We start from the raw sequence: 229,666 nt of genomic DNA, 5'->3' as shown, positions 1-229,666 counted from the left end.
GGTCCCTTCGTGATCGTGACGCGGGTCTTCCTGCCGCTGATGGGGCCGGCGCTGGCGGCGACCGGGCTGCTCGCCTTCATCGCCGCCTGGAACGAGTTTCTGTTCGCCCTGACCTTCACCCTGACCGACGACGCGCGCACCGTGCCGGTGGCGATCGCGCTGATGTCGGGGGCCAGCCAGTACGAGCTGCCCTGGGGCCAGATCATGGCGGCGTCGGTGGTGGTGACGGTGCCGCTGATCGGGCTGGTGCTGCTGTTCCAGCGGCGGATCGTCTCCGGCCTGACCGCCGGCGCTGTGAAGGGGTAGGGCGATGGCGGGCGTCACGCTGCGCGGGGTGCGCAAGAGCTTCGGGCGGATCGAGGTCATCCACGGCGTCGATCTGGAGGTCGCGGACGGCGAGTTCGTCGCCTTCGTCGGCCCGTCCGGCTGCGGCAAGTCCACCCTGCTGCGCCTGATCGCCGGGCTGGAGGAGCCGAGCGCCGGGGACCTGTCCATCGGCGGGCAGCGGGTGAACGACCGGCCGCCGGCGGCGCGCGGCATCGCCATGGTCTTCCAGTCCTACGCGCTCTACCCGCACATGACGGCCTACGACAACATGGCCTTCGGCCTGACCCTGTCGCGGACCGACAAGGGGACCATCGCGGAGCGGGTGCGCGCCGCCGCGCGACTTCTTCAGATCGAGGACCTGCTCGACCGCAAGCCGCGCGACCTGTCCGGCGGGCAGCGCCAGCGGGTCGCCATCGGGCGGGCCATCGTGCGCGAGCCGCAGGTCTTCCTGTTCGACGAGCCGCTGTCCAACCTCGACGCCGGCCTGCGCGTCCAGATGCGCCTGGAGATCGCCAAGCTGAAGGCCAACCTGCGCGCCACCATGATCTACGTGACCCACGATCAGGTGGAGGCGATGACGCTGGCCGACCGGATCGTCGTGCTGAACGCCGGGCGGGTGGAGCAGGCCGGCACGCCGCTGGAGCTGTACCACCGCCCGCGCAACCGCTTCGTCGCCGGATTCATCGGCTCGCCGGCGATGAACTTCCTGGATGTGGTCTCGGAGGGGCGGGCGGACGGGTCGGTGCGGGTGTGGTTGCCCGGCGGGGTCCCGCTGGACATCGCGGTGGATGGCGCCGTGGATGGCGCCGGGCGCGACGCCGCGCCGGCGGCGGGGACGCCCCTGACGCTCGGCGTGCGGCCGGAGCATGTCGGTCTGGCCGACGGCGGAACCGGGCTGCTCGCCACCATCCTGGCCGTGGAGCGGCTGGGCGGCGAGACCCATTGCCACGCCGCGCTGGAGGACGGGCAACGGCTCCTGGTCCGCCTCGACGGTGACCGGCCGGTGGCGGCGGGCGAGCGCTTGCGCTTGAACCTGCGGGGCGAAACCGCGCATCTCTTCGGGTCCGATGGGCAGAGGCTCTGAGCGCAGGGTGATTCGCGCCGTCCTGCTTTCGAATGAACTTGCCGGTGAAGCGGCGGTCCGCTTGAATGCCGCCATGGACATCATGACCCCCCGGCAGACCGACATCCTGGCGCTCGCCCGCACGCAGGGGCGCGTGCTGGTCGACGATCTGGCCGCCCGCTTCAACGTCACGCCGCAGACCATCCGCAAGGACCTGAACGAGCTGTGCGACCGCCGGCTGCTCCAGCGGGTCCACGGCGGCGCCGTCGCCGGGTCGGGCGTGGAGAATCTCGGCTACGAGGCGCGGCGGCTGATCGCCCAGGACGAGAAGCGCGCCATCGGCCGCCGCGCGGCGGAGCTGGTGCCCGACAGCTCCTCCCTCTTCATCAACATCGGCACGACGACGGAGGAGGTGGCCCGCGCCCTCCAGGGGCGGAGCGGGCTGGTGGTCATCACCAACAACATCAACGTCGCCAACCTGCTGCGCCCCGAGCCGCACATCGAGGTGATCGTGGCCGGCGGTGTGGTGCGGCGGTCGGACGGCGGCATCGTCGGCGAGGCCGCCATCGACTTCTTCAACCAGTTCATGGCCGACTTCGCGGTGATCGGCGCCTCGGCCATCGACGAGAGCGGGGCGCTGCTCGACTTCGACTACCGCGAGGTGCGGGTGTCGCAGGCGATCATGGCGAACGCCCGCCACGTCATCCTGGTCGCCGACCGGAGCAAGCTGGAGCGCACCGCCCCGGTGCGCATCGGCCACATCTCGCAGGTCCACACCTTCGTCACCGACGTCCTGTCCTCCGACCGGCTGGCCCGCATCTGCCGTGAATCGGGCGTGCGGGTGGAGGAGCTGTTTCCCGACCGCGCGACGGAGCCGGAACCCCAGGACTGACCCCTACACCAGCCAGACCCAGGCGACGACGACGGCGAGCAGCGATGCGGTCGAGGCGACGCCGATGGGCAGCGCCAGCCGGTAGATCGCGGACTCCGCCTTGCTCAGCCCCAGCAGGCTGGAGGCCAGAACGATCCGGCCCGGAGTCAGCAGCGTGCAGACGCTGCCGGCCACCACCTGGATCGCCGCGGCGGCGATCAGCGGCAGGCCGCTGCCCGACGCCAGATTGACCTGGATGTGCATCATCAAGGCGTTCGATGCGGTGTTGGAGCCGGTCAGCATGCCCGTCGCCGCCCCCAGCACCGGCACCGCCAGCACGGCGGCGGAGCCCGCCACCGCCTGCCACGCCTGCCCGAAGGCCGCCGCCCCGCCGGCGGCGGCCATGAAGGCCGCCAGCTCCACGAAGACCAGCGTCGCCGCCATCGGCACCAGAGCGGCGCGCAGGGCGGGGACCGCCACGGGCAGGGCGCGCCCGCGCGGCAGGCCCGCCAGCATGACCAGGGCGATGGCGACCAGCCACGTCGACGGGTGGCGCAGCAGGGGCATCGGGGCCAGCCCGCCGAAGGGGTCGAGGACCAGCCAACTGGCGGTCCAGTCGGACAGCGGCGGCACCAGCCGGGTCGCCATCAGCCCGCCGACCAGGACCACATAGGGCCACAGCAGGGCCAGCAGCCGCGACAGCCCGGCGGCATCGCGCGGCAGCCGCCGCGCCTCCACCGCCACCAGAAGCACCGCCGTCGCCAGCCCGCCGCCCAGCTCCGGCGCCACGAAGCGGTTGGTCAGCCAGAGCAGCCCGGCCAGCGCCAGCATCAGGGCGAGGTCCCTGGCCCGGTCGATCGGGCTGGAGGTCAGGCCGGCGCCATGGATCAGCCGCCAGAACACCAGCAGCAGGCTGGGCAGCACGACCACCATCAGAGCCGCGCTGGCCGTCCCCAGCTCGGTGAAGGACACGCCGATCAGCTCCGCCCCGACCCGCGTGCCGACGCCCAGCGCGCCCCAGGGGGCGAGCATCTGGCTGAACAGGCCCAGCGCCGCGGCGTGGGCCGGCGGCAGGTTGAGCGGGCGCAGCATGGCGAGCGCCACCACCAGCCCGACGCCGAACCCCGTCACCGACTCGGCGAAGGGACCGGCGAGCAGGCAGGCGACGAAGACGGCGCGGCGCCGCTCGGCCGGGGTCTTCGCCTCGCTCCGGGTCTCGGCCTTGACGGCGCGGGCCTCGAAGGCGCGGTGGAACAGCAGGCCCGCCGCGATGATCGACATCGCGTGCCACGCCAGCCACGCTCCCTCTCCGGCCTTCAGCGCCACGGCGGGAAGCAGGCCCGGTAGCTGGGCCAGCCAATCCGGAAGGGTGGCGCCGCTCGGCTGGGCCACCACCAGGGCCGCCATGAGCACCCCGGCGGCCAGCGCCATGCCCGCGGTCCCGGCGGTCAGCATGCTGACACGCCGCGACACAAGGAGGGCGACGGTGGCGGCGAGCGGCAGGAGATGGAGGGTCAGGGGCATGATCGACACAGGGAACCGTGGAAGAAGCGTGCTGATATACTAATATCGGCACGCCCCGGCCAGCCCCATCGGTCTTTGCGCGGCTGCCCCGCGCGTCCGGCCCTCCGTCGCGAAGGGTCAGGCGCCCTTGGCCCCGCGCAGCAGGGCGACTTCCGCCAGCAGATCGTCGACGGCGGCCAGCGCGAAGTCGAGCGCGGCCTGGTCGGTCAGCCGGCCATCCCTGATCTTCTCGTGAACCATGCCGATGACCACCTGCGGGCGGGCGATGACCCGTCCCATCATGCCGGACAGCGTCTCGCGCATCTCGTGCTGGGCGCGCACGCCGCCGGTGAAGGCCGGGGAGGCGGTCATGATGAGGATCGGCTTGCCCCGCACCGGCGACTTCATGGCCGGGCGCGACGCCCAGTCCAGCGCGTTCTTCAGCACGCCCGACATGCCGTAGTTGTATTCGGGGGAGATGATGACCAACCCATCGGCCGCGGCGATGGCGTCGCGCAGGGCGGTGGCCGGGGCGGGGGTGTTCTCCGCGTCCAGGTCGGGATCGTAGGGCGGGATGTCGTTCAGCGGGAACAGCGTCATCTCCGCCTTGCCGCCCGCCTTTTCGCCCAGCGCGTCGGCGAGCGTGCCCAGCACCGCGGTGCAGTGGGAATGGCGGCGGATGCTGCCGGAAAGACCGAGTAGGCGGACGGGCTTGGCGGTGTCGGTCATCGTGATGGTCCTGTCGCGGTTTGAAGGTGTGCCCGTTCCAACGGTGCGCATGGAGGATGGTGCCGTTCCGGGCGTCGGGCGGCAACCCGGAGGTTCGCATGACCGGGCCGCCGCTTTTCTCCCCCCGGCCGGAGCGGACTCCGTAGAATCCACAATAGGGGCGGCAGCGCCGCGAATACGCTTAAAATGCAAGATAAATTCGAGGATTTCCCAGCATTTGCAGCGGTCTAGCCGGTGGACCGCGTTTCAACCAGTCGCGACGATGGTCGCGACGGTGCGACAATATGGTGATGTTTTTCGCCCATTAATACAGTAGAAGTAGCACTTAAGTAGTGTTTGTGCGTGTTCTCCGCGACGGGGTGCTGGCTTATGCGCGACAATGGACCGGTTACGAACCGCGAAATCGAAATGACCGACGACATGCTGCTTGTGTCGCGGACCGACACCCGCGGCAAGATCACGTTCGTCAATAAAGCATTCGTTGATATTAGCGGTTTCTCAGAAAAGGAATTGCTTGGCGCGCCACACAATCTTGTGCGCCATCCGGACATGCCCCCGGCGGCCTTCGCCAACCTGTGGGAGACCATCAAGGACGGCAGGCCGTGGGAGGGGCTGGTCAAGAACCGGTCGAAGAGCGGCGATCATTACTGGGTCAGGGCGAACGTCACCCCGATCACCGAGAAGGGCGTGGTGACGGAGTACATCTCGATCCGCACCAAGCCGAGCCGCGAGGCGGTGGCGGAGGCGGAGCGCGTCTACGCCGAGATCCGCGCCGGGCGCGGCCAGCGGTATGGCCTGCTGGACGGCCAGATCGTCCGCCGCGGCTTCGGCGTCTGGCTGGGCGATCTGGCGTCCAGCATCGCCGGCCGCATCCTGGCGACCACCGGCCTTCTGTTGCTGACGGTCATGGTCCTCGGCTGGCTGAGCCTCACCGGCAGCGACAGCATCGAAATCTTCGCGGGGCTGATGCTGTTCGGCCTGCTGGTGGCCGGCGTCGGCACGCTCAGCGTGCTGGGCACGGTCCGCCGTCCGCTCGGGCTCGTCGAAACCCATCTCGACGCCATCGCCCGCGGCGACCTGATGACCAACGTTCCCAGCTCCGGCGTGGCGGAGTTCGCTCGCATCCGGTCGCAGATCCGCGCCGTGAAGGCGAAGCTGAGCTACTCCATCCAGGAGCGCGCGGAGCGCCAGCGCCAAGCCGAGGAGGAGCGCATTTCCGCCCTTCAGGCCATGGCCGAGACGGTGGAGCGCGAGGCCAGCCATGCGGTCGAGCAGGTCGCCCTGCGCACCGGCGGCATGGCCCAGGACGCCGACGCCATGGCGACCTCCGCCGAGCGGGTCAGCATCAACGCCCAGAACGTCGCCGCGGCGGCGGAGGAGGCGCTGGCCAACGCCCAGACCGTGGCGGCGGCGACGGAGGAACTGGCGGCCTCGATCCGCGAGATCTCCGCGCAGATCGCCCATTCCAGCGCGGTCACCCGCCGCGCCGTGGAGAACGGCCAGCGCACCCAGGGCACCATCCAGTCGCTGTCCGAAGCGGTCGGCCGCATCGACGAGGTGGTCAAGCTGATCACCGACATCGCCAGCCAGACCAACCTGCTGGCGCTGAACGCGACCATCGAGGCGGCGCGCGCCGGGGAGGCCGGCAAGGGCTTCGCCGTCGTGGCGCAGGAGGTGAAGAACCTCGCCAACCAGACCGCCCGCTCGACCGAGGAGATCACCCGCCTGATCGCGGAGATCCAGGGGGTGACCAGCACCGCCGTGGGCGCGGTGGCGGAGATCGGCGACACCATCGGCGAGATCGACCAGATCTCCAGCGCCATCGCCGCCGCGATGGAGGAGCAGGCCGCCGCCACCCAGGAAATCAGCCGCAACGTGGTGGAGACCTCCAACGCCGCGCAGGAGGTGTCGGTGCGCATCGCCGCCGTCTCCAGCGACGCCGACCAGACCGGGTCCCAGGCGTCCGGTGTCCGGGCCGGCTCGGACGAGGTGGCGACCAGCATCGACGAGCTGCGCCGCGTGCTGGTGCGCGTCGTCCGCACCTCCACCAGCGATGCCGACCGGCGCCGCAGCCCGCGCTACCGGGTCAACGAGGCTTGCGGCATCGTGGTGCATGGGCGCGACCAGTCCGGCACGCTGACCGACCTGTCGAACGGCGGCGCCATGCTGAGCGGGATCGGCGGCCTCGGCGTGGGCGACCGCGGGACCCTGCGGCTCGACCGCTTCGGCCTGTCCGTCGCCTTTGAGGTCCGGGCCATCGACAAGGCGGCGGTCCATGTCCGCTTTGCCGACAGCGACGTGGCCATGCCGCGCTTCCGGGAGGCTTTCACGCAGATGACCCGCGGCCTTCCGCCGGTGACGGCGGCGGCGGCCTGACGGACCGCAGCATCCCGTCCTGAAAAAGCGACGGCCCGGCGTGGGGAACGCCGGGCCGTCGTCGTTTCGGGCTCGTCCTTCGTCAGTCTTGCGGCTGGTCCACGCGGTAGCGGAAGTCGCAATGGCTGGCGCCCTGCATGATGGTCTGCGTCCGCTCCATCTTGATCGACGGGTCGTAGCCCGTGCAGAAGGCGGCGTCGCGGTTGCAGGACAGCAGATGGCCGATGTGGCCGAGACCCATCTCCCGGTACATCTCGGCGTAGCGGCAGCGGGTGACGTTGTAGTCGAACCGCCTCTCGTCCTGGTGCAGAACCTCCAGCCGCAGCGCGTCGTCCTTGGTCCACAGCGGCTGCAGGTCGGCGAAGCTCGTCAGGCTGGTCCCGTTCGGCTCGGTGGCGGCGAAGGCCGCGGCGGACTCCACCGCGGCGCGGGTGATGGCGGCGCCCAGGATGTCCTGCGCCACCGCCTCGCCCAGCCGGGCGGCCATCTCCTCGTAGACCGGCTTCAGGATCGCCGCCTCGATCCCGCGGCGCTCCAGCATGCCCATCGCGGGCTTGGCCGCGGGCGTGTCGGTCGGTTCGGTCATCGGTGTCTCCCTCAATGCGCGTGGCCGCCGAGATAGGCTTCGGCGATGCGGGGATCGTCGCGGAGCTTGGCGGCGGGACCGGCCAGAACGATCCGCCCGTCCTCCATCACCGCTGCGTGGTCGGCGACCCGCAGGGCGGCGCGGGCGTTCTGCTCGACCAGCAGGATCGACACGCCCTCGGCCCGGATGCGCTGCACCAGGTCGAAGATCTGCGCGACCACCATCGGGGCCAGACCCAGCGACGGCTCGTCGAGCAGAAGCAGGGCGGGGCGGCGCATCAGGGCGCGGGCGATGCACAGCATCTGCTGCTCGCCGCCCGACAGCGACCCGGCGTTCTGGCGCAGGCGCTCCCGCAGGACCGGGAACATGTCGAGCATCCGGTCGAGTTCGCCCAGCCCGACGTCGCCGCCGCCGAGCACCAGATTCTCCCGCACGCTCATGTTGGAGAAGATCTGGCGGCCCTCCGGCGCCTGCGACAGGCCGAGCTTGACGATGCGGTGGGCGGGCAGGTTGGCGATGGGCTCGCCGCGGAAGGCGATGCCGCCCCGGCTCGCCCGGTAGACGCCGGAGATCGCCCGCATCAGCGTCGTCTTGCCGACGCCGTTGGAGCCCAGCACGGCGACGATGGCGCCCTGCGCCACGGTCAGGTCGATGCCGTGCAGGATCTCCTGCGGACCCATGGTGACGTGCAGGTTCTCGATCGCGAGGATCGGGCCGTTGGTGTGCGGCTGGGTCATGCGTCCACCCCCAGATAGGCTTCCAGCACCGCCGGATCGCGGCGGATGGCGTCGGGTGGGCCGTCGGCGATCTTGCGGCCGGAGGCGAGCACCAGGATGCGCTGGCAGATGCTCATGACCAGGGTCATGTCGTGCTCCACCAGCATGATGGTCAGGCCGGTGCCGTGCAGCCGCTTGATGAAGTCGGCCAGCGCGCGGGTCTCGGTGTCGTTCAGGCCAGCGGCGGGCTCGTCGAGGATCAGGAAGCGCGGCTGCATCGCCAGCGCGCGGGCGATCTCCAGATATTTGCGCTGGCCGTAGGGCAGGTTGGCCGCCAGCTCGCCCGCCACATGGGTCAGGCCGACGGCCTCCAGCGCCTCCCAGGTGCGGCGGCTGATCTCGGCGGAGCGGGCGCCGCCCCCGGCGAGGGAGCCGAACAGGGCGCCGAACGCCCCCTGCGGCAGCGCGCCGACCGCACCAACCGACACGTTGTCGAAGACCGACATGTTCGGGAAGACGCGCAGGTTCTGGAAGGTGCGGCTGATGCCCAGCCGGGCCACTTGGTTGGTCTTCAGGCCGCTGATGGTCTTGCCGTCGAAGGTGACGGTGCCCGACGACAGCGGCGTGAAGCCGGAGATCAGGTTGAACAAAGTGGTCTTGCCGGCGCCGTTCGGGCCGATCAGCCCGACCAGCTCGCCCTCGTCCACATGGCCGGTCACGTCGTTGACCGCCAGCACGCCGCCGAAGCGGCGGCTGACGTTGCGGATGTCGAGAAGATGGGTCATCGCCAGCCGATCCCTTCGCCCTTCGCGGTGTTGCGCCACGCCGCCCCCAGTTGGCGCCGCGCGAGCTGGAGCGCGGAGACCTCGCCCAGAAGGCCCTTGGGCAGCAGCAGGATCGACAGGAACATCACCAGACCGACCATGATGTTGCGGAAGTCGCCGAAGGCGCGCAGCCCCTCCGGCAGCAGGATCAGCAGAAGCGCGCCGATCACCGCGCCGGGCAGGCTGCCCAGGCCGCCGACCACCACCATCGCCAGGATCAGGATGGATTCGGAGAACTTGAAGTCGCCCGGCGAGATGTAGCCGGTCATGTGCGCCCACAGGCTGCCCGCCACCCCGGCGAAGAAGGCCGACAGGGTGAAGGCCTCCATCTTCAGCCGCGCCGTGCTGACTCCCATGGCGTCGGCGCACTGGTCGTCCTCGCGGATCGAGCGCAGCGCGTTGCCGTAATAGGAATGGCTGAGCCGCCCGATCGCCAGCACGCACAGCGCCACCACCGTCGCCACCGTGTAGTAGGTGGCGAGCCGGCCCGACAGGCTGACGCCGAACAGCTCCAGGCCCTTGGTGACGATGATGCCGTTGGGCCCCTTGGTGAACTCCACCCAGTTCAGCATGACCAGATAGAGCATCTGCCCGATGGCCAGCGTCGCCACGGCGAAATAGATGCTGACCAGCCGCATGGTCGGCAGCGCCACCAGGAAGGCGATCAGCGCCGCCACCAGACCGGACAGCGGCAGCGTCACCGTGAAGCCCAGCCCGAACTTGGTGGACAGCAGGGCGGCGGTGTAGGCGCCGACCCCGTAGAAGGCGGCGTGCCCGAGATGCAGCAGCCCGGCCACCCCGGTGACCAGATGCATGGAGGCGGACAGCAGGATGAAGATCAGCGCCAGATTGGCGATCTGGTAGAAATAGCCGCGGTCGAAGCCGGCCAGCAGGGCGGGCAGCCCCACGAAGACCAGCAGGGCGAGCAGGAGCGGTATCAGCAACCCCCGCCCGCGCGGCGGCGCCGACAGGTCAGACACGTTCACGGCGCGCTCCGAACAGTCCGTTGGGGAAGAAGATCAGGGTCAGGATCAGGAAGCCGTAGGCGACCATGTCCGACCAGCCCGACGACACGAAGGTCGTCGCCATGCTCTCCGAGATGCCCAGGATCAGGGCGCAGATCACAGCACCCGGGATGGAGGACAGCCCGCCCATCACCATGGCGACGAAGGCCTTGATGCCCGGCACGAAGCCCATCGCGGGGAAGATCGCCCCGTAATAGAGCCCGGTCAGGATGCCGGCCGCCGCCCCCATCATCGAGCCGACGACGAAGGTCATGATGATGGTGCGGTCGGTGTCGATGCCGACATACTTGGCGCCCAGCGGGTTGTTCGACACCGCCCGGATCGACAGGCCGATGCGGGTGCGGGTCAGCAGATACTGGAGACCGATCAGCATCGCGGCGGCCACGCCGAAAATGATGAAGTCGCCGGTCACCAGGATCACCGGCCCGATGCGCACCGGCGTGTTGATGAGATACTCGAACGGGACGGAGCGCATCTGCGACCCGAACACGATCTCCAGCGCCTCGCGCACCACGATGGACACGGCGAGCGAGGAGAGCAGGGTGGATTCGCGCATCGCCCGCGACTTCAGCGACGCCTCGTCGGTGAAGCGGCGGAAGGGTTTGAAGGCGATCCGCTCCAGCGAGAATCCGGCCATGGCGCCGATCGCCAGGGCGATGAAGATCACCGCGAAGATCGGCGGGGCCGTCGCGGAAATCAGCACCAGCCCGGCGAAGGCGCCCAGCGTGTAGACCTCGCCATGGGCGAAGTTGACGACGTTCAGCACGCCGAAGATCAGCGTGAAGCCGATCGCCATCAGCGCGTAGGTCATCCCCAGCGACAGCCCGATGGCGAGCTGCTGGAGGTAGTAAGGGTCGATCATGCGGGCCGTTCGCTGGAGATCGTTGTCTTATCGGGTCGGTCGTTGCCGGATCGGTCTGCGCGACGCGGTCAGTCGGCGACCGGCACGAAGGCGCCGCCCTTGACCTCGACCTTCACCAGCTCCTTCTCGGCCTCGCGGTCGGCGCTGAAGCTGGTCTTGCCGGTGACGCCGGGGAAGTCCTTGGTCTCGGCCAGGGCGTCGCGCACCTTCTCGCGGGTCGGGTTCGGGTAGGCCTTCTCGACCGCGGCCAGCATGATGCGCACGGCGTCATAGGCCTGGGCCGGGAACTGGCCCGGGACCGCGCCGTTGGAGGCGGCCTTCCACTCCGTCACGAAATGCTGGATGTGCGGGGCCGGGTCGGTCGGCAGGAAGTTGGAGGTCAGGTGCACGCCCTCCGCCGCCTCGCCGGCCAGCTCGATCAGCTTCGGGCTGTAGGCGGCCGAGGTCGAATAGACCGGCGTCTTGATGCCGAGCTGCTGCACCTGGCGCAGGAACTGCGCGCCGTCCTCGTAGAAGAAGCCGGTGTAGATGGCGTCGGGCTTCGCGCGCTCCAGCTTGCTGATCAGCGAGCGGTAGTCCTTCAGGCCGCGGTTGAAGAACTCCGAGAAGACCACCGTGCCGCCGTTGGCCTTCACGCCGTCGGTGAAGCCGGAGACGACGGACTGGCCCCAGTCGGTCTGCTCGGCGATGACGGCGATGTTCTTGTAGCCCTTGGACAGCATCCACTTGGCGTTGTAGGGGCCTTCCTGCGCCTGGGTGGCGATGTTGCGGAACTGGTACTTGGAGATCTTGGTGTAGTCGGGGTGCGAGGCCGTCTGCGAGAGCTGCGGCATCCCGGCGTCCTTGTAGACCTGCGCCGAGGCCATCGACACCCCCGAGGTGAAGTCGCCCAGCACGCCGACGATCGTCTTGTCGTCCACGAACTTGCGGGCGATGTTGGTGCCCTCCTTGGCGTCGGAGCGGCTGTCCTCGAAGACGATCTCGGCCTTGAAGGGCTTGCCGGACGCGTTGAACTCGGTCAGCGCGATCTCGGCGGCCTTGCGGAAGTCCTGCCCGTACTGGGCGGTCTCGCCGGTCAGCGGCAGCTGGTAGCCGATCTTCACGGTGTCGGCGGCCAGGGCGGTGCCGGCAAGCGCACCGGTCATCAGGGCGGCGAGGGAGGCGGTCTTCAGGGCGGTCATCGTGGGTGAACCTTTCTTGCGAAGGCCGGCTTCGAGGCCGGTGTTGGGCAGCGTCTTGCGGTGGGGCTTGGCGGCAGGGTGGCTCAGGCGGCCTTCGGGCCCGGCAGGACCTTCAGGCGGCAACAGCCCTCGTCGCCGGGCTTCCAGGTCTCGCCCCGGAAGACGAATCCGGCCGCCTCGAACAGGCCGCCGTCGATGGCGCCGGCCATATTGCAGAGCAGCTCCAGATCCTCGTCGGACCGGCCCTGGGCCTGCCACGCCTCCTTCAGGGGGCAGCGGTGGAAATGAATTTCCAGCGCGTCGCCGTCGCAGCGCTTGATCTCCGGCGCGAACATGGAATCGCGGTTGGGGATGCCGTCGAGGAAGGCGTGGCACAGGCCGGCGAGGTCGTCGGGGCCGTGCGCCGCGTACTTCACGCCCATCGCCTCGCCCAGGCGGCGGGTCGCCTCGCGGCCGATGTCCAGCGCCGTCTCGGTGCCGTAGCGCTCGCGCAGCACGTCGAACATGTGTGCGTAGGACGCGGCCCGCATCGCGTAGGCGTTGCGGAGCTGCGTGGCGTGGTCGGGGGCGGTGCCAGCGGCGGGCGCCTTGGTGTCTTCAGCCATCGTCAGATTTCCCGGATGTCGTTCCAGCGGTATTGCAGGAGTTTGAACGGGCCGATGCGTTGCAGCAGCTCGTTGAAGGGCAGGGGGCGCGGCTCGGTCAGCGGCAGCGCCAGGTCCGCCGGGTCGCGGCCCAGCGCCGCGTGGGCCAGCTCCCGCCCCAGCGAGACGGACAGGGCGACGCCGCGCCCGTTGCAGCCCGCCCAGGTGAAGGCGTTGGGGCCGAGCTGGTGGACCCGCGGGGTGTAGTCGGTGGTCATGGCGATCCGCCCGTTCCACACATGGTCGAAGCGCAGGCCGCGCAGGGTGGGGAACATGGAGGCCAGCCGCAGGCCGACGATGCGGCGCAGCCGGTCGGCCCCGTCGATGGGGACCAGCAGCGCGCCGCCGCTGACCAGCCGGTGGTCGGCGGTGTAGCGCATGAAGCGCAGGTCGCCGTGGGTGTCCGACATGGCCTGACGGCCCGGCAGGATGCTGCGCCGCTGCGCCTCGTCCAGCGGCTGGGTGGCCATCTGCCAGGACAGGACCGGCACGACCTCCGTCCGGATTTCGGGGAAGACCGCGGCGGCGTAGCCGTTGGTGCCCAGCACCAGGGCATGGGCGGACACCGTGCCGTCCGGCGTGCGGGCGACCCAGCGGTCGCCGCGCCGCTCCACCGACAGAACGGGGGAGTTGATGAAGACCGACGCGCCGGCCTCCACCGCCTTGCCGGCCAACCCGCGCGCCAGCGCCAGCGGGTTGATGTGGCCGCCGCTGCGGTTCATCCAGCCGCCGTAATAGGCGTCGGTGCCCAGCAGGGCCGAAATGCCGGCGCGGTCGAGCAACTCCACCGGAGCGCCCCGGCTGCCCCACTGCTTCGCCCGCCGTTCGGCGATGGCGATGCGGCCCGGCGAATGGACCGGCTGCACCCAGCCGGTCTGCTCGGCCGCGCAATCGATGCCCAGACGGCGAATCAGCGCGAACAGGGTCTCGGCGCTGTCGCGGATCAGCGCGACGAAGCGCTCGCCCCGCTCTACCCCGAACTTGGCGACGAGGTCCTCAGGGTCGGGACGCGTCAGGGTCGGGATGACCTGCCCGTTGTTGCGCCCGGACGCGCCGCGCCCGATCTCCGACGCCTCCAGGACGACGGCGCGCTTGCCCGATTCGGCGGCGTGCAGGGCCGCCGACAGGCCGGTGAAGCCGCCGCCGATCACCAGCAGGTCGGCCTCCACCGCGTCCTTCAGCGTCGGAAGGGCCGGCGGCGGCGGGGCCGTGGCCTCCCACAGGGAGTCGGGCCGCTGCCAGATGCCGCCGGTTCCAGGAACACCGGTCTTCTTCTCTATCGCCTTCACCGTGCCTTGTCCCACGTCTGTCGGGTGAAATCGGCCCGATCATGGGACAAATTGCATACCCGGGCAATTACCATAGAGAGGACGCGGTAATTTTCCTGTTTTATACGCAAACCATGGGGGGATAGGAATGGTTTGTACAAGTCTCTCCGTTATGCCGCGCGGGGAAGCACGGTCTCGGCCAGCCGCACCCAATAGCTGAGGCCGATGGGCAGGACCGCGTCGTTGAAGTCGTAATGCGGGCTGTGCAGGTTCCGCCCGCCGTCCGACGGGCCGGCGCCGACCCAGACGTAGCAACCCGGCCGCTGCTGCAGCATGAAGGCGAAATCCTCAGCGCCCATGCTGGGCATCGGGTCCAGGTCCAGCCCCGATTCGCCGACGACTCCGGCGGCGGCGCGGCGGGCCAGCTCGGTCGCCCCGGCCTCGTTCACCGTGGAGGGGTAGCGGCGCTCGTAGCGCAGCTCCGCCTCGATCCCGAAGCCGCCGGCGATGGCCTTGGCCAGTTCGCTCATGCGCCGCTCCACCATGTCCTGCACCTCCTTGCGGAAGGTCCGGACGGTTCCACGCAGGACGGCGGTGGCGGGAAGAACATTCCACGTATCGCCCGCGTGGAACTGCGTGACGCTGACCACGGAGGAATCGACGGGATGCACGCTGCGGCTGGCGATGGTCTGCCAGGCGTTGACGATCTGGGTGCCGGCCAGGATCGTGTCGGTGCCCAGATGGGGCATGCCGGCGTGGGTGCCCTTGCCGGTCAGGGTCAACTCGAAGATGTCGTAGGCCGCCATGATCGGGCCGGGGCGCAGCGCGATCTTGCCGACCTCCAGTCCCGGCCAGTTGTGCATGCCGTAGACCTGCTCGACGGGGAATTTCTCGAACAGCCCGTCCTCGACCATCACGCGCCCGCCGCCCTCGTTCTCCTCCGCGGGCTGGAAGACGAAGGCGATGGTGCCCTGGAAGTTCGGATGCGCCGACAGATGGCGCGCCGCGCCCAGCAGCATCGCCGTGTGCCCGTCGTGGCCGCAGGCGTGCATGCGCCCCGGGTTGCGCGAGGCGTGGGGCAGGTTGGTCTGCTCGTGGATGTGCAGGGCGTCCATGTCGGCGCGGAAGGCCACCGCCGGTCCCTCGCCGTTGCGCAGCACGCCGACCACGCCGGTCTTGGCGAGGCCGCGATGAACCTCCAGCCCGAAGGAGGCCAGCTTCTCCGCAACGAAATCGCTGGTCCGCTCCTCCTCGAAGGCCGTTTCCGGGTGGGCGTGCAGGTCGCGCCGCCACGCGGTCATGTCGGCCGTCAGCGCCTCCGTCCCGTCGATCGTCCTCACCATGTCCCTGATTCCCTGTGTTTGAAGAGTGTGTGCGAACGATCTTGCCCAAAAAAGCACCCGCGGTGCAAAGCGCACGGCGATGCGGTGCCGTCACATCACCCTTGCAGCGCGGCCCGGTTCCGTGCAGGATGTGAGTGAACGTTCACTCATAACGAACGCCACGAACGGAAGCGCCATGTCCAAAGATGCCCGCAGCGACGCACGCAACAAGGTCCGGGACGCCGCCATCGCGCTGTTCGCCCAGAAGGGGGTGAAGGCGACCACCATCAAGGACATCGCCCGCGCCGCGGGGGTGTCGGAGGGGGCGCTGTACCGCCATTGGGCGAGCAAGGAGGATCTTGCCGCCGCCCTGTTCGCCGCCGAATACACCGCCCTGTCGCACGATCTGCGCGAGGCGGCGGGGAGCGGTCCGGCGCCGCAGCGGCTGCGCCGCGTCATCGCGTGGGCCTTCGGGCTGGTCGAGGCGGCGCCGGACCGCGCGCGCTTCCTCCTGCTGTCGCAGCATGACGCTCTGCCGCTGGTTCCCGACGGGCTGGAGACCCCGGTGGACGTGGTCTGCGCCATCGTCGGCGACGGCATCGCGGAGGGGAGCGTCGTCGACGCCGACCGCGAGGCCCTGGCTCACACCGTCATCGGCGCCATCGTCCTCAACATCCAGTCGCACGTTTACGGACGGCAGACGGCCCCGCTCGGCACGCTGGCCGACACGGTCGCCGACGCGCTGCTGCGCGGCCTGTCCACCGGAAAGGGAGCCTGACGCATGAGCGGATTCGGCCTTCTCGCCACGCGGCGCTTCCTGCCGCTGTTCGTCACCCAGTTCCTCGGCGCCTTCGGCGACAACGTGCTGCGCGGCGCCATCGCGGTGCTCGCCGTCTACGGCATGGCGGGGACGGCGGGCGACGGCGCGCTGATCTCGACGCTCGCCGCCGCGGCCTTCACCGTGCCCTTCCTGCTGTTCTCGGCGACCGCCGGCCAGCTGGCGGACCGGTTCGACCGCACGCTGATCGCCCGCGCCGTGAAGGTGGTGGAGATCGGCCTGATGGCGATCGCCGCCTGGGGCATCCTGCGCGCCGACCTCGGCGTGCTGATCGTCGCGCTGGTCGGCATGGGCGCCCATTCCACCGTCTTCGGGCCGGTCAAGTACGGGCTGCTGCCCGACCTGCTGAAGCCGGAAGAGTTGACCGCCGGCAACGGTCTGGTGGAGGCCGGGACCTTCGTGGCGATTTTGCTGGGCACCATCGCCGGCGGCTCGCTCGCCCTGGCCCACCCGCTGGCTCTTCCGGGGCTGCTCGGGGCGACGGTGCTGGGCGGGCTGGCGGCGTCGCTGTTGATCCCACGGGCGGGCAACGCCGACCGGACGGTGCGCGTCGGGCTGAACCCGGTGTCGGTCACCCTGCGCGTTCTGCACGCCACCGCGCGGGACCGCGTGTCGATGCTGGCGATCTACGGCATTTCGGTCTTCTGGGGCGTCGGCGCCGTCGTCATGGCGCAGTTCCCGGCCATCGCGCGGGAAACGCTGGGCACCGACAGCGCGGGGGCGACCCTGCTGCTGGCGGTCTTCGCCGTGGGCGTGGCGGTCGGCTCCGTGTACGCCGGGCTGGGTCACCGGGTGCCGTCGCGCGCCGACGCGCGCCGCGCCGCCCTGGCGGGCCTCGTCGCGGCTCTGGCCGGGGCGGCGCTGCCCTTCCTGACACCCGACGCGCCGTCGGCGGAGCCGCTGTCGGCTCTGGCCCTGCTGGCCCAGCCCTGGGCGATGCCGCTGCTGGCCGACCTGTTCCTGATCGCCGCGGCGGGCGGCGCCTTCGCCGTGCCGCTCTACGCGCTGATCCAGCACCGCGCGGCGGTCTCGGCCCGCGCCCGGGTGATCGCGGCGGCCAACGTGGTCAACGCGCTGTTCATGGTGGTCGGCTCCGGCATCGCGGCGGCCATGCTGGCGCTGGGCGTCACGCCGCTGACCGTCGCCGCCTGGGGCGGGGCGAGCATGCTGGCCGCCGTCGTGCTGGCGCTCGCCATCGACGCGGTGGGCATGGGACGGGCGCTGGCCCGCGCCTTCTTCCGGCTGGCCTTCCGCGTCGAGCTGCGCGGGGCGGAGCATCTGGAGCGGCTGGAGGGGGCGGCCGTCGTCACGCCGAACCACCAGTCCTTCCTGGACGGCGCGCTGCTCGCCGCCTTTCTGCCGGGGATGCGCTTCGCGGTGGACAGCTTCATCGCGCAGCAGGCCTGGGCCAAGCCCTTCCTGGCGCTGGCCGACCATGTGACCATCGACCCGACCAAGCCGATGGGCACGCGCCTGCTCGCCCGCACCCTGGCCGAAGGCCACAAGATCTGCATCTTCCCGGAGGGGCGGATCACCGTCACCGGCTCGCTGATGAAGATCAACGGCGGCCCCGGCATGCTGGCCGACAAGGCGGGCTGCCCCATCGTGCCGGTCTGCATCGAGGGGGCGCAGCGCTCCATCCTGTCGCGCATGCACGGGCGGCTGCGGCTGGGCCTGTTCCCGCGCATCACCATCACGGTCATGCCGCCGGTCGCCACCCCGGACGTGACCGGGTTGGCCGGCAAGAAGCGGCGGGCGGCGCTGAAGTCCTGGCTGTCGCGCGTCATGACGGAAACCGTCTTCGCCGCCGGGCAGCGGCCCGACACGCTGGCGCTCGCCCTGCTGGAGGCCGGACGCAGGACCGGCTGGGCCAAGGCGGCGGTGCAGGACGGCGACTTCACGACGCTGTCCTACCGCGCCCTGACCGCCCGTTCCCTGGTGCTCGGCCGCATCCTGGCGCGCGGCACCGCGCCGGGGGAGGCGGTGGGGGTGCTGCTGCCGACCGCCTCGCCGACCGCGGCGGTGTTCTTCGGGCTGGCGGCCTACGGGCGGCCGGCGGCGATGCTGAACTTCACCGCCGGGGCGGAGGCCGTGAAGGCGGCCTGCCGCGCCGCCGGGCTGCGCCGCATCGTCACGTCGGCCCGCTTCGTGGAGATGGGACGGCTCGGCCCGCTGGTCGAAGCCCTCGCGGCGGAACACGACATCCTCTATCTGGAGGACGTGAAGAGCGGGTTGGGCGTCGGCGACAAGCTGCGCGCCCTGGCCGCCTCAGTGGCGCCGGAGCGCTTCCTGCCCCCGCAGGGTGGGCCGGACGACGTGGCGGCGATCCTCTTCACCTCGGGGTCGGAGGGGCCGCCCAAGGGCGTGGCGCTGACCCACGACAACCTGCTCGCCAACATGGCGCAGGTGGCCTCCGTGGTCGACTTCACGCGGCAGGACGTGGTGTTCAACTGCCTGCCGGTCTTCCATTCCTTCGGGCTGCTCGGCGGAATGCTGCTGCCGATCCTGAACGGGGTGAAGACGGTGCTCTACCCCAACCCGCGCCACGTCCGGCTGATCCCGGAGCTGGTCTACCAGACCAACGCCACGGTGCTGTTCGGCACGGACTTCTTCCTGAACGCCTGGGCGCGGGCGGCGGACCCCTACGACTTCCGCTCGCTGCGGCTGGTCTTCGCCGGGGCGGAGCGCTTGCAGGAGGAGACGCGCCGCACCTACACGGAACGGCTGCGCGTGCATCTGCTGGAGGGGTACGGCACCACCGAGACCTCCCCGGTGATCGCGGTCAACACGCCGGCCCGCTTCCGCCCCGGCACGGTCGGGCAGGCCCTGCCGGGCATCGAGACGGAGCTGCTGCCGGTTCCCGGCGTGCCGGTGGGTGGGCGGCTACGGGTGCGCGGGCCGAACGTGATGAAGGGCTACATGCGCGCCGACACCCCCGGCGTGGTCGAACCGACGGAGGACGGCTGGCACGACACCGGCGACATCGTGGACATCGACGCCGACGGCTTCATCCGCATCGTCGGTCGCGTCAAGCGCTTCGCCAAGGTGGCCGGCGAGATGGTCCCGCTGGGGCTGGTCGAGGAACTGGCCCTCCAGGCCGACCCCGACGCCGCCCACGCCGCCATCGCCCTGCCGGACGCCCGGCGCGGCGAGCGGATCGTGCTGGTCACCACGGGCGACGGCCTGACCCGCGACGCGCTGGCGGCGGCGGCCAAGGCCAAGGGCGCGCCGGAGATCGCCATTCCCCGCGACGTGCTGCGGGTGGAGACGATCCCCCTGCTCGGCACCGGCAAGACCGATTATCCCGCCGTCACCCGGCTGGCCGCGGAGGCGCTGGCGAGCGAAACGGCCTGACGTGTGGTGGGGTCAGTGTGGTGGGGTCAGGGGCGGCAGGCGACGTGCAGCCCCTTGCCCACCGGGAAGACGGTGGAGCCGAAGCCGGGCAGGGCCTCCACCGCCGCGATGTAGCCGGCGATCTCCTGCGGGTGCGACAGGGCGTTGTCGGCCAGCAGCAGGCAATCCGGCTCCAGCTTCGGCAGCAGCAGGCGAAGCTGCTCCGGCGCGCTCCAGCGGTCGGCGTCGAAGAACACGCAGTCGAAGGGGCCTTCCAGCCCCGCCACCGTCTCCGTCGCGTCGCCGACCAGAAGGTTGACGCGGCTGGCCAGCCCGGCGCGCTCCAGGTTGGTGGCGGCCTGGGCGCTTTTGCCCGGATCGCGCTCGATGCTGGTCAGCGGCTCCGTGGCGCCGATGGCCTGCAGCGCCGCGGCGAGCCACAGGGTGCTGACGCCGTTGGAGGTGCCGATCTCCAGCACCCGGCGCCGCCGCCCGCTGCGCACCAGGATGTGCAGAAGTTCCGCCGTCTCACGCTCCAGATTCAGCATCTTGCGGGCACGGTCGCCCTCGCGCGCGTCGTTGTCGCGCCCGTAGCTCTCAAGATCGCGGAGCACGCGGTCGACGGCGTCATCCAGCAGCATGGTGGTGGTCCCGGTGGCGGAGATGGTTCAAGACCCTGCGCCGATTGTGGCCGCAAGGTCAAGAGCGTGCGGTCGACGGGCCGTGGTCATGGAAAGCCCCCTCCCGCCGGGTGGCGGAAGGGGGCTTTGCGATGAGAGGTGTCACGCCGCCTGGTTGAGCTGCTCGGCCCGTTGCGGGGCGATCTTCAGGCGGGTGGCGAGATAGGCGAGATAGGCGCGCTCCGCCTCATGGTCGCGGTCCACCGCCATCAGCGAGGCCAGATAGACCTGCTCCGCCATGTCCGGATCGGTGACGGAGCGGACCAGCGAGTCGAGCGATTGCGGCTGGGACAGCTCCCGCTCCACGATCTGCCGCTCTTCCGGGCCGCCGCCGGCCTCGTCCAGGGCGGCCATGACGCGCTGGCGCTCGGTCGCGGAAATCTCGCCGTCGGCGTTGGCGGCGGCGATCATGGCGCGGATCAGCAGCAGGGCGTGCTGGTCCTCCATGGCGAGTTCGGGGAAGGCGCCGTCGCCCGCCCCCGCCGGGGCCGCGTCGGGCGGGGGAGCGGTGCGCTGCTGGAACACCTGGGACAGCCGCTCGCCCAGCGATCCGCCGCCGGACGCGCCGGACCCGCCGAGGATGCCGCCCAGAATGCCCCCCGGCGTGTTGCCCGACCCGGAGGGCGGGGCTCCCCACGGGCTGGCGCCCGGCTGTCCGGAGCGGGCCGGCGCCTGTCCGGAGGAGGGCTGCCCCGAGGACGCCCCCGATGACGGCATGTTCTGCTGCCGCTCCTGATAGGCGCGGTAGGCGAGGTAGGCCAGCGCGCCCAGCCCGGCCATGGGGCCGACGCCCATGCCGCCGCGGGCCTGCATCGCCGGCCCGGCGCCCATTCCAGACCGGTTCAGGATCGAGCCCAGATCCGCTGCGCTCCGGCGGCTGTGCCCTCCCATGCCGGTGGCCAGAAGGGTGCCGAGGATGTTCTGAAGATTCGCCATGATGCGCCTCTCTCCCAATCGGTGTCCGTGTCGATGCAGCTTCGCGCCCCATCAACAGGCGGGAGGGCTTGGCGTCACGGCATAGCTGTCGGTGCCGACGATGGGCAATACCCGCCGATGCATCCCCTATGACGGCCTCTATGCCAGAGGTGGGGTGGCTTTCGAACAGGCTGTGCAGGGCACCGACTTCCGCTATCGTGGCGCGCATCAGAGCGCAGCAAGCGCCGGCGCCCTCCGCAAGGCGGGCGGCATTATGGAGGAGACGCCCATGACCTTCGACCGGACCGCGGAACCGCCTCCGCCGGACTTATCGCCGACGCCGTCCTCCCCGCTGCCGGCCCCGGCCGGCGGATCGCTGTGGAGCGATTATCTCCACCGGCTGCTCGGCACGGCGCACGGCTGCGTCGCCGCGAACGACGACGAGTCCGATCCGGAGCCTGTCTGTTGCTGCGCCGCCGGATGATGCCGTGACACCGTGACCGGGAGCGGTCGGCGGCCCGTCAGCGGGCGCCCGCCGCCTCGATGATCACCGCCGCCACCGCGTCGGGCCGGGAGGCGTGCGGGATGTGGCTGGCCCCGACCTCCACCGTCCGCGCGCCGATGCGCTCGGCGGTCGCCCGCAGAAAAGCCGGGGGAAGCATCCGGTCCTCGCCGGCGACGATGTACCAGGATGGCTTGTGCTCCCACGCCGCGGCGGTCACCCGCGTGCGGAAGCAGCCGGCATGGACCGGCCCCTGCGTCGCGGCCAGCAGCGCCGCCTCCGCCGCCGGCACATCCTGGGCGAAGTTCGCCGCAAGGCTCTCCGCCGACAAATGCAGATAACCCGCGCGGTCCATCGACACGCTGGACAGGCCGGGCGAGGGCGGGAAGGGCTTCAGCGTGTCGTTCGGCGACTGGCCGACCCCCGGCGCGAAGGCCGCCACATAGACCAGCGCCTTCACCTTGTCCTGATTCCCGATCTGGGTGATCACCGCCCCGCCCCAGGAATGGCCGACCAGCACCACTGGCCCCTTGGCGCGGTCGATGGCCCGCTGCACGTGGGCGACATCCTCGTCCAGCGAGGTCAGCGGATTCTGCACGGCGATCGCCTCAAGCCCCTGGGCCTGGAGCAGGGGGATCACGCGGCTCCAGGCGGAGCCGTCCGCGAAGGCGCCGTGGACGAGGATGACGGAAGTGGCGACCGGGTCCATGGACCGATTCCCGTGACAGTGACCGACCCTACCCTCTGAGCACGTCCATGCCCGCCTGTCCAGCGCGGAGGCTATGCTTTTCCTCCCTGCGGAAAAGCCGCCCGGCATCTGGGGTCAAAGGGTGGCGTGCTGCAGAGCGGGATGAAAATTTCGCGAAATCGCCCTTGAAGCTAAGATTGTTCTGGGATACGGTATACCAACAGTGAGGCGGGGCGATTGTCAGCCCCTTCCGCCAAGGCGGACCGTCCTCCGTATCGCCAGCCCGAGCCCTTGAGGTGAGCCATGGTCAAGACCCTCTCCGCCGTCCGTCCCGGAAGCCGCCCGAACGCCGTCCGCGGCGCCGACGATGCCGCTCCCGCCGGCGTCGTGGTCGCCCTGCGCCCCGACCATCGGCAGCGGGCGGCGGTTCTGGCGGCGACCACCGGCGGGCGCGGCCCGCGCATGGACATGCTGACGATCACCCACAGCCGCGGCGCGGCGGAGGATCGCGGGGCGGAACTCATCCACATCGACGGCCCCTATGCGGACGTTCTGGCCTACATCGCCGACTCGCCGGAGTGCGTGGTCTGCTTCGACACGCTGCACGGCGGCATGGCCCGCGCGCAACTGTCCGTGCCCTGACTGGGCGCCGGGCCTTGCTGGAGAGCGAACCAATGAACGAGTGTATGACGGCGCCTTTTTCCGGGCAGGAGCTGGCCTCCGCGATCATCGCGGCGGCGCTGTCGCTCCCGTCGGCCAACGGACGGCTGCATCTGCCCAACGGCGCGGTGCTGTATGACCCGGCGGCGCTGGAGCGGGAGTTCGCGGTGGCTGCGCAGGGGCTGTTGCATTGGTTGGCGCAGAACGAGCCGCGCATCGCCGAGGCCGCCCGGGCCAGCCGGTTGAAGATCGGGGCCGGGGTCATCCGGGCCGCCGTGGCGACGCTGGAGCATGCCGGGCGGCGTTGCCGCGAACTGAGCGATCGCGGTGAGCGGGCGCTGTCCATCGACTTCAGCGCGGTCTGCGACCGGGTCCAGGAGCGTCCTGGATTGCTCGCCCAGACGGTGACCGCGGCGGCCGCCGGCCACATCATCCAGGCGGTCGCCGCCTGAAAACGGCAACCGCCGACGGTTGGGCGTTACAGCAGGGTGTGCTCGACCAGGATCTTGGTGCCGATGGCGAGCAGGCCGAAGCCGCCGATCAGCTCCGCGCGGCGCCCCAGCAGCGGGCCGGCGGCCCGGCCCAGCAGGACGCCGCCGAAGCCCATGAGGAAGGTGACGACACCGATCAGGCTGGCCGTGACCGCGATGTTCACATCCGCCATGGCGAGGCCCACCCCCACCGCGCTGGCGTCGATGCTGGTTGCCACCGCCACGGTCAGCAGGGCCAGCCAGCCCGACCGGGCGGCGGCCGCCTCGTCGTCCTCTTCCCCGGCGAGCGCGTTGCGGATCATCGAGCCGCCGATCAGCAGCAGCAGGCCGAAGGCGATCCAGTGGTCGATGGCCTGGACGAAGCCGGCGAAGGCCGACCCCACCGCCCAGCCGATGGAAGCCATCGACAGCTGGCAGGCGCCGAAGGCGAAACCGACCCGCAACGCCTCGGACAGGCCGGGACGCTTCTGAACGGCGCCGCGGCCGAGCGCCGCGGCGAAGCTGTCCATGGAAAGGCTGACGGCGAGGACGAGGGAGGTCACACCGAGCATGACAACAGGCTCCGGCCAAACGGACACGACAGCACGGCTACCCCCGGTTGGCCTTCGGGAGCGTCCGCACCATCGGTCTTGCCGAACCGGCCGGACGCTGTCCGGCTGCCGCGTGCGCCACGGGACGGCCTGAAGCAGGATGGCCCCGAGTCTGTTGGCGCGCGCCCCTCTCGCTGGAGGGTGGCTACTCCCCAATGACGAGCGGGACCGTAGCGCCGGCGACTGTGCGTGTCAATCTATATGAACAGCTATTCATATATATTTGAATCGCTCTAAAAAGGCACACGCCGTGCTCCGCCGGGGGCGGGGTATGGTGCGGTGCGGAACGATTTGTTAAGAGCCTCTGACGCTTTTATGCCGCGGCGTTTCGTTGGGGTGCGAAACGCTGGGAGTCACTGGGCATCATTGGGGGCGGGGGTTCGCCATGGGGTTGCTGACGGGGATCGGCTCGCTGTCGCTTTCGGGCAAGACGGTGACGCTGTGTGTCGGTGGGTTGGCAGTGTTGACGAGCGCCACCTTCGCTGTCAACGAAACGTTGTTGAGCCGCTACGCCGAGCGCATGGCGGTCGAACGGCAGGAAACCAACATGCGCGTCGCCTGGGACGTGCTGAACCAGTACGGGCGCGACATCAGCGTCCACGACGGCGCGCTGTACGCCGGCAACCGCGCGTTGAACGGATTCTTCGAGCCGGTGGACCGGGTGAAGGCGCTGGTCGGCGGCACCGCCACCCTGTTCATGGGCGACACGCGCGTCACCACCAACGTCCAGAAGCCGGACGGCAGCCGCGCCGTCGGCACCACCTTGGCCAAGGGTCCGGTCTACGACGCCGTGCTGGTCCGGGGGGAGCCGTACCGCGGGCAGGCCGACATCCTGGGCGTCCCCTTCTACACCGCCTACGACCCGATCAAGGACCGCTCGGGCAAGGTGGTCGGGGTGCTCTATGTCGGCGTGCCGAGGGCGGAGTTCTTTGCCCCGATCCGCGACACCCAGACGATGATCGGCGGGCTGGGCGCCGTGGTGACGCTGCTGGTGGCCGGCGGCAGCCTGCTGCTGTCGCGGCGCATCTTCCGCCCGCTGTCCGCCATGCGCGGCGCGATGGAGCGGCTGGCGACGGGCAACCTGTCGGTGGAGGTGCCGGCGCTGGGCCGCAAGGACGAGATCGGCGGCATGGCCCAAGCTCTGAGCGTCTTCAAGGAGAACGCGCAGCGGGTGGCCCGGCTCGACGCCGCCCAGGCGGAGGAGCGGGCCCGCGCCGAGCGGGACCGCCGCGACGCGCTGGATTCGGTCGCCCGCAGCTTCGAGGGTACGATGCTGAGCGTTGTCGAGACATTGAGCGCCACCACGGCCCAGCTCGAAGCCAACGCGCAGCGCCTGCACGGCATCGCCGAGAACGGCAGCGAACGGGCCGCCGCGGTCAGCGGCGCGGCGGGCGAGGCCAGCGACGACGTGCGGTCCGTGGCCGGCGCCACCGAGGAGCTGACGGCCTCCATCGTCGAGGTGTCGCGCCAGATCGACGAGTCCTCCCGCATGGTCCGCAACGCGGTTGAGGAGGTGGAGCGCACCAACCACACGGTCGAAGGGCTGGCCGCCGCCGCCGGCAAGATCGGGGAGGTGGTGACGCTGATCCAGAGCATCGCCGCGCAGACCAACCTGCTGGCGCTGAACGCCACCATCGAGGCGGCGCGGGCGGGCGAGGCCGGCAAGGGCTTCGCCGTGGTCGCCAACGAGGTCAAGGGGCTCGCCAACCAGACGGCCAGGGCGACCGACGAGATCGCCCAGCAGGTCGCGGAGATCCAGGCGGTGACCGGCAGCGCGGTGACGGCCATCGGCGGCATCGGGCGCACGGTGGTCGCGGTCAACGACCTGGTGGGTCGCATCGCCGGGGCCGCCGACCGCCAGAACGCCACCACGGGCGCGATCGCCCGCAGCGTCCAGCGCGCCGCCGACCGCACGTCGGAGGTGACCCACAGCATCCGCGACGTGTCGGCCTCCGCCCACGAGACCGGCGCCATGGCGTCGGAAGTGCGGTCCGCCGCCGCCGACCTCGGCCGGCAGGCGCTGGCCCTGCGCGAGCAGGCCGGCGCGTTCCTCAAACAGGTGCGTTCGGCATAAGGGGAGGCCTTCGTCCGTGTTCCGCAACCCGCGCTCTCTGCTGTTCGTCTTTTTCTTCGCATCGCTGGCGGCGCTGCTGCTGTTCAGCGGCGACCCGCCGGACGGCGGGCGGAGCGACGCGAACCGGGATTTCCTCGCGGCCTGCGAGGCCAGCCCCTTCGCCGCGCAGAACACCGGCTCCACCGAGGCGGCGGTGCGGGTCTGCTCCTGCATCCTGTCCTGGCATCGCAAGGAGGGCGAGTCCACCGGACGGCCGCTTCCCGCCGCGCTTTATGGTGGGGAGGGGGCCGCCGGCGCCGCGGCGGCGGCGGTGGACGAGCGGGCGCGGGCCTCTTGCCTGTCCGGGCGCGTGACGCCCTGAATTCCTGGGGCCTGATATCTTTGATCGTTCGCGGGAGCGGTCAGCGGAGGTTGAGCCACAATCGCGATCAGCCGCTTACGCAAAATCCAGCCCAGGGGAGGCCGTGCCGCCCTGCGGGCTGGCCTCCTTGCCAGAACGCAACTTGGATCGGATTTCATTCACCCGGCTCATCCGGCTCCGGCGAGGGTTCCGGCCATGCGGACGGGGTCCCAGCCGGCGGCGTTGGCGATGACCCTGGGGTCGGCGCCGATGGCGCCGTTCTGATCGACGGAGCGCCAGGCGGCGATGGTGCCGTCCAGGCCGTTGCGCCACAGGATGTCGACGCGCCCGTCGCCGTCATAGTCGCCGGTGCCGGCGATCGCCCACTCGTCGGGGATGCTGTCGAGCACCTTGGCCTGGGTGACGGTGAAGCCGTCCATCTTCCACAGACCGACCTGGCCGGTGGCCTGGTTGCGCCAGACCAGGTCGGTTTTGCCGTCGCCGTCCAGGTCGGCCAGACCGCCGATCCGCCAGTTGGCGTCGCTGTTCGACGCGATCAGCCCGGTGCGCACCACCGTGGTGCCGTCCATCTCCCACAGTCCGGTGTCGTTGGTCCGGGTGTTCTGCCAGACGATGTCGGCCTTGCCGTCGCCGGTCAGGTCGGCGGCCCCCACCGCCACCCACTCCGACGGGATCGACCCGAAGGCCGCGGCGCGGGTCACCGTCGTCCCGTTCATCTCCCACAGCCCGACCTCGGTGGTCTCGCTGTTGCGCCACAGGATGTCGGTCTTGCCGTCGCCGGTGAAGTCGCCCGTCGCCACCGCGCTCCACCGCGGGTCCAGGCTGCTCCCCACCAACGCGGCGCTCTTCACCGACGCCCCGTCCATCGTCCACACCGCGATGTCGCCGCTGCCGGTGTGACGGTAGAGCAGGTCGGCCTTGCCGTCCCCGTCGAAGTCGCCCAGCCCCTGAACCTGCCAGTCCACCGGCGCCACCGCCCCGACCACCGCCCCCGACGCCGCGAAGTTCGCCATGCTCCACACCGCGAGCTGGCCCGTCGTCCCATTCCGCAGGAGAATGTCCGACGTCCCGTCGCCCGTGAAATCCGGCCCCCGCCAGCGGCGCGGTGCCATAGCGTCGTCGTTGAGGATGAGGCCGCGGGCAACGTTATCGGCGCCGGTGATCGCGCCGACCGGGTCGATCAGGACGACGGCAAAGCCCTCGTTGACCTCGGCATCGGCATCGCCCGCGACGTTGATGGTGATCGTCTTCGAGGTCTCGCCCGCGGCGAAGGTCACCGTGCCTTTTGGAAACACTCCGCCGACAAAGTCGGCCGCGTTGGCTTCGCTTTCGCTGCCGGGCGCAAGAATGGTTCCGATCACTCGGTAGTCGACCGAGGAGATGCCCGAGGTGTCGCCCGAGCGCGTCACCGTGAAGGTGAATGGCGTCGACCCGGAGTTGCCCTCCACCTGTGCTGGCGAGGTCGCGGCGATGGACAGCTTTGGCGGCGGTGAGCCGCTGTCGTCGTTGAGGATGAGGCCGCGGGCAACGTTATCGGCGCCGGTGATCGCACCGACCGGGTCGATCAGGACGACGGCAAAGCCCTCGTTGACCTCGGCATCGGCATCGCCCGCGACGTTGATGGTGATCGTCTTCGAAGTCTCGCCCGCAGCGAAGCTCACCGTGCCCCTCGGAAGAACGCCGCCGACGAAGTCGGCAGCATCGGCTTCGCTTTCGCTGCCGGGCGCAAGAATGGTTCCGATCACTCGGTAGTCGACCGAGGAGTTGCCCGAGGTGTCGCCCGAGCGCGTCACCGTGAAGGTGAATGGCGTCGATCCGGAGTTGCCCTCCACCTGCGATGGCGAGGTCGCGGCGATGGACAGCTTTGGCGGCGGTGAGCCGCTGTCGTCGTTGAGGATGAGGCCGTGGGCAACGTTATCGGCGCCGGTGATCGCGCCGACCGGGTCGATCAGGACGACGGCAAAGCCCTCGTTGACCTCGGCATCGGCATCGCCCGCGACGTTGATGGTGATCGTCTTCGAAGTCTCGCCCGCAGCGAAGGTCACCGTGCCTTTTGGAAACTCGCCGCCGACGAAGTCGGCCGCATCGGCTTCGCTTTCGCTGCCGGCCACGAGTAGGGAGCCAATCACTCGGTAGTCGACCGAGGAGTTGCCCGAGGTGTCGCCCGTGCGCGTCACCGTGAAGGTGAATGGCGTCGACCCGGAGTTGCCCTCCGCCTGCGATGGCGAGGTCGCGGCGATGGACAGCTTCGCAATGGTCGTGGCCATTTCTTCACCCTTTAAGTCAGCACATGAATCCTTGCTCGCCCTTTTAGCAAATTAAACCCACGATAGAAAGCGCTCGCTACCATGAATAGGTGTGGCACAACGATACGCCGTGCGGAACGCAGATCTCTCTCGTTACGGAAGAGCGTCGCGAAGGGTAAATCGCGGTGACTGCCAACGCTTCGGGGCTTTTCCTTCGACCCTGCCGCACCCATCCTATGGCGCTATGAGCACGCACGACACCCGCAATCCCTGCACGAAGCTCTGCCGCTTCGACGTGGCGGACCGCTGCATGGGCTGCTTCCGCACCCGCGCGGAGGTGAAGCACTGGAAACGCCTGCCGGACGAGACGAAGGCGGCGATCAACGCCCGCATCGCCGCGCGCGGCGGCACCGTCTCCAAGAAGGACGGCAAGCGCGCGAAGAAGCTCGACAAGAAGATCCGCAAGCTCGAGGCGAAGCTCGCCGCCCTGCGCTCCCGCCGGTCGGAACTGGAGGGACCGCTCGTCAAGGCGGCGGAGTGAGCATCGCGTCAACCGATCCCGGCGCGCCGTTCCACGTACAGCAGCAAGGCGGGATAATAGTGCTTCTGTGAAGCCGTCAGTTCCTGGCAGTAACGGCGCGCCATGCCGTTTGAAAGCCAAGCATCAAGCTCGCCGCTCTCGCGCTTCTGGGCGATGACGCGGTCGATCTTGTCCATGATCTTGTGGATCACGTCTGTTCCTTTTCCGGTGTCGATTTGTCGTGGAAGGGGTGAGAGCCGCCGCCGCGGCGCCGTCGATTGCCCGTTCAATATGAACCACGGAACGGAGGGGAGCTGCGCATTATGGGCATGCCTGCGTACCGCGTTGCACAAAAGTCCAATCGGGCCAGCGAGCCCGTGCGCGGGTCTGCCCTTCGCAGGCGTTCGTTGACCGGCTTCCCGGCGCCGTCCCATTCTGCACGCCGAAGGAAAAAGAAACGGGGAGGACATGCGGTGGGATGGCGGTGGACCGCCGCGCCGCCGCAGCCATCATCATGACCGCCATCGCGATCAACGAACGCCGCGCGGAGCTGGACGGCGCCGCCTCCGCCACGCTGGTCCTGCTCTGCCTGCTCTGGGGCCTGCAGCAGGTCGCCATCAAGGTCGCCATGACCGGCTTCTCGCCGGTGCTCCAGGGCGGGTTGCGCTCGCTGGGCGCGCTGGCGCTGCTGTGGGCCTGGGCGGCGCTGCGCGGCATGCGCCTGTTCGAGCGGGACGGGACCCTTTGGCTGGGCCTGCTGGCCGGGCTGCTGTTCGCCGGCGAGTTCCTGCTGGTCTATGCCGGACTGTCCTTCACGACGGTGTCACGCAGCATCCTGTTTCTCTACACCGCGCCCTTCCTGGTGTCGGTCGGCGCGCATCTGCTGCTGCCGGGGGAGCGGATGCGCGGCATCCAGGCGGCCGGGCTGGCCTGCGCCTTCGTCGGGGTGGCGGTCGCCTTCGCCGACGGGCTGCGCCTGCCGAGCAACCGCGAGATGATCGGCGACCTGATGGTGCTGGCCGCGGCGGTGCTGTGGGCGGCGACCACCCTGGTCATCAAGGGCAGCCGGCTGGTCCGGGCCAGCTCGACCAAGGTGCTGTTCTACCAGCTCGCCGCCTCCGGGGCCGTGATGCCGCTGGCCTCGCTTCTGATGGGCGAGGCGGGGGTGACCGCGCCCGGCCCGCTGGCGCTGGCCTGCCTCGCCTTCCAAATCGTGGTGGTGGCCTTCGCCTCCTACCTCGCCTGGTTCTGGCTGGTCGCCCGCTACCCGGCGGCCCGCCTGTCGGCCTTCACCTTCCTGACGCCGCTGTTCGGCGTGCTGTCCGGCGCCCTGCTGCTGGGCGAGCGGGTCAGCGTGAGCCTCGCCGCGGCGATGCTGCTGGTCTGTGCCGGCATCTGGCTCGTCAACCGCCGCGGACCCGCCGCGGGCGCGTAGAAACACGGGAACCGCCCCGGTCCCCACCGGTTGGCTCTGCTGTCCCAGCACAAGCAGCGGAGCCGGTTTCATCATGGATCTGAACGGAAAAGTCGCCCTCATCACCGGGGCCGGGTCGGGCATCGGCAAGGCGTCCGCCACCCTGTTCGCCAGCGCCGGGGCGAGCGTCGGCGTCCTCAGCCGCACCGAGGACGAGATCCGCAAGACGGCCGACGAGATCACCGCGGCCGGCGGCAAGGCCATTCCCCTGGTCGCCGACGTCGCCGACAGCGAGGCCGTGAAGCGGGCGGTGGACCGGCTGGTCCAGGAATACGAGCGGCTGGACATCGTCTTCGCCAACGCCGGCATCAACGGCGTCTGGGCGCCCATCGACGAACTGACGCCGGAGGAATGGGACCGCACCATCAACATCAACCTGCGCGGCACCTACCTGACGCTGCACCACGCGGTGCCGCATCTGAAGAAGGCGGGCGGCGGGTCGGTGCTGGTGACCGCCTCGATCAACGGCACGCGGGTGTTCAGCAACGCCGGGGCCACCGCCTATTCCTGCACCAAGGCGGCGCAGGTCGCCATGGTGCAGATGCTGGCGCTGGAGCTGGCCAAGCACCGCATCCGCGTCAACGCCATCTGTCCGGGGATGATCGACACCGAAATCCAGGACAACACCCAGTCGCGCAACACCGCGGAGGCCGAGGAGGCCGCCGAGTATCCCGACGGCGAGATCCCGCTGACCCGCGGCAAGCCGGGCAGCAGCGCCGACGTGGCGGAGCTGGCGCTGTTCCTGGCGTCGGACCGCTCCAAGCACATCACCGGCACACCCGTCTGGATCGACGGCGCCGAGTCGCTGCTGATCGGCTGAGGACCCGCTCATGGCGGACAGCTTCGTGGCGGACGGCTTCGCGTGGTGGCAGAGCGGGGTGATCTATCAGATCTACCCGCGCTCCTTCCAGGATTCGAACGGCGACGGGGTGGGGGACCTGCCGGGCATCCTGGCCCGGCTCGACCATCTCCAGACGCTTGGGGTGGACGCGCTTTGGGTGTCCCCGATCTACCCGTCGCCGATGGCCGATTTCGGCTACGACGTGTCGGACTACACGGGCGTCCATCCCCTGTTCGGCACGATGGAGGATTTCGACCGGCTGCTGGCGGAACTGCACCGCCGGGGGATGAAGCTGATCCTGGATTTCGTGCCCAACCACAGCTCCGACCGGCACCCGTGGTTCCAGGCCAGCCGCTCCTCCCGCACCGACCCGAAGCGCGACTGGTACATCTGGCGCGATCCCGCCCCCGATGGGGGACCTCCGAACAACTGGCTGTCGGAGTTCGGCGGAGGCGCCTGGGAATGGGACGCGGCGACCGGCCAATATTATTACCACGCCTATCTGAAGGAGCAACCGGACCTCAACTGGCGCAACCCGGCGCTGCGCGAGGTCATGCTGGACGCGCTGCGCGTCTGGCTGGACCGCGGGGTGGACGGCTTCCGGGTGGACGCCATCCACCATCTGATCAAGGACGCGCAATTCCGCGACAACCCGCCGAACCCCGGCTGGCGGGAGGGCATGTCGCCGGTCCGCCGCCTGATCCGCCTCCACACCGTGGACCAGCCGGAGGTGCACGACGCCATCGCCGCCATGCGCCGCGTGGCGGACGGCTACGGCCCCGACCGGCTGCTGATCGGTGAGGCCTATCTGCCCATCGACCAGCTCATGGCCTATTACGGCGCCGACCTGACGGGCTTCCAGCTTCCCTTCAACTTCCATCTGCTGTCCACCCCGTGGGAGGCCAAGGCGCTGGCCGCGCTGATCCGCACCTACGAGGCCGCCCTGCCGCCCGGCGGCTGGCCGAACTGGGTGCTCGGCAACCACGACCGGTCCCGCGTGGCGAGCCGGCTGGGGAGGGGCCAAGCGCGGGTGGCGGCCATGCTGCTGCTGACCCTGCGCGGCACGCCGACGCTCTACCAGGGCGACGAGATCGGGATGACCGACGTGGCCATCCCGCCCGACCGCGTGCAGGACCCATGGGAAAAAAACATCCCCGGCCTGGGGCTGGGCCGCGACCCGGTGCGCACGCCGATCCCCTGGGACGGCGGTCCGCAGGGCGGCTTCACGACCGGCGAGCCCTGGCTGCCGCTCGGTCCCGATCATGACCGGGTGAATGTGGCGGCGCAGGCGGCCGACCCGTCCTCCATGCTGGCGCTGCACCGCGCCCTGCTGGCTCTGCGGCGGGCGGAGCCGGCCCTGTCGGTCGGGCGCTACGAGCCGGTGTCGGCGGAGGACGACGTCCTGGTCTACGAGCGCCGCCATGGCAGCGGCCGTTTCCGCATCCTGCTGAATCTGTCGGCGGCGGAGCGGATGGTGGACGCGGTGCCCGGCGCTGCCCATATCCGGCTGTCCACCCATCTCGACCGCGGTGGGGAGCCGGTATCCGGCGCCCTCCGCCTGCGGCCCGACGAGGGGGTGGTGATCGGTTTCGACGCAATGGGAAAGGGTGGGGAATGAGCGGGGACGTGAAGAACAACGCGGCCAAGCACCGGTACGAGCTGACCGTGGGCGACGCCACCGCGGTGGTGGAGTACGAGAAGCGCGACGGGGCCATCGTCTTCACCCACACCGAGGTTCCGGAGAGCATGGCCGGGCAGGGCATCGGCTCCGCGCTCGCGCGCGGCGCGCTGGAGGACGCGCGATCCAGCGGGCAGAAGGTTGTGCCGGTCTGCCCCTTCGTGGCCAAATACATCCAGCGCCACCCCGAATACCAGGATCTGGTCGTCGCGGAGGGCGGACCATCGACGTGAGGCGATCGCCGTGACGCGAGTTCTCCTGGCCGCCGGTCTCCTGGCTCTTCTGCCGGCGGCGGGATCGGCCGCAACGCTGGAGCTGGACTTCGCCGCCTATGGCGGCGGCGTCTCCCTGGCGCGCGGCAGCGTCGTTCTGACCGAGGAGGCGGAGGGGGGCGCCAGCCGCTACCGGGCGGCCCTCGAGGCGGAGGCGGTGCCCTGGCTCGGCCTCTTCACCAATTTCCGCTACCACGCGGAGTCCGCCGGCCGGCTGGAGGCCGGCGCCGCCCAGCCCGACCGCTTCCGCGGCGAGCGCCGGCTGCGCCGCAAGCAAGACATCATGACGCTGACCTTCGGCCCCGACGGGGTGGACGTGACGGCCGACCCGCCGCTCAGCCCCGACAAGGCGGCTCGGGTGCCGCCGGACAGCCGGAGGGGCAGCATCGATCCGTTGAGCGCCGGGGCGGCGGTCATTCTCACCGCGAGCCGGGCGGGCGGCTGCGGCGGACGCTATCCCGTCTATGACGGGCGCCGCCGCTACGACATCATCATGACGCCGCAGGGCAAGGGCGACCTGCCGTCGTCGCGCTACCGCATCGCCACGGGAACGGCGGAGGTCTGCGCGGTCACCGTCCGCCCGGTGGCCGGCTTCCAGGGCGACCGCGACCGGGACCGCTTCTTCGCCGAAGGGGTCGAGCGCAAGGCGACCGTGTGGTTCGCCCGCGCGCCGGAGAGCGGGCGCGTCGTTCCCGTGACGGTGGAGGTGCCGACCGACACGATGACGGTGCTGGTCCACACCGTCGGCGTGAAGGCCGGCCTCTGACCTCCCGGTGCCGTCAGCGCCGACGCCGTCAGCGCCGACGCCGTCAGCGCCGACACCGTCAGCGGATGACCACCACCACCAGCCGCTTCGGCCCGTGGACGCCGTAGGCCAGCGTCTGCTCGATGTCCGCGGTCTTCGACGGGCCGGAGATCAGCAGGGCGTTGGTCGGCATGCCGTCGGCCCAGCGGTTTTCGGTCATCGCCTGCCAGAAGGTGTCGTACAGCGCGTCGGCGCGCAGCAGCGCCAGATGCATGTGCGGCACCAGCGACATCAGCCGCGGCTCCTCCGGCGTCGGCCAGACGATCAGGCTGCCGGTGTCGGCGATGGCCCCCAGCGTCGTGGTGATGCCGGCGTCGATGCCGTCGAACAGCCGTTCCTTGAAGGTTTCGACCCGGTCGGCGTAGGGGACCAGCTCGGGTCCATCCGCCGTCCATTCGGCGGACAGGCGCGCCCCGGCCTCGGTCGCCGGGCCGAACAGCAGGTTGCGGGTGCCCTGCGCCTTGAGGAAGGCCTGGACGTCGGCGGGCCAGCCGGCCTCGGTCGTCTCAAGGAATTCCGTGTGCACGGCCTCCATCATGCGCTTGATGCGCTCCAGCCGTTCCGCCCCCTCCCAGCGCTTGTTGCGCAGGACGGCGAAGTCGGACTCCGGCGGGGTCAGCGGGTGGGCGTCGCGCCCGGCGCGCAGCTTGCCCAGGATGGCGTTGCGGGCCTCAGACATCGGGAATCCCCTTCTCGCGGGCGAGGGCGTGGAGCGTGCGGTTGGCGAAGCGCGGCTTGGCCCGCACGTTCGTCCACTCCTTCAGCAGCGGCAGGCTGGTCGGGGCGGCGTTGCCCAGCTTCGCCAGAAGCGCCGTCGCGAACTGGTAGGCGAGCGGCGAGGCGTAGGTCATCGACCAGCCCTTCCACACCATCGCCTCCGCCTTGCTGGCGTGCGAGCCGGCGCCCCGCACCGCGTCGCCGGGGTGCACGGCCTCCGACCGCAGGCGGCCCATGATCTCGACGATGGGGATCTTGACCGGGCAGATCTCGACGCAGGCGTTGCACATGGTGCAGGCGTGCGGCAGCTCGCCCCGCTTTTCCAGCCCCTCCACCTGCGGCATCAGGATCGAGCCGATGGGGCCGGGGTAGGGCGCCTGATAGGCGTGGCCGCCGACCTTGGTGTAGACCGGGCAATGGTTCATGCAGGCGCCGCAGCGGATGCAGCGCAGCGTGTTGCGCAGCTCCTCGTCGGCGTAGATGCCCGACCGCCCGTTGTCGAGGATGACCAGATGGATCTCGTTCGGGCCGTCCTTCTCGCCCTCCTTGCGGGGGCTGGAGATCATGTTGACGTAGGTGGTGATCGGCTGGGCGGTGGCGGAGCGGGTCAGCAGGCTGATGACCGGCGGCACGTCCTCCAGCTTCTCCACGACCTTCTCCAGGCCCATGACGGCGATGTGGACGGGCGGCACCGTGGTGCTCATCCGCCCGTTGCCCTCGTTCTCGACCAGGCAGAGCGTGCCGGTCTCCGCCACCGCCATGTTCACGCCGGAGATGCCGACGTCGGCGGTCGCGAACTTCTTGCGCAGGACGCGGCGGGCGAGGTCGGTGAGCTGGGCCACGTCCTCGGTGTATTCCGCTTCCTTGATCTTCTGCTTGAACAGATGGGCGATCTGCCTGGTGTTCATATGGATCGCCGGCATGATGATGTGCGACGGCATCGCCTCATCAAGCTGGACGATGTATTCGCCGAGGTCGCTTTCCAGGCTCTCGATGCCGTGCTTTTCCAGGAAGGCGTTGAGGTGCATCTCCTCCGACACCATCGACTTGCCCTTGACCACCAGCTTCGCGTTCACGCGCTGCATGATGGACAGGACGATGGCGTTGGCCTCGTCGGTGGTGGAGGCCCAATGGACCTGGATGCCGTTCTTCGTGCAGTTGGCTTCCAGCTTTTCCAGCAGTTCCGGCAGCTTGGACAGGGCGCGCAGGCGGACCGAGGCGCCGAGCGCGCGGACCGCGTTCCATTCCGCGGTGTCGGCGAACTGCACCGCGCGCTTGGACATCAGCCCGTCCATGGCGCGGCGGAAGTTGCCGCGAAGCTGCTGGTCCTGAAGCGCCGCGGCGGACGCCTTCGCGAAATTGACGCTGCTCTCACCCATGGGTGCGCTCCTTCAGGAACTGGGCGATGTGGACACCGCGAACCGGTTTCTTGCCGCCCTCCAGCGCGCCGGAGATGTTCATCAGGCAGCCGCAGTCGCCGGACACCACGGCCTTCGCCCCGGTGTTTTCGATGTCCGCCACCTTGTCGCCGACCATCGCCGCGGAAATCTCCGGATGGCGCACGGCGAAGGTGCCGCCGAAGCCGCAGCATTCCTTCTCGCGCTGCAGTTCCACCAGCTCGACGTTGGCGAGCTGGCGCAGCAGGGCCTTCGGCTCGTCGGTCACGCCCATTTCGCGCTGGGCGTGGCAGGAGGCGTGCCATGTGATCCTCACCGGCGGCCCCTGGTCTTCGAACGTGACCTTGAGGACCTGGACGAGGAACTGGGTCAGCTCCCACACGCGCGACGCCACCTGACGGGCGCGGGCCTCGTCCGGCTCGCCCTTGAACAGGTCGGGCCAATGCTTGCTCATCATGCCGGCGCAGGAGCCCGACGGCACGACGATGGGCCAGTCGCCGGGGAAATAGTCGAGCTGCGCGCGCGCGACCTTCAGCGCCTCCTCCCGGTAGCCGGAATTGTAGGCGGGCTGGCCGCAGCAGCTCTGTCCCTGCGGGAAGACGACGCGGACGCCCTGCGCCTTCAGCAGCTCCATGCCGGCCATGCCGGCTTCCGGATAGAACAGATCGACCAGACAGGTGCCGAAGAAGTAGACGCTGTCCGGGCGGTCGATGGCGGGCCGCTCGATGTCGGGGCGGCTCGTGGTGCCGTCGTGGCTCATGGTGTTTCCTCCCTCCCGCCTCAGAACGCGGGTTCCGACGCGCGCGTGGAAGCCATGGCGGAAGCCTTCGGCGTCGAGCAGGCATCGACCAGATAGACGATGGAACGGTACGGCAGGCCGGAGTGGTCGGATAGACCAATCTCGCAGGTCCGGCTGTTCGAATAGCCGGCCTTGGCCCCGGCGGGGATGTCCTTGGACAGGTGGCGCAGGGCGTGGGCGTTCAGCTCCGGCGTGGTGAAGCCCTTGTCGCCGGCGAAGCCGCAGCAGCCGACGTCCTCCGGCACCACCACCTGGGTGGCGCAGGCGGCGGCCACCGCCTTCATCTTGGCATCCAGCCCCATGCGGCGGGTGGAGCAGGTCAGGTGCAGGACCACCGGCTCCGTCTGTTTGGTGAAGCTCAGCCGGTCCAGCAGATGGTCGTGGATGAACTCCACCAGATCCAGGACCTGCAGCCCGGCGTCCTTCAGATGCTTCTTCAGCCGGAAGGAACAGGGGCTGGTGTCGAGGACCACCGGGGCGGTGCCGCTGGCGCTGGCCGCCCAGATGGCGCGCACCATCTCCTCCGCCTTGGCGTCGGCCTGGGCGGCGAGGCCCTTGCTCTCCAGCGGCATGCCGCAGCACAGCGAGGACAGCTGCTCCGGATAGGCGACGCGGTAGCCGGCCTTCAGGAACAGCGCCTCCACCTTCACCGGCAGCGGGGTCTTCTCCGGATCGTTGGCGGCGGGCCCCATGCTGCGGCTGGTGCAGCTCGGCACATAGACGACGGTCGGCGCGTCGGCGGACGCCTCGGCCTGGGGCAGCGGCGTGAAGTTGGTCGGGGTGGGCAGGGCGCGCGGCAGGTGCGGCAGGCGCTGGCCCGTCACGGTGCGCAGCCCCTCGAACAGCGCATTGGCCGTGCCGTCGCCGAGCGTCCGCTTGGCCAGATCGGCGAGCTTCAGGCCGGCGCGGGCGACCGACAGCGCTCCGGCGGTGTGGTCGGCGACGTAGGTGCCGAACCCCTGGGCCACTGCCCCGCGGCGGTCGCCGCGGATCGCCTTGATGAGCAGCCCGGTCTCGATTCCCACCGGGCATGCGGTGGAACAGAGGCCGCAGGCCGCGCAGGTATCGATGCCCTGGTAATCATAGGCCTCGTGCAACGCGCCGAGCCGCGCCGCGTCCGCGCCCGTAGCCTCAAGGCGCGAGATTTCGCGCCAGCCGACGATGCGCTGGCGGGGGGAGAGCGTCATCTTGTGCGACGGGCAGGTCGGCTCGCAGAAGCCGCACTCGATGCAGGTGTCCACCAGCGGGTGGGCGGGCGGCATCGCCTTCAGGTTCTTGAGATGCGCCTCCGGGTCGTCGTTCAGGATGACGCCGGGGTTCAGCAGGCCCTGCGGGTCGAGCAGCGCCTTGATCTCCTTCATCAGGCCGTAGGCCTGCGGACCCCACTCCATCTCCACGAAGGGGGCCATGTTGCGGCCCGTGCCGTGCTCCGCCTTCAGCGAGCCGTCGTACTTGCGCACCACCTGATCGCACACCGCGTCCATGAAGCGGCGGTAGCGGTCCACCTCCTCGTCGGTGTCGAAGGCCTGGGTGAAGACGAAGTGCAGGTTCCCTTCCAGGGCGTGGCCGAAGATGATCGCCTCGGTGTAGCCGAATTTCAGGAACATGGCCTGAAGCTCGACCGTCGCCTCGGCCAGCCGGTCGAGCGGGTAGGCCACGTCCTCGATGATGACGGTGGTGCCGACCTTGCGCATGGCGCCGACCGCCGGGAACAGGCCCTTGCGGATCTTCCAGTAGCTCTCGCCCAGCTTGGCGTCGGTGGTGAAGGTGGGGGGGAACAGCGTCTGGGTGCTGGCGATCACCGCGCTGACCGCGGCGATGTTGGCATCGAGCGCCGCCGCGTCCTCGCCGCGGATTTCCACGAGCAGGGCGGAGGCGTCCGGCCCCAGCCCGCCGATGAAGTCCGGCATGCCCGGCTTGCCCTCGACCGAGCGCAGCGAGGCGCGGTCCATCAGCTCCACCGCCGAGACCGGCGTCGGCTTCATCAGCGCGACGGCGCGGCAGGCCTCCCCGATATCCGGGTACATCAGCAGCGCGTTCGCCTTGTGGGCGTGTTCCGGCACCGTGTTGTAGGTGATCTCGGACAGGAAGCCGAGCGTGCCCTCCGACCCGATCATCAGGTGCTGGAGGATTTCGACGGGGTCCTCGAAGTCCACCAGGGCGTTCAGGCTGTAGCCCGTGGTGTTCTTGATGCGGAACTTGTTGCGGATGCGCTCCGCCAGCGTCTCGTCGGCGCGGGTGCGGGCGGCCAGATCGGACAGCCCGGACAGCAGGGCGCCGTGGCTGACGGCGAAGGCGGCGCGGCTGGCGGCGTCGCCGGTGTCCAGCAGCGTGCCGTCGGCCAGCACCAGCCGCATGGAGGCCAGCGTGCGGTAGCTGTTCTGCGCGGTGCCGCAGCACATGCCGCTGGCGTTGTTGGCCGCGATGCCGCCGATCTTGGCGGTGGCGATGGAAGCCGGGTCCGGACCGATCTTGCGCCCGAAGGGGGCCAGCTTGCGGTTCGCCTCCGCCCCGATGACTCCGGGCTGGAGGGTCACCGTCGCGGCACCCGGCGGGATGGTGCAGCCGCGCCAGCTGTCGCCCAGCAGGACAAGGACGGAATCGGTGACCGCCTGACCCGACAGGCTGGTGCCGGCGGCGCGGAAGGTCACCGGGGTCTTCAGTTCCCGGCAGAGGTTGAGCAGCCGAACCACCTCGCCCTCGGCCTCGACGATGGCGACGATCTTCGGGATCAGGCGGTAGAAGCTGCCGTCGGTCCCGTAGGCCAGCGTGCGCAGCGGGTCGGTGACAAGGCGTTCGTCCGGCATGAACTCCCGGAGGGCCGCGTGCAGGCGGTCGTAGGGCGCGGGCAGCATCGGTTCTCGGGGCCTCCGGATCTGGGACCGCGCGACGACTCCTCCGTGATCGCCGGTCCGGGTTGCGGGTGCTGGGGCGGGGTTCGTTTCCGCCCGTCGGACGGACGGCTTGTTGTGTGCCACAGTCAGTACGTCGGATAATCGATTTGCTGGGTGGCCGCAATGGTAAAATGAATTGACCAAACGCAGCGCTGTGATGCTGCGCCGAACGGGAAATGCGGTCCATGAAGAAAGCGGCGCCACCCGACCGGATGGAAGGCCGAGCAGCGCCGTAGGGGAATAGAGCTCGGCAGAGGATGACGCCCCTTCTCCCCGGGGGGAGGAGAAGGGGGGCCGGCGTTGACGCTTAGGGGATCATCCAGGGCAGGATGTAGGCCTGGATCATCGTGATGACGCCGATGATCGCGACGAAGAACAGGCTGTGCTTCACGGTGAAGCGGAACAGCTCGGACTCGCGGCCGACCAGACCCACCGCGGCGCAGGCCACGGCGATCGACTGCGGGGAGATCATCTTGCCGGTGACGCCGCCGGTCGTGTTGGCCGCGACCATCAGCACGTCGGACACGCCCACCTGCTGCGCCGTGGTGGCCTGGAGGCCGCAGAACAGCGCGTTGCTCGACGTGTCGGACCCGGTCAGGAACACGCCCAGCCAGCCCAGGATCGGCGAGAAGAACGGGAAGAGGAAACCCGTGCCGGCCAGCAGCAGCGCCAGGGTCGAGGACAGGCCCGAGTAGTTGGCGATGAAGGCGAAGGCCAGGACCATGCCGATCGAGTAGATCGGGCGCTTCAACTCGCTGACCGTCTCGACGAAGGTCTTGACGCCGTCGGCCGGGCGCATCTTCAGCATGATCATCGTGATGATCGCGGAGATCAGGATGGCCGTGCCGGTGGCCGACAGCAGGTCGAGCTTGTAGACGGCCTCGATGGGCTTCGGCGAGGCGACGATCGGGGCGGCCTTCAGCACCAGCTTGTCCAGCCCGGCGATCGGGAAGTACAGCACCGTGTCGGCCAGCGCGCCGCCCTTGGCGAACAGGGCCTTGAAGGGCTTCAGGCTCCAGATCGTGACGATCACGGTCAGGATGAGGAAGGGCGACCAGGCCTTGGCGATCTCGCCGGCGCTGTAGCCGCGCTGGGCGTTGAACTCGCTCGACGCCATGGCGCCGACCGACTGCGGCACCGGACCGGCGGGCAGCGGGGAGTTGGCGAAGCGGAAGATCGCCTTGGGCTTCCAGAACTTCAGGAAGACGGTGATGCTGACGAGGCTGACCAGGGCGGAGGTGATGTCCGGCAGCTCAGGCCCGATGAAGTTGGCGGTGAAGTACTGGGTGACGGCGAAGGTGCCGCCGGCGACCAGGATGGCGGGCCAGGTTTCGCGCACGCCCTTCCAGCCGTCCATGATCATGATGATCCAGAAGGGCACGAAGACGGACAGCAGCGGCAGCTGGCGGCCGGCCATGGCGCCGATCTTGAACGGATCGAGCGAGGTGACCTGACCGGCGACGATGATCGGGATGCCCATGGCGCCGAAGGCCACCGGGGCGGTGTTGGCGATCAGGCAGAGGCCGGCGGCGTAGAGCGGGTTGAAGCCCAGCCCGACCAGCAGCGCCGCGGTGATGGCGACCGGCGCGCCGAAGCCCGCCGCACCTTCCAGGAAGGCGCCGAAGGAGAAGCCGACCATCAGCATCTGAAGCCGCTGGTCCTCGGTGATCGACACCACCGACGAGCGGATGATCTCGAACTGGCCGGTCTTGACCGTGATCTTGTAGAGGAACACGGCGGCCACGATGATCCAGGCGATGGGCCACAGGCCGTAGAGGAAGCCGTATCCGGCGGACGCCAGCGCCATGCCGACCGGCATCTTGTAGAACAGGATGGCGACGGCCAGCGAGATGGCGACGGTGATGGTGCCCGCGACGTGGCCCTTCAAGCGCAGAACGGTCAGCGCGATGAAGAAGAAAATGATCGGCAACGCGGCCACAAGTGCCGAAAGCCAAAGGTTACCCGCGGGATCGTAGACTTGTGTCCAGGGCTGCATGTTTCCTACCTATGCCGCAGATTCTCGGTTCTGCGCTTTGGCCAGCGACCATGGGTGGAGCCCGGATCCGCACGTCTTATCCGGACGCGCGCCGCCTGTCGTTCCACGCCCGGCGGGTCGTGGAAATCAGTTTTTTCTTGGGTTGGGCTCCGGTCAAAACTTATGACCAAAGGCTCAGAACGGATACATTGGGTCGCAATGGTTGGCAATAGGGAAAATTCAATTTACCGTCAGCGTAGCGAGAGACTTTTTCTTGCCCGTGGTATTACCACCTGACCCTTCCAGGGGCGGTGTGATCGGGAAACGGTGCCGCGGGGCGAGCGGGGGCTGGACGTGCGAGAGCCCTGACGATATCTAACCTTCGGAAGCGGGCGGGATTTCTGCGGATGCAGGGCAAGGGGCAAGGCAAGGGAATGATCAAGCCGGCCAAATTGGCGGACGCCATCGCGGACCATCTGGAGACGCTGATCCGGGAAGGCGTGCTGCGCCCGGGGGAGAAGCTGCTGCCGGAACGCGATCTGGCGCTCAAGCTGGACGTCTCGCGCCCGTCGCTGCGCGACGCGCTGGAGAAGCTGGAGGAGCGCGGGCTGCTCGTCTCCGGGCGCAACGGCACGCACATCGCGCAGTTCCTGGCGCCCATCGCCGCCCCGCTGGCGGCGCTGCTGCAATCCGATCCGGACGCGCCCTTCCATTATCTGGAGTTCCGCACCTCCATCGAGGCCGCCGCCGCCAAGCTGGCCGCCCAACGGGCGACCGACCTCGACCGCAAGGCGATCCGCGCCCTGGCCCAGCGCATGCGCGACGCCCACGGCAAGGACGACCCGTCGGAGGAGGCCGACGTGGACGCCCAGTTGCACCTCGCCTTCTACGAGGCGGCGCACAACACGGTGATGCTGCACATCATGGGCGCGCTGTCGGAAATGCTGCGCAACGACGTGTTCTACAACCGCGACCGGCTCTACACCCGGCCCGGCGTGCGCGACCTGCTGCTGGAGCAGCATCTGGCCATCGTCGACGCGGTGCTGGCCGGCGACGCCGAGGCCGCCCATGCGGCGGCGGAGGCGCATGTGATGTTCACGCTGCACACCCTGCGGGAGATCCGCGAGGACGACACGCGGCTGGAGGCCTCCCTGCGCCGCATCGGGCGCACCGACCTGATCGAAACCGCCGAGCGGGCCTGAGCCCCGTTCGGTCGCCCGTCATTCGGGAACCCGAGAGCCATTCCGGGTTTTACACGGCTGTAGGCCAAGGGAGGTCCAGCCGTGCTCACCGAAACGCCGCTCTCCGCGACGCTGCCGTCCATCATTCCCTATTGCGGTGCCCCGCCGGTGCCGGAGGGGTTCTGGAGCGCCTGGAACGGCGATCCGGTCCTGCTGTCCGTCTTCGCCTTGGCCGCCGTGGGATACGCGATGGTGGTGCGGCGGCATGGGGCGGGCATGGCTCGGCACCAGCCCTGGTGCTTCGCCGCCGGATGGCTGGTGCTGTTCGCCGCCTTCGTGTCGCCGTTGTGCAACCTGACCTCCGCCCTGTTCTCGGCGCGGGTGGTCCAGCATCTTCTGACCATCCAGGTGGCGGCGCCCCTGCTGGTCCTGTCCTGGCCGATGGGCGTGGTGCGCTGGCCGGGCTGGGTACGGACCCTCGCCTCACCCCTCGCGGTTCCGGAGATCGCCTGGGGTCTGTTCGGGCTGTTCCTCTGGGTATGGCACCTGCCGGGGCCCTACATGGCGGCGCTGCGCTTCGACGCGGTGCTGTGGGTCATGCACGCCAGCCTGCTCGTCGGCGCGGTGGCCGCGTGGCGGACGGTGCTGGCCCCCGACGATGGGGCGATGCGGGGGCGGGGGCTGCTGTCGGCCTTCGGCACCTCGGTCCATCTCGCCATCCTGGCGGCGCTGCTGATCTTCGCCCCGCAGCCGCTGTTCGTCTACCATCTGGACACAACCGCGCCCTGGGGCCTGTCGGCGCTGGCCGACCAGCAGCTCGGCGGCCTCATCATGGGGGTGGTCGGGGCGGCGGTCTATGTGGCCGTCAACCTCTACGCCCTGGCGCGCTGGCTGATGGTGCCCGAAGGTCAGCGCCCCTAACCGCGGCCATCGACACGCGGGAGGTGGAAGCCGTCAGCGGGCTTCCAGCCCAACGAAGCTCCAGGACACGTCGCCGCGGCCGAGCATATCCTCCCGGTCATTGCGATGGATGCAGCGAAGGCCGACGGACGCGGCGAGGTCGATGGTCTCGGCGGCCGAAACCTCATACATCGTCCGCCCCGCAGGCACGGGGCCGTGCCGCAAGGACATGATGACCCTGCCGTTCGGGGTCAGGAGGCCCGCGATGTGCGGCATCGCGATGCCGCGCTGGTCATCATCAAGGTGCATCCACACGGCGGTGAGCAGGACGACGTCGTAGCGCCCGCCCTGGCTCCGCACCTCCGCCAGCTCCGGCAGACCATCATCGATCCACCGGATCGGCGTCGCGGCGTGGATGCGCATCCCCGCGCCGCGAAGCTCCGCTGTCGGTTCGACGGCGGTCACCTTGTGGCCGAGGACCGACAGGGCAGCCGCGTCGCGTCCCGTGCCCGCGCCGATGTCCAGGATGCGGCTCGGCCGGGAGGGGAAGAGGTGGAGCACGTCGCGATGCACATCGGCGAACGCCACACTCTCGTACTGTTCCGTGAGCGCTTCCGCGTTTTCACCGTAGCCGTTCATTCCACTCATTCCCCGGCCCTCCGCATGGCGCGCCGATCACGGCGCAACGGACCCCTGCTTACCACAGAGCGCGGGACATCCATGGTGCGTTGGGGGACGCGCGCAACGAAAAACCCCGGTCCTTGCGGACCGGGGGTCTCGTGTCGCGTCACGCTCAGTGAACGGCGGCGCTACTGCGGCCGCTGCCGGTCAGGGCGAAGCCCAGCGGCGGGCGCTCCGGGGCCTTGAAGCCGGTGGCGCGGTCCTCCTCGACGGGCACACCGTCCAAGGTCAGGCGACCGTCCCGCGCCGACAGGTGCAGGGTCGAGCGCTCGTCCACCTCGCCGTCGAGCAGACGCTCGGCGATCGGGTCCTCCACCAGATTCTGCACCGCCCGCTTCAACGGACGGGCGCCGAAGGCCGGGTCCCAGCCGAGGTCGGCGAGGCGGGCGCGGGCCGCGTCGTCGGCGGTCAGCGACAGGCCACGCTCGGCCAGACGGTCGGCGACGCGGGCGAGCTGAATGTCCACGATGTGGGCCATCTGCTCGCGCCCCAGCCGGCGGAAGATCAGCACGTCGTCCAGCCGGTTCAGGAACTCCGGCCGGAAGGCGCGGCGCACCGCGTCCATCACCTCGACCCGGGCGCCCTCCAGGCTTTCGTCCTCGCCGAGCGCCGTCAGGGCGTCCGCCCCCAGGTTCGACGTCATGATCAGGATCGCGTGGCGGAAGTCCGCCGTGCGGCCCTGGCCGTCGGTCAGCCGCCCGTCGTCGAGCGCCTGGAGCAGCACGTTCAGCACGTCCGGATGGGCCTTCTCCACCTCGTCCAGCAGGACGACCTGATAGGGCCGACGCCGGATCTTCTCGGCCAGCGTGCCGCCGTCGTCATACCCGACATAGCCCGGAGGCGAGCCGATCATGCGGGCGACGGAGTGCTTCTCCATGTACTCCGACATGTCGACGCGGGTCACCGCGGTCTCGTCGTCGAACAGGAAGGCGGCCAGCGCCTTGGCCAGCTCCGTCTTGCCGACGCCGGTCGGGCCGAGGAACAGGAAGGAGCCGGTGGGACGGTTCGGGTCCTTCAACCCGGCCCGCGCCCGGCGCACCGCCTTGGAGACGGCGCGCACCGCCTCCGCCTGGCCGACGACGCGCTCGGCCAGCCGGTCCTCCATGCCCTTCAGCCGCTGCCGCTCGCTGTCCAGCATGCGGTCCACCGGGATGCCGGTCCAGCGGGTGACCACGGCGGCGATGTCCTTCGCCGTGACCTCCTCCCGCTCCGCGTTGGCGCGGGATTCGGCCTCGGCCAGACGCTTCTCCAGGTCGGGGACGACGCCGTAGGCCAGCTCGCCGGCCTTCGCCCAGTCGCCGTCGCGCTGCGCGTGCTCCAGCTTCGTGCGGGCCTGGTCCAGCTCCTCCTTCAGGCGGCCCTCGGTGCGGCGGGACTGGCCGACGCGCCATTCCTCCTCCATGGCGGTCAGCTTCGCCTCGTCCTCCGCGAGTTCGGCCTCCAGCTTGAGCAGCCGTTCCTGCGACGCGGCGTCCGGCTCGGACTTCAGGGCCTCGCGCTCGATCTTCAACTGGGCGACGCGGCGGCCGACGGCGTCCAGGGCCTCCGGCTTGCTGTCGATGGCCATGCGCAGGCGGCTGGCCGCCTCGTCGACGAGGTCGATGGCCTTGTCGGGCAGGCGGCGGTCGGCGATGTAGCGGGCGGAGAGCTGCACCGCCGCGACCACCGCCGCGTCGGCGATGCGCACGCCGTGGTGCACCTCGTACTTGCCCTTGATGCCGCGCAGGATCGACACGGCGTCCTCGTCGGACGGCTCGTCAACGTTCACCGGCTGGAAGCGGCGGGCGAGCGCCGCGTCCTTCTCGATGTACTTGCGGTACTCGTCCGGCGTGGTGGCGCCGACGCAGCGCAGCTCGCCGCGCGCCAGCGCGGGCTTCAGCATGTTGGCGGCGTCCATCGCGCCGTCCGTGCGGCCGGCGCCGATCAGCGAGTGCAACTCGTCGATGAACAGGATGATGCGGCCGGCCGCCTGCTGCACCTCGGCCAGGACGGCCTTCAGCCGCTCCTCGAAGTCGCCGCGGAACTTGGCGCCGGCCAGCAGGGCGGTGAGGTCGAGCGCGAGCACGCGCCGGTCCTTCAGCCCCTCCGGCACGTCGCCGGAGGCCAGCCGCTGGGCCAGACCCTCCACCACGGCGGTCTTGCCGACGCCGGGCTCGCCGATCAGCACCGGGTTGTTCTTCGTGCGCCGGGCCAGGACCTGGATGGTCCGCCGGATCTCGTCGTCGCGCCCGATCACCGGGTCGAGACGGCCCTGCCGCGCCTCTTCCGTCAGGTCGCGGGCGTATTTGGCGAGCGCCTCGCCCATCTGGGAATCCTCCTGCCGGTCGGCGGGGCGGTTCTTGCTCAGCGACTCGACGCCCTCGACCAGCACCGCCGGATCGACGCCGGCGCGGTGGAACAGCGCGCGGGTGCTGCCGCCCTGGGCGGCCAGCGATTCGAGCAGCCGTTCGGGGGAGACGAACTTGTCGCCGGCCCCGCGCGCCGTTTCGACGGCGTTCTGGAGCACGCCGGCGAGCGCCGGGGACATGAAGATCGGGTGCGGCCCTTCGCCGTCCACACGGGTCTGGCGGTTCAGGGTTTCCTCGGCGGCGGTCTTCAGAAGCTCGGGGTCGCCGCCGGCATCGCGGATCAGCTTGGCGGGCACGCCGTCGGCGTCCTCGACCAGGGCCTTCACGAGATGTTCGGGGACGAGCTGTTGGTGGCGTCCGGCAAGAGCCGCCAGTTGCGCAGCCTGGATGACGCCGCGCGCACGGTCGGTGAACAGACCGAAGTCCATCAGGCACTCCGTTCGTTATGGTTCCCGCCCTTTGCGAAGGCGCGGGAAGACGGCCTGTGTGGCCCGCACCATGCGCGGCCCCGGTCGCCTCAAGGGAACAGATGGGCAGGGGTGCCGCCCCGATCAAGACGGCCGCCCGAACGGCCGGGCAAGGCTGTTCTGCACCGGCGTTGTCTCACTATATGGACGATGATTTATTTATTTGACACACTGCCTACGCCTTCATAAGGTGGTGGAAACTGATATGCCAGATATCGAACAAGAACGCGGGAGGGGGGATATGGCCGGCATCGGAGCAAATCCGCTCGATGCACAAGCGTCTCCGGAGAAGCCTCAGGCCTCCGGAACCCAGACGCTGATGCGCGGCCTCGCCCTCCTGGAATGCGTGGCGTCGGGCGTCGGGGACGTGAAGGGCATCGCCGCCCGGCTGGGCACGCCGCGCAGCACCACGCACCGGATGCTCAACAGCCTGACCCAGGACGGCTATCTGCATCACGTGCCCTACAAGGGCTATCTGCTGGGGCCGAAGCTGATCGCGCTCGGCATGCGCGCGCTGGAGCAGCGCCCGCTGGTCGCCATCGCCCGCCCGCACATCGAGGAGCTGGCTCGCCAGACCGGCGACACCGTCCATCTCGGCGTCGTCGAGGGGGCGGAGGTCTTCTACCTCGACAAGATTCCGAACACGCGCGGGCTGGAGATGCGGTCGCGCATCGGCCTGCGCATGCCGCTGGCCTCCACGGGGCTCGGCAAGGCGCTTCTCCTCGGCCTGCCGCGCGAGCGCTGGCCGGAGCTGTACGACCACGCGCTCCGCCTGACCGCGGCGGCGCCGGAACGGCCGCCGCTGGCGCCCTGGCCGGAGTTCGAATCCCGGCTGGCCGCCTATGTGGACCGCGGCTGGTCCTTCGACCTTGAAGAAAACGAAATCGGCATCCGCTGCGTCGGCGCGCCGATCCGTGACGTCCGCAACCAGGTCGTCGCCGCCATCAGCGTGGCGAGCGCCGTGCCCTACATGCCGGACGAACGGATGGAGGAGCTTGGGCCGGCGGTCCGGGCGGTCGCCGACGCGATTTCAAAGGATTTGGGATGGAAACAGGACGAACGGGCGTCGGGGCATCGCTGATCGCCCTCGACTGGGGAACCTCGAGCCTGCGCGGCTTCCTGATGGGCGGCGACGGGCGGGTGCTGGAGCAGCGCGCCAACGCGCACGGCATACAGAACCTGCCGATGCCGGGCATCACCGGCTTCGAGCAGGCCTTCGCCGACCTGTGCGGCGATTGGCTGGCCGCACATCCCGGTCTGCCGGTGGTGGCCGGGGGCATGGTCGGCAGCGCCCAGGGATGGCGCGAGGCCCCCTATGTCCGTTGCCCCGCCGACACGACCACCCTGGCCTCGCAGGCCATTCCGGTGGAGAGCGCGTCGGGCTTCCGCATCCTGATCGCGCCGGGCGTCCTCTACGACCCGCCGAGCGGTCCGCCGGACATCCTGCGCGGCGAGGAGATCCAGATCGCCGGCGTGCTGGCCGACCGTCCCGACTGGGGCCGCGACGCCTGCATGGTGCTTCCGGGCACCCATTCCAAATGGGTGGAGATCGTCGGCGGGCGCATGATCCGCTTCTCCACCTACATGACCGGCGAGACCTTCGCCGTCCTGTGCAAGCATTCGATCCTCGGCCGGCTGATGCCGGCGGACGCCGCCCCGGCGGAGGCCGAGTCCGACGCCGCCTTCGCCGAGGGCGTGCGGGCGGCGCAGGCCGGCGGGCCGGGCGACTTCACGCACCAGATCTTCGCCGCGCGGACGCTCGGCATCACCCGCCGCATGCCGGCGGAGCTTCTGAAGGATTACCTGTCCGGCCTGCTGATCGGGCACGAGCTGGTCTCCGGCCTCGGCCACATGCGCAACGAGCTGCATGAAGGCCGTCCGCTGCTGCTGATCGGCGAGGGCGCGCTCTGCCGCCGCTACATGCGCGGCCTGGAGCTGCTGGGCGTCGAGCCCACCGACCGGCTTGAGAACACCGCCCCGCGTGGGCTCTTCCAGTTCGCCGTTGCCGCCGGCCTGATCGCGCCGGCGGGGGAGTGACCATCATGTCCGATGAATCCCTGAAGGCCCGCTTCGACGCCGCCTTTTCCGCCCTGCCGCTGGTCGCCATCCTGCGCGGCCTGACCCCCGCGGAGGCGGAGGGCGTCGCGCAGAGGCTCTACGACAGCGGTTTCCGCCTGATCGAGGTGCCGCTGAACTCGCCCGATCCGTTCGACAGCATCGCCGCCATCCGCCGGCTGCTGCCGAGCGACGCGCTGGTCGGCGCCGGGACGGTCCTGGCGGTCGAGCAGGTGGCCCGGCTCAAGGAGATTGGGGCCGATCTGGTCGTGATGCCGCACGCCGACACCGCGGTGATCCGCGCCGCCAAGGCCGCGGGCTTGGTCAGCCTGCCCGGAATCGCCACGCCGACGGAAGCTTTCGCAGCGCTGTCAGCCGGGGCCGACGCCCTGAAGATCTTCCCGGCGGAGCTGGTCGGCCCGCGCGTCATCAAGGCGATGCGCGCGATCCTGCCCACCGGCACCCGCCTGCTGCCCGTGGGCGGCATCGCCCCGGACACCATGGCGCCGTTCCTGGAGGCCGGCGTGGCCGGCTTCGGGCTGGGGTCCGCGCTCTACGCGCCGGGCCTGTCCGCCGCCGAGGTCGGCGACCGGGCGGACGCCTTTGTCGCCGCGTGGCGGCGTCTCAACCCGCGCTGACCGCTTCACGGCAACGGCGGGTCGTTTCTTTTCCCTCTCACCACCACAAGCAATTTTCCAGGGAGAACGTTCATGAAGGGCTATCGTTTCGTCACCGGCGCCGTCGTCGGCGCGCTGACCTCCGCCACCATGATGGTCGCCGTGCAGGCCGCCGAGTACCCGACCAAGGCGATCGAGCTGATCGTTCCGTACGCCGCCGGCGGCGGCACCGATCTCGTGGCCCGCGCCTACGCGGACGCCGTGAACCGTCACCTGCCGCAGTCGGTCGGCGTGGTGAACAAGACCGGCGGCGGCGGCGCCGTCGGCCTGTCGGAGATCATGGCCGCCCGTCCGGACGGCTACCGCATCGGCATGGGCACCGTGGAGATCACCACCCTGCCGAACCTCGGCGTTGCCCGCTTCACGGTCGAGGATTTCACCCCGATCGCCCGCCTGAACGCGGAGCCGAGCGCCATCACGGTCAACGCCAACGCGCCGTGGAAGACCATCGAGGAGTTCCTGGCCTACGCCAAGGAGAACCCGGGCAAGGTGCGCATCGGCAACTCCGGCACCGGCGCCATCTGGCACCTCGCCGCCGAGGCCCTGGCGACCAAGTCCGGACTGAAGTTCAGCCACATCCCCTATGACGGCGCCAACCCGGCGGTCACGGCGCTTCTCGGCAACCACATCGAGGCGGTCAGCGTCAGCCCGGCCGAGGTGTCCAGCCACGTCGCCGCCGGCACGCTGCGCATCCTGGCCGTGATGGACGACCAGCGCTCCAAGGCGTTCCCGGACGCCCCGACGCTGAAGGAGAAGGGCATCGACGTGACGGTCGCCACCTGGCGCGGCATCGTCGTTCCGAAGAAGACCCCGGCGAACGTTGTCGAGACGCTGCGCGCCGCCTCCAAGAAGGCGGTCGAGGAGCAGGCTTTCCGCGACCAGCTGACCAAGATGAACCTCAGCTACGCCTATCTCGACGGCCCTGAGTACAAGGTGGCCATGGAGAAGGACGCCGAGATGTTCAAGACGCTGATGAAGCAGATCGGCCTCGCCAAGTAAGCCGCTTCACGTAAGCCGCATCCCCGGCGTGTCCCCGGCGGCCTTCGGGCCGCCGGGCGTCCGAAGGAGATTCCATTATGAGCAACGCTCCCGCTCCGGGCGGCAAGGCCGGCCTGCGCCCGCAGGACCGCCTTGCCACGCTGGTCATCGCCGTCCTGGTCATGGCCGTCGCGGTCGCCGCCATCATCGTCGCGGGTGATTTCCCGCCGACCATGCTGGAGACCGACGTCGGCCCCGCCCGTTTCCCCATCATCTTCGCGGTCGCCCTGCTGGTGCTCTGCGCGATCCTGGTCTTCAACACGTTGCGGGCGCCGGCCGCTCCCCCGGACGATCCGGCGCAGGCCGAACCCAAGGCCAGCTACGGCACCGTGGCCATCGGCATCGCCCTGACCGCGCTGTGCCTGTTCGGCATGGAGCATGTCGGCTACATGGTCGCGACGGTGCCCTACCTGTTCGCGCTGATGTGGCTGATGGGCCGGCGCAACCTGATCATGAACGCCGTGCTGGCCGTCGGGCTGACCGTCCTGATCGACGTCGCCTTCGTCTACGCGCTGAACGTGCCGCTGCCGACCGGGAGCCTGTTCGAATGACCCCGACCGTCCCGGCCCGCCGCAACACCCCGCCAGCGGAGGTGTGAGATGTACGAACTCGATATGCTTCTCAAGGGCGCGCAGACCCTGCTCGCCCAACCGATGGCCCTGCTGCTGGCGCTCGTGGGCGTCACGCTGGGCATCATCATCGGCGCGCTGCCCGGCCTGACGGCCACCATGGGCGTCGCCATCCTGCTGCCCTTCACCTTCGGCATGGACCCGCTGTCGGGTCTGCTGATGATTTCCGGCGTCTTCTTCGGCGGCATCTACGGCGGGTCGGTCACGGCCATCCTGCTCAAGATCCCCGGCACTCCGGCGGCCGCCGCCACCGCCATCGACGGCTACGAGCTGACCAAGAAGGGACAGGCCGGCATCGCGCTGGGCACCGCCACCTTCTCGTCCTTCCTGGGCGGCACGGCCAGCGTCTTCGTGCTGATTTTCCTGGCCCCGGTGCTGGCGCGCTTCGCCCTGGAGTTCAGCGCGTCTGAGTCCTTCGCGCTCGCCGTCTTCGGCCTGTCGATCATCGCCAGCATCTCCGGCGTGTCGGTCATCAAGGGCTTGATCTCCGGCTTCCTCGGCCTGCTGCTGGCGACCGTCGGGCTCGACCCGATGGGCGGCTTCCCGCGCTACACCGGCGGCTACACCGAGCTGTTCAACGTGCCCTTCATCCCGGTGATGATCGGCCTGTTCGCCGCCGCCGAAGCCTTCAAGTCGCTGGAGGACCCGCAGGTCCGCGCCGGCATGGCCGCGGCGCTGGACCGCATCATTCCGCCCTGGCACATGTTCCGCCGCCAGATCGGCAACATCGCGCGCTCCTCGGGCCTCGGCATCGTCATCGGCATGATCCCCGGCGCCGGCGCCGACATCGCCGCCTTCGTCGCCTACAACGAGGCCAAGCGCTTCAGCAAGACGCCGGAGAATTACGGCAAGGGCGAGCTGGGCGCCGTCGCCGCCTGCGAATCCGGCGCCAACGGCTGCACCGGCGGCGCGCTGCTGACCATGCTGACGCTGGGCATTCCCGGCGACGCGGTGACCGCCGTGATGCTGGGTGCCCTGACGCTCCAGGGGCTGCAGCCCGGCCCGCTGCTGTTCAAGGACCACGCCGATCTGGTCTTCACGCTGTTCGCCGGCATGCTGGTCTGCTACGTGATGATGCTGGTGGTCGGCCTCGGCTCGCTGCGCTTCATGGGGCGCATCCTGCAGATGCCGAAGTCGGTGCTGACGCCGTTCATCCTGGCGCTCTGCATCGTCGGCACCTACGCCATCAACAACAGCCTGTTCGACATCTGGATCATGCTGGCCGCCGGCGTCGTCGGCTACTTCATGCAGAAGTGGGACTTCCCGGCCTCGCCCGTCGTGCTCGCCCTCATCATGGGGCCGATGGCCGAGGCGAACTTCCGCCGCGCGCTGTCGCTGTCCAACGGCAGCTACGACTTCCTCTACACCCGCCCGATCACCGCGGTCCTGCTGACCATCGCGATCCTGACGCTGATGCTTCCGCTGCTGCGCCGCCTGTGGGCGGAGCGCTCGTCCGGTGGACCGACGACGATCAACCCGGCCGCCGGGAGCAGCCGCATGGGGACCCCGGAATGACGGCCGTGACCCGCATCGGCCTGGAAGCCGTCTTCGATCCCGAACTGCGCAACGGCACCGGCGAGAATCCGGTCTGGGACGCCGACCGGGGCTCGTGGACCTGGATCGACATTCCGGCGCGGACCATCCACCGGCTCGACCCCTCCAGCGGCGCCCACCGCCGCTGGACCCTGCCGGAGATGATCGGCAGCCTCGTCCTGCGTCCGGACGGCGGCGTGGTCTGCGCCTGCGAGACCGGCGTCTTCGACGTGGACCTGCCGGGCGAGGGCGGGGAGGCGGTGGTCACTGCCCTCGCCACCCACCGCTTCCCCAAGGAGGGCATGCGCTTCAACGACGGGCGCTGCGACCGGCAGGGGCGGTTCTGGCTGTCCAGCATGGTCATGGACATCAGCCAGGGCGACTCCTCCGGCCTGTGGCACCGCTTCACGCGGGCCGACGGGCTGACGGAAACCGGGACCGGCGGCTACATCATCCCCAACGGCTCCGCCTTCAGCCCGGACGGGCGCACGCTCTACGCGTCCGACAGCCACCGCGACGTGCGGATGGTCTGGGCCTGGGACTACGACACGGACACCGGCACCGCCGCCAACCGCCGCCCCTTCGTCGACATGCGGTCGATGGTCGGGCGTCCCGACGGCGCCGCGGTGGACGTCGACGGCTGCTACTGGATCTGCTGCCTGGACGAGGGCTGCATCAAGCGCTTCACCCCGAACGGCGACCTCGACCGCCGCATCGAGGTGCCGATGCGCAAGCCGACCATGTGCGCCTTCGGTGGGCCGGACCTGCGGACGATGCTGGTCACCTCGCTCAGCCGCGGGCCGGCGGACCTCGCCGAGGACCCGCATGGCGGGCGCGTCCTGATGTTCGACCCCGGCGCCCAGGGCCTGCCGGAACCCCGCCTGGCCGATTGAGCCGGGCCAAAACGACACCAAGACACGAGAGGCAAGGAATGTTTGACGATCTGAAGGGCAAGCGCGTTCTGATCACCGGCTCCACGCAGGGCATCGGCCTGGCGGCGGTGGAGGCGTTCGCCCGCGCCGGCGCCAAGGTCGCCATGAACGGCCGCCGCGTCCCGGCGGACCTGGAGGCCACGCTGGCCCGTCTGAACGGGCTGGGCGGCGAGGTCGTCTTCCTGCAGGCCGACGTGTCGGACAGCGCGGCGTGCGGCACGCTGGTCGAGGCCTTCGTGGAGCGCTTCGGCGGCATCGATGTGCTCGTCAACAACGCGGGCGGCCTGGTCGCGCGCAAGCCGCTGCCGGAGATCGACGACGCCTTCTTCGACGCGGTGACCGACCTGAACGCCCGCTCCGCGCTGATGGTGACCAAGCACGCCCTGCCGCACCTGAAGGCCGCAGCGGCGCAGAACGGCACCACCTCGTCGGTGATCTCGGTCGGCTCGGTCGCCGGCTACACCGGCGGCGGTCCGGGCGCCGGTCTGTACGGCGCGGCCAAGGCTTGGCTGCACAACATCCAGAAGAACTGGGTGGCTTTCCACACCAAGGACGGCATCCGCTTCAACATGGTGTCGCCGGGCACCTTCGACACCGCCTTCCACGCCGACAAGGACGAGGACACCAAGGCGCGCATCGGCTCCGGCTTCCCGATGGGCCGCTTCGGCCGTCCGGAAGAGTGCGCCCCGACCTTCCTGTTCTTCGCGTCGCACGCCTGCAGCGGCTACATCACCGGGCAGGTGCTCGACGTCAACGGCGGCCAGTACATGCCGTAACGGGCACATGCCGTAACGGGTCGTGCTCCCGTCCGCGTCTGCCCGGTCAGAGCGGGCGCGGCGGGAAGGCCGCCGTGAAGGCCGCCGTTTTGGCGGCGATGGCCGGCAGGGTGAGGAAGGGCACGCCGTCCTCGCACCGCAACTGCCGGGCCACCGCGTGAAGGGTGCCGTGATGGCGGCGGCAGAGGATGCCGTCGGCGTCGCGGTCGTAGAGCCGGACGAACTGGACGGGCGCCGCCCCGTCCTCCGCATGGACCTCCACCTCCACCAGATGGGTGCAGAAGGAGCAGGCGGTCAGCGGGTCCGTCGAATCGAAGGCCACGCCGGCCTCCAGGCAGCGCCGCGCGAAGGCCTCCAGAAGCACCGACGCGCTGTCCACCGTCTCCAGCCCGCGCAGGGCGCGCACGACGTCGCGCATGTGGCCGACCTCCGGCAGGATCAGCCCGGCGGCGGAATGGCGGTCGTGGATCACCAGCTTCATCATGATGCGCAGGCCGTCTCGAACAGGGTGGGGCGGTGGTTGGCCGTGCCGTTCGCAACGGCGTAGCCGGGCCGGCTCGACCAGACACGCTGGCGGATGCGGATCTGCGTCCGGCAGTCCGCCGAGCAGTAGAGCGGGGCGGGGCCGCGGCCGGAGGCGCGGGTGAACGGACGCCCGCAGCAGGCGCAATGCAGCTTCGGTGTGGCGGCGGACTGGATCATTCGGGAGTGTGTCGGCGTCGGCATGGCTGGATTCACGAGGCATTTCCAAAGTTGGACGGACTATACGAGCGGTCAGTGACAGTTTGACGGGTGAGGGCGGGCTACCACTTTTTCGCGCCCCCGCCGCCGCCCGCGGACACGGAAACGCCGACGGGCGCCGGCCGGTTCCCCGGCGCGATGCGGCGGTCCGCAAATTCGGGCAATGTGCAAAATTTGGTTGTTTTTTTGTCATATAATGATCCAAAGGGAGAGTGTTCCGCCATTCGATCGCCGATAAATTGTCTTTGATGATAAAAAATCGCGTTGTAAGGTCCCTTTTGGCGGACGAGGGTGTTTCTGCAGGCTGGAGAAGCGCTGGTTGTGGCCGGTGCCCCCAAGCGGGGGAGCGCCGCATCGTCTTTTCCGCCGCAAGAGGAAGGGGCGGATATGGGAGCACCGACGAAGGCGACGATTCTCATCGTGGATGACACCGCCGACAACCTGTCGCTGCTGAGCAGCCACCTGAAATCCATTTATGCGGTCAAGACCGTGAACAACGGCGATGCCGCTCTGCGCATCGCCTTTTCCGACCAGCCTCCGGACCTGATCCTGCTCGACGTCATGATGCCGAGCATGGACGGCTACGAGGTGTGCCGCCGCCTCAAGGCCGATCCGCGGACCCGCGACGTTCCCGTGATCTTCCTCACCGCGCGCACCTCGGTGGAGGATGAGAAGTTCGGTCTGGATCTGGGCGCCGTCGACTACATCAGCAAGCCGATCAGCCCCCCCATCGTCCTGGCGCGGGTGAAGAACCACCTGTCGCTGAAGGCCACCGCCGACTCGCTGCGGGCCACCGTCGAGGAGGTGCGGGCCGCCCACAGCCGGCTGGAGGAGACGCAGCAGCACCTGATCCAGACGGAGAAGATGGCGGCGCTGGGCCTGCTGGTGTCCGGCGTCGCGCATGAGATCAACACGCCGATCGGGGTGGCCCTGACCGCGGTGTCGCATCTCTCCGCGCTGGTCGAATCGCTGGCCTCGCAGTTCCAGAGCGGGGCGATCCGCAAGTCCGATCTTGCCCGCTTCCTGGAGAACGCGCGGGAAGGGGCGTTGCTGGTCACCACCAACATCGTGCGCACCGCCAACCTGATCCAGAGCTTCAAGCAGGTGGTGGTGGACCGCGCCGGGTCGGAGCGGCGGGTGTTCGACCTCAAGGACTATCTGTCCGACGCGCTGTTCGGGCTCGACCCCCACCTGCGCGAGGCCGGGCACAGCCTTACCGTGACCTGTCCCGCCGGCCTGACCATCGACAGCCATCCCGGCCCGCTGTCGGAGGTTCTGTCCATCCTGATCCGCAACGCCGTGGCCCACGCCTTCCGCCCCGGTCAATGCGGGCGGGTCGCCCTGTCGGTGACGCCGCGGGATGGGGACTGGGTGGAGTTGCGTCTGTCGGATGACGGCAAGGGGATCGATCCGGAGCATCTGCCCAAGCTGTTCGACCCCTTCTTCACCACCCGCCGGGGCATCGAGTTTCCGGGGCTGGGGCTCTACGTCGCCTTCAACCTCGTCCATCAGGTGCTTCAGGGGACCATCGATGTGGAGAGCCTGCCCGGCGGCGGCGCCACCTTCGTCGTGCGGATGCCGCGGCGGGTGTCCACCCCAGCGGAAGCACCGGCTTGAGGCCGGTCCTCCGTATCGCGGCGGGCAGGGGGGTGGCTGCGGTCAGGGCACCGGAAGGCGCGCGGCGACCCGCTGCAGCACCGCCGGCGGATCGACCGGCTTGGCGATGTAATCCACCGCCCCCAGGGCGAAGCCGCGCTCCCGGTCGGACTCATCGGCGCGGCCGGTCAGGAAGATCACGGGGATGTTGCGGGTTCCCGGCGCCTCCTTCAAGGCGGCGCAGACCTCGTAGCCGTCCATCTCCGGCATGACCACGTCCAACAGGATCAGGTCGGGCGCGGGGGAGGCGGCGGCGATCTCCAGCGCCTTGCGCCCGTTGTTGGCCACCTTGACCTTGTAGCTGTCCTTCAGCAGGCCGCTGAGCAGTTTCAAATTGTCCGGCGTGTCGTCCACGATGAGGATCGTGGCCTTCGGCGCAGCGGGAGCCGGTGCTGGCGATGCGATGTCCATCAACTCGTTCCGATATGAGGGGCCGGCGTCTGTTCAGGAATGCGCGGTCAGGCCGCGTTCGGCCAGCGCCGCGTCCAGGGTCGCGGCGGCTTCGTCGAAGTCGAAGTTGCGAATCTGGTTGGCGATGGCCTCGAACCGGTCGGGGAAGGCGGTCCGCAGCAAGCCGGCGTTCGCCGTCAACGTCTCCTCGGCGTCCGGGTCGCTGTCGAGCAGAAGCTGGCGGAGCCGGTCGCACAGGGCGCGGAGGTCGTCCGCATCCACCGCGACGCTCTCGGTTTCGGGCGGTGAGTCGGCGCCCGCCGGCGCCAGCGCCGCCTCCAGATGGGCGAGGAGAGCGCCGAGCGGCGGCTCCAGCGCGGCCAGCCGCTCGTCGATGTCCGTGCGTGGCCGGGCGTCGCGGATGGCGGCCTCCAGCCGTTCGGCGGCGTCCTGGACGGGGTGGGCGCCGATGTTGCCGGCGGTTCCCTTCAGCGTGTGGGCGCAGCGCTCCGCCGTGGTGAGGTCGCCCGCGTCCAGAGCCGCGCGGATGGCGGTCGTCGCACCGCGCTGCCCGGCGGTGAACTTGCGCAGCAGGTCGAGGTAGAGGCGCCTCTTGCCCAGCACCCGCGACAGGCCGGTGGCGGTGTCCAACCCGGGAACACCGACGGGCAGGTCGGCCTCCTCTTCCACCACCGGAGTCGAGAGGGGAGAGGGAGCCTCGGCACCGAGGCCGGGGCGGGGCTCGACCCAGGTCAGCAGGGCGGCCCACAGCGCCTCCGGATCGATGGGCTTGGCCAGATAGTCGTTCATGCCCGCGTCCAGGCAGCGGTCGCGGTCGGCCTGCATCGCGTTGGCGGTCATCGCGACGATGGGGAGACCGCCGAAGCCCAGCCGGCGGATTTCCAGGGTCGCGGCGACGCCGTCCATGACCGGCATCTGCATGTCCATCAGCACGAGGTCGTAGGAGGCCGCCCGCACCATGTTCACCGCGATGGCGCCGTTCTCCGCAACCTCCACCACCAGTCCGGCGTCGCCCAGCAGTTCGCAGGCCACCTGCTGGTTCAGGTCGTTGTCCTCGGCCAGCAGGATGCGGGCTCCGCGCAGGCGCGACAGATCGGCGGCCGGAGCGGCGGTCGGCGCCGGGCAGACGTCCGTCGCCGCCTCGTCGGCGCCGAGCACCCGCATGATGCCGTCGAACAGCGCCGACGGGTTGACGGGCTTGAACAGAATCTCCTCGATGGCCGTGTTCTCGGCGCCCTTCAGGACCTCTTCCCGCCCATAGGAGGTGACCATGATGTGGTGGGGGGCCATCTCCAGCTCCAGCGCGGCGAGGCCGGCGGAGGTCTCCAGCCCGTCCATCCCCGGCATCTGCCAATCGAGCAGAACGACGCGGAAAGGCCGGCCGTCGCGCGCCGCGCGCCGCGCCGCTTGAATGGCCGCCTGGCCGGAATCGACGGCTTCGGCGGTGAAGGACATGGCCGAGAGCATATCGGTCAGCACGATGCGGGCGTTCTCGTTGTCGTCCACCACCAGACAGCGCAGGCCGCGCAGATCGGGCCGCGGCAGCAACACGCGGCGCGGCTTGTCGCGGCCCAGCCGGGCGGTGAACCAGAAGCACGCGCCGCGGCCCGGCGCGCTCTCCACCCCGACCGAGCCGCCCATCAGCTCGGCCAGCCGTTTGGAGATGGCCAGACCCAGGCCGGTGCCGCCGTATTTGCGGGTGGTCGAGGCGTCGGCCTGCTGGAAGCTCTGGAACAGCTGATTTTTCTGGTCGTCGCTCAGGCCGATGCCGGTGTCGCGCACCTCGAAGCGGATGAGCAGTTCCTCGCCGGCCTCCTCCACGAGGCGGACGATGATGGCGATCTCGCCGCGCTCGGTGAATTTGACCGCGTTGTTGGCGTAGTTGACCAGGATCTGCCCGATGCGCAGCGGGTCGCCGATCAGGTCGCTCGGCACGTTCTGGGCGACGTCGAAGATCAGTTCCAGCCCCTTGGCCGCGGCCTTCTCCGCGATCAGGTCGGCGAGCGTGCCCAGCACCTTGTCCAGATGGAAGCCGGTGCGCTCGACGCTCAGCTTGCCGGCCTCGATCTTGGAGAAGTCGAGGATGTCGTTGATGATGCCCAGCAGATGCTGGCCGGACTGGCTGATCTTGAGGACGTAATCGCGCTGGCGCGGCGTCAGGTCGGTTTTCAGGGCCAGATGCGACAGGCCGATCACCGCGTTCATCGGGGTGCGGATCTCGTGGCTCATGTTGGCGAGGAAGCTGGCCTTGGCCTGGGACGCCGCCTCCGCCCGGTCCCGGGTCAGGCGCAGTTCCTCGGCCTGGGTGCCCAGCCGGACGACGGCGTTCTGGATGCTGTCCAGTTCCTGCGTGCGGGCGCCGGGAAGCCGGATGTCGCGCTCGCCCTCGCCGATGCGGCGCAGGCCGTCGGCGGCGGCGAGCAGCGGCCTGACCACATGGCGGCGGATCAGCAGCCCCGCGGCGATGAAGATCGCCAGCACCGCCACGAAAGCGAATTGTATGACCTGCGACACCAGGCGGGTGCGCTCCTGGATCTGGCCGAGGCGGCCGGCCGTCAATTCGGTGACGTCGACCAGCAGCCGGTCGCCGACCGTGTTCAACCCGACCAGCGTCTGGGCCCAGGTCTCGGCGAGGCGCTCCTCCTCGGCGTGCGCGCCGGCGTCGGCACCCTCCAACCGCCGGGCCTTCGCCGAGGAGACCTGCCGGATGACCGCGTAGGCATCCGTGACCTGCCGCTTCAACGCGGGGTCGAACTGGAAGGTCGGGTGGAAGGCCAGGGCCTGGGCGGCCAGCAGGGCCTCGCGGCGGCGGCGGGGATCGTCGGCGGAGAGGACGATCGCCCCCGACTGCTTCAGCCGCTCCAGATTCACCACGGCGCGCTGGCGTTCCAGGATCAGCGGCACCATGCGGTCCTGGCTGTCGGCGGCCAGACGTTCCATCTTGCCCTGCTCCCCGACGATGCCGAGGAACAGCAGGCCGATCAGCGTCAGCAGGATGGCGCCGCCGGTGAGAATCGCCGGCTGCAGCCGTACGCGGGGATGCCTGCGGTCGCGGGCGGGCGTCATGGCCGGTTCCGGTTCAATAGATGTCGAAGGGGAAGTACGTGCGGTTGATCCGCTGGTAGGTGCCGTCGTTGCGCAGGGCCGTCAGCGCCCGGTCCACCGACGCCTTCAAGTCGTGCCGGCCGGGCGGAAAGACGATGTGCACGGTCCCGCCCAGCCCATCCTCCGACATCGGGGTGCCGATGGTCTCGAAACCGTCCCCGGAGTCGGACAGCAGGAAATGCACCACGTTCAGCGTCGGCCCGATGGCCATCTCGCTTCGGCCGCTGCGCATGGCCTCCCACAAGTCGTCGAGCGTGGAGACGGGAATGAGATTGGCCTGCAGCGTCGGATCGGCATCGGCGAGACGGAGCAGGGCGGCGTGCTGCCGCGAGCCGCGGATGGCGGCGATGCGCCGGCTGCGGATCGCCTCCTCCAGGCCCAGCTCCGGCATGCCCCGCCGCCCGACCAGACTGGTGCTCGACCGCCAGTAAGGAAGGGAGAACAGGAGCCGCTGCTCGCGCTCCGGCGTGCGCAAGACATTGCCGAAGCCGATGTCGTAGCGGCCTGCGGCGACGTCGTCGATGATCTGCTTGAAGGGGGCCGCGTCGAAGCTGCACACCACCTCCAGCGACCGGCACAGCTCCCGCCCGAAGTCGATGTTGAAGCCGACCAGCAGCCCGTCGGCGTTGCGGTCGCTGAAGGGTGGGGAATGGTCGATGACGACGATGCGCAGCTGCGGCCGGCCAGCCGGTGGCGGTGCGTCGGCCCCGGCCGGCTGCGGCAGCGCGAGCCCGGCGAGCAGGGCCGCGGCGGTCAGCAGGGCGTGTGCCGTGGGGAGGCGCATGCGGAAACCCATTGGGGCCTCAATACATCCGGAAGGGCAGGAAGCGGGAGCTGATGGCGTCGTAGCGCCCGTCCGCGAGGATGGCACGCAGAGCCATGTTGACGCGGTCGCGCAGCTCCTCACGGCCCAGCGGGAGGGCGATGGCCGACTCGCCGCCCAGCCCGCTCTCGGTCAGCGGGTCGCCCACCACCTCCAACTCTTCGCCCTCCGCGCTGGTCAGCAGATGGACGGTGACGGCGGTCGGGGCCAGGGCGAGGTCGACCTGCCCGTCAAGGACGGCGCGCAGCGCTTCCGCCTGGTCGTCGTAGATCACAACGGTGCAGCCGGTGTTCTTCGCGGTCAGGTAATCATACTGCTTCGATCCGCGGGTCACGGAGACGCGCTTGCCGGTCAGGTCCGGCGCCACGCCCGGCGTCCATCCGCCGGCCCGCCCGATGTAGCTGGAGCTGGACCGTTTGTGGCGGTCGGTGAAGAGGTATTTCTTCATCCGCTCCGGAGTTTTCAGGATGCTGGCGACCGCGAAGTCGGCGGCGTTGCGGTCGAGCAGGTCCAGGACTTCCGGAAACTGCAGCGCGGTGATCTCGCAGCGGATGCCCATGGTGTCGCAGAGGGCGCGGGCGATCTCCACCTCGAAGCCGGTCAGCCTGCCCTGCTCGTCGACCATCGCGTAGGGCGCCATCTTCCAAGTCAGCACCCGGTAGATATCGTCCGCACGGGCGGACACCGCCGCCGGGATACAGAGCAGGACGGCAAGCCACAGGGTCGCGAGGGTGCGAAACGGCATCAGGCGGTGCATGGGCTGCCTCGGCAAAGCGGAACGATGGAGCGCGGCCTCCGTCCGGCGTTCCGATGCCGGGGGCATGCCGCGCTCCGATTGAATATCAGCGCCTCAACCGGTTCGAATTCCCGGATATGGCCTGACAATACCATCCAATGCGGATCGGTCAAGCCGATCAATAATCCCATAAGTTGTTAACGTCTTGCAGCACGCCGCCGCAACGGCTTCCGTCCGATTTTTCCGCTCCTTGATCTCAATCCACGGTTTTGGCTGCGGAGATGTGCATCAGGCCGCCAGGGTGCGTGACAGCGCCTTGACCTTTCCGGTCGACTGCGCGGCGTCTTCGGTGGCGTGGGCGATGCCGGCCATGTTGCCGCTGATCGTCGCGATGGCGTCGGCGGTGACCTGCATGTGGGCGGAGATGTCGCGCACGACGGCGCTCTGCTCCTCGGTGGCGGACGCGATGGCGGCGGAGATGCCGTTCAGTTTGCGGATCGTGCCGCCGATCGAGCTGATGGCGCGGGCGGCGGAGTCGGTGGCGCCCTGGACTTGGGCGATCTGCGACGTGATCTGCTCCGTTGCCTTGGCCGCCTGGGTCGCCAGCGCCTTCACCTCGGACGCGACCACCGCGAAACCCTTGCCGTTCTCCCCGGCCCGCGCGGCCTCGATGGTCGCGTTCAGCGCCAGCAGATTGGTCTGGTTGGCGATGTCCGAGATCATCTTGACCACCAAGCCGATCTGCTTGGCGGCCTCCACCAGTTCCTCAACCGTCGCGCCGATCCGTTCGGCCTCGCCGACCGCGTCGTTCGAGATCACCGAGGCGGTGGCGGTCTGCTGGCTGATCTCGTTGACGGACGCGACGAGTTCCTCGGTCCCCGCGGCGATGGATTGTACGGTGTGGCTGGTCTGGGCGGCGGCCTCCGCCGCGGCGGACGCCTGCCGATTGGCATCGGCGATGGACTGGGAGATACGGCCGAGGTCGCCATCCACCGCGCGCCCGATGTCGGCGCGGTTCAACCGCTCCTTTACCCGCTCCGTGATGTCGGTGGCGAACTTGACGACCTTGACCAAGCGACCCTGCGGGTCGAAGACGGGGTTGTAGCTGGCCTGGATCCAGACGTCGGCGCCGTCCTTGCGCAGCCGCCGGAACTCCGTCGTCTGGTGCTCGCCGCGCCGGAGCGCGTCCCAGAAGCGGCGGTAGGCGTCGCCGTTGCGCTCCTCCGGCGCCACGAAGATGGCGTGATGCCGGCCGGTGATTTCATCCAGCCGATAGCCCATGGTGGCGAGGAAGTTGGCGTTCGCCGCCAGGACATTGCCGTCGATGTCGAATTCGATGACCGCCTGCGATTTGTTGACCGCTGCGATCTGTCCCTCCAGATCGGCGGACCGGCGCTTGTTGGCGGTGATGTCCGTGGCGTAGGCCACGACCATGACCGTCCGGCCCTTGTGGTCCCGGACCGGGGTGAAGACCGCCTGGACCCATGGCTCCCGCCCGGCCTTGCCAAGCAGCAGGCATTCTCCGGACCATGGTTGGCCACGCCGCAGCGCATCCCACACGGTCTGCGGGGTGCTGCCCTCTTCGCTTCGAAGGAAGAAAACCGACGACCAAGGCCGGCCCTTGATCTCATCCAGGCTGCAGCCGAGCGCCGCAATAAAATTCTTGTTTGCGGAAAGAACCAGACCGTCCGGCGAAAGGTCGACGATGGCCTTTGCGGCATCCAGCGACGCGAGCTTGGCCTTCAATTCCGCGCGTCCCGCTGACATGAGCTTGAGCATGGGATCACCAGAGGCATGTGGAGGTGGCTGGTGGGTCGTGTCGGGGATTGATTTAGATGCCAGCAATCGTGGATTTCAATTCAATTTGTCGAAAGGCGCAGCTTCCAAATAGTCATAGTCTTATCGTTTACCGCGTTGGTGATGCTCCATAGAACTGGCATCCGGATTTCCGGGTCTGGATTGAACAGTTCTGTCCTGTCCCGTCTCATTTATGCCGGCTCGGCCGAAGGGAAATTACAAAGCAATCCTTCGATTCCCTGGCGCTGCGCGTTTCAAGTTTGAAACTTGGCGTCCTCGTTGCGGGGGAAGTCTTGGCGGAAAGCTGCGTCATCGTGCTGCCGCGACGGCAATCCAAAAAAGTTGACTAGGAAACTGCCTCGCGTTAGTTTCCTAGGAAACTTAAAAAGGTGAAGCCGATGGCCGCATCGGACATCAGCCCGCTGGACGCGCATCTCGGCTATTGGCTGCGCTTCGTGTCGAATCACGTGTCCCATGCCTTCGCCGCAAAGGTGGCGGGGCGGGGAGTGACCGTGGCCGAGTGGGTCGTGCTGCGCGATCTCCACGACGGCGATGGAGTGGCGCCCAGCCTGCTCGCCGACCGGCTGGGCATGACGCGGGGAGCGATTTCAAAACTGGCCGATCGCCTCGCCGCCAAGGGACTGCTCACCCAGACGGCCGACCCCGACGACCGGCGCTGCCGGACGCTGGCGCTCACCCCGGAGGGGCGGGCGTTGGTGCCGGACCTGTCCGCCCTGGCGGACCGCAACGACGCCGACTTCTTCGGGCATCTGGAGCCCGCCGAGCGGGCGCGGATCGAAGACATGTTGAAGAGCATCGTCCGCCGGATGGGCCTGCGCTCCATTCCCATCGATTGACCGCGGCGCTCGCGCGGAACGGAGGAAACGTCATGGGTTCCAAGATCACGGCCATCCTGCGGGAGTGCAGCCGCGCTTCGGACGAGGAGCGCATCAGCTTTCCCGAAGTCGTCGCAGCGCTGGCCGTCGCGGGGGTGGAGCGCTATCACACCGATCTCGTGCGCTCGGAAACGACCTACTATTTCCCGGACGGGACGACGGAGCGGGTGGAGGCCCGGCCCTCTCCCCTGCCGCCGGCCATGCACTTCTCGGTGGAGGGCGTGGAATCCGCCGTCCGCGCCATCCAGTCCGGAACGATCCGTTATGGCGGCTTCCGCGAGCGGGTGCTGCGGGCCGGCTGCGCTGGCTGGACCGTCAGCATCCTCGGCCGGCGGGTCGTCTATTACGGCCGCAGCGGCGACAGCCACACCGAGTGGTTCCCCGGCGCACGCTGACGCCGCTCCTGCGCCGTCACCAGCCCAGGCGGCGGGACAGCACGGGGCCGAGGTCGCCGCGCCACTCCTTCAACTCGGCCTCCGCGCGCTCGACCGCCCGCTGGTCCCGGTAGCGCTTGAGCGCGCGGTTCGCGTCGCCGCGCGCCTCCATGGCGGCCAGCCGCTTCGCCACCTCCGGCTCCGACGCCACGGCCTGCCGCCAGCGCTCCAGCCGCACCTCCGCCACCGCGTCCACGATGGGCTGCAGCGCCGGCATGCGGCCCAGCTTCTTGACACCGGGCGCCAGCCGGGCGGCGGCGGCGGCGGCGGCCTCCTTGGGAATGCGCGGGAAGGCCCGTTGCACCGCCTTGGTGAGGGCGTCCTTGATGTCGTCGCCGCGCTGCTTCGCCTCGGCGCCCCGACTCACCCGAGCGGCGGCGCGCGCCTGCTTCCTGGCGTGCCAGGACAGGATGCCGTCGGCGATTTCCCGCGCGTCGGCGTCGAGCCAGACGACGCTGCCCGCCCCGTCCGCGATCAGGGCCTTCGCCGCGTCGGGAAGCTCCGGGTCGTCCGCGGAGGCCGCTCCGGCAAGACCCAGCGCCTTCAACGACCGCAAGGAGCGCGCCCGTCCATCGTCACCGGCCAGAAGGACGGATTCTGCCACGGTCCCGCCATCCAACAGGCTGTGCAGAAGTTCCAGATCGCCGTGCGTCCAGCGGCGGGCGGCGGTCAGCCGGTCCACCCGCAGGCGCAGAAGGTCGCGCGCCGCCGGCCGGGGGGCGGCCGGAACGCAGCGCTCCACACGCCACACGCCACCCTCGAACCGCGCGACAACCCATTGCGCGCCGTTCTCGACGGGCTGGTCGGTGGCGAAGGCTCCGTCCAGATTCCAGCGGTCGCTGGCCCGCAGGCAGCCCTCCGGCGGCGCCAGCCACGGTGTTCCCGGCTTGGAATAGAAGCTGGAAGCCACCGGGCTGCGCAGGACGAAGCGCCAGCCCGCGACCTCGGCGGCGAGGCTGTCGGGCATGGCGGCCGGGCGGGGCGCGTCGCCCAGCTTCAGGAGGGGTTCGGGGGCGTTCTGGCTGGGCTGAGAGGCTTCGGGCGACGGGTGTTCTGACGGCATGACGGCTCCTTCCGGCCGCACTGTAGCACAGCGCGCGGCGGCGCCCCGCAACTTTAGACGCTTGCCCGCTTGTCGCATCGGGCCGCTTTCCGGAAATTTTCCGAAAGCAAATGCGCAATTTCGGCAATCGATCTCGGCGATTCTTTCCGTTGGTGTGCCGGTTCCCGCATGCAGAGATCCTTTGACAAAGATCAAGGAAAGGCCCGAGGGCCTGGGCTTGACTCTGCCAATGCTGTCCGTGTCCCAGGGTGAATCCATGCGATTATTGTCAATCAAGGCAACGCTACCGGTGATTGTCGGCGGGCTCGCCCTCCTCGGGATCGGCATGGCGGGCGACGCCGCGTATGTGGCCCTTCGCGGCGTCGAGGCGGCCACGGCCTATCGGACCGTCAATCAGGTGGCCAGCCGCCTGGTCATCGCGGCGGGTGATCTCGCCGTGGAGCGGGGCACCACCAACGGCGCGCTCAACAGCCCCGAACCGCTGTCCTCCGAGCGGCGCGCCCGTCTGGACCAGCGCCGCAGCGCCGCCGACGCCGCGCTGCGCGCCGCGTTGGAGGATCTGCGCGGCGTCCCCGAGATAGTCGCGCATGGGTCGCGCCTGGGCGCCATGGAAGCCTCGTTGGTGGACCTGCGGAACCGCCGGCGCGGGGTCGACGAGGCCTTGGCCCGCAACGTCGGCGAGCGGGCGCCGGACGTCGTCTCGGGGTTCGGCGGCGTGGTCACCGCCCACATCGAGCGGGTCGGGGCCCTGCGCCTGCTGCTTGAGGCGGTCGCTCCGCCGCCGAAGACGGCGACCCTCCAGCTCGTCCAGCTGCGCGGCTACGCGGCGGACATGGCCGAACACGCCGGGCGCGAGCGCGGCCTGTTCAACGCCCTCATCGCCGGCGGCCGGCCGGTCGCTCCAACGCAGGCCGAAGCCCTGGCGAAGTCCCGCGGCCGGCTGGAGCAGGCGTGGGACGGCATCCGCGCTCTGCGCACCCGTCCGGACATCGCGCCCGATCTGGCGCGGGCCATCGACGGGGTGGAGGCCGCGTTTCTCCAGGGCTTCGCCGAGACCCGGCAGGCGGTGCTGAAGGGGGGTGCGGACGGCCGCTATACCATGTCCTCCGACGAATGGATGAGCCGGGCGACCGTGGGCATCGAGTCCATCCTCACGCTGGCCGGCACGGTGGGCGCCGCCATTGACTCGGCGGTTGCGCAGGCCGCGGAGGAGGCGCGCTCCGACCTGCTCGTCAGCCTCGCCGTCCTCACGCTCAGCCTGCTGCTGGGGGTTGGCGGCTCGCTGCTGGTGATCCGCCGGATCGTCCGGCCGCTGACCGCGATGACCGGGGCGATGCGGCAGATGGCCGACGGCGATCTTGCGGTGGCCATCCCCGGCACCGGGCGGCGCGACGAGATCGGCGCCATGGCGCAGGCCGTCGCGGTCTTCCAGGAGCACGCCGTCGCGCGCGCGCGGCTGGAGGAGGAGCAACGGCGCGACCAGGAGACGCGTGAGCGGCGGGCGGCCGCGCTGGACCGGCTGACCCGCGGCTTCGAAGCGAAGGTGAGCGGGCTGGCCGGCACCCTGTCGTCCGCGGCGACGGAGATGGAGGCGACCGCCGGCTCCATGTCGGCGGCGGCCCAGCAGACGAACCACCAGTCCTTCGCGGTGGCCGCCGCGTCGGAGCAGGCCTCGACCAACGTGCAGACCGTGGCGGCGGCGACCGAACAGCTCACCGCCTCCATCCGGGAGATCGGCAACCGCGCCGCCCAGTCGCAGGTGATCACCACGCGGGCCGTCGCGGACGCCCGTCGGACGGACGAGACGGTGCGGCTGATGGCCGGCTGCGCGCAACGCATCGGCGAGGTGGTCAGGCTGATCCAGGCCATCTCCAGCCAGACGAACCTGCTGGCGCTCAACGCCACCATCGAGGCCGCCCGCGCCGGCGACGCCGGCAAGGGATTCGCCGTCGTGGCGCATGAGGTGAAGACCCTGGCCAGCCAGACCGCCCAGGCGACCGACGACATCGCGGCGCAGATCGCCCAGGTGCAGACGGTCACGCGCGACGCCGTTTCGGCGATCCAGGGGATCGCCACGGTGATCGGCGAGGTGAACGAGATCGCCACCGCCATCGCCGCCGCGGTGGAGGAGCAGGGCGCCGCCACCCAGGAGATCACCCGCAACGTCCAGCAGGCGGCCGTCGGCACGCAGGAGGTCGCCTCCAACATCGCCGGCGTGCAGCAGGCGGCCAACGACACCGGGACGGCCGCCGCCCATGTGCTGAGCGCGGCGCAGGCGCTGTCGCAGCAGGCGGAACGGCTGACCGGCGAGGTCGGCGAGTTCCTCGCCGGTGTCCGCAGCGCCTGACCGGACCGGGTGCGGCCGCGCCAAGGGTTCGGGCGGCGCTCAGTGGTGGGCGGCGTCCTCGCCGGCGCCGTCCCGCCCGAAGCTGTGCAGGATGCGGGCGAAGCTGGTGGCGCCGGCGCTGCGCATCGGCACGAAGGGTTTGCCCATGCGGCGGCACAGCCCCTTCACCCGCAGGCAGGCGTCGTGGCTGACGCAATCGACGGGGCAGACCACCACGTCGGCGCGCTCGACCAGACCTTCCAGGCAGCGGGTGGTCTGCTCGAACCCGCCGTCATGGTGCAGCAGGCAGCCGTTGCGGGTCTCCACCGCCGCCCGCAGGTGGGGCAGGCTCTTGGTCCGTCCGCCCACATAAAGGATGGCCCGCCCGCCGAGGTCGGTCGGCGCGTTCGTCTCGGCGACGGCGGTGCGGCGGACCTGCGCGGCCGGTGGGTCGAGCAGGCGGCGCAGCCGCTCCACCTCCGCCTCGGCGTGGCGCGCGCGCATGCGCTCGCTGGCGACGCGGCGGTGCAGGGCCTCCATGGTGCGCTGCAGGCGCGCCTGGCCGGGCGCGCGGCCGGACGGGGCTTTCGCGGCGCTTGTCGTTTCCGGAGCCGCGGGAGCGGCCCGTTGGGCGGTGAGTTGCGCCTCCAGCTCCCGGATGCGGGCGTCCTTCTCGGCGACGCGCTCGGCGGCGGCGCGGTCCTGCTTCGTCAGCCGGGCCGCCAAGTCCTCGCAGCGCCGGGCCAGATCACGGTTCTCCCGCAGTTGGCGCCGGTTCTCGCCACCCATGATGTGCGAGAGCATGTGCACGTCGGCGAAGGCGCGCACCCGCACCGCGTCGGGCATGGCGCCGTGGCTCAGCACGCCCCAGTAGGCGGCGGCCACGTCGCCCGAGGCCACCGCGGCGGTCCACAGCGCCATCCACCCGTCTTCGGTCGTCTCGCGGGCGAAGCGCTTCACCGCGACGGCGAAGGTCTCGTCCAGCCGCTTGTGCATCAGCCGGGCCTCCGGCCCGTCCTCCGCGGCCTTCTCCACGAAATAGCGGTGGATGTCGTAGGGGCGGGCGTCCGCGGTGGGGACCAGCTTCAGCCGCCGGCACAGCCACGCCACGTCCTCCGACGACAGGCAAGTGCCCACGATCGAACAGTGATACTCCGTTGGGATCGTCCACAGCTTCCGGCGTTTGGCCTGTCCCAGCACGCAGGATGGCACGGTCTTCCGACAACGCTCACACATCGTCTCCGCCCCCGATCGGTTTCGGCTGTTGGGTCTCGGGTCCCGTCCGGAGCCAAGCGGGGCCGTGGAGCGGAACAGGCTCCACTAATAATGCGATTCATTCGCATTTGCAAATGAAGAGCGAGGCCGGCCGAGCGCGCCGTGCGGCGGCGTCGATCCGCAGGCGTGGCGGCGGCTCAGGCGGGGAGGACGCGCTCGACCATCAGCCGGCGTGTGGTGCCGTCCGCATCGCTGTAGGGCATCCGGGCGCCTTCCCGAAGACCGAGCAGGGCCACCCCCAGCGGAGAGGCGACGGTGATCTGATCCTCCTTGGGCGATTGGTCCGGGTACACCAGCTCTCCCCATTCGGGCGGCATGCCGTCATCGCGGCGGAACAGGAACCGGCTGCCCATGCGCACGATGGTCCGGGGAAGGTCGCATTCCGGGCGGACGATCGCCCGTTCCAACTCCCTCGACAGGAACGCCCGGACGTCCGGGTCCTGCGCGGCCAGCCGGTCCATGGCCCGCAGCAGGCGCCCATAATCCATGCGGCCGATCCAGATCAGCGGCCGGTCGGTTTCCTCGGTCATCGGTGCGTCCTCGACTGCGCGGCGACGGTGGTTCAAGCCCGGACGGACTCTCGCCCACGGGCATTGTCCGCGGCCATCCGTATGATTACGGAGCGCGAGAAACGCACCGGCGCGTAAAAATTTTATCGTTGTTTTGCAGTATGTTACACGATTTCCGTAGTAATACGGATATTTTGATCCGGGTTATTCCCCAGTAGAAAAGCCGTCATATGCCTTAGGGGAAGTGAGCAGAACCTTCCAGGAAGGAGATGCGGCCAACCTTCGGTGCTCCTGACCGAAACCATGGGGAAAAGGAATGGACGATCTGCTTTCGGGGGCGCTGAGCCGCCTGGATGAAGCCGCCAAGCACGTCGAGGTGGATTCCGAGGTTCTCGAGAAACTGAAATACGCCAAGGAGACCCTGAGCGTCCGCCTGTCGGTGCGCATGGACGACGGATCGCGCCGTTCCTTCCCGGCGTGGCGGTGCCGCTACGACGACACTCGCGGCCCGACCAAGGGCGGCATCCGTTTCCACCCGAGTTCCAACGTCGAGGAGGTGACCACGCTGGCCTTCTGGATGACCTTCAAGTGCGCGGTGATGAACCTGCCCTATGGCGGGGGCAAGGGCGCGGTGAAGGTCGATCCGCACAGCCTGTCCAAGTCGGAGCTGGAGCGTCTGTCGCGGGCCTATGTGCAGGCCTTCGCCGGCATGATCGGACCTGACCGCGACATCCCGGCGCCGGACGTCTACACCAACTCCATGATCATGGGGTGGATGGCCGACGAGTACAGCTCCATCGTCCGCCAGCCGAGCCCGGCGGTCATCACCGGAAAGCCGCTGCCGCTCGGCGGCTCCCTCGGGCGTGACGACGCGACCGCGCGCGGCGGCTACTACCTCATCAAGCATCTGGAGGAGGATCTGCGCCTGTCCGGATCGGCCCGCCGGGTGGTGATCCAGGGCTACGGCAACGCCGGCTTCCACATCGCCCGCCTGCTGCATGCGGACGGCTATCGCATCGTCGGCCTGTCCGACTCCCGCGGAGCCATCGTCTGCGAGGACGGGCTGGACCCGCAAGCCGTGCAGACGGCCAAGGAGCGGGGCGGCTCGGTGACCGCCTACACCGAGAACGGCGCCCGTGCGGTGAGCGGCGACGAGCTGCTGGGAACCGATTGCGAAATCCTGGTCCCCGCGGCTCTGGAGGATCAGATCCACAAGGGCAACGCCGGACTCATCAAGGCGCGGGTTGTCCTGGAACTCGCCAACGGCCCGATCACGCCGGACGCCGACCGCATCCTGAACGAGGCCGGCGTCATCGTCCTGCCCGACATCCTGGCGAACGCCGGTGGGGTGACGGTGTCCTACTTCGAGTGGGTGCAGAACCGTCAGGGCTACTATTGGGGCCTCGGCGAGATTCACGAGCGCCTTCGCGTGATCATGGAGACCGAGGGCCGCCGGGTCTGGGACATGGGCACGGCCAAGTCCATCCCGATGCGCACGGCGGCCTACGCCCACGCGCTGGAACGGCTGTCGAAGGCCATCGCCGCGCATGGAACGCAGCCGTTCTTCGTCGGCTGATTCATGCGTCGCGGGGACGGGAGCCCGCCGGGCTCCCACCCATCGCATCGGCGTCCATGTGCATAGGCGCCCATTGCATAGGTGAACGCGCCGGGTGGGCGTTATAGTCGAAGCCTCGTCCACCCATGCCGTTGCGCTCGTGCAGTCCGAAAGAACGCCTTGAGATGCCTTTCCCACCCGCCAGTCGCGCGACGGGTACACCCGCCATCCTGACCGGCCGGGACATGGTCGTGCTGTCGCTCGCCTTCCTGGCGGCCTATCTGCCCATCGACTGGCTGACCTTCATCCACCCGCGCCCGAGCCTCAACATCACGCCGTGGAACCCGCCGGCGGGGCTCTACATGGCCCTTCTGCTGTGGACCGGCGCGCGCGGCCTGCCGATGGTCTACGCCACGCTGATCCTGGCCGATCTGGTGGTGCGGGGGCATCCCGCCTCGATCGCCTCGCTGCTGCTCTCGAACCTCGCCATCGTCGCCGGCTACGGGGCGGCCGCCCATGTGCTGCGCCACAGGGTGGGGATCGGTCTGGCGTTGAACCGGGTGCGCGACGTCGGCTGGCTGGTCGGAGTCACCTTCCTCAGCGCCGCCGTCGTGGCGCCCGTCTTCGTCGGCGTGTTCGTCCTGGACGGGGCCTTGCCCGCCTCCGAGCTGCCGACGCTGGCCTTCCAATACTGGCTGGGCGACGCCATCGGCATCGCCGTGGTCACGCCCTTCGTCCTTCTCCTGCACCAACCGGACAAGACGCCCGCCTGGAGCGTGCCGAGGACGCCCACGGCCGCCCAGACGGCCGCCATCGCCGCGGCCCTGCTGCTGGTCTTCCTGCCCATCGGCGACGGCCAGTTCAACCTGTTCTACGTGCTGTTCCTGCCCCTCGTCTGGGTCGCCGTGTCGCACGGCCTGCCGGGTGCGGTGCTGGCGGCCCTGGCCATCCAGAGCGGCCTGATCGCCGGGCTGCAGGCGATCGGCCTTCCCCTGGGCGCGGTGATCTATCACCAGACGCTGATGCTGGCCCTGGCCATCACGGCCCTGTTCCTCGGCGCGCTGGTCAGCGAGCGGCGCGAGGTCGAGGCCCGGCTGCGCCAACACCAGAGCGAACTGGCCCATCTCTCGCGCCTCACCGTGACGGGGGAGATGGCCTCGGCCCTGGCCCACGAGCTGAACCAGCCGCTGCTGGCCGCCATCAGCTACGCGCGCGCCGCCCAGCGCCTGCTGGAGGGCGGCGACACCCCGCCGCGCGCCCACGACCTCATCGACAAGGCGGTGATCCAGGCGGAGCGCGCGGGCGAGGTCATCCGCGGGCTGCGCACCTTCCTCAGCAAGGGATCGCTGCAGCTGGCGCCGGAATCGGCCAGCGAGATCCTGCGCGAGACGCTGACCCTGGTGCGGGGGGACGCGGCCTACAACCGGGTCCAGCTGAAGGTGGACATGACGGAGCCGCTTCCCCTCGTGCTGTGCGACCGCATCCAGATCGAGCAGGTCCTCCTCAACCTCGTGCACAACAGCATCGAGGCCATCGCCGCGGCCGACAGCCCGGTGCGCGAGGTCGTCCTGCGCGTCCGGGCGACGCCGCCGGACGGCCTGACCTTCGAGGTCGAGGACAGCGGACCCGGCGTGTCGGCGGGCATGGTCGACCATCTGTACTCGCCGTTCGCCACCACGAAGCCGGCGGGCATGGGGCTCGGCTTGCCCATCTGCCGCTCGATCGTCGAAAGCCACGGCGGCAGGCTGTGGCTCGGCCGCACCGGTCCGACCGGTTCCGTTTTCCAGGTCTTTCTGCCCGCAGACTCTGCCCGCAGCCCGTCCAAACACCCGGCCGTCCCATGACCCAGACCAGCAGCCTCTCCGCCACCGAACCGACCGTCTTCATCATCGACGACGACGAGGCGGTCCGCGACGCCCTCTCCGTTCTCGTCGAAGTGGCCGGCCTGTCCGTGCGCACCTTCGTCAACGCTCTGGAATTCCTGCACCGCTGCGACCCGGAGCAGCCGGGCTGCGTGGTGGCCGACCTCCGCATGCCCTTCATGGACGGGCTGGAGCTTCAGGAGGAACTGGCCCGGCGCGGCTGCGGCCTGCCGGTCATCATCATCACCGCCCATGGCGAGGTGAGCGCCGCGGTCACCGCCTTCCGGTCCGGAGCCGTCGATTTCCTGGAGAAGCCCTTCGACGACGGCGTCTTCCTGCGCCGCATCCATGAGGCCTTGCAGCGCGACGCCCACCAGCGCCGGGACCGCTCCGCCGCGGAGTCCGCCCTGGCGAAGCTGGCTCTTCTCAGCCCCCGCGAGCGGGATGTCGCGGCCCTGATGGTGGAGGGCTGCGCCAACAAGGCCATCGCGATCCGCCTCGGGATCGGCGTCCGCACGGTGGAGACCCATCGGGCGAACATCCTCGGCAAGCTCGACATCCGCACGGTTCCGGAACTCATGCGCCTGTGGATGCACTTGCCGTGATGCGCCGCCAGCTCCGCGGCGCCTGAGCGCTCGGATCCCGGCGACCCGGAGGCCGCCGGCGGGTCAGCGCAGGAAGTACTGCACCGGCACGACCAGCTCCATACGGTCCTGCGCCACCTCCGGCGGCGGGGCCGGAAGCGGGGAAGCGCGTTCGACCAGAGCGATCGTCTCCTCGTCCAGCGCTTCGAAGCCGGAGCCCTTGTGCAGCCGCACCGACACCACCCGACCCTGCCGGTCAATGGTGATGTGCACCTGCGGAACGCCCTGCTGGCGCCGCATCTGGGCGATGCGGGGATAGCGCTTGTAACGCTCCAGATGGCCGAGGACGGCGCCGTGCCAGGTGGGCAGCGCGTTGCTGTTGCGCGGCGCCGGTGCCGCCTGGGCCGGGGCGCCCGCGGGCGGGGCGGCGGTGGCGGGGTTGGCCGGGGCTTCGGTCACCGGCTTGGGCGGCGCCTGCGGCTGCGGGCGCGGCTTCGGCGGTTCGGCCTTGGGCTTCGGCTTGGGCTCTTCCTTGGGCTTCGGCTTCGGCTTGGGCGGCGGCTCGGGCAGGGCGACCTCCGCCGGGACGGGCGGCGGCGGCTCCGGGGCGATCTCGGGGATGGGTTCCGGCTCCGGTTCGGGCTCGATCACCGGCTCGGGCGGCACCTCCGGCTCCGGGAGCATCGATTCCAGAGTCGGCGGCGGCTCGGCGGGCGGCGTTTCCGGCAGCGGCGGCAGGTCGAGCATCACCGCGGGCGGCATCGCCGGCGCCTCCTCCATCGCGACGTGCCAGGACAGCGCGCCGACCGCGACGAGGGCGTGGGCGCCCAGTACGACCAGCAGGCTGCCGCCCCAGCGCGCCAGGGCGGGCGCCGTGCGCTCCTCGCCGTCCGGCAGGTCGTTGGGATCGACGGTCGCCACGCTCATTTCGCGGCCGCGCCTTCCAGGCCGACCAAGGCGATCTTGAGATAGCCGGCGGCGCGCAGCGCGTTCATCACCTCGGTCAGCGCGCCGTAATCCACGCTGCGGTCGGCGCGCAGGAAGACGCGCGCGCCCTTGTCGCCGTTCGTCACCCCGTCCAGCGCCGCCGCCAGGGACTCCCGCGCCACCGGCGTGTCGCCGACCGACAGGCTCTTGTCGGCCTGGATGGTCAGGAACAGCGGCTTGTCGGGCCGCGGCTGCGGCTGGGCGGTCGAGGCCGGCAGGTCCACCGGCACGTCCACCGTCGCCAGCGGAGCCGCCACCATGAAGATGATGAGCAGCACAAGCATCACGTCGATGAAGGGCGTGACGTTGATGTCGTGCGACTCGGTGAGATCGTCGCCGTCGTCGAGACGCGCCGCCATGGCCTTACTCCGCCGCCTTGGACACGGCGCGCGGCAGGGCGCGGCGGTCCATGTCGCGGCTCAGCAGCCGCAGCACCGCCGCCGAGGAATCGCCGAGCTGGGCGCGGTAGCCGCCGATGGAGCGGGCGAAGCCGTTGTAGATGACCACCGCCGGGATGGCCGCGACGAGGCCGATGGCCGTCGCCAGCAGCGCCTCGGCGATGCCCGGAGCCACCACGGCGAGGTTGGTCGTCTGCGACTTGGCGATGCCGATGAAGCTGACCATGATGCCCCACACCGTGCCGAACAGCCCGACGAAGGGGGCCGTGGAGCCGATGCTGGCGAGGATGCCGGTGCCGCGCATCATGCGCCGCCCCTCCGCCGCCTCGATCCGCTCCAGGCGGGAGGCCGCGCGCTCCTTCAGACCCTCCTGCGAGGGGGCGTCGGCGGACTGGTGGGCCTCGGCGATCACGGCGCGCAGGAAGGCGGTGGCCGGGGTCTTCTCGAAGCCGATGCTCTCCGCCGCCTGGGTCAGCGACCGCGCCTGCTCCAGCGCCGCCAGGGAGGCCCGCGCCTTGCGCTTGGCCTTCGACAGCTCCAGCGACTTGGCGAGGAAGATGGTCCAGGTCGCCACCGACGCCAGCGCCAGCCCGATCATCACCGCCTGCACCACCGGGCTCGCCGCCATGAACATGCCCCAGGGGGACAGGTCGTGCGGCAGGATCGCCGTCGCGGCGGTCATGTGGTCCAGCCCGGCGGCCGCTCCAGCCGCGGCGTCCGGCGCCGCCAGCGGGGCCGCCAGCGCGTCGGCGGCGGGCGCCGTCACAGGCGCCGTCGCAGGGGCCGTCAGGGGGGCTGCCGGGGAAGCCGGCGCCGCGGGGGTGCCGTTGCTTGCGGGGACGCCCTGCGCCCAGCCAACTCCGCTCGACAGGAAGGTGCCGGCGGCGGCCATCGCGGCGATGGAACGGGTGTGAAGCGCTGTGAGCATTGGCGGTTCAAACTTCTTTGCGGCTGACTTCCCTCCTGTATAGTGCGAACGACTCTCATTTGCACCCATAAAGTGCCATGATGCTGCTATGCGACAAATGGGCAGCGCGGCGGTTGTTGACGGCGTGACCGATGAACCGCAAGGGGAGAGTGCGATGCCCAACGTCCGGACCGTTTCGGAACATGGCAGCTTCCGGCTCGTCGAACGGGACGGCCGCTACGCCGTGATCGAGGCGCGCGACGGCCAGGTCTATGGCCTCCACGGGGAAGCGGGAGACCGTCCCAGCGCGCCGGACCGTCCGGACGCCGCCGAAGCCGTCGTCGCTTCCGGCGATTGGAGCGCCGAGGAGGAGGCCCGCCGCCGCTTCGAGGATCTCACCGCCCGCGGCGAGGAGCTGGCCCGCAAAATCTGGTGAACCGCATCGGGAGACCGGCGCGGTTCAGAACGCCTGGATCGCCGTTGAGGAGACCGTCCGCCACCGGGCGTCGGCCTCCGTCAGCATGGTCTGGATGTGGCCGATGTGCACCTGACCGTAGAGGATCAGGATGTTGCGGTCCGGTTCGGCCTTGATGGCCGCCACCACCTTGTCCTCGCGCAGGGTGGTCAGCGCGGGCGGCAGGGCCTCGCGCACCATGGAGCCCGACGCCGTGGTCGCCAGCATGATCCGGATGGCGGCCTGGACGCGCCGTTGCACCCAGCCCGGCAGCGTGTCGTATTCGTTCCGGAGCTGCGCGAGATCGATGGTGTCCGGACCGGCCTCGTCCGGGTCGTCGGGGGGCAGGGCGGCCAGCAGTTGCGACAGGGTGACGTCGACGTTGCGGGCGTCCGGCCCCGGCGGACCGATCAGGGCGCGGTTGTCCTGAAGCACCAGCCCGTCGCCGAGCAGGCTCGCCATCATCTCGTAGGGATGCTGCTTGCTGTCCGGGTTCCAGTCCGCCCCCAGCCGGCGCAGCACGTCGGCGACCCCGGCGGGGTTTGAGGCGTCGTCGGGACGGACCTCCTCGTAGAAGACCAGCCAGCCGTCCTGGCGCCGCTGCGTGATGTGGCGGGCGATCGCGGCGTAAAAGTCCGGCTTGGCGACGTGGACCATGCCCTGCATCTCCACCTGCCGCCGCCCGTCGCTCATCACGACTCGGGACAGTTCCAGGGGAATGTGGTCGGCGATCACCGGCAGGGCGGCCACCACCCCCACGGTCAGGGTGACGAGGCCGCCGGCCAGGATGCCGACGGCGATCAGGGCGGTTCGGAGCGCGCGCTTCATGCCCCGACGCTGGCACGAAACGGGCGGCGGGGGCAACCGCTCCGAACTCGAGGGCCGAAGGCCGGGCATCATATCTCAGACGCCAAACCTCAGACGCCGACCTCCACCGCGGCGTTGACGATGTAGATCATCTCGTTGCGGTCGTTCTTGTCGGCCAGGAAGATGCCGCTGGGCGCCAGCATGCCGCCGGACACCACGTTGAAGGACACCTGCCCATAGGGGAAGACGGCCCGCACGGCCTCCAGATCCAGGCGGTCGGCGTCCGCCGGGACGGCCAGATGGACGCGGACCTGCATCCGGCTGGTGTCGCCATCGACCAGCGCTCTCATGCCGGGCATGGAATTGCGCTCGATGGCGTTGCGCACCGCGCGCACGGCGGCCTTGGTCACGTCCTGCCCATGCAGATCGGCGCCCATGCCGAGCTCGACGAACATCACCTGTTTCATGGTTGCGGGTTCTCCTTGTCCCTGGGGCAACGGTTGCGCCCAGAATGCGCGACAGTGGCGCTGCCGCCCCCCTCCGACCACCGCTTTTTCAAACTGCGGAAACCGGTCAGCCGATCCGGAAGGCGAGATAGCCGTCCACCCCGGTCTGCCCGGTGCTGGTGACCAGTCCGCCGGGGGCCAGCCCGCTGAAGGTGAGGCTGAGGTCGGTGCCGTGGTTGCCGTCGAGGTCGATCCGCGCGGTGGCTCCCTGATGGCCGCTGGCGCCCGCCAGATCCTCCCAGGTCAACCGGGAAATGGCGGCGGCCCAGCCCCAGGCGATGGCCCATTCCTCCGGTTGCAGGTCTGTCACGGTCGACCATGTGACGCTCTCGTCCCGTCCGTCGATGAAGAAGGTGTCCACGCCGGCTCCGCCGCTCAGGAAGTTGGAGCCCGCGCCGCCGTCGAGGACATCGTCTCCGCCTCCGCCCTGCGCGGCGTCGTTGCCGGCGAGGAGATTCATGAAATCGCCCTGGTCGCTGCCGACGACCGCTTCGCTCGACGCCGTTCCCAGAAACTGGTTTCTCAGCCTGGCGACCGGGCCGTCGTAGGACGCCATGCGCGCCTCGTAGCTCCGGGTGCCATCGTGGACGAGGGCGCGCTGGTCCGGCGCGGGGCGGGGCAGAACGGTGGGGGCCTGCTGCCGGTCGACGATCCGGTCGGTGAAGACCAGACGTTCAACGTCATGCAACCGGTCGGTGCCGCCGGCCCCGGTGACGATCAGGTCCGTTCCGTTGCCCAACGGATCGGCGGTCACGAAGACGTTCGCGGAGGGAAAGCCGTAGGTGGCCGTGTCGCTGTCGCTGCCGCCGTCGAGTAGATCGTCGCCGGCCCCACCGTCCAGCGTGTCGTCGCCCGCCTCCCCCTCCAGCGTGTCGGCGAAGGCGGATCCGTTCAGCCGGTCGCCCGCCGATCCTCCGACGACGGTCTCGATGCGGGTGCCGTGGCCGACGAAGAACTGGTTCCGAGCCAGGATCGACGCGTCCTGCGCCGAGAACCAGCCCCAACCGTTCGCCAAATCGATGGTCACGGGGACGTCCGAGCCCCCTGCGGACAGGGTGTCGTTGCCCCCGCCGTCCCAGAGGTAGCGCCCCGGTGCCCCCGGCGTCAGGAGATACAGGTCGTCGCCGGCGCGCACGGTGGGGTTGGGGCCATAGAGGCGCTGGATCGCGGCGATGTCATAGACACCCAGCCCGCCGGGCCAGACGCCGTAATAGGACATGATGGTGTTGGCCCGGTTGTCCTCGGCGGGCGGCAGGAAGGGCGGGGTGCCGCTGCCCGTGCCGTTGTAGTCGCCGGGATGCTTCAGGCCCAGCGCGTGGCCGATCTCATGGATGTAGGTCCGGTAGCCGGCCGATTCGGGGTCGAGGTAGATGTAGGAGCCCGCCGGGTTGGGGTAGTAGGCCATGCCGGAGGCGCGGAAGACGTCCAGTTGGCTCATATGGAACTGCAAATTGGCGGTCATGGGGTCTGCCGGCTGCGCGAAGGCGAGGTTGGCGACCGAACTCCATTCCCCCATCGCTTGCAGCGCCATGGCCCGCTGACCGCTGTCGAGGGGGCGGAAGCCGGGGACGTAGCGGAGGCCGGCGTTCACCACCCAGCCGTAGGTCAGGGTATAAGGCGGGGGCGCGGCGTCATCCGTCGGCGCCCCCCAGCGGCGCCCGCTGTCGAAGGCGCGGAGGAACAACGGGTCGCCGGCGCCGCCCGTCGTCCGTCCCGCCGTCGCCGGGCCTGGAATGCCTTCATAGACTGATTGATCATCGCTGGTTTCATCTCCGTTCTCGCCAAGGCCGGGAATCCGAGGCTCACTCATCTCCGCGCGCTCCGTCGGGGTGGATCGATGTTTCGATAAATTCGTTCCGAATTTTGATGATGTTTGGCGAAAACGATCAGCGTTCGTCTTTCAATCGTCCAATACTTATGACAAGGCGTTTGACGGCGTTCAATCGATCAGGCGGCACCTTCAACATTGTTGGGAGGGAATTTTTCAGCGGATTTTCAGCGTCTTGGAGATGTTCCGGGAAATTCCTTCCACACACTCGCGACGCGGCGGTGATGCTGGATTCTGCGTTGGGAGCGACTGAAGGGATTTCGCGGATGGCATCGAATGCAATATTTCAAAATGAAATCTCCAGACATCCGCTTACGTTTTAAGAAAATGGCCAAATAAAATCGTTAAAGAATATTAAGGCGCAATCCTGTCACAGGATAGATGTGGATTCGCGGATTGACATGATTGGGAGATTCCGCAACCGTTGCCGCAGAACAACAAAGGGGGAGAAAAAGAGTGCGGTATGGCTGTGTTGCGCTCGCCGTCTGTGCTGTTTCTGTTGGGGCATGCTCGTCCACTGCACAGATCGCCACCGTCCCGCCAGTGCCGCAGGACATCGCGTTTGAGGAAACATCGGCGCCGGTCGTTCCGGACATCGAGCCGGTGTATGTCCACAAGGGCAAGGCGTCCTATTACGCCGATTTCTTCCATGGCCGGACCACGGCGTCGGGGGAGCGCTTCAGCCAGAACCGGCTGACCGCCGCGTCCCGCCGGCTTCCCCTGGGCAGCCGGGTGACGGTGACCAACGCCGACAACGGGCGCAGCGTCGAGGTCGTGATCAACGACCGCGGCCCCTACGTGAAGGGCCGGGTGATCGACCTGTCCCGCAAGGCGGCCAGCGAACTGGGCATGATCGAGGACGGCGTGGTGAACGTCCGCGTCGAAGCCCGGCCGTCCGACCAGCCGAACCGCTCGCTGCGCCACCGGCTGGAGCGGATGGTCGCCGCTCTCTACCCCGACCGCAAGCGCGAGACGGAACCGCTTGTGACGGTGGCCGAACGGCCCGAACCGGATGTGAACGGGACGGACCTGGGCGCCGCCGAGTAACGGAACCGCGTCCCGTCCGACGCGTCCCACCCAAACGCACAACGCGCAGGCTTCCGCCCAACGGGCGCCGCGCCGCGAAGGCCGCCGATGCGTTCCCGCGGATGGCGGAGCCGTGCGCACAGAGGAGGTTTCACCCCATGCTGAAACTGGTCATCCGCGACACGCATCACGCCGCCGGCCTGTTCCTGGAGCAGGTGGACAACGTCCGCCAGCTCATCGCCGAGTTGAAGGCGCTGAAGCGCGTTCCGTCCGCCTCGCTTTATCTGGAAGGGCTGGCCGAACGCTGCCTGCGGCGCGGCTGGACGGTGATTCCCGCCGATCCGCTGATTCGCGGCTGCACGTCGCGCACCCACATCGTCGAGCTGCATCTCGACCCCAACCAGCCGGGTGCGCCCTTCGTCGGCATCTACGAGCCGGGGGAGGACGGCACCCCCTGCCGCCGCCTGCACGATTCCCTGGAGGGGCTGGCGAGCCGCCTGCGCCTGCCGCCGGCCAACGCCGGCACGGCGCTGGCGACGGTGGAGCAGGCCCCCGCGCTGGCCGCCTGAGGCCAGCGCAGCGGCCCGGGGGCTCCGGCCGCATCCATTGATTGGAATCATACCGCGGCAGGGCGGGCGGGGGTAGCCTGCGGGCCGGCAATACCGCCGCCCGCCACCCGCCGTCCGCTCCCATGACCGTCGAGCATCTCAGCCTCGTCTTCCTGCTGCTCCAGCAGATGTGCGTGTATCTGGTCATCGCGTACATGCTGAGCCGGACGCCGCTGTTCCTGCCGGTGATGCACCTCACCGTGCGCTGGCCGCACAAGCTGGCCTGCTACGTCATCTTCTCCATGTTCTGCGTCATGGGGACCTATTTCGGGTTGCAAATCGACGATTCCATCGCCAACACCCGCGCCATCGGGGCCGTGCTGAGCGGCATCCTGGGCGGGCCGTCGGTGGGGCTGGCGGTCGGCTTCACCGGCGGGCTGCACCGCTACTCGCTGGGCGGCATGTCGGCGGTGGCCTGCGCCATCTCCACGGTGACGGAGGGGCTGATCGGCGGTCTGGTGCACCGCCACTTCGTCAACCGGGGCCGCATCGAGCCGCTGTTCGACCCGCTGCGCGTCGGCGCCGTCACGCTGGTGGCGGAGGTCGCGCAGATGCTGATCATCCTTCTGGTGGCCAAGCCCTTTCCGGCGGCGGTCCATCTGGTCGAGGTGGTGGCGCTGCCGATGATCGTCGCCAACACGCTGGGGGCGGGGCTGTTCATGCGCATCCTGATGGACCGCCGCGCCCTGATCGACAAGCAGTCGAGCGCCTTTTCCGCCAAGGCGCTGAAGATCGCCGCGCGGGCCGACGGCGTGCTGCGCCAGGGCTTCAACGAAGAGAACAGCATGCGGGTCGCCCGCATCATCTACGAGGAGACGGGGGTCGGCGCCGTCGCCATCACCGACCGCGAAAAGCTGCTTGCCTTCATCGGCGTCGGCGACGATCACCATCTGCCGGGCACCCCGATCACCTCGCCCCAGACCTACCAGGCCATCGCCAACAACCAAGTGCTCTACGCCGACGGCAATCTGGTCTCCTACAAATGCTCGATCCACCCGAACTGCCGGCTGGGCGCCTCGCTGGTGATCCCGCTGGTCGGGGAGGACGACCGGGTGATCGGCACCGTGAAGCTGTACGAGCCGAAAACCAAGCTGTTCTCCACCATCAACCGCACGCTGGGGGAGGGCATCGCCCGGCTGCTGTCCAGCCAGATCCTCGCCGGGCGCTACGAGCGGCAGAAGGCGCTGCTCGCCCAGTCGGAGATCAAGCTGCTGCACGCGCAAGTGAATCCGCATTTCCTGTTCAACGCGCTGAACACCATCTCCGCGGTCATCCGCAACGACCCGGAGCGGGCGCGCCAGCTCGTGCAGAGCCTGTCGGTCTTCTTCCGCAAGAACCTGAAGCGGCCCAGCCAGGAGGCCACGGTGGCCGACGAGGTGGAGCATGTCAGCGCCTATCTCCAGATCGAGCTGGCGCGCTTCACCGGGCGCCTGTCGGTGGAGATTGACGTGCCCGACGAGCTGCGCCACGCCCGGCTGCCGGCTTTCCTGCTCCAGCCGCTGGTGGAGAACGCCATCAAGCACGGCACCTCGCAGCTCCTCGGCCCCGGCCATGTCCGCATCGCGGCGCGGCGGGAGGGCGGCGACCTGCTGCTGGCGGTGGAGGACAACGCCGGTCTCTACGAGGAAAAGCCGGGCGGCGACGGGCTGGGCATGTCCATCGTGGACCGCCGAGTCCGCAACCGCTTCGGCGACGGCTACGGGGTGGACGTCGCCTGCGAGGCCGACGTCTTCACCCGCATCACCCTGCGCCTTCCCCTGGACATTCCTGCCGTCGCGGAGACCGCGCCATGATGACCGTGCTGATCGTGGACGACGAGCCGCTGGCCCGCGAGGAATTGCGGCGCCTTCTGGAGGAGTTCCCCGACCTCCAGGTCGCCGGGGAATGCGCCAACGCCATCGAGGCCATCGGCGCCATCAACCGCCAGCCGCCCGACGTGGTCTTCCTCGACATCCAGATGCCGCGGGTCAGCGGGCTGGAGATGCTGAGCATGCTCGACCCGGAGCGGATGCCCCGCATCGTCTTCCTGACCGCCCACGACGAATACGCCGTCCAGGCCTTCGAGGAGCACGCCTTCGATTATCTGCTGAAGCCGGCGGACCCGTCCCGGCTGGCCAAGACGCTGCAACGGCTGCGCCGCGAGCGGGCGCCGCAGGACCTCGCCGTGCTGAAGGACGCCGCCCCGCTGCGGCTGATCCCCTGCACCGGCCACAACCGCATCTCCCTGCTGAAGCTCGACGAGGTGGAATGCGTGGCCTCCAAGGCGAGCGGCGTCTTCGTCGTCGGCGCCGACGGGGAGGAGCGATTCACCGAGCTGACCCTGCTGACCCTGCAGGAGCGCACGCCGTTGGTGCGCTGCCACCGGCAATATCTGGTCAACCCCGACCGCATCCGGGAAATCCGCCTGATCGACAACGGTCTGGCGGAAATCCAGACGCTCGGCGGCCAGAGCATCCCGGTCAGCCGCCGCTTCCTCGGCCCGCTGAAGGAGCGGCTGGGCATCGGGTGAATCATAAAAGTCCCCTCTCTCCTCCGCTCACGCGCAAACTTCGTTTGCGCTGACGCGACAGGCGGACCTTTGGTCCGCCGAAAGCGGGGAGAGGGTTAGGAAGCCTCCCGCCGCTCGCCCCCGCATTCCGACCGCTCGCCACGCCAGGACGCCGCTCCGGGGAGAGCACCACACGAAGGGTGAAACCCGGCCTACCGTGACGGCAGTTCCTTCCAAGGAGAGCTGTCATGGATCACGCCCTGACATTTGTGATCGCGACACTCTGCATCCTCGCCCTCTGCTACCGCTTCTACGGCGTGTTCTTTGTGCGCAAGGTGCTCCGTGCCGATGATTCCGAGGTGACACCGTCCCACATCCTGGCCGACGGGCGAAACTATGTTCCCACCAAGAAGTGGGTGAACGCCGGCCAGCATTTCGCGGCGATCGCCGCCGCCGGCCCGCTGGTCGGCCCCGTGCTGGCCGCGCAGTTCGGCTATCTGCCGAGCTTCCTGTGGCTGCTGATCGGCTGCGTCATCGGCGGCGCGGTGCACGACACGGTCGTGCTGTTCGCCTCCATGAAGCACAAGGGCCAGTCCCTGTCGGAGGTCGCGAAGGCCGAACTCGGCCCGGTCGCCGGCTGGTGCACCGGTCTGGCGATGCTGTTCATCATCACCATCACCATGGCCGGCCTGTCGATGGTCGTCGTCCATGCGCTGGAGCGCAACGCCTGGGGCGCCTTCGCGGTCTTCATGACGATCCCGATCGCCGTGGCGCTCGGCCTCTACGAGAAGATCACCGGCTCGTCCAAGGGCGCGACCCAGGTCGGCATCGCCGCCATCGCCGCCTCCGTCTTCGCCGGCCCCTACATCCAGGGCACGGTGCTGGGCAGCTGGCTGACGTTGCACGCCGAGACGGTCGCGCTGATCCTGCCGATCTATGCCTTCTTCGCCACGGCGCTGCCGGTGTGGATGCTGCTGACCCCGCGCGGCTATCTGTCGAGCTTCATGAAGATCGGCGTGTTCGGCGCGCTCGTCGTCGGCGTCGTCTTCATCAACCCGGAAATCCGCTTCCCCGCGCTCACCGACTTCATCCATGGCGGCGGCCCGGTGCTGGCCGGCCCGGTGTGGCCGTTCATCTCGATCACCATCGCCTGCGGCGCCATCTCCGGCTTCCACGCCTTCATCGGCTCGGGCACCACGCCGAAGCTGATCGACAAATGGAGCGACATCCGCACCGTGGCCTTCGGCGGCATGCTGGCGGAATGCGTGGTCGGCGTCATGGCGCTGATCGCCGCCACCTCCCTGCACCCGGCCGACTATTTCGCCATCAACTCCTCGCCCGCCGCCTTCCAGGCCCTGAACATGCAGGTCGTCGATCTGCCGCGGCTCAGCCAGGAAATCGGTCTCGACCTCTACGGCCGCACCGGTGGTGCTGTGACGCTCGCCGTCGGCATGACGGAAATCTTCACCCGCATCCCGTGGTTCGGCACGCTGGCCTCCTACTTCTTCCAGTTCGTCGTGATGTTCGAGGCGGTGTTCATCCTGACCGCCGTTGACAGCGGCACCCGCGTGGCCCGCTACCTGATCCAAGACCTGGGTGGCGACCTCTATGCCCCGCTGAAGCGTCTCGACTGGGTCCCCGGTTCGATCGCCGCGAGCGTGCTGGCCTGCGTGGCCTGGGGCTACCTGCTGACGTCGGGCGACATCAACTCGGTGTGGGCGCTGTTCGGGGTGTCGAACCAGCTCATGGCTTCGGTCGGCCTGATCATCGGCGCCACGATCATCCTGCGCCTCGGCCAGAAACGGGTCTACATGCTGACTTGTCTCGTCCCGCTGGCCTACCTGTTCGTGACGGTGAACTACGCCGGCTACTGGATGATCACCAACGTCTATCTGAACCCGCTGGCCAAGGGCTACAACGTCTTCAACGCCGGCATCTCGATCATCATGCTGTCGCTGGGCTTCGTGATCCTGATCGCCGCCCTCAAGAAGTGGAAGGAACTCCTGCGCATCCGCAAGGACACCCTGCCTGAGACGCTGATCGCCACTCCGGCGGAATAGCCGGACACCGGGCAAGCCGCCCCAAGACGACCAAGCGCTCAACCGGAAGAGGTATCGCTGCTCCCCCAGCGGTACCTCTTCTGCGTTTCTGTGGAATGGCTGGGACGCCACCGATTCCGCGAATTACAAGGGTTGATTCGCCGTCCGGCGGGTGCCATCCAAGGGCCGGCGCCGTGGCCTCCCGGCTGCGGCGCCGGTTTGTCGTGAAAGGAACGGGTGGTCGGACACATGCCGCAGGTTGCACGGTCGGTACTTTCGCTCCTGCTCGGGGTCGCTTTCCTGATGCTGGGCAACGGCGCGCTCAGCACGCTCATCGGCCTGCGGCTGGCCGGCACGGAGTCCGGAGCGGTCGCGGTGGGCCTGATCACTGCGGCCTTCTACACGGGTCTGACCGGCGGCTCGCTGTTCGCCCACCGGGTCATCACGCGGGTCGGCCACATCCGCGCCTTCGCCGCCTTCGCCTCGGTCCTGTCGGCGGCAGCGCTGTCGCATGCGCTGTTCGACGCGGTTTCCGTGTGGACCGTTCTGCGGCTGGCCGAGGGCTTCTGCATGGCCGGCCTCTACATCTGCATCGAAAGCTGGCTGAACGGCACGGCCAACAACGAGACGCGCGGGCAGATCCTGTCGCTCTACATGGTCACGCTCTACGCCGCCTCGGCGGTGGGCCAGCAGTTGCTGCAGCTGGACGACGAGACGGGCGTGCGCATCTTCATGCTGATCGCCATCCTGCTGACGCTTGCCCTGGTGCCGGTGGCGCTGACCCGGACCACGCCGCCGACCCTGCCCAACGTGGAATCCTACGGCCTGCGGCGGCTGTACGAGGCGTCGCCGCTGGGCGTCGTCGGCGTCTTCATCAGCGGGACGGTCACCGGCTCGATCTACGGCCTCGCCCCGGTGTTCGGCGCGGCCTCCGGCTTCGGAGTGTCGGGAACGGCGCTGTTCATGAGCACCCTGATCCTGGGCGGGGTGGCGCTGCAGTGGCCGCTGGGGCGGCTGTCCGACCGCTTCGACCGTCGCGCCGTCATCATCGGCCTGTCGGCGGCGCTGGCGCTGGTCAGCGTCGGCATGATCCTGGCGGACGGCAGCGGGCGGCAGGAGACGCTGCTTCTGGTGGCGCCGTTCTTCGGTGGGCTGGCCTTCACGCTCTACCCGGTCTGCGCCGCCCACACCAACGACCACGCCGGGCCGGACAACGTGGTGTCGGTCAGCGGCGGGCTGATCCTCGCCAACTCGGTGGGGGCGATCATCGGGCCGCCGCTGGCCTCGGCCGCCATGGGCTTCGCCGGGCCGGAGGCGCTGTTCGGCTTCATCGCGGCGGGGGCGGGCTCGGCGACGCTCTACGGCCTGTGGCGCACGCGCATGCGCCCGCCGCCGCCGGCCGAGGCGCAGGCGAGCTTCCGCCCGCTGCCCCAGACGACGCCGACCGTCACCCCGCTCGACCCGCTGGGTCCGCCGCGGCCGGAGTTGGCGGCGGGGGATTGAGGCAGCCTTACTCCTCGACCTTTGCCGGGGCGGTGGGCTGCCAGGGGAAGGCGCCCATCGGGCCCATGCCGACGCGGTCGCGCGGGATCGCCACGTCGCTCTGCATGTAGAGGGCGATCAGCTCGGCCAGCGAGCGCAGCGAGTCCGCGTGGATGCGCTCGTAGCCGTGGGAGCTGTCGATGCCGAAGCAGACCAGCGCCGTGCGGATGTCATTTCCGGCCTCGATGGCGGCGGCGCTGTCGCAGCGGTAATAGCGGAAGACGTCGCGCTGGTGCTCGATCTCGTGCTGCTGGCACAGCGACAGCAGCTTGTGCGTCAGGTGATAGTCGAAGGGGCCGGTGCTGTCGGCCATGGCGACGGTCACGCCGAACTCGCGGCTGTTCTGGCCCATGGCGGTGGTGCCGTTGTCGATGGTCACCATCTCCGCCACGTCCTTGTGCAGGACCGACGAGGCACCGGAGCCGACCTCCTCCGAGATGGTCAGCAGCAGGTGGCAGTCCACCGGCAGCGGCAGCTTGGCGTCCAGCACCGCCTTGGCGGCGGCGAAGATCACCGCCACCCCGGCCTTGTCGTCGAGATGGCGGGAGTTGATGAAGCCGCTGGCGTCGAACTCCGCCTGCGGGTCGATCGCCACGAAGTCGCCGACGTTGAAGCCGAGGGTCTGCAACGCCTCCAGGTTCTCGCAGCGGGCGTCCACCCGGATCTCCAGGTTGGTCCAGGCCACCGGCTGGGTGTCGATCTCCTCGTTGAAGGTGTGGCCGGACGCCTTCAGCGGCAGGATGGTGCCGCGGTAGCTGCCCTTGTCGGTGTAGACGGTGCAGCGCGCCCCCTCGGCGAAGCGCGCCGACCAGGTGCCGATGGGCACGACCTCCAGCCGGCCGTTCGGCTTCAGCATCTTGACCTGGGCGCCCAGCGTGTCGAGGTGGGCGACCACGGCGCGGTCGGGGCTGTACTGGCGCCCCGCCAGATCGGCGCGGATGGCGCCGCGCCGGGTCAGTTCGAAGGGGATGCCCAACCGGTGCAGCTCGTCGCCGCAGAAATGGACGATCTGGTCGGTGTATCCGGTCGGGCTCGGGATCTCCAGCAGGCGGCGGAGAAAGCCCGTCAGATAGTCCATGTCGATGACGGGCCGAACGATTCCGGTCCGCGTCAAGGCTGCCTGCTCCATACCACCTCCTGAACGGTCACGCCCGCGGATCGACCGCGGAGTAGGGGAAGAGAAGATCGAGGAAGCGTTCGGCGGTCGGCTGCGGTTCGTGGTTGGCAAGGCCGGGCCGCTCGTTCGCCTCGATGATCGCGTAGTCGGACCCCAGCAGGTCGGGGATCAGCAGATCCAGGCCGACCACCGGAATGTCGAGCGCGCGCGCCGCCTCCACCGCCGCCTCCACCACGCGGTGGTGCAGACGGTCGGTGATGTCGTGCAGCGTGCCGCCGGTGTGCAGGTTGGCCGTCTTGCGCACGGCCAGCGCCTGCCCCTCCGGAAGGACCGAGTCCATGGAAAAACCGGCGTCCCGCACGCAACGTTCCGTCTCCTCGTCCATCGGGATGCGGCTTTCCCCGCCGGTGGCGGCGGCGCGGCGGCGGCTCTGCGCCTCGATCAGCTGGGAGATCGTCCGGTCGCCGGTGCCGACGATCTCCGCCGGGCGGCGCACCGCGGCGGCGACGACACGGTAGTCGATGACCAGGATGCGCACGTCCTGGCCCTGCACGAACTGCTCCAGCAGGACCGTGTCGCAGATCTTCTTGGCCTTGCCGATGGCCCAGGCCAGCGTCTCCGCGTCGCGCACGTCCACGGTGATGCCCTGGCCCTGCTCGCCGCGGGCGGGCTTCACCACGACGCTGCCGTGGCGTTCCAGGAAGGCGGCGTTGTCGTCCATGCCGTCCGCGGTCATCTGGTCGGGAACCGACAAACCGGCCCGCAGCAGCGTGCGCCGGGTCACCGCCTTGTCGTCGCAGCGGAACAGCGCCACCGCCGAGGTCAGCTCGCTGAGGCTTTCGCGGCACAGGATGCTGCGCCCGCCGAAGCTGAGGCGGAACAGGTTGGACTCCGCGTCCACCACCTCCACCCCGATGCCGCGGCGCCGGGCCTCGTTGATGATGATCATGGCGTAGGGGTTGAGGCTGGCCTCCACCGCCGGGCCGGCGAACAGCTTCTCGTTGATCGGGTTCTTGGTCTTCAGCGCGAAGACCGGCACCCGCCGGAAGCCCAGCTTCTCGTAGAGCGCGATGGCGTTGGCGTTGTCGTGCAGGACTGACAGGTCCATGAAGCTGCGCCCGCGCTCCTTGAAATGCTCGGCCAGCGCGCGGACCAGCGCCTCGCCAATGCCGGGATAGGCCGCCTGCGGATCGACCGCCAGGCACCACAGGGAGGAGCCGTTCTGCGGGTCCTTGAAGGCGCGGACATGGTCCACCCCGGTGACCGAGCCGATGACCGCCCCGCTGACCGGATCGGTGGCGATCAGGTGGGTCAGCACGCGGCTGTCGCGCTCCGCCCAGCAGAATTCCGGGTCCATGGTGACCATGCCGCGGGCGCCGTAGATGCGGTTCACGGCGTCGACATCCTGGCGGCCGCGCAGCGTTTCGATGGTGAAGCCGCGCGTCTCGCCGCCGGGCCGGAAGCCGGCCAACCGCAGCCGGTAGGTGTGGGACGGGTCGAGAAACAGCTCGGTCGGCGCCTGGGACAGCGCCACATGGGGGTCCTCCAAATACAGCGCGATGTCGCGCCGCCCCGGCCCCTCCTGGCGCATCGCCTCGATCAGCTCGCCGACGTCGGGAAAGGTGTTGGCGAAGAGCAGGCGGCCCCAGCCGCAATTCACCACCGCGCGCGGCGTCGGCCCCTTTTCCGCTCCGGGATGCCCCGCCCCCGTCCGGCGGTTCGGGCGCGGTGAATCTTCGTCCATCAGGGCGGAGACCAGGGCGCGTTCGATCCGGAAAGGCGTCTGGGTGCGATTCTGCATCATCATCATGCGGTGTTCAGATCCCATGGGTTTGCAGCCAGAACTCCAGCAGGGCGGCCTGCCAGAGCTTCGAACCGCGAAGCGGCGTGATGTGGGATTCCGGATCGCTGAACAGGCGGTCCAGGTAGGCCGGCTGGAACAGCGCGCGCTGCCGCGCGGCGGGCTGGTTCAGCACGTCGCGCACCAGCTCCAGGTAGGGACCGCGCAGGTACTTCAGCGCCGGAACCGGGAAATAGCCCTTGGGGCGGTCGATGACCTCGGAGGGGACGACGCGCCGCGCCGCCTCCTTCAGCACGTATTTGCCGCCGTCGCGGACCTTCAGCTCCGGCGGGACGCGGGCGGCCAGTTCGACCAGATCGTGGTCGAGGAAGGGCACGCGCCCCTCCAGACCCCAGGCCATGGTCATGTTGTCGACCCGCTTCACCGGGTCGTCGACCAGCATGACCGTGGTGTCGAGGCGCAGCGCCTTGTCCACCGGGCGGTCGGCGCCGGGGCGGGCGAAATGGGCGGCGACGAAGGCGCTTGCCGCGTCCTCGCCGGCCAGATACTGCGGGTTCAGCGCCTCGGCCATCTCCGCGCGGTTGCGGTCGAAGAAGACCTTGGCGTAGGTGGACAGCGGGTCCGCCGCCTCCATCATCGGCGGGTACCAGTGGTAGCCCGCGAAGATCTCGTCGGCGCCCTGGCCGCTCTGCACCACCTTCACATGCTTGGCGACCTCCTGCGACAGCAGGAAGAAGCCGATGGCGTCGTGGCTGACCATCGGCTCCGACATCGCCCGCACGCAGTCCTGAAGGGCGGGCAGGGCGCGGTTGCTGTCGATGAACAGCTTGTGGTGGTCGGTCTGGAAGCGCTGGGCGATCAGGTCGGAATACTGGAACTCGTCGCCCTTCTCCTGGCCCACCGTCTCGAAGCCGATGGAGAAGGTCTGCAGGCCGGTCTGCCCGGCCTCGGCCAGCAGGGCGACGATGACGGAGCTGTCCAGCCCGCCCGACAGCAGCACGCCGACCGGCACGTCGGCGACCAGACGCCGCTCCACCGCCTTGCGCAGCGTGGACAGCACGGCGTCCTGCCAGTCGCCCTCCGACATCCGCTCGTCGCCGGGCTGCGGGCCGAAGACCGGTTCCCAATAGGTTTCCTCGATGCGGCGCCCGTCCGGCTCCAGGGTCAGCAGGGTGGCCGGCGGCAGCTTGCGCACGCCCTTCAGGATGGTCCCCGGCGCCGGCACGACGGCGTGGAAGCTCATGTACTGGTAGAGCCCGACCGGGTCGATCGCGGTGTCGATGTCGCCGCCGGCCAGCAGGGCGGGCAGGGTTGAGGCGAAGCGCAGCCGCCCCGCGGTCTCGGACAGGTAGAGCGGCTTGATGCCCAGCCGGTCGCGGCCCAGCATGACGCGCCCGCTGTCGCGCTCCCAGATGGCGAAGGCGAACATGCCGTAAAGCCGCTCGACGAAGCGGCGGCCCCAGGCGTGATAGGCTTTCAGCAGGACTTCCGTATCGCCGTGCGAGAAGAAGCGGTAGCCCTTGGCCTCCAACTCCGCCCGCAGCTCCGGGTAATTGTAGATGCAGCCGTTGAAGACGATGCCGAGGCCCAGTTCAGGGTCGGTCATCGGCTGCTGCGCCGCTTCGGACAGGTCGATGATGCTCAGCCGCCGGTGGCCGAAGGCCATCCGGCCATGGGCGAAGACGCCTTGCCCGTCGGGGCCGCGCAACGCCAGGGCTTCGGTCATCGAGCCGACCGCGGTCGCGGAGGCCGGGCGAGAATCGAAGCGGATTTCCCCGCTGATGCCGCACATTGTAAGAAATATCTCCGTATTCGAATGGACTGGACGCCGGCAAAAAACGCCTGGAAACGGCGAAGGACCGGCGCCACCCCTCAACAGGCGTGCAGCTTGATCGTCGCAAGGTCGCGGCCTGCCTTGCACAGGGTATCGGGGGTAGGGCGCGCCGAACGTCCGGTGGGACGCGGGCCAAAAACGGGGTATCGGGGCTACCTCATAGGGTTGGGATCGCCGTGCGGCCGGAGAAAGCCAGGGGTGCGGTGCGCCAAAGCGCATTGGTGGGAATGGGCTTTTTGAGATTAACTCTTTTGCGCTCGAAAATGAGGATTAGACGTCTAATCGTGCAGCCGCCAACGCGGCGCCGAGTTCGCGGGCGGCGTGGCGCAGGGCACCCGGCTCATGGCCGGTGAAGCCCAGCATCAGCGCCTGCAGCGGCGGGGCGGCGATGTGCATCGGGCTGACCGGACGGACGGCGATGCCGCGCCGGGCCGCCACCGCCTCCACGTCGCGGTCCGACAAGCCGGGGCGCAGCCGGGCGATCAGCTTCATGCCCTGCTCCGGCACCTCCGCCTCCATCCAGGGGGAAAGGTGGGCGCCGATGGCGTCGGCCAGCGCATCCCTCGCGGCGGTGTAGCGGCGGCGCATGCGGCGCAGATGCGGGCCGAAATGACCCTCGTTCAGGAAATCCGTCACCACGCCCGTGTAGAGCGTCGCCGGGTGCCAATCGGTCAGGCGACGCATGGTGAGCACCGGGTCCAGCAGCTCGGGCGGCAGGACGGCGTAGCCGAGCCGCAGGCCGGGAAACAGGACCTTGCTGAAGGTGCCGACGTAGATGACCCGCCCGCCGCCGTCGATCCCCTGGAGCGAGGCGAGCGGACGGCCCGCGTAGCGGAACTCGCTGTCGTAATCGTCCTCCAGCACCCAGGCGCCGGCCGTGCGCGCCCAGGCCAGAAGCTCCATCCGCCGCGCCATCGACAGCACCACACCCAGCGGATAGTGGGAGGACGGGGTGACATAGGCCAGCCGGGCGTCCGGCGCCGCGGCGACGCCGGCCGCCACGTCCATGCCCTGCCCATCGACGGGCACCGGCACGACGCGCGCCCGCGCCGCTTCCAGCGCGGCGCGCACCGCGGGGTAGCAGGGGTCTTCCAGCCACACCGGGTCGCCGGGCCGCAGCAGAACGCGCAACACGAGGTCGATGGCCTGCTGGGCGCCCGCGGTGATCACCACCTGTTCGGGTTCGCAGCGCACCGCCCGTGCGCTCTGGAGATAGCGGGCGATGGCCTGCCGCAGCGCCACCGGCCCGCCGGGTTCGCCATAGCCGAGCATCTCCGGGTCGGGTCGCTGCAGGTGCCGCAGGGTCAGGCTGCGCCAGATCCGCAAACTGCGCTCATCCAGCGTGCAACGCCCCGTGCTGAACGGAAGGGTGCCGAAAGGGGTGGTTGGTGGGGCTGGGGAGGGGACGCGGCGCGGCGGTTCCGGCGGCGGCACTTCCAACCCGTCCGGCAGATCGCTGGACACGAAGCTGCCCGCCCCGACGCGCCCCTCGATGAAGCCTTCGGCGAGAAGCTGCTCATAGGCGGCGACCACCGTGTTGCGGGCGACGCCGAGCCGTTCGGCCAGCGCGCGCGTCGGCGGCAGCTTCGCGCCGGGCGTCAGCGCCCCGGACAGGATGGCCCGGCGCAGCGCGTCATAGACCTGCCGCAGCAGCGGCTCCCCGCCCGTCCGATCGATGGGGAGCAGCAGCAGATCGGACATAGGGGCGGGCATCGGATTGGTCCAGTCGACAAGGACGGAATTGGCTCTCACGCCGGACCAATGGCTAGGCTCTAATGGCGCCGTTGTCCACCGCCGCGAAGCGAGTTCCGCGATGTCCGAGACCATTCCGTCCGACAGCTACCCCGTCACCGACCGCAACCGGGTCAAGCGCCTGCACGAGCGGGGGCGCTACGATCGGGAGTCCGTTCACGCCATCCTCGACGGCGCGATGATCGCGCACATCGCCTATGTGATCGACGGGCAGCCCTACTGCACCCCCACCGCCTTCTGGCGGGAGGGAGAACATCTGTATTGGCATGGATCCTCGGCCAGCCGGATGCTGCGGGCGCAGCGCGACGGCCTGCCGGTCTGCCTGACCGTCACGCATCTCGACAGCCTCGTGCTGGCCCGCAGCGGGTTCAACCATTCGGCGGATTACCGGTCAGCCATGTGCTTCGGCACCGCGCGCATCGTCGAGGAGCCGGAGGCCAAGACCCGCGCGCTCGACGCCATGGTCGACCGCTTCTATCCGGGGCGCAGCGCCGAATTGCGGGTCAGCACGGCTCAGGAGATCAAGGCGACCATGGTGGTCGGCATGGAGATCGAGGAGGCGAGCGCCAAGGTCCGGGGCAAGGGCTTGTCGGACGAGGGCGAGGACATGAACCTGCCCATCTACACCGCCCGCTATCCGGTGGTTCAGGTGATCGGCACCGCCGAACCCTGTCCGCGGCTTCCCGCCGACACGCCGGTCCCGCCGGGGCAGGCGGGCTTCACCGCCGGCCGCCGGCTGGACGAACTGATGCTGGAAAACCACCGCATCAGGTTCGGCGGGGAGTAGCCCGCCCCGTCACCGCGTTCGACGTCACCGCGTCCGGCGCCACTCGCCGTCGATGGTGTAGGGCGCCGAGCGCCGGCGGCCATAGGACTGGCCGCCGTGCGGCGGATGACCGTCCAGATGCTCGGCCAGGATCGCCATGTTCTTGCGGTTGGCCTTCCAGAAGACGTCGGCGATGTTGCCGGCGACCGGGACGGCGCTGATCAGGCTGTCCATCGCCACGTTGCCGACCATGCGCAGCAGCTTGCCGCGCGGCACGCCAAGCCTCCAGGCCTCGCGGATGAGATAGCCGGACACCGCCGTGGTGGCGAGGTTGCCGAAGCCGGGAACCAGACCCAGCACCGCGTCGGCGCCGAAGGTGATGTTTGTGCCCGGCACGCGGACGGCGCTGTCCATCATCCGCGCCAGCCATTCCAGCCGCTGGCGCGCCGCGAAATGCGCGGTCTCGCCGTGGGCGGAACCGTAACGAAACGAAGAAAAAGAGGTAGCGGTCATACGGACCCTCCAGAAGGGGACGGCTGCGCCGTCCGCTCAAGTGAAGGGCTCCGACATCGCGGTCCGTACCAAATGGACCGCCAGAGGGGCCCGGAGCCAGTCCCGCACAGATGGCCCGGTCGTCCCGCCCACGCAAGACCCACCCGGTGGATTTTCGTATGAGTACGGTGGATTCATCCCCGATTTTTCGGGTGCTCCCTCACAACAGCATCAGGAAAGCCGGCAGGCCGCCCAGGACCGCCCCCTGGGAGCCGCCCCACAGAACGTCGCCCTGCTCCACCGACCGGCGCAGCGCCGGGTTGGTGCCGCGCAACTGGCACAGGGCGAAAATGGCGGCGTTCAGGGGACCGGCGAGGGCGAACCACAGGATCCAGGAGGGCATGCCGCCGAGCCAGACGGCGGGGGCGAGCATCAGGGCGGTGCGGCCGGTCCAGGACAGGCCGCGGAACACCAGCGCGTCCCACGACCAGGAACCGCGCGCGCCGACCGGGCCGAAGGGCAGGAGATGCTGCCCGACGAGCGTCGCCCCGGCGGTGGCGACGCCGACCACCAGCGCCTGGTTGGTCGGCATGGCCAGCGACCACAGGGCGGTGCTGAGCAGGGTCGCCGGAACGCCCCACATCATCAGGCGCGACAGGGCCCCCGTCTGGCGGCTGAGCGCGCTGAGAAAGAAGCTGCCGAGCAGCGAGCAGGTGACGGTGAGCAGGACGGCGGCGAACAGCAGATAGTCGATGACGAACTGTTCGGTCAGCATCACCATGGCCGCGCTCCCCCACCGGTTCTTTGTTCGTATTCCCCTCAATTACGGTGGGGCGCGACCGGGCCGGCGTCAATGGAAATCACCCTGAATTTTGAAGGGCCGGCTCGCCTCCTCATTCCGTCCGTTTCAGCAGGTCGAGAAAGCGCTCCAGCACGAGGTTGGGCCGGGCGCCCTTCCGGGTGACCGCCTGGAACTCCTGGGCGTAGTGGAAGCGCTCCGGCAGCAGCGCGCGCATCGCCCCGCGCTCGACCCATTGCCGCGCGTAATGGGTGGGCAGGAAGCCGACGTAGCAGCCGGTCAGGATGAGGAAGGCCACTCCCTCGCGGTCGGTCGCGGTGGCGGTCGCGGTCAGCGCCCGCTGCACCCCCGCCGCCTCCGGCACCTGCTGCGCCTCGGTCGGGGCGACGGCGTCGGCGGCCTCCACCGCGGCGTCGGGCACCGCCTCCGCATCGAACAGCGGGTGGCCACGCCCGCAATAGAGGAGCGATTCTTCCTGGTACAGCGGCAGACGGTCCAGGCCGGGCAGGGCGCGCCGCGCCGGGACCACGCCGACCTGCAGCCGTCCGTCGAGCACGCCGCGCTCGATCTCGTTGGGCGGGATCATGCGGATGTTCACCCGCACCTCCGGCCCCTGCTGCTTCAGGCCGCGCAGCGCGTTGGTCACGCGCATCTTCGGCATGGTGACGAGGTTGTCGGTGATGCCTATGGTCAATTCGCCGCGCAGCCGTCCATGCGCGGCGTTGATCTCGCTGCGGAAGCTCTCCAGGCCGGCGAACAGGCGCAGGGCCGCCTCGTAGGCCAGGCGTCCCTCGTCGGTCAGCAGGAAGCCCGCCCGCCCGCGCCGGCACAGCCGCAGCCCCAGCCGCCGCTCCAGATCGGCCATGTGCAGGCTGATGGCGGCGCGGCTGATGTTCAGCTCCACCTCCGCCGCGGAGAAGCCGCCGCACTCCACCACCGTGGTGAAGACGCGCAGCAGGCGCAGGTCGGCGTCGTTGAGGCCGCTCAGGGTGCGGGCGGGCTTGGTCATGGATAGGTAAGCGGATGCTTGCGTAAGGTTTGAATGGTTTGGATTTAACCGCAATCAATCCTCCGGGCACACTGTTTTCCGGCGTGGCCCGTCACGCTCACCCGAACCAGCAGGAGTGCCGCCCGATGCCGCCGTTGGACGAGAGCCAGAAATCCGGAACCGCCCCGACCGCCGGGCTGACGCGCGAGGAGCTGGACGCCCACTGGATGCCCTTCACGGCGAACCGCGAGTTCAAGGCGAACCCGCGCCTGATCGCCCGCGCCGATGGCGCCTGGTACTGGGACGCCGAGGGGCGGAAGATCTACGACAGCCTGTCCGGCCTGTGGTGCTGCGGCGCCGGGCACAGCCGCCGCGAGATCAGCGAGGCCGTCGCCCGCCAGATCGCCGAGCTGGACTACAGCCCGGCCTTCCAGTTCGGCCACCCCGCCGCCTTCAAGCTGGCGCACAAGCTGGCCTCGATGACGCCGGCCGGGCTGGACCATGTGTTCTTCGTCAATTCGGGGTCGGAGGCCACCGACACGGCGCTGAAGATGGCGCGGGCCTATTGGCGGCTGAAGGGCCAGCCGACCAAGACCAAGCTGATCGGCCGGTCGAAGGGCTATCACGGCGTCAATTTCGGCGGCATCAGCCTGGGCGGCATCGGCGGCAACCGCAAGCTGTTCGGCTCGGGCGTCGAGGCCGACCATCTGCCGCACACGCTGCTGCCGCAGAACGCCTTCACCAAGGGCCTGCCGGAGCAGGGCGCCGAACTGGCCGACGCGCTGGAGGAGCTGGTCGCCCTGCACGACGCCTCCAACATCGCCGCGGTGATCGTGGAGCCGCTGGCCGGTTCCGCCGGCGTGCTGCCGCCGCCCAAGGGCTATCTGAAGCGGCTGCGGGAGCTGTGCGACAAGCACAACATCCTGCTGATCTTCGACGAGGTCATCACCGGCTTCGGCCGCATGGGGGCCGCCTTCGGCGCCGATGCCTTCGGCGTGGTGCCGGACATCATGAACGTCGCCAAGGGCCTGACCAACGGTGCGGTGCCGATGGGCGCGGTGGTCGCCAACCGTGAGATCTACCGGACCTTCATGGACAACGGCGGTGCCGACTACATGGTCGAGTTCCCCCACGGCTACACCTACTCCGCCCACCCCGTGGCCTGCGCCGCCGGCCTCGCCGCGCTGGAGCTGTTCGAGCGGGACCGGCTGGCCGAGAAGGCGGCGGCGCTCGCCCCGCATTTTGAGACGGTGCTGCACGGGCTGAAGGGGCTGAAGCACGTCACCGACATCCGCAACTACGGTCTTGCCGGCGCGGTGCAGATCGCCGCCCTGCCGGGCGAGCCGGCCCGCCGGCCCTACGAGATCGCCATGCATTGCTGGAAGGCGGGCTTCTACGTCCGCTTCGGCGGCGACACGCTGCAGTTCGGTCCGCATTTCGTCAGCGAGCGCGAGGACCTCGACCGGCTGATGAACGCCGTCGCCGACGCCATCCAGGCGACCGCTTGAGGAGGATGGGAAAGCCATGACCCTCGTTCCGCATCTCATCGGCGGCGTCGCCGACGCCCCCGCCGAGACCCGCAGCGCCGACATCGTGAACCCGGCGACGGGCGAGACCGTCGGCCGCGTCCCGCTCGCCAGCCGCGCCACCGTGGAATCGGCCATCGCCGCCGCAGAGGCCGCCTTCCCGGCGTGGCGGGCGACGCCGCCGGCCAAGCGGGCGCGGGTGATGTTCCGCTTCCGCCAACTGCTGGAGGACAACGCCGACCGCGTCTGCGCGGCGATCACGCGGGAGCACGGCAAGACGCTGGAGGACGCCCGCGGCGAGCTGACCCGCGGCATAGAGAACGTCGAGTACGCCTGCGGCATCGCCGATCTGCTGAAGGGCGAGCATTCCAAGAATGTCGGGCCGGGCATCGACAGCTGGTCGGAGTTCCAGCCGCTGGGCGTCGTGGCAGGCATCACGCCCTTCAACTTCCCGGCCATGGTGCCGCTGTGGATGTTCCCGGTCGCCGTGGCCTGCGGCAACGCCTTCATCCTGAAGCCGTCGGAGCGCGACCCGAGCGCCTCCCTGCTCGTCGCGCAGCTGGCGCAGGAGGCGGGTCTGCCGCCGGGCGTGCTGAACGTCGTCCATGGCGACAAGGAGGCGGTGGACACGCTGCTGACCGACCCGCGCGTCCAGGCGGTCAGCTTCGTCGGCTCCACCCCGGTCGCCGAATATGTCTACGCCACCGGCACCGCCCACGGGAAACGCGTGCAGGCGCTGGGCGGAGCCAAGAACCACGCCATCGTCATGCCCGACGCCGACCTCGACAACGCGGTCAGCGCGATCATGGGGGCGGCCTATGGCTCCTGCGGGGAGCGCTGCATGGCGATCTCCGTGGTCGTCGCGGTGGGCGACGAGACCGCCGACCGCGTGGTGGCGATGCTGGCGGAACAGGTGCGCGGCCTCACGGTCGGGGCGGGGACCGGTGCCGGCTGCGACATGGGCCCGCTGGTCACCCGCGCCCATTTCGAGAAGGTGAAGGGGTACGTGGACCAGGGCGTCGCCGAAGGGGCGGAGCTGGTGGTCGATGGCCGCGGTCTGGTGGTGCCGGGTCACGAAGGCGGCTTCTTCCTCGGCGGCTGCCTGTTCGACCGGGTGACGCCGGACATGAGCGTCTACCGGGAGGAGATCTTCGGCCCGGTCCTCTGCGTCGTTCGTGTGAAAACGATGCAGGAGGGCATGGACCTGATCGACGCCCACGAGTACGGCAACGGCACCTGCCTGTTCACCCGCGACGGCGAGGCCGCGCGCTACTTCACCGACGCGATCAAGGTCGGCATGGTTGGCGTCAACGTGCCGCTGCCGGTGCCGGTGTCCTACCACAGCTTCGGCGGCTGGAAGCGGTCGCTGTTCGGCGATCTGGCGGCCTATGGGCCGGACAGCGTGCGCTTCTACACCCGGCGCAAGACGATCACCCAGCGCTGGCCGGCGGGCGGCGTGCGCGAAGGCGCGCAGTTCTCCTTCCCGTCGATGAAGTGAACGGAGCGAGTTTCCCCTCTCCCCTCTGGGGAGAGGGTTAGGGTGAGGGGGTTGCGCATGGTGCCACGTCCGGTACAAGCGCAACCCCCTCACCGGCCCTTCGGGCCACCCTCTCCCCAGAGGGGAGAGGGCTAAAGAGGCTACATCAGCGGCAGGCCGTCCTTGAAGGCGGCCTTCACGTCGGGGCCCCGCACCTCGGCCAGACGCAGCCAGTCGAGGAAATCGCCGTGGCGCTCGACATGGGCGGCCAGACCCAGCGTGTGCTCGCGCGCCAGACGCTCGGCCAACTCGCCGTCGCGCCGCTCCAGCGCCCGGATGATGTCGCGGTGCTCGTGCATCGACTGGTCGGCCCGGTTGTCCTGCCGGATCGACAGCTTGCGGATGGCCCGCATGTGGATGAACAGGTTGTCGGTCAGCGTCTCCAGGATGCGCGCCCGGCTGAGACGGATGATCGCCTTGTGGAACTCGATGTTGGCGTCGGAATATTCCTGGATGTTGTCGGAGGGCGCCTGCTCCTCGAAGCTGCGGAAGATGTCCCACAGCGTGCCGATGTCCTCCGCGGTGGCGCGCTCGGCTGCGAGGCGGGTCGCCATGCTTTCCAGCGCCGCCCAGGCGATGATCATCTCGATGATCTCGGTCTTGGTCTTACGGACGACGTAGATTCCCCGCCGCGGCTCCAGCCGCACCAGACCTTCCTGCTCCAGCAGGGTCAGGGCCTCGCGGATCGGGGTGCGGCTGACGCCCAGCAGGCCGCTGAGCTGGCGCTCGTCCAGCCGGACGTCGCCGGGGTGGTCGTAGATGTCCATCTGGATGATGGCCTGCTTCAGCCTTCGGTAGACTTGGTTGCGGAAGGTGGCGCCGGAGTCCAGAGGCTGGACGGTCAATTCGGGTGGCGGCATCGGTCTGCTCCTTCGATGGGGCGGATGGCCGGGGATCACCCGACGAAGCGGTTCCGGTTGAGATGTTCCTCCACGCGCTTCACGCCGCTCACGCCGCTCGCCGCGGTGTGCAGGGCGCGGCGCTGCTCCTCGCTGTCGACCATGCCCCAGAGCTGCACGACCCCGTCGTTGACGACGATGTTGACCTGATTCAGGTCCACCCAGGACTGTCCCTCCAACGCCTCCAGCAGCGCGGCGCGGATTGCCTCGTCGCCGGTCGCGCCGAAACCGACGGCGCCGCGCCGGTTGCGGAGCAGCCCGTGCAGCAGATTGGCCCGGCTGATGATGCCGACCGGACGGCCGTCGACCAGGACCGGGGCGCGCTTGATGCGCTTGTCCTCCATAAGGTCGGCGATCTCGGCGATCTCCGTGTCGGGCGCGACGGCGTGGACCGGGCGCGACATGACGTCGCGCGCGCAGCGCCCATGGGTCTTCAGGAAATCGGCGGCCTGCACGTTGCGGCCCACCAGCATCTCCAGCCAGCGGGCGCGCGGGCGGTCGGTTCCCGTCTCCACCCGGCGCAGAAGGTCCCCCTCGCTGATGATGCCGACCGCCCGGCCGTCCTGGTCCACCACCGGCAAGCCGCTGATCCGATGGGTTAAAAGCAATTCCGCGATGTCCGGCACGGGGGTGTCCAGCGCCACCGTGATGACCGGCGATGTCATGACGTCCTTCGCTTGCATCTCGACGTTCCTCCCTGAACTGGCGGTGCGGAGCCTGTGTCCGGCTCCTGCTGCGTGTCTGGTATACGAAATGCTACGTTTCTTATCCCTTGCTCCCCAACGGACTTTGCGCCATCTCTGCTGCAACGCAGCATGAGTGTGGCCAGAGTCCGGAGTTCCCGATGTTGGAGAGTCTTGCCGTCGTGTTCGCCCTTGCCGGGTTGGCCGCAGTGGTGACGGAGATCGTGCGGAACGATCCGGGACTCATCTCCGAGATCACCAGCGACGTGCGCGCCATGGCCCAGCCGGGCCGTTTCCGGGCGGTCCGGGGCAACCGCTGCCGCGAGCCCCGTCGCTCCTCCTGCTGCTGAGAACTCGTCAAGCCGGATCGGTTTCCACCACGGCGCGGCGGCGGTTGATGCTGCGGGCCATCAGGAAGCCGGCCGTCATCACCCCCAGCGCCGCGACGAAGGGCGCCGTCCCGGTCAGCACCGGCAGGCTTTCCGTCACGTGGGAATGGATGCTCGGGTCGGTGAGGATGACCTCCGCCGCGATGTAGCCGAGCAGCCCGGCGCCGGCGTAGACCAGGGCCGGCAGCCGTTCGATGGCCTTCAGGATCAGGGTGCTGCCGAAGACGATCAGCGGAATGCTGATGGCCAGCCCGAGGATCAGCAGGACCGTGTTGCCGTGCGAGGCGGCGGCGATGGCGATGACGTTGTCCAGGCTCATCACCGCGTCGGCGATCACGATGGTGCGGACCACCCCCCACAGCCCGGCGGAGGTGCCGGAGTGCGCCGCCTGCTCCTCCTCCTCGGTGGGCAGCATCAGCTTGATGGCGATCCAGAACAGCAGCACACCGCCGATGATCTTCAGGTACGGGATGGCCAGCAGATAGGCGATGATGACGGCGAACAGCACGCGCAGCACGATGGCCGCCCCGGTGCCGAGGAAGACGCCGATCTTCTGTTGCTTCGGCGGCAGCGAGCGGCAGGCCAGCGCGATGACGAGCGCGTTGTCGCCGCTCAGCAGGATGTCGATCCAGATGATCTGGAGCAGAGCGATCATGAAATCGGACGTGTCCATCGTCCCGAACCCCCCGATGTGAGAAGAAATCCCCCCGCCGGCCGTCCCGTCCCGGAGGCCGGCGGGGGAGTGGGTGGAGCTGGTTCAGCGGGATGGCTTATTTGACCGGGATGACCTCGGTCCCGCCGTCCTGCCGGGACTGCCGCTTGCGCAGCAGGGCGGACATCAGCGGCCAGAACAGCATGACCAGCGCCAGGGTGACGATGCTGCCGACCAGCGGGTTGGACCAGAAGATCGCCAGATCCCCCTGCGACACCAGCATGGCCTGCCGGAAGGAGCTTTCCGCCATGTCGCCCAGCACCAGGGCCAGCACCAGCGGGGCCAGCGGGTAGGACAGTTTCTTGAAGACGTAGCCGACGACGCCGAACACCAGCATCATGACGATGTCGAGGAAGGCGTTGTGCACGGTGTAGGCGCCGACCGCGCAGATCACCACGATGACCGGCGCGATGATGCTGAAGGGGATGCGCAGGATCGAGGCGAAGACCGGAACCGTGGTCAGCACGACGATCAGGCCGGCGATGTTGCCCAGATACATGCTGGCGATCAGGCCCCAGACGAACTCCTTCTGCTCGACGAACAGCAGCGGGCCGGGCTGGAGACCCCAGATCAGCAGGCCGCCCAGCAGCACCGCCGCGGTGGGCGAGCCGGGGATGCCCAGGGTCAGCATGGGCAGCAGCGCGCTGGTGCCGGCGGCGTGGGCCGCGGTTTCCGGGGCGACCACGCCCTCCACCTCGCCGTTGCCGAAATTCTGGCGGTTCTTGGAGAAGCGCTTGGCGAGGCCATAGCTCATGAAGGAGGCGGGAGTGGCGCCGCCGGGCGTGATGCCCATCCAGCAGCCGACGATGGAGCCGCGGATGGCGGTGACCCAGTAGCGGGGCAGGCTCTTCCAGGTCTCCCACACGACCTTGGCGTTGATCTTGGCGCTCTTGCCCTTGAAGGCCAGGCCCTCCTCCATGGTCAGGAGGATTTCGCCGATGCCGAACAGGCCGATGACCGCGATCAGGAAGTCGAAGCCGCGCAGCAGCTCAACCGAGCCGAAGGTCATGCGCAGCTCGCCGGTCACGCTGTCGAGCCCGACCGCCGCCAGCGCGAAGCCCAGCATCATGGCGCACAGCACCTTGAAGGGGGATTCGCTGCCCATGCCGACGAAACTGCAGAATGTCAGAAGCTGGACCGCGAAGAACTCCGCCGGACCGAAGCGCAGGGCGAAGCCGGCGATCACGGGGGCCAGGAAGGTGATGAGCAGGACCGCCACGAACGCCCCGAAGAAGGACGAGGTGAAGGCCGCCGTCAGGGCCTCGCCCGCATGGCCCTTCTGCGCCATGGGGTGGCCGTCGAAGGTGGTCGCCACCGACCATGGCTCGCCCGGTATGTTGAACAGGACCGAGGTGATGGCCCCGCCGAACAACGCTCCCCAGTAGATACAGGAGAGCATGATGATGGCGGAGGTCGGCGACATGCTGAAGGTCAGGGGCAGCAGGATCGCCACCCCGTTCGCCCCGCCCAGCCCCGGCAGCACGCCGATCAGAACGCCCAGCGTGATGCCGATGAACATGTAGGCGATGTTCATGGGATCGGCGAGCACGCCGAACCCGTGTATGAGTGACCCGAGCGCTTCCAAGTTTCCCTCCCTTTCCGGCATCCGCGCCCGTTCCGTTTGGAAAGGTCGCGTCTTGAGCGCGCAGGGCGGGGTTCGTCCCCGCCGCATGGGCTGGTTCGTCGCGGATGCCTGCCGCTGCTTCGGTGTGCGCGGCCGTTCCCGCGGCCGCCCCGGCTTTCAAAAACTGGACTGGTCAGAACCCGAACATCGTCTCCACCGGTCCCTTGGGAAGCGGTACCAGGAACCAGATTTCGAACATCACGAAGAGGCCCGCGGGCACGAGGATCGAGACGGGCAGGATCGTCTTGAGCGGGTACTTGCCCACCCAATGCATGAAGAAGGCGATGAACAGCACCGCCGACAGGTAGATGCCCAGGAAGGCGGTCAGGGCCACGAAGACCACGCTGGGGACCAGCACCTGGAGAACCAGGGCGAGCTGATGTTTCTCGACGAAGGCGGTGCGTTCGCCGCTGTGGCGCCAGAGGTTGACGGCCAGCGTGGCCAGACTGCTGACCAGCATGATCAGGCCGACATAGAAGGGGAAGTAGCCGGCCTTCGGTCCGTCGGACCCCCAGCCGTTGCCGACGCGGATGCTGTCGGCCATCACCACGAGGGCGACGAGGGCGAACAGCCCGGCGACGACGATCTCCATGGTCCGGTTCGAAACGACCGGATCACTGTTCTGCGTTCCATGCTCCATGGCTCACTCCCACGAAAACCCGGAAGGTGGGGGAGGGCGCCCGGGGCGCGATGCCCCGGGGGCCGCGCGTTGGACGAGGGAGGCTATTGCTTGGTGAAGCCCGCCTTGTCCATCAGGGTCTTGTGCTGGGTTTCCGCCGCGGTCAGCCAGGACTTGAAGTCGTCGCCGGTCTTGAAGCTGACGTTGAAGGCCCCCTTGGCCATGAAGTCCTTCCATTCCTCCGTCTCGCGGACCTTCTTGAAGAGGTCCACGTAATAGGCGATCTGGTCCGGCGTGACTCCCGGCCCCATGAAGATGCCGCGCAGCATGGTGTATTCCACGTCCAGACCGGATTCCTTGCAGGTCGGGATGCTGTTCCACGACTTGCCGTCGGCCACCGGCTCCTTCAGCGGGATGCGCTCCTTGTCGAAGACGCAGAGGGGCCGCAGCGCCCCGGCCCGCCATTGCGACACCGCCTCGATCGGGTTGTTGACGCTGGCGTTGATGTGGTTGCCGACGAGCTGGGCCGCGACGTCGCCGCCGCCCTTGTAGGGGACGTAGGTGAAGGTGACCCCCGCCGACTGCTCGATGGCGGCGGTGATGATCTGGTCCTCCTGCTTGGAGCCGGTGCCGCCCATCTTGAAGCGGTTGGCCCCGCCCTCCTTGGCGGCCTCGACGAACTCCTTGGGCGATTTCTGCGGGGCCTCGCTGTTCACCCACAGGACGAAGTTGTCCAGCGCCAGCATCGCCACCGGAGTCATGTCCTTCCAGGAGAAGGGAACGCCGGTCGCCAGGGGCGTGGTGAACAGGTTGGACAGGGTGATGATGATCTTGTGCGGGTTGCGGCTCGACGATTTGACGTCGAGGAAGCCTTCCGCACCGGCTCCGCCCGACTTGTTGATGACGACGATGGGCTGGCCCATCAGGTTGTTCTTCTGAATGATGCCCTGGATCATCCGCGCCATCTGGTCGGCGCCGCCACCGGTTCCCGCCGGGACGACGAATTCGACCGATTTGGTCGGCTCCCAGGCGGCCTGGGCCGCGTTGGGGATCAGCAGAAGGCCGAGCGCGCCGGCCAGGGCCGTTCCGCCGGCAAGCGTTCTTCTTGGCGTGTTTTTAAAAGCGAAGGAGTCAAAAGGGGTCTTCCGCGCGCAGCGCGGGCGCTGTACGTCCTTCATGCCTCATTCCTTCCCTTTTGGGTGGCCGGGCTTCCGTCGGCACGGCTCATCATTTTTCGATTGTCTGGCGAGACGGATTGTTTGATATACAAACTGTCCGTGTGGCGTATGGTATGTGGCATCCCAGCTTTCTTCAACAGGAATGTCACAAGACGGCCGGACCCAATCCTTGGATGCAGCGCAGAAATCCATCGGAAATTGGTGGCTAAATTCTTGTAGTTCGGAGAGATTCCAAGAATTTACCAGAAGTATTAATCCGTTCGTGCTAGCGCTTAAATTCAGGGAACTACTCCTTTCGTTAGGGGATTTCCTGTGACGGATTTGGCGCACTTCAAAATCTAATTATCCTAAAATCGAACCATTTAAGGCCACACGGGGCTGGCTAGGCTCCGGTCCTGTCGAAAACGATTGAGCGCACAGCAAGCGGGACGGCGCGATCCGCGCACATTCCCGCCCACCGCCACAAACGTGGCGCTGTAAAAAGGAAAGAGTGAAAGACCATGGAACATATGGCCATTGAGCTTGATCATCAGAACCACGCCGACACGACCGGTTTTGTCGGTGATTCTGCTGCCGATCCGTTCCAGGCTGTTGTCGACGGCATCACCCCGGTGACCACCGACAGCGCCGCGACGCCGGACTCAATTCTCCATCTCCAGGCACTCCAGACCACCGCGCAGCCTCTTGCGCTGGCCGACGCCACGGCCGCTGCCGCCTCCACCGCCAAGATCGTCGTGAACGCCTCCGGCACCGCCGCGGGCGGTGTGTCGCCCCATTTCAAGCTGCTGGTGGACGGCGCCGTCGTCGGCGAAGGCACCGCGGGCGGCGACGCCAAGGACTTCTCCTTCGACGCCAACGTGACCGCCGATCAGGCGCACAAGATTCAGATCCAGTACGACAACGACGGCGCCGTCGATGGGCAGGACCGCAACCTGACGGTCAACGCCATCTCCATCAACGGCCACAAGGTCGCCCCGACCGACCCGTCGGTCACCTATGACAAGGGCGCGCTGGACGGCAAGGACGTCGTCCCGGGTCAGGCCAACATGTGGTGGAACGGCACGCTGGCCGTCGCCGCTCCCAAGGAGTTCTTCGCGACGACCGCCGCGGCGGCGCCGGCCGCCCCCATGGCGCCGACCTCCGGCACGTCGGACTACCCGTCCACCCCGGCCTCGCAGATCTATTACGTCGATGCGACCAACGGCAGCGACAGCAATTCCGGCCATGATGCCAACCAGGCCTGGAAGTCGCTCGACAAGGTGAACTCCACCAACTTCGCCCCCGGCTCGCTGGTCCTGTTCGAGCGTGGCGAGACCTGGCACGACAGCCTGCTGGCCTCCACCTCCGGCACCTCCGACAAGCCGATCATCTACGGCGCCTACGGCACCGGCGCCAACCCGGTGATCGAGGCGGCCAGCGGCTCCAGCTACGCCGTCAGCCTGAACAACAAGGACAACATCACCTTCGACAGCCTGACCATGAAGGGTTCGGGCGACGCCGGCCTGCTGCTGAACGGCGGCGCCGACAACGTGAAGGTCACCAACTCGCAGATCGTCGACAACCACGGCTCGGGCGTCGTCATCAGCGGCACCTCCCACGGGCTGCGGATCGACGGGTCCACGATCGACGGCAACGGCGCCTACGGCATCGTGCATTATTCCGCCGACAACGCCGACCAGTACTTCACCAACAACACGATCAGCGACAACGGCTGGCGGACCGACGGTGTCTATTCGGGCTGGAACGGCCGCATCCTGAGCGGCGAGATCGCCGGCAACACGATCTTCAACAACGGCGCCGGCGGCGGCGACGGCCGGTCGCACGGGCTCTACCACGACCACAGCCAGGCCAACAGCACGCTGAAGATCCACGACAACACGATCTACGACAACCCGCGCGGCGCCGGCATCCTCGCCAAGTCGAGCACCGAGATCTACGACAACACCATCTACGGCAACGCCAACGTCGGCATCTCGGTCGGCCAGAACCAGGGCACCAGCGTCACCTACAAGATCTACGGCAACGAGATCTTCAACAACAACGGCGGCATCATGGAGCACCTGAAGGGCGCCGGGTCGATCACGCTCGACGTGCACGACAACATCTTCAACAACAACAACGGCCGTTCCGCGGTGTCGATCGCCGACAGCATCAGCCAGAACGTCGCCAACAACACCATCTCGTCGGCCTCGAAGGCGAGCCCGACCGCCTAAGGTCGGCATCTCTCCTCACATTTTCGGCGACGACCGCGCCCGGCCAGCTTCTGGCCGGGCGTCGGTGCGTTCGGACGCCGCCGCTCTCAGCAGTGGCCGCTCTCACCAGTGCAGGAAGATGCCGACGTCGCCCGGCATGCCGCCGGGATAGTTCAGAATCTCGGCGCGCAGCTTGTAGCCGAGGGGGCGCAGATACCGGTCGTAGTTGTCGTAGATCTCCCGCGCGAAGCCGGTGAGGCTGTCCGGCCAGTCGGGCTCGAAATTGTTGATCGCCCGGCCGCCGTCGCTGCAGTAGCCGCTGGGAAAGCGCACGATCTCGATCTCGGTTTCCCCGCGTTCCGCCGCCGCGCGCACGGCGCGGGTGAAGCGCTCCTTGGCGTCGGGGCGGACATGCTGGTGCATGAAGGCCTCGTGGATCGCGCTTTGCTCTTCCTGCTTTTTCCTTTCAAGCTCCTGCGCCTCCTTCCGCCGCGCCATCTCCTGCTCTTCGGTGATGGCGTGGAGTTCCCTGGGCGTGATGAGGCCGCCGCCATGCGGGGAGTTCGGAGGGGTGGAGGGACCGTCTGCGGGCATGTCGCATGTCTCCCGGTTAAGGCCTTCGGCCTTGTCGGTTCGGAATGCGGTTCGTTTCAAGAACGTCCTGAACGCCGCATCGCGGCCCGCAGGATCCCGGCGGGACGCGCGTCATGCAGGGTGGCACGCGGAACGGCGGCGCGTCCACCACCGGCGCACGGCAAAGCCGCCGCCGGGCTCGGCGGCGGCTGAAGCGCCTGGAAACGATGAGACGGAGGCCCGGTGTCTGAGCCGGGAGGGCGGCGAAAGTACCCTTACCCGAAGATCGCCAGCCCGATCACCGTCGCGGCGAAGGCGCCCACGGCCGAGGCCAGGGCGGCGATGATGGTCGGGGCGTGCGACTTGGACGACTTCACCTTCAGCGCGTCGTCGAAGCCGCGCAGCGTCGTGTCCATGCGGACGAGGAAGACCTCAAGCCCGGCCACCCGCTCCTCAAGGCCGTGGAGCGCGTCCGACAGGGCGGCCTGCTGCGCCGCGGCGGCGCTGGCTCCGGCCTGGCCGGCGGCGACGCGGTCCTGCGTCTCGCGCAGCAGCCGGGCGATGCCCTGCTGGCCGGCGGCGATCTGCTGGTGGTCGCGGCGGGCGGCATCCAGACCGGCGGCGATGCGCACCAGATGCGGGGCGAGCGTGCGCTCCAGCAGCTTCTCCTCGGCGCTCGGCTGGGCGAAGGTGGCGATGGTGCCGGTGCTGGGCGCGGCGACCACGGCGACGACGCGCGTGGGGTCGAGCCCGGCCGGAATCGCGAGGTCGGCTTCGAAGGCGTGATGGCCGTCACCGAAATTGCCGCCCACCAAATCCTCGCGCGGGCGGTCGGCCAGCGCGCGTCCCAGGACCACGCTGCGGCCATCCGGCATCTCGGCGCGGAACTCCACCGTCAGGCGGTCGGCGGGGTAGGAGCGGTCCCAGGCCCAGCCGTAGATCCGTCCGGCCTGGACGGCGTCCACCCGGCCTTCGATGACGGACGCCGCAGGTTCCGCCGCGACGGGGGTGGAGGACAGGGTGTCGGGCGTGGCGACGTCGGGCATGGCGGGCACTCGCGAGTAAGCGGAGGAAGGAACGGGAACGGGGCGCCGGCCCCGGAGAACGCTCTCCGGAGCCGGCGCCCCTTGATGCGGCAACCGCCGTCAGGCCGCCTTGCGCTGCGGAGACTTGCGCGCGGTCGGGCTGGGCATGCGGTGCGGGATGTAGTTCTCGTCCAGGAACTCCCGCATGTCGCGGTAGCGCTGGTAGAAGGTGCGGTTGAACTTCTCGAACAGGCCCTGGTCCCAATACTCTTCGAGGACGAAGGGCTTGTCGGAATAGACGTCGTAGCAGGGGATCGCGAAGGTCTCCGCGAACTCCGCCGTGCGGCTGTCGTAGCTGAAATAGACCGACGGCGTGCCGTTCGACAGCGCCATCAGGTTGCCGTGCAGGCGGTAGCCCAGCACGAGGTCCTTCGAGCGCACGATGCTCTCATAGTCGGCGACGACGTCCGAGTACCACAGGCGCGAGCGGTACAGCTCGTCCAGCTCCTCGTCGAAGTACCAGTTCTTCAGCCAGTTATTGTTGTGCAGCTCGTCCCAGGCCTCGGCCTTCTGCTCGTCGGTGCCCCAGAGCAGCTTCTTCTCCTCGACCTCGCCCTGCATCATCAGGACGGTGTCGAAGCGGCGGCTCATGTCCTTGACGAAGTCGCGGTGGCGGGTGAGGTAGGTCTTCACGTCCGGCGAATAATGGCTGGACACCTCGCGGCGCATGGTGATGCCGACGTTGCGCACGCTGTCCAGCGACGGCAAGTCGATGCGCAGCTCCGGATCGCGGTTGCGGAAGGCGGTCGGGCAGCCGACGATGCGGACGTTCTTGATGCCGAGGTCCCACAGCACTTCGGCGGTGTAGGTGCCGCGCACGCCCAGCGTCGTCGATTTGTCGGCGAACATCTGCCAGATGCGCTTGCTCTCGTCCGACAGCTTCAGCTTGCCGGTGGCCGGGGCCTGGGCGCCGACGCCGAAGGCGATGACCGGGATGCGCAGCTTGGACAGAACCTGCTCGGTGCCTTCCGGCCAGGTCATGTGGTCGTGGATGTAGTTCGACCCGCGCAGGAACACGTAATCGTATTCGGCGTTGGCCCGGTCCACCACCTCCTGCTTGAACTCGCGGATCTCCACGACGTCGAGGCGGTCGAAGGTCAGCAGCTTCAGCGAGGAATCGTAGACGAAGGCGTCGCCGATGTTGTGGTAATGATTGATGCTACGCTGAATGTTCTGGTAGCTATACCACCGCACGCAGTCATGATCATAGACTTCGCCGGAGGGAATCATGACTAGGATGTTAGCCAATTTAATTCTCCTGGGGTCGGGGTGGTGGAAGGTTGCGAGGTTCGGGTTTTTTCTTGATGAAATTTAGCCGCTTTGGGACGGCTCAACCCGGATCATTATTCGGACCAGATCGCGATCCCTGGTCGGCTTGCAGTTCTTCTGGGCAAGCCGGGTCAGGTAGAGCCAGGCGTTTCCATCCGTGTCCTCGAAATTCCGGCTTCTGGCGTCCGGATCGAGAATGGCCGGGTAGTAGAAGGTCTCGTCCACGGCGCACGTCTTGTCGGTGAGCAGCGGCGCGGCCCAGGCGAGGCGGGGGGATGACCAGCCGATCAGGTCGGCGGAGGTCGACACCCACACGCCGGACACCGGCTCCGCCCCTTTCCGTTCCGCCCGCCGCCCGGCCATCACCGCGACGTAGAGACCGCTCGGCGTGTGGCGGACGAGGCTGGTGACGGTGAAGGGCAGGCGGTCGGGCGGCAGCGGCGCGCAGACCGACGCTTCGGGATCGGCCTCGCCCTCGCTGTAGGGATCGCGGAAGCGGACGGTGAAATCCCGCCCGTCCCACGCCCGCCACGACGCCGGATCCGCGAGGTCGCGGGTGCGCATCAGGCAGACGCCGCGCTTCTGCGCGCCGATGCCCTCCGCGAAGGTCATGGCGTAGTACCAGCCGTCGCGCTCGACGATGTTGCTCGGCGCGAACAGCCCGGCCCGCTTCCCCAGATCGCCGCGGAAGCGGTAGGGCACCCCGGCGACGTAGCGCGCCGGCCCGAAGCTCTGCCCGCCGTCGTGCGAGACGGTGAGGGTCAGCGCGTTCCACCAGCAGGCCATGTAGTCGCCCGTCGGGCAGAGGTCGCGGCGCTTGTGGCCGTGATATTCGTTGTGGACCAGCCCGTAGACGGTGATGCCGTCCAGCGTGTAGGGCGAGGTCAGCCAACCCATGTCGTCGAAGCGCGCCGGGTCGTCGCGCTTGGCCGACTGGAAGACGATGCGGCAGGCGTGGTGCAGCTCGTTCAGCGACGGGCCGCTCAAGGTGCGCGCGCGGGTGTGCGCGGCGAGCAGCCGGACGCTGCCGTCCGCCGCCTTCCAGGCGCGCGCCGGGGCGTCCGGCACGTCCCAGTCCTCGCAGGCCTGGGTGCGGTGGTCGTAGACGGTCTCCAGCGCGGCGCCCGTGGGGACGCTGACGCGGAGGTCCGCGGCGTGCGAGGGGGGGGCGAGGAGGAGGGTGGCGAGGAGAGCCAGGGTGCATTGCCCCCTCCCTAACCCTCCCCCGCCTTTGGCGGTGGAGGGAACTGCCGCAGCTCTGCTCCGGCTCCCTCTCCCGCGCAGCGGGGGAGGGTTTGGGAGGGGGCCGCTGTCCTGCACGCGCTTTCCCATCACGGCTTCTGCGCCACCGCCCGCTCGGGCATCGACACCGCGCCACCACCCGCGTTCGCGATCAGCGCGTCGAAAACGTCGGCGTGGCGGCGGGCGCATTCCGCGCGGTCGATGGGGCGGCGGATGCGCATGCGCAGGCGGTCCCACAGGTCCGGCGTGATCAGCGCCTCGGTCAGGCGGTCCACCAGATCCTCGACGCTGGCGTTGCGGAAATGCAGGCCGTCCACGCCGTGGGTGACCTTCTCGCCCATGCCGCCGATGTTGCTGGAGATGATCGGACGGCCGTGCAGGAAGGCCTCCTGGATCACCACCGGCGAGTTTTCCCACCAGATGGAGGGCATCACCACCCAGTCCACGTCCTTCATCAGGCCGGGCAGCTCGGCGGAGCGGTAGCTGCCGTAGAAGCGCACACGGTCGCCGGCGCGCTCCACCGCCTCGTTGAACTTCTTCTGGTAGGCCTCGGGCTGGCGCTCCAGGTTGCCGCCGAAGATCATCAGCGCGCCGTCCTCGCCCCAGGCCTTCTCGGAAACGCGGCCGATCGCCTCGACCAGCACATGGGCGCCCTTGAATTCGGTGAGCTGGCCGAAGAAGGCGAAGCGGTTGCGCTTGCCGCCGCGGGCCAGCGGACGGGGCGGGGCGATGCCCTCGACCGTCAGGCCGTTCTCGATCATCCGGAACTTCTCGCGGGGCAGGCCCCAATCCACGTAGCGGTCGATCAGGAAGTTCGACGGGCTGACGTAAAAGTCCGCCTGCTCCAGGAATGTCTTCAGGAACAACTCGCGCTTGAAGAACTGCGCCTCGCCGATGTGCGGGAAGCAGCCGGCGCAGTCGGCCGGACTGGCGCGGTAGCACAGCGTGTTGCGGCTGGTCTTCACCATCTGGCCGTGGTGATGGCAGATGGACAGATACTCGTGGAAGGTCACCACGATCGGCACGCGCGGAAGCGCCTGCCGGATCGCCTGGATCGTCTCGATGCCCAGGCCCAGGAAGTGGTGGAAGTTCACCACGTCCGGCTGGAGGTCGCGGACGTAGCGGACGAAGTCCTTCTCCAGCCCCGGCAGGTTGCGGTTCGACAGCCGGAAATGGTCGTAATCGTTGGCGTAGTAGAGGACCTCCCGCTCCTTCTGGCGCAGCGCCATCAGGGCGGAACTGCCGTGCGGCGTGACCGGCGGGGAGGTGCGGGCCAGGTAATGGCTCTCCCAGCCCGGCAGGTCGTGCAGCCCCTGGTGCAGGTTGTAGGAGGCCACCTCCGCGCCGCCCAGCGAGAAGGCGGGATGGCCGTGGCTGATGATCAGGACGCGTTTGTTGCTCATGGTCGGGCCGATCTCGAATAGGGCTTGCGGGACGTGCGGGCTCAGGCGGCGGCGCGGGCGGACCAGATGTCCTCGAAGCTCCAGCGGTCCACCATGGCGCCGGCGCGGCGCCAGCGGTCGGCGTGCGCGTCGCGCGGCTGCTCGTCCAGCGCCACCAGCGTGACGCGGGGCAGCCAGACGCAGGCCCCGCCCAGCGCGCGCAGGCGCAGGCAGAGGTCCAGCCCCTTGTGGTCGGCCCCCATGTAGGAGCCCATGGTCGCCAGCGCCCGGACCAGGGCGTCCTTGGGCAGCAGCGCGCATTCCGGGGCGGCGGCGTCCACCGTCGCCGCGTCCTGCTCCTTCAGCCAGTCGCGCGGATAGCCGGCGAACCGCCGTTCGAAGGTCTTGGCGCCGTCCGAATCCTCCACCGCCATGATGCCGGCGAAGCGGATCGAATGGTCCTCGTAGAGCAGCGTCGGGCTGACCATCACCGGCCCGCCGGACTTGCGCGACACCCGCTCCAGAGCCGAAAGCCAGCCCTTCTCGGTCGGCAGGACGGAGGGGGAGAGCGTCAGCACCCGCTCGGCGCGGGCGTGGGGCAGGGCGGCGGCCATCGCCTCGAAGGCGTCGGTGGCGTCGGGCGCGGCCACGAAGGTGACGGCCATGCGGTAGAAGGCGGCGGCCTGACGGACCGCCCCGCCCAGCCGCTCGTGCGTGCCGGCGGCGGCGACCACCAGCAGTTCGGTCTCGGCAAAGTCCGGGTCGATGGCGAGGCGGGCGATGTTGAGGTCCACATCCTCGCGACCGTCGGTCACCGGCAGGATCACCGAAACGCGCGGCGCCTTCACCGGGCGGCCCATCGGGTGCACGCCCGCCGACGGCGCGGCGCCGGAACGGGCGCGGGCGGTGCGCAGCATCGGCCCGACATGGCGGGCGATCAGCGTGTCGATGGACGGGCTGTCGAGATTGACCAGCGACAGCATGCGGCGCAGCGCCTCCGGCGCCGGAGGCAGGCAGCTCAGCGGCAGGAAGGCGAAGCGGTCGTCGGCCAGTTCCAGTTCCAGATGGAACTCGGCCTCTGGGGGCAGGCCCGACGGCTCGGCGGCGAAGGCGGTGAAGCCGTGCTGGTCCTGACCGGGAATCATGCGACCGGCGAACAGGCCGTCATGCTGGAAAGCCTCCGTCACGTCGCGGCGGGCGAGCCGCGACCAGCCCTCGTCCAGCCGGACGGCGACGCCCGGCCCCTTCAGCGTGACGGCGCGGACCTGCCGCGTCGGGTCGAGCAGCCAGCCGGCGACGAACAGCCCGGCCCCCGGCACGCGCAGCGCCATGTCCAGCCCGGTGCGCACCGGGATGTCGAGCCGCGACACCGTTTCCGCCCCGTCGTAGCGCGAGGCGGCGATGCGCGTCATCCGCTGGCGCGTCTCGGCGTCCTGGATGTTGCCCAGCATGTCGCGCACATGGGCGGAGGCGACGCCGTCGGGCAGGATGGTGCGGTGCTCGAAAATCTCCAGATGGCGCCAGCCCTCGGCGGCGCGGTAGTGGATGCGGCGGATGGCGGTGGGAAGCGGGGTCCGGTCGGTCAGCACCGCCATCACGCCCGACGCCTCCGGCGGCAGGTCCGGCCGGGCGAAGGCCCCGGCGGTGGCGCGGTAGGCGGCGGTCTCCTCCGCCTCGATCAGGATCTTCTGGGCGCCGTTGCGGAAGCTGCGCGCCCAGCCCTGGAGCATCAGGCTGCCATCGCGGAAGCGGCCGAACACCTCGGCGAAGCCGTCCGGTTGCGACACCTCCTGGGCGAGGCCCGAGAGCAGGCGGCCGACGCGGTCGGAGTCGCTCTCCGAAGAGGCGGCGAGTTGGATCGCGAAATCCAGCGCCACGGCCAGCGCGCCGGGCTGGAAGCCCTTCAGCGCCGAGACGAGGTGCGACGGGTTGGTGCGGACGTTGGACAGGCGCGGCAGGACGAGGCGTTCCCCCTTCTCGTCCGCCAACTCGACGCGCGACGGGCGCATCTGGGCCAGCCCCGGCACGCGGATGCCGCCGAGGAACCAGCGCTCGCCCTCCGCGTCGGCCCAGGAGCGCCCGGCGTAGCGGCCCTCCACCGACCCGTCGAGATGCACGGCGCCCTGGGCGGGCAGCGCCCGGTCGATGGCGCCGAACAGGACGAGCGTGTCGTCGTCAAGAAGTATGGCCGCCGTGATGTCGGCCTTGGTGATCGGTTCCTTCATCCCGCGATGCTCCCCGCAATCGAGCCCTGCGCATGCGATCCCCCCGGACCGTTCATTATGTCGTCATAGAGAATGACGTGTTTTTCGGCGGACTCTCCGGTCGTCGGGACCGCCGGCATGTTGGAGACGAGCCGGTCCCAAAGCCCCGGCTCGGTCATCGCGCGCGTCATCACGCGCGCCAGATCCGCGGCGTCCCCCGCCCGGAAATGCAGCCCGTCCACCCCGTCGGTCACCGATTCCGCCATGCCGCCGATGCCGCTGCAGATGACCGGACGGCGGTGCTGGAAGGCTTCGCGGATGACCAGCGGGGCGTTCTCCCACCAGATCGACGGCATCACGACCCAGTCGGCGGCGGCCATCAGTTCGGGCATCTCCTCGCGCCGGTAGGGACCGTGGCGGACGGCGGTGCCGCGGGCGTTCTTGAAGCCCTGTTCGACCTTGTCCTTGAAGGCGTCGGTCTGGAACGGCGCGCCGCCATGGACGGCCAGCGTCAGGTCCTGCCCCTGCTTCTCCAGCCGGGCGGCGGCGTCCAGCGCGACGGTGATCCCCTTGAAGGGATTCAGGTTGCCGAAATAGGCGAAGGCGTTGCGCGGCGCGCCCGCGGGCAGCGGCCGGTGCGGCGCCGGACGGACCGCCGGGCGCCCGTTCTCCATGACGGAGATGCTGTCCGGGTCGATGCCCCAGGCGATGTAGCGGTCGCGCAGGAAGGCGCTGGGCGCCAGGAAATGGTCGACCAGCCCGAACATCGCCTTGATGTGCTTCTCGCGCAGCACGAACTGGTCGGCCGGCCGGTCGGGAAAGCAGCGGTGGCAGGCGTCGGGCGAGGCCATGCGGCACAGCGCGTGGCTTCCCGTGGTCACCATCTGTCCGTCGTTGGCGCAGATCGGGTAGTAGTCGTGCAGCGTGTAGACGATGCGCGCCCGCGGGCAGACGCGGCGGATCAGGAACAGCATCTCCACGCCCAGCAGCAGCGTGTGGTGGATGTGCACGATGTCCGGCTGGAAGGCGCGCAGCAGGTTCGACAGGTCCGGCACGATGCCGTGCAGGTCGATCTGGCTCTGGAAGAAATGGTCGAAATGCCCGGCCCACAGCACCACCTCGTCGGCGCTGCGGCCCAGCGTCTGGAGGTTGGTGCCGGGCTTGCGGTCACGGTGGACTCCGTTGGTGCAGGCGAGGAACAGCGCCTCGGCCCCCTTGGCCTTCAGGCTGCCGAACAGCTCGTGCGCGAAGATTTCCGTGCCGCCGGGATGCAGGCTGGGATGGTTGTGGGCGACGACGAGGACGCGGGGCAGGCTCATCGCGCGCCCTCCTTCTCCAGGACCAGGATATCCTGGAAATTCTCGGCGTTGCGCTGCCCGCTCCAGTGGCCGCGCAGGACCGGGCGCGCCGGGCGCAGCCCCTGTTCCGCGAAGGTGCCGAGCAGGAAGGATTCGTCGTAGGCGACGGCGGCGTTCGGGTTGGCCTCGTCGGCGATGAACTCAGGTCCGGCAGCCTCGAGGAAGGCCGGGCGGGCGGTCTTCTTGGCGATGCCGTCCCGCGCGCGGGCGTCCACCAGGAACAGGCTGAGGAAGCAGCGCCCGCCCGGCTTCAGCACGCGGGCGATCTCCGCGGCGTAGCGCACCGTCTCCGCCGTCCGCAGGTGGGTGATGACCGAGGTCAGGATGACGAAGTCGTGCCCGCCGTCGGGGAAGGGCAGGCGGGTCCGCGCCGCGTCCTCCGCCCCGCCGGGGTTGTAGAGCGCGTTCGCCACGTCGAGCGTGCGGAAGCGGAACTCCGGATAGGCCGGGGTGATCGTCTCCGCGCACCAGCGGATGCCGTCCTCGACGATGTCGACGCCGTCGTAGCTGGAGTCCAGATACTGGGTCAGCGGCACGGCCATGCGCCCGATGCCGCAGCCGATCTCCAGCACGCGGTGCTTCGGCTTCAGCCCGCCGACGCGCACGAAGTGGCGCAGGAACTCCGCCCCGATGGCCCGGAAGTCGCCGTCGCCGATGAACACGCGGTCCGGCGGCGGCACGGGCAGGAAGCGGTTGCGGGCGATCTGCGCGCACAGCCATTCCAGCCGCGGGTCGGTGTTGCGGCGCAGGACGGCGAGGCGGCGCCCGGTGAGGATCTCGTTCATGGGGTCAGCTCCGGTTCCGGTTCGCGCGCCCGAACAGGCGGGATTTTCCGGGAACGGCAACGGGAAGGGCGGTGTCCGTGGGAGCGCCCGCCGACAGCGGGCGCATCAGGCTGTCCTCCAGCGCGGGCGGTGGCGGCGCCTCGTTCCAGTCGCGCGCGGCCAGCTCCTCCATCATCGCGGACCAGCGGCGGGCGTGGAGCCAGCCGTTGTATTCGGAGGCGACGCCGCGGGTGTAGCCCTGGTGCCGGCTGATGGAGCGTCGCTCCAGATGGTACAGCTCCACCGACGGGACGTAGCGGATGTCGAGCCCCGCCTTGCGGACGCGCAGGCAGAGGTCGGAATCCTCGTAGTCGCCGATGACGTAGTCCTCGCAGAATCCGCCCACCGCGTCGAAGGTCTCGCGGGTCATCATCAGGCAGGCGCCGGTCACGCCGGGCACGCTGCGCTCCCGCCGGGCGGGCAGGAAGTCGCGCGGCAAACCCTTGAAGAAGTGATGGTTGTACCAGCGCCCGCGGACGTCGCGGTCGAAGTAGAGGCCGGCGTGCTGCAGGCTGTCGTCGTCGAACAGCAGCTTCGGCCCGACCGCCCCGGTGCCGGGGGCGCGTTCCAGCGCGGCGAGCAGGACGGGCAGCCAGCCGGGCTGGTCGGGGATCACGTCGGAATTCAGGAACAGCAGCGTGCGCCCGGTGGAGGCCGCGACGCCGGCGTTGTTGGCCGCCGAATAGCCGTAATTGGCCGGCTGCACCAGCACCCGCATCGGCAGGCCGTAGAGCGCGTGGAAGCCGTGCAGCATGTGCACCAGCTCGTCGCGCTGTTCCGGGCTGTCGAGCACGAAGATCAGCTCCGCCCCGGCCATGCCGGGATCGGTGGCGAAGCTGGAGAGTTGGAAGCGCAGGAACTCCAGCGCCTTGTAGAGCGGGATGACGACCGAGACGGCGGGCGTCTCCGGACCGCGCCCGAAGGTGACGGTTTCCGGCTCGCCGCGGCTCACCATGTGGGCGGCGTGGAGTGGTGCCACAGCCGGGGCGATCACGGTTTCCAAAACCAGCGGCGTCGCGTGCTGCGGCGGCAGGCTGCCCAGAACCGCGGCGCGGGCGTCGGCGGGCGACAGCGGGCGCAGCGGCGGCACCAGCCGGATCGACCCGCCGGAGCCGAGGCGAAGCTCCGCATGGACCTGGAGCGCCGCGGCGGGCTCGGGCGCGCCGGGCAGGTAGGCGACGAAGCCGCTGCGGTCGGTGGACGGCGCGGTGCCGAACAGCTTCGCCACGTCCTCGCGCGGGAAACGATGCTCAAGCACCTCCAGCCGGCGCTCGCCGCCGAAGGGCGTGTGCACGGTGAGGCCGCCGGACAGGCCGTGCGGGTCGTGCACCCAGCCGGCCAGGAACAGCCCGCCGTCGCCGGTCGGCACGGCGAGGTCGAGGGCGGCGCCGATCGAGCGCTTGGCGTCGGCGACCTGCCGCTTGGGCAGCGGGGCGAGCACCTGAAGCTCGCGCACCGCCGCCGCCGCCGTGGCGTCCGACCGACCGCGCCGGGCGAGCGCGTTCAGAATGTACTGGCGCAGCTCCAGCGGCGTGTCGCGGCGGGTGGACAGCCGCTCGGTCAGGCTCGGCAGGTTGGGCGCCACGGCCGAGAAGGCACGGCAGGCCAGCCCGTTGCGGCCGAGAACCACCAACAGGTTGCCCGGCGCGCACAGCGCCTTGTCAACCAGCAGCGACATGGCCGCGCGGCCGCGCCGGTCCAGCGCGGAGCCGACGCAGACATCGAAGGGGGAGGGGCCGACGGCGCCCGCCGTGATGATGACGGCCCCCGTCACCTCGCCGAAGCCCGACGAGAGCGACCCACCGCAGAGCAGAAGCTCGTCGGTCGCCAGGGCGCGGGCGACGAGCGGTGAGGGGGTGGGCGACAGCTCCAGCACCATGCGGCGGCAGACCGCGGCGAAGCCGGCGTCGCTGCGTAGAGCCGGGGTGGAGCGCGCGAAATCGAAGAGGAAACGGACGACGCGCAGCCGCGAGGGCGCGTCGAGACTGCCCAGCAGGAAGGCGGGGTCGGGATCGGGGACCTGCGGTTCGGCCAGGACCTCCGCGACGACGCGGTTCTGGGCCACGAAACGGACGGGCGCGCCGGAGGTCCGGGGCGCCCGCAGGATCGACAGCACCCGCTGCCCACCCCAGCTCGTCCGCACGGACAAGGTGGTGTAGGGAGGCCGGACCTCCTCGCCGTCGAGGGTGGGAACGACGCGGCCGGAGGGCTCCGGTCCGTCGCTCTCCCACGAGGCGAGCACGAAGTCGTCGCCGAGCGCATGGAGCTGGGCGGACGCGATGGAGGCGGAGGCCGGCAGGACGGCGAGCACGGTCATGCGTTCCTTAGCCGGACCCATCGGCGGCGTGCGGAAAGCACGCCGCCGGTCCGGTCGCTGGGTGGGTTACGGCTTAGTGAATGACGAAGAAGTCGTTCGGATTGTTGTGAACTTCGTCGGCCGAAACGCCCTTCAGCATGATGCTGTCGCCGTTGCCGAGATCGATCACGGCGTTGCCGCCCATGTCGGTGACGCGGGCCGCCAGATCGGAGGCGTCGTTGATCTCCAGACCGTTGATGTTGCGCTCGATCTGGAGGACGTCCTCGCCGGCGCGGAAGTCGAGAACCACGTCCTGGCCGCCACCGCCGGAGAAGACGAAGATGTCGTTGCCGGCGCCGCCGATCAGGATGTCGTTGCCCGCACCGCCTTCCAGGATGTCGTTGCCGTCACCGCCGGACAGGTAGTCGTCGCCCTCGCCACCCTTCAGGATGTCGTCGCCGGTGCCGCCCATCAGGATGTCGTTGCCCGCACCGCCATCCAGGTAATCGTTGTGGCCGCCGCCCATCAGGACGTCGTCGCCGTTGCCGCCCCGCAGGATGTCGGCGCCGTCGCCGCCGTTCAGGACATCGTCGCCGTTCCCGCCGTCGAGGATGTCGTTGCCGCGGCCGCCGATCAGCACGTCGTCGCCGTTGCCGCCCGATAGGTAATCGTCGCCGTCTCCGCCTTCCAGCGTGTCGTTGCCGTTGCCGCCGTCCAGGACGTCGGCCCCGCTGCCGCCGCTCAGCAGATCGTCGCCGTTCCCGCCGAACAGGGCGTCGCGCCCGTCACCGCCCAGGATCGTGTCGGCGCCGTTGCCACCCATCAGGATGTCGTCACCGTTGCCGCCGTCGATGAAGTCGTTGCCGTTGGTGCCGGTGATGATGTCGTCATAGTTGCCGCCAGGAAGGGTGGCCATGAATCATACTCCTTAACGATGGGATTCGGTGGGGTGGGGGATTTCCTACCCCGAAATGGCGAGGTACCCCTTAGCCTTTACCCAAATACCGTTCGGAGAGGCTGTGACAAACGTAAGGTCAAACCCAGGCAAATCTTGAGTTCAAAGAGTCAAAACACAATAATCATCAACGTTCATTACGTCATTCCTGTCACCTTGGCTTCAAAGCCCTTCGAAAATCTAAACATCTAATTTTGGACGTGGTGCTTGATGATGGTTTTTGAGCCATCAGTTCAGGGCGAAGACTAATGGTTAATGGAAGGTTTTGAAATGTTGGCTCATAATACTTTCAAAGTCGCCAGGGGGCGGGTTTTGTCGAATTTCGTCGAAATGCCCTGAAATGACCCACTGGTCCTATGCGTTTGGCTTAGGATTATGTCGTTGATCATTGCTCTTTGGTGGCGCCGCGCGATGCTGCGGCGCATTCAAAACCACCGCCTTTTAAAAACCGGGAGCGGAACACCGGCGCCTTTAAAAACCGGAATTTGAAAGCGGCGGCTGCGCCGTATGGCCCGGCTGGTGTGGTTGGCCGCCGGACAGCACGCTTCCGGATCGATCGGCCGGGCGTTTCCTCGGGCCCAGCCCGCTCCGGCGGCCCGCCGCTGCCGGGCCGAAGGCCGCCGGAGGGCCGCCACCGATGCCCCCGGAGGGGCGAAAATTTTTGTCTTGCGCCGCTGTCTTGCGTCTGGGCGGGGTCAGACTTTTCCCGCTTCCGCGGCGTCCAGGGCGATCCGCGCCAACTGCATCAGCTTGTCGTCGACCGCCGCTTGATCATAGCCGGGGCTGTCGGCCAGCGAATCGCGCAGGCGCATGGCGATGAACTCGCCGGTGTGGTGCTTGTCGTAAAGATGGACGTCGCCGATGGCGTCGGCGACGCGCTTCAGGGTGTTCCGGTCCCACTGTGTGGTCATGCTCGCACGCTCCCTTCCTTGGCCTGTCGGCCTTGTCTTGCCTGCTGGGCAACGGGGGAGCGTGCGAAATGATCCGGCGCCACGGCGCCGCGGTCAGTTCTCGCGGAAGGCGCGGTTCATGCCGTCGGTCAGCGGCGTCAGGAAATACTCGATGGCCTTGCGGGTGTGGCCGTGGATCATCACCTCGGTCGGCATGCCGGGATGCAGGTCCACGTTCGGCAGGGCCTTCAGCGCCGCGGCATCCAAGCTGATACGGGCGAGGAAGTAGGCCTGGCCGGTGCGCTCGTCCTCAAGCTGGTCGGCGGAGAGGGTCAGCACCTTCCCCTGGACCGGCGGGACCAGCCGCTGGCGGTAGCCGACCAGCCGCACCATGGAGCTGCCGCCCACGTCGATGTTCTGCACGTCGGCGGGGGAGACCCGGGCCTCGACGATCAGCCCGTCGTCCTGCGGGACGATGTCCAGGATGCCCTGGCCCGCCGGGATGACGCCGCCCGGCGTGTAGAAGCGCAGGTTGGTGACCCGGCCCGCCTGGGGAGCGACGAGTTCCTGGCGCTTCAGCACGTCGCCGGCGCTGCGCAGCCGCTCCGACAGGTCCGACACGGTGGCCTGGATGGTCTGAAGCTCGTTCCCGACCTCCGAGCGGCGGTTGTTGCCGAGGTTGATGATCTCCAGTTCCGCCGCGGCGATTCCCTGCTCGGCCTTCGACTTGTCGGCCTGGATCTCGCCCAGCCGGCCCCGGGTGTCGGCGACGTTGCGCTGAAGCTCCAGCATGCGCGGCTTGCGCTCGTAGCCCTTGGCGAGCAGCGTCTCGACGATCCGCAGCTCGTCCTGGGTGTAGCGCAGCCGGTCGTTGGCGGCGACGCGCTGCGACTCCAGCGCCACCAGCTCGTCGCGGAGCTGGCCGATCCGCTTGCGCTGGATGGAGATCTGCCCCTCATAGGCGTCGCGTCGCGATTCGAACAGGCGCTGTTCGGCGGCCAGGGCCTCGGCGGCGACGGTGCTGGTCTTGGCGGCCGCCACCAGCTCGTCGGCGTAGACCGGCGCCTTGGCGTCGGTCTGCTCGGCGCGCAGCCGCGCCAGCCGGGCCAGCGAGGTCCAGTACTGCCCGTGAAGCTGGGCGACCACCGCGCCGCTCTGCGTGGTGTCGAGCCGCAGCAGGACCTGCCCGGCCGCCACCATGTCGCCGTCCTTGACCAGCAGCTCGCTGAGGATGCCGCCCTCCAGGTGGGAAACGGTCTTGCGGTGGCTTTCCACCATGATGGTGCCCGGCGCGATGGCCGCGCTGTCCAGGCTGGCGGTGAAGGCCCAACCGAAGAAGCCGCCGAAGCCGATGGCGACGGCCAGCGCTCCGGCCAGCGCGGTGCCGCGCAGCGTCGGCTCGTGCGGGGTCATGTCGATGACCGGCGACCAAGCGGCAGTGAGGGGGGATTGCGCGGCCGGGGCCGGGGTGATCGTCGTGTCGGTCATGCGGATTCTCCCGTCCGGACCAGCCGGGCCACCTTCACGGCGCCGCCGGGCTGGACCATCTTCAGCACGTCGGTGCGCTCGCCGAAATGCTCGACCATGCCGTCCTTGAGGACGAGCAGCTTGTCGGCGACCGACACGATGGAGGGGCGGTGGGCGACCATCACGATGGTGGCGCCGTCACGTCGCGCGTGGTTGATCGCGGTCAGCAGCGCCTGCTCGCCCTCGTGGTCGAGGTTGGAGTTGGGCTCGTCCAGCACGATCAGGCGGGGCTTGCCGAACAGCGCACGGGCCAGCGCGATGCGCTGCCGCTGGCCGCCGGACAGGGCGAAGGCGTTCTCGCCGACCGGCGTGTCGTAGCCGAAGGGCAGGCGCCCGATCATGTCGTGGACGCCGGCCAGCCGGGCGGCGCGCACGATCTCCGCCGGGTCGGCCTGGGCCATGCGGGAAATGTTCTCGCCGATGGTGCCGTCGAGCAGAGCCACCGACTGCGGAACATAGCCGACATACTGGCCGAAGCTCTCGCGCTCCCACAGGAAGGTGCTGGTGCCGTCGAGATAGATGCCGCCGGCGGTGGGCTCCCAGATGCCGACGAGCAGGCGGGCGAGCGTCGATTTGCCGGCCCCCGACGGCCCGATGATGCCCAGCACCTCCCCCGGCTCCAGCGCGAAGGAGACGCCGCGCAGCACCGGGCGCTGCAGGCCCTTCGGCACATGGCTGACGCGGTCGACGGTCAGGCGCCCGTCGGGGCGGGGCAGCGGCATGGTGCTGCGCCGCGCGCCCTCGCCGTTCAGAAGCTCGCGGATGCGCTTGTGGGCGGTCTGGGCGACGATCCACTGCCGCCAGTTCTCCACCAGATGCTCGAAGGGCTGGAGGAGGCGGGCCATGATGATGCCGGTGGCGATCATGCTGCCCGGCGACGCCTCGTTCCGGATGACCAGGGCGGCGCCTGCGGAAATCGTGGCGATCTGCAGGATCAGCCGCAGCGAGCGGGAGGCCGAGGCCATGCCGCGCGACAGCACCACGCCGCGGTCGATCAGCGAGGCGGAGCCGATCTGCGCCATCTGCCAGCGCCGGGCCAGCGGCGGCAGCATGCCCATGGCCTCGATGGCCTCGGCGTGGCGGACGGTGCTGGCGACGTCGGCGAAGACCTTGGCCGAAGCCTCGTTCGCCTCGGCGATGGGGCGGCGGGTCAGCGCGTCGGTCAGCGCGTTCATGGTCAGCAGCAGCAGCGCCGACCCCACCGCGATCCAGCCATAGATCGGGTGCAGGATGAACAGGATGACCAGGAAGATCGGCGTCCACAGCAGGTCCAGCGGCACCACCACGGCGTTGCTGGTCATGAAGTTGCGCAGGTCGTTCAGGTCGCGCATCGTCTGGCCGGCGTTGCGCGTCCCGCCGCCCAGCGCGTCCACGATCGCCGCCTGCAGCGCCGGCACGTTGAAGCGGTGCGCGATCACCGCCCCGCAGACCAGGAAGGCGCGCGCCCGGATGAAGTCCAGCACACCGTACAGCACCAGCCCGCCCACGGAAATCACCGCGAGCATCGTCAGCGTCTCCAGGCTGCGGCTGCTCATCACGCGGTCGTAGACCTGCATCGTGTAGAGCGGCACCACCAGCATTAGGATGTTGACGAAGAAGGTGAGGGCGCCGGCCAGAAGCAGGCCGCGTCCGATCTTCCGGTAGGCTTGGGTCAGCAGGGTCCGATCCATACCGCTCATGCCGATTCCTTTTCTTGCGTCCCGCGTTCCGGAGTCCCCGCGCACTCGCGCCGTGGGGCGGGCCATGAAGCCGGTCATGCAAAGGGTTTCATGGTTAACGAATTGTTGAGGCGCGGCCGTGCCGCATGAAGTCCTTTTGAGACGAAGTCCGGACAAAGGCCGCCCATTGCGGGGAGCGTGCCGCGCGCCGTTTCCGCTTACGTCCGGCGCTGCGCTGCGGCGTGTGACAACTTTAAGCCCTTACCCCGTCCGGCGATGATCGAAAGGGGTACTTGCAGCGCTGTAAAATGTTGTTCCAAAACATTTTTCCGATGGTGCTCCGAGCATTTCCCGGTGCCCGTGTCTCTTTTTCGTCAACTGGCCTTCCGTCTGAATTGGCGGCATGGTGCATCGCGGAACTCTTGCACTTGCCACCGGGGGATGTACGATCCTTTGATGCCGGCGGGTGCCTGGACTGACGAATATTTCTCAAATCCAAGGAATATTTACGATGAACACGCCCCAGACCGTACTCGTGACCGGCGGTGCCGGCTATGTCGGCAGTCACTGCGTGGCCGAACTGCTCGACCGCGGCTTCCGGGTCGTCGTCCTCGACAACCTGCGCCAGGGCCACCGCGCCGCCGTGCCGTCCGACGCCGCCTTCGTGGAGGCCGACCTTGCCGATACCGACGCGCTGACCCGCGTCTTCGCCGAGTGGCGCTTCGACGCGGTGTTCCATTTCGCCGCGCTGTCGCTGGTCGGTGAGTCGATGCGCGACCCGCATCTCTATCTGCACGGCAACACCGTCAACTCGCTGAACCTGATCCGTGCGGCGACCACGGCGGGCGTTCGCAAGATGGTCTTCTCCTCGACCGCCAACCTGTTCGGCACGCCGGAGCGCCTGCCGATCGACGAGGAGACCACCATCGACCCGGGCAGCCCCTACGGCGAGTCCAAGTTCTTCATCGAGCGCGCGCTGCACTGGGCGGACCGCTGCCACGGCCTGCGCTCCGCCTGCCTGCGCTACTTCAACGCCGCCGGCGCGCACCCGAACGGCACGCTGGGCGAGGACCACGCCCCGGAGACCCACCTGATCCCGCTGGTGCTCGACGCGGCCAGCGGCCGGCGCTCGCACATCGAGATCTTCGGCGACGACTACCCGACGGCGGACGGCACCTGCGTGCGCGACTACATCCATGTCTGCGACCTCGCCGACGCGCACCTGCGGGTGCTGCCGGCCCTGGAGACGCGCAGCGTCCGCTACAACCTGGGCAACGGCACGGGCTACAGCGTCCGCCAGGTGATCGAGGCGACGGAGCGGGTCACCGGCCTGAGGGTCCCGGTCACGGTCGGGCCGCGCCGCGCCGGCGATCCGGCGGTGCTGATCGCCTCGTCGGAGCGCATCCGGGGCGAGTTGGGCTGGACCCCGCGCTTCCCCGATCTGGACAGCATCATCGGCAGCGCGTGGGCATGGCGCCGCCGCCATCCGGGTGGCTACCGCGGCCCGGCCGTGGCGCAGGCCGCCGAGTGACGGAGAAACGAGGGATGAGCACGCAGCGCCGGGCGGGTGCCGAATCAAAGCCAGACGCCATCGATGCGGCGGAGCTGGCCGAGTATCACGGGCTCGCCCGGTTGATCGAGCGGATGCACCGCCGGTTTCTCGACGTCGTGCGGGCCGGCCTGCTGCGGCAGGGGATCGACGACATCGGGCCGGTCCAGGCGCTGATGGTCATGCTGATCGGCGACGACGAGCCGTCGGTCCGCGACCTGATGGAGCGCGGCTATTATCTGGGGTCCAACGCCTCCTACAGCCTGAAGATCCTGGTGGAGGCCGGCTACATCGACCGCGGGGCCAGCCAGCGCGACCGCCGCACGGCCCGCCTGCGCCTGACCGACAAGGGTCGGACGCTGCGCGACGAGCTGTTCAAGCTGGAGCAGGTGCAGGCCACAGCGCTGGTCCGCAACGAGGCGGAGGCGGCGGACCTGAAGGCCGCCTACCGCACGCTGCGCCGGCTCGACCGCATCTGGGGCGACATGGTCCGCTACGCCGGCCAGGGCCTCGATTGAGGGTCTTGGTTGAACCGTCTTATGCACCTCCCATCCGCAGGCATCCGCACATGACCGACTCATCCCTGTCCATCCGCGACGTCGAGCGCCTGCTCGACTCCTCGTCGGCGGAGGCCCGCATCGACACGATGCAGAAGCTGGCCGGCGATCTGGAGAAAGGCGGGCTGACCGACGCCGAGCGGTCGCTGGCTCTGGAGGTCATGCACTGCTTCGCCGCCGACGCCCAGGTGGCGGTGCGCGAGGCGGTGGCCTGGCAGATCCGCAACAACGCCATGCTGACGGCGGAGCTGGCCGAGCGGCTGGTGAAGGACGTGGCCCGCGTGGCCTTCCCGATCCTGCGCGACGCCGGAAGCCTCAGCGACGAGCTGCTGCTCGACGTGCTGGCGGACCCCGACGCCGGCAAGCACATGGCCGTCGCCAACCGCCACACCGTGTCGGCGCGGGTGGCCGGGGCCGTCGTCGAGACCGGCAACGTCGCGGTGGTGACCGCGCTGCTGCGCAACCCCGGCGCGGAGCTGGCGGAGCCGGCGCTGCACCGGGCCTTGGACCGCTTCGGCCGGGTGCGCATGGTCAGCGAGGCCGCGGCGACCCGCCCCGGCCTGCCGCTGGCCGTGGTGGAGCGGCTGGTCGCCTTCGTCTCCGACGCGGTGCGCGCCACGCTGGCCCACAGCCATGGCCTGTCCAGGGATCTGGTGGACCGGCTGGCCAACCGCGGGCGCGAATCGGCGACGCTGCGGCTGCTGCGTCCGGCGCTCCGCGGCTCGGAGGATGTGGAGGCGGTGGCCCGCTGGCTGCACGCCAATGGACGCTTCACCGCGGCGCTGCTCTTCCGCGTGCTGTGCGCCGGCGACGTGGCGCTGTTCGCGGCGGGGTTGGGGGCGAAGGCCGGCATCCCGGCGGAGAACGCCCGCAAGCTAGCCTGGGACGATGGAGCGCTGGGGCTGCGGGCGGTGCTGAAGAAGGCGTCGGTCGCGCCGGTCCTGGTGCCGCCCTTCCAGGTGGCCATCGCCACCGCCAAGCGCATGGGCTACGAGGGCAGCGACAACCGACGCGACGATTTCCAGGCGGAGGTGATGGCCGACCTGTTCGCCGCCATGACCCCGACCAACGAGTGGGCGGTGGACGAGCTGCTGCTGCAGCTGTTCGATGGCGCGTCCGACGATGTGATCGACCGCGCGCTGGATCAGGCGGGCTTGCCCTTCGCTCCGGTGCGCGGGACGGGGACGTAACTTGCGGGTGGGGCGACGCTTGCCCCCACCCTAACCCTCCCCCGCTTCGCAGGGGAGGGGATTGGTCTCCCTCTCCTGCGAAGCGGGGGAGGGAAGGGGCCCGCGGCGAAGCCGTGGGAAGGGTGGGGCAACGCTCTGCGAGCTTTAAGAAGCCCCCTCCGGCACCAGAACCTTCCCGCAGATGTCCCGCGCCTTCTCGAAGCGGTCCGGCGCGGCGGAGCGGGCGAGCAGCCCTTCCCCGAAGATGAACGAATAGAACAGATACGCCCGCGCGAAGGCGTCGTCAGGGGCCAAGCCCATCCCGGCGAACAGGTCCGACACGCAGCGCAGGCGCTCGCGGTCGACCTCCGCCACGATCTCGGACGCGCGGGGATCGCGGCGCGCCCAGTCGCGCATCGCCAGCTCGATGGCGATGCCGCGCGGGTTGCTGCTGCCGCCGTACAGCGACAGCACGTAGCGCAGCCCCTCGGCCGGCGTGCGGCCGTCCAGACGGGTCTGCGCCTTGATCGCCTCGATGCGGCCGGTCTTCCAGCCTTCCAGCATCGCCTCGACCAGCTCCATCCGGTCGCGAAAGTGCCAGTAGAAGCTGCCCTTGGTCACCTTCAGCCGCTTGGCCAGAAGCTCGACCCGCACCTGTTCGACGCCGCCCTCCGCCAGGGCGGAGAAGGCGGCGGACAGCCAGGATTCACGGTTCAGCGTCTTCGCTTCCATCGGCAACACTCCGGAGACCATACGGCAGCGTATCGAGTCGCCGATGGCCTGTCCAGAACCCGCCGGGCGGAGCGGGCGCCGAACCTTATCCGGATTTGGCCGGAGAAAGGAAGCCGGGCCCTTCTCAGCCCGCCTTCGCCGCGGTGAACAGGTCCTTGTGGACGTCGCGCAGCAGGTTCTTCTGCACCTTGCCCATGGCGTTGCGCGGCAGCTCGTCCATGAAGAAGACGCGCTTGGGCACCTTGAAGTTGGCGAGCTGCTCCTTGCAGACGGCGATCACCGCGGCCTCGTCCGGCGCGGCGCTGCCGGGCTTGCGCAGGACGACGGCGGTCACCGCCTCGCCGAAGTCGGGGTGCGGCACGCCGACCACCGCCGATTCGACCACGCCGTCGATGCCGTCGATGACCGTCTCGACCTCCTTCGGGTAGACGTTGAAGCCTCCGGAGATGATGAGGTCCTTGGCCCGCCCGACGATGTGCACATAGCCGCGCCCGTCCACCTTGCCGACGTCGCCGGTGATGAAGAAGCCGTCCGGCTTGATCTCCTGCTTCGTCTTCTCGGGCATCCGCCAATAGCCGGAGAACACGTTCGGTCCGGCCACCTCAATGATGCCGATCTCGTCGGTGCCGAGCGATGCGCCGGTCTCCGGGTCAACGACGCGCACGGACACCTCAGGCAGCGGGAAGCCGACCGTGCCGGGGATGCGGTCGCCGTCCAGCGGGTTGGAGGTCAGCATGCCGGTCTCCGTCATGCCGTAGCGCTCCAGGATGGCGTGGCCGGTGCGGGCGGAGAACTCCTTGTGCGTGTCGGCGAGCAGCGGCGCCGAGCCGGAGACGAACAGCCGCATGTGCGCCGTCGCCTCGCGCGTCAGGCCGGGGTGGGCGAGCAGGCGGGTGTAGAAGGTCGGCACGCCCATCATCACCGTGGCGCGCGGCAGCAGCCCCATCACCTGCTCGGCGTCGAACTTCGGCAGGAACAGCATGGAGGAGCCGTTCAGCAGCACGCAGTTGGTCGCCACGAACAGGCCGTGCGTGTGGAAGATCGGCAGGGCGTGCAGCAGCACGTCGTCCGGCTGGAAGCCCCAGTACTTGTGCAGCGTCAGCGCGTTGGAGCCGAGGTTGCGGTGGCTCATCATCGCGCCCTTCGACCGCCCGGTGGTGCCGGAGGTGTAGAGGATCGCGGCGAGATCGTCGGCCGCCGCCGGGACGGTCGCGAAGTCCGTGCCCTTTCCGGCGGCCTGTTCCGGCAGCGTGCCCTCGCCATGGGTGCCGAGCGTCAGCAGGTGGGCGACCTTGGCCTTGTCGGCGACCTCGCGCAGCGCGTCGGCGGATTCGGGGCGGGCGACGAAGACGTGCGGCTCCGCGTCGGTCAGGAAATACTCGACCTCCGCCTTCGTGTAGGCCGGGTTCAGCGGCAGGAAGACGCCGCCCGCCCGCACCGTGGCGAGGTAGAGGATGATGTTCTCGACCGACTTCTCCACCTGCACGGCGACCCGGTCGCCCTTCTTCAGGCCGAGGTCGGCGAGCAGGTTGGCGTAGCGGCCGGTCAGCGCCTCGAGGTCGCCGTAGGTGACGGTGCGCGCCTTGTCGGTGCCGGGCTCGGTCTCGGCGAAGGGGCGGCTGCGGTCCGCCGGAAAGCGGGAACGGAACAGCTCGAACAGATTGCCACCCACGTCGGACATTGTGATTCCCTCCATGCACCCGGTGATCCGGTGTCCAGGATTTAGCACAGGCGCATGCCGTCGGCCATAGCTTTGTATACGGAAAGACGGTCTACTGTATTTCGCTTCCGCCCATGATGGACACGAACTCGGTGAAGATGTCGATCTGGATGGTCACGTGCCGCCGCATGGCGGCGTAGGCGGCCTCGGGGTCTCCGGCCAGGATCGCCTCTACCACGTCGTCATGCTCGGTGAAGCTGTCCTGGACGCGGTCGGGGTGGTTGAGCTGGTAGCGGCGGTAGGGGGCCAGCCGGGCGAACAGGCCGCGCGCGATCTCCTGCAGCGGCTCGTTGTGGCTGCCCGCCTGGACCGCCTCGTGGAAGGAGCGGTTCACCGCGTAATAGGCGTCCAACTGCCGCGCCTCCATGTGCGCCTTCGAGGTGTCGTGCAGGCATTTCAGCGCCTGTTTCTCCTCCTCGGACATGCGGCGGGCGGCGAAGCGGGCGCACAGCCCCTCGATTTCCGACATCACCTCGAACATCTGCACCATGCGGTGCAGCTTCAGCGGCGCCACCACCGCCCCCTGGCGCGGCTGCTTCTCCACCAGCCCGGCATGGACGAGCTGGAGGATCGCCTCGCGGATCGGGGTGCGGGAGATGTTGAAGCGCTGGGCGAGGCTCTCCTCGTCCAGCCGCGTCCCGGGGCGCAGGCGGCCCAGGAAGATGTCCTCCTCGATGGCGAGCCGCACCTCGTCGGCGCGGGTGGCGCCCTTGCGGTCCACGGCAGCTTCGGCGGTCTTGCTGGCGGCAATCCGGTCGCTCATCCCGAGCGTGTCCCCTTCCTCGTCCGCGGCCTTCCGCCGCCCCTGTCTCTGTATACAAGAGATGGACAGCGGGTATCCAGCATGATAGTCCTTCCCCCCAACAATGAGAACCGGAGATCCGTCTTGGACTCCGGGCCACTGCGGTTCTGGGGAGGATGCGCATGGATTTTGCGCTTTCGGAGGAGCAGCAGGCGTTCCGCGACACGGCGCGCGACTTCGCGCAGCAGGAAATGGCGCCGAACGCCGCGCACTGGGATGAGAACAGCGTTTTTCCCGTCGACACCCTGCGGCAGGCCGCGGCCCTCGGCTTCGCCGGAATCTATGTGGGGGAGGAGTTCGGCGGCTCCGGACTCGGCCGGCTGGACGCGGCGCTGATCTTCGAGGAGCTGTCGGCGGCCTGCCCGTCCACGGCGGCCTACATCTCCATCCACAACATGGCCTCCTGGATGATCGACCGCTTCGGCAATCCGGAGCAGCGCGAGCGCTTCCTGCCGAAGCTGACGACCATGGAGCATTTCGCCAGCTATTGCCTGACCGAGCCGGGCGCGGGGTCCGACGCGGCCTCGCTGCGCACACGGGCGGAGCGGGACGGCGACCATTACATGCTGAACGGCTCGAAGGCCTTCATCTCCGGCGGCGGAACGTCGGACGTTTATGTCTGCATGGTCCGCACCGGCGAGCCGGGCCCCAAGGGCATCTCCTGCATCGTCGTCGAGAAGGGCACGCCCGGCCTGTCCTTCGGCAAGCAGGAGCACAAGCTGGGCTGGAAGAGCCAGCCGACCTCGGCGGTCATCTTCGAGAACTGCCGCGTCCCCGTCGCCAACCGCATCGGCGATGAGGGGGAGGGCTTCCGCATCGCCATGAAGGGGCTGGACGGCGGGCGCCTGAACATCGCCGCCTGCTCGGTCGGCGGGGCGCGCTTCTGCCTGGAGCAGACCATCGCCTACACGACGGAGCGCAAGCAGTTCGGCAAGCCGCTGAACGCCTTCCAGGCCTTGCAGTTCAAGCTGGCTGACATGGCGACGGAACTGGACGCCGCCCGGCTGATGCTGCACCGCGCCGCCTCCAGCCTCGACGCCGGCTCGCCGGAGGCGACGGCCCATTGCGCCATGGCCAAGCGCTTCGCCACCGACGCGGGCTTCCAGGTGGTGAACGAGGCGCTGCAGCTTCACGGCGGCTACGGCTACATCAAGGAGTACCCGATCGAGCGGATTTTCCGCGACCTGCGGGTTCACCAGATTCTCGAAGGCACCAACGAAATCATGCGCGTCATCATCGCCCGCCATCTGACCGGCGGCTGACGGCAGCACAATAAGACGGCATCAAAAAGACGAGGGGAAACGCTATGGCGACGATCGCCTTTATCGGGCTGGGCAACATGGGCGCGCCGATGATGCGCAACCTGCTGAAGGCCGGCCACACCGTGCTGGCCTTCGACCTGTCGGAAGCCGCCTGCACCGCCGCGCGCGACGCCGGCGCCACCATCGCCACCGGCCCCGGCGCCGCTGCAGGGGAGGCCGAGGTGGTGGTGACCATGCTGCCCGCCGGAAAGCATGTGCGCGATGTCTACACGGCGCCCGACGGCATCATCGCCAAGGCCAAGCCGGGCAGCCTGTTCATCGACAGCTCCACCGTGGACGTCGACAGCGCCCGCGCGGTCGCGGCGGCGGCGGAGGCGGCGGGCCACGCCATGGTGGATGCGCCGGTGTCCGGCGGCGTCGGCGGGGCCGAGGCGGCGACTCTGACCTTCATGGTCGGCGGCAGCGACACCGCCTTCCGCCGCGCCGAGCCGATCCTGTCGGCGATGGGCAAGGCCATCGTGCACACCGGCGGGCCGGGCAACGGCCAGGCGGCGAAGATCTGCAACAACATGATCCTCGGCATCTCGATGCTCGGCGTGTCGGAGGCCTTCGCGCTCGCCGAGAAGCTGGGGCTGGAATCGCAGAAGCTGTTCGACGTGGCGTCGAAGTCGTCGGGCCAGTGCTGGTCGCTGACCAGCTATTGCCCGGTGCCGGGTCCGGTCCCGACCTCGCCGGCCAACCGCGACTACCAGCCGGGCTTCGCCGCGGCGCTGATGCTGAAGGACCTGAAGCTGGCGGTGGAGGCCGGACAGAGCACCGGCAGCCCGCTGCCGCTCGGCGGCGAGGCGGCGCAGATGTACGCGCTGTTCTGCAACGCCGGCTTCGGAGGCAAGGACTTCTCCGGCATCGTCAACATGCTGCGCGGAAAGCCGTAAGGGCGGTTACGGAGCCCCCTCCCTAACCCTCCCCCGCTTCGCAGGGGAGGGGACATTTTCCTCCCTCCCCTGCGAAAGCGGGGGAGGGCCGGGGTGGGGGCAAGCGCCTCCCCTCAATCCGCCTGCTGCATGACGATGGCGTCCGACGCCCGTCCCCGGAAATGGATGTTGCCGTCGCCGTCCAGGAACGCCCAGTCGCCGGTGAGGTAATAGCGGCGGCCGTGGCGGAAGCGGGCGGCGGTGCGCGCCGGGTCGTTGGCGTAGGCGTCGAACCAGAAGAGCGGCGAGGATTCAACGTCGATGGCGATCTCGCCCGCGCCGCCGACCGGCGCCTCGCGGCCCTGCGGGTCGAGGATGACCACGCGGAAGCCGGGCAGGGGCCGTCCCAGCGAGGAGTCGGCGGTGCGGTCGGCGTGGCCGGGGTCGTAGCGGTTCATCATGAAGATGCCGGTCTCGCGCTGCCCGTACTGGTCGAGCAGGGGGACGCTGACCACCCGGTTCGCCCAACCGATCAACTCCGGCGGCAGCGGCTCGCCGACCACCGACAGGATGCGCAGGGCGAGCTTGTGCGGGCCGCCCTCCGGGTCGGCGCTGTGCCAGGCGCGGATCTGGGACGGCGCGCAGGTCAGGTTGGTGACGCCGAACTTTGTCAGCATGCGGTAGCCCTGCCGCACGTCGTAGGGGCCGTCGCAGAAGATGGTGGTGCGCCCGAGCAGCAGCGGCCCGACCAGCCCGTAATAGGCGCCGTAGGCCCAGCCGGGATCGGCCATGTTCCAGTAGATGTCGTCGTCGCGCAGGTCGAGGCCGATGCGCATGTACTGCTCGATCCCGGCCAGCGCCATGACGGGCAGCGAGACGCCGAGCGGCTTCGGCTCCGCCTCGGAGGTGTACATCAGCGCGAAGGCGTCGCGGTCGGCGTAGCGGGCGCTGTCGGGCAAGGGGGCCGATTCATGAAGCGCCGACCAGAAGGGCACCGCGTCGGCGCCGGGACCGAAGGCCTCGTCGCCCTCCACCATCACCACGGGGCGGCTGTTGTCGCGCGGAATTTTGCGGCGCAGGAAGCCGGTGGTGACGATCGCCCGCGCGTCGCTGTCGGCCAGCCGGTAGGCGACCGCGGCCGCGGAATAGGTGGTGAACAGCGGCATGTAGACCCCGCCGAGCCGCCAGATCGCCAGCGCGGCGATCAGCAGCTCCGCCCCCTTGGGCAGCAGCACCGCCACCCGGTCGCCACGCCCGACGCCGAGGCCGCGCAGCACCGCGGCGAAGCGCGCCGAATCGCGGGCCAGCCGGGCGAAGCTCAGCTCCGTCGTCTGCCCGGCCACGCTCTCGTGCAGCAGGGCGGCGCGGGCGCCGTCGGCGCGGGTGTGGCGGTCGCACAGCAGGTCGGCGAGCGGAATGGAATCGCCCTGGTAGTCCGGGCGCAGGAAGGCGGTCGGCTGAACGGTGGCCGGGCCGGGCGCCGTGCCGTTGCCGACGCCTTCCGGGCGGTGGCGGGCGGCGGCGATGCGGCCCAGCGAATCCAGCTCCGGCCCCAGATGGTAGCGGCGGCTGCGCGGGTCCTGGTCGATGAAGCGCTCCCGCGCCAGGGCGGTCAGCAGGCGGTGCGCGGTCGCCTTGGACAGGGCGGTGTCGCTCATCAGGTCGGCCAGCCGCGCGCCCTCGGCCCCATGCGACGCGACGGCGCGCAGCAGGGCCAACGCGCGTTCCAGGCTTTGCGTGCCGCCGGACGCTCCGGCAGGGGCGGTTTCGGTGTCGGAATCGGGCCGGGTCATGATGGGGTCCATATTATGGACCTTCGGGCCGGATGTCGCTCCAAAAAACATGCATACACGGAATGTCCGTGTTGAAAACGGTGCGCATCACAGGCTATAGTTCAGACGTTGCACAAAGGACGGTCCACAATATGGACCAGTTCGCACGGCCAACGATCCGGCGAACGATAAAAAGGCAGTTCCACAGCAACGGAGGAGGAAATGTCAGGCGCGCCCGTCGCATCGCCACGCGGTTACGCCCACCCGGCCGACGCCACCCGCGCGGCCTCCCCATCGGACACCATCTTCGAAGCCCGGGGCGTGTCCTTGCGCTTTGGCGGCGTGCAGGCGCTGACCGACGTCGGTTTCAGCATCCGCAAGGGGGAGCTGTTCTCCATCATCGGCCCGAACGGTGCGGGCAAGACCTCCATGGTCAACTGCATCTCCGGCCGCTACCGGCCCACCGACGGAAAGGTCTATTTCAAGGGCCAGGACATCACGGGCATGACGCCCAACCACCGCGCCTCGCTCGGCATCGGGCGCACCTTCCAGAATCTGGCGCTGTTCGGCCACATGACGGTGCTCGACAACATCATGGTCGGGCGTCACCACCTGCTGAAGAACAACTTCTTCACCGGGTCCCTCTACTGGCTGACCGGCGCCCGCAAGGAGGAGCTGGCCCACCGCCGCGAGGTCGAGGAGATCATCGACTTCCTGGAAATCCAGCATGTCCGCAAGGCCACCGCGGGGACGCTCTCCTACGGCCTGCGCAAGCGGGTGGAGCTGGCCCGCGCCATCGCGCTGAAACCCGACCTGATCCTCCTGGACGAGCCCATGGCGGGCATGAACCTGGAGGAGAAGGAGGACATGGCCCGCTACATCGTCGACCTGAACGAGGAGTTCGGCATGACGGTGGTGATGATCGAGCACGACATGGGCGTCGTGATGGACATCTCCCACCGCGTGATCGTCCTGGAGTTCGGCAAGAAGATCGCCGAGGGCACGCCGGAGGAGGTGCTGAACGATCCGCGCGTCAAGCGCGCCTATCTCGGCGAGGACGACGAGGAGGACGAGGCCGTGGCCCCGCCGCCCAAGCAGGAGGTCGCGTGATGTCTGTTCCCGATCTGACGCTGCCCGATATCAAGATCCACGACACGCTGCCGAAGCTGCTGACCCTGCACGCCCGCGAGCATGGCGGCGACGTCGCCATGCGCGAGAAGGACTTCGGCATCTGGCGCGAGTTCACCTGGGCGGACATGCACGCCCGCGTGCGCGCCTTCACGCTCGGCCTCATCAAGCTCGGCGTGGAGCGCGGCCATGTGGTGGCCCTGCTCGGCGACAACCGGCCCGACTGGGTGATGGGCGAGATCGCCGCCCACGCCATGGGCGCCATGAGCCTGGGCATCTACCGCGACGCCATGGACGAGGAGGTCGCCTACCTCATCACCTACGCCGACGTGCACGTCATTTTCGCGGAGGACGAGGAGCAGGTCGACAAGCTGCTGAACCTCGGCGAGCGCCTGCCGACGCTGAAGCACATCATCTACTCCGACCCCCGCGGGATGCGCAAATACAGCGACCCGCGCCTGATGGAGGCGGCGGAGCTGGTGAAGCTGGGCAACACCCTGCACGCCGAGAAGCCGAACCTCTACGAGGAGCTGGTCGGCGCAACGCGCGGCGACGACGTGGCGGTGCTCTGCACCACCTCGGGCACCACTTCGAACCCGAAGCTGGCGATGCTGCCGGCGGGGCGGTTGATCCGCCACGTCGCCAGCTACCTGTCGGTGGACCCCAAGGGGCCGACCGACGAGTATGTGTCGGTTCTGCCGCTGTCCTGGATCATGGAGCAGATCTACGCCGTCGGCATGGGCATGGTGTCGCGGATGCGCGTGAACTTCGTCGAGGAAGCCGAGACGATGATGAACGACTTCCGCGAGATCGGGCCGAGCTTCGTGCTGTTCGCCCCCCGCCTGTGGGAGCAGATCGCCGCCGACGTGCGCGCCCGCATGATGGACGCTTCCCCCTTCAAGCAGACGATGTACGATTACGGCATGAAGCTGGGGCTGGAGGCGCTTGCCAACGGCACCCGCTCCGCCGTCGCCGACCGCATTCTCTTCGCAGCGCTGCGAGACCGCCTTGGCTTCACCAACCTGAAGTCGGCGGCGACCGGCGGCGCGGCGCTCGGCCCCGACACCTTCAAATTCTTCCAGGCGCTAGGCGTGCCGCTGCGCCAGATCTACGGCCAGACCGAGACGATGGGCGCCTACACGGTGCATCGCTCGAACGACGTGGATTTCGACACGGTGGGCGTGCCCTTCGACGACGATATCAAGGTCAAGGTGATCGAGCCCGACCAGAACGGCGTCAGCGAGATCGTGGTCAGCCACCCCAACATGTTCGCCGGCTACTACCGCAACGAGGCCTCGACCACGGCGGACCTGCGCGACGGCTGGATGCACACGGGCGACGCCGGCTTCTTCGACAAGAAGGGCCATCTGGTCATCATCGACCGCATCAAGGACATCGCCACCACCAGCAACAACGATCGCTTCAGCCCGCAGTTCATCGAGAACAAGCTGAAGTTCAGCCCCTACGTGGCCGAGGCGGTGATCCTGGGCAACAAGCGGCCCTATCTGTCGGCGATCATCTGCATCCGCTTCCCCATCGTGTCGAAGTGGGCGGAAAAGAACCGCATCGCCTTCACCACCTACTCAGACTTGGCGTCGAAGCCGGAAGTCTACGAGCTGCTGCGCCAGGAGGTGGAGCGGGTGAACGCGACGCTGCCGGAGTTTCAGCGGATCACCAAGTTCCTTCTGCTCTACAAGGAGCTGGACGCCGACGACGGCGAGCTGACGCGCACCCGCAAGGTGCGGCGCGGCGTGATCGCCGAGAAGTACGGCGAGATCATCGACTCCATCTACGCGGGCCAGCCGGCCATCGACGTGGACACCACCATCACCTTCCAGGACGGCACCAAGCAGCGCATCCGCACCGTGCTGAAGGTGGTCGACCTGCTGCCCACGCCGGCCAAGAAGCCGGCGCAGGCCGCGGCGTGAGGGGGGCGGTGATGCGCCACGCCAGAAAATCCCTCTCCCGTCCCGGGAGAGGGAAAGGGCCCGCGCTCCGCGCGGGAAGGGTGATGGTGTCGGCAATGGGCCGGCGCTCGATCCTCGAATGCACCCTCACCCGGCCCTGCGGGCCATCCTCTCCCGGGACGGGAGAGGGTATTGAGAACGAGGCCACGCCATGACCTTGCTCTTCCAGCTTCTCGTCAACGGACTGATCGTCGGCGCGCTGTACGGCGTCGTGGCGATGTCCTTCGTGCTGATCTACAAGGCCAGCCGCATCGTGAACTTCGCCCAGGGCGAGTTCCTGCTGATCGGCGCCTGGACCTGCTGGTGGCTGCTGACCTCCTGGCAGCTGCCCTTCTGGATCGGCTTCCCGATCACGCTGGCCTTCATGCTGGTCTTCGGCATCGTGCTTCAGGTCGTCGTGCTGCGGCCGATGATCGGGGAGCCGATCATCTCCGTCATCATGGTCACCATCGGCCTGTCGATCTTCTTCCAGGCCCTGATGAAGTGGATGTTCGGCGTCTTCGCCAAGCCGTTCCCGACCATTTTCGCCAGCCCGACCGTGAACATCCTCGGGCTCGACGTGCAGACCGTCTATGTGATGAGCCTGGTCATCTCGCTGCTGATCATGGCGGGCTTCGGCTGGTTCTTCAAATACTCGCGGATGGGTCTGGCGATGCGGGCGACCGCCTTCGACCAGCAGGTGGCGCAGTCGCTGGGCATCTCCGTGCGCCACATGTTCGCGATGAGCTGGGCCATCTCCGCCATGGTGTCGGCGGTGGCCGGCGTCACGGTCGGCGTCGTCAACGGCGTGTCGTCCGCGCTCTCCTTCTTCGGCATCAAGGTCTTCCCGGCGGTCATCCTCGGCGGGCTGGACAGCGTGGCCGGGGCGGTGCTGGGCGGCCTGATCGTCGGCGTGCTGGAGAATCTCGCGCACTACCTGGACAGCCAGTGGCTGAACTGGGGCAACATGTACGAGATCGCCCCCTTCTACGTCCTGATCGTCATCCTGATGATCAAGCCCTACGGCCTCTTCGGCACCAAGGACATCGAGCGCGTGTAAGGAGCGGCCGCAACCATGGCGAACATCAGTCTCATTCCCTGCGGCGACTTCAAGACCCGGTACGCCGCCGACACGACCATCTTCCCGACCAGGACCAGCCGCAACTTCGCGATCCTGGGCGTGGCCTTGCTGCTGCTCTGCCCGGCCTTCATGGACCGCTACTGGCTGAACCTGTGCATCCAGATCGGCTATCTCGGCATCGCGGCGCTGGGGCTGAACATTCTGGTCGGCTTCACCGGCCAGATCTCCATCGGGCACGCCGCCTTCTTCGGTTTCGGCGCCTTCTCGTCGGCGTGGCTGTCGAACAGCTTCGGCATCCCGGTGGCGCTCGCCATCCCGCTGGCCGGCGTGATGACCACCGCGGTCGGCATGCTGTTCGGCATCCCGGCGGCGCGGCTGAAGGGCCTGTACCTCGCCATCGCCACGCTGGCGGCGCAGTACATCCTCCAGGACTTCTTCTCGCGGGCCGACTGGTTCACGGGGGGAACCGCCGGCACAATCGCGGAGCCCTTCACCCTGTTCGGCTACGCCTTCGACACCGACGAGAGCTTCTTCTACGTCGTGCTGGTCTACATGGTCGTCATGTACATCCTGGCGACCAACCTGATGCGGTCCCGCGACGGGCGGGCGCTGGTGGCGGTGCGTGACCATTATCTCTCCGCGGAGATCATGGGCATCAACCTGACCAAGTACCGCACGATGTCCTTCGGCATCTCGTCCTTCTACGCCGGCATCGGCGGCGCGCTCTACGCCCACTACCTGCAGTTCGTATCGGTGGAGGGCTTCACGATCCTCTTCTCGATCCAGTTCCTCGGCATGATCATCATCGGGGGGCTGGGCTCGATCATGGGGTCGCTGATGGGCACCGCCTTCATGGTGCTGCTGCCCGAGGTGATGCAGGCCATCACCACCGCGCTGTCCGGCACCGCCATCGACGCCGCGCTGAACCTGAAGGACGCCATCGCCTTCCTGCGCGAAATGGCCATCGGCCTCGTGATCATCCTGTTCCTGGTCTTCGAACCGGACGGGCTGGCCCACCGCTGGAAGCAGATCAAGGCCTACTGGAAGCTCTACCCGTTCTCGCACTAGAGCCCTTCTCGCACATCGGCTTCTGAAAAACATAACGACTGGGAGAAAACGCACCATGACCATGAAGACCGTCCTGCTGGCGTCCGCCGCCGTCGTCCTGCTCGGCACCGGGGCCGCCAACGCCCAGAAGATCCCGGTCGGCCACCTCGCCGACCAGTCCGGCGCCACGTCGGACGTGGGCGTGCCCTTCGGCCAGGGCGTCGCCGACGCGCTCGCCTACATCAACAAGAACGGCGGCATCGCGGGCACGACGATGGACGTCGAGACGGTGGACTACGGCTATCAGGCGCCGCGCGCCATCAGCCAGTACAAGAAGTGGTCGTCGGGCAGCGGCAAGGTCGCGGCCATCCAGGGCTGGGGCACCGCCGACACCGAGGCGCTGACCGGCTTCGTCGGCAAGGACGAGATCCCCTACTATTCCGGCTCCTACTCGGGTCACCTGACCGACCCGACCGGCAACGGCCCGCACGGCTCCAAGCCGGCCCCCTACAACTTCTTCTACGGCCCGTCCTACTCCGACGGCCTGCGCGCCATGCTGATGTGGGCGGCCGAGGACTGGAAGAAGAAGGGCGGCTCGGGCAAGCCCAAGTACGTCCACATGGGCGCCAACCACCCCTACCCGAACGCCCCGAAGGAAGCCGGAGAGCAACTCGCCAAGGAGCTGGGCTTCGACGTGCTGCCGGCGGTCCAGTTCGCCCTGACGCCGGGCGACTACACCGCCCAGTGCCTGACGCTGAAGCAGGCGGGCGCCAACTACGCCTATCTCGGCAACACGGCGGGCTCGAACATCTCCGTGCTGAAGGCCTGCCAGACGGTCGGCGCCCAGGTGCAGTTCATGGGCAACGTCTGGGGCATGGACGAGAACGCCGCCAAGGCCGCCGGCTCGGCCGCCAACGGCGTGATCTTCCCGGTGCGCACCGCGGCCATCTGGGGCGGCGACGCGCCGGGCATGAAGATCGTCAAGGAGATCTCCAAGATCTCCGACGCCGCCGGCACCGCCTACCGTCCGGTGCACTACGTGTCGGGCATCTGCTCCGCCTTCTACATGAAGGAAGCCATGGACTGGGCGAAGCAGAACGGCGGCGTGACCGGCCCGAACATCCGCAAGGGCATGTACCAGAAGAAGGATTGGGTGCCGGCGGGGCTGGAGGGCGTCTGCGTGCCGTCGACCTGGACCGAGACCGACCACCGCGGCATGGACAAGGTCAACCTGTACCGCGCCAACGTGACCGGCGACACCGGCGGCTCGGTGGACGATCTGGTGAAGGCCGGCACGATCAAGCTGGAGAAGATCGCCACCGTCGACGTCCCGCGCAAGCCGGAGTGGCTGGGCTGGTAAGCCGGACCGCCTCCGTCGCCGCCGTGAAAGGGCGGCGACGGGGGCCTCCGTCCCGTTACACTGCATCAGGTGCCGCATGATGAACGCCGCCACAGCGACTGCGGTCGCCCCGGCTCCGGTTCCCGGCACGGCCAAGGCGCCGCTGCTGTCCGTCAACAACATCGAGGTCGTCTACAACGACGTCATCCTGGTGCTCCGCGGCCTCAGCCTGGAGGTGCCGGAGGGTGAGATCGTCGCCTTGCTGGGCGCCAACGGCGCCGGCAAGTCGACGACGCTGAAGGCCATCTCCGGTCTGCTGAAGACCGAGGACGGCGAGGTCACGCGCGGCGACATCACCTTCGGGGGTGAGCGCATCAACGGCATCGACCCCGACCAGATCGTCCGGCGCGGCATCTTCCAGGTGATGGAGGGTCGCCGCATCATCGGCGACATGACCTGCCAGGAGAATCTGCGCCTCGGCGCCTTCACCCGCCGCGACGGCGGCGTGAAGGACGACATCGAGATGGTCTATCACTATTTTCCCCGCCTGAAGGAACGCACCGGACTCGCCGGCTACCTGTCGGGCGGCGAGCAGCAGATGCTGGCCATCGGGCGCGCGATGATGGCGCGGCCGAAGCTGATCCTGATGGACGAGCCGTCCATGGGCCTGTCGCCGCTGATGGTGAAGGAGGTCTTCAGCATCATCCGGCAGATCAACAAGGACCTGGGCGTCACCATCCTGCTGGTCGAACAGAACGCCCGCATGGCGCTCCAGGCCGCGACGCGCGGCTACATCATGGAAAACGGCAAGGTCGTCCTCGACGGCACCGCCGAAGAGCTGCGCAACAACGAGGACGTGAAGGAATTCTACCTCGGCGGCGGCAACGAGGAGCGCAAGAGCTTCAAGAACCTCAAGAGCTTCAAGCGCCGGAAGCGCTGGATTTGAGTTTCACCCTCTCCCGTCCCGGGAGAGGGAAGGGGCCCACGAAGTGGGAAGGGTGAGGGTCTTGCAGGAAGAAAAGCGCCGACCGTTGGCGGCACCCTCACCCGGCCCTTCGGGCCACCCTCTCCCGGGACGGGAGAGGGGAGAAGAAGAAAAACAGCCGGGAGGCATCGGTGTCCGACACTTACGATCAACTCGAAACCCGCTCCCCCGACCGGCGCGAGGCGGAGCTGTTCGCGGCGCTGCCGGCGCAGATCGCCCACGCCAAGGCGAACGCACCCTACTTCACCCGCCTGCTCGCCGATGTGGACCCCGCCGCCGTCCGCGACCGAGGGGCGCTCGCCGCGCTGCCGGTCACCCGCAAGTCGGACCTGATCGCGCTGCAGAAGGACGCGCCGCCCTTCGGCGGGATGACCACCGTCGCCGTCGGGCGGCTAGCCCGCGTCTTCGCCTCGCCCGGCCCGATCCACGATCCGGAGGCCCACGGTAGCGACCCCTGGCGCACCGCGCGGGCGCTCTACGCCTCGGGCATCCGCAGCGGCGACCTCGTGCAGAACTGCTTCGCCTACCACCTGACCCCCGCCGGCTCGATGTTCGAGACGGGGGCGCACGCGCTGGGCTGCGCGGTCATCCCCGCCGGCGTCGGCAACACCGAGATGCAGGCCCAGGTGGCCGCCCATCTGAAGCCGCGGGCCTACATCGGCACGCCCGACTTCCTGAAGATCATCCTGGAGAAGGGCGACGAGCTGGGGCTGGACCTGTCCTCCATCGCGATCGGCCATCTGACCGGCGGCCCCTTCCTGCCGGACGCCCGCGCCTATTACGAGGGGCGCGGCATCGCCGCCTACCAGAGCTACGGCACCGCCGACCTCGGCCTCGTCGCCTACGAGACGACGGCCCGCGCCGGGCTGGTGGTGGAGGAGGGCGTGATCGTGGAGATCGTCCGCCCCGGCACCGGCGATCCCGTGCCGGCGGGCGAAGTGGGGGAGGTCGTCGTCACCACCTTCAACCAGGCCTACCCGCTGCTCCGCTTCGCCACCGGCGACCTGTCCGCCGTGCTGCCCGGCGAAAGCCCCTGCGGGCGCACCAACATGCGGCTGAAGGGCTGGATGGGCCGCGCCGACCAGACCACCAAGGTCAAGGGCATGTTCGTCCACCCGCAGCAGATCGCCGAGGTGCTGCGCCGCCACCCGCAGATCGGCAAGGCCCGCCTCGTCGTCGGGCGGGAGGACGCCAACGACACCATGACCCTGCGCTGCGAGTCGCCCGAGTCCGGCGAGGCTTTGGCGGCGTCCGTGCGTGAAACTCTGGCCGCCGTCACCAAATTGAAGGGTGTCGTGGAGTTCGCGGCCCCTGGCAGCCTGCCCAACGACGGCAAGGTCATCGAAGACGCCCGCGCCTGAGAACCTCCGGCCGCTGAAAACCGCGACACCCGATAACAACGATAACCGACCCGATACACACGAGGACCTTTTCGACATGAGCGTCAGCACCGACCTCCAGCTCGACCCCTTCGCGCTCGCCAGGGAGCTGTCGGGCAAGCATTTCTTCGGCGGCGACTTCCGCCCGGCCTCCTCCGGCAAGAGCTTCCCCGTCGTGAACCCGGCGACCGGCGAGACGGTGGCCGAGGCCGCCTTCGGCGAGGCGGCGGACGTGGACGCCGCGGTGGCTGCCGCTGTGGCCGCGCAGAAGGAATGGGCCAAGCGTCCGGTGCGGGAGCGCGGCAAGCTGGTCGCCGAATGCGGGCGCGTGCTCGACGCCCACAAGGAGGAAATCGCCAAACTGATCGCCTTGGAGACCGGCAAGGCGCTGCGCACCGAATCGCGCGTCGAGGCCGGCGTCCTGTCCGACGCGTTCGTCTTCTTCGGCGGTTTGGCGCCGGAGCTGAAGGGCGAAACCATCCCCTTCAACCCGTCCATGCTGACCATGACGGTGCGCGAGCCGGTGGGCGTGGTCGGCGCGATCATCCCTTGGAACGTGCCGCTCCTGCTGATGGCGCTGAAGATCGCCCCGGCGATGGTGGCGGGCAACGCCGTGGTGGTGAAGTCGGCGGAGGAGGCGCCGCTCGCCGTGCTGCGCGTCGTGCAGCTCATCAACACGGTGATCCCGGCCGGGGTCGTGAACATCCTCTCGGGCTACGGCCCGGAATGCGGCGCCCCGCTGGTGGCGCACAAGGACGTCAAGAAGGTGACTTTCACCGGCTCGGTCGAGACCGGCAAGATCGTCTACAAGACGGCCGCCGAAAAGCTGATCCCGGTGACGCTGGAACTGGGCGGCAAGAGCCCGATGATCGTCTGCGGCGACGCCGACCTCGACCAGGCCATCGCTGGCGCCATCGCCGGCATGCGCTTCACCCGCCAGGGCCAGAGCTGCACCGCGTCGTCGCGCATCTTCGTCCATGACAGCATCCACGACGCCTTCGTGGACAAGCTGAAGGAGAAGGTGAACGCCATGAAGATGGGCGACCCGCTCGACGAGTCGACCGACATCGGCACCATCGTCTCGCCCCAGCAGCTCGACCGGGTGCAGAGCTACATCGCCATCGGCAAGGAGGGCGGGGCGACCCCGCATGTCTGCTCGGCCATGCCGTCCGATCCGAAGCTGACCAAGGGCCTGTACGTGCAGCCGCACATCTTCACCGGCGTGAAGAACAGCGACCGCATCGCGCAGGAGGAAATCTTCGGCCCGGTCTGCTGCGTCATCCGCTGGACCGATTACGAAGAGGTCATCGCCCAGGCCAACGACACCGAATACGGCCTTGCCGCCACCATCTGGACGCGCGACCTGAAGGTGGCGATGGACGCGGTGCACCGGCTGGAGGCCGGATTCGTGCAGGTGAACCAGAATCTGGTCGTGCAGCCGAACCTGTCCTACGGCGGCGTCAAGTCGTCGGGGTTGGGCAAGGAAGCCTCGCTGGAGGCGATGCTGGAACACTTCACCCACAAGAAGACGATCATCATCAACATGAAGTGAGCGGAGCCTCTTGGCCCTCCTCCGGAAGGGGGATGGGCCAAGAGGCCTTGCCACGCCTATTTCCATACGCTACCGTACGGCTCCATACGTCGCCGTATGGCGAGAACGAAGAACAGACCTCCGGGGGGAGCGCCAACACCATGCTGTCGAACCAGTATCCGACCCTGAACTTCGACCTCGGCGAATCCGCGGACATGCTGCGCGACACGGTGCGCAGCTTCGCCGCCGACGAGATCGCGCCCCGCGCCGCCGAGATCGACCGGACCAACGAGTTCCCGAACGAGCTGTGGCGGAAGTTCGGCGACCTCGGCGTGCTCGGCATCACGGCGGAGGAGGAATACGGCGGCGCCGGCATGGGCTATCTGGAGCATGTCGTGGCGATGGAGGAGATCTCCCGCGCCTCGGCCTCGGTCGGCCTCAGCTACGGCGCGCATTCCAACCTCTGCGTCAACCAGATCCGCAAGAACGGCACGGCGGAGCAGAAGAGCCGCTACCTGCCGAAGCTGATCTCCGGCGAGCACATCGGCGCGCTCGCCATGTCGGAGCCGAACGCCGGGTCCGACGTGGTGTCGATGAAGCTGCGCGCGGAGAAGCAGGGCGACCGCTACGTGCTGAACGGCACGAAGATGTGGATCACCAACGGGCCGGACGCCGACACGCTGGTGGTCTACGCGAAGACCGACGTCAACGCCGGCCCGCGCGGCATCACCGCCTTCCTCATCGAGAAATCCTTCAAAGGCTTCTCCGTCGCGCAGAAGCTGGACAAGCTGGGCATGCGCGGCTCGAACACCGGCGAGCTGGTGTTCGAGGATTGCGAGGTGCCGGAGGAGAACATCCTGGGCGGCGTCGGGCGCGGCGTGAACGTGCTGATGTCGGGGCTCGACTACGAGCGCGCGGTGCTGGCCGGCGGGCCGCTCGGCATCATGCAGGCCTGCATGGACGTTGTGATTCCTTACATCCACGACCGCAAGCAGTTCGGCCAGCCGATCGGCGAGTTCCAGCTCATGCAGGGCAAGATCGCCGACATGTACACCATCATGAACGCCGCCAAGGCGTACGTGTACGCCGTCGCCAAGGCCTGCGACCGCGGCGAGACGACCCGCAAGGACGCCGCCGGCGCGATCCTCTACGCCGCCGAGAAGGCGACCTGGATGGCGCTGGAGTCTATTCAGACTCTGGGCGGCAATGGCTACATCAACGAATACCCGACGGGCCGCCTGCTGCGCGACGCCAAGCTCTACGAAATCGGCGCCGGCACCAGCGAGATCCGCCGCATGCTGATCGGGCGCGAGCTGTTCAAGGAAACGGCCTAAGGGAAACGGTATAAAGCCGGAGGGAAGGGAAGAACCATGACCGATACCGTTGTCATCGCGGGCGCCGCCCGCACCCCGATGGGCGGCTTCCAGGGCGAGCTGCAGGGGCTGACCGCGCCGCAGCTCGGCGCCGCCGCCATCAAGGCCGCCCTGGAGCGCGCCGGGGTGAAGCCGGACGCCGTGGACGAGGTCTTCATGGGCAACGTCCTCCCCGCCGGTCTGGGGCAGGCGCCGGCCCGTCAGGCGTCGCTCGGCGCCGGCATCCCGGAGGCCGCGGGCTGCACGACCATCTCCAAGGTCTGCGGGTCGGGCATGAAGGCGGTGATGCTCGCCACCGACCTCATCAAGGCCGGCTCGGCGGAGATCATGGTGGCCGGCGGCATGGAGAGCATGTCCAACGCCCCCTATCTGCTCGACCGCGCGCGCGGCGGCTACCGCATGGGGCACGGCCGCGTGCTCGACCACATGTTCCTCGACGGGCTGGAGGACGCCTACGACCGCGGGCGCCTGATGGGCACCTTCGCGGAGGAATGCGCCACCCACTACCAGTTCACCCGCGAGGCGCAGGACAACTACGCCATCGAGAGCCTGAACCGCGCCCGCCGGGCGACCGAGGACGGCAGCTTCGTCAAGGAGATCACCCCGGTCACCGTCAAGGGCCGCAAGGGCGACACGGTGGTGGAGAAGGACGAGCAGCCGCTGAAGGCCGACCCGGCCAAGATCCCGACGCTGAAGCCTGCCTTCGCCAAGGACGGCACGGTGACGGCGGCCAACGCCTCCTCCATCTCCGACGGCGCGGCGGCGCTGGTGCTGACCACCCGCTCCAACGCCGAGAAGCTCGGTCTGCCGATCCTGGCGGAGATCAAGGCCCACGCCAACCATGCCCAGGCCCCGGCCTGGTTCACCACCGCACCCGTGGGCGCGATCAACAAGGTGCTGGAGCGCGCCGGCTGGTCGGCCAAGGACGTGGACCTCTACGAGCTGAACGAGGCCTTCGCCGTGGTCGCCATGGCGGCGATGCGCGAACTCGACATCCCGCACGACAAGATCAACGTGCATGGCGGCGCCTGCGCGCTCGGCCATCCGATCGGTGCTTCGGGGGCGCGCATCCTCGTCACGCTGCTGGCGGCGCTGGAGAAGAACGGGCTGAAGCGCGGCGTCGCCTCGCTGTGCATCGGCGGTGGCGAGGCCACGGCGGTGGCGGTGGAGTTGGTGTAAAGCAACCTCGGCCCCCTCCCTAACCCTCCCCCGCTTCGCGGGAGAGGGCATTAAGCTCCCTCCACCGCACAGCGGGGGAGGGGCGGGGAGGGGGCAGAAAGCGTGCGGGAGGGAAAGCAATGCGGCTGACGGAAGAGCAGCGGATGGTGCGCGACATGGCGCGGGACTTCGCGGCGGAGCGGCTGGCGCCCACCGCCGCCGAGCGCGACCGCACCGGCGCCTTCCCCAAGGAGGAGCTGGCCGAGATGGGCAAGCTCGGCCTCATGGGCATGCTGGTGCCGGAGGCGTTCGACGGCGCCGGCACCGACCACATCGCCTACGCGCTCGCCATCGAGGAGATCGCGGCGGGAGACGGCGCCATCTCCACCATCATGAGCGTGCACAACTCCGTCGGCTGCATGCCGATCCTGAAGTTCGGCAGCGCCGAGCAGAAGGAGCGCTTCCTGAAGCCGATGGCCCGCGGCGAGCGGCTCGGCTGCTTCTGCCTGACCGAGCCGCAGGCGGGGTCCGACGCCGCCGCCATCAAGACCCGCGCGCGCCGCGCCGGCGACCACTGGGTCCTCAACGGCACCAAGCAATTCATCACGTCGGGCAAGAACGCCGACGTCGCCATCGTCTTCGCGGTCAGCGATCCCGACGCCGGCAAGAAGGGCATCACCGCCTTCATCGTGCCGACCGACACCCCCGGCTTCCAGGTCGCGCGGGTCGAGGAGAAGCTCGGCCAGAGCTGTTCCGACACCTGCCAGATCGTCCTTGAGGATTGCCGCATCCCCGCCGACCTGATGCTGGGCGCGGAGGGCGGCGGTTACCGGGTGGCGCTCGCCAATCTGGAGGGCGGGCGCATCGGCATCGCCTCGCAGTCGGTGGGCATGGCGCGTTCCGCGCTCGACCACGCCATCCGCTACGCCCAGGAGCGTCAGAGCATGGGCGTGCCGATCATCCAGCATCAGGCGGTGGCCTTCCGGCTGGCCGACATGGCGACGAAGGTGGAGGCCGCGCGCCAGCTCGTCCTGCACGCGGCCAGCCTGCGCGACGCGGGCGAGCCCTGCCTGAAGGAGGCGGCGATGGCGAAGCTGTTCGCCTCGGAGATCGCCGAGCGCGTCTGCTCCGACGCCATCCAGATCCACGGCGGCTACGGCTACCTGAACGATTTCCCGGTGGAGCGCATTTATAGAGACGTGCGCGTCTGCCAGATCTACGAGGGCACGAGCGACATCCAGCGGCTGGTCATCAGCCGCGCCCTGACGCAGTAGAACAAGAAGAGACGGGAGGACGACGGCCATGACCGTCCTGAAGAGCGCCCTGAACCCGCGCTCCGCCGAGTTCCAGACGAACGCCGACGCCATGTCCGCCCTGGTCGCCGACCTGCGCGAAAAGGTGGGCGCCATCAAGCAGGGCGGCGGCGCCAAGGCCCGCGACAAGCACCTGTCCCGCGGCAAGCTGCTGCCGCGCGAGCGCATCCGCCAGCTTCTGGATGTGGGATCGCCCTTCCTGGAGCTGTCGCAGATGGCCGCCTACAAGGTCTATGACGACGACATCCCGGCGGCGGGCATCATCACCGGCATCGGCAGCGTGGCCGGGCAGGAATGCATGGTGGTCGTCAACGACGCGACGGTGAAGGGCGGAACCTACTTCCCCCTGACCGTCAAGAAGCACCTGCGCGCCCAGGAAGTGGCGCAGCAGAACAACCTGCCCTGCATCTATCTCGTCGATTCGGGCGGCGCCAACCTGCCGAACCAGGACGAGGTGTTCCCCGACCGCGACCATTTCGGCCGCATCTTCTTCAATCAGGCCAACATGTCGGCCCAGGGCATCCCCCAGATCGCCGTGGTGATGGGAAGCTGCACGGCGGGCGGCGCCTACGTTCCGGCCATGTCGGACGAGGCGATCATCGTGCGCAACCAGGGCACCATCTTCCTCGGCGGCCCGCCGCTGGTGAAGGCGGCGACCGGCGAGGTGGTGTCGGCGGAGGACCTCGGCGGGGCGGACGTGCATTCCCGCACCTCCGGCGTCACCGACCATTACGCGATGAACGACGCCCACGCGCTCGCCATGGCGCGCAAGGTCGTGTCGAACCTGAACCGCAGCAAGCGCATCGACATGGACCTGCGCGAGCCGCAGGAGCCGGCCTACGACCCGCGCGAACTCTACGGCGTGATCCCCAGTGACCCGCGCAAGCCCTTCGACGTCCGCGAGGTCATCGCCCGCGTGGTCGACGGTTCGGTGCTGGACGAGTTCAAGCCGCTCTACGGCACGACGCTGGTCTGCGGCTTCGCCCACATCTTCGGCTATCCGGTCGGCATCATCGCCAACAACGGCATCCTGTTCAGCGAATCCGCCCTGAAGGGCGCGCATTTCGTCGAACTGTGCTGCCAGCGCGGCATTCCGCTGGTCTTCCTGCAGAACATCACCGGCTTCATGGTCGGGCGTAAGTACGAGGCGGGCGGCATCGCCAAGGACGGCGCGAAGCTGGTCACCGCCGTCGCCTGTGCCAAGGTGCCGAAATTCACCGTCATCATCGGCGGCAGCTACGGCGCCGGCAACTACGGCATGTGCGGGCGCGCCTATTCCCCGCGCTTCCTGTGGATGTGGCCGAACTCGCGCATCTCGGTGATGGGCGGGGAGCAGGCGGCGGGCGTGCTCGCCCAGGTCCGGCGCGACGCCATGGAGTCCCAGGGCAGAAGCTGGGCGCCGGAGGAGGAGGAGGCGTTCAAGGCCCCCATCCGCCAGCAGTACGAAGACCAGGGCCATCCCTACTACGCCTCCGCCCGGCTGTGGGACGACGGCATCATCGACCCGGCGGATACCCGCATGGTGCTCGGACTCGGCCTGTCGGCGTCTTTGAACGCCCCGGTCGAGAAGACCACCTTCGGCGTGTTCCGGATGTGAGCGGGGGGACGACGAGCATGAGCGACATTCTGATCGACATCGCCGCCAGCGGCGTCGCCGCCGTCACGATGAACCGGGCGGAGGTGCACAACGCCTTCAACGAGCGAGTCATCGCCGATCTGACCGACGCCTTCCTCAGCCTGGGATCGAACCCGGACGTCCGCGCCATCCTGCTGCGCGGTGCTGGCAAAAGCTTCTCCGCCGGGGCCGACCTCGGCTGGATGAAGAAGATGGCGGGCTACAGCCACGGCGAGAACGTCGAGGACGCCATGGGCCTCGCCACCATGCTGCGCACGCTGGACGAATGCCCGAAGCCGACCATCGCCGTGGTGCAGGGTCCGGCCTTCGGCGGCGGGGTGGGGCTGGTCGCTGCCTGCGACATCGCCATCGCCGCCGAGACCGCCAGCTTCGCCCTGACCGAGGTGCGGCTGGGGCTGATCCCCGCGGTCATCAGCCCCTATGTGGTGGCCGCGATGGGCGAACGCGCCTGCCGCCGCTACTTCCTGACGGCGGAGCGCTTCTCCGCCGCCGAGGCGCTGCGGCTCGGCCTGCTGCACCAGACCGTCCCGGCGACGGAGCTGGACGCCGGGGTCGAGGTGATGGTGCGCAACCTCCTGCAATGCGGACCGGCCTCCCAGACCGCGGCGAAGGAGCTGATCCGCGCCGTGGCGCGCCGTCCGCTGGACGATGCGCTGGTCCGCGACACGGCGGAGCGCATCGCCCGCCAGCGCGCGAGCGACGAGGGGAGGGAGGGCGTCGGCGCCTTCCTGGAGAAACGCGAACCGGCGTGGCGGAGCTGAGGCCCATGGTTGTGACCGACATGTTCGACAAGATTCTGATCGCGAACCGTGGCGAGATCGCCTGCCGCGTCATCCGCACCGCCCGCCGCATGGGCATCCGCACCGTCGCGGTGTACTCGGAGGCCGACGCCCGCGCCATGCATGTGGAAATGGCCGACGAGGCCGTCTGCATCGGCCCGGCGCCGGTGGGCGAGAGCTACCTGCGCGGCGACGCGATCCTCGAGGTCGCGAAACGCACCGGTGCCCAGGCCATCCATCCCGGCTACGGCTTCCTGTCGGAGAACGCCGGATTCGCGGCGGCCTGCGCGGAGGCCGGCGTGGTCTTCATCGGCCCGCCGATCGAGGCCATCCGCGTCATGGGCTCCAAGGCGGAATCCAAGCGCGTGATGTCGCAGGCCGACGTGCCGCTGGTCCCCGGCTTCCACGGCGAGGCCCAGGACCTTGCGACGCTGAGCGCGGAGGCCGAGCGCATCGGTTATCCGGTGCTGGTCAAGGCCTCGGCGGGCGGCGGCGGCAAGGGCATGCGCGTGGTCCGCGCCCCTGGCGAGTTCGCCGACGCGGTGGCCGGCGCCAAGCGCGAGGCGAAAGCTGCCTTCGGCGACGACAGCGTGCTTCTGGAGAAGTATCTGGGCCGCCCGCGCCATGTGGAGATTCAGGTCTTCTGCGACACCCACGGCAACGGCGTCTATCTGTTCGAGCGCGACTGCTCCATCCAGCGCCGCCACCAGAAGGTGATCGAGGAGGCTCCCGCCCCGGCGCTGCCCGACGACCTGCGCCGCCGCATGGGCGAGGCCGCGGTGGCCGCCGCCAAGGCGGTGAACTACGTCGGCGCCGGCACGGTGGAGTTCCTCTACGAGGACGGCGGCTTCTACTTCATCGAGATGAACACGCGCCTCCAGGTGGAGCATCCGGTGACCGAGAAGATCACCGGCCAGGACCTCGTGGAGTGGCAGTTGCGCGTCGCCGCCGGCGGCACGCTGCCGCTGATGCAGGACCAGCTCACCCGCCGCGGCCACGCCTTCGAGGCGCGCCTCTACGCGGAGGACCCGCAGCGCGAGTTCCTGCCGGCCATCGGCAAGCTGGTCCGCCTCCGTCCGCCCGCCGAGAACGAGCATGTCCGCGTCGACACCGGCGTCCGCGAGGGCGACGAGGTCACCATGTTCTACGACCCGATGATCGCCAAGCTGATCGTCTGGGACGAGGACCGCGACGCCGCGCTGCGTCGCCTGCGCGTGGCGCTCGCCGCCTACGAGGTGGTCGGCGTCACCACCAACGTCGCCTTCCTCGGCGCCATCGCCGCCCATCCGGCCTTCCGGGCGGTGGAGATCGACACCGGCTTCATCGAGCGGCACCGCGCCGACCTGCTGCCCCCGCCGGCCCCGGTGCCGGACCGCGGGCTGGCCATCGCGGCGCTCAGCGTGCTGCTCCGCCGCAACGCGGATGCCCGCAAGGCCCGCCGCGCCGCGTCGGACCCCTGGTCGCCCTGGCTGTCGGCCAGCGGCTGGCGCCTCAACGACGACAACCACCACGACCTGCGCCTGCTCGACGGCGACACGCCGCGCGCCCTTACCCTGCATTTCCGCCCCGACGGCTACGAGATCGAGGTGGAGGGCCGCCCGGCCATCCGTGCGGAGCGGGTGTCTCTCGACGGCGAGACGCTGACCGCCACCATCGACGCGGTGCGCACCCGCGCCACGGTGGTCTGTCAGGGGCTGGACCTGACCATCCTGTCGGACGGGGCGGTGTGGCGTCTGCATCTGGACGACCCGACCGCCCGCGCGGCGGAGCAGGAGGGCGGTTCCGGCCGCCTGACCGCGCCGATGCCGGGCACCGTCGTCCGCGTGCTGGTCGAGCCGGGCCAGACGGTGGAGGCGGGCGCTCCGTTGATGCTGCTGGAAGCGATGAAGATGGAGCACACCATCAAGGCCCCCGCCGCCGGCACGGTCAGCGCCGTCAACTTCGCGGCCGGCGATCAGGTATCCGAAGGCGTGGACCTGCTGGTCCTCGACGTGACGGAGGGATGAGCATGCGCCTGCCGAAAAGCGTCCGCATGGTGGAGGTCGGCCCGCGCGACGGCCTCCAGAACGAAAAGCAGATCGTCCCGACGGCGGTGAAGATCGGTCTGGTCGACCGGCTAGCCGACGCCGGGCTGACCGCCATCGAGGCCGGCAGCTTCGTGTCGCCCAAATGGGTCCCGCAGATGGCCGACACGCCGGACGTCTTCGCCGGCATCCGGCGCAAGGAGGGGGTGCGCTACGTCGCCCTCACCCCGAACGCCAAGGGGCTTGAGGGCGCGCTCGCCGCCCGCGCCGACGAGGTCGCAGTCTTCGCCGCCGCGTCGGAGAGCTTCAGCCGGAAGAACATCAACTGCTCCATCGCCGAGAGCCTGGACCGCTTCGTCCCGGTGCTGGAGCAGGCGAAGGCCCAGGGGGTGCCGGTGCGCGGCTACGTCTCCTGCGTGCTCGGTTGCCCCTACGAAGGGGAGATCGCCCCGGCGGCGGTGGCCGAGGTGGCGGGGCGGCTGCTCGCCATGGGCTGCTACGAGGTCTCGCTCGGCGACACCATCGGCACCGGCACCCCGGCCAAGGCTCAGGCGATGATCGCGGCGGTGGCGGAGCGCGTGCCGATGGAGCGCTTGGCGGTGCATTTCCACGACACCTACGGCCAGGCCCTCGCCAACATCCTGGCGACGCTGGAGATGGGCGTGGCGGTGGTGGACAGCTCGGTCGCCGGGCTCGGCGGCTGCCCCTACGCCAAGGGGGCGTCCGGCAACGTGGCGAGCGAGGACGTGCTCTACATGCTGAACGGGCTGGGGATCGGGACGGGGGTGGACCTCGACCGGCTGGTGGCGGCTGGCGCTTATATCAGCGATGCCATCGGCCGACCGACCGCCTCGAAGGTCGCCCGCGCGCGGGGATGTGCGTAAAACACGGGAAAGAGGGAAGGGAAGGGCGCCATGAGCTTCACGAACCTGCTGGTGCATGTGGACGACAGCGACCGCTGCGGGGAGCGGCTGACCGTCGCCCTGACCCTCGCGCAGAAGCATGGCGCCACGCTGACCGGCCTGTTCGCCCAGAGCGACAGCTCCGGCGCCGGCATCGTCACGCGCAAGGCCGGCCCGGCCTTGACCCAGGCGGCGCAGCGCGCGCGTGACCTGTTCGAGGAGAAGGCCCGCGAGGCCGGGGTGACGACGCGCTGGTGGCAGCTCAGCCACGGTGAGTACGGCCATGTGATCGCCGAGACGGTGATCTGCTCGCGCTACGTGGACCTCGCCGTCTTCGGCCAGCACGACCCGGAGGACAGCCGTGTTCCGGCGGACCTGATCGAAGAGGTGGTGCTGAACGCCGGGCGCCCGATCCTGGTCGTGCCGCACGCCGGGACCTATCCGCAGCTCGCCGACCGTCCGGTCATCGCCTGGAACGGCAGCCGCGAAGCCGCGCGCGCCGTCAACGACGCGCTGCCGCTGCTGAAGCAGGCGAGTTCCGTGCTTCTGCTCGCCTTCCACACCCAGCCGCGGGCGGAGGGGGGCGGCAACGTCCCGCAGGTCGACATCCTGGAGCATCTGGCGAGCCATGGCGTGACGGCCACGCAGGAACGCATGACCATCACCAGCATGACCCCCATGGACGCCGTGCTGTCGCGCGCCTCGGACCACGGCGCCGATCTTTTGGTGATGGGCGGCTTCGGCGGCTATGGCGGCTCGCTGTTCCCGCTGTTCGGGCGGGGCAGCAACACCCGCCAGATCCTGCGCCAGATGACCCTTCCCGTTCTGTTGTCGCACTGAGTGTGTTCGCCCGAAACGTTGTTCGCACGAAGCAAGGAAAGAAGAAGAAATGGCTGACGAGATGGCTCGCGACCCGCGCGAGGTGATGGAGTACGACGTCCTTGTCGTCGGGGCCGGCCCGTCGGGCCTGAGCGCGGCCATCCGCCTGAAACAGCTCGCCGTTGATGCGGGGCAGGAGCTCTCGGTCTGCGTCGTGGAGAAGGGCTCGGAAGTCGGCGCCCACCTGCTCTCCGGCGCGGTGTTCGAGCCGCACGCGCTCGACGAGCTGATCCCCGACTGGAAGGACAAGGGCGCGCCCCTGACCACCCCGGCGCGTGAGGACCGCTTCCTCTACCTCACCGAGACCAAGGCGCTGAAATCACCCTTCGCCCCGCCGCAGATGCACAATCACGGCAACTACATCATCAGCCTCGGCAACCTCGCCCGCTGGATGGCCGCCCAGGCCGAGGAGCTGGGGGTGGAGATCTACCCCGGCTTCGCCGCGGCGGAGGTGCTCTACGACGACACGGGTGCGGTCAAGGGTGTCGCCACCGGCGACATGGGCATCGGCAAGGACGGTGAGAAGACCGCCAACTACACGCCGGGCATGGAGCTGCACGCCAAACAGACCATCTTCGCCGAGGGCTGCCGCGGCTCGCTGACCAAGACGCTGTTCGAGCGCTTCGACCTGCGCCGCGACGCCGACCCGCAGACCTACGGCATCGGCATCAAGGAGCTGTGGGAGGTCGATCCCGCCAAGTCGCAGCCCGGCCTGATCGTCCACACCATCGGCTGGCCGATGGACCCCAAGACCTATGGCGGCTCCTGGCTCTACCACATGGAGGGCAACCTGGTGTCGGTCGGCTTCGTGGTCGGGCTCGACTACGAAAACCCGCACCTCTCGCCCTTCGAGGAGTTCCAGCGCTACAAGACCCACCCGGCGATCCGCCCGACCTTCGAGGGCGGGCGGCGCATCGCCTACGGCGCCCGCGCGCTGTCGGAGGGTGGCTTCCAGTCGATCCCCAAGCTGACCTTCCCCGGCGGCGTCATCGTCGGCGACGCGGCGGGCTTCCTCAACGTGCCCAAGATCAAGGGCAACCACACCGCGATGAAGTCGGGCATGCTGGCGGCCGAGGCGGTGTTCGAGCTGCTGTCGGCCGACGCCAACTCCGATGGGCCGGCGCGCGAGGCGGTGGCCTATCCGGAAAAGCTGAAGGCGTCGTGGGTGTGGTCGGAGCTTCACGCGGTGCGCAACATCCGCCCCGGCTTCCAGAAGGGGCTGTGGGCGGGTCTGGCCAACGCGGCCTACGAGACGGCGACCAAGGGCAAGTCGCCGTGGACGCTGCACCACCGCCACGGCGACCACGAGACGCTGAAAAAGGCGTCGGAGATGCCGAAGATCGCCTATCCCAAGCCGGACGGGGTGGTGTCGTTCGACCGTCTGTCGTCGGTGTACCTGTCGAACACCAACCACGAGGAGGACCAGCCGGCGCACCTGACGCTGAAGGACGCGTCGGTGCCGATCGCGGTCAATCTGGCGCTCTACGACGCGCCGGAGACGCGCTACTGCCCGGCGGGCGTGTACGAGATCGTGCGGGCGGAGGACGGCAGCGACCCGCGGCTGCAGATCAACGCGCAGAACTGCGTGCACTGCAAGACCTGCGACATCAAGGACCCCACCCAGAACATCAACTGGGTCGTTCCCGAGGGCGGCGGCGGACCGAACTATCCCGGCGGGATGTAAAACTTAAACGGCAGCAAAACGATATCAGGGAGAGAGCGCGATGCAGATCAACGGTCAGGCCGCCATCGTCACCGGTGGCGCCTCCGGCATGGGGGCGGAAACCGCGCGCCATCTGGCGAAGCTGGGCGCCAAGGTCACCGTGCTCGACATGAACGAGGCGGCGGTCAAGCAGGTGGCCGAGGAGATCGGCGGGCTGGGCCTGCTGTGCGACGTGTCGAGCGCGGAATCGGCGGAAAAGGCCGTGGCCGAGGCCCGCGCGGCCCATGGTCCGGCCCGCATCGCGGTCAACTGCGCGGGCGTCGCCCCGGCCAAGCGGATCGTCGGGCGCGATGGCCCGATGGCGCTGGACGACTTCCGCAAGGTGATCGAGGTCAACCTGATCGGCACCTTCAACATGCTGCGCCTCGCCGCCGCGGACATGGGCACGCTCGATCCGCTGGAATCGGGAGAGCGCGGGGTGATCGTCAACACCGCCTCCGTCGCCGCCTATGAAGGGCAGATCGGGCAGGCCGCCTACGCCTCGTCGAAGGGCGGCGTCGTCGCCCTGACCATCTGCGCCGCCCGCGATCTGGCGCGCAGCGCCGTGCGCGTAATGACCATCGCCCCGGGTCTGATCGGGACGCCGATGCTGCTGAACATGCCGCAGGAAGTCCAGGACAGCCTCGCCGCCACGGTTCCCTTCCCGAAGCGCTTCGGCCAGCCCTCCGAATACGCCCGGCTTGTCCAGCACATCCTTGAAAATGAAATGTTGAACGGCGAGGTGATCCGGCTCGACGGCGCCATCCGCATGGCGCCGCAGTAAAGGACTTCGGCGAAGGGGCGTCATCGATCCTTCTCCGCGCTGCGAAACAGCGCGGAGAAGGGGAGGGTGGGGGGAACGGCAGCCTGCGTCCGGGCCGGCTCAGCCTCAATCGTCCCAGATCGGCAGGGTGCCGAGTTGCGCGTTCGTCAAATTGGTCGTCAGGGTGCGCCCATCGTCGCGAAGCTGGTCCAGCCCGACGATCACCTCCTTGTCGCCGATGCCAACGCCGTGCTCCACGTCCACCACCACGGCGACCGGTTGGCCGGAGGCGTCCATCAGCACCTCCTCCACCTCGCCGACCTTCGTGCCGTCCGGCCCCATGACGTCCATGTCGTCCAGTTGCCCGACCGTCCGCTTGAGGGACGGCACCATGACGTTGTCGTCCTTCACCTCCCGATAGGCGTTGGCCGGGTTGGCGATGGCGGCGCTCTGCTGGGCGAGCGTGGGCGCGGCCGTGGCCATGACCATGACCATGACGAGCGCGACCGCCGTTGCGGAAAGGAGCTTTCTCATCGCATTGTTCTCCTGCTGCTGACCGTGCAACAACATGAAGACATCGACACGGTTCCATCCGACGCGCCGATTCACACGTTCCGATTGTGCAGAGGCAACCGGTTCCCCGAGCGCCCACGGTGGATGTGAGCCACGGCTCCACGCTGCCGACTGATTTGGGCCAACTGATTTGGGCCGATAGGTTGGGAAGCGACGCGCCCTCGGAATCGCCGGGCGACCTTTCGAACAGCGCCGCGCTTCCCACATGTGAACCGATGCCCGCATGAGCCGGGCGGCCAGAAGAGGGAGCGGATTCCTTGACCGTGCAGTCGATCTTCATGCCCGAGGCCATTTATCAGTACATGCTCGACGCTTCCCTGCGCGAGACGCCCATCCAGGCGTCACTGCGCGCCGAGACGGCCAAGATGACCGAGGCCCATTACCAGATCGCGCCGGAGGAAGGCCAACTCCTGGCCTTCCTGGTCGAAATGATCGGTGCCCGCCGCACCTTGGACATCGGAACCTTCACCGGATACAGCGCGCTGACGGTGGCGCTGGCCCTGCCGGAGGATGGCCGGGTGGTCAGTCTCGACATCAACGAGCAATGGACGGCCCAGGCCCGCGCGGCGTGGGACAAGGCCGGCGTCGCGGGGAAGATCGACCTGCGCCTCGGACCGGCGCTCGACAGCCTCGACACGCTCGCCGCGCACGGTGCGGTCGACTCCTTCGATTTCGCCTTCATCGACGCCGACAAGGAAAATTACGGCGCCTATTACGAACGGTGCCTGCGCTTGGTGCGGCGTGGTGGCCTGATCGTGGTGGACAACACTCTGTGGCGCGGGCGAGTCGCCGATCCCGGCGACCGCAAGCACAAGACCGAAGCCATCCGCGCCTTCAACGCGGCCCGTCTGGAGGATGAGAGGGTGGCGCTGTGCATGTTGCCCGTGGGTGACGGCGTGACCCTCCTGCGGCGGCGCTGAACTCACGAGCCGTCCGGGACGACCCGTTCGGACGGACAGCCAACGCACGAAACCGTATGCCGGGGCGTTCGTCGTGCCCTTTTCCAATGCCGCGCACAAATCCCATAAGGTGCATTATGGTAAATAAGCCGGAGAAATCCGTGACAAAGTCACTTTGACGATGATCGTTATGGAGGCGTGATAAATTTTGCTCTATTCCATAAGGGGTATCGCCCACACCTGATCTCACCGCGGCGATGTTGATGGTCGATCGCACATGATGTCAGGTTCGCGCTGTTCCGCCGTTCAAGGCCAAGCCTTCGCTCCCGCACCGAAGCGGAGGCGAAGGCCACTCGGTTTTCTGACCGCGGGGCTGCTGGCTGCGGTCGTCCAAGCCCCGCTGGCCGATCAGGCCCGGGCCGCGGATCAACCGCATCTCGCCACCGTCACCACGCTGCGCAAGGAGACGGACAGCCAACCGGCCAAGATGCTGCAATTCGGCGTCTACCGGACGGAGGCTGACGCCTGGGTCGCCTGGAAGGCGGTGGTCCGGCGCCAGCCCGACATGGTCGCCGATCTCGTTCCGCGAGTCGCCCTGCAAAGGCCGGAGAGCCCCGATTCCGGCTTCGTTCTGCGGGCGGCGCCCCTGCCCGACCTCGACCCCAGCTTCGTCTGCCGCCGGATCGTCGGCGGCGGCGGCAGCTGCCTCGTGATGGACGCGGTGCCAGACCAACCGCCGGCGACGCCCGCCGCCGGCTCGGAGGACAACGACCACAACGGCGTCGTCACCTACAGCCCGGACCAGAGCCGGGAAATGCAGGAGATCGAGCGGCAGGCCGCCCGCCTGTCACGAATCGCCGCCATCGTGCCGGGCAATGAGGCGCGGGTCGACATCGGGGCTTTGAAGGCCAGCCGCTGGAACCTCTGCTCCCTGACCTTCGACGACGGGCCGCATCCGGCGGTGACTCCGCGAATCCTCGACATCCTGCGCAGCGAGGGTGTGCGGGCGACCTTCTTCCCGATCGGCAACGTGGCCGTCCGCCACCCGCGGATCATCCAGCGCATCGTTCAGGAGGGCCACGAGGTCGGCAATCACAGCCTGACCCACCCGAACATGCGCACCCTGAACACCGAGGCGCAGCGCGCGCAGATCGCGGAAACGAATCGCATCCTGGCCCAGTCGGGCGCCGACCCGGTGCTGTTCCGGCCGCCCGCCGGACGTTGGAACAGCGACACGCTGAACGCCGTCGAGCAGGAAAAGATGAGCCCGGCGCTGTGGAACGTCGACACGCGCGACTGGTTCACCCGCGACGCCGGCAAGATCATGGCGCAGCTCGAAGCCACCGGCACCATCGGCAGCGTCGTCCTGATGCACACCACCTACAACGCGACCGCGGAAGCGCTTCCCCGGGCCATCGGCCTGCTGCGCACGCGCGGTTGCCGCTTCGTCACCCTGTCGGAATGGATCACCAGCCTGAACAGCCTCGCCACGCCGCGCATCGCGCAACGCTGAGGCCGCATCGGCGCCGTCTCCTCCGTTCCCCCCTCCGCCGCCCCTTCCCCGGATGCCGGGAAAGAGGCGGTTCGGAGCGGACGCCGTGGTCAGGCGACGTTCTTGGCGCGGCCGCGGCGGGCCGGCTTGGCCGGGGCGGCGGCTTTCTTGCCGAGACCGATCGACTTGGCGAAAGCGGACCGCTGCTCCGCGTAATTCGGCGCGGTCATCGGATAATCCGCGGGCAGGCCCCACTTGCGGCGGTATTCGTCCGGAGTCATGCCGTAGGCCGTGCGCAGGTAGCGCTTCAGCATCTTCAGCTTCTTGCCGTCCTCGAGGCAGACGATGTAGTCCGGCATCACCGACTTTTTCACCGGCACGGCGGGACGCAGTTCCACCGCTTCCGGCTCCACCGGGCGGCCCGTGCCCGACAGACTTTGATGGACGATCCGGATGAGGTTCGGAAGATCATTCACCGCGATCTGGTTTGAGCGGACATAAGACGCAACGATCTTACCCGTCATGGCGACCAGATCGGTGGCCGAATTCTCAGAACCGTCGGTGTCGCTGCTTTGCATGTCAGTTTCCTTCGAGAACGAATGATCCAGAACGGAGGATGGGCAAAGTGATGCGCAAAGCGCAAGCCTGTGCATCAGGTTTAACATGCAAATGTGTAATGTGTTTCATGCAGGACACGCGAACGGGCGGCCCAGTCGAATGGCAATAGTAGGCTCCGGTGATGAAATCGCTGCCCGCTCAGGCGGCGGAACGCGCGCGCTTTATCAGGGCGGCGTACCAGCGGGCAGAGGCTTTCGGCGTGCGTTTCTGCGTTTCAAAGTCGACGTGGACGATGCCGAAACGGTTGCCGTACCCGCTTCCCCACTCGAAATTATCCAGAAGCGACCAGACGAAGTAACCGCGCACGTCCGCTCCGCCGCGAATCGCCTCGTGCATTGACGCGTTATAGAGACGCAGATAATTGATTCGGTGCTGGTCGTCGACGACGCCCGATTCGTCCGGCGAATCGCTGCCGCCGCAGCCGTTTTCCGTAATGACGATGGGCATGCGATAACGGCGGGTGATTTCCAGCAGTTCGTCGCGGAAGGCGTCGGGGAAAACCGCCCATCCGACACCGTAGGTCGGCGAATCGGGCGGGGCGTCGCCCCAGCCATAGCCCCAGGTGGTGTCGGGATTCACGCGGGCGAAGATCGGCCCGTAATGGTTCAGGCCGAACCAGTCCATGGGCCGGCAGATCCGCGCCATGTCGCCGGCCTCCACGTACGGTTCGATGGCGCGGGCGACCCGCGGCGGGTAGTGGCCGAGAAGCTGCGGATCGCAGAAGGTCAGGTTCCAATGCTCGTCCAGCAGGGCGGCAGCCTCGGCGTTCTCGGACCGTCCGCCCTCCGGCAGCACCCGTTGTCGGTTGTGGACCGCCCCAATGGACGCGCCGGGCACCAGGGCGCGGATCACGTCCACGCCGGCCCCGTGGGCAAGATTCACATGGTGGATGGCCCGCAGATGCTGGTCGCGGTCGGTGATGCCGGGGGCCGCCCAGGGAATGGCGTAGCCGAACAGGGTGAAGACGGAGAATTCGTTGAAGGTGATCCAGCGCTTCACCCGGTCGCCGTAGCGCCGCGCCAGCAACGCCGCATAATCGGCGTACCAGCCGGCGCTGTCCCGGTTCGCCCAGCCGCCAAGGTCCTGCAGGCCCTGCGGCAGGTCCCAATGGTAGACGCACAGCCAGGGCTCGATGCCGGCCTCCAAAAGGCGGTCGATCAGGCGGTCGTAGAAGTCCAGCCCGGCCTCGTTGACCACCCCCCGCCCACGCGGCAGGACGCGCGGCCACGCCACGGAGAACCGGTAGGCGCCGACCCCGATGTCCCGCATCAACGCCACGTCCTCGGCGTAGCGGTGGTAATGGTCGCAGGCGACGTCGCCGGTGTCGCCGTTCACCACGCCGCCGGCCATGCGGCAGCGCGTGTCCCAGATGCTTGGACCGCGCCCGTCCGCCGCCGCGGCGCCCTCGATCTGATAGGCGGAGGTGGAGACGCCCCAAACAAAATCCTTCGGCAGGTCCGCCATCGCCGTCTCCGTCCGCAACCAGGGTTCTTGTTCATACTACCTTTGGCGGAATGGTCAGGAAACAGGCATAATGACGGGCGAATGGTTCGATGGATCGGTCTGCCTTGGAGCATAAGGCTGTGGAACGGCGAGCGATGCCCCTTCTCACCTCCGATTTTCCTGACGGCTTCCTGTGGGGAACCTCGACGTCGGCGTTCCAGGTGGAGGGAGCCGCGGCCAAGGATGGGCGGGGCCCCAGCATCTGGGACAGCTTCTGCCGTCTGAAGGGCCGGGTGGACAACGGCGATACCGGCGACGTTGCCTGCGACCATTATCACCGCTACGCCGAGGACGTGGCGCTGATGCGGGACATCGGGGTCGGCGCCTACCGGTTCTCGATCTCCTGGCCGCGCGTCCTGCCGCGCGGACGGGGGGCGGTCAACGAGGCCGGACTGGACTTCTACGACCGCCTGATCGACCGCCTTTTGGAGGCCGGCATCGAGCCCTGGGCGTGCCTCTACCACTGGGACCTGCCGCAGGGCCTGCAGGACCTCGGCGGCTGGGCGAACCGGGACAGCGCCGGCTGGTACGCCGACTATGCCGTCCTCTGCGCCCGCCGGTTCGGCGACCGGGTGACGCGCTGGGCGACCTTCAACGAGTTCTCCGTCTTCACCCTGTTCGGCTACGCGCTCGGCTGGGGCGCCCCCAGCGTGTCCGACCGCGGGGAGCATCTCAAGGTCATCCACCACACCAACCTCGCCCACGGGGCCGGCGTGGACGTGCTGCGGGCTCTGGTACCCGGCGCGTCCATCGGGGCGGTGCACAGTTTCCAGCCCTGCCGGCCTTCCAACCCGGCGCCCGAGCATGTCGAGGCGGCCGCCCTGTTTGACGAGCTGTGGAACCTGTGCTTCCCCGACGCGCAGATTCTGGGCCACTACCCGCCGCGCATCGCCCGCGCGATCGAACCTTACGTTCAGGCCGGCGACATGGCGCGGATCTGTCGGCCCTTGGACTGGTTCGGCATGAACCACTATGCGCCCCTCTTCGCCCAAGCCGAACCGGGCGCCGTCTGGGGCTGCGGCTTCGGCGCCCCTCCGGAGGGCATGCCGCGCACCGACATCGGCTGGCCGTTCCAGCCCAGCGCCTTCCACGAAGCCTTGATGCAGGCCACCGCGCGCTACCGCCTACCGATCTACGTGACGGAGAACGGCTACGGCACCAAGGCGCCGGAGGCCCCGGACGCCCAGGGAGTCGTGATGGACCGGGAACGGCTGGGCTATCTGCAGGCCTGCATTGGAGAAATGGCCAGGGCGCTGAGGGATGGGGCCGACGTGCGCGGCTATTTCGTGTGGTCTCTGCTCGACAACTTCGAATGGGGCGGCGGCTACGGCACCCGGTTCGGCATCGTCCATGTGGACTTCGAGACACAGAAACGCACGCCTAAGGAATCCGCCAAATGGTATTCGGCGCTGGTCGGCGGGGCGCTGGGCGGTCACACCGCCGCCACGCCGGAGGCAGGCAGGTCCGCCGGCCGCTCCTGAATCTCTTCACCCGTGTAGACCGGACAATTCCGGCACACGCCGGGCAGAGCCGCCTCGTCACCGGCCATCATGGCAAGCCTCACCGCCCGGTAGCGTTCGCCGTTCCAAATGTCCGCGAAGGAGTCCTGCCGCAGGTTGCCCAAGACCTCGATGCCGGAGATGTCGTAGCAACAGAGCGTCACATCGCCGTTGGGGCGGATCGCCGATTCCGTGAAGGGCGAACTGCAGAATCCGCGGCGCCGTTCCGGGTTGACGTCGACCGTCAGCGCCTCCTCCTCTTCCGTCTGCGCCCAGCCCGGCCATTTATAGGCGTAGTTCGTGGCGATCGGCAGACCGGGGAAATCCTCGATCAGAAAGGCCGGAGTCGCAGCGGTCGGCGGGTCCCCCGGACGACGCAGGACGTTGTTGGAGACGATCAACTGCACGCCGGCAGGTTCGAGGTATCGGCGCATCAGGGTCAGATTCCGGCGCACCGTCGGATAGTGGGAGCCCCGGCGGATGGCGTCGTTCTCCTCCGGCGTGCGACCGTCGATCGACACATAGATTTTTTCCACGCCGCAGTCCGCCAGGGCGCGGCATCGCTCTTCGGTTGCCAGCATGGCGTTCGTGACGAAATGGATCTGGTTGATCGAGGTCTCGTCCCTCAAACGCCGGATCATCGTTTCCAGGTGGGGATTCATCAGCGGCTCCCCTCCCAGATACATGACGCAGCTGACCACCGCTTCCATTCCCTTGAGATCCTGCACGATGCGCTCGAACAGGTCCGCCTTCAGCAGGCGGCGTTCGGTGCTGTGGTAGGCGACGCCGGTGGTGCAGTGACGGCAACGCAGGTTGCAGGCGCTGGAGGACTCGATGCGGACCCTCATCGGCAGCATGGCGGTGCCATCGCCCGCCCGCCCGCTCCAACCATCGAGAGCGACGGCAGCGGCCCGCCGGTGGTCATCGGAATCGATGCAGCGGAGCACCAGCCGGTGCAGGGCCATTTTAGCCCCCAGCCTCACGGTCGCGTCGGTGGAATGGATCAGAGTGTGCAGCCGGGTGCTGGCCTCCTCGACGCGACCGATCTCGGACAGGGCGAGCCCATGCTCGTAGACCAGGGGTTCCTGCCGGGGGTCCAACCGAAGGGCTCGGCCATGGGCCCGCTCGGCGGCGACGCCGTTCCCCAACCCCGTCTCGGCCCGGCCGAGCGCCGTCAGCATCGCCGGCCGGTGGGGTTCCAGAGCGACCGCGGCCCACGCCTGGAAGGCCGCCCCAGCGGGATCTCCAATGCGGTTGAGCACCCCCGCCAGATTGAGGCGGCTGTTGGCCGCGAGCGGCTGCTGAACGACCGCCATCCGGTAGGCCGCCGCGGCTTCCAGCGACCGCTCCGCCTGGACCAAGGCGTTGCCGTGGTTGAAGTGGCACTCGGGAAAAACGGGCCTCAGAATCGTCGCGCGGCGATAGGAGTCGAGCGCCGGCCCAAGGTTGCCAGCCTGCCGCAACGCGCCGCCCAGAAGATGCAGCGCCTCCGCCGAACCGGGATTGGCCGCCACCGCGCGGGACAGGCGCGCGCAGGCGGCACCAGCGGCACCCGACTGCAAAGCGACCAAGCCCCACAGCCGCAGCGTGTCGGGATGGTCCGGCGCGGCCTGGAGCAGCGAGCGGTAGGCCGCCTCCGCTTCCGCCAGGCGACCCTGCTGATGCAAGACGACAGCCTGCCGGAAACCCACGGAAAAATCCTGCATGACCGCTGCCCTTCGCACTCGCGCCCTTGCGCACCGCCACAGCGCAAGGAAACGCGCCCCTGGCGGGAAATGCAACCCCGTACCATAACCTTATCGGGTGATGGTTGAGCCTGATAAGCGTTGCAGTATAGAAAGGCCAGCTCTCCGAAACAGGAATCGTCTCCATGAGCGCGCCAATACCCTCCGAGACGCTTCTGGCGAACGCGATGGCCTCGCACCGGACCGGCAACCTCGCCGAAGCCGAGCCGCTGTACCGCATCCTCTTGGAGCGGCAGCCCGGCCATCCCGATGCGCTGCATCTCCTCGGGGTCCTGCGAAGCCAAGCCGGCGATCCGGCCGGGGGCGCCGCTCTCATCGCCGAGGCCATCGCCAACCGCCCCACCGTCGCCGCCTATCACGCAAACCTTGCGCTTGCCCTCAAGGCGCTTGGACGTTTCGACGACGCGGAGGCGGCGCTGCGGAGCGCCATCGCCCTGGCCCCCGGGGTGGGGGCGCTCGTCACCTTGGGGGGCGTGCGGCGGGCCGCCGGCCGCCATGCCGAGGCGCTGGTCGTCTACCGCGCCGCCCAGATCGCCGATCCGTCCGACGGGGCTGCGCAGGAGGGGATCGCCCATGCCATCGCCGAAACCGCGGATGCGGGACGCGTCACTCCGGCGGCCTTGACGGCCTACCGTCGGGCCTTCCAGCTCCGTCCCGCCGCTCCTTTCGCGGCCTACAATCTCGCCCAGACCCTCCGGAAGGCCGGGGAAACCGGCACCGCCGCCATCCTGTTCCAAACGGCGGCGGTGCTCGCACCGGCGGAACCGGCGGCGCTTTCCGGGTTGGGGCTGACCCTGCTCGCCATGGGACGCGCGGACCGTGCCGCCGCGATCCTCGCGCGGGTGGTCCGGCTGCGCCCGGGCGACGCGCAGGACCGCTTCCATCTGGCCGAGGCCGCCCAGGCGGCAGGCGACGCCGACCGTGCCGCGGCGGCCTACAAGGAGACGACGGCTCGGCGCCCCACGGACCACACGGCTTGGGAGAACGCCGCCCTTCTCGACGCGCGCGGGAACCGATTGCCCGCCCTGGCCGCCCATGCCGGCGGGCTGATGGCCGCGGCACGGGCGGGGCATCTGTTCTGGAAGGCGCCCGTCTACATCGCCATGCATGTGGCGAACGACCGGATCGCGGCGTCGCTCCCGGATGCCGCGCACCAAGCGCTGGAACGGTTCCGCCAAGCCGCGGCGGCTGAGAATCGCGAGCTGCTGCCCTGGATCGATTTCCTGCGCGGCTCGCTGCTGCTGCGGACACCGGGGGGCGAGGCGGCGGGCCGGGCCATGCTGGAGGCGCTGGCTCCCGCCCTGCCCTTCCTGCGCCACGTCACCATGGGCGACGAGTTCGACGCCCTCTGCCGGTCGGTGTCGCCGGAGGAGCGCGCGGCCCACCGGGCCGGCTTCCAGTCGGAACCGGCCGCCGAGGGCGAGGGGCCCCTGCTCTTCGCGGCCTGCGACGACCGTTACCTGCGGCTGTTCGCGGCTCCGCTTCTGCTGACGGTGGACGCCTTCTGCGAGGCGGGGCGGCGGGTGCACATCCACATCGCGGACCCCGGCCCGGACATCGCGGAGGTGATCGCCGGGCTGCGCGCGACGCTGCGGCGGTGCCGCCTCACCGTCAGCACCGAACGAACGCCGTCCGATCTCGATCCGGCGAGCCGGCGCACCCTCTACACCTGCCTACGCCTGCTGAGGGCACCGGACGTGCTGGACCTTCATGGACGCCCGCCGCTGGTGATGATCGACATCGACGCCCTGCTGTCGATCGACCCGCAGCGCCTCGTCGACGCCATGGCGCCGGAGGAGGAGGCTGTGCTCATCCATCGGCCCGACAGCCTGGACTATCTTTACAACACCATCAGCAACGGGTTGATCGTGCTGCGCCCGAGCGACGCCATGCGGGAGGTGCTGGAGCGCACGGCCACCGTCCTCCTGCATTGGTTGCGGCAGCGCAGCATGGCTTATTTCCTCGACCAGATGGCCCTGATCCAGGGGTTCGCGGATGTTGAGCGCCGGCGCGGCGCCGCTCGGATCCTGCCGATCGAGGCGCTGTGCCACCGCCTCGGCGTGCCCGACGTCTTTCTGCCCTTCTTCGACGAGAAGCACCGCGCCGGCTTCGCCGACCAGATGTCCGCGTTGACGGCGCGCCTGCAGGAGGACATGCGGATCGCAGGACGCAGCGAGGAGGAGCGCCGCGCCGCTCTGACCGGTCTGGTGCGCCGGCTCCAGGCCGCGACCGCCACCCCTCGGTAGGGCGCCGCCTACTCCGCGACCGCCGCGATCCGACGGTCCCCGCAAGGCTCCTCGCGCACCCGAACGGTGTCATCCGTCCGGTCGAGCACCAGCTTGCGGCGGTGATGCCGCTCCAGGCCGGGATGGCTGCCGATGGTGATCAGCGTGGCGTCGGGGAACTCGGCGTCGATCAGGCGCAGCATCGCCTCCTCGGTCCGCGGGTCCAGGCTGTCGGTGGAGTCATCCAGGAAGATCCAGTCGGGGCGGTGGATCAACAAACGGGCGAAGCCCAGCAACTGCTGCTCCGGCACCGCCAGAACCTCGTCCCAGCTGTCGGGCTCGTCCAGCCGCGGTCGCAAGTGGCCGAGCCCGACCCGCTCCAGCGCCGCCGCCGCGTCGGCATCGCCCACCGTCTCCGCCGCCCGGGGATAGCTCAGGGCGGCGCGCAGCGTGTCGTGCGGCAGATAGGGCCGTTCGGCCATGAAGAACACGCGGGAGAGGGCGGGCAGCACGACGCTACCCCCACCCCAGGGCCAGACCCGCGCCACCGCCCGGAACAGCCGCACCGCCGCCGCCGGATCGCCGACGATCAGCACGCGCTCGCCGGGCCGGATCTCCAGGTCGAAGGGCTCCACCACCCGGCGCCCGTCCGGCTCGGCGATGGACAGCCCGCGGAAGCTCAGGCCGTCACCCCCCTCGCTGCCCCCGCCCTCGCTGCGTTCCACGGTGATCCGCTCCGTCCCCTCCCCGCCGATCTCGCGGTCCAGACGCTGGAGCGCCTCGTGCAGGCCCAGCACGCGCTCCACCGACGCCTTCCATTCGGCCGCGCGGGCCAAATTGTCGATCGGCCAGGACAGGGCGCCGACCGTCTGCTGGAAGGCCTGCGCCGTCTGCATCAGCACGCCGAGCGAGATGGCCCCGGCGATGTAGCTGGGCGAGGCGACGAGGATCGGAAAGACCGCGGACAGCACCGAATAGGCGGCGCTGAAGACCATCATGTTGGACAGGGCGTGGGTCTGGCCGTTCCAGCCCCGCTGCACCCCGCCGAACAGCAGACTCAGCCGGTCGCGTTCCCCCGACTCGCCGTGCAGGAGGGCCACGTCCTGCGCGTTCTCCCGCACGCGGGCAAGGCCGAAGCGGAAGGACGCCTCATGCCCCTGCCGCCGGTTCACCGCTCTCACCAGCGGCTTTCCCATCAGCAGGGCGATGCTCGTCCCGACGGCCGCGTAGACCAGGGCGATGTAGAGCAGATAGCCCGGCACGTGGAAGGTGCTTCCGGCCAGCGTCACCTCCGGCGCACCGGACAGCCGCCACAGGATGTTGGTGAAGCTGATCAGCAGCAGCGCGCAGTAGGACAGCGACAGGACGAGGTCGATGGCCGCCTCGGTCGCGATGCGGATGTCCTCGGCGATGCGCCCGTCCGGGTTGTCGTGGTCGCCCGGCAGGTAGGTCACCTGATGCTGCCGGCCGCGCGTCAGCCAGTCGCCCAGCAGCTTGTGCGTCAGCCATGTGCGCCAGCCCAGCTGCAGGCGGCGCTTCACCCGCAGATGCAGGATGGTGTTGGCGATGTTGAACAGGATGATCCCGCCCGCCGCCGCGATCATCAGCAGGAAGCGGTCCATCGAGCGCTGCTCCAGCGCGTCGAACAGGTGCTGGCTCCACAGGTTGAGCAGGATGGGAACCACCACCTGTCCGACCGTCAGAAGCCCCAGCGCCCCGGCGAGAAGCCAAACGGTCCAGTTCCGCCCGCCCGGACGGGAGCCCCCAGACCAGAAGCCGCCGGCAAGACGGAGGAAACGGCGGGTGAAGCCGGATCGGTCCGGCGTCCTGGACGCGATCGACATGGCCCTTCACCCCCTGGGCTTGAAGCAAGACCTCCCCTACCCTAACGAACAGTTTATTACCAACAGCTTGCCCCGCACCGCACCAAAGGGTTGCCGCACCGCCACAAGGTCATAGCGGATCACGGCGTGGCGGCGATCCCCTCCTCCGCCGCCTCCGACTGGATGGGCGGGTTGGCCCAAGCGGTCCGGGAATCGATCTCCAGTTCGAAGTCTGAGAAGATGGTGCGCCCGTACAGGCCGTGGCCGCGATCCGGAATGTCGGTGAAAAGATGAAGCGCCATCGGCCCCGACCAGGGCGCCGCCAGCACGGCCGCGAGGTCGAGCGGCCGGCGCGGCTCCTCCATCACCATCCAGCCGCTGGAGGCGAGGACGCCCTGCTCCCGTTCCGCCTCGTCCACCGTCAGCGCCGGCGGCGCCACCACCAGCTTGCAGGCGATGGCGGTGCGGCAGCGCGGATCGTCGATGACCGCCCGTGCCCGCACGGCCACGGCGCCCGGCACCTCGTCCAACGGGATGTGGGCCGCGGTGACGACGCCGTGGAGCGGGTGGAGCAGGATGCGCCCGCCGCGCAGCAGGCCGAACCAGGGAAAGGTCGCCTCGAAGTCGCGTCCCTTGCGCACCTGAGCCAGAACCGGCTGGGTCAGCGGCCAGACCATACGGTCCGGCGCCGGATGCGGGGCCAGATGCGCCGCCGCGCCATACTCCAGTCCCGGCAGCCCGCCCCACAGCCGCAGCGCCAGCATGGCCGGCTGCCCGATGGCGCGGGCCGGCGGCGCGACGGCGTATTCGTCGAGCAGACCGGCCTGGGCCAGCGAGAGGCGCGGCGCCTCCGTCACCACCCCGATGGCGCCGATCCGCAGGTCGAGAAGCCGATCCATCCGGGTGGAGGCGGCGGGCAGGCGCAGCGGCAGCCAGCCGGATCGCAGTTCGCCGAAGGGCAGCCGCCATTCCGCAAGGATTTCGCCGGTTTCCACCCCGGTCAGGGCGATGGCGAGCACCCCGCTTCCCATCGGCGCCCGGTCGAGATGCAGATCGAGCCCCGCCAGCCCCCGCGCGCCGGCCGGCAGGCGCTGCACGATCTCCGCCGCCTCCGCGCCAATCCGGCCATGGCGCAGCGGCACCGCCAGCGCGCCCACCGGGCGGGGCGTGGCGAAGACCAGCCGCGGCGGGCTGAGACGCAGGGCGTCCAGAAGCTCCACCGCCTCCGGCGGCAGGCGGGCGGAGCGGCCCCACTCCTCCCTCAGGGTGGACAGGGTCCGCTGAAGCCCGGCGTTGCGGCGGTGCAGGCCGTCGATCTCCCCGAAGGCTTGGGCCAACAGGCCGTGCAGCAGGCTGGACGCATCGCCCGTCACCTGCGGCGGCGCGCTGTCCGGTCCGCCGGCCTCCTGCCACCAGCCGAGCAGCCGCTCGGCGTCCCGCCGGGCGGCCTCGTCGCAGGACCACAACATCCGGACGGCGGCGGGCGGTATCGCCAAGCTGCGCAACGCCTCGCCCTCCGCTGCCCCGGTGTCCCCCGACAGCAGCAGATAGCCGCCGTCGTGACGAACCAACCGCAGGATGCGAAGGGGAATGGCTCCAGGGTCCTGCGAAGCGTCGGCGCCGACCATGATGAGCTTCGGCGTTCCGTCGTAGAGGGAGGCGAACTGGGCCGCGGGGGTGGAGAGCTTCATGATGACGACACCCCTCTCAGGCGGCCGCGGAGGTTTCGGGAAGGCAGGCGGACAGAGGCATGCAGGCGGCCCAATCGGGATCGGCATCCGGCGCCGCCGCATCCTCCCAGCGCCGCAGCTTGTTCGGCGGGAAGCCCAGCGCCTGGCAAAGGCGGAAGGTCCGGGGGTCGAGCGGGACGACGGACTGGTAGGCGTGCTCGAAAGCCGCGCAGCCGTTGACCGCGTCGGCCAGGGACGGCGCACCCGGCTCGTCGGAGGCCCCCAGCAGCGCCCAGCCCGTGACGCCGAGCGCGCGCAGCCGCCCCATCAGCGGATGGGCCGCTCCATGCCGCACCGTCACCGCCAGATCGAAGACGGCCAGCGTGCCGACCGCCCCATCCTCCTCCACCGCATCCCAGGGACGCAGCGGCGTGCCCAGATAGGCGTCGCGACGGGTCAGCGGGCGCTCGGGAAGCACCAGCGGCAGCGGATGGGCGATGATCGACGCGAACGCCTCCACCACGCCCGCCGCCAGAGACAGGCCCCCGCCGCCCAGCGCCACCAGATGCGCGTCATAGCCTTTGCCGGCCAGCCAGCGGGCCATGCGGGCGGCGATGTCCAGCGCCGCCGCGTCGGCGGGGTCGGCGACCAGCGCCGCCAGCCGCCGGTTCCCGACGGGAGGGGGCAGCGGCAGCACCGAGGGCAGTTGATGCACCGTCCGGTAGACGTCCTCCGGCGAGGCGACCCCGGCGCGGTAGCGGTCGATGGGCGCCGCCGCCCAGCCGCCGTTGGGCGGCCGCGACCACGCCGCGGCCATCGCCTCGCGCAGCGCGGACAGGGCGGCATCGGCACCGGCCGGCGGCGGGACCGCGCCGGGCAGCGCCAGGGTCAGGGTCAGCCGGGCCTCGGCGCAGGGCTTCCACGGCTCCCGTTCCAGCAAGGCGGTGCCCGCCGGCTGGCGCCGCACGAGGTCGAGCAGGACCGGGGTGGGAAGCATCGCCAGCGCCGCCCCGCCGTCCGGCAGGGGGAACGGCGCGTCCGCCTGCAGCCCCACGGGCGTTCCGGACCAGCACAGCGCGACGCCGCCCTCCGCCGCGCGCGCCGACACCGAGGCGCGCACCAGGGTCGCCTGGGCCGCCGCGCGCTCCAGAACCCACAGGGCGCCGCGCAACAGGCGGTGACGCGCCAGCATCGCGTAAAGGCCGGAGTCCATCACCGCCAGCAGGCCGGGGCACTCCCCGTAGCCGGGCCGCTCCGGCGCCCGCAAGGCGCGGCGCACGAAGTCGGCGAGCGGCAGATCCTCCTCGCCCGCCATGGGGTCGGTGACGCAGCGGACGATGGCGCGGTCGGGCAGATACACGGCGTAACGCCGGCCGACGGCGGCTTCCGCCCGCAGCACGGCCTGGACCGCGAACAGCGCGGGGTGGCGCTTCTGGATGTGGGTCAGGATGGGGCGGTAATCGCGCTCGGACTCGGTCAGCATGCTCTCGCCGCGGCGGCGGTAGCCGAAGCCGGTGCCCGGCACATGAACGCCGTGGAAGCCGCGCTCCAGCCCTTGCAGCCAGAACTCCCAGTCCTCGCTGCCCTGGCGCATCGCCTCGTCGAAGCGGGCGCCGCTGTCGAGCAGGCGGCGCGACGCCATGCTGCCCGCCTCGCTGACGTTGCGGAACAGATGCTCCAGCGGCGAATAGGCGCCGGACATGTCGCAGAATTCGAAGAAACCGAACTTGTCGACGTCCGGATAGGCCCAGCCGACCTCCGGCCCCGCCGCCCGCAGCGCGTCCAGCATGCGTTGCAGCAGATGAGGCCGGATGCGGTTGTCGGAATCGAGGAAGTAGACCGCCTCCAGCGCCGGAAAGGCGTCCAGCGCGAAGGCGATCCCGCTGTTGCGCGCCGCGCTCAGCCCGGCGTTGCGCTTGTGCAGAGCATAGAGCCTCCCCGGATGGGCCGCGGCGAACTCCCGGCACACCCGTTCCGTTTCCGGGAAGGGACAGCCGTCGTTGACCACCACAACCGCGTAGGCGAAATCGGTGTCCTGGGCGAGGGCCGTGGACAACGCCTCGACCAACAGGCCCGAATGCTTGTAGGTCGGCACGACGATGGCTGCGCGGACGTTCTCGGCGTCACTGGACCCTGAAGCGGTGTGAGTTCCAACGGAATGCATGGGCGAACGCAGTGGTGACACGACACCGTCGATAGCACCGCTTCCGCTTGACTCCGATGTGACAATTCGCGGACGGGAGTGCTCGCCCCCGCCCACATTGCGCCTAAACTTTCACGATATGGGCAAAACCCAGCATTGAAGGCGTCGCAGACTACTTGTTCGCATTCCCCAACGTTATCTGAGACGTTCCTTCCTCAGACAGGTAATTCTGCGCGAAATCCTTGGATTGACTCGAAAGCACCTTGTCAAAGGTCCCGGAATGGAATCCCAGGTCCTTTAACTTTTGCCCGGCCGCTTGCTCTTTCGACGTTGCGAAGAAACGGTCATCGCCCCCCTTGAGGGTGTAGGCTTTCATGGGCATGCCGATGCCAGCCAACTGGTCCCAGGAATCCTGCATATCCTTCAGGTCTGCGCTCAGCTTGCCCAGCGCGGCCAAGCGGTCTTGGGGGCTCATTCCCGGCCGATCCATGGCTGCATACCGGCTCTCCAAAGTTGACTCCATGCGATCAGAGATGGCCTTCATGCTCTGCTGGCGCGTTGCCCCTTCGGCGGTGCCTCCCGCATCGGCGTCATCCTTGGCGGACTGCCAGAACGCCTTCTTGCGCTCGGATTTCAGTGCGGACGACAGCGCGTCGTTGAGTTCATCCGCCGACAGCGCCCCATCGGAGACGAGTTTGCCCAGCGACGTCCGATCGTCCGCCGACAGGTTCTTGAACAGGTCAAGCGCATCACCCTTCAGCGCCGAAGCCAGATCGCTGAGATCGACCCTGTCGGTCTTGGAAGAGGCGGCCGGTGCCGTCCCGTCCGTGGCACCGGCCTTCGCAGCAGCGGGCTTCGCCTGGAAGGAGGCCGCGGCGGTGGCCTGGAACAAGGATGCCGAAACGTCGGAAATTCCCATGACTTCCCCCGATGCTCGTAAAGCAAAAAACCGAATCTTTCATCTGATGCGGCATCTGCATACAAAAATATGCAAATCCATTGCATCGCTTTCATTGGGATGATTGGCCTTAAACAGTTAAGGCAAGGTTAATCTAAAAATCTTCATTAGCTAATCATTAGAAATGAAATAGTTAGATGAATAACGTTTTATTTATAAGTGCGACAATATCTCCTAATTTACCCTTATTGACCGCTGCAACATATGAATATAGCAATAATAACGTGCACTTGAATGCATACAATCATACTCGAATGGGGATCGAAATGGGATTTTACGCACTGACGTCCGGCCAGTACAATTGGGCCCCCTCCAACCCTTACGAGACTTGGTCCATATATGGAAACAACCTGAACAACCAGATTGTTGGGGGAAGTCTCAATGATTACATCAGCGGAGGAGACGGCAACGACTCATTGGATGGCGGTGCCGGCGACGATTTTATCAGTGGTGATGCTGGTTCTGACTTGATCTATGGCGGGACCGGTTCCGACAATCTGCTCGGCGGCACGGGAGAAGACACGCTCTATGGGCAGGACGGCAATGATACGTTAAACGGTGGCGCTTCGAGCTTCCGTGATATTCTTGCCGGTGGAAGCGGGAATGACACCTATGTCCACTATTACAACGACGGCGGCCTTTCGTGGATTGTCGATGGAAGCGGAACCTCCGACCAGCTCATCATCAACGACGTATCGAGCTTCAGCAACCTCACCTTCACGCGCTTCACGGACTCTTCTGGCAATCTGAACGACTGGCTTGGCATCTTCACCACCTCCGACACCAGCGGTTCCAATGGAATCTACATTCAAGGATTCTTCAACGGCTCGACGTATGGCCATGGAGCCGGCGAGGTCGAATACATAACGGTGGGATCGACGACCTACAATCTTTGGGGATACCTTGGCCTCTCATAAGAACTCACGCCCTTCCTCCGCAAGAGGAGGTTCAGAAGCTGTGCCGTCGCCAATTTTCTGAACGGTGAAAAGAAGAGTTTTCTAGAACTCCCTCTGGAAATTTCCAGTCAGGCCGGAATTCGCTATGCAATTTCCGGCCTGAATCCTCCGGCCTTTTCAAACGCTGTCAAGCCGCCCGCTCTTCGCCACCGCACTCAGGAAGCGGTAGCTGTCCTTGGGCGTACGAACCAACGTGTCGTAATCGACGCGGACAATGCCGAACCGCTTCGACAGGCCGAAGGCCCATTCGAAATTGTCCAGCAGGCTCCAGCACAGATAGCCCTTTACATTGCAGCCATCGGCCAGGGCCCGGCCGACCGCCGCCACATGGTCGCGCAGGAAGGCCACGCGCTCGTCGTCGTGCACCTGCCCGTCCGGCGTCACCACGTCGTCATAGGCCGCGCCGTTCTCGGCGACGAAGACGGCGGGGTTGCCGTAGTCCCGCTTGAACGCCATCAGCAGATCGTAGAGTCCGTCGGGCTGCACCGGCCAGGCCATGGCGGTCCAGCGGTCGCAATGGGCATCGCCCCACCACACGTCGAAGGGATGACCCGTCTCGTGCTTCATCGTCATGCGCGAATAGTAGTTGATGCCCAGCAGATCGATGGGGAAGCGGATGGCCTCCTCGTCGCCCGGCAACACGAAATCCTTCATCCGCTCCGCCATCAGCTCGGGAATTTCGCCGCGCATGACGCCGTCCAGGGCCACCCGGTTCCACACCGCGTCCCAGCGGGCCGCCGCCGCGACGTCCTCCGGCCGGTCGCTCTCGGCCCGGCAGGGCTGGAGGTTGATGACGGTGCCGAGAGTCAGGCCCGCATGCTCCGCCGATATGGCGCGGAGCGCCGCCCCTTGCGCCAGATTCTGGTGGTGCAGGGCGCGCAGGATGCCGGTCTCGCCCAGCTTGTGGCCGGGCGCGTGCTCTCCCGTACCGTAGCCGTGGGTGGCGACCACGTTCGGCTCGTTCAGCATCATCCAGTCCTTCACCCGGTCGGCAAGCCGGGCGGCGACGATGCGGGCGTAATCGGCGAAGGGGCCGACGATCTCCCGGTTCTGCCAACCTCCGCGGTCTTCCAGTGGCTGCGGCAGGTCCCAATGGTACAGGCAGGCCATCGGCCGGATGCCGGCGGCCAGCAGCCCGTCCACCAGCCGGTCGTAGAAGTCGAGCCCCGCCGCGTTCACCGCCCCCGTCCCGCTCGGCAGGATGCGCGGCCAGGCGATGGAGAAGCGGTAGGTGTTGAATCCCGCATCCTTCAGCAGGGCAATGTCCTCCGCCCAGCGATGGTAATGGTCGCAGGCGACGGCGGCGCTGCTGCCGTCCTGAATGCGCCCGGCGTCGGTGAAGGTGTCCCACACGCAAGGACCGCGCCCGTCCTCGTGAATCGCACCCTCGATCTGATAGGCGGCGGTGGACGCCCCCCACAGGAAGTCCTTGGGGAAAGTGAAGACTGCCATGACGGGGACTCCCTCGAAGTGATTATGCTGCAGATGCACTGTTGCGAGCGCGAAGGCCATGTTGCGCAAGCGAAGAGACCACCACACTTATTCTAACCATCAGGTATAGTCTCTTCGTCGTAACAAGTGTATGCTTCACCCAAGGCGGCTGCCCTGACAAATCAGCACAGCAGCATTCCCGCGGACGGGAGGCATCCCATGGCCGTTACCACCCCCAAAACCACCAAGATCGTCTTCCTGGGCGCCGGCAGCGCGGCCTTCGGGCTGAGCATGTACCGCGACCTCTTCACCACGACGGAGCTGGCGGGCAGCACCCTGACGCTGGTGGACACGAATCCGGCGGCGCTCGACCGCATGACGGCGCTCGCCCGCCTGCTGAACGCCAAGGGCAACGCCGGCCTGATCATCGAACAGACCACCGAACGCCGCGCCGCCCTGCAAGGCGCGGAATTCGTCGTCAACTCCGTCGCCATCGACCGCAACCGCCTGTGGAAGCTCGACTTCGAGGTCCCGAAGAAGCATGGCATCCGCCACACGCTGGGCGAAAACGGCGGCCCCGGCGGCCTGTTCTTCACGCTGCGCACCCTGCCCCTGATCTTCGACTTCGCCCGCGACATCGAGGAGCTGTGCCCCGACGCCCAGTTCATCAACCTGTCCAACCCGGAAAGCCGCGTCGTCCTCGGCCTCGGCAAATACACGAAGGTCAAGACCCTGGGGCTGTGCCACGGCATCTTTCTGGCGCGCTGGTTCATCTGCCAGATCCTCGGCATGGCCGAAAAGGACGTGGAGGTCTGGGGTGCCGGACTGAACCACTTCCAGTGGCTGATGCACATCCGCGACAGGGCGAGCGGACGCGACCTCTACCCGCTGCTGCGCGAGCGGGAGAAGACCCACGATCCGACCTTCACGCCGCTGACCCGCCGCCTGTTCACCAGCTTCGGCCTGTGGCCGACCTGCAGCGACGACCATATGGGCGAATATCTGCCCTACGGCTGGGAGGGCGGGGAACACGGATTCGATTTCGCGGAGGACGAGCGCGGGCGCGGCATCCTCAACGCGCTGATGGACGGGACCATCGCCGGAACGACCCCGGTGCCGGAGGACTGGACGCAACCGTCCTGGGGCGAACGGGCGGTGCAGGTCATCGCCGGGGTCCTGCACAACCGGAAGCGCTTCATCGAATCGGGGATCGTCTACAACCAGGGCGCCATCCCCAACCTGCCGCCCGATCTGGCGGTGGAGGTGCCGCTTCTGGCCGACGCGGCGGGCGTCCACCCGGTCTCGCTCGGCCCCCTGCCCGACCCGATCGCCAAGCTGCTGCACGTCCAGGCGAGCGTGCAGCAACTCGCCGTCGAGGCGGCGGTCCACGCCTCGAAGGACTTGGCGCTCCAGGCCCTGCTGATCGACCCGGTGGTGACGTCGACCGACGCCGCCGTGAAGATCCTGGACGAGCTGTGGGAGGCGAACCGGCCCTACATCCGTCCCTGTCTGTAGGAACGCGCAGGGCCGGCGCGGGTCAATGGGCCGGCGCGGGTCAATGGGCCGGTTCGGTGTCCGATGCGGCCGTCCTGCGGCGGCCGCGCGGGGCGACCGGCTTCACCGCTTCCGCCTTCACCGGTTCAGCCTTTACCGGTTCAGCCTTCAGGGCCTTGGCGCGGGGCGTCTTCGCCGGCTTCGGGGCCGCCGGAACCGGAACCGCGACCGGGGTTTCGGCGGAGGATTCGTTCGCGGCCACCGGTTCGGCCTTGTCCTTGCGGGCGCGCGTCTTCTTGGGCGCGACGGCCTCCTCGACCACATCGACCACGGCGTTCAAGCCGACGCCCAGCAGTTCGGTCGCCGCCGTCTTGGTCCGGCGGACCGCCTTCTTCACGGCCCCCGTGGCGGCGTCCTTGACGGCCGCGACCATGGCTGCCGGCTCCGCCGCGGTCACCGTCCGGTCCTCGGCTTCGATCTCGGCGCAGGCCTGCGCCCAATGTTCTTCCCCCCGTCCCTCCGGTCGCCCGTCGCGCTCCCAGATCTCATAGGCGCGGTGGCGGATGCGGTCCTCACGATCGCCTTGCATTCTTCCGTCTCCAAATGGGCTTGGTCCAAGTGGGCATGGCCGCAGAAACATCGACGCTCGAGGAAAACGGCGTCCTGCGCCCGTGGGTTCCCGTTTTAGTGCCCGGTTTATGTGACGATAAACGTACACAAAGAAAGCGTGCCTTAGTTCATAGGAAATTCATAGGCCCATTGCTTGGCCGGCCTCGACAGCCAGCGGACGGTGATAGACCATGGGGTGGTACCGCTCCCAAGGTGCCAGAGCTGCTCCGGATTGCGGTCCGCATAGAACCCTTCGCCGGGTTGAAGCGGAGCGGCCGCCCCAAGTAACTTCGGGTGAAACGTCTTGGCAGGGGGCCGTTTGCGGCCCGGAGCCGTCACGGAAGGCAAAGAGTTCAGCGCATGCCCCTTGATCCCATGCTTCAAGCCAACCGTATCCTGACCGAAGCCATCAGCAATTACCTCCAATCCTCCAACGAGCTTGCCGCGGCGGCGGAGCGGGCGACGGCGGCCAGCGCCGGGCGCGACGCGACCACCCGGCGGCTGGCCTTCCAGGACTTGTCGGAGCGCGGAAATCAGGCGCGCTTCGCCAAGAAGCACCTGACCGACACGGTGCGCCGCCTGCGCGCCACCCTGCCGCCGGCCCAGATCGAGGCGGTGGCGGCGAAGCTCGACGGGCGCGAGAGCGCCGAGAGCGCGCTGACGCTGGTGCGTACGATCCTGACCGAGAAGGTCTGGTCGGCGGCCTGACCGCGCCCGCAGCGTCCGCCCGGCCGCGGCCGGGTCCGAGCGGTCCCAATGCACAACCGGTTGGACGGCACCCCGAATGCGGGAAAACCGGACAACCGGCATTGGCCGTTGGCCGCTATGCCCGCGTAATCCGGACGACTCATTTGACATCGTAGGATGCAAGGGCCAGTGTCTGACTGCTAAAGATTATCACAAGCGCGGGATCGGCTCCGCCGTCCCGCAGATTGGATCGCAAGGGTGCAAGACGTCTCCAAGGCGATGATCGCCCGTCTGGTCGGTTTCGATACGGTTTCGCGCCGCTCCAACATGGCGCTGATCGACTGGGTTCGGGACCATCTCGCCGGATACGGCGTGGAAAGCCGGCTGGTGCCCAGCCCGGACGGCGCCAAGGCGAACCTGTTCGCCACCATCGGCCCGATGGTCGAGGGTGGCGTGGTGCTGTCGGCCCACACCGACGTCGTCCCGGTGGACGGGCAGCCCTGGGATACCGATCCCTTCACCCTGGTCGAGCGCGACGGGCGCCTCTACGGGCGCGGCACCGCCGACATGAAGAGCTTTCCCGCGGTGGCGCTGGCCCTGCTGCCGGAGATCCTGTCGGCCGGACTGAAGCGGCCGCTGCATCTGGCGCTGTCCTACGACGAGGAGGTCGGCTGCATCGGCGCCCCGGCCATGATCGCCCGCATCGCCGAAGAGTTGCCGCGCCCCGGCGCCGTCATCGTCGGCGAGCCGACCTCGATGGGGGTCGTTCTGGCCCACAAGGGCTGCTACGTCCTGCGCACCACGGTCACCGGGCACGAGGTCCATTCGTCCCAGATCGACCGCGGGGTCAGCGCCGTGATGACCGCGGCGCGGCTCGTCACCCTGGTGGGCGACATGGCGGCGGAGAACGCCGCCGCCGCGGACCCCGCATGCGGCTTCGACCCGCCCTTCACCACCCTGCAGGTCGGCACCATCGAGGGCGGCACGGCGGCCAACATCACCGCCCGCCACTGCTCCTTCGTCTGGGACATCCGCCCGCTGCCCGGCGACGACTGGACGCGCTACCGCGACCGCTTCGAGGCGGAGTGCGAGCGGCTGCGCGCCGCCATGCGCCGGATCAGCCCGGACTGCGACATCCGCACCGAGCAGCTCGCCGGCGTCCCCGGGTTGGCGCCGGAGCCGGACGGGCCGGCGGCCCAGCTCTGCCACGCCCTGACCGGGCGCAACGACACCGGCATGGTCTCCTTCGCGGCGGAGGCCGGCCAGTTCCAGGGGGCTGGCCTGTCCACCGTGCTCTGCGGACCCGGCTCCATCGATCAGGCGCATCAGCCCAACGAATACATCGACGTCGCCCAGGTCACGGCCTGCGAGGATTTTCTCCGGGGTCTCGTCCGCCGGCTGGCGGCCTGACCCGCAGCAAGGAGCGGCAGAGCGTCGCACCGGATCACAGTACAGGCGGCCCCTTTATTCGGGCCGCGATCAATGGAAGGGACCAATTGTTGGATCGACAGCACCTTGTTGCTGAATTGCCTAGAGCACTCCCAATTTGGCCTATGCCGTTGACGGGGGAGACTTTCACGGCGTTCCTGTCGCACTGTGCCCGGGGGCGCCGATGCCGCGGCGCGTCCATGGAGACGGGAGCGTCGGTGCATGGTTGATCTGAGCGACCTCGAGCGCGACGCGCTGACCGAGCTGGTGAACATGGGCGTCGGCCGTGCCGCGACCAACCTCAGCCGCATGGTCGCCGATCAGGTCCTGCTGTCCGTTCCCTCCATCGAGATCGTCAGCCGCAACGACGCCGCCGGCCTCCTGGCCGCGCGCGAGAAATTGAGCCTCGTCGCGGTCGAGCAGCGTTTCGACGGGTCGTTTTCCGGCCGCGCCCTGTTGATCTTCCCCGAGACCAACAGCCTGGAACTGGCCCGCGCCGTCCTCGGCAGCGAGCTGAGCCTGGAAGAAATCGTCGATCTGGAGCAGGACGCGCTCGCCGAGATCGGCAACATCATCCTCAACGGCTGCTTGGTCGTCATGGCCAACACGCTGAAGGACAACCTGGACATCTCGCTGCCCAGCGTGTTGCGCGGCGACAGCGACCGCATCTTCCAAAGCAACGGGCCCAACCCCGACGAGCTGGTGATGTTCCTCTACATCGACTTCCTGATCCGCAGCCGGAGCATCCGCGGCTACATCGCGTTGCTCATGGGACTGTCGTCCCTGGAGTCGCTGAAGGGACTGATCCATGGATTCATCGACCGCATCGCCTCCGGAACGCCCGATGGAACCGACCGAGTTTAAGCGCATGCCCTGGCTGGACGGCCTTCTCGACGCGATGGACGCCGGCATCGTCGTGCTGGACCGCCATGGCCGCGTGCAGTTCTGGAACCGCTGGATGGAAAGGGCGTCGGGCACCGCCGAGCCCGACATCCACGGGCGGGAGCTGGTGGAGGCCCTGCCGTCGCTGCGCGACACGCGGCTGCACAACGCGGTGCGCGACGTGCTGGAGACCGGGGCGCCCAGCGTCCTGTCCCACACGCTGAACCCGGTGCTGTTCCCGCTGCGCTGCCCCGATGGGCGGCGGATGGTCCACAACGTGCTGATCCGCCCCTTCACCGTCGCCAACGCCTCCTACTGCCTGATCCAGGTGACCGACGTCACGGCGGTGGTCAACCGCGAGCGGGTCCTGCGCGAGCAGCGCGACGCGCGCTACCGCGCCATCGTGGACACCGCCCCCGACGCCATCGTCACCACCGACACGCGCGGCGTCGTGCAATGGGCCAACGGGGCCGCCGCCCGACAATTCGGTTTCCAGCCCAACGAACTGATCGGCCAGCATGTCAGCCTCTTCCTCGCCGAAGGCTCCCCCGACTGGTCCGGCCTGCTGGAGCGCGATCCGACCGGCCGCCCAGCCCCGGTGGAGCTGATCGGGCGCAAGCGCGACGGCACCCGCATCGACCTGGAGGTTTCGCTCGCCCGCTGGGAATCGGAGGGGCGGAGCTTCATCACCGGCGTGCTGCGCGACATCACCGAACGCCGCCGCACCCGCGAGGAGCTGAAGGCCAACGCGCTCGCCATGCGCCAGCTCGCCGAGCAGACCAAGGCCACGCTCGACGCGCTGCCGGCCCACATCGCCGTTCTCGACCACGGCGGGCACATCATCTCGGTCAACAAGGCCTGGGCGGAAAGCGGGCCGCAGGCCGGCTTCCTCGGCGACGGGTCGGCCATCGGCGACGACTATCTGGAAGCCTGCGCCGCCACCCGCAGCGGGGCGGAGCACGCCGACGCGCTGATCGAGGGGCTGCGCGGCCTGCTGCGCGGCGGGTCGCCGGTGTCCATCGAGTATCCCGGCCTGTCCGACGAAGGGCCGCGCTGGTACCGCTGCCTTGCCGCGCCGATGGCCGCCGGCCCCTTCGGCGGCGCCGTGCTGATGCACATCGACGTCACCGAGATCAAGTCGATGGAGGCGGCGCTGCGCAAGCTGGTCGGGCAGAAGTCCACGCTGCTGCGCGAGGTGAACCACCGGGTGAAGAACAGCCTCCAGCTCGTCTCCAGCCTGCTGACTCTGCAAACCATGAGCCTGCCGGGCGCCGCCGAGCGCGTCCATTTCCAGGACGCCCGCAGCCGCATCGACGCCATCGCGCGGGTGCACAGCCGGCTCTACCAGACCGAGCAGTTCCAGACCATCGAGTTCGGCAGCTACCTGAACGAGCTGTGCACCGACCTGTCCCGCGCGTCGGGCGGCGACACGCTTGGCTCCATCGAGGTGCGGGCCGAGCGCGTCGACCTGCCCATCGACCAAGCGGCGCCGCTGGGGCTGATCGCCAACGAGCTGATCACCAACGCCATCAAGCATCGCGGGTCCTCGCCCGCCAACGTCCTGGTGTCGCTCGACCGCACCGACGACCTGCTGGCGCTGACCGTGACCGACCAGGGTCCCGGCCTGCCCGCCGGGTTCGACATGCGCCGGTCGCGCAGCCTGGGCATGCGGTTGATCACCAGCCTGACCGGGCAGGTCGGGGCGACGGTCACGCTGATGCCGGTCGAACGGGGAGCCTCCTTCCGCATCGCGCTGACCATGCCGGAAACGCGCGGCCCCATACTGGAAGACAGCGCGGCGGAGTGGAACGGATGAAGATCCTTCTCGTCGAGGACGAGGTCCTCATCGCCATGGAGCAGAGCTTCTACCTGGAGTCCGCCGGGCACGAGGTGCATGGGCCGGCCTCCACCAGCGAAAAGGCGCTGATCCTGGCGGAGGAGGTCAAGCCGGACCTGGCGCTGGTCGACATCCATCTCGCCCAGGGTTCCAGCGGCATCGACGCGGCCCGCCGGATGACCGCGCTGGGCATCCCCTGCCTGTTCGTCACCTCCTACCGCGAGGAGGTGGAGCCGACGCGCGAGTACGGGGTGGGCTGCCTGCCCAAGCCCTTCTCGCAGACCTCGCTGATCTCCGCGGTCGAGGCGGTCAGCGCCATCCTGGCCGGGCGGACGCCCACCAAGGTTCCCGATACCATGGAGTTGTTCTCCTGACGCACGGCGGCTGAAGCGGAATGCCGTCCGCTCTGGACCGCGACGGCGGTGCCGGCCGCGCATGGGGCCGAAGCCCGGCCGGCAAAAGAGGCCATCTGCGTCCGAGGCGAATGAAAATCCGCTTTAGCGGAACAGGCGCGGGTCGAAGGGGACCTCCAGCGCTTCGACGATGCGGAGGCGCGCGCTGTCCGGGTGCAGGGGGTTGAGCAGCACGTTGTGGACGTTCGGCATGATGGCGCTCGGCACCCGCAGCAGGGCCGAGTCCCGCCGCGCCAGCCACGAGTCGCCGATGGCCCGGGTGATCTCGCTCCTCGCGGTCCAATCCGGCGGCAGCGGCGGACAGGGCTGGGTGGCCACGCCCTCCCCCACCTCGACCCCGAGCAGCCGGTAACGGTCCGGCAGAAGCGCCGGGGACGACACCTCGAGATGGACGAGGATCTCGATCAGCGCGCCCGGCGGGGATTCGGCCAGATACACCACCGGCCGGCCCCGGTTGTGCCATCGGGCCGACGCCCGCAACCCGCCGATGCCCTGGAGGTCGGCGTGGTTGCTGATGCGCCAGAGCATCACGCGAAATAGCCCTCGTCGATCTGGATCAACGCATCCTCCACCAGCCGCGCCCCGACGTCGGTGTCGACCAAGTCCACCGCCGCCTCGCCGCCGAACCGCTCCTTGGGCGCGTTCAGCCAGGACAGCGCCTTGTCGCGGTTGCCGAACACCGCCTCCGCCAAGGCCAGGACGCTTGCCGCCCGGTAGGCCCGTTCGCTTTCCTCCAGCGACAGCGCTTCGCCCTTCTGCCGGCGGTGCTCCAGGGTACGGCGAGGAATGATCCGGCCCAGCACCCTGGCGTCCAGCCCCGCCGCCTGCAGCGCGCCGATCGCCTGGGTGCGCAGGCGGTTGCGCACGATCCGCACCACCGCCAGCTCGTCGGCGGGCGGCTGGTCGAGCCCGAGGAGGACGGCGGTCAGGGAACGCTGACGGTCCGCCAGGGCCATGTCATAACCGGGCATCGAACCCTCCTTGCGCAAAATGCCGATAGAAATGTGGCATCCTGCGCATGGCGCGTCAAGCCGGCCGCGCCCCGCTCAGCACCGGCATCACCCAGCCCTTGAGGAACGCGTCCTCCGGCGGAACCGCGATCGGCCTGCCCGCCGCCATCAGAACCTGCAGCAGCGCCGTGTGCAGGGCGGTGCAGCCGCCGAGGTCCAGGCGGGGCTCCGCGACGGCGCACAGCCATTCGGCCAGCGGAATGGCTTCGTCGACGGTGCAGGCCCCCTCGAATCGGGCGGTTCGCTCCTCGAAACGGATGGGCATCACAGCAGCTCCCGCAGGTTGAGGGCGAGCAGAAGGCGCCCGTCGCCGAGCACCGCCGTGCCGGCGTAGCCGCGCAGCCGGGCGAGCAGCCCGGTCATCGGCTTCAGAACCACCTCGGCGCGCTCCCGGAAGGCGTCCACGACCAGCGCCACCGGTTGCCCGCCGAGGTCCACCAGAAGCACCGCCTCCCCGCCGCGCTTCCGCTCGTCCTCCGGCAGGTTGAGCAGGCGACGCAACCGCAGCAACGGCACCACCGCGTCCTGCACGACCACGCTCTCCGCGTGCTTCATCCGGCGGATCGCGGCCTGGGGCACGCGCCGCATGCCGGTGACCAGAGTGACCGGAAAGCCGTACAGCGCGCCCGCCGTCTCCACCGTCACCAGCCGCGTGACCATCATCGTCAGCGGCAGGACGAGGCGGAAGCGCGTTCCGACACCGGGGGTCGAGGCGACCTCCACCCGTCCGCCCGCCCGCTCCACCGCGCCGCGCACGGCGTCCATTCCCACCCCGCGGCCCGACAGGTCCGACACGCCGTCCGAGGTGCTGAGCCCCGGCAGGAAGATCAGGCGCAGCGCCTCGGCCTCGGTCAGGGCCGCCGCCTGTTCCGCGGTCAAGGCGCCTTGAGACACCGCCTTGCGGCGCACCGCCGCCGCGTCGATGCCCGCCCCGTCGTCGGAAACCTCCACCACCACGCCGCCGCTGTCCTGGAAGGCCTGGACGCGGAGCGCAGCCACCTCCGGCTTGCCGGCGGCGCGCCGGCGCTCCGGCGTCTCGACGCCATGGTCCAGGGCGTTGCGGACGAGGTGCAGCAACGGTTCGCCCAGGATGTCGAGAATGTCCTTGTCCGCCTCCGTCTCGCCGCCGGAGAGGTGCAGCTCGACCGGCTTGCCGAGCCGCCGCGCGGTGTCGCGGACCAGCCGGGGCAGCGGGTCGAAGACGCGCGACAGCGGCAGCAGCCGCAGCCGCAGCACCGCGTCCTGAAGGTCGCCGACGATGGAGTCGATGCGGCCATGGGCTTCCTTGATGCCCTGGGCCAGCGCGTCGGCGCTCCGCCCCTCCTGCGCCTCGCGGGCGAGGTACGGCAGGCTTCCCTTGGCGACGACCAGCTCGGCGACGAGCGCCATCAGCCGGTCCATGCGCTCCGCGTCCACCCGCAGCGCCCGCCGCGCCGGGCTTGCCGGAACGGCGGGTGACGCGGGCGTCACAGCGGCCGGGCCGTCCGCCAGGGACTCGAGGCAGCGGATGAGCGCACGCACGGGATCTTCGGAAGGCTCTTCGGCGACGCGCTCCAGGGCCGCCGCCTCGGCGCCCCGCCCCTCGGCGGCGAGGATGTTGCGCGCCGCCCGCAACACCGCCGCCCGGCGGGCCGCCGTCTCCTCGTCGCTGCCGGGCAGGCCGAGGATGCGCGCCTGTTCCCGCAGCATGGCCGTCGCGAGGTTGGCCGTCGCGAGGTTGGCCGCCCCGAGGTTGGCTCCAGGGGTGGCTGACGCGAGGCTGGCCGGCGTTGCGCGGGAGGCCGTCCCGGCCACCAGGGCGGGAATCGCCACCGTGGCGAGCGCCACCTGATCGGGCACGCCGCGGAACAGGCGCGTCAGCTCGTCCTTCGGCGCGCCGCTCAGCGCGCGGAAGCGCAGGCCGCAGCGGTAGGGGTCGAAGTCGGACAGCGGCGGCCACGCCCCGGCGGGCTCGATGCGCAGCAGCAGCAGATCGGGGATGCGGCGGCACAGGTCCAACGGATCGTCCCCGGCGAAGAAGCAGTCCTCCGCGGGGTCGTAGGCGATGGCGGTGACGGTGCGCCCGGCGGCCTTGGCCCGGTCGGCCTCCGGCAAATCGTCCACCCAGGCGAAGCCGGCGGGCGCGCCGCCGTCCATGGTTTCCGACGGCCCGCCGAGGGCGGCGCGGAGCCCGGCCTCCAGCGCCCGCGCGCGGGTGTCGGCATCGTCGGGAAGGGATTGGCTGAGTTCCAGCCCGTCGACCCACGCGGCACCGGTGTCGAGAAGCTCCAGAAGCCGATCGGCCAGATCGCCGGTCATGGCGGCGCGCCCGTCGCGCACGGCCATCAGCGCGTCCTCGCCGGCATGGACCATGCGGGTGAAGGGCGCCATGTCGAACAGCGCGGTCGCACCTTTCAGCGTGTGCAGCGCACGGAACAGATCGTTGACCGCGGCCTTGTCGGTCGGGTCGCGCTCCAGCCGCAGCAGCGCTGCGCCCGCGGCCTCCAGCAGCTCCCGCGATTCCAGGACGAACTGCTCGAACAGCGCGCTCATGACCGGGCCTCGCGGCCGGTCAGCAGGCGGGCCGCGGCGGTGAGGTCGGCGGGGCGCACCGGCTTCACGAAATACCAGTTGGCCCCGGCGAGCAGCGCCTTCTCGCGGTCGCTGTCCTTGGCCTCGGTGCTGATCATGATCGCCGGCACGTCCCGCAGGGTGTGTTCCTGCCGCAAGCGGCGCAGCATGGTGTAGCCGTCCATCTTCTGCATGTTGATGTCCACGATCAGCAGGTCCGGCGTGGATTCCAGCGCGTGCTCCAGCCCGTCGATCCCGTTCACCGCCTCGTCGACCAGAAAGCCGTCGGCCTCCAGAACCTGCCGGGTGTAGGCCCGCACGGTCACGGCGTCGTCCACGACGAGGACGCGGGGTTGCGGATTGGGTCGATCGGTCACCGGGCGGCCTCCCTTAACTCTGGGGCTTCTGATAGAGGATTGCGTCGGGGAACCGGCGCGGCACGAAGAGAGAGGACATCCGGCTCATGCTCTCCGAATGGCCGAGGCAGATGAACCCGTTGGGCGACAGCGCGTCGTAGAACATCGACGCCGCCTCGCGCCGCCCCAGATCGTCGAAATAGATCAGCAGATTGCGGCAAAAGATGACGTCCATGCCACGGAAATTCGCCATTTGCCGCGGGTCGGCGATGTTCACCAGCGAGAAGTCGATGGAGTCCCGCAACTCTTCCATGATTTGCCAGCTCCGGTCGTCCAGCCGGGTGAAGTATTTGGCGACGAGGTCGCGCGGCATCGCCTGGAGCGACCGTTCCTCGTAGATGCCTTCCTGCGCCCGGGCCAGAACCTGGCTGTCGATGTCGGAGGCGTAAAGTTCGATCTCGAATTCGTCCACCCGGCTCCACCGCTCCAGCAGCGTGATGGCGATGGAATAAGGCTCCTCTCCGGTGGCGCAGCCGGCGGACCAGATGCGCACCCGGCTGCCCGGCGCGCGCCCGCTCACCACCTCGTCCAGGGCGGCGTTCACCAGGCAATCGAGCTGGTACAGCTCGCGGAAGAAATAGGTCTCGTTCACCGTCATCCGGTTGACGAGAAGCTGCAGTTCCTCGCCCGACGCCTGGAAGCGCAGCAGGTTCAGATATTGTCGGAAATGCTCAACGCCGACCGCCGCCATCCGCTCCGACACGCGGCGGTCGACGAAGTAGCGCTTGGCCTCGGTGAAGGACAGGCCGGTGCGTTCCCGCAGAAACCGGCAGAAGGCGTCGTAATCCGCGGCGCTCAGGCCGGCGGCGTCCCCCTTGTCCGAAGAAGGCCCCTTGTCCGAAGGCAGGGTCATTCAGGCTCCGGAAAACAGGCGGCGCGCCGCGTCGACGGAAAAGGCGACGAAGGGATCGTCCGGAAAGCGTCCGGACAGCCGCTCGACGATCGGCAGGGCCGCCGGATCGCCGCTCTCCATCAACGCCTCCACCGCGGACAGGCAGACGTTGACGTGCGGGTCGCGATCGATCACCCCGGCCAGCAGGTCCAGCCGGTCCGGATGGAGCAGCTTCCCGACAAGCTGGGCCGCGAAGATGCGCAGGTCCGAATCCGCGGCGGTCAGCAGCGGGGCGACCTCCGGCATCACCACGGCGGCGGGCATCTGCTGGAGGCTCTCGATCACGCCATTGCGCAGCCCGACATCCTCGCTCGCCAGATGGGGCACCAGCGCCGCCGCGGCCGCCGCGGAGCCGATGCGGACCAGCGCGGTGAGAAGGGTTTCGCGAACGCTTGCGTCCTGCTCGCGCGTCAGCCGCGCGGACAAGGCGGGCACGGCGTCGGGGCGCTCGCCGAGCGCGTGGGCGGCCTGGCGGCGCCGGGCCGGATCGGCCTCCTCCAGCCATGCCAGCGGATCGCCGCCCTCCGCGGCGCCCGCCGGCTTCGCTCCATCGATCTTCCGGGCCTTCACCAGGGCCATGCCGCCGCCTCCACGCCTGTCGCGTTCATCCTGTCACCCATCGGCCGTCACTCATCGGCCGTCACCCGCCGGCCATCACCCACCGCGTCACCTGCTGGGCCACCCGGTCGGACGGCAGCACCGTGTCGGCGCCGCCGCGGCGGATCAGCTCCTGCGGCATGCCGAACACGACGGCGCTGGACTCGGCCTCCGCGATCGTCCGGCCGCCCTGGCGGCGCAGTTCCGTCATCGAGACCGCGCCATCCGACCCCATGCCCGTTAGGAGAACGCCGATCAGCCGCGACGGTGCCACGGCGCGCAAGGCGCTCTCGACGAGACGGTCGACGTTGGGGTGCCAGTTCCGCCGCTCGTCCATCGGAACGGGCTGGGCGCAGAGCCGCCCGCCGCGCCGGACGATCTGAAGATCGGCGCCGCCGCGCGCGATGCAGGCCATCCCCGGCTGGAGCGGCGTCGCCGCCGCGGCCTCCACCACGGTCACCGCGGAAATGGTGTCGAGGCGGCGGGCCAGCGGCCCGGTGAAGCTGGCGGGCATGTGCTGGACCACCACCACCGGCCAGGGAAAATCCGCCGGCAGGAGCGGCAGGATGTCCTCCAGCGTGCGCGGACCGCCGGTCGACACGCCGATCATCACCAGCCCCTCGCCCGGTTCGTCGTTGCCGTCACCGGCGATGTCCGCCGCGGTCCGCGCCTTCGGCAGGGGGGCGTCGGCCAGGAAATCCTCGCCGACGATGCGCTCGCGCGCCCGGCGCAACCGTTCCCGCAGCCCCAGCACCCGACGCGGGCGCGACGCGGCGGCAGCGCGCACGGTGGCGACCAGTTCCTCGGCGATGCCGGCGATGGCCCCGACCCCCGTCGGCTTGCGCACCGCCTCCACCGCCCCCAGGCGCAGGGCCTCCAGGGTCACCTCCGCCCCGTCCGCGGTCAGGGCGGACACCATCACCACCGGCTTCGGATGCTCGATCATGATGCGCTTCAGGCAGGCGAGGCCGTCCATGCCGGGCATCGTGACATCCAGGGTCACCACATCCGGATCGAAACCGGGCAGCCGTTCCAGTGCCTCCGCCCCGTCGGCGGCGGTTTCCACCTCGAAGCCGGCGGACGAGAGGATCTCGGCGATGCGCCGCCGCATCAGCGCCGAATCATCGACGACCAGGACCTTCACCATGACAGGACCACTTCCGATCAGACGGTGGCCAGGAGGTCGGCGAGCTGGTCCATGTCCAGCAGCTCCGCCGGGTCCATCAACAGGATCATCCGCCGTTCCCCGGCGCGCTCCAGCGCGCCGATGCGGCGGATCAGCCGATGCTGCGCCTGCGACACGACGGGGGCCGGCCCGATGGCGTCGTCCGGAAGGCGGACGATCCCGGCCATGCCGTCCACCAGCAGCCCGGCGCGGGCCGCCCCCGCCGCGATCACCACCACGCGGCCCCGCTCCTCCGCGCCCCCGCGCCCTTCCGGCAGGCGCAGCAGGCGGCGCAGCGCGACCAGCGGCAGTACGGCGCCGCGCAGGGTCGTCACGCCGCTGACGAAGTCCGGCGCGTTGGGCAGCGGGGTGACGGCGTCGGGCTGGCGCAGCACCTCCTGCACCGCCGCGACCGGCAGGCCATAGTCCGCCCCGGCCAACCGGAACACCACGAAGGCCTCCGCCCGCTCCGCCTCCGCATCCCTCGCCACGCCCACCTCCCCTTCGCGCCCCTGACCGGAAACGCCCAGCCCGGCGCCATTGCCCGCGCCATGGCGGAACAGCCGTTCCGCCGACAGGACCGGGATCAGCCGCGCGCCGGCGTCCAGCCGCGCGATGCCGTCCATGTCCTCGAACTCCGGCTCCCGCGCCATCAGCGGCGGCACCGGATCGATCCGTTCTCGGGGAACGCGCAGGATTTCCCGCACATCCTCCACCGCCACGCCGACCAAGCCCTCCGCCGTGCGCAGGACGGCAACCTTGCCGCGGTCCATCCCCTTCCGGGCGTCGAGCCCGAACAGCTCACGCAGCCCGACCAGAGGAAGCAGCGCGTCGCGCAGCGTCATCATGCCCAGAAGATGGGCGCGGGCGCGGGGGACGCGGGTCACCGTTTCCGGAATTGGAACGATCTCCCGCACCGCCGCCACCGGCAGCGCGAACTCCTGCTCCGCAACGGTGAGGACGACGAGTTGTTCCTCGTCCTGGCGGACCGCCGCGGCCGTCTTCGGCTGGGGCGCCGCGCTGAAGTCGCCGATGCCCGCCGGCCCCCGCCCCAGATCGGCGAATTGGCGCTCGATCAGCGGCCCCGGGTCGAGAATCAGCGCGCCGTCCCCCGCAGCCCCGTCTCCGGCCAGGATCGCTCCGGCCAGAAGATCGGCGTCGATGGACGGATCGGGCGCCGTCCCGGAGTCGGCGATGCGGTCGTCGTCCACGGCGGACAGGCCCGACACGCGGTCCACCAGCAGGCCGACCGGCTGGCCGTTGTGACGGAGGATCAGCAGCCGCGCCGCCTTCGCCTCCCTACGATCCGCTCCGCCCTCCCCGGCCCCGGCTCCGGAGAGGCCCAGGACCCGGCGCAGCCCGATGACCGGCAGGACGGCGCCGCGCCTCCGGGCCAGCCCTTCCAGGCTGGGCGGGCCCAGCGGAATGGGCACCAGCGCGGGCGGGCGCAGGATCTCCAGCACGCTGTCGAGCGGCAGGGCCAGCTCCATGCCGCCGACCGTGAAAAGGACGAAGGAACGCACGCCGTCGCGGCGGATGATCGCGGCCATCGGTCGTCTCCCCGCCGGCCGGTCAGCCGGCCCCTTGCAGTTCTTCGGCCATGGCGGCGATCTCCTCGATGGCGGCGGCCAGCTCCTCCGCGCCCTTGGCCTGCTCCCGCGCGGCCTTGGCCGCCTCGTTGGCGGAGCGGTTGGCCTGGTTGGCCGCGGCGGCGACCTGCTCCACGCCCTTCTGCGCCTCCGCCACGGCGCGCTGCACCTCGCCGGCGTTCTCGACGATCTCGCGGCTGCCCAAGGTCACGGTCCGCAGGTCGGCGATGGCGGCGGCGAGGCTTCCGGCGAATTCCTGGTGGCGCAGGGACTGGCGCGCCGTCTCGCCGCCGATGTCCTCGATGTCGCGGCGCACGCGCCCGATCTGGTCCTGGATCGCGTAGACGATGTCCTTCACCCGCTCGACATTCTCCGAGCTGTCGCGGGCGAGGTTGCGGATGTCGTTGCTGACGACGGTGAAGCCGCGCCCGAACTCGCCGGCCCGCGCCGCCTCGATGGAGCCGCTGACCGCCAGCATGCCGGTCTGGATGGCGATGATGGATATGGCGTCGACCACCTTGTCGATGCGCCGCCCGATCTGCTCCATGGCGCCGATCCGCTCCACGGTGCGGCGGCTGGCGGCCACCGCCTCCCCCACCCCGATGGTCAGGGCGCCGACCATGTCCTGCGTCTCGGACAGCAGCGCCTCCAGACCGACGCAGCGCTGAAGCGCCTCCTCGGCGCGGCTGTGGCCGAGCTTGGCGCTGGCCTCGATCTCGGCGATGGCGCTGCTGGACTGGTGGGTCGCCGCACCCTGGGCCTGGGCTCCCCGGGAAATCTGGGTGATCGCCGCCATGATCTGGGCGGCGGCGCGGTTGATCTCCTCGATGGCGGCGGACAGCTGCTCGGCGGCCGACGCGAGATCCCCGGCGGCGCGATGGACGTCGGTGCTGTCGGTCAGCTCGTCGGCCAGATCGGACAGCTGGCCGGCGGCCTGCTCGCTCTGGGCCAGCGCCTTGGCCTGCTCGCCGACGGTCTTCAGCGCCTCCTCGCTCGCCGCCGCCTGCTCCTCCGCGGCGGAGGCGACGCTCTCGGCGCCGCGCTGCGCCTCCCGCCCGGCGGAATCAGCCTCCAGCGCGGCCTTGATGGTCTCCTGGGCGCCGCGGGCGATGTCCCCCATGCCGTCGCGCACCCGGTCGAGCTGGGTGGCGATCTGGCGGCCCCGCTCCACCTCGGCCTTGGAGGCGTCGGCGCCGGCCACGATGCTCTCGGCGATGGCGCCGACCGCTTCCTGGATCTGGACGACCATGCGGTTGATCTCGTTGGCGGAGCGTTCGGAGCGCTCGGCCAGGGCCTGCACCTCGTCGGCCACCACGGCGAAGCCGCGCCCGGCGTCGCCCGCGCGGGCGGCCTCGATGGCGGCGTTCAGGGCCAGGAGGTTGGTCTGGTCGGCCATGACCGCCACCCCCTCGACGATGGTGCCGATCTCCGCCGCCTGCCGCTCCAGGTCGCGGACCAGCCCGACCGCGGCCTCCTGCCGCGTGGCGGCGCGGACCAGCCCATCGACGGAGCTGAGAATCTGGGCGCTGACGTCCTTCATCAGCGTCTGCAGCGCCTCGATCCGCGCCAGCGAGGATTCGGCGTTGCCGCGCGCGCGCCCGATCAGGACGGCGCTGCGGTCGATCATCCGCTGCGACTGCTGGGTGGCGCTGGCCGCCTCCTCAGCGCCGGCGGCGACCTGCTCCATCGCCTTGCGCAGCTCCTCGGCGGCGGCGGCGGCCTGGGTCACGCCGCTGGCAAGCTCGTTCGACGCGGCGGCGATGCCCTCCGCCGCCTTGCGCCGCCGGTTCCCGGCGCGGGTGCGCCGCCGGACCTCCGCCGCGCGGCGGGTCGAGAGGGCGCTGTCGGGCGGACCGGGCAGAGCGGCGTCGTTGGGAAGCACCGTCGCGTCCTCGCCGCCGTCCGCGTTGCGGGAGGCGCTCGCCGTGTCGATCCGCTTCTTCTTGACCAAGGCCATGATCCAAACCCCTTGCCCCGTGAGCCCGTGCTTCTGTGTCGGGGGCTCTTGTTGACTGGCGTGTGTTGATTGCCGGTGGCCGCCCGCCCTCAGGCGAGCACCCGGCCGATGTAGCGCCCGATGGCCGCCTTAAGCTCCGCCGCAGACCCGGCGTCGAGCGCCAGGACGACGGTTCCCTCGACATCGTGGGGCGGCGTGCGGAAGGTGACGTGGAACAGGATCGCCTGCGCCTCCGCCGTCAGGGCGACGCCGCAGCGTTCCAGAAGGTCGTCCCCCGCCCCGCGCAAAACCTGCGGCAGGGTGGTGCCGATCGCGACGCCCAGCAGGTTCCCCATGGAGGACAGGCAGCTGTTCAGCACAATGTTGCCGACCTCGGCCAGCGCCTCCTCCACCAGCTCCGCCGCGTCCTCCTTGGGGACGCCGGGCGGCAGGGCCGCGGCGGCCAGCGGCAGGCCGCTGCGCTCCGGCATCAGCAGGATGGCCGAACCGAGAAAGGCGCCGGACAGGCACTCCGTCACCGCGATCAGCGGCCCCGGCAGCGCCGACCGAAGCAGGCCTGAGACGCGGTCGCCGGGGACGAGGCTGACCATCGGCACGGAGAGTTCCACCGGCCCGCCGATCATCCGGCTGAGCGCCGTGGACGCCCGGCCGACGCCGATGTTTCCCAGCTCCGTCAGCGCGTCGCGTTCCAGATCGTCCAGCTCAAGCCTCATGGGAATCGGGTCCAGCGGGGGCGCCGGCCGGACCATGCCGGTCAACCGGCGCCCCCGCTGGACGCGTCGTTTGCTGATGAACCGTTGGACGGCGAATCGTTGGACGGCGAATCGTTGGACGACGGGCGGCGCGGCAGGCTGGCGGCGTTCAGGAAGCGGGCCATCTGCTCCTCGTCCAACGGCTTGGGCATGAAGGCGGCGCCCAGCGCGCGGATGCCGGACACCACCGAATCCTGGGCGTTGGCCGTGATGATGGCGACGCGGATGTCCGGCTTCGCCTGCAGCAGGCGGGCGGCGGCCTCCAGGCCGTTGTCGCCGGGCATATTGAAATCGATTATGGCGATATGGATATCACCTTCGTCCAGTTTTCCATAAAGTTCAGCGCTGTTCGCCGCTTCGATGACCGTCCAATCCGGCTTGTTCCGAAGTATTATGCCGCGGACATGCATGCGGGACAGCTTGCTGTCGTCCACGACGATTACGGTCTTGCTCAACGCCTGTGCTCCGGGAGGAGAGAAAATTTGAATTGTGAAGCGATTATAACCACGGCCACGCCATGCGCCAGCATGGATTGCGGTCCGCAATCAGCGTTTTTCGACGAGCCTCCCCTTGGCCGGCCGCGGCGGCTTTGCTAACAGAGGATCGGCCGACAAGGGTCATGCCGTCCGGGGTTCCGTCCGTGGAAGATTTCATCAGCGCGCTCGTGGTGTTTCTCGTGGTGGTCGATCCGATCGGGCTGGTTCCGATCTATCTCGGCCTCACCCGCGGCTTCGACAGCCGGCGCAAGCGCACCATCGCCTTGCGCGGTCCGCTGATCAGCTTCGCCATCATCGTCTTCTTCGCCTATCTCGGCGAACTGGTGCTGAACGCCCTGTCCATCGGCATGCCGGCCTTCCGCATCGCCGGCGGCGCTCTGCTGTTCTGGATCGCCTTCGAAATGCTGTTCCAGCGCCGGGCCGAACGGAAGGAGCGCACCGCCGACGACGCCCGGACGGAGGAGGAGGCCCACGACCTGGCGGTCTTCCCGCTGGCGATCCCGCTGATCGCCGGGCCGGGGGCCATCACCTCGACCCTGCTTCTGATGGACCGCTACGGCGCGACGCTGGGCGGCCAGGGCATGGTGCTGGGCGCCGCCGCGGTCGCCGTGGGCAGCGTCATGGCGCTGCTGGTCGTCGCCGATCTGGTGAACAAGCTGCTCGGCCGCACGGTGATCCACACGGTCAGCCGCGTGCTGGGCATCGTCCTGGCGGCGCTGGCCGCCCAGACGATCATCGAAGGCATCACCGCGGTCTATCCGCCCCACTGATCTCCAGGAAGGACCTCGTTTCATGGACCGGCACACGCTCAGCAACGGGCGCCTCGGCGCTGCGATCAAGGCCGATGGGGCGGAACTGTGCTCCCTGACCCTCGACGGGCGGGAACTGCTCTGGCAGGCCGGTCCGGAGTGGCCGCGCCACGCGCCGGTGCTGTTTCCCATCGTCGGGCGGCTGAAGGACGACACGCTGCGCCACCGGGGACGGACCCACCGCATGACGCAGCACGGCTTCGCCCGCGACCGCCGCTTCGCCTGGGAAGAGCGCACCGCCACCCGCTGCCGCCTGTCGCTGTCCGACGACGCGCAGACCCGCGCGCTCTATCCCTTCGCCTTCAAGCTGGAGCTGATCTTCGATCTGGACGCGGAAGGGCTGACCATCACCCACCGCATCACCAATCCGGGCGACGAGGCGCTGCCCGCCTCGCTCGGCGTGCATCCGGCCTTCCTCTGGCCGTTGCGGGAGGGCGTGCCGAAGGAGGCGCACGAGCTTCTGTTCGAAACCGACGAGCCCGCCCCGATCCGCCGCGTCGATGGCGGCCTGCTGGCGCCGCAGCCGGAGCCGACCCCCGTCGAGGGCCGCCGCCTGCCGCTGACTGAGGGGCTGTTCGCGCGGGACGCGGTGATTCTCGACCGACCGGCCAGCCGCTCCGTCCTCTACGGCGCACCCGGCACGCCGGTCCTCACCGTCTCCTGGGAGGGCTTCCAGGAGCTGGGCATTTGGTCGAAGCCGACCGGCGCCCCCTTCCTGTGCATCGAGCCCTGGCACGGCCACGCCTCCCCGGCGGACTTCGACGGGGAGTTCGCGGACAAGCCGGGGCTTCTGCATCTCGCCCCCGGAGCGATGCGGGAGCTGAGCTACCGCATCGCCGTGGGGTAAGGGTCCGGCGTTCCGTCAGCCGCGCTTGTTCAGCGGAACGAAGGGGCGGCCGGGGTTGCCGGTGTAGAGCTGGCGGGGACGACCGATCTTCTGCTGCGGGTCCTCGATCATTTCCTGCCACTGGGAAATCCAGCCGACGGTGCGGGCGAGAGCGAACAGCACGGTGAACATGCTGGTCGGGAAGCCCATCGCCTTCAGGATGATGCCGGAATAGAAGTCGACGTTGGGATAGAGCTTCTTCTCGACGAAGTAGCTGTCCTCCAGCGCGATCTTCTCCAGCTCCATGGCGATGGCGAGGTGCGGCTCGTCCTTGATGCCCAGCACGTCCAGAACCTCGTAACAGGTCTGGCGCATGATCTTGGCGCGCGGGTCGTAGTTCTTGTAGACCCGGTGGCCGAAGCCCATCAGGCGGAAGGGATCGTTCTTGTCCTTGGCCCGCTTGATGAATTCGGGGATGCGCTCGACCGAGCCGATCTGCTCCAGCATCAGCAGCACGGCCTCGTTGGCGCCGCCGTGCGCCGGGCCCCACAGCGCCGCAATGCCCGAGGCGATGCAGGCGAAGGGGTTGGCGTGGGACGAGCCGGCCAGCCGCACCGTGGAGGTCGAGGCGTTCTGCTCGTGGTCGGCGTGCAGGATGAAGATCTTGTCCATGGCGCGGGCCAGGACCGGATCGACCTTCCAGGTCTCGCACGGAGTCCCGAAGGTCATGTAGAGGAAGTTTTCCGCGTAGCTGAGGTCGTTGCGCGGGTACATGAAGGGCTGGCCAACCGAGTATTTGTAGGCCATGGCGGCCATCGTCGGCATCTTGGCGATCAGCCGGTGCGCGGCGATCATCCGCTGCCGCGGGTCGAGGATGTCGGTGGAATCGTGGTAGAAGGCCGACAGAGCGCCGGTCACGCCGCACATCACCGCCATGGGGTGGGCGTCGCGGCGGAACCCGCTGTAGAAGCGGCTCAACTGCTCGTGCACCATGGTGTGGTAGGTGATGGTGCGCTCGAACTCCTCCTTCTGCTGCGGATTCGGCAACTCGCCGCGCAGCAGCAGGTGGCAGACCTCCAGGTAATCGCAATTCTCCGCCAGATCCTGGATGGCGTAGCCGCGGTGCAGGAGGATGCCCTCGTCGCCGTCGATGTAGGTGATCGCCGACTCGCAGCTCGCCGTGGAGGTGAAGCCGGGGTCGAAGGTGAAATAGCCGGTTTCGGCGTAGAGCTTGCGCACGTCGATGGCGCGCGGGCCGGTTTCGCCTTCCAGCAGCGGCAGCTTGACGGTTTTTCCGGTCGTGTCGTCGGTGACCGTGATGGTTCCGACCTGCTTGACCTCGCCGCGCCAGACCGGCCGGCCCTTGCTGCTCTCCATCGGCCCCTCCTTATGCACGCGTCATCGGGCGTGACGCTGTTTCGTTGCACGTAGGAGACTGTATGAATGGGGGGTGCCGTCAATAGCACTCCCGATAGATGCCACCCCGCCGGGCATAGGCCGTCAGAAAATTCCCGCCTCCAGCCCGGCGGCCATCAGCAGCCCAAGCTCTTCGCAGGAGGCGGCGAAATCGTCGCGGTACGGGCCGCGGCAGACCAGCGGCTCCTGCACCGGACGCCAGCGCAGCCCCGTTGTGATGGAGGCGACGGCGCGGCAGGTCCCCGTCCCGTCATGGCCCGCCCGGACGAACAGGGCGTAGGGCAGCCCCTGCGTGCGCTCCAGGCAGGGATAATAGCTGCGGTCGAAGAAATCCTTGAGCGCCCCGCTCATATAGCCCAGATTCTCGGTCGTCCCGAGGATCACGCCCTGCGACTCCAGCACGTCCTCCGGCCCGGCCTCCAGCGGCGGCTTCGCCACCACCTCCACCCCCTGCACCTCCGGCGACCGCGCCCCGCGCAGCACCGCGTCCAGAAGCGCCCGTGTGTTGGGCGACGGGCAGTGGGCGACGACGAGGAGGCGTTTGGGCGGCATGATTCGTCCTTTCCACGGCAACTGTACCAACAACACAGGAGGACGTCCCATGAGCGAAGACGCGCGCCGCTTCGTCGTCATCACGGGTGGCCCGGGCTCCGGAAAGAGCACCCTGATCGACGCGCTCGCCCGCGAGGGCCACGCCCACAGCCTGGAGGCGGGCCGCGCGATCATTCAGGACCAGACAGCCATCGGCGGGCCGGCCCTGCCCTGGATCGACCCGTCGGCCTTCGCGGAATTGATGCTGTGCTGGGAACTGCGCTCCCTCCGTCTCGCGCGGGAGCGGGTGGGAACGGTCTTCTTCGACCGCGGCATTCCGGACGTGATCGGCTACCTGCGCCTGATGAACCGTCCGGTGCCCGCGCATCTGGAAAGGGCGGCCCGCCGCTTCCGCTATCACCGGACCGTCTTCATAGCGCCGCCCTGGCCGGAAATTTTCGCGCCGGACGCCGAGCGCCGGCAGACCCCGGCCGAAGCCGCGGCGACTCACGACGCCATGGTCGAGACCTACGGCGGGCTGGGGTACGAGCTGGTCACCCTGCCCAAGGCGCCGGTGGCCGAGCGGCTGCGCTTCGTCCTGGACCGGCTTGGCCAACCGGAGCCGCCCACGCCCGCCCCGCTTACGCCATGAGCTGTCCGCCGTTCACCTCGATCACCTGCCCGGTGATGTAGCCGCTGAGCGCTTCGGACGCCAGGAACAGATAGGCGCCGACGCAGTCCTCCGCCGTGCCCAGCCGGCCCAGCGGGATGCGCGCCGCCGTTGCCGCCAGCTTCTCCGGCGAGGAGTAGCGCTGGTGGAAGTCGGTGTCGATGGTGCCGGGCGAGACGGCGTTGACGCGGATGCGGTCCGGCGCCAGCTCCGCCGCCAGCGACCGGGTGAAGGTCGAGACGAAGGCCTTCGACGCGCTGTAGATCGACGAGCCGGGGCTGCCCCCGGTGCGGGCGGAGATGGAGACGGTGTTGACGATGGCCCCGCCCCCGGAGGCGCGCAGCGCCGGCAGGGCGCGCCGGCAGGCCACGACGACCGAGCGCAGGTTGAGGTCGATCACCTCGTCCAGAAAGTCGTCGCCGATCCGCTCCAGCGGCACCCGCCCGACCATGGTGCCAGCGTTGTTGACGAGGATGTCCAGCCCGCCCAGCGCCTGCACCGCCGCGTCCACCGCCGACTCCACGGCGCGCGGGTCGCGGAAGTCGCCGTTGACGGCGTACACCTCCGTCCCGCCCGCCGACAGGGCGAGCGCCAGCCGGGCCGCGGCGTCATTGCCGCCCGCCCCCGACCCATGAAGCGCCACCCGCGCGCCCAGGCTGGCGAAGGCGGTGCCCACCGCCGCCCCGATGCCCCGGCTGCTGCCGGTCACCAGCACGCGCTTGCCGCGCAGATCCTCGCCCAACACGGTCATGGTTCCTGTCCCTCAGCGTTCGCGGCGCACGCGGCGCACGGCGTCCAGCCAGCCGTTGTACAGGCGGGCGCGCTTGGCCGCGTCCATCCGCGGCTCGAACCGACGGTCGCAGCGCCAGGCGCCGGCCAGCGCCGCCTGATCGCGGTAGACTCCGGCCTTCAGCCCGGCCAGACCGGCGGCGCCCAGCGCGGTCGTCTCGATCACCGCCGGGCGTTCCACCGGCAGGTCCAGCACGTCGGCCAGGAACTGGCACAGCCAGTCGTTCGCCGCCATGCCGCCGTCCACCCGCAGCGCGTCGGAGGTCGCCATGTGTGCGGCCGACCAGTCGGAAACCATGGCGTCGCGCAGGTCGCGCGTCTGGTAGGCCACGGCCTCCAACGCGGCGCGGGCGATGTGGGCCGGGCCGGCGTCCAGTGTCAGGCCGAAGATGGCGGCGCGGGCCTCCGGGTCCCAATGGGGGGCGCCCAGCCCCACGAAGGCCGGCACCAGATAGACGCCATGACTGTCCGGAACGCGGGTCGCCATGTCGTCGGTCTGCGAGGCGTGGGTGATGATCCCCAGCCCGTCGCGCAGCCACTTGATGGCGGCACCGGCGATGAAGATGGAGCCTTCCAACGCGTAGGTCGTCCGCCCGTCCAGCCGGTAGGCGACGGTGGTCAGCATGTTGGAGCGCGACTCCACCGGCTCGTCGCCGGTGTTCAGCAGGGCGAAGCAGCCGGTGCCGTAGGTCGATTTCACCATGCCCGGCTGGAAGCAGGCCTGCCCGAAGGTCGCCGCCTGCTGGTCGCCGGCGATGCCGGTGATCGGGATGGCGCGGCCCAGCAGGTCCGGCTCCGTCGCGCCGAACTCGGCGCTGCTGTCCAGCACCTCCGGCATCATGGCGCGGGGAATGCGGAACAGGGCGAGCAGTTCGTCGTCCCAGTCCTGGCGGTGGATGTCGAAGACCATGCTGCGCGAGGCGTTGGTCGCGTCGGTGGCGTGCACGCGGCCGCCGGTCAGCCGGTGCAGCAGGAAGCTGTCGATGGTGCCGAAGCACAGCTCGCCCCTCTCCGCCCGCTCCCGCGCGCCGGGAACATGGTCGAGAATCCAGGCGATCTTGGTGGCGGAGAAGTAGGAGTCGATCAGCAGACCGGTCTTGCGCCGCACCAGCGGCCCGCAGCCCTCCTCGACCAGCCTGCGGCAGAGGTCGGACGTGCGGCGGTCCTGCCAGACGATGGCGCGGTGCACCGGCTCGCCGGTGCGGCGGTCCCAGACGACGGTGGTTTCGCGCTGGTTGGTGATGCCGATGGCCGCAATGTCCGCCGCGCTCAGCCCGGCTTCGTCCACGGCGCCCCGGATCACCGCCACGGTGTCGCGCCAGATGTCCTCCGGGTCATGCTCCACCCAGCCGTCGTTCGGGTAATGCTGCGCGAACTCGCGCCGGGCGACCCCAGCGGGAACGCCCCGCCGGTCGAAGACGATGGCGCGGGTGGAGGTGGTGCCCTGATCGATGGCGAGGACGTGGCCGGCTTCGGACATGGTCTTTCCTATGGTCTTTCTTCTTTCCCCTCTCCCGTCCCGGGAGAGGGAGGGACCCACGCGTCAGCGTGGGAGGGTGAGGGTACTGGCAAGAATCAGCACCTTGATCCTCGAACGACCCTCACCCGGCCCTTCGGGCCACCCTCTCCCGGGACGGGAGAGGGATTCAAGTCATCGCATCACTGCGCCATCGCGGCCTTCTTCGGCGGCGAGGCCGGCCAGGACTTGATGAGCTGGTCGTAGTCCACCGTCTCGCCCTTGGGCTTCTCGTTGGACAGCTTGCGCTGCGGCGCGGTGGTGCCGTCCTTCTCGGCCTTGGCGAACCAGAACTCCGCCGACTCCTTCTTGTTCAGCTTCGGCCCGCATTCGCCCTGCACGCCCGACCGCTCCAGACGCTCCATCACGGAGTCCTGGGCCGCGGCCAGAGCGTCCATGGCCGCCTGCGGCGTCTTGGCGCCGGAGGAGGCGTCGCCGATGTTCTGCCACCAGAGCTGCGCCAGCTTCGGGTAATCCGGCACGTTCACGCCGGTCGGCGTCCACTGCACGCGCGCCGGGGAGCGGTAGAACTCGACCAGCCCGCCCAACTTCGGCGCGCGCTCGGTGAAGCTCTTGTCCCAGATGTCGCTTTCCCGGATGAAGGTCAGGCCGACATGGCTCTTCTTCAGGCTGACCGACTTCGACATGGTGAACTGGGCGTAGAGCCACGCCGCCTTGCGGCGGTCCACCGGGGTGGATTTCAGCAGAGTCCACGACCCGGCGTCCTGGTAGCCCAGCTTCATGCCGTCCTTCCAGTAGGCGCCCTTGGGCGACGGGGCCATGCGCCATTTCGGCGTGCCGTCGGCGTTCACCACCGGCAGGCCGTCCTTCACCATGTCGGCGGTGAAGGCGGTGTACCAGAACATCTGCTGCGCGACGTTGCCCTGGGCCGGCACCGGGCCGGATTCGGAGAAGGTCATGCCCGCGGCCTGCGGCGGCGCGTATTTCTTCAGCCACTCCACGTATTTGGTGACGGAGTAGACGGCGGCCGGGCCGTTGGTGTCGCCGCCGCGCTCGATGGAGGAGCCGACCGGGCGGCAGCCTTCCATGCGGATGCCCCACTCGTCGACCGGCTTGCCGTTGGGCAGGCCCTTGTCGCCGTTTCCGGCCATCGACAGCCACGCGTCGGTGAAGCGCCAGCCCAGAGACGGGTCCTTCTTGCCGTAGTCCATGTGGCCGTAGACCTTGACGCCGTCGATCTCCTTCACGTCGTTGGTGAAGAACTCGGCGATGTCCTCGTAGGCCGACCAGTTGACCGGGACGCCGAGATCGTAGCCGTACTTGGCCTTGAACTTCGCCTTGATGTCCGGGTTGGTGAACCAGTCGTAGCGGAACCAGTAGAGGTTGGCGAATTGCTGGTCGGGGAGCTGATAGAGCTTGCCGTCCGGCGCCGTGGTGAAGGACTTGCCGATGAAATCGTTCACGTCCAGCGTCGGCAGGGTGACGTCCTTGCCCTCCCCCTCCATCCAGTCGGTGAGGGGAACCACCTGCTTGTAGCGGAAATGGGTGCCGATCAGGTCGCTGTCGTTGATCCAGGCGTCGTAGATGTTCTTGCCGGATTGCATCTGCGTCTGGATCTTCTCGACCACGTCGCCTTCCTGGATCAGGTCGTGGCGCAGCTTGATGCCGGTGATCTCGCTGAAGGCCTTGGCGAGCGTCCGGGCCTCGTACTCATGGGTGGTGATGGTTTCGGAGACGACGTTGATTTCCATGCCGGCGAAGGGCTTGGCGGCGTCGATGAACCACTGCATTTCCTTCAGCTGCTCCTCCTTCGACAGGGTCGAAGGCTGGAACTCGCTGTCGATCCAGCGCTTGGCCGCCTCGATGTCGGCGAAGGCCGGGGCCGATGACAGAAGAAGCGCCGCCGCGGATGCGGAGGCGAGATACAGGGCACGCATCGATTGTTCCTCCCGTTTCCTTGTTGTAGGCCCGTTCCGGCCGGCACAGGCCGGCCGTCACACCCAGCGGAAGACCGCCGCGGCGTAGAGAAGCGAAAGCGCGGTCGCGTACTGCACCTGATCCCCCACCAGACCCAGCCAGGCGAGGTGGATGAAGGCGCTGCCGAGCAGCGTGATGAACAGCCGGTCTCCGCGCGTCGTGGTGATCCCAAGAACGCCGGGGCGCGCCACCTCCGGCCGGTTGAGCGCCAGGACGGTCAGAAGGGTCAGAAGCCCGGCGATGACGGCGAAGAAGGCCCCGGTCTGCCAGGTCCAGGCCATCCAGGCGAGGTGTTCGGTGACAGTGTCCATGGCGGCGTCCTCCCTCCCGTCAGACGCGGCCCAGGGCGAAGCCCTTGGCGATGTAGTTGCGCACGAACCAGATCACCAGCGCGCCGGGCAGGATGGTCAGCACCCCCGCCGCCGCCAGCAGGCCCCAATCCATGCCGGAGGCCGAGACGGTGCGCGTCATCGTCGCCGCGATGGGCTTGGCGTCCACCGAGGTCAGCGTGCGCGCCAGCAGCAGCTCGACCCAACTGAACATGAAGCAGAAGAAGGCGGTGACGCCGATCCCGCTGGCAACCAGCGGCATGAAGATCTTCACGAAGAAACGCGGAAAGCTGTAGCCGTCGAGATAGGCGGTCTCGTCGATCTCCCGCGGTACCCCGGACATGAAGCCCTCCAGGATCCACACCGCCAGCGGCACGTTGAACAGGCAGTGGGCCAGCGCCACGGCCAGCGGCGTGTCGAACAGGCCGATGGCCGAATAGAGGTTGAAGAAGGGCAGCGCGAAGACCGCCGCCGGGGCCATGCGGTTGGACAGCAGCCAGAAGAACAGATGCTTGTCGCCGACGAAGCGGTAGCGCGAGAAGGCGTAGGCCGCCGGCAGGGCCAGCGCGATCGACAGCACCGTGTTCAGCGCCACATATTGCAGCGAATTCAGGTAACCCGAATACCAGGACGAATCGGTGAAGATGCGCCGGTAGTTCTCGAAGGTCAGGGTGTGGGGCCACAGCGTCAGGCCGCTGACGATCTCGGTGTTCGTCTTCAGGCTCATGTTCACGAGCCAGTAGATCGGCAGCATCAGGAACAGGATGTAGAGCGTGAGGACGATCCGTGCGCGCAGCATGGCCCGTTTCCTTTGCTAGTTCCGTTGCGCGTCCATGCGGGTCATGACGGTGTAGAAGACCCAGCAGACCGCCAGGATGATCAGGTTGTAGACGATGGACAGGGCCGCGGCCTTGCCCAGGTCGAACTGCCCCAGCGCCAGCTTGACGAGGTCGATCGACACGAAGGTGGTCGAGTTGCCGGGACCGCCGCCGGTCACCACGAAGGGCTCGGTGTAGATCATGAAGCTGTCCATGAAGCGCAGCAGAACGGCGATCAGCAGCACCCGATGCATCTTGGGCAACTGGATGTTGCGGAACACCGCCCAGCGCGACGCCCCGTCGATCCTGGCCGCCTGGTAGAAGGCGTCGGGGATGGAGCGCAGGCCGGCGTAGCAGAGCAGCGCCACCAGCGAGGTCCAGTGCCAGACGTCCATCACCACGATGGTCACCCAGGCCGACAGCGGGTCCGCCGTGTAGTTGTAGGGGATGCCCAGCCGGTTGACCGCCCAGCCCAGCAGGCCGATGTCCTCGCGGGCGAAGATCTGCCAGATGGTGCCGACGACGTTCCACGGGATCAGCAGCGGCAGCGCCAGCACCACCAGCGTCGCCGCCACCCGCCAGCCGTGGCGCGGCATGCTCAGCGCCACGGCGATCCCCAGCGGCACCTCGATCAGCAGGATCAGCAGCGAGAACAGTAGGTTGCGCCACAACGCGTCGAAGAAGCGCCCGCCGAGGTCGGTGGAGGGGTCGAGAAGCTCCTGGTACCAGCCGATGCCGTTCCAGAAGAACTGGTTGTTTCCGAAGGTATCCTGCACTGAATAATTGACCACCGTCATCAGCGGCAGGATGGCCGAGAAGGCGACGATCAGCAGAACCGGCAGGACCAGCAGCCATGCCCCCTGGTTGACGGGCTTGTCCATCACGCCGCCTCCCCTTCCACCAGCGTTCCGTCCGCGTAGACATGCACCATGGCGGGGTCGAGCAGCAGCGACGCCTCGTCCCCCGCCAGCGTCAGATCCTCCGGCACCGTCGCCGCCATCGGCAGCCCCGACAGCTCCACCCGGGCGATGCGCGTGCGCCCCAGATCGTCCAGCCGGCGCACCCGCACCGGCACGCCGCCGGCCCCGGCGGGCGCCAGCGTGGCGAACTCCGGCCGCACGCCGATTTCGATCTTCGCCCCACCGTTCAGGGCCGGATAGCCGCGGCGCAGCGCGATGACGTGCCCGCCGACCCGCGCCGCGCGGCCCGACACCTCGGCCGGCAGGACGTTCATGCCCGGCGATCCGATGAAATGGCCGACGAAGACGTGGGCGGGCCGTTCGAACAGTTCCTGCGGGCGGCCCACCTGGACGACGCGCCCGTCATGCATCACCACCACCTTGTCGGCGAAGGTCAACGCCTCCGTCTGGTCGTGGGTCACGTAGATCATCGTCAGGTCGAGCGCGCGGTGCAGCGCCTTCAGCTTCGACCGCAGCTCCCATTTCAGATGCGGGTCGATGACGGTCAGCGGCTCGTCGAACAGGATGGCCGCCACGTCCGGGCGGACCAGCCCGCGCCCCAGCGAGATCTTCTGCTTGGCGTCGGCGGTCAGGTTCCGCCCGCGCCGGTTCAGGTCCGCCGTCAGGTCGAGCAGCCCGGCGATCTCCCGCACCCGCGCGTCGAGCGGCGCCCCGCGCAGGCCGCGGTTGCGCAGCGGGAAGGCGAGGTTCTCATAGACCGTCATGGTGTCGTAGACGACGGGGAACTGGAAGACCTGGGCGATGTTGCGCGCCTCGGTCGGCAGCGCCGTCACGTCCTTGCCGTCGAACAGCACCCGCCCCTCGCTGGGCGTCAGCAGGCCGGAGATGATGTTCAGCAGCGTGGTCTTGCCGCAGCCGGACGGCCCGAGCAGCGCGTAGGCCCCGCCCTGCTCCCACACATGGGTCATCGGCTTCAGCGCGTAGTCGTCGTCGCTCTTCGGGTTGGGGGTGTAGCTGTGGCCGAGGGATTGAAGGTCGATGCGCGCCATGCCGTCCGCCCTCCCGTCACGCCGCCATGACCAGCGGCGGCGCCGCGGCCAGCCGCCCGTCATGGCCGAACACGAACAGCCGCCGCGGGTCGATGAAGCACTCGATCCGCTCGCCCGGCTCGACCTCCAGAACGCCGCGCGTGACGGCGACCCAGCGGTCCGCCCCGCCATCGGTGCGGGGCAGGTCGATGTGGACGAAGCTCTCCGAACCGGTGATCTCGCTGACCGCCACCACGCCGCGCAGGGCCACGGCGTCGGCGTGGGGCCGCGTCAGATGCAGGTGGTCGGCGCGGAAGGCGATGGTATAGTCGTCGTCCGGCAGCTCCGCCAGAACGCCGCGCGCCGGCCCGTGCTCCCCCGTCGCCAGCACGATCTGCGGACCGCGCTTGTGCACCTGCATGGTGTTGAGCGGGGGGTCGGAGAAGACCCGCGCGCTGGTCAGGTTGGCCGGGCGGCGGTAGACGTCCGGCGTGCGGCCGAACTGCGCCAGCCGCCCTTCCCACAAAGTCGCCGTGTTGCCGCGGAGCAGCAGCGCCTCGGCCGGCTCCGTCGTCGCGTAGACGAAGACCGCGCCGGTCGCGGCGAAGATCTTCGGCAGCTCCTCCCGCAGCTCCTCCCGCAGCTTGTAGTCCAGGTTGGCCAGCGGCTCGTCGAGCAGGACGAGCTGCGCCTCCTTCACCAGGGCGCGGGCGATGGCGGTGCGCTGCTGCTGGCCGCCGGAGAGCTGCTGCGGCGTGCGCCGCAGATAGGGCTCCAGCTTCAGCAGGCGGGCGGCCTCCCGCACCTTGCGGTCGATCTCGTCCTTGGGCCGGCGGGCGACCCGCAGGGGGGAGGCGATGTTCTCGTAGACGGTCAAGGACGGGTAGTTGATGAACTGCTGGTAGACCATGGCGACGGAGCGTTCGCGGACGTGCCGCCCGGTCACATCCACCCCGTCCACCAGCACGCGCCCGGCGCTGGGCACGTCCAGCCCGGCCATCAGCCGCATCAGCGACGTCTTGCCCGACAGGGTCGGCCCCAGCAGAACGTTCAGCGACCCGCGCTCCAGGCTCAGCGATACGTTCTCGAGGTGAACGTGGCCGCCGACATGCCTGCTGACCTTGTCCAGAACCAAGCCCACCGGCCTTCCTCCCCAATATTCATTTTTTCTTTATTGAGATGGTTCTTGTCGCCGTTTTTCCACGCCCGCTATTCCGCGGCGTCGGATGCCCTCTCCCTCCGGCTGCGCTCCTCGGTCATGAAGGCGTCGAGGACCTGCGCCTGGGCGGCGTCCAGCCGCAGCCCCAGCTTGGTCCGGCGCCACAGCACGTCCTCGGCGGTCTCCGCCCATTCCTCCGTCATCAGATAGCGGACCTCCGCCTCGGTCAGGGTCGCGCCGAAGTCGCGGCCCAGATCCTCCGGACGCGCGGCGTTGTCGAGAATCCGGCGGGCGCGGGTGCCGTAGGTGCGCACCAGCCGCTCCAGGTGCGGCTGGGTCAGGAAGGGCGCCCGCCCGCGAAGCTCGGCCACCAGCGCCGCAACGCCGTCCACCGGAAAATCGCCGCCCGGCAGGGTGCCGGCGCTGCTCCAGTCCGAGGCCCCCGGGGCGAGCTTCGGCAGGAAGGGCGCCAGCTTGGCGATCGCCGCATCGGCCAGGCGGCGGTAGGTGGTGATCTTGCCGCCGAAGATGTTGAGCAGCGCCGCCTTGCCGTCGCCCGGCGCGTCGAGCGCCAGCACATAGTCGCGGGTCGCCGCCTGCGCCGTGGAGGCGCCGTCGTCGTAGAGCGGGCGGACGCCGGAATAGGTCCACACCACGTCGGCGGGCGTCACCGGCTTGGCGAAATACTCCCCGGCGGCGGCGCAGAGATAGGCGATCTCCGCCTCCGACGCGCGGACGTCCGCCGGATCGCCCTGGTAGTCGTTGTCGGTAGTGCCGATCAGGGTGAAATCGCGCTCGTACGGGATGGCGAAGACGATGCGCTTGTCGGCGTTCTGGAAGATGTAGCAGCGGTCGTGGTCGAACAGCTTCGGCACCACGATGTGCGAGCCCTGGACCAGACGGATGCGCGCGTCCACCGTGGAGCGCGCCCCCTGCCGCATCACCTCCGACACCCAGGGACCGGCGGCGTTGACCAGGGCGCGGGCGCGGATGCTGCTGCGCCGGCCGCTGCGCGTGTCCTCCACCGTCACGGTCCACAGCCCGTCCTCGCGGACGGCGCTCAGGAAGCGGGTGCGGGTGCGGATCGCAGCACCCATGCGGGCGGCGTCCTGCGCGTTCAGGACCACCAGACGCGCGTCGTCGACCCAGCAATCCGAATATTCGAAAGCGCGGCCGAAACCCGGCTTCAGCGGCTTGCCCGCCGGATGGTTGCGCAGATCGAGCCCGCGCGTGCCCGGCAGCTTCTCCCGCCCGCCGAGATGGTCGTACAGGAACAGGCCCAGCCGCAGGAACCAGGAGGGCCGCAGGCCGGGCAGATGGGGCAGGACGAAGCGCAGCGGCCAGATGATGTGCGGCGCCATGCGCCACAGCACCTCGCGCTCGCGCAACGCCTCGCGGACCAGCCGGAACTCGTAATATTCCAGGTAGCGCAGGCCGCCGTGGATCAGCTTGGTCGAGGCCGAGGACGTGCCCGAGCCCAGATCCTTCTGTTCGCACAGATAGACGGAACAGCCCCGCCCCGCGGCATCGCGCGCGATGCCACAGCCGTTGATGCCGCCGCCGACGATGGCAAGGTCGTAGACCCCGGCCATCCATCCCTCCTCTCCGCTGTGCGCCCGCCCCTTGCGGTCTGCGCCTTTGTTTTCGTTTTGAACGGTAGCTGAGGGTTCGGCGGGCCGCAATACGAAAAAAGTGAAAGCGATACGAAAGGCCACGGCGCCATCCCCCCTCCCTCGATGGGGGAGGCGGTGAACTCCCGCGGCGCCGACGGGTTATCCAGGCAACCGGAACCGGAGGATCGCGTGTTCGAGTGGATCGCAGACATGGTCGAAGGCGGCGGCTACGCCGGAATCGCGCTTCTGATGCTGCTGGAGAACGTCTTTCCGCCCATCCCATCGGAACTCATCATGCCGCTGGCCGGCTTCGTCGCGGCCCGCGGGGATCTCAGCCTGCCGCTGGTGGTGCTGGCGGGCACGGCGGGGTCGGTGGCGGGGGCGCTGTTCTGGTATTACGCCGGGCGGTGGCTGGGCAGCGAGCGGCTGAAGCGGCTAGCCGCCCGGCATGGCCGCTGGCTGACGGTGGCACCCGCGCAGGTGGACGAGGCGACGGGCTGGTTCCGCCGCCACAGCGCGGCGTCGGTGCTGATCGGGCGGTTGATTCCGGCGGTGCGGACTCTGATCTCCGTGCCCGCCGGGATCGCCGGGATGGGACTGGTGCGTTTCCTGGTCTATTCGACCATCGGGACGGCGCTGTGGTCGCTGGTCCTCGCCGGTGCCGGCTATCTGCTTGAGGGCCAGTACGACAAGGTGGCGGGCTGGATGGACCCGGTGGCCAAGCTGGTCATCGCCGCCATCGCCGCTTGGTACGCCTACCGCGTCGCCACCTTCCGCCCGCAGGAGCAGAGCTGACGGGAGCAACCCCGTCAGCATCCCCGCGTCGAGCGTCCTTCACTCCTTCGCGTCGTCCTTCGAACTGCGGGTGGGCAGCTCCTTCCGCTTTGCGGAGGCCATCTCCCGCAGTTCCTTTTCGCTCATCGACTTCGCCATCTCCTTCGAGGCGCCGCGCAGGCTGGATTCCGGTTGCTCGCCGCGCTTGGCGGCCAGCGCCGCGCCCGCGGCCATCTGCTGCTTCTTGGACTCCGCCTTGCTCATCCGATCCCTCCACCTGTGATGTGAAAGCGCTTTCCATCAACAGGACGTGGATCGAATTCGTCTTGCCGACGAACACCGCAACCTTTGGTGCCCGCGCCGTCCGCCCCGCCACGACCTATGCAATCGCTGCCGGAACAGGATAACCACACGTTGGTATGCCGATAATGTTCCGTCTTCGTAATATGGCTTTCCCTTCTGTCAAAATTTCTTTGAGTTGCATCGCGCGTTGACAATCTTCTTCTAGTAGGTAATATCTAATACCTAATCCCTTTTTTGGACGCATATGACGTTTCCGTAAAAACTCGTCGCGAATTGTCCCGTCGGATCATTGCAACGCCGAAGGAATTGTGGGGACTTCGATGCCCGACACCACGCCGCACCTCCCCACCGATCACCTTCATCTGTCCAACAGTTTCGGTCCGGTCAGACTTTGGCCCGATCTTCGCCTGCATGAGGGATTTGAACGGCTTGCGGACCGGCACCCCACAGCCCCGGCGGTGGTGTCGGAGGCCGGCATCCTCGATTACGCCGGGTTGGACGCGGCGGCCAACACCGTGGCCCACGCGCTGCTGGCCCTCGGGCTGGAGAGGGAGGAGCCGGTCGGCGTGCTGGCGGAACGGTCGGGCGTCCTGCCACAGGCGTTCCTCGGCATCCTCAAGGCGGGCGGCGTCTATGTGCCGATGGTCGCCGACCTGCCGGCGGAGCGGCTGGCGAACATGGCGCGGCAAGCGGGGATGCGGCTGCTGATCGCGTTGGATGGGCTGGTCCCGCCGGAGGCTCTGGCCGATGCCCTGGCCGCCAACGGCCGGGCGGAGCGGCCGCTGGCCGTCCTGCGCCCCGAAGCCCTGAACGGCGACAGCCGCGCCACGGCGACGGAGCGCCCGAACCGCCCTGGTCCGTCGAACGGCCTGGCCGTCATCCTCTTCACCTCCGGCTCCACCGGCCAGCCGAAGGGCGTGCAGATCCAGCACGACGCCTGCGTGAATCTGGCGCTCGGCCACACGGAGGCGCAGGGCGTCGGGCCGGGCGACCGGGTGCTGCTGTCCACCTCCCCCGGCTTCATCCTGGGTTTCCGCGAGCTGTGCCTGCCGCTGCTCTCCGGAGCCGCCTATGTCCCGGCCTCGCGCGCTCTGATCGACGATCCGGCGCGGCTGCTCGACCACATGACCCGGCTGGGCGTGACCATCGCGCTGTTCACGCCGTCCTATCTGCGGCTTCTGCGCGGCGCCGTGCCGGCGGGACTGCGCATGATCCTGACCGCCGGGGAACGGCCGAACCCCGACGACGCGCGGCATTACGCCCGCCACCTCGACTATTGGAACATGCACGGCGCCACCGAGGTCTGCGGCACCATCTGCATGCACAAGGTGAGCCCCCATGGCGACGGCCCGCTTCCCAGCGGCCGGCCCTTCGCCAACACCGCGGTCCATCTGCTCGACCGTCACGGCAACGAAGTTCCCGACGGCGCGGTCGGTGAAATCCACGTCGTCGGGCGGGGCGTCTCGCGCGGCTACCTGAACCAGCCCGCGCTGTCGGCCGAGAATTTCGTCGACACGCGCTTCGGCCGCGCCTACCGCACGCACGATCTGGGGCGCTGGACCGAAAACGGCGACCTGGAGACCCTGGGCCGCGCCGACGACGTGGTGAAGGTGTCCGGCCAGTCGGTGTCGCTGGGCGAGATCGAGCGCACGCTGCTGCGCCACCCGCTGGTCAGCCGCGCCGCCGCCCTCCAGCATCAGGGCCGCCTTGCCGCCATCGTCGAGAGCACCGATCCGGAGGCGGCGCAGGCGGAAGACTGGCGCGCCTTCCTTGGCCGCACCCTGCCCGCCTACATGGTGCCGGCGGGGGTGAAGGCGGTGACGCGGATGCCGATCAGCTCCGCCGGCAAGACCGACCGCCGCGCCCTTCTGGCGCTCGCCGAAGGGGCTCTGGCCGAAGCGCACGGCACGGGCGGAACGCCGCCGCAAGGCGATCTGGAGCGGACCATCGCCGCGGTGTGGGAGGAGGTGCTGGACATCCGCCCGGTGATGCGGGACGCCCCCTTCTTCGCCATCGGCGGCACCAGCCTGCTCGCCATCGCGGTGGGGCAGCGCCTGCACGCGCTCGGCCATCCGGTGGCGGTGGCGGTGATCCTGGCCTCCCGGACGGTGGAGGCGCTGGCCCGCCGCATCGCGGAACGGACGGACGAGGAGGCCCCCGCGGCGGACACGGCCGAAGGCCCCGCCACCGCCGGTCAGCAGGACTTCTGGGTGGCCGCCCAGCTCGGCCTGGCCGCCGCCGGATCGCACATCGTGCGCGTCCTCTCGGTGCGCGGCCCGGTTCCGGACGTGGGGCGCTGGCGCGCCGCCTGGGCCGCCCTGCTGGAGCGTCACCCCGCCCTGCGCACCGCTTTCCACGCCGACGCCGAGGGCCGGGTGCGCTGGAGCACGGTCCCCGCCGCCGCGCTGCCGCCCTTCGCCGGCTTTTCCGTCGATCGCTGCCACCTTCCGGAGGAGGCGCGGGAACTGATCGCCGGCTACACCGAAACGCCCTTCGCCCTGACCGTGGCGCCGCTGGCCCGCGCCGGGCTGATGGTCATCGAATCCGGCGACGAGACGCTGTTCTGGTTCGTTCTGCACCACGCCGTGGTGGATGGACAGTCCGCCCGCGCGGTGCAGGAGGATATGCTGGCGTTGCTGCTCGGCCGCCCCTTGCCGCCGGCGCCGCACGGAGTCGCTCTGGCGGCGCGGGACGAGGCGCGCCATCTCCGCTCCGACCGGGCGGCGCAGGACCGCGCCTTCTGGCACGCCGCTCTGGACGCCCTGCCGCCGGAGGCGTTCGAGGAGTTTCCGCTCGACCAGCCACGCCCCGCCACGCCCGGCGGACGCTCCGCCCCACCCCTGGCGGAGCGGCTGGACGCCGCGACCACCGCGGCCCTGGCCGCCATCGCGAGGGCGCAGGGCGTCGGCCTTCACGGCCTGCTGCTGGCGATCCTGGCGGCGGAGGCGCGGAGGCGCGTCGGGCGGGCCGACCTGATCCTGGGCACCGGCGTCTCCCTGCGCCCGCCGGGCGCGGAGGACGCGGTCGGACATTTCGTCAACTTGGTGCCGGTCGTCCTGCCCGGCGCCGCGGCGACGCTGTCCGGGCAGGTCCGCGCCGCCCAGAGCGCCCTGACCGAGACGGTCGGACACGCCGGCCTGCCCGCCAACCTGATCCAGCGGGAGTTCCGCCAGCGCCGGCCCGACGCGCTGCCGCCCGCCCGCCCCAACCTCTTCGCGGTGGCGCTGACCGCCAACCCGCCACGAAGCAGCGCCGATGCGGCCGGCGGCCTGTCGCTGGCGCCACGCCGGTTGCCCGGCGCGCTCGCCCATCCCGCCGCCGGCCTCGACCTCGCCTTCAGCCACGAGCCGGTGACGGCGGAGGACGGCGAAGGGCTGGAACTGGCGCTGCTGTGGAACCCGGACGTCCATACGGAACCCACCGCGCGCTCCTGGCTGGCCGGCTTCGCCGCCTGGGCGCGCTGGCTGGCCGCCGACCCGGCGCGTCTGGAATCGCCGTTGCCCGCCCTGCTGCCGGAGGAGGCGACCCTTCTCGACCGCTGGGAACACGGCGAGAAGCGTCCACGCCCGGCCCGCCGCGCCCATGAACTGTTCGAGGAGATCGCCGCCCACCATCCGGACCGGCCCGCCGTGGTTACCCGCACCGACACGCGGACCTATGGCGACCTGAACCGCGACGCCGACCGCATCGCCGCCGCCTTGTTGAGTTGCGGCGTGACGCGGGGCGAGCCGGTGGCGGTGCTCACCGGCTGCGCGCCGGGCCTGCCCGCGGCGGTGCTCGGAATCTGGAAGGCCGGGGCGGCCTATCTGCCTCTCGCCATGGACCTGCCGCCGGAGCGCATGGCCTACATGGTGCGCGACGCCGGCGTCCGGCTGCTGGTGGCACTGGACGGCCAGCCCGCCCCGCCCGCCCTGGCCGAGGCCGTGCCGGTGCTGATCCGCCCGGACCTTCTCGAAGGGCCCGCCGCGCCGGCCGCCGTGGCCGGGTCACCGGACGACCTCGCCTACATCATCTACACCTCCGGCACGACCGGGCATCCCAAGGGGGTCGCGGTCCGTCACGACGGCTTCGTCAACGCCGCGCTGGCGACCGGGGAGACGGTCGGCTTGCGGACGGACGACCGCATGGCGCTGGCCGCGACGCCGGGGTTCGACGCGTCGCTGTGGGAACTCGGGCTGGCGCTGCTGCACGGCATGGCTCTGGTTCCCGTGCCGCCGGACCTGCGCGACGACCCCTGGGCCCTGAAGGACGCCTACGCGGAATTGGGCGTCACGGTGGCCTTCCACGCCCCCTCCTACCTGCGGGTCAGCCAGGAGAAGCCCTTCCGCGGCCTGCGCGTCCTGCTGACCGGCGGGGAGGCGCCGAACGCCGACGACGCCCGCCACCACGCGGCCGGTCTGGCCTTCTGGAACGCCTATGGCCCCACCGAGGCGAGCATTCTCGCCTCCATGGGCCGCATCCTGCCGGACAGCGGACGCGGCGGCCCGGTCCTCGCCGGACGCCCGCTGCCCAACACCCGCGTCACGCTGCGCCGCCCGGACGGCACGCCGGTTCCGCCCGGCCTGCCGGGGGAGGTGTGGCTGGGCGGGGTGGGCCTCGCCCGTGGCTATCTCAACAACCCGGAACTGACCGCCCGCGCCTTCGTCGAGACGGCGGAAGGCCGCTTCTACCGGACCGGCGACCTCGGGCGCTGGACGGCGGACGGTCAATTGATCCTGTGCGGCCGCATCGACCATCAGGTGAAGCTGCACGGCCAGCGCGTCGAGCTTGCCGAGATCGAGCAGGACCTGCTGGCCCACCCCGCCGCCGCGCAGGCCGTCGTGCTGGTGGACGCCGCGGCGGAGGGCACCAAGGCGCTGCGCGCCTTCGTCCGGGCCAAGGACGGCGCCGCCCTGCCCGACGACGAGGCGTGGCGCGCCTTCCTCGCCGACCGCCTGCCCGCCTTCATGGTGCCGGCCAGCGTGACGGCGGTGGACAGCGTCCCGCTGACGCCGGCGGGCAAGATCGACCGCGACGCCCTGCTCCGCCTCGCCCACTCCCATTCCGATGGCCACGCCGCCGCGGCGGAAGGGCAGGCGCCGCGGGACGGGCTCGAACACCGCATCGCCGCCCTGTGGAGCGGTCTGCTGGGCGAGGAGGTCGGGCGCGGGGACAATTTCTTCGCACTCGGCGGCAACAGCCTGCTGGCGGTGACCATCGCGCACCGGCTGTCGCAGGAACTGGGCCTGACCGTCCCGGCGCGCGCGCTGTTCGCCGCCCCGACGCTTGCCGGCTTCGCCCGCAAGGTGGCGGAGTTGAGCGATGCGGAGACGCAGCAAGCCGACGCCGACGAATCCGACCTCGTCACCGAAGGGGAGCGAGAATTTTGGGTGGCCGAGGCGGCGGGGCTCGACACACGGCCCTTCATCATTCCGGTGATCCGCGCCGTGGCGGGCGATTTGCCGAACCCGGCCCGTTGGGCGGGCGCCTGGACGACGCTCGTGGAGCGGCACGAGGCGCTGCGCACGAGCTTCGCGGAGGACGAGGACGGGGGCTTGCGCCGTCGCGTCGCTCCCTTTGTCGACGGGGCGCTGGAGCTGTCCTCTCTGGCCGACCGCAAGACGGCCCTGGCCCATATCCGCGCCCGTCAGGGCGAGCCCTTCGCCATGGCGGCCGCGCCGCTGTGGCGCGCCGGTCTGGTGACGCTGGCGGACGGCGGTGCGCCTCTGTTCTGGATGGCGATGCATCATGCCATCAGCGACGGACGCTCGGTCGGCGTCCTGCTGGAGGAACTGACCGCGCTCCTGGCGGGTGAGCGCCTGCCGCCGCCACCCTCCCGCTACGCCACCCTGGCCGCCCGCGAGCGGCGCTATCTGGACAGCTCGGACCGCGCCGCGGACGAGACCCACTGGCGCGGGCTTTTGTCCGCCCTGCCCGCCGAGGCGTTCGACGACTGGCCGCTCGACACGCCGCGCGCCGCCGGGGCGGCACCGGGCAGCCACCGCTTCGAGTTGCGGTTGGACCCGGCCACCGCCGCCGGGCTGAAGGCGGTCGCCCGCCGGCACGAGGCCAGCCTGCACGCCGTCCTGCTGACCCTGCTGGCGCGGGAGGTGCTGCGGCGCACCGGACGCGCCGCCTTCACCATCGGCACCACCGGCGACATCCGGGAAACCGCCGAGGACGCGCGGGTCGTCAGCTACGGCGTGAACATGCTGCCGCTGGCCCTCCGCCCCGCCGCCGGAGTTCCCTTCGGCCAGGAGCTGCGTGCCACCCAGGCGGCGCTGGCCGAAGCGCTCCAGCACGCCCGCCTGCCCTTCGCACGGATCTGCCACGGCTTCTGGGCCGACCGTCCACAACACCGCGACCCGGCGCGCTACCCGCTGTTCGACATCGCGGTCACGGAGAACCCGCAAGCCGGCCCCGCCCCCCACTCCGCCCCCGGCCCGCTGCGCTTCGTCCGCCCGGATGGAGAGGGGCCGACCTACGAACGCACCGGCCATTCGCCGGGCCAGGACATGGTGCTGATCCATGAGGGGCTGACCGACGGCGGGCTGCTGCTGCATAGGCACGTCAACGCCGCGCTCTACGCCAGGGACACGGCGGAGCGCTGGTTCGAGGCGCTGACCGGCTGGGCGCGCTGGCTGGGGGACGACGCCGCCCGCGCCGAGGCGGTGCCGCCCGGCCTGCTGCCGGAGGAGGAAGCCACCCTCGCCGCGTGGGAACACGGCCCGGCGGCGGAGCGCCCGGCGCTGCCCTTCCACGCGCTGTTCGAGCGGCTGATCGACCGTCCCGGCACCGGCCAGGGCGGCCGCCCGGCGGTCATCGGCGCCGACCGCGTCCTGACCTACCGCGCCGTCGAGGCGGAGGCCAACGCCATCGCCCACGCCCTGCGGGAGCGCGGGGCGGAGCGCGGCAGCGTGGTCGGCGTGCTGACCGGCCGCTCGCCCAACCTGCCCGCCGCCGTGCTGGGAGTGTGGAAGGCGGGCGCGGTGTATCTGCCGCTCGCCGCCGACCTGCCGGCCGAGCGGCTGGCCTTCATCGCCGGAGACGCCGGGGCGGCCCTGCTGCTGGCGCTGGACGGCGTCGCCGTGCCCGAGCCGCTGTCCGCCCTGCCGCTTCTGCGTCCCGAAGGCCTCTCCGCCGATTTCCGCACCGCGCACGCCCACCGGCCGCAAGCCGCGACGGGGCCGGACGACATCGCCTACATCCTCTACACCTCCGGCTCCACCGGCCGGCCCAAGGGCACGCCGGTCCGCCACGGCGCCTATGTGAACATGGTGCTGGGCGCCGTGGAGATCTTCGGCCTGACCGCCGAGGATCGGACGCTGATGTTCGCCTCGCCCTCCTTCGACGTGTCGCTGTCGGACGTCGGCGTGCCGCTGGCCGCCGGGGCGGCACTCTGCGCCGTTCCCTACGAGGTGTTGAGCGCCCCGGCCCGCCTGATCGCCGTCCTGGCGGAGCAGCGGGTGACCGTCGCCGACCTCACCCCGACCTACCTGCGCCTGCTCGACGGGGCGGAGCTGCCCTCGCTGCGCATCCTGGTCACCGGCGGCGAGGCGCCGCTGGCGGCGGATGTGCGCACCTACGCCGGACGTCTGCGCTACCACAACGCCTACGGCCCGACCGAGAACACCATCACCAGCGCCATGGGGCTGCTCGGCGCGGAGGACCGGGGCTTCATGCCCGTCGGGCGTCCGCTGCCCAACACATCCATCCACATCCGCGACGCGGCGGGCCGCCCGGTGCCGCTGGGGGCGGTGGGGGAAATCTGGCTGGGCGGCGCCAATCTCGCCTGCGGCTATCTGAACCGCCCGGAGCAGGAGGCGGCGGCCTTCGTCGGGACGGGCGCCGGGCGGCTCTACCGCTCCGGCGACCTCGGGCGCTGGCGCGCCGACGGCGAGCTGGAGGTGCTGGGCCGCATCGACGACCAGGTGAAGCTGAACGGCATCCGCATCGAACTCGGCGAGATCGAACAGGCGCTGGGCGGCCAGCCGGACATCGCGCAGGCGGTGGCCCTGGTGCAGGGCAAGGCCGGCGCGGCGCAGAGCCTGTGGGCCTTCGTCCGTCCCGTCCCCGGCAGGGCGGTTCCGGCAGAGGGCTCCTGGCGCGGCTGGCTGGCCGACCGGCTGCCCGCGGTGATGATCCCGGCCGGGGTGATCGCCGTGGAGACGGTGCCGGTCACGGCGTCCGGCAAGGTGGACCGCGCGGCCCTGCAGGAGCTGATCGCCGGCCGCGCCCCGCAGGGCGAGCGGATGGCACCGCAAGGGCGGCTGGAGCAGACCATCGCCCGCGTCTGGGCGGAGCGGCTGGGCCGTGGCCCGGTCTGGCGTGACGACAATTTCTTCGCGCTCGGCGGTCACAGCCTGCTCGCCATCGCCGTCGCCCACGCGCTGGAGACGGAGCTGGGGCATCCCGTTTCCGCCCGCGACCTGTTCACCGAGCCGACCCTGCGCGGCTTCGCCGCCCGCCTCGGCTCTGCCGCTCCCGCGGATGTCCCATCCGATGCCGAATCCGATCGCGCGACCGAGGGCCAACGGGAGTTCTGGGTGGCCGAGCAGGCCGGGCTGGACACCCGCGGCTTCAACATTCCCCTGACGCTCGCGGTGGAAGGCGGTGTCCCCCCCGACGACCGCTGGCGAGCCGCCTGGGCCGCCCTGGCCGACCGCCACGAGGCGTTGCGCACCGGCTTCCAGGAGGACGGGGACGGCACGCTGCGCCGGGCCGTCCATCTGACGACCGCCAGCCTGGAAATTGCGGCGGCCCCCGACCGCGCCGCCGCGCTGGACTTTATCCGAGACCGCCAGACGGCGCCTTTCGCCATGGCCGCTCCACCGCTGTGGCGGGCCGGGCTGGTCCGGGTGGCGGACGGCAGCGGCGCCCTGTTCTGGCTGACGCTGCACCATTCCATCGGCGACGGCCTGTCGCTCGGCCTGCTGGCGAACGACCTCACAGCACTGCTGCGCGGGGAGTCCCTGCCCGGCCGCGCCCCTGGCTTCGGCCGCTCCGCCGCGCGGGAGGAGGCCTATCTGGGCGGCGAGACTGGCCGCAAGGATGCTGAGCATTGGCACAGTCTGCTCGCCGGAATCGATCCCGCCGCTTTCGAAGACTGGCCGCTCGATAAACCCCGTCCGCCGGTGCGCAGCGCGGAAACCGCCAAGGGGAGCCATTGCCACCGCGTCCGCCTCGCCCCGGACGTGGCGGAGGCGTTGCGTGCCCTCGCCCGGCGCAACGGCGCCAGCCTGCACGCTTTGATGATGACCCTGATGGCTCATGAGGTGCGCCGCCGCACCGGCCGGGCGACATTTCTGATGGGCACCGCCGCCTCCACCCGTGAGACGGCGGAGGAGGCGGGCGTCGTCGGCTATTGCATCAACATGCTGCCGGTGCCTTTCCGGGTGGACCGGAGCGAGCCGCTGGAAGAGGCGGTCAAGGTGACGCAGAGCCGCTTGGCGGAAGCCCTGCGCCATGGCCGCCAGCCCTTCGCCCGCATCCACCAGGAGTTCCGCCGCGGCCAGCCGCAGGCGCGGCACCCGGCCCGCTGCCCGCTGTTCGATCTGGCGGTGACGGAAAATCCGGTGATGGCCGCCCCGCGGGGTGACGGGCTCCGCTTCGCGGCCATCGACGCCCTCGACAGCGACGACATCCGGTACGAGCTGCGCCGCAGCGCCCCCGCCCAGGACCTCGTCCTGGTGCATGAGGGGCAGGCGGACGGCGGGCTGGTCCTTCAGCTCCACGCCAACGCCGCCCTCTACGAGCGGGAGACCGCCCGGGCCTGGACGGTGGCGCTGGCCGGCTGGGCGCGGCGGCTGGCCGATCCGGAGCGGCGGCCGGGCGCCCCGCTGCCCACCCTGCTGCCGGACGAGGAATCGCTGCTCGCGGCGTGGGAGCACGGCCCGGCGATGCCGCACCCGGTTCCCTGCTTCCATCACCAATTCGCCGCCCTGGCGCGCTCGCAGCCGGATCGACCCGCCCTCATCACCGATGACGGCGCGGTCAGCTATGCCGCGATGAACGCCCGCGCCAACGCGCTGGCCCACGCGCTGCTCGCGCGAGGCTTGCGGACCGGCGACGCGGTCGGCGTGCTGACGGAGCGCTCGCCCGCCCTGCCCGAGGCCGTGCTGGCGATCTGGAAGGCCGGGGGCGCCTATCTGCCGCTGACCCGCGACCTGCCGGCGGACCGGCTGGCCTTCATCGCCCGCGACGCCGCGATCCGCGTCGTCGTGGCTTTGGACGGCCATCCCCTGCCCGAGGCGCTGGCGCAGGCCGGTTACGCCGTCCTCCGCCCGGAAACCATCTCCGAGGGCTTCCGCGCCAGCCACGCCCATGAGCCGGAGGTTGGTGAGCGAAGCGCGCCCGGCGATCCCGCCTACATCATTCACACTTCGGGATCGACCGGGGTGCCGAAAGGCGTCCTGCTGCATCATGGCGGGCTGCTGAACCTCGGCCTGTCGATGGCGCGAATGATGGGGGTCCAGCCGGACGAACGGACGCTTCTCACCTCCTCCCCCTCCTTCGACGCCTGGGTTTCCGATTGCGTGATGACCTGGGCGACGGGCGGCGCGCTGGTTCCGATCCGCCGCGCCGAAATGGACGACACCGCCGGGCTGCGCGCCAGGATGGAGCGGCTGGGCGTCACCTCCGCCACCCTGCCGCCCTCCTACCTGCGGCTGTTCGAGCAGGCGGACCTGCCGACCCTGCGCATCCTGATGACGGTGGGTGAGCCGCCAAACGCCGCTGACGCCCTGCATTACGCGGCGCGGCTGCGCTACATCAACGGCTACGGCCCGACCGAGAACACCGCCGCGGCCAGCATCGGCATCCTGTCTCCGGACTCGCCGTGGATGAGCGCCGGGCGCCCGCTGCCCAACACCGCCATCCACGTCCTGGACGAGGACGGCGAACCGGTGCCCCCCGGCGCTGTCGGCCACGTCTGGCTGAGCGGCCTGGGGCTGGCCATCGGCTACCTCAACCGACCCGACCTGACCGCCGCCGCCTTCGTCGAGACGCCGAAGGGCCGCCGCTACCGCACCGGCGACCTCGGGCGCTGGCTGCCGAATGGCGAGCTTCTGGTGCTCGGGCGGTCGGACAGCCAAGTGAAGCTGCGTGGCCAGCGCGTCGAGCTGGGCGAGATCGAGCACCGGCTGGAATCCCACCCTGGCGTACAGCAGGCGGTGGCCCTGGTGGACACCGCGGCGGACGGTGCCCAGACGCTGTGGGCCTTTGTCAGCCTCGCCCCGGACGCCGCGGAGCCGACACAGGCCGCCTGGGCCGCCCATGCGGCGGCGACGCTGCCCGCCTACATGGTGCCGGCGGCGGTGATCCGGGTGCCGGCGATCCCGGTGACGGTGGCCGGCAAGGTGGACCGCAAGGCCTTGCTCCTGGCGCTGGCCGACCACGCGCCCGCCGAAGGCACGGCTTCCGGCGCCTACACCCCGCCGCGCACCGCGGTGGAGCAGCGGGTGGCCGAGCTGTGGGCGGAGCAGCTCCAGCGGCCCGTTCGGGGGCGGGAGGCCGGCTTCTTCGAGCTGGGCGGCGACAGCTTGCGGGCGATCGCCGTCGTGAACCGACTGCGCCGCGAGTTCGCCTGCAGGATCAACGATCTCTACGAAGCCCCGGTGCTCGCCGACTTCGCGCTGCGCCTGCGGCCCCAGCCGGACCATCTGCATCGGGTGATCGCCGCCGTCCGAACCCATTGGCGGGACTATCAGGCGACCCTGCCCGCCTTCGACGCCGCCCGCGACCGGGCGCTGGCCGAGCAGCAACAGGCCTACGAGGCGCGGAACGCGGCTTACAACGCCTTCGACGGGTCGAAGCGGCGCGATTACGGCGACGTGTTGCTGACCGGCGCCACCGGATACCTCGGCGCCTATCTGCTGCGGGAGCTTCTGTCCGATCCGGCGCGGCGGGTGACCGCTCTGGTCCGCGGGGGCGACGACGGCGCCGCCCAAGCCCGGCTCGCCCGCGTGCTGGCCGGCTATTTCGGAGCCGCGAACGGTGCCGCGCTCATCGACGATCCGCGCCTGACCGTGCGGGCCGGCGACCTGCGCCGCGACGGGCTGGGCCTCACCCCCACGGCGCACGGCGCGCTGGTGGAGGGGGTGCGGGCGGTCTTCCACTGCGCCGCCAACGTCAACCATTTCGGCCATTACGCGGAGTTCCACGCCGACAATGTGGAGGCGACGCGCCGGCTCCTCGATCTCGCCGCCGCGCGGCGTGGCGACCCGGCGGACTTCCACCTGATTTCCACCCTGTCGGTCACCGGCAAGGCGCCGGAGGACGGCTTCAGACTGGTCACCGAATACGACGCGGTGCCGGACGCCCTCGACGAGAACTACTATGTCCGCAGCAAGCAGGAGGCGGAACGTCTGGTCACGGCGGCCCGCGGCGACCTGCGCAACGCCAGCATCCACCGGGTCGGCAACGTCGTCTTCGCGGCGGAGGGCGGGCCGCTGCAGCTGAACCTGCGGGACAACGCCTTCTTCCGGCAACTGGCCGCCTTCGTGCGGCTGGGGGTGGTGCCCGACGATTCGCACGTCTGGCTGTGCCACGTCGATCGCGTCGCCCGCGCCGTGGCGCTGCTGGCCGGCGCCGCCGGTCTCGCCAACGAGACGCACCATGTGGAGAACCACCGCCGCGACACGCTGGCCGATTTCGTCACCTCGGCGGCGGGCATGGCGGACGCGGTGCGGGCGGTCGGTTTCGACGCGCTGCTCGACAGGCTGGAGCGCGCCATCGGCGAACCCGAGATGGACAGTGCGCTGGCCCAGACGCTGGAGGGCTTTGGCCTCTACAGCGGGCGTTCCCCCCAGGCGCGCGGCCGGCGGCAGGAGCTGACTTCCGAACGCACGCAGGGGCTGCTCGGCCGCATGGGGTTCGGCTGGCCGCCGGTTCCCCGCGCCGGGCAAGCCGACATGCTGCGCGCCGCCGCGGACCTTTTCTCCCGATGAACGCCTTCGGAGCCATCATGCTCACCCATGTCCAGGATCTCGGCTTCCGCACCGGGGAATTCACCGCCGAGCCGCTGCCCGACGCCGAGACGGCGCGCGTGCTGGCCGTCCTGGCCGCCCGCCACGGGGCGAAGAGCGACGCCGCCCTTGTCCCGGACGGTCGGGAGGCCGAGTTGCGCGGCGAACTGGCGGAGGCGGCACCCGGCCTCTCCGCCCTGGCCACCGCGATCCGCGACCGGCTGGAGACCAGCCACAGCGGCGTGCTGATCCGCCGCGCCCATCTCAGCCGCCACGACCTCGACACCCGGCGCCGCCTGCTCTACGCGCTGGCTGTCGGCATGGGCGCGCCGACCGCGACCGACCGGATCGACCGCAAGGTGGTGTGGGACATCAAGCTCCGCCCCGAGCTGGTCCGCAGCGGCGGCGCCTCCACCTTCTCCGAGCACGCCGACGAGGCCGACTTCCACACCGACACCCAGTATTTCCCAAACCCCGAACGCTACATGCTGATCTATTTCGCCCGGGCGGCGGCCTGCGGCGGCGGGCGGTCCAGCCTGCGCGACGCCCGCTGCTTCCGCGAGGCTCTGGCCGGCAGCGACGAGGGGCGCTGGGCGCTGGACCTGCTGTCGCGAACGGCGCTGCCCTTCCGCATCCCCGCCACCTTCACCCGCACCGGATCGCAGGATGCGGTGGAACTGACCTTCGCCACCGTCTTCGGCGACCGCCCGCTCATCCGCTTCCGCACCGACACCCTGCGCCGCGGGCTGGCCGCTTGTCCGGAGCACGACACGCCGGAGGTCCGCCGCGCGCTCGCCATCCTCCAGGCGGAGTTGGACAGCCCGGCCCGGCGGCTGGAGACCTTCATGGAGTCCGACAGCCTGCTGGCAATGAACAACCACGAGGCGCTCCACGGGCGCGGCGCCTTCGCCGACCCGGAGCGCCACGCGCTGCGCATCCGCATCGACGACGGCGCGCCGCAGGATTCCGCTCGATGAACCTCCTCCGCCTGCTGGGACGGCTGGGGCCGGCGCCGCTGCGCCGGCTGGTTCTCTACGCCCTGGGCTCGGCCCTCTTCTCCACGCTGGTGCTGGCCCTGGTCAACCGCGGGGCGGAGGAGATCGCCGCGGAGAAGGCCGATTTCGTCAACCTGCCGCTGGCCGCCGCCTTCGTCGTCAGCGTCCTCCTCTACATGCTCCTGGAAGGCCGCATGGTCGCCCACCTGTCGGCGGATGCGGAGGAGGTGGTGGACAGCCTGCGCATGCGGCTGCTCGACCAGATCCGCCGCGCCGACCTGTGGAAGCTGGAGCGCTTCGGCCAGACCCCGCTGTTCGAAAGCGTGACGCAGAGCAGCCAGCTCGTCTCGCAGAATTCGCAGTTCCTGGCGCTGACGGTGCGCTCGGTCCTGCTGACCGGGACGATCCTGCTCTACATCGCCACCATTTCGCCGGTCGCCTTCCTGCTGATCGGCGGGCTGCTCGGCGCCGGGACCTGGTTCTACATCCGGCTGGGCCGCGCGCTGGAGGAAAGGCAGCGGGCCATGATGGCGGAGGAGGCCGCCCTGTTCGAAGGCGTGTCGGACCTGTTCGACGGCTTCAAGGAGCAGCGGCTGAACAGCGCCCGCAGCCGCGACTTGAACACCGTCTTCGCCACCGTGTCCGGCCGCACCACCACGGCGCGCGGTGCGGTGCATCTGCACACCTGGCAGCAGTTCGTGTTCGGTGAGTGCGCCTTCAACCTGATGCTGGGCGTGGTCGTCTTCGTCGTGCCGTCCTATTCCAGCGCCATCTCGGCGGAGCTGGTGAAGATCACCGCCGCTATCTTCTTTATGTCGGCCCCGGTCTTCGGGCTGATGCAGTCGCTGGCGGTGATGAGCGCCGCCGAGGCCGCCGCCGGGCGCATGATGGCCCTGGAGGGACAGCTCTCGGAACTCGCCGAGGCCGGGAGCGACGGCCCCGCCCTGCCGGTGCCGGTCAACTTCAGCGAGGTGAGGATGGAGGGGGTGGAGTTCGCCTTCCCCGCCCCGCCAGGCGAAGCGCCCTTCGCGGTCGGCCCCTTCGACCTGACCATCCGGCGCGGCGAGGTGATCTTCATCACCGGCGGCAACGGGTCGGGCAAATCGACCTTCATCAAGCTTCTGACCGGCCTCTACCACCCGCTGCGCGGGCGGATCACGGTGGACGGGGTGCCGGTGGGGCCACAGCGCGTCGCCGCCTACCGCGAGCTGATGGCGACCGTGTTCGCCGACTTCCACCTGTTCGCCCGGCTCTACGGGCAGGACACACTCAACCCGGTGGAGGCCGCAGAGCTGATGCGCTGGATGGAGATGGAGCGGGTCACCGCCCTGGAGGGGGACCGTTTCGGACGGCGCGACCTGTCCGCCGGGCAGCGCAAGCGGCTGGGGCTCGTCGCCGCGATCCTTGAGAAGGCACCGATCCTGATCCTCGACGAATGGGCCGCCGACCAGGACCCGCATTTCCGCTTCAAGTTCTACCGGGAGGTCGTGCCGGAGCTGAAGCGGCGCGGCCTGACCATCGTGGCGGTGACGCACGACGACCATTACTTCGACGTCGCCGACCGCCGCCTGCACATGGAGGAGGGTCGCCTGACCGAACCCGCCCATAGGACGGAGGGCGTGGCATGAGGCTGGCCGCCATCGTCCTGCGCGAGCTTCCGGAGAATCTGCGCACACTCGCCCTGATGAACGTCCTGTCGGCGATCGCGACCGCGGCGCTGCTCTGGCTGGTCGACGCC

General features: G+C 69.3%; 191 protein-coding genes, 1 pseudogene and 1 riboswitch (2 of these 193 only partly in view). Of the genes and pseudogenes, 88 read left to right on the top strand and 104 right to left on the bottom strand.

The genetic code is table 11. The annotated features are described in order from the left end of the window. The 3 genes from ABVN73_RS23445 to ABVN73_RS23435 all read left to right on the top strand — a co-directional run. On the top strand, positions 1-306 hold the 3' end of the coding sequence (locus ABVN73_RS23445; RefSeq protein ID WP_353860998.1) for a carbohydrate ABC transporter permease. The gene continues 528 nt to the left of window position 1, outside the view; 306 of the gene's 834 nt are visible here — the last part of the coding sequence; the start codon falls outside the window, past its left edge; the stop codon is at positions 304-306. Positions 307-310: 4 nt separating this feature from the next. Beyond that, positions 311-1,411, top strand: a complete 1,101-nt coding sequence (ugpC, locus tag ABVN73_RS23440; RefSeq protein WP_353860997.1) for a sn-glycerol-3-phosphate ABC transporter ATP-binding protein UgpC — start codon at positions 311-313, stop codon at positions 1,409-1,411. A gap of 73 nt (positions 1,412-1,484) precedes the next feature. Next, on the top strand, positions 1,485-2,282 hold the full coding sequence (locus tag ABVN73_RS23435; protein ID WP_353860996.1) for a DeoR/GlpR family DNA-binding transcription regulator: 798 nt from the start codon (positions 1,485-1,487) through the stop codon (positions 2,280-2,282). A 3-nt stretch (positions 2,283-2,285) separates the two neighbouring features. Here the strand turns inward: ABVN73_RS23435 and ABVN73_RS23430 are convergent, their stop codons facing one another. Both ABVN73_RS23430 and ABVN73_RS23425 read right to left on the bottom strand, forming a co-directional pair. After that, complete coding sequence (locus ABVN73_RS23430) at positions 2,286-3,785, bottom strand: L-lactate permease (protein ID WP_353860995.1); 1,500 nt, start codon at positions 3,783-3,785, stop codon at positions 2,286-2,288. Positions 3,786-3,902: 117 nt separating this feature from the next. Continuing rightward, positions 3,903-4,493 carry an NADPH-dependent FMN reductase gene (locus ABVN73_RS23425; RefSeq protein ID WP_353860994.1) on the bottom strand — a complete coding sequence of 197 codons (591 nt, stop codon included), beginning with the start codon at positions 4,491-4,493 and terminating at the stop codon, positions 3,903-3,905. 369 nt (positions 4,494-4,862) lie between these two features. On the opposite strand from ABVN73_RS23425, the gene ABVN73_RS23420 reads away from it, so the two are divergent. Further along, a complete protein-coding gene (locus tag ABVN73_RS23420) occupies positions 4,863-6,869 on the top strand; it encodes a methyl-accepting chemotaxis protein (RefSeq protein WP_353860993.1) in 2,007 nt (668 codons plus the stop codon). Positions 6,870-6,951: 82 nt separating this feature from the next. Here ABVN73_RS23420 and ABVN73_RS23415 read toward each other — a convergent pair whose 3' ends face one another. The 9 genes from ABVN73_RS23415 to ABVN73_RS23375 form a co-directional block, all read right to left on the bottom strand. After that, positions 6,952-7,455, bottom strand: a complete 504-nt coding sequence (locus tag ABVN73_RS23415) for an L-2-amino-thiazoline-4-carboxylic acid hydrolase (protein WP_353860992.1) — start codon at positions 7,453-7,455, stop codon at positions 6,952-6,954. A gap of 11 nt (positions 7,456-7,466) precedes the next feature. Then, on the bottom strand, positions 7,467-8,192 hold the full coding sequence (locus ABVN73_RS23410) for an ABC transporter ATP-binding protein (RefSeq protein WP_353860991.1): 726 nt from the start codon (positions 8,190-8,192) through the stop codon (positions 7,467-7,469). Next, positions 8,189-8,956 (bottom strand): ABC transporter ATP-binding protein, encoded by a 768-nt coding sequence (locus tag ABVN73_RS23405; RefSeq protein WP_353860990.1) that lies wholly within the window; start codon positions 8,954-8,956, stop codon positions 8,189-8,191. The genes ABVN73_RS23410 and ABVN73_RS23405 overlap by 4 nt, the downstream gene beginning before the upstream one ends. Beyond that, on the bottom strand, positions 8,953-9,981 hold the full coding sequence (locus tag ABVN73_RS23400) for a branched-chain amino acid ABC transporter permease (protein ID WP_353860989.1): 1,029 nt from the start codon (positions 9,979-9,981) through the stop codon (positions 8,953-8,955). The genes ABVN73_RS23405 and ABVN73_RS23400 overlap by 4 nt, the downstream gene beginning before the upstream one ends. After that, on the bottom strand, positions 9,968-10,882 hold the full coding sequence (locus ABVN73_RS23395; protein ID WP_040136279.1) for a branched-chain amino acid ABC transporter permease: 915 nt from the start codon (positions 10,880-10,882) through the stop codon (positions 9,968-9,970). The genes ABVN73_RS23400 and ABVN73_RS23395 overlap by 14 nt, the downstream gene beginning before the upstream one ends. A 68-nt stretch (positions 10,883-10,950) precedes the next feature. Beyond that, a complete protein-coding gene (locus tag ABVN73_RS23390) occupies positions 10,951-12,063 on the bottom strand; it encodes an ABC transporter substrate-binding protein (protein ID WP_353860988.1) in 1,113 nt (370 codons plus the stop codon). Between the two features lie 83 nt (positions 12,064-12,146). Continuing rightward, positions 12,147-12,668 (bottom strand): L-2-amino-thiazoline-4-carboxylic acid hydrolase, encoded by a 522-nt coding sequence (locus ABVN73_RS23385; protein ID WP_353860987.1) that lies wholly within the window; start codon positions 12,666-12,668, stop codon positions 12,147-12,149. A 2-nt stretch (positions 12,669-12,670) separates the two neighbouring features. Then, on the bottom strand, positions 12,671-13,996 hold the full coding sequence (locus tag ABVN73_RS23380) for an FAD-binding oxidoreductase (RefSeq protein WP_353860986.1): 1,326 nt from the start codon (positions 13,994-13,996) through the stop codon (positions 12,671-12,673). Positions 13,997-14,145: 149 nt separating this feature from the next. Then, the gene (locus ABVN73_RS23375; RefSeq protein ID WP_353860985.1) at positions 14,146-15,318 is read right to left on the bottom strand and encodes a M20 aminoacylase family protein; all 1,173 of its coding nucleotides are present in this window, start codon (positions 15,316-15,318) and stop codon (positions 14,146-14,148) included. 175 nt (positions 15,319-15,493) lie between these two features. Between ABVN73_RS23375 and ABVN73_RS23370 the strand changes: the two genes are divergently transcribed. Together ABVN73_RS23370 and ABVN73_RS23365 are read left to right on the top strand one after the other, a co-directional pair. Beyond that, a complete protein-coding gene (locus tag ABVN73_RS23370; RefSeq protein WP_353860984.1) occupies positions 15,494-16,075 on the top strand; it encodes a TetR/AcrR family transcriptional regulator in 582 nt (193 codons plus the stop codon). Between the two features lie 3 nt (positions 16,076-16,078). Next, positions 16,079-19,489, top strand: a complete 3,411-nt coding sequence (locus ABVN73_RS23365) for an acyl-[ACP]--phospholipid O-acyltransferase (RefSeq protein WP_353860983.1) — start codon at positions 16,079-16,081, stop codon at positions 19,487-19,489. 26 nt (positions 19,490-19,515) lie between these two features. Here ABVN73_RS23365 and ABVN73_RS23360 read toward each other — a convergent pair whose 3' ends face one another. Both ABVN73_RS23360 and ABVN73_RS23355 read right to left on the bottom strand, forming a co-directional pair. After that, positions 19,516-20,109 (bottom strand): class I SAM-dependent methyltransferase, encoded by a 594-nt coding sequence (locus ABVN73_RS23360; RefSeq protein ID WP_353860982.1) that lies wholly within the window; start codon positions 20,107-20,109, stop codon positions 19,516-19,518. Positions 20,110-20,250: 141 nt separating this feature from the next. Continuing rightward, a complete protein-coding gene (locus ABVN73_RS23355) occupies positions 20,251-21,084 on the bottom strand; it encodes a tellurite resistance TerB family protein (RefSeq protein WP_353860981.1) in 834 nt (277 codons plus the stop codon). Positions 21,085-21,352: 268 nt separating this feature from the next. Between ABVN73_RS23355 and ABVN73_RS23350 the strand changes: the two genes are divergently transcribed. Continuing rightward, positions 21,353-21,547, top strand: a complete 195-nt coding sequence (locus ABVN73_RS23350) for a hypothetical protein (protein WP_353860980.1) — start codon at positions 21,353-21,355, stop codon at positions 21,545-21,547. 37 nt (positions 21,548-21,584) lie between these two features. Here ABVN73_RS23350 and ABVN73_RS23345 read toward each other — a convergent pair whose 3' ends face one another. Further along, positions 21,585-22,274, bottom strand: coding sequence for an alpha/beta hydrolase (locus tag ABVN73_RS23345; protein WP_353860979.1), 690 nt, complete (start codon positions 22,272-22,274; stop codon positions 21,585-21,587). Positions 22,275-22,556: 282 nt separating this feature from the next. Between ABVN73_RS23345 and ABVN73_RS23340 the strand changes: the two genes are divergently transcribed. Together ABVN73_RS23340 and ABVN73_RS23335 are read left to right on the top strand one after the other, a co-directional pair. Beyond that, positions 22,557-22,895, top strand: coding sequence for a hypothetical protein (locus tag ABVN73_RS23340; protein ID WP_353860978.1), 339 nt, complete (start codon positions 22,557-22,559; stop codon positions 22,893-22,895). Between the two features lie 44 nt (positions 22,896-22,939). After that, positions 22,940-23,365, top strand: a complete 426-nt coding sequence (locus ABVN73_RS23335; protein WP_353860977.1) for a hypothetical protein — start codon at positions 22,940-22,942, stop codon at positions 23,363-23,365. Positions 23,366-23,391: 26 nt separating this feature from the next. On the opposite strand, the gene ABVN73_RS23330 is transcribed toward ABVN73_RS23335, so the two are convergent. Next, entirely contained in the window at positions 23,392-23,955 is a 564-nt protein-coding gene (locus tag ABVN73_RS23330) for a manganese efflux pump MntP family protein (RefSeq protein WP_353860976.1), read from the bottom strand. A gap of 3 nt (positions 23,956-23,958) precedes the next feature. Then, positions 23,959-24,160, bottom strand: a riboswitch (yybP-ykoY riboswitch). A 219-nt stretch (positions 24,161-24,379) separates the two neighbouring features. Between ABVN73_RS23330 and ABVN73_RS23325 the strand changes: the two genes are divergently transcribed. Then, entirely contained in the window at positions 24,380-26,068 is a 1,689-nt protein-coding gene (locus ABVN73_RS23325) for a methyl-accepting chemotaxis protein (RefSeq protein ID WP_353860975.1), read from the top strand. Positions 26,069-26,084: 16 nt separating this feature from the next. Continuing rightward, positions 26,085-26,429: a hypothetical protein gene (locus ABVN73_RS23320; protein ID WP_353860974.1), complete on the top strand. Its 345-nt coding sequence runs from the start codon at positions 26,085-26,087 to the stop codon at positions 26,427-26,429. Positions 26,430-26,596: 167 nt separating this feature from the next. Here the strand turns inward: ABVN73_RS23320 and ABVN73_RS23315 are convergent, their stop codons facing one another. Beyond that, positions 26,597-28,696 (bottom strand): FG-GAP-like repeat-containing protein, encoded by a 2,100-nt coding sequence (locus tag ABVN73_RS23315; RefSeq protein ID WP_353860973.1) that lies wholly within the window; start codon positions 28,694-28,696, stop codon positions 26,597-26,599. A gap of 223 nt (positions 28,697-28,919) precedes the next feature. On the opposite strand from ABVN73_RS23315, the gene ABVN73_RS23310 reads away from it, so the two are divergent. Beyond that, positions 28,920-29,216 carry a DUF1289 domain-containing protein gene (locus ABVN73_RS23310; RefSeq protein WP_353860972.1) on the top strand — a complete coding sequence of 99 codons (297 nt, stop codon included), beginning with the start codon at positions 28,920-28,922 and terminating at the stop codon, positions 29,214-29,216. Positions 29,217-29,224: 8 nt separating this feature from the next. On the opposite strand, the gene ABVN73_RS23305 is transcribed toward ABVN73_RS23310, so the two are convergent. Then, on the bottom strand, positions 29,225-29,407 hold the full coding sequence (locus ABVN73_RS23305) for a hypothetical protein (protein WP_353860971.1): 183 nt from the start codon (positions 29,405-29,407) through the stop codon (positions 29,225-29,227). Between the two features lie 302 nt (positions 29,408-29,709). On the opposite strand from ABVN73_RS23305, the gene ABVN73_RS23300 reads away from it, so the two are divergent. From ABVN73_RS23300 to ABVN73_RS23280, 5 genes are all read left to right on the top strand, one after another. Continuing rightward, positions 29,710-30,630 carry a DMT family transporter gene (locus ABVN73_RS23300; protein WP_353861433.1) on the top strand — a complete coding sequence of 307 codons (921 nt, stop codon included), beginning with the start codon at positions 29,710-29,712 and terminating at the stop codon, positions 30,628-30,630. A 73-nt stretch (positions 30,631-30,703) separates the two neighbouring features. Beyond that, complete coding sequence (locus ABVN73_RS23295) at positions 30,704-31,489, top strand: SDR family NAD(P)-dependent oxidoreductase (protein WP_353860970.1); 786 nt, start codon at positions 30,704-30,706, stop codon at positions 31,487-31,489. A 10-nt stretch (positions 31,490-31,499) separates the two neighbouring features. Continuing rightward, positions 31,500-33,128, top strand: a complete 1,629-nt coding sequence (locus tag ABVN73_RS23290; RefSeq protein WP_353860969.1) for an alpha-amylase family glycosyl hydrolase — start codon at positions 31,500-31,502, stop codon at positions 33,126-33,128. Beyond that, positions 33,125-33,421 carry a GNAT family N-acetyltransferase gene (locus ABVN73_RS23285; RefSeq protein WP_353860968.1) on the top strand — a complete coding sequence of 99 codons (297 nt, stop codon included), beginning with the start codon at positions 33,125-33,127 and terminating at the stop codon, positions 33,419-33,421. The genes ABVN73_RS23290 and ABVN73_RS23285 overlap by 4 nt, the downstream gene beginning before the upstream one ends. 10 nt (positions 33,422-33,431) lie before the next feature. Continuing rightward, positions 33,432-34,226, top strand: coding sequence for a DUF3108 domain-containing protein (locus ABVN73_RS23280; RefSeq protein WP_353860967.1), 795 nt, complete (start codon positions 33,432-33,434; stop codon positions 34,224-34,226). Positions 34,227-34,284: 58 nt separating this feature from the next. On the opposite strand, the gene ABVN73_RS23275 is transcribed toward ABVN73_RS23280, so the two are convergent. From ABVN73_RS23275 to lldP, 5 genes are all read right to left on the bottom strand, one after another. After that, complete coding sequence (locus ABVN73_RS23275; protein WP_353860966.1) at positions 34,285-34,944, bottom strand: lactate utilization protein; 660 nt, start codon at positions 34,942-34,944, stop codon at positions 34,285-34,287. Next, positions 34,937-36,361: a LutB/LldF family L-lactate oxidation iron-sulfur protein gene (locus ABVN73_RS23270; RefSeq protein WP_353860965.1), complete on the bottom strand. Its 1,425-nt coding sequence runs from the start codon at positions 36,359-36,361 to the stop codon at positions 34,937-34,939. The genes ABVN73_RS23275 and ABVN73_RS23270 overlap by 8 nt, the downstream gene beginning before the upstream one ends. Continuing rightward, the gene (locus ABVN73_RS23265; protein WP_353860964.1) at positions 36,354-37,139 is read right to left on the bottom strand and encodes a (Fe-S)-binding protein; all 786 of its coding nucleotides are present in this window, start codon (positions 37,137-37,139) and stop codon (positions 36,354-36,356) included. Before ABVN73_RS23265 ends, ABVN73_RS23270 begins: the two co-directional genes overlap by 8 nt. Before the next feature lie 20 nt (positions 37,140-37,159). Then, positions 37,160-40,033, bottom strand: coding sequence for an FAD-binding and (Fe-S)-binding domain-containing protein (locus ABVN73_RS23260; RefSeq protein ID WP_353860963.1), 2,874 nt, complete (start codon positions 40,031-40,033; stop codon positions 37,160-37,162). Between the two features lie 346 nt (positions 40,034-40,379). Beyond that, entirely contained in the window at positions 40,380-42,068 is a 1,689-nt protein-coding gene (lldP, locus tag ABVN73_RS23255) for an L-lactate permease (RefSeq protein ID WP_353860962.1), read from the bottom strand. 413 nt (positions 42,069-42,481) lie between these two features. Here lldP and ABVN73_RS23250 point away from each other — a divergent pair, with 413 nt between their 5' ends. Both ABVN73_RS23250 and ABVN73_RS23245 read left to right on the top strand, forming a co-directional pair. Then, positions 42,482-43,249, top strand: a complete 768-nt coding sequence (locus tag ABVN73_RS23250) for an FCD domain-containing protein (RefSeq protein ID WP_353860961.1) — start codon at positions 42,482-42,484, stop codon at positions 43,247-43,249. Between the two features lie 81 nt (positions 43,250-43,330). Then, a complete protein-coding gene (locus tag ABVN73_RS23245; protein WP_353860960.1) occupies positions 43,331-44,149 on the top strand; it encodes a cytochrome c oxidase assembly protein in 819 nt (272 codons plus the stop codon). Between the two features lie 33 nt (positions 44,150-44,182). On the opposite strand, the gene ABVN73_RS23240 is transcribed toward ABVN73_RS23245, so the two are convergent. Both ABVN73_RS23240 and clpB read right to left on the bottom strand, forming a co-directional pair. Continuing rightward, positions 44,183-44,776 carry a class I SAM-dependent methyltransferase gene (locus ABVN73_RS23240; RefSeq protein WP_353860959.1) on the bottom strand — a complete coding sequence of 198 codons (594 nt, stop codon included), beginning with the start codon at positions 44,774-44,776 and terminating at the stop codon, positions 44,183-44,185. 145 nt (positions 44,777-44,921) lie between these two features. After that, positions 44,922-47,585 carry an ATP-dependent chaperone ClpB gene (gene clpB, locus ABVN73_RS23235; RefSeq protein ID WP_353860958.1) on the bottom strand — a complete coding sequence of 888 codons (2,664 nt, stop codon included), beginning with the start codon at positions 47,583-47,585 and terminating at the stop codon, positions 44,922-44,924. A 358-nt stretch (positions 47,586-47,943) separates the two neighbouring features. Between clpB and ABVN73_RS23230 the strand changes: the two genes are divergently transcribed. The 8 genes from ABVN73_RS23230 to ABVN73_RS23195 all read left to right on the top strand — a co-directional run bounded on the left by ABVN73_RS23230 (position 47,944) and on the right by ABVN73_RS23195 (position 55,264). Continuing rightward, the gene (locus ABVN73_RS23230; RefSeq protein ID WP_353860957.1) at positions 47,944-48,705 is read left to right on the top strand and encodes an IclR family transcriptional regulator; all 762 of its coding nucleotides are present in this window, start codon (positions 47,944-47,946) and stop codon (positions 48,703-48,705) included. Next, positions 48,669-49,661 carry a 2-dehydro-3-deoxygalactonokinase gene (locus ABVN73_RS23225; RefSeq protein ID WP_353860956.1) on the top strand — a complete coding sequence of 331 codons (993 nt, stop codon included), beginning with the start codon at positions 48,669-48,671 and terminating at the stop codon, positions 49,659-49,661. Before ABVN73_RS23230 ends, ABVN73_RS23225 begins: the two co-directional genes overlap by 37 nt. A gap of 5 nt (positions 49,662-49,666) precedes the next feature. Then, positions 49,667-50,317: a 2-dehydro-3-deoxy-6-phosphogalactonate aldolase gene (locus ABVN73_RS23220; protein ID WP_353860955.1), complete on the top strand. Its 651-nt coding sequence runs from the start codon at positions 49,667-49,669 to the stop codon at positions 50,315-50,317. A gap of 129 nt (positions 50,318-50,446) precedes the next feature. Then, positions 50,447-51,355 (top strand): tripartite tricarboxylate transporter substrate binding protein, encoded by a 909-nt coding sequence (locus tag ABVN73_RS23215; protein WP_353861432.1) that lies wholly within the window; start codon positions 50,447-50,449, stop codon positions 51,353-51,355. A gap of 77 nt (positions 51,356-51,432) precedes the next feature. Further along, positions 51,433-51,945, top strand: a complete 513-nt coding sequence (locus ABVN73_RS23210; RefSeq protein ID WP_353860954.1) for a tripartite tricarboxylate transporter TctB family protein — start codon at positions 51,433-51,435, stop codon at positions 51,943-51,945. Positions 51,946-51,993: 48 nt separating this feature from the next. Then, a complete protein-coding gene (locus ABVN73_RS23205; RefSeq protein ID WP_353860953.1) occupies positions 51,994-53,538 on the top strand; it encodes a tripartite tricarboxylate transporter permease in 1,545 nt (514 codons plus the stop codon). Beyond that, positions 53,535-54,449, top strand: coding sequence for an SMP-30/gluconolactonase/LRE family protein (locus tag ABVN73_RS23200; RefSeq protein ID WP_353860952.1), 915 nt, complete (start codon positions 53,535-53,537; stop codon positions 54,447-54,449). The genes ABVN73_RS23205 and ABVN73_RS23200 overlap by 4 nt, the downstream gene beginning before the upstream one ends. Before the next feature lie 38 nt (positions 54,450-54,487). After that, positions 54,488-55,264, top strand: coding sequence for an SDR family NAD(P)-dependent oxidoreductase (locus ABVN73_RS23195; protein ID WP_353860951.1), 777 nt, complete (start codon positions 54,488-54,490; stop codon positions 55,262-55,264). Between the two features lie 46 nt (positions 55,265-55,310). Here the strand turns inward: ABVN73_RS23195 and ABVN73_RS23190 are convergent, their stop codons facing one another. Both ABVN73_RS23190 and ABVN73_RS23185 read right to left on the bottom strand, forming a co-directional pair. Beyond that, the gene (locus ABVN73_RS23190; protein ID WP_353860950.1) at positions 55,311-55,748 is read right to left on the bottom strand and encodes a hypothetical protein; all 438 of its coding nucleotides are present in this window, start codon (positions 55,746-55,748) and stop codon (positions 55,311-55,313) included. Next, a complete protein-coding gene (locus ABVN73_RS23185) occupies positions 55,745-55,966 on the bottom strand; it encodes a hypothetical protein (RefSeq protein WP_353860949.1) in 222 nt (73 codons plus the stop codon). The genes ABVN73_RS23190 and ABVN73_RS23185 overlap by 4 nt, the downstream gene beginning before the upstream one ends. A 426-nt stretch (positions 55,967-56,392) precedes the next feature. Here ABVN73_RS23185 and ABVN73_RS23180 point away from each other — a divergent pair, with 426 nt between their 5' ends. Further along, entirely contained in the window at positions 56,393-57,622 is a 1,230-nt protein-coding gene (locus tag ABVN73_RS23180; protein ID WP_353860948.1) for a hybrid sensor histidine kinase/response regulator, read from the top strand. Positions 57,623-57,688: 66 nt separating this feature from the next. On the opposite strand, the pseudogene ABVN73_RS23175 reads toward ABVN73_RS23180, so the two are convergent. The 5 genes and pseudogenes from ABVN73_RS23175 to ABVN73_RS23155 all read right to left on the bottom strand — a co-directional run. After that, a pseudogene (locus ABVN73_RS23175) lies at positions 57,689-58,072 on the bottom strand (response regulator); the annotation flags it as partial. A gap of 33 nt (positions 58,073-58,105) precedes the next feature. Further along, complete coding sequence (locus ABVN73_RS23170; RefSeq protein ID WP_353860947.1) at positions 58,106-61,138, bottom strand: response regulator; 3,033 nt, start codon at positions 61,136-61,138, stop codon at positions 58,106-58,108. 13 nt (positions 61,139-61,151) lie between these two features. Continuing rightward, entirely contained in the window at positions 61,152-61,961 is an 810-nt protein-coding gene (locus tag ABVN73_RS23165; protein ID WP_353860946.1) for a transporter substrate-binding domain-containing protein, read from the bottom strand. 19 nt (positions 61,962-61,980) lie between these two features. Beyond that, on the bottom strand, positions 61,981-62,745 hold the full coding sequence (locus ABVN73_RS23160) for a transporter substrate-binding domain-containing protein (RefSeq protein ID WP_353860945.1): 765 nt from the start codon (positions 62,743-62,745) through the stop codon (positions 61,981-61,983). A 279-nt stretch (positions 62,746-63,024) separates the two neighbouring features. Continuing rightward, positions 63,025-64,503: a PAS domain-containing methyl-accepting chemotaxis protein gene (locus ABVN73_RS23155; protein ID WP_353860944.1), complete on the bottom strand. Its 1,479-nt coding sequence runs from the start codon at positions 64,501-64,503 to the stop codon at positions 63,025-63,027. 428 nt (positions 64,504-64,931) lie between these two features. Here ABVN73_RS23155 and ABVN73_RS23150 point away from each other — a divergent pair, with 428 nt between their 5' ends. Continuing rightward, positions 64,932-65,390, top strand: a complete 459-nt coding sequence (locus ABVN73_RS23150; protein ID WP_353860943.1) for a MarR family transcriptional regulator — start codon at positions 64,932-64,934, stop codon at positions 65,388-65,390. A 32-nt stretch (positions 65,391-65,422) separates the two neighbouring features. Next, on the top strand, positions 65,423-65,824 hold the full coding sequence (locus ABVN73_RS23145) for a DUF1398 domain-containing protein (protein ID WP_353860942.1): 402 nt from the start codon (positions 65,423-65,425) through the stop codon (positions 65,822-65,824). Between the two features lie 16 nt (positions 65,825-65,840). Here the strand turns inward: ABVN73_RS23145 and ABVN73_RS23140 are convergent, their stop codons facing one another. Further along, positions 65,841-66,926: a hypothetical protein gene (locus tag ABVN73_RS23140; protein ID WP_353860941.1), complete on the bottom strand. Its 1,086-nt coding sequence runs from the start codon at positions 66,924-66,926 to the stop codon at positions 65,841-65,843. Between the two features lie 289 nt (positions 66,927-67,215). Between ABVN73_RS23140 and ABVN73_RS23135 the strand changes: the two genes are divergently transcribed. Continuing rightward, positions 67,216-69,273, top strand: a complete 2,058-nt coding sequence (locus tag ABVN73_RS23135) for a methyl-accepting chemotaxis protein (protein WP_353860940.1) — start codon at positions 67,216-67,218, stop codon at positions 69,271-69,273. 39 nt (positions 69,274-69,312) lie between these two features. Here ABVN73_RS23135 and ABVN73_RS23130 read toward each other — a convergent pair whose 3' ends face one another. After that, positions 69,313-70,389: a DUF2325 domain-containing protein gene (locus ABVN73_RS23130; protein ID WP_353860939.1), complete on the bottom strand. Its 1,077-nt coding sequence runs from the start codon at positions 70,387-70,389 to the stop codon at positions 69,313-69,315. Positions 70,390-70,664: 275 nt separating this feature from the next. Further along, complete coding sequence (locus ABVN73_RS23125) at positions 70,665-71,057, bottom strand: regulator of nucleoside diphosphate kinase (RefSeq protein ID WP_353860938.1); 393 nt, start codon at positions 71,055-71,057, stop codon at positions 70,665-70,667. 295 nt (positions 71,058-71,352) lie between these two features. On the opposite strand from ABVN73_RS23125, the gene ABVN73_RS23120 reads away from it, so the two are divergent. The 3 genes from ABVN73_RS23120 (at position 71,353) to ABVN73_RS23110 (ending at position 75,058) form a co-directional block, all read left to right on the top strand. Further along, positions 71,353-72,612, top strand: coding sequence for a Glu/Leu/Phe/Val dehydrogenase (locus tag ABVN73_RS23120; protein WP_353860937.1), 1,260 nt, complete (start codon positions 71,353-71,355; stop codon positions 72,610-72,612). Positions 72,613-72,776: 164 nt separating this feature from the next. Continuing rightward, a complete protein-coding gene (locus ABVN73_RS23115) occupies positions 72,777-74,435 on the top strand; it encodes an ATP-binding protein (protein ID WP_353860936.1) in 1,659 nt (552 codons plus the stop codon). Beyond that, positions 74,432-75,058 carry a response regulator gene (locus tag ABVN73_RS23110; RefSeq protein ID WP_353860935.1) on the top strand — a complete coding sequence of 209 codons (627 nt, stop codon included), beginning with the start codon at positions 74,432-74,434 and terminating at the stop codon, positions 75,056-75,058. The genes ABVN73_RS23115 and ABVN73_RS23110 overlap by 4 nt, the downstream gene beginning before the upstream one ends. Positions 75,059-75,121: 63 nt before the next feature. Here ABVN73_RS23110 and ABVN73_RS23105 read toward each other — a convergent pair whose 3' ends face one another. Genes ABVN73_RS23105 through exbB form a run of 3 tightly spaced genes read right to left on the bottom strand, consistent with a single transcriptional unit; the run spans position 75,122 to position 77,350 of the window. After that, entirely contained in the window at positions 75,122-75,964 is an 843-nt protein-coding gene (locus tag ABVN73_RS23105) for an energy transducer TonB (RefSeq protein WP_353860934.1), read from the bottom strand. Then, positions 75,961-76,383, bottom strand: a complete 423-nt coding sequence (exbD, locus tag ABVN73_RS23100; RefSeq protein ID WP_014241770.1) for a TonB system transport protein ExbD — start codon at positions 76,381-76,383, stop codon at positions 75,961-75,963. Before exbD ends, ABVN73_RS23105 begins: the two co-directional genes overlap by 4 nt. A gap of 4 nt (positions 76,384-76,387) precedes the next feature. Beyond that, positions 76,388-77,350, bottom strand: coding sequence for a tonB-system energizer ExbB (gene exbB / locus ABVN73_RS23095; RefSeq protein WP_353860933.1), 963 nt, complete (start codon positions 77,348-77,350; stop codon positions 76,388-76,390). Between the two features lie 154 nt (positions 77,351-77,504). On the opposite strand from exbB, the gene ABVN73_RS23090 reads away from it, so the two are divergent. Continuing rightward, entirely contained in the window at positions 77,505-77,765 is a 261-nt protein-coding gene (locus ABVN73_RS23090; RefSeq protein WP_353860932.1) for a hypothetical protein, read from the top strand. A gap of 24 nt (positions 77,766-77,789) precedes the next feature. On the opposite strand, the gene ABVN73_RS23085 is transcribed toward ABVN73_RS23090, so the two are convergent. The 3 genes from ABVN73_RS23085 to ABVN73_RS23075 form a co-directional block, all read right to left on the bottom strand. Beyond that, on the bottom strand, positions 77,790-78,611 hold the full coding sequence (locus ABVN73_RS23085) for a hypothetical protein (protein WP_353860931.1): 822 nt from the start codon (positions 78,609-78,611) through the stop codon (positions 77,790-77,792). 89 nt (positions 78,612-78,700) lie between these two features. Next, positions 78,701-79,057: a Lin0512 family protein gene (locus ABVN73_RS23080; RefSeq protein ID WP_014241764.1), complete on the bottom strand. Its 357-nt coding sequence runs from the start codon at positions 79,055-79,057 to the stop codon at positions 78,701-78,703. A gap of 106 nt (positions 79,058-79,163) precedes the next feature. Continuing rightward, the gene (locus ABVN73_RS23075; RefSeq protein ID WP_353860930.1) at positions 79,164-80,906 is read right to left on the bottom strand and encodes a reprolysin-like metallopeptidase; all 1,743 of its coding nucleotides are present in this window, start codon (positions 80,904-80,906) and stop codon (positions 79,164-79,166) included. A 561-nt stretch (positions 80,907-81,467) separates the two neighbouring features. Here ABVN73_RS23075 and ABVN73_RS23070 point away from each other — a divergent pair. The 6 genes from ABVN73_RS23070 (at position 81,468) to ABVN73_RS23045 (ending at position 88,588) form a co-directional block, all read left to right on the top strand. Beyond that, on the top strand, positions 81,468-81,971 hold the full coding sequence (locus ABVN73_RS23070) for a septal ring lytic transglycosylase RlpA family protein (protein ID WP_353860929.1): 504 nt from the start codon (positions 81,468-81,470) through the stop codon (positions 81,969-81,971). Between the two features lie 137 nt (positions 81,972-82,108). Continuing rightward, the gene (locus tag ABVN73_RS23065) at positions 82,109-82,519 is read left to right on the top strand and encodes a hypothetical protein (protein WP_353860928.1); all 411 of its coding nucleotides are present in this window, start codon (positions 82,109-82,111) and stop codon (positions 82,517-82,519) included. A 122-nt stretch (positions 82,520-82,641) separates the two neighbouring features. Continuing rightward, positions 82,642-84,351, top strand: a complete 1,710-nt coding sequence (locus ABVN73_RS23060) for a sensor histidine kinase (RefSeq protein ID WP_353860927.1) — start codon at positions 82,642-82,644, stop codon at positions 84,349-84,351. Beyond that, positions 84,348-85,067, top strand: coding sequence for a two-component system response regulator BtsR (btsR, locus tag ABVN73_RS23055; protein ID WP_353860926.1), 720 nt, complete (start codon positions 84,348-84,350; stop codon positions 85,065-85,067). Before ABVN73_RS23060 ends, btsR begins: the two co-directional genes overlap by 4 nt. A 227-nt stretch (positions 85,068-85,294) precedes the next feature. Beyond that, on the top strand, positions 85,295-87,106 hold the full coding sequence (locus tag ABVN73_RS23050) for a carbon starvation protein A (protein WP_035679491.1): 1,812 nt from the start codon (positions 85,295-85,297) through the stop codon (positions 87,104-87,106). 228 nt (positions 87,107-87,334) lie between these two features. Beyond that, complete coding sequence (locus ABVN73_RS23045; RefSeq protein ID WP_353860925.1) at positions 87,335-88,588, top strand: MFS transporter; 1,254 nt, start codon at positions 87,335-87,337, stop codon at positions 88,586-88,588. A gap of 7 nt (positions 88,589-88,595) precedes the next feature. Here ABVN73_RS23045 and ABVN73_RS23040 read toward each other — a convergent pair whose 3' ends face one another. From ABVN73_RS23040 to ABVN73_RS23025, 4 genes are all read right to left on the bottom strand, one after another. Further along, a complete protein-coding gene (locus ABVN73_RS23040; protein WP_353860924.1) occupies positions 88,596-89,756 on the bottom strand; it encodes an osmoprotectant NAGGN system M42 family peptidase in 1,161 nt (386 codons plus the stop codon). A gap of 16 nt (positions 89,757-89,772) precedes the next feature. Beyond that, positions 89,773-91,572 (bottom strand): N-acetylglutaminylglutamine synthetase, encoded by a 1,800-nt coding sequence (gene ngg, locus ABVN73_RS23035; RefSeq protein WP_353860923.1) that lies wholly within the window; start codon positions 91,570-91,572, stop codon positions 89,773-89,775. Beyond that, positions 91,562-93,337 (bottom strand): N-acetylglutaminylglutamine amidotransferase, encoded by a 1,776-nt coding sequence (locus tag ABVN73_RS23030; protein ID WP_353860922.1) that lies wholly within the window; start codon positions 93,335-93,337, stop codon positions 91,562-91,564. Before ABVN73_RS23030 ends, ngg begins: the two co-directional genes overlap by 11 nt. 312 nt (positions 93,338-93,649) lie before the next feature. Then, positions 93,650-95,080: a PLP-dependent aminotransferase family protein gene (locus ABVN73_RS23025; RefSeq protein WP_353860921.1), complete on the bottom strand. Its 1,431-nt coding sequence runs from the start codon at positions 95,078-95,080 to the stop codon at positions 93,650-93,652. 112 nt (positions 95,081-95,192) lie between these two features. On the opposite strand from ABVN73_RS23025, the gene ABVN73_RS23020 reads away from it, so the two are divergent. Continuing rightward, positions 95,193-95,918 carry a pyridoxamine 5'-phosphate oxidase family protein gene (locus ABVN73_RS23020; RefSeq protein ID WP_353860920.1) on the top strand — a complete coding sequence of 242 codons (726 nt, stop codon included), beginning with the start codon at positions 95,193-95,195 and terminating at the stop codon, positions 95,916-95,918. Between the two features lie 24 nt (positions 95,919-95,942). On the opposite strand, the gene ABVN73_RS23015 is transcribed toward ABVN73_RS23020, so the two are convergent. The 3 genes from ABVN73_RS23015 to ABVN73_RS23005 all read right to left on the bottom strand — a co-directional run bounded on the left by ABVN73_RS23015 (position 95,943) and on the right by ABVN73_RS23005 (position 98,197). Further along, positions 95,943-96,410, bottom strand: coding sequence for a DUF4112 domain-containing protein (locus ABVN73_RS23015; RefSeq protein WP_353860919.1), 468 nt, complete (start codon positions 96,408-96,410; stop codon positions 95,943-95,945). A 199-nt stretch (positions 96,411-96,609) separates the two neighbouring features. Next, positions 96,610-97,170: a hypothetical protein gene (locus ABVN73_RS23010; RefSeq protein ID WP_353860918.1), complete on the bottom strand. Its 561-nt coding sequence runs from the start codon at positions 97,168-97,170 to the stop codon at positions 96,610-96,612. 112 nt (positions 97,171-97,282) lie between these two features. Then, the gene (locus ABVN73_RS23005; protein WP_353860917.1) at positions 97,283-98,197 is read right to left on the bottom strand and encodes a LysR family transcriptional regulator; all 915 of its coding nucleotides are present in this window, start codon (positions 98,195-98,197) and stop codon (positions 97,283-97,285) included. Positions 98,198-98,322: 125 nt separating this feature from the next. Here ABVN73_RS23005 and ABVN73_RS23000 point away from each other — a divergent pair, with 125 nt between their 5' ends. Together ABVN73_RS23000 and ABVN73_RS22995 are read left to right on the top strand one after the other, a co-directional pair. Continuing rightward, positions 98,323-99,684 carry an aspartate aminotransferase family protein gene (locus tag ABVN73_RS23000; protein ID WP_353860916.1) on the top strand — a complete coding sequence of 454 codons (1,362 nt, stop codon included), beginning with the start codon at positions 98,323-98,325 and terminating at the stop codon, positions 99,682-99,684. A 16-nt stretch (positions 99,685-99,700) separates the two neighbouring features. Then, complete coding sequence (locus ABVN73_RS22995) at positions 99,701-101,200, top strand: CoA-acylating methylmalonate-semialdehyde dehydrogenase (RefSeq protein WP_353860915.1); 1,500 nt, start codon at positions 99,701-99,703, stop codon at positions 101,198-101,200. 140 nt (positions 101,201-101,340) lie between these two features. Here ABVN73_RS22995 and ABVN73_RS22990 read toward each other — a convergent pair whose 3' ends face one another. Next, positions 101,341-102,099 (bottom strand): GntR family transcriptional regulator, encoded by a 759-nt coding sequence (locus tag ABVN73_RS22990; protein ID WP_353860914.1) that lies wholly within the window; start codon positions 102,097-102,099, stop codon positions 101,341-101,343. A gap of 35 nt (positions 102,100-102,134) precedes the next feature. After that, complete coding sequence (locus tag ABVN73_RS22985; protein ID WP_353860913.1) at positions 102,135-102,803, bottom strand: CBS domain-containing protein; 669 nt, start codon at positions 102,801-102,803, stop codon at positions 102,135-102,137. A gap of 179 nt (positions 102,804-102,982) precedes the next feature. Here ABVN73_RS22985 and ABVN73_RS22980 point away from each other — a divergent pair, with 179 nt between their 5' ends. Beyond that, the gene (locus tag ABVN73_RS22980) at positions 102,983-103,171 is read left to right on the top strand and encodes a hypothetical protein (RefSeq protein ID WP_353860912.1); all 189 of its coding nucleotides are present in this window, start codon (positions 102,983-102,985) and stop codon (positions 103,169-103,171) included. Between the two features lie 7 nt (positions 103,172-103,178). Here the strand turns inward: ABVN73_RS22980 and ABVN73_RS22975 are convergent, their stop codons facing one another. The 4 genes from ABVN73_RS22975 to ABVN73_RS22960 all read right to left on the bottom strand — a co-directional run bounded on the left by ABVN73_RS22975 (position 103,179) and on the right by ABVN73_RS22960 (position 107,343). Next, positions 103,179-103,883, bottom strand: a complete 705-nt coding sequence (locus ABVN73_RS22975) for a TerC family protein (protein WP_137117631.1) — start codon at positions 103,881-103,883, stop codon at positions 103,179-103,181. Between the two features lie 97 nt (positions 103,884-103,980). Then, positions 103,981-105,507, bottom strand: coding sequence for a tripartite tricarboxylate transporter permease (locus tag ABVN73_RS22970; protein WP_353860911.1), 1,527 nt, complete (start codon positions 105,505-105,507; stop codon positions 103,981-103,983). 172 nt (positions 105,508-105,679) lie between these two features. After that, entirely contained in the window at positions 105,680-106,186 is a 507-nt protein-coding gene (locus tag ABVN73_RS22965; protein ID WP_353860910.1) for a tripartite tricarboxylate transporter TctB family protein, read from the bottom strand. A gap of 83 nt (positions 106,187-106,269) precedes the next feature. Then, positions 106,270-107,343: a tripartite tricarboxylate transporter substrate-binding protein gene (locus ABVN73_RS22960; RefSeq protein ID WP_353860909.1), complete on the bottom strand. Its 1,074-nt coding sequence runs from the start codon at positions 107,341-107,343 to the stop codon at positions 106,270-106,272. A gap of 500 nt (positions 107,344-107,843) precedes the next feature. Here ABVN73_RS22960 and ABVN73_RS22955 point away from each other — a divergent pair, with 500 nt between their 5' ends. Continuing rightward, positions 107,844-109,556 (top strand): carbohydrate-binding domain-containing protein, encoded by a 1,713-nt coding sequence (locus tag ABVN73_RS22955; RefSeq protein WP_353860908.1) that lies wholly within the window; start codon positions 107,844-107,846, stop codon positions 109,554-109,556. Between the two features lie 102 nt (positions 109,557-109,658). On the opposite strand, the gene ABVN73_RS22950 is transcribed toward ABVN73_RS22955, so the two are convergent. From ABVN73_RS22950 to ABVN73_RS22890, 13 genes are all read right to left on the bottom strand, one after another. After that, the gene (locus tag ABVN73_RS22950) at positions 109,659-110,129 is read right to left on the bottom strand and encodes a hypothetical protein (protein ID WP_353860907.1); all 471 of its coding nucleotides are present in this window, start codon (positions 110,127-110,129) and stop codon (positions 109,659-109,661) included. Between the two features lie 254 nt (positions 110,130-110,383). Further along, on the bottom strand, positions 110,384-111,154 hold the full coding sequence (locus ABVN73_RS22945) for a hypothetical protein (protein WP_353860906.1): 771 nt from the start codon (positions 111,152-111,154) through the stop codon (positions 110,384-110,386). 99 nt (positions 111,155-111,253) lie between these two features. Next, positions 111,254-112,441: a polysaccharide pyruvyl transferase family protein gene (locus tag ABVN73_RS22940; RefSeq protein ID WP_353860905.1), complete on the bottom strand. Its 1,188-nt coding sequence runs from the start codon at positions 112,439-112,441 to the stop codon at positions 111,254-111,256. A gap of 63 nt (positions 112,442-112,504) precedes the next feature. After that, positions 112,505-113,530, bottom strand: a complete 1,026-nt coding sequence (locus ABVN73_RS22935) for a hypothetical protein (RefSeq protein ID WP_353860904.1) — start codon at positions 113,528-113,530, stop codon at positions 112,505-112,507. A 263-nt stretch (positions 113,531-113,793) separates the two neighbouring features. Further along, positions 113,794-115,107: a glycosyltransferase family 4 protein gene (locus ABVN73_RS22930; RefSeq protein WP_353860903.1), complete on the bottom strand. Its 1,314-nt coding sequence runs from the start codon at positions 115,105-115,107 to the stop codon at positions 113,794-113,796. Positions 115,108-115,148: 41 nt separating this feature from the next. Then, positions 115,149-117,311, bottom strand: a complete 2,163-nt coding sequence (locus ABVN73_RS22925) for a hypothetical protein (RefSeq protein ID WP_353860902.1) — start codon at positions 117,309-117,311, stop codon at positions 115,149-115,151. Further along, positions 117,308-118,609 (bottom strand): glycosyltransferase family 4 protein, encoded by a 1,302-nt coding sequence (locus tag ABVN73_RS22920; RefSeq protein WP_353860901.1) that lies wholly within the window; start codon positions 118,607-118,609, stop codon positions 117,308-117,310. The genes ABVN73_RS22925 and ABVN73_RS22920 overlap by 4 nt, the downstream gene beginning before the upstream one ends. After that, the gene (locus ABVN73_RS22915; protein WP_353860900.1) at positions 118,606-119,433 is read right to left on the bottom strand and encodes a methyltransferase domain-containing protein; all 828 of its coding nucleotides are present in this window, start codon (positions 119,431-119,433) and stop codon (positions 118,606-118,608) included. The genes ABVN73_RS22920 and ABVN73_RS22915 overlap by 4 nt, the downstream gene beginning before the upstream one ends. A 4-nt stretch (positions 119,434-119,437) precedes the next feature. Next, complete coding sequence (locus ABVN73_RS22910) at positions 119,438-121,789, bottom strand: glycosyltransferase (RefSeq protein WP_353860899.1); 2,352 nt, start codon at positions 121,787-121,789, stop codon at positions 119,438-119,440. A 73-nt stretch (positions 121,790-121,862) separates the two neighbouring features. Continuing rightward, positions 121,863-122,684: a calcium-binding protein gene (locus ABVN73_RS22905; protein WP_353860898.1), complete on the bottom strand. Its 822-nt coding sequence runs from the start codon at positions 122,682-122,684 to the stop codon at positions 121,863-121,865. Positions 122,685-123,418: 734 nt separating this feature from the next. Then, complete coding sequence (locus ABVN73_RS22900) at positions 123,419-123,634, bottom strand: hypothetical protein (RefSeq protein WP_353860897.1); 216 nt, start codon at positions 123,632-123,634, stop codon at positions 123,419-123,421. A 93-nt stretch (positions 123,635-123,727) separates the two neighbouring features. Beyond that, positions 123,728-125,101: an HlyD family type I secretion periplasmic adaptor subunit gene (locus ABVN73_RS22895; protein ID WP_353860896.1), complete on the bottom strand. Its 1,374-nt coding sequence runs from the start codon at positions 125,099-125,101 to the stop codon at positions 123,728-123,730. After that, on the bottom strand, positions 125,098-126,819 hold the full coding sequence (locus tag ABVN73_RS22890) for a type I secretion system permease/ATPase (RefSeq protein ID WP_353860895.1): 1,722 nt from the start codon (positions 126,817-126,819) through the stop codon (positions 125,098-125,100). The genes ABVN73_RS22895 and ABVN73_RS22890 overlap by 4 nt, the downstream gene beginning before the upstream one ends. A gap of 490 nt (positions 126,820-127,309) precedes the next feature. Between ABVN73_RS22890 and galE the strand changes: the two genes are divergently transcribed. From galE to ABVN73_RS22875, 3 genes are read left to right on the top strand one after another with little or no spacing between them, the layout of a single operon-like run. After that, positions 127,310-128,329, top strand: coding sequence for a UDP-glucose 4-epimerase GalE (gene galE, locus ABVN73_RS22885; RefSeq protein ID WP_353860894.1), 1,020 nt, complete (start codon positions 127,310-127,312; stop codon positions 128,327-128,329). A 14-nt stretch (positions 128,330-128,343) separates the two neighbouring features. Beyond that, positions 128,344-128,865: a MarR family winged helix-turn-helix transcriptional regulator gene (locus ABVN73_RS22880; protein ID WP_353860893.1), complete on the top strand. Its 522-nt coding sequence runs from the start codon at positions 128,344-128,346 to the stop codon at positions 128,863-128,865. 50 nt (positions 128,866-128,915) lie between these two features. Next, positions 128,916-130,094, top strand: a complete 1,179-nt coding sequence (locus ABVN73_RS22875; protein WP_353860892.1) for a DUF2336 domain-containing protein — start codon at positions 128,916-128,918, stop codon at positions 130,092-130,094. A 144-nt stretch (positions 130,095-130,238) separates the two neighbouring features. Here ABVN73_RS22875 and ABVN73_RS22870 read toward each other — a convergent pair whose 3' ends face one another. From ABVN73_RS22870 to ABVN73_RS22860, 3 genes are all read right to left on the bottom strand, one after another. Then, positions 130,239-130,805 (bottom strand): TetR/AcrR family transcriptional regulator, encoded by a 567-nt coding sequence (locus tag ABVN73_RS22870; RefSeq protein WP_353860891.1) that lies wholly within the window; start codon positions 130,803-130,805, stop codon positions 130,239-130,241. Positions 130,806-130,929: 124 nt separating this feature from the next. Further along, positions 130,930-132,486, bottom strand: a complete 1,557-nt coding sequence (locus tag ABVN73_RS22865; RefSeq protein ID WP_353860890.1) for a malonyl-CoA synthase — start codon at positions 132,484-132,486, stop codon at positions 130,930-130,932. A gap of 91 nt (positions 132,487-132,577) precedes the next feature. After that, positions 132,578-133,288 (bottom strand): GntR family transcriptional regulator, encoded by a 711-nt coding sequence (locus ABVN73_RS22860; RefSeq protein ID WP_353860889.1) that lies wholly within the window; start codon positions 133,286-133,288, stop codon positions 132,578-132,580. Between the two features lie 161 nt (positions 133,289-133,449). Between ABVN73_RS22860 and ABVN73_RS22855 the strand changes: the two genes are divergently transcribed. After that, positions 133,450-134,589: an isobutyryl-CoA dehydrogenase gene (locus ABVN73_RS22855; RefSeq protein WP_353860888.1), complete on the top strand. Its 1,140-nt coding sequence runs from the start codon at positions 133,450-133,452 to the stop codon at positions 134,587-134,589. A gap of 44 nt (positions 134,590-134,633) precedes the next feature. Beyond that, on the top strand, positions 134,634-135,524 hold the full coding sequence (mmsB, locus tag ABVN73_RS22850) for a 3-hydroxyisobutyrate dehydrogenase (RefSeq protein WP_353860887.1): 891 nt from the start codon (positions 134,634-134,636) through the stop codon (positions 135,522-135,524). A 113-nt stretch (positions 135,525-135,637) separates the two neighbouring features. Here the strand turns inward: mmsB and ABVN73_RS22845 are convergent, their stop codons facing one another. Further along, complete coding sequence (locus ABVN73_RS22845) at positions 135,638-137,308, bottom strand: AMP-binding protein (RefSeq protein ID WP_353860886.1); 1,671 nt, start codon at positions 137,306-137,308, stop codon at positions 135,638-135,640. 189 nt (positions 137,309-137,497) lie between these two features. Here ABVN73_RS22845 and ABVN73_RS22840 point away from each other — a divergent pair, with 189 nt between their 5' ends. From ABVN73_RS22840 to ABVN73_RS22755, 18 genes are all read left to right on the top strand, one after another. Next, a complete protein-coding gene (locus ABVN73_RS22840; RefSeq protein WP_353860885.1) occupies positions 137,498-138,385 on the top strand; it encodes an ABC transporter ATP-binding protein in 888 nt (295 codons plus the stop codon). Next, positions 138,385-140,331 (top strand): long-chain fatty acid--CoA ligase, encoded by a 1,947-nt coding sequence (locus tag ABVN73_RS22835; RefSeq protein WP_353860884.1) that lies wholly within the window; start codon positions 138,385-138,387, stop codon positions 140,329-140,331. Before ABVN73_RS22840 ends, ABVN73_RS22835 begins: the two co-directional genes overlap by 1 nt. A 190-nt stretch (positions 140,332-140,521) precedes the next feature. Continuing rightward, positions 140,522-141,409: a branched-chain amino acid ABC transporter permease gene (locus ABVN73_RS22830; RefSeq protein ID WP_040136435.1), complete on the top strand. Its 888-nt coding sequence runs from the start codon at positions 140,522-140,524 to the stop codon at positions 141,407-141,409. 15 nt (positions 141,410-141,424) lie between these two features. Beyond that, entirely contained in the window at positions 141,425-142,498 is a 1,074-nt protein-coding gene (locus ABVN73_RS22825) for a branched-chain amino acid ABC transporter permease (RefSeq protein ID WP_094304578.1), read from the top strand. Between the two features lie 55 nt (positions 142,499-142,553). Beyond that, complete coding sequence (locus ABVN73_RS22820; RefSeq protein ID WP_353860883.1) at positions 142,554-143,837, top strand: ABC transporter substrate-binding protein; 1,284 nt, start codon at positions 142,554-142,556, stop codon at positions 143,835-143,837. 79 nt (positions 143,838-143,916) lie between these two features. Next, a complete protein-coding gene (locus tag ABVN73_RS22815; protein ID WP_353861431.1) occupies positions 143,917-144,762 on the top strand; it encodes an ABC transporter ATP-binding protein in 846 nt (281 codons plus the stop codon). A gap of 170 nt (positions 144,763-144,932) precedes the next feature. Next, the gene (locus ABVN73_RS22810; protein WP_353860882.1) at positions 144,933-146,162 is read left to right on the top strand and encodes an AMP-binding protein; all 1,230 of its coding nucleotides are present in this window, start codon (positions 144,933-144,935) and stop codon (positions 146,160-146,162) included. 76 nt (positions 146,163-146,238) lie between these two features. Continuing rightward, positions 146,239-147,732 (top strand): aldehyde dehydrogenase family protein, encoded by a 1,494-nt coding sequence (locus ABVN73_RS22805; protein WP_353860881.1) that lies wholly within the window; start codon positions 146,239-146,241, stop codon positions 147,730-147,732. A gap of 140 nt (positions 147,733-147,872) precedes the next feature. Continuing rightward, positions 147,873-149,045: an isovaleryl-CoA dehydrogenase gene (locus tag ABVN73_RS22800; RefSeq protein WP_353860880.1), complete on the top strand. Its 1,173-nt coding sequence runs from the start codon at positions 147,873-147,875 to the stop codon at positions 149,043-149,045. A 36-nt stretch (positions 149,046-149,081) separates the two neighbouring features. Continuing rightward, positions 149,082-150,263, top strand: coding sequence for an acetyl-CoA C-acyltransferase (locus ABVN73_RS22795; protein ID WP_353860879.1), 1,182 nt, complete (start codon positions 149,082-149,084; stop codon positions 150,261-150,263). 119 nt (positions 150,264-150,382) lie between these two features. Beyond that, positions 150,383-151,516: an acyl-CoA dehydrogenase gene (locus ABVN73_RS22790; RefSeq protein WP_353860878.1), complete on the top strand. Its 1,134-nt coding sequence runs from the start codon at positions 150,383-150,385 to the stop codon at positions 151,514-151,516. Positions 151,517-151,544: 28 nt separating this feature from the next. Further along, complete coding sequence (locus ABVN73_RS22785; protein WP_114862092.1) at positions 151,545-153,152, top strand: carboxyl transferase domain-containing protein; 1,608 nt, start codon at positions 151,545-151,547, stop codon at positions 153,150-153,152. Between the two features lie 17 nt (positions 153,153-153,169). Then, complete coding sequence (locus tag ABVN73_RS22780; RefSeq protein ID WP_353860877.1) at positions 153,170-153,952, top strand: enoyl-CoA hydratase/isomerase family protein; 783 nt, start codon at positions 153,170-153,172, stop codon at positions 153,950-153,952. Positions 153,953-153,972: 20 nt separating this feature from the next. Beyond that, on the top strand, positions 153,973-155,976 hold the full coding sequence (locus tag ABVN73_RS22775) for an acetyl/propionyl/methylcrotonyl-CoA carboxylase subunit alpha (RefSeq protein WP_353861430.1): 2,004 nt from the start codon (positions 153,973-153,975) through the stop codon (positions 155,974-155,976). 2 nt (positions 155,977-155,978) lie between these two features. Next, a complete protein-coding gene (locus tag ABVN73_RS22770) occupies positions 155,979-156,878 on the top strand; it encodes a hydroxymethylglutaryl-CoA lyase (RefSeq protein WP_353860876.1) in 900 nt (299 codons plus the stop codon). A 30-nt stretch (positions 156,879-156,908) separates the two neighbouring features. After that, positions 156,909-157,736, top strand: a complete 828-nt coding sequence (locus ABVN73_RS22765; RefSeq protein ID WP_353860875.1) for a universal stress protein — start codon at positions 156,909-156,911, stop codon at positions 157,734-157,736. A gap of 61 nt (positions 157,737-157,797) precedes the next feature. Next, a complete protein-coding gene (locus ABVN73_RS22760) occupies positions 157,798-159,459 on the top strand; it encodes an electron transfer flavoprotein-ubiquinone oxidoreductase (RefSeq protein ID WP_353861429.1) in 1,662 nt (553 codons plus the stop codon). 40 nt (positions 159,460-159,499) lie between these two features. After that, positions 159,500-160,261, top strand: a complete 762-nt coding sequence (locus ABVN73_RS22755) for an SDR family NAD(P)-dependent oxidoreductase (RefSeq protein WP_353860874.1) — start codon at positions 159,500-159,502, stop codon at positions 160,259-160,261. 105 nt (positions 160,262-160,366) lie between these two features. Here the strand turns inward: ABVN73_RS22755 and ABVN73_RS22750 are convergent, their stop codons facing one another. Beyond that, complete coding sequence (locus ABVN73_RS22750) at positions 160,367-160,774, bottom strand: PRC-barrel domain-containing protein (protein WP_353860873.1); 408 nt, start codon at positions 160,772-160,774, stop codon at positions 160,367-160,369. 296 nt (positions 160,775-161,070) lie between these two features. On the opposite strand from ABVN73_RS22750, the gene ABVN73_RS22745 reads away from it, so the two are divergent. Together ABVN73_RS22745 and ABVN73_RS22740 are read left to right on the top strand one after the other, a co-directional pair. Beyond that, entirely contained in the window at positions 161,071-161,733 is a 663-nt protein-coding gene (locus tag ABVN73_RS22745; RefSeq protein WP_353860872.1) for a class I SAM-dependent methyltransferase, read from the top strand. Positions 161,734-161,989: 256 nt separating this feature from the next. Then, positions 161,990-163,225, top strand: a complete 1,236-nt coding sequence (locus ABVN73_RS22740) for a polysaccharide deacetylase family protein (RefSeq protein WP_353860871.1) — start codon at positions 161,990-161,992, stop codon at positions 163,223-163,225. Positions 163,226-163,314: 89 nt separating this feature from the next. Here the strand turns inward: ABVN73_RS22740 and ABVN73_RS22735 are convergent, their stop codons facing one another. After that, a complete protein-coding gene (locus ABVN73_RS22735) occupies positions 163,315-163,782 on the bottom strand; it encodes a MucR family transcriptional regulator (protein WP_051658475.1) in 468 nt (155 codons plus the stop codon). 178 nt (positions 163,783-163,960) lie between these two features. Beyond that, positions 163,961-165,286 carry a GH1 family beta-glucosidase gene (locus tag ABVN73_RS22730; RefSeq protein ID WP_353860870.1) on the bottom strand — a complete coding sequence of 442 codons (1,326 nt, stop codon included), beginning with the start codon at positions 165,284-165,286 and terminating at the stop codon, positions 163,961-163,963. Positions 165,287-165,420: 134 nt separating this feature from the next. Between ABVN73_RS22730 and ABVN73_RS22725 the strand changes: the two genes are divergently transcribed. After that, a complete protein-coding gene (locus tag ABVN73_RS22725; protein ID WP_353860869.1) occupies positions 165,421-166,806 on the top strand; it encodes a GH1 family beta-glucosidase in 1,386 nt (461 codons plus the stop codon). Here the strand turns inward: ABVN73_RS22725 and ABVN73_RS22720 are convergent. Beyond that, a complete protein-coding gene (locus ABVN73_RS22720; protein ID WP_353860868.1) occupies positions 166,758-168,530 on the bottom strand; it encodes a radical SAM protein in 1,773 nt (590 codons plus the stop codon). The two genes, ABVN73_RS22725 and ABVN73_RS22720, sit on opposite strands and share 49 nt — an antisense overlap. Before the next feature lie 164 nt (positions 168,531-168,694). Between ABVN73_RS22720 and ABVN73_RS22715 the strand changes: the two genes are divergently transcribed. Further along, entirely contained in the window at positions 168,695-170,815 is a 2,121-nt protein-coding gene (locus ABVN73_RS22715; protein WP_353860867.1) for a tetratricopeptide repeat protein, read from the top strand. Positions 170,816-170,823: 8 nt separating this feature from the next. Here the strand turns inward: ABVN73_RS22715 and ABVN73_RS22710 are convergent, their stop codons facing one another. From ABVN73_RS22710 to ABVN73_RS22695, 4 genes are all read right to left on the bottom strand, one after another. Further along, positions 170,824-172,638, bottom strand: a complete 1,815-nt coding sequence (locus ABVN73_RS22710) for an ABC transporter ATP-binding protein/permease (protein ID WP_353860866.1) — start codon at positions 172,636-172,638, stop codon at positions 170,824-170,826. A 119-nt stretch (positions 172,639-172,757) separates the two neighbouring features. Continuing rightward, entirely contained in the window at positions 172,758-174,308 is a 1,551-nt protein-coding gene (locus ABVN73_RS22705; RefSeq protein WP_353860865.1) for a DUF6212 domain-containing protein, read from the bottom strand. 16 nt (positions 174,309-174,324) lie between these two features. Continuing rightward, positions 174,325-176,382 carry a glycosyltransferase family A protein gene (locus ABVN73_RS22700; RefSeq protein WP_353860864.1) on the bottom strand — a complete coding sequence of 686 codons (2,058 nt, stop codon included), beginning with the start codon at positions 176,380-176,382 and terminating at the stop codon, positions 174,325-174,327. A 220-nt stretch (positions 176,383-176,602) separates the two neighbouring features. Beyond that, the gene (locus ABVN73_RS22695) at positions 176,603-177,349 is read right to left on the bottom strand and encodes a hypothetical protein (protein ID WP_353860863.1); all 747 of its coding nucleotides are present in this window, start codon (positions 177,347-177,349) and stop codon (positions 176,603-176,605) included. Positions 177,350-177,642: 293 nt separating this feature from the next. Here ABVN73_RS22695 and ABVN73_RS22690 point away from each other — a divergent pair, with 293 nt between their 5' ends. Next, the gene (locus ABVN73_RS22690; protein ID WP_353860862.1) at positions 177,643-178,305 is read left to right on the top strand and encodes a calcium-binding protein; all 663 of its coding nucleotides are present in this window, start codon (positions 177,643-177,645) and stop codon (positions 178,303-178,305) included. A gap of 156 nt (positions 178,306-178,461) precedes the next feature. On the opposite strand, the gene ABVN73_RS22685 is transcribed toward ABVN73_RS22690, so the two are convergent. Then, entirely contained in the window at positions 178,462-179,796 is a 1,335-nt protein-coding gene (locus ABVN73_RS22685) for a GH1 family beta-glucosidase (RefSeq protein ID WP_353860861.1), read from the bottom strand. Positions 179,797-179,994: 198 nt separating this feature from the next. Between ABVN73_RS22685 and ABVN73_RS22680 the strand changes: the two genes are divergently transcribed. Continuing rightward, on the top strand, positions 179,995-181,290 hold the full coding sequence (locus ABVN73_RS22680) for an alpha-glucosidase/alpha-galactosidase (RefSeq protein ID WP_353860860.1): 1,296 nt from the start codon (positions 179,995-179,997) through the stop codon (positions 181,288-181,290). A gap of 40 nt (positions 181,291-181,330) precedes the next feature. Here the strand turns inward: ABVN73_RS22680 and ABVN73_RS22675 are convergent, their stop codons facing one another. Then, positions 181,331-181,858 (bottom strand): DUF2934 domain-containing protein, encoded by a 528-nt coding sequence (locus ABVN73_RS22675; protein ID WP_353860859.1) that lies wholly within the window; start codon positions 181,856-181,858, stop codon positions 181,331-181,333. 380 nt (positions 181,859-182,238) lie between these two features. On the opposite strand from ABVN73_RS22675, the gene ABVN73_RS22670 reads away from it, so the two are divergent. The 5 genes from ABVN73_RS22670 (at position 182,239) to ABVN73_RS22650 (ending at position 187,086) form a co-directional block, all read left to right on the top strand. Then, entirely contained in the window at positions 182,239-182,586 is a 348-nt protein-coding gene (locus ABVN73_RS22670) for a hypothetical protein (RefSeq protein ID WP_353860858.1), read from the top strand. Positions 182,587-182,844: 258 nt separating this feature from the next. Then, positions 182,845-183,975 carry an acetylornithine deacetylase gene (argE, locus tag ABVN73_RS22665; RefSeq protein WP_353861428.1) on the top strand — a complete coding sequence of 377 codons (1,131 nt, stop codon included), beginning with the start codon at positions 182,845-182,847 and terminating at the stop codon, positions 183,973-183,975. 240 nt (positions 183,976-184,215) lie between these two features. Next, positions 184,216-184,857 (top strand): chemotaxis protein CheC, encoded by a 642-nt coding sequence (locus ABVN73_RS22660; RefSeq protein WP_353860857.1) that lies wholly within the window; start codon positions 184,216-184,218, stop codon positions 184,855-184,857. After that, a complete protein-coding gene (locus ABVN73_RS22655; RefSeq protein ID WP_353860856.1) occupies positions 184,802-186,691 on the top strand; it encodes a PAS domain S-box protein in 1,890 nt (629 codons plus the stop codon). Before ABVN73_RS22660 ends, ABVN73_RS22655 begins: the two co-directional genes overlap by 56 nt. After that, the gene (locus ABVN73_RS22650; protein ID WP_353860855.1) at positions 186,688-187,086 is read left to right on the top strand and encodes a response regulator; all 399 of its coding nucleotides are present in this window, start codon (positions 186,688-186,690) and stop codon (positions 187,084-187,086) included. Before ABVN73_RS22655 ends, ABVN73_RS22650 begins: the two co-directional genes overlap by 4 nt. 123 nt (positions 187,087-187,209) lie before the next feature. On the opposite strand, the gene ABVN73_RS22645 is transcribed toward ABVN73_RS22650, so the two are convergent. The 12 genes from ABVN73_RS22645 to ABVN73_RS22590 all read right to left on the bottom strand — a co-directional run bounded on the left by ABVN73_RS22645 (position 187,210) and on the right by ABVN73_RS22590 (position 198,598). Beyond that, positions 187,210-187,653 (bottom strand): RES family NAD+ phosphorylase, encoded by a 444-nt coding sequence (locus ABVN73_RS22645; RefSeq protein WP_353860854.1) that lies wholly within the window; start codon positions 187,651-187,653, stop codon positions 187,210-187,212. Next, entirely contained in the window at positions 187,653-188,096 is a 444-nt protein-coding gene (locus ABVN73_RS22640) for an antitoxin Xre/MbcA/ParS toxin-binding domain-containing protein (protein ID WP_353860853.1), read from the bottom strand. Before ABVN73_RS22640 ends, ABVN73_RS22645 begins: the two co-directional genes overlap by 1 nt. Before the next feature lie 55 nt (positions 188,097-188,151). After that, positions 188,152-188,400, bottom strand: coding sequence for a hypothetical protein (locus tag ABVN73_RS22635; RefSeq protein WP_353860852.1), 249 nt, complete (start codon positions 188,398-188,400; stop codon positions 188,152-188,154). Continuing rightward, on the bottom strand, positions 188,400-190,667 hold the full coding sequence (locus tag ABVN73_RS22630) for a chemotaxis protein CheA (RefSeq protein WP_353860851.1): 2,268 nt from the start codon (positions 190,665-190,667) through the stop codon (positions 188,400-188,402). Before ABVN73_RS22630 ends, ABVN73_RS22635 begins: the two co-directional genes overlap by 1 nt. Next, a complete protein-coding gene (locus ABVN73_RS22625; RefSeq protein WP_353860850.1) occupies positions 190,664-191,062 on the bottom strand; it encodes a response regulator in 399 nt (132 codons plus the stop codon). Before ABVN73_RS22625 ends, ABVN73_RS22630 begins: the two co-directional genes overlap by 4 nt. Positions 191,063-191,075: 13 nt before the next feature. After that, positions 191,076-191,954 (bottom strand): protein-glutamate O-methyltransferase CheR, encoded by an 879-nt coding sequence (locus ABVN73_RS22620; RefSeq protein WP_353860849.1) that lies wholly within the window; start codon positions 191,952-191,954, stop codon positions 191,076-191,078. Then, positions 191,955-192,572, bottom strand: a complete 618-nt coding sequence (locus ABVN73_RS22615; RefSeq protein WP_353860848.1) for a HEAT repeat domain-containing protein — start codon at positions 192,570-192,572, stop codon at positions 191,955-191,957. 61 nt (positions 192,573-192,633) lie between these two features. Next, complete coding sequence (gene cheB, locus ABVN73_RS22610) at positions 192,634-193,737, bottom strand: chemotaxis-specific protein-glutamate methyltransferase CheB (RefSeq protein ID WP_353860847.1); 1,104 nt, start codon at positions 193,735-193,737, stop codon at positions 192,634-192,636. A gap of 17 nt (positions 193,738-193,754) precedes the next feature. After that, positions 193,755-195,305, bottom strand: coding sequence for a chemotaxis protein CheW (locus ABVN73_RS22605; RefSeq protein WP_353860846.1), 1,551 nt, complete (start codon positions 195,303-195,305; stop codon positions 193,755-193,757). 22 nt (positions 195,306-195,327) lie between these two features. Continuing rightward, a complete protein-coding gene (locus tag ABVN73_RS22600; protein ID WP_353860845.1) occupies positions 195,328-197,301 on the bottom strand; it encodes a methyl-accepting chemotaxis protein in 1,974 nt (657 codons plus the stop codon). Between the two features lie 89 nt (positions 197,302-197,390). Then, positions 197,391-198,014, bottom strand: coding sequence for a chemotaxis protein CheC (locus ABVN73_RS22595; RefSeq protein ID WP_353860844.1), 624 nt, complete (start codon positions 198,012-198,014; stop codon positions 197,391-197,393). A gap of 41 nt (positions 198,015-198,055) precedes the next feature. Beyond that, a complete protein-coding gene (locus ABVN73_RS22590; RefSeq protein ID WP_353860843.1) occupies positions 198,056-198,598 on the bottom strand; it encodes a response regulator transcription factor in 543 nt (180 codons plus the stop codon). Between the two features lie 95 nt (positions 198,599-198,693). Here ABVN73_RS22590 and ABVN73_RS22585 point away from each other — a divergent pair, with 95 nt between their 5' ends. Both ABVN73_RS22585 and ABVN73_RS22580 read left to right on the top strand, forming a co-directional pair. After that, a complete protein-coding gene (locus ABVN73_RS22585; RefSeq protein ID WP_247889784.1) occupies positions 198,694-199,320 on the top strand; it encodes a MarC family protein in 627 nt (208 codons plus the stop codon). Positions 199,321-199,342: 22 nt separating this feature from the next. Then, positions 199,343-200,206 (top strand): aldose 1-epimerase family protein, encoded by an 864-nt coding sequence (locus ABVN73_RS22580; protein WP_353860842.1) that lies wholly within the window; start codon positions 199,343-199,345, stop codon positions 200,204-200,206. A gap of 15 nt (positions 200,207-200,221) precedes the next feature. Here ABVN73_RS22580 and gltA read toward each other — a convergent pair whose 3' ends face one another. Together gltA and ABVN73_RS22570 are read right to left on the bottom strand one after the other, a co-directional pair. Next, positions 200,222-201,562 (bottom strand): citrate synthase, encoded by a 1,341-nt coding sequence (gene gltA / locus ABVN73_RS22575; protein ID WP_353860841.1) that lies wholly within the window; start codon positions 201,560-201,562, stop codon positions 200,222-200,224. Between the two features lie 123 nt (positions 201,563-201,685). Beyond that, entirely contained in the window at positions 201,686-202,153 is a 468-nt protein-coding gene (locus ABVN73_RS22570; protein WP_353860840.1) for a flavodoxin family protein, read from the bottom strand. Positions 202,154-202,202: 49 nt separating this feature from the next. Here ABVN73_RS22570 and ABVN73_RS22565 point away from each other — a divergent pair, with 49 nt between their 5' ends. After that, entirely contained in the window at positions 202,203-202,784 is a 582-nt protein-coding gene (locus ABVN73_RS22565; protein WP_353860839.1) for an AAA family ATPase, read from the top strand. Here ABVN73_RS22565 and ABVN73_RS22560 read toward each other — a convergent pair. From ABVN73_RS22560 to glpD, 9 genes are all read right to left on the bottom strand, one after another. Next, complete coding sequence (locus ABVN73_RS22560) at positions 202,774-203,553, bottom strand: SDR family NAD(P)-dependent oxidoreductase (RefSeq protein WP_353860838.1); 780 nt, start codon at positions 203,551-203,553, stop codon at positions 202,774-202,776. The two genes, ABVN73_RS22565 and ABVN73_RS22560, sit on opposite strands and share 11 nt — an antisense overlap. A 12-nt stretch (positions 203,554-203,565) precedes the next feature. Then, a complete protein-coding gene (gene glpK / locus ABVN73_RS22555; RefSeq protein WP_353860837.1) occupies positions 203,566-205,071 on the bottom strand; it encodes a glycerol kinase GlpK in 1,506 nt (501 codons plus the stop codon). Positions 205,072-205,250: 179 nt separating this feature from the next. After that, the gene (locus ABVN73_RS22550) at positions 205,251-207,005 is read right to left on the bottom strand and encodes an ABC transporter substrate-binding protein (protein WP_353860836.1); all 1,755 of its coding nucleotides are present in this window, start codon (positions 207,003-207,005) and stop codon (positions 205,251-205,253) included. A 57-nt stretch (positions 207,006-207,062) separates the two neighbouring features. After that, positions 207,063-207,356: a DUF2160 domain-containing protein gene (locus ABVN73_RS22545; RefSeq protein ID WP_353860835.1), complete on the bottom strand. Its 294-nt coding sequence runs from the start codon at positions 207,354-207,356 to the stop codon at positions 207,063-207,065. Between the two features lie 19 nt (positions 207,357-207,375). Continuing rightward, positions 207,376-208,173 (bottom strand): carbohydrate ABC transporter permease, encoded by a 798-nt coding sequence (locus ABVN73_RS22540; RefSeq protein ID WP_014242527.1) that lies wholly within the window; start codon positions 208,171-208,173, stop codon positions 207,376-207,378. A gap of 15 nt (positions 208,174-208,188) precedes the next feature. After that, positions 208,189-209,073: a sugar ABC transporter permease gene (locus tag ABVN73_RS22535; protein WP_014242526.1), complete on the bottom strand. Its 885-nt coding sequence runs from the start codon at positions 209,071-209,073 to the stop codon at positions 208,189-208,191. After that, a complete protein-coding gene (locus ABVN73_RS22530) occupies positions 209,073-210,161 on the bottom strand; it encodes an ABC transporter ATP-binding protein (protein WP_137117695.1) in 1,089 nt (362 codons plus the stop codon). Before ABVN73_RS22530 ends, ABVN73_RS22535 begins: the two co-directional genes overlap by 1 nt. A 16-nt stretch (positions 210,162-210,177) precedes the next feature. Further along, positions 210,178-211,281 carry an ABC transporter ATP-binding protein gene (locus ABVN73_RS22525; RefSeq protein WP_353861421.1) on the bottom strand — a complete coding sequence of 368 codons (1,104 nt, stop codon included), beginning with the start codon at positions 211,279-211,281 and terminating at the stop codon, positions 210,178-210,180. 68 nt (positions 211,282-211,349) lie between these two features. Then, positions 211,350-212,891 (bottom strand): glycerol-3-phosphate dehydrogenase, encoded by a 1,542-nt coding sequence (gene glpD / locus ABVN73_RS22520; RefSeq protein ID WP_353861420.1) that lies wholly within the window; start codon positions 212,889-212,891, stop codon positions 211,350-211,352. 210 nt (positions 212,892-213,101) lie between these two features. Between glpD and ABVN73_RS22515 the strand changes: the two genes are divergently transcribed. Beyond that, positions 213,102-213,707 (top strand): DedA family protein, encoded by a 606-nt coding sequence (locus ABVN73_RS22515; RefSeq protein ID WP_353861419.1) that lies wholly within the window; start codon positions 213,102-213,104, stop codon positions 213,705-213,707. 39 nt (positions 213,708-213,746) lie between these two features. Here ABVN73_RS22515 and ABVN73_RS22510 read toward each other — a convergent pair whose 3' ends face one another. Then, positions 213,747-213,950, bottom strand: coding sequence for a DUF3008 family protein (locus ABVN73_RS22510; RefSeq protein ID WP_353861418.1), 204 nt, complete (start codon positions 213,948-213,950; stop codon positions 213,747-213,749). Between the two features lie 359 nt (positions 213,951-214,309). Here ABVN73_RS22510 and ABVN73_RS22505 point away from each other — a divergent pair, with 359 nt between their 5' ends. The 4 genes in view from ABVN73_RS22505 to ABVN73_RS22490 are tightly spaced (each overlapping or abutting the next) and all read left to right on the top strand, a layout consistent with a single transcriptional unit that may run on beyond the window. Further along, on the top strand, positions 214,310-226,915 hold the full coding sequence (locus ABVN73_RS22505) for an amino acid adenylation domain-containing protein (RefSeq protein ID WP_353861417.1): 12,606 nt from the start codon (positions 214,310-214,312) through the stop codon (positions 226,913-226,915). Continuing rightward, a complete protein-coding gene (locus ABVN73_RS22500; protein WP_353861416.1) occupies positions 226,912-227,910 on the top strand; it encodes a TauD/TfdA family dioxygenase in 999 nt (332 codons plus the stop codon). Before ABVN73_RS22505 ends, ABVN73_RS22500 begins: the two co-directional genes overlap by 4 nt. Continuing rightward, on the top strand, positions 227,907-229,556 hold the full coding sequence (locus ABVN73_RS22495) for an ATP-binding cassette domain-containing protein (RefSeq protein WP_353861415.1): 1,650 nt from the start codon (positions 227,907-227,909) through the stop codon (positions 229,554-229,556). Before ABVN73_RS22500 ends, ABVN73_RS22495 begins: the two co-directional genes overlap by 4 nt. After that, positions 229,553-229,666, top strand: partial view of a cyclic peptide export ABC transporter gene (locus tag ABVN73_RS22490; protein ID WP_353861414.1) — the beginning only. The gene runs 1,539 nt beyond the window's last position; 114 of the gene's 1,653 nt are visible here — the first part of the coding sequence; its start codon is at positions 229,553-229,555; its stop codon lies beyond the right edge, outside the window. Before ABVN73_RS22495 ends, ABVN73_RS22490 begins: the two co-directional genes overlap by 4 nt.

The sequence above is a fragment of the Azospirillum formosense genome (assembly GCF_040500525.1).
Classification (GTDB): domain Bacteria; phylum Pseudomonadota; class Alphaproteobacteria; order Azospirillales; family Azospirillaceae; genus Azospirillum; species Azospirillum formosense_A.
Note: the sequence above shows the minus strand (reverse complement) of the source record. Positions and strands in the feature narration are given on the sequence as shown.

Bases quoted from the DNA above. Each gene is read 5' to 3' on its own strand.
- ABVN73_RS22765 (WP_353860875.1), top strand. From the start codon at position 156,909: ATGAGCTTCACGAACCTGCTGGTGCATGTGGACGACAGCGACCGCTGC.
- ABVN73_RS22560 (WP_353860838.1), bottom strand. From the start codon at position 203,553: ATGACCGTGTTGGGCGAGGATCTGCGCGGCAAGCGCGTGCTGGTGACC.
- ABVN73_RS23405 (WP_353860990.1), bottom strand. From the start codon at position 8,956: ATGACCCATCTTCTCGACATCCGCAACGTCAGCCGCCGCTTCGGCGGC.
- glpD (WP_353861420.1), bottom strand. From the start codon at position 212,891: ATGGCCGGGGTCTACGACCTTGCCATCGTCGGCGGCGGCATCAACGGC.
- ABVN73_RS22530 (WP_137117695.1), bottom strand. From the start codon at position 210,161: ATGGCGCGCATCGACCTTCAATCCCTCGGCCACAGCTACACCCCCAAC.
- ABVN73_RS22695 (WP_353860863.1), bottom strand. From the start codon at position 177,349: ATGGGAATTTCCGACGTTTCGGCATCCTTGTTCCAGGCCACCGCCGCG.
- ABVN73_RS23140 (WP_353860941.1), bottom strand. From the start codon at position 66,926: ATGCCGTCAGAACACCCGTCGCCCGAAGCCTCTCAGCCCAGCCAGAAC.
- ABVN73_RS22840 (WP_353860885.1), top strand. From the start codon at position 137,498: ATGTCAGGCGCGCCCGTCGCATCGCCACGCGGTTACGCCCACCCGGCC.
- ABVN73_RS23210 (WP_353860954.1), top strand. From the start codon at position 51,433: ATGAGCAACGCTCCCGCTCCGGGCGGCAAGGCCGGCCTGCGCCCGCAG.
- ABVN73_RS23200 (WP_353860952.1), top strand. From the start codon at position 53,535: ATGACGGCCGTGACCCGCATCGGCCTGGAAGCCGTCTTCGATCCCGAA.
- ABVN73_RS22720 (WP_353860868.1), bottom strand. From the start codon at position 168,530: ATGCAGGATTTTTCCGTGGGTTTCCGGCAGGCTGTCGTCTTGCATCAG.
- ABVN73_RS23420 (WP_353860993.1), top strand. From the start codon at position 4,863: ATGCGCGACAATGGACCGGTTACGAACCGCGAAATCGAAATGACCGAC.
- ABVN73_RS23395 (WP_040136279.1), bottom strand. From the start codon at position 10,882: ATGATCGACCCTTACTACCTCCAGCAGCTCGCCATCGGGCTGTCGCTG.
- ABVN73_RS22725 (WP_353860869.1), top strand. From the start codon at position 165,421: ATGCCCCTTCTCACCTCCGATTTTCCTGACGGCTTCCTGTGGGGAACC.
- ABVN73_RS22775 (WP_353861430.1), top strand. From the start codon at position 153,973: ATGTTCGACAAGATTCTGATCGCGAACCGTGGCGAGATCGCCTGCCGC.
- ABVN73_RS23165 (WP_353860946.1), bottom strand. From the start codon at position 61,961: ATGCGCCTCCCCACGGCACACGCCCTGCTGACCGCCGCGGCCCTGCTC.
- mmsB (WP_353860887.1), top strand. From the start codon at position 134,634: ATGGCGACGATCGCCTTTATCGGGCTGGGCAACATGGGCGCGCCGATG.
- ugpC (WP_353860997.1), top strand. From the start codon at position 311: ATGGCGGGCGTCACGCTGCGCGGGGTGCGCAAGAGCTTCGGGCGGATC.
- ABVN73_RS22640 (WP_353860853.1), bottom strand. From the start codon at position 188,096: ATGCCCGGTTATGACATGGCCCTGGCGGACCGTCAGCGTTCCCTGACC.
- ABVN73_RS23110 (WP_353860935.1), top strand. From the start codon at position 74,432: ATGACCCAGACCAGCAGCCTCTCCGCCACCGAACCGACCGTCTTCATC.
- ABVN73_RS22730 (WP_353860870.1), bottom strand. From the start codon at position 165,286: ATGGCGGACCTGCCGAAGGATTTTGTTTGGGGCGTCTCCACCTCCGCC.
- ABVN73_RS22680 (WP_353860860.1), top strand. From the start codon at position 179,995: ATGGCCGTTACCACCCCCAAAACCACCAAGATCGTCTTCCTGGGCGCC.
- ABVN73_RS22505 (WP_353861417.1), top strand. From the start codon at position 214,310: ATGCCCGACACCACGCCGCACCTCCCCACCGATCACCTTCATCTGTCC.
- ABVN73_RS22710 (WP_353860866.1), bottom strand. From the start codon at position 172,638: ATGTCGATCGCGTCCAGGACGCCGGACCGATCCGGCTTCACCCGCCGT.
- ABVN73_RS23345 (WP_353860979.1), bottom strand. From the start codon at position 22,274: ATGGACCCGGTCGCCACTTCCGTCATCCTCGTCCACGGCGCCTTCGCG.
- ABVN73_RS22855 (WP_353860888.1), top strand. From the start codon at position 133,450: ATGGATTTTGCGCTTTCGGAGGAGCAGCAGGCGTTCCGCGACACGGCG.
- ABVN73_RS22620 (WP_353860849.1), bottom strand. From the start codon at position 191,954: ATGACCCTGCCTTCGGACAAGGGGCCTTCTTCGGACAAGGGGGACGCC.
- ABVN73_RS22875 (WP_353860892.1), top strand. From the start codon at position 128,916: ATGACCGACTCATCCCTGTCCATCCGCGACGTCGAGCGCCTGCTCGAC.
- ABVN73_RS23105 (WP_353860934.1), bottom strand. From the start codon at position 75,964: ATGAGCGTGGCGACCGTCGATCCCAACGACCTGCCGGACGGCGAGGAG.
- ABVN73_RS22945 (WP_353860906.1), bottom strand. From the start codon at position 111,154: ATGCCCGACGTCGCCACGCCCGACACCCTGTCCTCCACCCCCGTCGCG.
- ABVN73_RS22605 (WP_353860846.1), bottom strand. From the start codon at position 195,305: ATGGCCGCGATCATCCGCCGCGACGGCGTGCGTTCCTTCGTCCTTTTC.
- ngg (WP_353860923.1), bottom strand. From the start codon at position 91,572: ATGGGATCTGAACACCGCATGATGATGATGCAGAATCGCACCCAGACG.
- ABVN73_RS23430 (WP_353860995.1), bottom strand. From the start codon at position 3,785: ATGCCCCTGACCCTCCATCTCCTGCCGCTCGCCGCCACCGTCGCCCTC.
- ABVN73_RS23205 (WP_353860953.1), top strand. From the start codon at position 51,994: ATGTACGAACTCGATATGCTTCTCAAGGGCGCGCAGACCCTGCTCGCC.
- ABVN73_RS23415 (WP_353860992.1), bottom strand. From the start codon at position 7,455: ATGACCGAACCGACCGACACGCCCGCGGCCAAGCCCGCGATGGGCATG.
- ABVN73_RS22795 (WP_353860879.1), top strand. From the start codon at position 149,082: ATGACCGATACCGTTGTCATCGCGGGCGCCGCCCGCACCCCGATGGGC.
- clpB (WP_353860958.1), bottom strand. From the start codon at position 47,585: ATGGACTTCGGTCTGTTCACCGACCGTGCGCGCGGCGTCATCCAGGCT.
- ABVN73_RS22635 (WP_353860852.1), bottom strand. From the start codon at position 188,400: ATGCCCATCCGTTTCGAGGAGCGAACCGCCCGATTCGAGGGGGCCTGC.
- ABVN73_RS23115 (WP_353860936.1), top strand. From the start codon at position 72,777: ATGCCTTTCCCACCCGCCAGTCGCGCGACGGGTACACCCGCCATCCTG.
- ABVN73_RS22760 (WP_353861429.1), top strand. From the start codon at position 157,798: ATGGCTCGCGACCCGCGCGAGGTGATGGAGTACGACGTCCTTGTCGTC.
- ABVN73_RS23160 (WP_353860945.1), bottom strand. From the start codon at position 62,745: ATGCCGTTTCGCACCCTCGCGACCCTGTGGCTTGCCGTCCTGCTCTGT.
- ABVN73_RS23385 (WP_353860987.1), bottom strand. From the start codon at position 12,668: ATGGCTGAAGACACCAAGGCGCCCGCCGCTGGCACCGCCCCCGACCAC.
- ABVN73_RS22675 (WP_353860859.1), bottom strand. From the start codon at position 181,858: ATGCAAGGCGATCGTGAGGACCGCATCCGCCACCGCGCCTATGAGATC.
- ABVN73_RS22870 (WP_353860891.1), bottom strand. From the start codon at position 130,805: ATGGAAGCGAAGACGCTGAACCGTGAATCCTGGCTGTCCGCCGCCTTC.
- btsR (WP_353860926.1), top strand. From the start codon at position 84,348: ATGATGACCGTGCTGATCGTGGACGACGAGCCGCTGGCCCGCGAGGAA.
- ABVN73_RS23360 (WP_353860982.1), bottom strand. From the start codon at position 20,109: ATGCTGCTGGATGACGCCGTCGACCGCGTGCTCCGCGATCTTGAGAGC.
- ABVN73_RS23020 (WP_353860920.1), top strand. From the start codon at position 95,193: ATGTCCGAGACCATTCCGTCCGACAGCTACCCCGTCACCGACCGCAAC.
- ABVN73_RS22955 (WP_353860908.1), top strand. From the start codon at position 107,844: ATGGAACATATGGCCATTGAGCTTGATCATCAGAACCACGCCGACACG.
- ABVN73_RS22900 (WP_353860897.1), bottom strand. From the start codon at position 123,634: ATGACCACACAGTGGGACCGGAACACCCTGAAGCGCGTCGCCGACGCC.
- ABVN73_RS22985 (WP_353860913.1), bottom strand. From the start codon at position 102,803: ATGACATCGCCGGTCATCACGGTGGCGCTGGACACCCCCGTGCCGGAC.
- ABVN73_RS23355 (WP_353860981.1), bottom strand. From the start codon at position 21,084: ATGGCGAATCTTCAGAACATCCTCGGCACCCTTCTGGCCACCGGCATG.
- ABVN73_RS23190 (WP_353860950.1), bottom strand. From the start codon at position 55,748: ATGATGAAGCTGGTGATCCACGACCGCCATTCCGCCGCCGGGCTGATC.
- ABVN73_RS23000 (WP_353860916.1), top strand. From the start codon at position 98,323: ATGCCGCCGTTGGACGAGAGCCAGAAATCCGGAACCGCCCCGACCGCC.
- ABVN73_RS23005 (WP_353860917.1), bottom strand. From the start codon at position 98,197: ATGACCAAGCCCGCCCGCACCCTGAGCGGCCTCAACGACGCCGACCTG.
- ABVN73_RS22545 (WP_353860835.1), bottom strand. From the start codon at position 207,356: ATGGACACTGTCACCGAACACCTCGCCTGGATGGCCTGGACCTGGCAG.
- ABVN73_RS23315 (WP_353860973.1), bottom strand. From the start codon at position 28,696: ATGGCCACGACCATTGCGAAGCTGTCCATCGCCGCGACCTCGCCATCG.
- lldP (WP_353860962.1), bottom strand. From the start codon at position 42,068: ATGCAGCCCTGGACACAAGTCTACGATCCCGCGGGTAACCTTTGGCTT.
- ABVN73_RS23270 (WP_353860965.1), bottom strand. From the start codon at position 36,361: ATGGGTGAGAGCAGCGTCAATTTCGCGAAGGCGTCCGCCGCGGCGCTT.
- ABVN73_RS23075 (WP_353860930.1), bottom strand. From the start codon at position 80,906: ATGAGTGAGCCTCGGATTCCCGGCCTTGGCGAGAACGGAGATGAAACC.
- ABVN73_RS22580 (WP_353860842.1), top strand. From the start codon at position 199,343: ATGGACCGGCACACGCTCAGCAACGGGCGCCTCGGCGCTGCGATCAAG.
- ABVN73_RS23060 (WP_353860927.1), top strand. From the start codon at position 82,642: ATGACCGTCGAGCATCTCAGCCTCGTCTTCCTGCTGCTCCAGCAGATG.
- ABVN73_RS22615 (WP_353860848.1), bottom strand. From the start codon at position 192,572: ATGGCCCTGGTGAAGGCCCGGAAGATCGATGGAGCGAAGCCGGCGGGC.
- ABVN73_RS22995 (WP_353860915.1), top strand. From the start codon at position 99,701: ATGACCCTCGTTCCGCATCTCATCGGCGGCGTCGCCGACGCCCCCGCC.
- galE (WP_353860894.1), top strand. From the start codon at position 127,310: ATGAACACGCCCCAGACCGTACTCGTGACCGGCGGTGCCGGCTATGTC.
- ABVN73_RS23265 (WP_353860964.1), bottom strand. From the start codon at position 37,139: ATGAGCCACGACGGCACCACGAGCCGCCCCGACATCGAGCGGCCCGCC.
- ABVN73_RS23090 (WP_353860932.1), top strand. From the start codon at position 77,505: ATGCCCAACGTCCGGACCGTTTCGGAACATGGCAGCTTCCGGCTCGTC.
- ABVN73_RS23370 (WP_353860984.1), top strand. From the start codon at position 15,494: ATGTCCAAAGATGCCCGCAGCGACGCACGCAACAAGGTCCGGGACGCC.
- ABVN73_RS22930 (WP_353860903.1), bottom strand. From the start codon at position 115,107: ATGAGCAACAAACGCGTCCTGATCATCAGCCACGGCCATCCCGCCTTC.
- ABVN73_RS22645 (WP_353860854.1), bottom strand. From the start codon at position 187,653: ATGCTCTGGCGCATCAGCAACCACGCCGACCTCCAGGGCATCGGCGGG.
- ABVN73_RS22705 (WP_353860865.1), bottom strand. From the start codon at position 174,308: ATGAAGCTCTCCACCCCCGCGGCCCAGTTCGCCTCCCTCTACGACGGA.
- ABVN73_RS23425 (WP_353860994.1), bottom strand. From the start codon at position 4,493: ATGACCGACACCGCCAAGCCCGTCCGCCTACTCGGTCTTTCCGGCAGC.
- exbB (WP_353860933.1), bottom strand. From the start codon at position 77,350: ATGCTCACAGCGCTTCACACCCGTTCCATCGCCGCGATGGCCGCCGCC.
- ABVN73_RS23050 (WP_035679491.1), top strand. From the start codon at position 85,295: ATGGATCACGCCCTGACATTTGTGATCGCGACACTCTGCATCCTCGCC.
- ABVN73_RS23335 (WP_353860977.1), top strand. From the start codon at position 22,940: ATGACGGCGCCTTTTTCCGGGCAGGAGCTGGCCTCCGCGATCATCGCG.
- ABVN73_RS23295 (WP_353860970.1), top strand. From the start codon at position 30,704: ATGGATCTGAACGGAAAAGTCGCCCTCATCACCGGGGCCGGGTCGGGC.
- ABVN73_RS23225 (WP_353860956.1), top strand. From the start codon at position 48,669: ATGGAAACAGGACGAACGGGCGTCGGGGCATCGCTGATCGCCCTCGAC.
- ABVN73_RS23080 (WP_014241764.1), bottom strand. From the start codon at position 79,057: ATGAAACAGGTGATGTTCGTCGAGCTCGGCATGGGCGCCGATCTGCAT.
- ABVN73_RS23195 (WP_353860951.1), top strand. From the start codon at position 54,488: ATGTTTGACGATCTGAAGGGCAAGCGCGTTCTGATCACCGGCTCCACG.
- ABVN73_RS22860 (WP_353860889.1), bottom strand. From the start codon at position 133,288: ATGAGCGACCGGATTGCCGCCAGCAAGACCGCCGAAGCTGCCGTGGAC.
- ABVN73_RS23260 (WP_353860963.1), bottom strand. From the start codon at position 40,033: ATGCTGCCCGCGCCCTACGACCGCCTGCACGCGGCCCTCCGGGAGTTC.
- ABVN73_RS22865 (WP_353860890.1), bottom strand. From the start codon at position 132,486: ATGTCCGACGTGGGTGGCAATCTGTTCGAGCTGTTCCGTTCCCGCTTT.
- ABVN73_RS23300 (WP_353861433.1), top strand. From the start codon at position 29,710: ATGACCGCCATCGCGATCAACGAACGCCGCGCGGAGCTGGACGGCGCC.
- ABVN73_RS23325 (WP_353860975.1), top strand. From the start codon at position 24,380: ATGGGGTTGCTGACGGGGATCGGCTCGCTGTCGCTTTCGGGCAAGACG.
- argE (WP_353861428.1), top strand. From the start codon at position 182,845: ATGATCGCCCGTCTGGTCGGTTTCGATACGGTTTCGCGCCGCTCCAAC.
- ABVN73_RS22825 (WP_094304578.1), top strand. From the start codon at position 141,425: ATGGCGAACATCAGTCTCATTCCCTGCGGCGACTTCAAGACCCGGTAC.
- ABVN73_RS22905 (WP_353860898.1), bottom strand. From the start codon at position 122,684: ATGGCCACCCTTCCTGGCGGCAACTATGACGACATCATCACCGGCACC.
- ABVN73_RS23030 (WP_353860922.1), bottom strand. From the start codon at position 93,337: ATGTGCGGCATCAGCGGGGAAATCCGCTTCGATTCTCGCCCGGCCTCC.
- ABVN73_RS22950 (WP_353860907.1), bottom strand. From the start codon at position 110,129: ATGCCCGCAGACGGTCCCTCCACCCCTCCGAACTCCCCGCATGGCGGC.
- ABVN73_RS22715 (WP_353860867.1), top strand. From the start codon at position 168,695: ATGAGCGCGCCAATACCCTCCGAGACGCTTCTGGCGAACGCGATGGCC.
- ABVN73_RS22890 (WP_353860895.1), bottom strand. From the start codon at position 126,819: ATGAGCGGTATGGATCGGACCCTGCTGACCCAAGCCTACCGGAAGATC.
- ABVN73_RS22630 (WP_353860851.1), bottom strand. From the start codon at position 190,667: ATGAGCGCGCTGTTCGAGCAGTTCGTCCTGGAATCGCGGGAGCTGCTG.
- ABVN73_RS22910 (WP_353860899.1), bottom strand. From the start codon at position 121,789: ATGACCGTGCTCGCCGTCCTGCCGGCCTCCGCCTCCATCGCGTCCGCC.
- ABVN73_RS23240 (WP_353860959.1), bottom strand. From the start codon at position 44,776: ATGAGTGGAATGAACGGCTACGGTGAAAACGCGGAAGCGCTCACGGAA.
- glpK (WP_353860837.1), bottom strand. From the start codon at position 205,071: ATGTCCGAAGCCGGCCACGTCCTCGCCATCGATCAGGGCACCACCTCC.
- ABVN73_RS23040 (WP_353860924.1), bottom strand. From the start codon at position 89,756: ATGGAGCAGGCAGCCTTGACGCGGACCGGAATCGTTCGGCCCGTCATC.
- ABVN73_RS22805 (WP_353860881.1), top strand. From the start codon at position 146,239: ATGAGCGTCAGCACCGACCTCCAGCTCGACCCCTTCGCGCTCGCCAGG.
- gltA (WP_353860841.1), bottom strand. From the start codon at position 201,562: ATGGAGAGCAGCAAGGGCCGGCCGGTCTGGCGCGGCGAGGTCAAGCAG.
- ABVN73_RS22740 (WP_353860871.1), top strand. From the start codon at position 161,990: ATGATGTCAGGTTCGCGCTGTTCCGCCGTTCAAGGCCAAGCCTTCGCT.
- ABVN73_RS23250 (WP_353860961.1), top strand. From the start codon at position 42,482: ATGATCAAGCCGGCCAAATTGGCGGACGCCATCGCGGACCATCTGGAG.
- ABVN73_RS23170 (WP_353860947.1), bottom strand. From the start codon at position 61,138: ATGACGCCCGCCCGCGACCGCAGGCATCCCCGCGTACGGCTGCAGCCG.
- ABVN73_RS23180 (WP_353860948.1), top strand. From the start codon at position 56,393: ATGGGAGCACCGACGAAGGCGACGATTCTCATCGTGGATGACACCGCC.
- ABVN73_RS23220 (WP_353860955.1), top strand. From the start codon at position 49,667: ATGTCCGATGAATCCCTGAAGGCCCGCTTCGACGCCGCCTTTTCCGCC.
- ABVN73_RS22600 (WP_353860845.1), bottom strand. From the start codon at position 197,301: ATGGCCTTGGTCAAGAAGAAGCGGATCGACACGGCGAGCGCCTCCCGC.
- ABVN73_RS23150 (WP_353860943.1), top strand. From the start codon at position 64,932: ATGGCCGCATCGGACATCAGCCCGCTGGACGCGCATCTCGGCTATTGG.
- ABVN73_RS22920 (WP_353860901.1), bottom strand. From the start codon at position 118,609: ATGAGCCTGCCCCGCGTCCTCGTCGTCGCCCACAACCATCCCAGCCTG.
- ABVN73_RS23015 (WP_353860919.1), bottom strand. From the start codon at position 96,410: ATGACCGCTACCTCTTTTTCTTCGTTTCGTTACGGTTCCGCCCACGGC.
- ABVN73_RS22495 (WP_353861415.1), top strand. From the start codon at position 227,907: ATGAACCTCCTCCGCCTGCTGGGACGGCTGGGGCCGGCGCCGCTGCGC.
- ABVN73_RS22770 (WP_353860876.1), top strand. From the start codon at position 155,979: ATGCGCCTGCCGAAAAGCGTCCGCATGGTGGAGGTCGGCCCGCGCGAC.
- ABVN73_RS22650 (WP_353860855.1), top strand. From the start codon at position 186,688: ATGAAGATCCTTCTCGTCGAGGACGAGGTCCTCATCGCCATGGAGCAG.
- ABVN73_RS23065 (WP_353860928.1), top strand. From the start codon at position 82,109: ATGCTGAAACTGGTCATCCGCGACACGCATCACGCCGCCGGCCTGTTC.
- ABVN73_RS22845 (WP_353860886.1), bottom strand. From the start codon at position 137,308: ATGGACCCCATCATGACCCGGCCCGATTCCGACACCGAAACCGCCCCT.
- ABVN73_RS22785 (WP_114862092.1), top strand. From the start codon at position 151,545: ATGACCGTCCTGAAGAGCGCCCTGAACCCGCGCTCCGCCGAGTTCCAG.
- ABVN73_RS22500 (WP_353861416.1), top strand. From the start codon at position 226,912: ATGAACGCCTTCGGAGCCATCATGCTCACCCATGTCCAGGATCTCGGC.
- ABVN73_RS23375 (WP_353860985.1), bottom strand. From the start codon at position 15,318: ATGGTGAGGACGATCGACGGGACGGAGGCGCTGACGGCCGACATGACC.
- ABVN73_RS22980 (WP_353860912.1), top strand. From the start codon at position 102,983: ATGTTGGAGAGTCTTGCCGTCGTGTTCGCCCTTGCCGGGTTGGCCGCA.
- ABVN73_RS23275 (WP_353860966.1), bottom strand. From the start codon at position 34,944: ATGTCTGAGGCCCGCAACGCCATCCTGGGCAAGCTGCGCGCCGGGCGC.
- ABVN73_RS23045 (WP_353860925.1), top strand. From the start codon at position 87,335: ATGCCGCAGGTTGCACGGTCGGTACTTTCGCTCCTGCTCGGGGTCGCT.
- ABVN73_RS22550 (WP_353860836.1), bottom strand. From the start codon at position 207,005: ATGCGTGCCCTGTATCTCGCCTCCGCATCCGCGGCGGCGCTTCTTCTG.
- ABVN73_RS23285 (WP_353860968.1), top strand. From the start codon at position 33,125: ATGAGCGGGGACGTGAAGAACAACGCGGCCAAGCACCGGTACGAGCTG.
- ABVN73_RS22655 (WP_353860856.1), top strand. From the start codon at position 184,802: ATGGATTCATCGACCGCATCGCCTCCGGAACGCCCGATGGAACCGACC.
- ABVN73_RS23230 (WP_353860957.1), top strand. From the start codon at position 47,944: ATGCGCGGCCTCGCCCTCCTGGAATGCGTGGCGTCGGGCGTCGGGGAC.
- ABVN73_RS22670 (WP_353860858.1), top strand. From the start codon at position 182,239: ATGCCCCTTGATCCCATGCTTCAAGCCAACCGTATCCTGACCGAAGCC.
- ABVN73_RS22990 (WP_353860914.1), bottom strand. From the start codon at position 102,099: ATGCCGCCACCCGAATTGACCGTCCAGCCTCTGGACTCCGGCGCCACC.
- ABVN73_RS22690 (WP_353860862.1), top strand. From the start codon at position 177,643: ATGGGGATCGAAATGGGATTTTACGCACTGACGTCCGGCCAGTACAAT.
- ABVN73_RS22915 (WP_353860900.1), bottom strand. From the start codon at position 119,433: ATGAACGAGATCCTCACCGGGCGCCGCCTCGCCGTCCTGCGCCGCAAC.
- ABVN73_RS22895 (WP_353860896.1), bottom strand. From the start codon at position 125,101: ATGACCGACACGACGATCACCCCGGCCCCGGCCGCGCAATCCCCCCTC.
- ABVN73_RS23025 (WP_353860921.1), bottom strand. From the start codon at position 95,080: ATGTCCGATCTGCTGCTGCTCCCCATCGATCGGACGGGCGGGGAGCCG.
- cheB (WP_353860847.1), bottom strand. From the start codon at position 193,737: ATGGTGAAGGTCCTGGTCGTCGATGATTCGGCGCTGATGCGGCGGCGC.
- ABVN73_RS23120 (WP_353860937.1), top strand. From the start codon at position 71,353: ATGGACGATCTGCTTTCGGGGGCGCTGAGCCGCCTGGATGAAGCCGCC.
- ABVN73_RS23215 (WP_353861432.1), top strand. From the start codon at position 50,447: ATGATGGTCGCCGTGCAGGCCGCCGAGTACCCGACCAAGGCGATCGAG.
- ABVN73_RS23310 (WP_353860972.1), top strand. From the start codon at position 28,920: ATGAGCACGCACGACACCCGCAATCCCTGCACGAAGCTCTGCCGCTTC.
- ABVN73_RS22735 (WP_051658475.1), bottom strand. From the start codon at position 163,782: ATGCAAAGCAGCGACACCGACGGTTCTGAGAATTCGGCCACCGATCTG.
- ABVN73_RS22835 (WP_353860884.1), top strand. From the start codon at position 138,385: ATGTCTGTTCCCGATCTGACGCTGCCCGATATCAAGATCCACGACACG.
- ABVN73_RS22595 (WP_353860844.1), bottom strand. From the start codon at position 198,014: ATGAGGCTTGAGCTGGACGATCTGGAACGCGACGCGCTGACGGAGCTG.
- ABVN73_RS23290 (WP_353860969.1), top strand. From the start codon at position 31,500: ATGGCGGACAGCTTCGTGGCGGACGGCTTCGCGTGGTGGCAGAGCGGG.
- ABVN73_RS22880 (WP_353860893.1), top strand. From the start codon at position 128,344: ATGAGCACGCAGCGCCGGGCGGGTGCCGAATCAAAGCCAGACGCCATC.
- ABVN73_RS22830 (WP_040136435.1), top strand. From the start codon at position 140,522: ATGACCTTGCTCTTCCAGCTTCTCGTCAACGGACTGATCGTCGGCGCG.
- exbD (WP_014241770.1), bottom strand. From the start codon at position 76,383: ATGGCGGCGCGTCTCGACGACGGCGACGATCTCACCGAGTCGCACGAC.
- ABVN73_RS22800 (WP_353860880.1), top strand. From the start codon at position 147,873: ATGCTGTCGAACCAGTATCCGACCCTGAACTTCGACCTCGGCGAATCC.
- ABVN73_RS23435 (WP_353860996.1), top strand. From the start codon at position 1,485: ATGGACATCATGACCCCCCGGCAGACCGACATCCTGGCGCTCGCCCGC.
- ABVN73_RS23185 (WP_353860949.1), bottom strand. From the start codon at position 55,966: ATGATCCAGTCCGCCGCCACACCGAAGCTGCATTGCGCCTGCTGCGGG.
- ABVN73_RS23350 (WP_353860980.1), top strand. From the start codon at position 21,353: ATGACCTTCGACCGGACCGCGGAACCGCCTCCGCCGGACTTATCGCCG.
- ABVN73_RS22685 (WP_353860861.1), bottom strand. From the start codon at position 179,796: ATGGCAGTCTTCACTTTCCCCAAGGACTTCCTGTGGGGGGCGTCCACC.
- ABVN73_RS22965 (WP_353860910.1), bottom strand. From the start codon at position 106,186: ATGGAGCATGGAACGCAGAACAGTGATCCGGTCGTTTCGAACCGGACC.
- ABVN73_RS22535 (WP_014242526.1), bottom strand. From the start codon at position 209,073: ATGGACAAGCCCGTCAACCAGGGGGCATGGCTGCTGGTCCTGCCGGTT.
- ABVN73_RS22750 (WP_353860873.1), bottom strand. From the start codon at position 160,774: ATGAGAAAGCTCCTTTCCGCAACGGCGGTCGCGCTCGTCATGGTCATG.
- ABVN73_RS23010 (WP_353860918.1), bottom strand. From the start codon at position 97,170: ATGGTGATGCTGACCGAACAGTTCGTCATCGACTATCTGCTGTTCGCC.
- ABVN73_RS23085 (WP_353860931.1), bottom strand. From the start codon at position 78,611: ATGAAGCGCGCGCTCCGAACCGCCCTGATCGCCGTCGGCATCCTGGCC.
- ABVN73_RS22780 (WP_353860877.1), top strand. From the start codon at position 153,170: ATGAGCGACATTCTGATCGACATCGCCGCCAGCGGCGTCGCCGCCGTC.
- ABVN73_RS22755 (WP_353860874.1), top strand. From the start codon at position 159,500: ATGCAGATCAACGGTCAGGCCGCCATCGTCACCGGTGGCGCCTCCGGC.
- ABVN73_RS22660 (WP_353860857.1), top strand. From the start codon at position 184,216: ATGGTTGATCTGAGCGACCTCGAGCGCGACGCGCTGACCGAGCTGGTG.
- ABVN73_RS23390 (WP_353860988.1), bottom strand. From the start codon at position 12,063: ATGACCGCCCTGAAGACCGCCTCCCTCGCCGCCCTGATGACCGGTGCG.
- ABVN73_RS23340 (WP_353860978.1), top strand. From the start codon at position 22,557: ATGGTCAAGACCCTCTCCGCCGTCCGTCCCGGAAGCCGCCCGAACGCC.
- ABVN73_RS22820 (WP_353860883.1), top strand. From the start codon at position 142,554: ATGACCATGAAGACCGTCCTGCTGGCGTCCGCCGCCGTCGTCCTGCTC.
- ABVN73_RS22565 (WP_353860839.1), top strand. From the start codon at position 202,203: ATGAGCGAAGACGCGCGCCGCTTCGTCGTCATCACGGGTGGCCCGGGC.
- ABVN73_RS22570 (WP_353860840.1), bottom strand. From the start codon at position 202,153: ATGCCGCCCAAACGCCTCCTCGTCGTCGCCCACTGCCCGTCGCCCAAC.
- ABVN73_RS22960 (WP_353860909.1), bottom strand. From the start codon at position 107,343: ATGAAGGACGTACAGCGCCCGCGCTGCGCGCGGAAGACCCCTTTTGAC.
- ABVN73_RS22975 (WP_137117631.1), bottom strand. From the start codon at position 103,883: ATGGACACGTCCGATTTCATGATCGCTCTGCTCCAGATCATCTGGATC.
- ABVN73_RS22540 (WP_014242527.1), bottom strand. From the start codon at position 208,173: ATGCTGCGCGCACGGATCGTCCTCACGCTCTACATCCTGTTCCTGATG.
- ABVN73_RS22925 (WP_353860902.1), bottom strand. From the start codon at position 117,311: ATGAAGGAACCGATCACCAAGGCCGACATCACGGCGGCCATACTTCTT.
- ABVN73_RS22790 (WP_353860878.1), top strand. From the start codon at position 150,383: ATGCGGCTGACGGAAGAGCAGCGGATGGTGCGCGACATGGCGCGGGAC.
- ABVN73_RS23410 (WP_353860991.1), bottom strand. From the start codon at position 8,192: ATGACCCAGCCGCACACCAACGGCCCGATCCTCGCGATCGAGAACCTG.
- ABVN73_RS23145 (WP_353860942.1), top strand. From the start codon at position 65,423: ATGGGTTCCAAGATCACGGCCATCCTGCGGGAGTGCAGCCGCGCTTCG.
- ABVN73_RS23155 (WP_353860944.1), bottom strand. From the start codon at position 64,503: ATGTCAGCGGGACGCGCGGAATTGAAGGCCAAGCTCGCGTCGCTGGAT.
- ABVN73_RS23125 (WP_353860938.1), bottom strand. From the start codon at position 71,057: ATGACCGAGGAAACCGACCGGCCGCTGATCTGGATCGGCCGCATGGAT.
- ABVN73_RS23365 (WP_353860983.1), top strand. From the start codon at position 16,079: ATGAGCGGATTCGGCCTTCTCGCCACGCGGCGCTTCCTGCCGCTGTTC.
- ABVN73_RS23330 (WP_353860976.1), bottom strand. From the start codon at position 23,955: ATGCTCGGTGTGACCTCCCTCGTCCTCGCCGTCAGCCTTTCCATGGAC.
- ABVN73_RS22815 (WP_353861431.1), top strand. From the start codon at position 143,917: ATGAACGCCGCCACAGCGACTGCGGTCGCCCCGGCTCCGGTTCCCGGC.
- ABVN73_RS22510 (WP_353861418.1), bottom strand. From the start codon at position 213,950: ATGAGCAAGGCGGAGTCCAAGAAGCAGCAGATGGCCGCGGGCGCGGCG.